This window comes from Chryseobacterium sp. TQ-BC-N36 (assembly GCF_058382295.1).
Genome location: NZ_CM178175.1, coordinates 1038089 through 1268774, shown reverse-complemented (window position 1 = coordinate 1268774; position 230686 = coordinate 1038089). Strand labels below are relative to the sequence as shown.

Sequence of the window (230686 nt, the reverse complement as noted above, 5' to 3'; positions counted from 1 at the left end):
CATTGATGAAAAATCAGGTAGATGCAGTCAACGGCCTTTCATCTGATGATGGAGTAGCACATGTACTGAATTCATCATTAAACAAAACACAGACCAAACAGGTTTTTGACGATATCAAGAGCGGTAAAACCAAGCTTCTTTATGTAGCTCCTGAATCATTAATCAAGGATGATTACCTGGATTTTCTGAAAGAAGTGAAAATTTCCTTCTTTGCTATTGACGAGGCTCACTGTATTTCGGAATGGGGACATGATTTCAGACCGGAGTACAGGAATCTGAAACAGATTATAGATAAGATTGCCAATGTACCGGTAATTGCTTTGACAGCTACTGCTACTCCTAAGGTTCAGGATGATATCCAGAAGACTTTAGGGATGACTAATGCATTGGTCTTTAAAGAAAGTTTCAACCGTCCTAATCTATACTACGAAGTACGTCCGAAAGTCAACGTAGATAAGGAAATCGTTAGATTTATCAATCAGCATAAAGGAAAATCAGGAATAGTATATTGCCTTAGCCGAAGAAAAGTTGAGGAATTTGCCCAGCTTCTCCAGGTCAACGGAATCAATGCACTTCCTTACCATGCCGGTCTTGACCAGAAGGTGAGGGTGGCCAATCAGGATAAGTTTCTGATGGAAGAGGTGGATGTAATTGTGGCAACGATCGCTTTCGGAATGGGAATTGATAAACCGGATGTACGTTTTGTCATTCACTATGACTTCCCGAAATCACTGGAAAGCTATTACCAGGAAACCGGAAGAGCAGGAAGAGATGGAGGTGAAGGCCACTGTCTGGCATTTTATGATCCGAAAGATATCGAAAAACTGGAAAAATTCCTGGCACAGAAACCGGTTTCTGAGAGAGAAATCGGACTACAGCTCTTGAATGAAGTGGTAGGCTATGCTGAAACTTCAATGAGCAGGAGACAGTATATTCTGTATTATTTTGGAGAAAGTTTTGATCCTGTGAATGGAGATGGAGCAAAAATGTGTGATAACTCCTCCAACCCTCCAAAATTGAAGGATGCAACTGCCGATCTGAAAAAAGCGCTGGAGCTTATCAACGATACCGGTGAGAAATTCAAAGCTAAAGATCTTATTTCTGTTATCGCAGGCAAAGAAACTGCAGTGACGAAATCCTATAAGCTTGAGCAAAGCTCTCATTTTGGATTTGGAAAAGAAGAAAAAGATAATTACTGGAAAACAATTTTAAGACAGGCGACTGTTCAGAATTTTTTACAGAAAGATATTGAAACTTATGGCGTTTTAAAGATTACCGAGAAAGGGAAAAGTGTCCTGAATGGTAAATCTAAAGATGTTTTCTTAATTGCTGAAGACAGAGAATTTGATCTTACTCAGGCAAAAGCAGAGAGTGATCAGGTGCAGCAGCAGGCTGGAGGAGGTCTGGATCAGAATCTTTTCAATCTGTTGAAGGAATTGAGAAAAAAAGTGGCCAAAAAACATGGAATTCCACCATACACAGTATTCATGGATCCGAGCCTGGAGGATATGACGGTTCAGTATCCGATCACAGTAGATGAAATTACCAAAATCTATGGAGTAGGAGAAGGAAAGGCTAAAAAATACGGTAAAGAATTTGCAGATTATATCAAAACGTATGTAGAAGATAACAATATCGAACGTACCCAGGATATGGTATTGAAGCAGGTGGCCAATAAATCCAGCCACAAAGTTTTTATTATCCAGAGCACTGATAAGAAAATTGATCTTGAAGATATCGCAAGAGCTAAAAATCTTTCGATGGATGAACTTCTGAAAGAAATGGAAAGGATCGTTTATCAGGGAACAAAGCTGAACATCGATTACTATATTGAAGATAATTTTGATGAAGACATTGTAGACGGTTTCATGGAATTCATGAACGAATCTGAAAGTGACAGTATGAAAGTGCTGCTGGATGAATTCGGGGATGAACTTTCTGATGAAGAAGTGAGAATGCTGAGAATTAAATTCATCAGTGATGTCGCGAACTAAGATTTAGAATTAGAAATATAAAATAAGCTCTTCAGATGAAGGGCTTATTTTATTATAATCTGTACTTTTAATGATGAGATTCAAAATAGCATCATTTTAAAGCTTCGTTAATTTCTGTTAATAACCATCAAAACGACAATCTTCAGGCTTCCAATATTTGAAAGATAACTAAACTTTTTAGTAACTTTGATAGGATGAAAAAAATATCTGTCATATTTATTCTGCCGGATTTAGAAACCGGGGGCGCAGAAAGGATTGTTACCACCATAGCAAATCATCTTTCCAGAGATCGGTTTGAACCCAAGATTTTGCTCTTACGCAAACAGGGCGGATATTTGAATTTCCTGAAAAAAGATGTAGAAATTATCGATATCAATACGGAAAGAATAAGACATTCATTAAGGCCTATTTTAGGTGAAATATACAGGAGAAAACCGGATATTGTCTTCTCTGGTTTTGGTGAGGTAAATGCCTACTTATCATTATTCATAAAGCTTTTTCCAAGAACGAAATTCATCGCAAGGGAAACCAATGTTGTTACCCAGCACGTCACCCGTAAAGAAATCAAATTTTTCTACAATTTTTACAATAATTATCAGAAAATCATTGCACAAAGTGATGATATGATGAAGGATCTTGTTGATAATTTTAACATTAAAAAGAAAAAAATTGTCAAGATTAACAACCCTGTAGACTTTGATTTTATAGAGGAGAAAATGGCCTTGTCCTTAAAGCCTGAATGTTTCAAATACAACTATAAAAATGTAGTTGCGATTGGTAATTTATCTTCCAGAAAAGGATTTGATAACTTACTGAAGGTCTTTTCAAGACTGAAAAATGAAAATATTATGCTTCATATCCTGGGAGATGGAAAAGATAAAGACCTTCTGCTTCAGACAAAGGAACTTTTAGGACTGAAGAAAGTGATCTTCCATGGCAGACAGGATAATCCTTACCAATATCTTAAATATGCTGATTTATTTGTTCTTTCTTCGAGATACGAAGGTTTTCCCAATGTTCTTCTGGAGGCAGGAGCCTGCGGAACTTATTCCCTTGCCAACAACTGTCCCGGAGGAATCAATGAAATCATTCAGCATCATATAAATGGTGAGGTTGCCCACATTGAAAACTATGATGGTTTTGCTCAGCAGATTGTGAAGATTCTTCAGAATAATTATAATAGAGATGCGATAAAAAACTCAATTAAATCGAGATTTTCAAAGAATATTATTCTTGATAAATATGAAAAGGTACTACTGGACCTTATAAAATAAGATAAATATATTTGATCAGCTAAAGCAGAACAGATATATTGAAGCTAAATATGAAAAAATGGTTATCTGGAATTACAATGAGACTGTGCGGGTTGTCCGATATATCAAAACAATAACTTAATATTTTTGCCCTTTATGATATTGGAAAATTTTTCTTTTTCGGGAATCATTGTTGCATTGATGTGTATGGCATTGCTGCTTTCCAAAAAGAAAAATAGTTCTTCTGATTACTACCTTATCATATGGCTCTTGGTTTGTACGGTCAATCTGGTGTACTATTTATTCCCGACCTTTCTTCCTGAACAATTTCAGTCTTTCGGCTTTGCACTTCCGGTGCTTAGTACAGGAATGCTTTATTTGTATGTTATTTCGATCACTTTTAATATCCCATTTCATCCAAACTATTTAATCAGACATTCGGTATTCTTTATTGTTTACAGTTGTATTTTTATAGGCATTTCGACATTTTACAGCCGGATAGGATTTAAGAACAGCATTCCTTATTTTATGGACAGCCATTCGAACGAAATACTGGATTTCTTAACATTTCCGATGGCCGCAGTTCCTGTAGTATATATTGTGCTGTGTTTTCTGGCTTTAAGGAAATATCAGAAAATGCTTCCTGAATATTACTCAGCTCTGGAAAGAATCAATCTTAACTGGCTGAAGTATATAATGGTGTCTTTAATTATACTTTTTATTGGGGTTTTCTTCATGATTGCTCTGGGAACAAAAACAGACCTGATTCCCAGAGGAAGGATCTTCCAAACTGTTGCCGCTGTACAGAGCGGATATTTATTGTGTATTGTATTCTTTAGCTTAAGGCAAAGTATTGTTTTTAATCAGCAGGGAACACTTGATATCAACATTGTTACTGACAAAGAAGAGAAAGTAAATATTCAGACTCAGAAGCATTCTGATGAAAGTGCTCAAAAGCTTTTAGAATTCATGCAGAAAGAAAGGCCTTATCTAGATGAAGAGTTAAGCCTTCAGAAATTATCTTTATTAATGGAGGTTTCTACCCATCAGCTTTCACAGACAATCAACCAGGGACTTAATACCAATTTCTACAGATTTGTCAATGCTTACAGGATTGAAGAAGTCCGGAAAAAATTAAGAGATCCTGAATTTGAAAAATACTCAATCCTGGGAATTGCTTTTGAATCAGGTTTTAATTCCAAGTCCACTTTCAATAAAATCTTTAAAGAAGAAACAGGAATGACTCCATCGGAATTTAAGAAGTCCGAATCCGCAAAAAAATAGTCCTAACCGATCATTTAGGACGACGGAACCATTTCTTTAGGGGATTTTTGCCATCAAAAAAGTATGGATACACCTCTTCATTTAAGCAATATTGTTTTGCATGTTATCAGTGGAACGATAGCATTGATTCTGGGATTTTTGATCCTGTTAAAAGAAAAAGGAACAAAGCTGCATATACAATCCGGATATATTTTTATCTGTTGCATGGTGATTGTTGTAATTACCGGAGCTTTCGGTGTCATTATCTTTAAAAGAAACTTATTTCTTCTCCTGATTACAGTTTTGGCGGGTTACAATACCTATTCAGGTTTCAGAATATTAAAGGAAAAGTCAAACCGCTTCTATATCAAAGATATGTTAGTGATGCTGGGAGCTTTAATCATTACTTTTGTATTTATATATTATCTCAGGTCCATTGGATTCTATTGGAATCCGATCGTCATTTATTCAGGGGTAGGCTATTTGCTGCTGGTGATTTTATATGATATCTTTCGGTATTTGATTCCTGAATCCAGGTATGGTAATCTCTGGAGGTATGAGCATTCCAGTAAAATGATAAGTGCGCTGGGTGCTCTTTTATCTGCATTTGTGGGAACTCTTTTACCGGACTGTAAACCTTATAGTCAAATCCTTCCGTCTTTGTTTATGACCCTGATGATGATCTTTTTCAATATTAAAATTTATGTCCGGCTGAAAAAACAAAAAATATAATGGGATTGTAATTAAAAGATAAAATATTAAATAATCAGACATAAAGGTTAGAATAAAAACTCTGTGTGTAGTATTTTTTACTTGGTGAACTCATCTTGATTTTCTTTTTATGAATTTTTTACAAGCAATAACAATAAAAGCTAAATAATTGAATCCGATCAAGCTTGTTAGTATTGTATCAAATCTATTAAGTATAGACCTGAAGCTATCCAGCCAAGCATTTGTTATTTCTATGGTATAGCACTTCTTATAAAGTTCTTCATCAAAATAATGGTCATTATCTATACCAGAATTTCTTTTATTGTGGGCAATATTAACAATTATTCCCAATTGTGAATCTTTTGAGCGCAAATTCTCAGCATCAAATCCCGAATCAAAATCCAAAAGACTATCTAGTGAAATACCTGACCCACGTAAAAAATTCGTGAGTTTCTCAAAATATTCTTCAATATTAAACAGGTCGTTATGATTCCCGCAAACCGACATAGACATAGCTAAAGGCAATCCGTTTTCAGGTAGAGGGTACCACTGAGTACCGGTTTTAAGTTTATACAATATATAGTTAATAATTTCACAAATAGGAACTTTTGATTTAAAACCTTTTTTCCCAAAGGGATATAAGGAACAATTTCGGATTCTAATGTATCTTTGCTCAGTACTTGGTGCAAGGGATGGGATATTTTTTTGGTTTAGCGACTCTAATTTCCTAATCCTTTTTTTATTTGAAATAAAAAATATAATTTTTGCAAAAGTCAAGATGACTTCATTTATTAATTTATAACAAAAAAGTATTAATATGTTTAAATTTAATAATATCAAAAAAGGATTGCTTATATTTTTAAAGGATATTCTGCGAATTTTTATGGATAAACACAATTCAATAGCGGATACAATCAGGTTGGCAATACTTACAACCACAAAACATTTAACGACAATAATTTTTTAATGACACATATTTTCAAACTAACTTTCATTGCAACAGCATTTCTTTTTATGTCCTGCAACTTTTCAGCCCAAACAAAAGATTATTATTCTGCAAGAATTGACAGCTTAATGAATCGGTTTCACAATAACGGAATGTTCAATGGAAATGTTCTTGTTTCAAAAAATAATAAAATTATTTATAATTGTTCATTTGGATTTGCTGATGCTAATAAAACAACAAAATTAACCAGTGATTACAAATTCAACATCGGGTCGATTACAAAAGAATTTAGTGCAGTTGCCCTGATGCAATTAATAGAAAAAGGAGAGCTGACATTAAATGATAAAATTTCAAAAATTTTTCCGGAACTGCCAGAATGGTCAAATAAAGTTTCTATAAAAGATTTATTACAGTACACCAGTGGTTTACCTGATGTAAACTGGAAAAAAATTAAAAGTAATGAGGATATTTTTGAGGATTTAAAAGCTATTGACACACTAAATTTCGATCCGGGAACTCAATATGATTATAATAACAATAATTTTTTTCTCAGACTATCTATTATTGAAAAGATTGGAGGAATGAGCTACAAAGACTATGTCCAGCAAAATATTTTTAAACCTTTGAAGATGAATTCGGCAGAAATAACTCCTATTCAAGAAAATCACAATATTGCTAAAGGTTTCAATAATAAATTGATTGAGGATAAATCTGATTTTTTGGTTGGTGGTACTTTCTTAACAACAACTGATTTATTAAAGTTTTTAGACAATCTTCATTCAAACAAAATTATTAGTAAAAATTCATTATTTGAATTAGGTCAACATTTCAATAAAGAAGACACACAATCTGCTTTAGGTGAAGCAAAATTTAAAAATAAAATATTGCTTGAACACTCACACGATGGAAGGGGGGGAAGTTATGAAGCACTAATGATTACAAATATGAAGAATAGTTTTAGTATCATACTTTTAAGTAATAACTATCAAGGTAAGATTTTTGAAATTTCTCAAGCGATTATTTCAATATTGAACAATCAGAAGTCTGGATTATCCAAAAAGCGTTTTTTTCTGCCCTGATAACCTACCGCTTCACCGCCTCTCAAAGCCGTTTCCTGGCTGAACAATTGTAATACAGGTAGAAGATACCACTGAGTACCGGTTTTAAGTTTATACAATATACAGTTAATAATCTCACAAATAGGAACTTTTGATTTAAAACCTCTTTTTCCCAAGGGGATATAAGGAACAGTTTCGGATTCTAATGTATCTTTGCTTAGTACTTGGTACAAGGGATGGGATATTTTTTTGTTTAGCGACTCTAATTTCCTAATTCCTTTTTTTATTTGAAATAAAAAATATAATTTTTGCAAAAGCCAAGATGACTTCGGTATATACAATTGACGGTAATTGCGGATTAAAGTGTTTTTATTATTTTTATATTTTTAAAAGAATGATAAAATGAAAACAATTCCTAAGATAGGATGTGCGTGTGAAAAACCTGATTTTAATTATACTGAGTTCAGAAGTTCAGAATTGGGTATCGATCATACCAACGGAAGATATGGAGAAGTAACGATTCAGCAGTGCAAGCTGTGTCAGAGAATTTGGGTTCATTATTTTGTGGAATATGAACATTATTCCAAATCAGGAAGATGGTATAAAGGAATTGTTTCTAAAAAAGACCGGTCACAGATCACCCCGGAAAATGCAGTAGAATATCTTGAAAGCCTGGAATGGTACGTATATGGAGGATCGTTTTTTGAAAGTACAGGAACAATTGGACAAGGAAAGCTGAATGTGTAATATTGTTAATGTTTAATAATAAATTAATTACCCTATCAATGAAGCCGTTTATAATGACTGTTTTAATGCTGAGTTCTATTATAATAATGGCTCAGCAGAAATCAATCTCCAGAAAACAATTACTGAAAACTATTATTGATCAGAATGTAAAATCCACGGAGATTCAGGAAATAACAATGGCTGCAGGACAGGGAGCTCCCGAGCATCTGCATCCCTGTCCCGTTTTAGGAATAATAAATTCCGGCGAAGCTGTTTTTCAGATAGAAGGGCAAGAAAAAAGAGTGCTTCATAAAGGGGATGCTTTCTATGAACCTAAGAATGTGAGAATTCTTCATTTTGATAATGCATCAGCCAAACAACCTCTTGTCTTTACCGCAATGTATCTGAAAGAGGGGAATGAGGAAAATATAAAATTCATAAAATAATACTTTTCACGAAACCAAAGCATATAATTATCATTTTTAAAATTGATAAAACTCACTTTGGTGCTTGGTAATTTATATGTAAATTTGTGAGAATTAAGATAGATAATAATAAACAAATTCATACAATAACATGAGTCAATTCGATGTTACCGTAATAGGTTCCGGTCCCGGTGGTTATGTTGCTGCGATCCGTGCAGCACAGTTAGGTTTCAAAACAGCAATTATTGAAAAATATTCAACTTTAGGCGGAACTTGTCTTAACGTTGGATGTATTCCGTCAAAAGCGCTTCTTGACAGCTCTGAGCATTTCGAAAATGCAAAACATAATTTTGCAGGTCACGGAATCATCATCAATGAGCCGCAAGCAGACATTGCCAGAATGATTGAGCGTAAAAACGAAGTAATCAAGCAAAATACAGACGGAATCAGCTATCTGATGAACAAAAATCAGATTACTGTTTTTGAAGGAGTAGGAAGCTTCGAATCTGCCACTCAGATTAAAATCACAAAAAAAGACGGTTCTTCTGAAACCATAGATTCTAAATATACCATCATTGCAACAGGTTCTAAACCATCTACACTGCCTTTCATTACTTTAGACAAAGAAAGAGTGATCACCTCTACGGAAGCTTTAAACCTTAAAGAAATTCCTAAGCACTTAGTGGTAATCGGAGGTGGAGTTATCGGTCTTGAACTGGGTTCTGTATACCTGAGATTAGGAGCACAGGTTACTGTTGTTGAATTTATGGATAAAATCATCCCTGGAATGGATGGAGCTTTAAGCAAAGAATTGACTAAAGTTCTTAAAAAACAAGGAATGAAGTTTATGCTTTCTACGGCTGTTTCTGCCGTTGAAAGAAACGGAGATACTGTAAAGATCACTGCTAAAGATAAAAAAGGAGAAGAGGTAGTAGTAGAAGGAGATTACTGTTTGGTTTCTGTAGGTAGAAAGCCTTATACAGATGGTCTTGGACTTGAAAAAGCAGGAGTGGAGCTTGATGAAAGAGGAAGAGTAAAAGTAAACGACCACTTACAGACTAATGTTGCTAATATCTATGCGATTGGTGATGTTATCAAAGGGGCTATGCTTGCTCATAAAGCTGAAGAAGAAGGAGTTTTTGTTGCTGAAACATTGGCAGGACAAAAGCCGCACATTAACTATAACCTGATCCCTGGTGTTGTTTATACATGGCCGGAAGTTGCAGGAGTAGGTAAAACTGAAGAGCAGCTGAAAGAAGAAGGTGTAGCTTACAAAGTAGGATCTTTCCCAATGAGAGCTTTAGGCAGAAGCCGTGCAAGTGGCGATGTTGATGGTCTTGTTAAGATTATTGCAGACGAAAAAACTGATGAGGTTTTAGGGATGCATATCGTAGGAGCAAGAGCTGCAGACCTTATTGCAGAGGGAGTAATTGCTATGGAATTCCGTGCAAGTGCTGAAGATATCGCAAGAAGTTCCCATGCTCACCCAACATATGCAGAAGCAATCAAAGAAGCTGCATTGGATGCTACAGCGAAAAGACCTATTCATATGTAATATCTGATTAAAGGATTTAATCATTAAATATTAAAAAATTAAAGCTGTTTCTTATTGAAGCAGCTTTTTTTACTGCTTTTTGGCATAAAAATGGAGATGGTTTTAAAAATTTCAAGTATGAAAAAGATTTTTATCGGCTGGATGTTTGTAGCAGGGATTAGTTCATTTGCGCAGGAAGCAGGAAAGGCAGGAGAATTATTAAAAAATGAGGCCTCTACAACGGAAATGAAATCTCCCAAAAGTTCAAACGAAAGAAATAAAACTTTCGATGGAGTGAGAGCCGGAAACAATACGATGCCTCAGAGAAGTGGAAATGAAAATAGAATAAAAAATCCAAATTATCAGTGGAACAGAAATTATGGCTATGCAGAGGTTTTTCTCAGAATTCCTGAGCAAGGCTTTTTTACTGTTGAAGTGGGAGATCAGATGATGGCCAATGGTTCCGGGAAATACAGGTTCTTTGATTTGCCGGCAGGGAGAATGCCTATCTCAATATATGAAAATGGTTTTCTGATTTACAGAACAACACTGATGCTTCGAAATAACAGCAGAATGGTCCTGGATTTTTTCACCAATGAAGGTTTATACCTTCTGGATTCTTATCCTGTTCAAAATCAATATGGCTTTAATGACTGGAATGATATCTGGAATAACCCTTACGGAAATCAGCCGGGAGGCTGGTCTTATCAGGGAAATGTAATGGATACCCATTCTTTCCGCCAGTTTTTTGATAGGATGATGAGCAATGAGAGTTTTGATGATGGAAAAATTAAGATGATCAATCAGCAGATGCGTACATCAATGTTTACTTCTGCACAAATAAGAGATCTCGTAAAAGCTATCAGTTTTGATAATAAAAAATTGGCTTTGGCTAAATCTATGTACCGTAATTGTGCAGATAAAAACCGATATTTTCTGGTGTATGATGCTTTTGATTTTGAAAGCAGTAAGCGGGAACTGATGGATTATATTTCGAATTTATAAATATTCAATAGAAACGGGCTAAGTCCGTTTTTTCAACAACCAGATTCATTCAGGCTTCATCCAAATAGAATCTTTGACTACATGACTTTCATTTTATCATAAAATTTAGAAGTTTTTGGAGCAATATTAAACTGCACTCCAAAAGTTATTCCTTTAAAATATTTTTCTTTATGAATAGGAAAAGCATATCCGGTATTGAGAAAAATCGCATTAAATAACGAAAAACCTATTCTCGGTTCCAGTGAATACGGATTAGCTGATGCTCCAAACATCAGTCCGAAGCGTAAAAAGTTAATATTGACCTCCGGAATAATTTTATCGGATTGATTAACTCTGGTGTAAAGAATAGATGGCCCAACAATAATGGACCCGTCATAGGTTTCACCCAATCTGTATTCTAATCCTGCCTGCAGCACATTTCTTCCGGTGTATCGGTATGAAATATTCAATGCTGTTTTCTCTAATAGCTGAGCTTTTGAAAAGATAGCGGAAAGAAGCAGAGGCAGGATGAAATATTTTTTCATGTTTCGTTTTTTTATTCAAATATACAGGTTTTACAAGCTTTATTAAAGGCCAAGGCAGGGTATCAAAAGATTATAATGGGATTGACTAGGTTGGCATCTTCAAATTTCCGTACCTTTGTGAGCTAATTTTATCATCAATGCAACTCGGAAAAACTCAGACTTTAACAATTTCAGAAAAAATTAATTCAGGATGGATCCTCGTGGACGAATCAGGTGAGAAAGCTTTTTTGCCTAAAATCTTCATTCAGGAAGAAAAAGAAACAGGCGAAGAGATTGAGGTTTTTGTATACCAGGATGACGATAAATTAAAAGCAACTACTGAAATTCCTTTGGCTGAAGTGGGAGAATTTGCAGTAATGAGCTGCGTACAGAGCCTTCCAAGCGGAGCTTTTATGGACTGGGGAATCATTAAAGACTTATTCATTCCTTACAAGCAGCAGAAAACCAAAATCATCGAAGGAAAAAGATATCTGGTCTATATTTATGTAGATGAAGATATGGAACTGATCACCGGAACCACAAAATTCAAAAGAAACCCTCAGTATGATGAACTTCCTTTCAAAAAAGGTGACAAAGTAGATCTGATTATGATGAATGAAAGTGAGTTGGGCTGGAATGTGATCATCAACAAAAAATATATCGGCTTGATCTATGCTTCAGACGTTTTCAAAAAGCTGTATCCCCTGTCAGAAGAAAAAGGATACATCAAAACAATACGTGAGGACGGAAAAATAGACGTTTCTTTACAGCCGGAAGGTTTTGAGAATATTGACGAATTCAAACAGAAAATTCTGGACAGACTGGAAGAAAACTACGGACTCCTGTATGTGTCTGATAAATCTTCTCCTGAAGAGATCAAGGACGAACTTCAGATGAGTAAGAAAAACTTCAAAAAAGCGATCGGAGGGCTTTATAAAGATAAGATCATCGATATACTGGAAGATAAAATCAAATTATTATAAAAAAACGAGCAGAAATTTCTGCTCGTTTTTTTATCGGTTCTTGATCAGAAGCCATCCGTTGTAGATTCTTCCATCAGAAACTTTTATGGTATACCAGTAATTTCCGGTAGAAATAGGCTGGGAATCATATTTTCCGTCCCATTGGAAAGGTCTGTGTTTAATTGTTTCCTTATAGATTACTGCACCCCTTCGGTCATATAAACTGATTTCCGTTCCCGGATAGTTTTCTAATCCTGCGATTCTCCAGGTGTCATTCATTCCATCACCGTTAGGACTTATTGCATTAGGAATATTGAAAATTGAGAAGTTTTTCTGTCCAATAATACATCCGGATTTTGTTCTTACATACACCGTATATTCTCCCATGTTCAAATGAGTGAAGATATTAGAATCCTGCCATGTAAAATTATCTAAAGAAAACTCATAGTTTCCGCTCTGTGAAAGCATAACTGTAGCTGTATTGTTCGTAATATTCACAGAAACAATATGGGCTAAAACGGAGTAACTCACCTGAGCAGAGCTTGTGTTTTCACATCCAAAGATATTAGTCACTTTCACAGTATAAGTTCCCGGAGTGGTTACGGTGATTGTTGGGGTTGTTGCTCCTGTATTCCACTCATAAGATTTAAATCCAGGTCCTGCATCCAGAATTACAGATTTTCCTTCGCAGAAATCAAGCTTATCAGGAAGCTGAACAAAAGGTTTTGGATTAAGGGTAAGGTTTAATCTTATCACCTTAAAACATCCGTCAGGAGTGGTTACTTTTACAAGAATGAGTGTTGTTCCTACGTTTAAAATATAGGCTGAGGGATTGGATATAGCATTTCCTGCAGCATCTGTGTAAGTGAAAATATAAGAACCCGGGCTATTAATAATACTTCCTTCATAAGAGTGAAGATTAATGATCATAAAATTTGAAGTTGTAGTATTACACTGTACCTGTGTAATATCTTTTGCAGGCACATTATCTGTGGATAGAGTTACTGTAATCGCCAGTTTTTCAGATTCACAATTGTTTAATGTCTGCGTTACAAAATACGTTTGTCCATTGACAAGAAGTGTTGTCATTGGGATCACATTTCCTGCAGCATCATAAAATTTAAGTGAAGTTCCTGTTACGACAATTTTTTCCAGGGTAGGGTTGGCCGAAGCACAGAAATCCTGATTCGCATTTGCTGTCGGTTTAGGAGTTGTATTTACTGTTGCCTGGATAGCAGTTTTATTACTTTCACACCCGTTAATGGTCTGAGATGCATAATACGTCTGCCCATTGATAAGAGCAGTTGCAGCTGATAAAATATTGCCTGTGGCATCATACCATTTGATATTCTGACCTGTGATCTGAATGTCAGAGATCTTTGGATTATTGGTGGCACAGAAGGTTTGTTGGGTGTTTGTGGTTGTTGGAACAGCAGGAGAGACTACAATTATATTCTGATTTTGAGTCACAGTATTTCCGTTTCCATCGTTATAGGTCCAATGGATGATATAGTTTCCTGGGATGGAATAGGATAAAGGATCTGTTGTTGTTGCTGTAACAGTTCCTGCACAGTTATCTGTTGCAGTAGGAAACCCCGTAATTGTCGTATGACAGTCCCCTGTAATATCAGCCAGAGTAGTAATATTGGGAATAGGAGCGATATTGTCACCCACAACAACGTTTACTGTGAAAGTACCATCACAGGCGCCGGATCCTGAGACCTGGCATGTATATGCACCGGCATTGGCTGCTGTTGCATTGGGTATTGTTGGGTTTTGCTGATTGGAAGTAAAACCATTAGGCCCTGTCCAGTTATATATTGTTCCTCCTGTCGCGCTCAGCTGAAGCATACCGTTAGGGCATACGGGAGAATTAGACGTCACAACAGCAGTTGAAGTGCAGTCCTGAAACTTAGCGATAAAAATGTCGTTTCCGCCTCCTGGTGATTGTTGAAAAGTTCCTGGTGTAGCAATGCCGGAGGTATTTCCGCCTGACATTCCGGCAAGGTAAATAGCGCCGTCATTATCTTTTGTAACTTCACTTTGTTGTGTGGCTCCATTTCCTGTATAATAAGTTCCCCATTCTTTTACATCATTCTGGTTATATTTAATTAGGAATGAAGAAATATACATTGCAGGTATTCCCATATAGGCTCCTGGAGTTGATATGTCTGATTGTCCGCTTGAATGCAGTCCGGTAAAGAAAACGTTTCCGGAAACGTCGGGATATGCTAATAGCTGGGGTTCACCTGTGAAATTGAAATAATTTTTTGTAATAGTATTGTTGGCCAGGTTTACCCTCCAGATGCCTGGTTGTCCCAAAGGAAAAGCGGACGTAGAATATTTCCCCGGCAAAATTAAAGTATTATTTACAATCCTTGCTTTCCATATAAGTTCTGATCCTGCATTGCCATAATAGCTTGAACGCAGGATGGTATTGCCTGATTTTGAAAGCTGTATATAGAGTCCGTCTGATTCACCGCCTTTTACAGGTTGAAAAGCATTAACCATAGGAATTGTTGAAGATTGCGTAGCACCAATGATTTCAAGATTGTTATTCGAAGAGAAAATCTGAAAAACTGAAGTGGAACCATCGCTGCTCCCCAAATAAGTTGCCCAGTCAACACTACCGCTTGTTGAATTTAAAGATGCTAAAATTCCATCTGTGTATCCGATAGGAGTAGACTTTGCAGGTTGCATAGCGTTAACAGTAGGGAAATCAGCGCTAAAGGAATGCCCTCCAATATAGACGTGGTTTTGATTATACGAAACTGAATAAAGCTCACTTTGTCTGGTAGAAACGAACTCTTTTTGAAAAGCAAGGCCACCATTACTATTAAATTTTACTAAAATAATATTTTCATTATATGGCCCTCTCTGAACTCTTCCTCCAGCATAAATGTTAAAGCTTTCATCAAAATCTACATCGCCAAAAACATCTGTCATTCCAAAGCCATAATAGGTTCCCCAAAGTTTTTGCCCATTTTTTGTGAGTTTCATCAGAAATGCATCAAGTCCGCCGGCAACATTTTGCTGATAAGTTCCGCTAGTAGCAAAGTTTGTCGTACTATTTGTGGTTCCAAATAAATAACCGGTACTCTCAATATCTGTTTTTATCCTGCCATAATCATCACCAAATCCTCCCGCATAGCTTCCCCATATTCTTGTGGGTACAGGATCTATAATCATTATTTTATCAGAAGTATTTAATGGGGTGTTAAACCCGAAAGTCTGATCACCAAGATCTTTAAAAGAAACATCAATGCTTGTTTTTGTATTTCCCAAAATCCAGCTGTTAGGAATATTTTCATGCATTTCCCCAAAACGAACATTCATAGCTAGTTTTCCATCTTTTATCAAAGTAGGGGCACCGCTAAATTTCATTTTAATATCTGAAATTTTTCCACCAGGATTGATGATGAAGTTATACTCAATGGGTTTTAATGTATCATTGGGTTTGAAGAATACCAAATCAATATGAGGATATATATTCTTATAGCTGATTTTTTGATATCGGTGAACATTCGTAATACCTTTTGAGTTTTCCGGTAGATTATAATAATTTTCGTAATCAGGTGATTTCCCTTCAGGTAAAATAGTAACTTTTTTATTTGAATTGATAAGCTCAATGTCTATTCTGTGAATTAATTTTTCATAAATGTACTGATCTATATCAGATGGCGTTGGCGTTGGAACTGTATTTTTTGTTTTTTTTGAAAAATCAGGATTTAAGGTTTTCTTAGTTTCATAAATATCATAAGAAAAACCATTAGAACGCAGCTGTACATTCAGGCCATTAGAGTGAAAAAGATATTTCACATCATTATTTTCTTTGCCATTCTGATCTATAATTTGCCCTCTGTTTTCATAAAAGTGATAGAAATTGTTTTTAGAAATCTTCTTCTGTGAAAATAGAAGTGCTATGCTCAAAATGGAGAACAGCGAAAGAATTTTCTTCATCGGTTATTAATTTTTGCGGCAAAGATATAAAAATAGACTTCTTGTTAAATAATAAGTAATCGTAAACTTTGATGCAGGAATATGACGGATGTCATAACTTTTTTGTTTAATTTTTTTGTTTAACAATTTTGTCAAAAATAATTTTTAATATAAATTTGCACAAATTTGTTTAACAAAAATGTCAAATCAAGCAAAAAAAGACCAAACACAGGAATTGATCAAGGAGACAGCGAAGAATTTGTTCTTTGTGAAAGGAAAATTTGATGCTACTACGCAGGAGATCGCAGATGAAGCAGGAGTGAACAGGACCCTTATTAATTATTATTTCCGTTCGAGGGATAAGCTTATTCAGATCATCTTTGATGAAGCACAAAGAGTAGAACAGGAAAAGTCGAAGATTATTCAGGATTCTGATCTGCCTTTTAAAGAAAAGATCAGTAAATTCATAGAAAGCAGTCTTTCTACAAGTCTTCAGTATCCGTATCTGGAAACCTATATTGTATCACAGATTAATAAAGGGACTGGCCATCACAGGGAAATTGAGGAAGATATCCTGAATGAAATGTATCGTGATATCGAAAAAGAAATGGAGTTGGGAAATATAGAAAAAATGGAACCGGTTCAGTTCATTCTGAATATGGTCTCACTGTTGGTATTTCCAAGTGCTATACGCCCATTATTGATGGAGAATCTGTTAATTAATGATGAGGAATATGATAGGATTATTTCTGAACGAAAAGAGATTATTATCAATATGTTGTTTAAAAACTAAAAAAAACTAAAGTATTTCTGATAGTGATTCGTCAAATAGAAATAAATAATGAATGATTAAATAAAAAATAAACGAAGTATAAAATTATGAATAGAAAACGTATAACTGCTACAAAGCTAAAAATTGGGATAGCTTCAGCATTTATGATTTTCGGCTTTTCATTGGTGTCCGCCCAGCAGCAGGTTTCCCTGCAGGAAGCAATCAAACAGGCACTCCAGAATAAGGCAGAAGCTAAGAAAGCTGCTTTACAGGTTAAAAAAGCCGAATACAAGATTGATGAAGCCAGGGCTGGTGCTTTGCCCCAGATCAGTGCAACAATAAGCAATACTTACAATCCTATTTTACAGAAATCTGTTCTTCCCGGAGAGGTTTTGGGAAGACCAGGAGAGCTTATTCCGGTTGCTTTCGGAACAAAATGGCAATCTGTAAATGTAGTAACACTTAATCAGAATATATTTGATCAGAGAGTTTTCATCGGTCTTAAGGCGGCAAAATCAACAAGAGAATTTTATCTTTTAAATTCCGAATTGACAAATGAACAGATCATTGAAAATGTTGCTACAGCTTACTATCAGGTATTTGTTCAGGAGGAGAATCTTAAAACGGTAGAAGAAAGCTATGCCAATACAGAAAGGGTAAGGAATGTAATCAAAAGTTTGGTGGATAATGGCTTGGCAAAGCCAATCGATTTGGACCGTACCAACGTTCAGCTTACCAATATAGGTTCTAATAAGCAACAACTGATCAATGCTGTTGAGGTTTCAAAGAATTCATTGAAGTTTTATATGGGAGTTCCCATTGATACGGCTATTGAGCTTGAAGAGAAAACAATTGTACCGAATCCTCAATTGCTGGATACCAATGTGAATCTGGAGACCCGATCTGAATTAAAAGTTTTAAATAAACAAAAAGAACTTCTGGAATATAATAAAAAGGCAACAATTGCCAATCTTTACCCTACTGTAGGCCTTTCTGCCAACTATGGCTGGCAGGGTTTAGGAAATAAATTTCCTTATACTTCAGGATCAAGCCAGGGCACCAATTGGGGAGATTATGCTTCTGTTGGGCTGGCAATTAAAATTCCGATTTTTATGGGAGGATCTACTAAAGCCCAGATTCAACAGGCTGAAATTGACATTCAGGATTTAGATCAGGATATCCAAAATAAAAAACTGAACCTAAGCTTAGATTATAAAAATGCAATTTCCAATATGGAAAATGCAATCATCAATATTCAGAGCATGAAAGATAATGTGGACCTGGCAGAAAAAGTGCAGAAAAATACCCAGTCTAACTATCAGTATGGTTTAGCAACACTTACTGAAGTATTGGATACTGAAAACGCTCTTACACAGGCCAAACAGAATTATGCAAATGCATTGCTGGATTATAAGCAGGCTGAAATTAAGGTCATCAAAGCAAAAGGAGAGTTAAACACATTACAAAACCCATAATAAACAATGAAAAAAACTTTAATATATATCATCGTAGCAGCTGTACTGGTAGGGTTAGCCGCTTACAAGATCGCTGGTAACAAAGAAAAACAGACTCAGGAAGTAAAAGAGGTTGCCAAGCAGGTAGATAAAATCAATGTTAATATTGTCACAGTTACAAGAGAAAATATTGATACAGATTATTCAGCAAACGGAACTTTCATTCCTAAGCAGGAGATGAACCAGTCTTCTGAAATCTCAGGACGTATTGTCAGCGTTTTGGTAAAAGAAGGTTCCAGAGTAGGAGCAGGACAGGTATTGGCAACCATAAAAAGAGATGCTATCGAAGTAGATGTTACCCAGGCTCAGAATAACTTGCAGAATGCTATTATTGATAACCAGCGCTATGAAAACGCATACAAAACAGGCGGAGTTACAAAACAACAGCTTGATAACTCAAGATTACAGCTTAAGAATGCTCAGGCTGCAGTAAAAGCTCAGGGTGTAAAAGTAAATGATACAAGCATCCGTGCAGGAATCAGCGGTACGATTAACAAGAAAATGGTTGAGCCGGGAACCGTTGTTTCACCAGGGACAGCAATGTTTGAAATTGTTAATATCAACAGCTTAAAACTTTCTGTTTTAGTAGATGAAAGCCAGATCGGAAAAATTCAGTTAGGTCAGGAAGTTCCTATTAAAGTAAACGTTTTACCTGAAGATTCCTTCGTAGGAAGAATTACATTTATTGCTCCTAAGAGTGATGCTTCTTTGAATTTCCCTGTTGAAATCGAAGTTCAGAACAAAGGGAACCTTAAAGCCGGTATGTATGCAACGGCTAAATTCAGTACCAACAACGGTGCAGAAACTCAGAATATGCTGACCGTTCCTGCCGAAGCGTTTGTAAATGGAGTAAGCTCAGGACAATTATTCGTTGTTCAGAATGGTGTTGCAAAATTGATCAAAGTAACCATCGGAAAAGTTTACGGAGATAAAGTTCAGGTTTTAAGTGGATTGAATGGTGGAGAGCAGGTGGTAACCAGTGGACAGATCAACCTGGACAACGGATCTAAAGTAAACATTATAAAGTAGAACGTTTATGAAGTTAGCAGAAATATCGATTAAAAGACCCTCGCTGGTAATTGTATTATTTACAATTCTGACGCTGGGAGGTATCCTGAGTTATACGCTCATGGGATACGAATTGATTCCGAAGTTTGAAACCAATATGGTAACGATTTCTACGGTGTATCCTGGAGCTTCACCTGCAGAGGTGGAAACATCCGTGACCCGAAAGATTGAAGATGCCGTAGGTTCCCTGGAAAACGTTAAAAAAGTAGAATCTTCTTCATACGAAAGTCTATCCGTAATCATGGTTCAGCTTAATGATGGTGCTGATGTAGACTATGCCCTGAACGATGCTCAGAGAAAGGTAAATGCCATTCTTGCAGATCTTCCGGATGATGTGAAAGCACCTTCTCTGAATAAATTCTCCTTAGATGATTTACCGATTATCACCATGAGTATTTCATCTGATAAACTGAATAGTAAGGATCTTTATGACTTATTGGATAAAAAGATTGAACCTATTTTCTCCCGTGTAAACGGTGTGGCTCAGGTTGATCTTGTGGGTGGACAGGAGAGAGAAATTCAGGTGAATCTCGATGAGAAAAAATTACAGGGGTACGGGCTTTCAATAGGAGACGTACAACAGTCAATCCTATCATCAAACCTTGACTTCCCTACAGGGAGTCTGAAAACAAGAACTACAAAATCTACGATCAGATTATCCGGTAAATATAAATCGGTTGCGGAAATGAATAATCTGGTAGTTTCCAATAAAAACGGAGCCCAGGTACGTTTATCTGATATCGCCACTGTTTTTGACTCTCAGAAAGATGTGGAAAAAGTAGCGAGATTCAATCAGTTTCCGACCATCCTGATGCAGGTTAAAAAACAATCTGATGCGAATGCGGTATCAGTATCTGAAAGTGTTCAGAAAACCATTAAAACAGTAGAGGAGGCTTATAAAGTTCAGGGTGTAAAAGTAAAAGTAGTAAACGATACAACAGACTTTACCCTTGAATCTGCAAACCACGTTATTTTCGACTTATTCCTGGCGATTATTCTCGTGGCAATTGTAATGCTATTATTCCTTCACAGTATCAGAAACGCATTTATTGTAATGGTTTCTATCCCGGCTTCACTGGTAGCGGCGTTTATTGGAATGAACCTGATGGGATATACCCTGAACCTGATGAGCTTACTGGGGCTGTCGCTCGTGGTAGGTATCCTGGTAGATGATGCGATCGTGGTACTGGAAAACATTTACCGTCACATGGAGATGGGGAAAAGTAAAATCAGAGCGGCTTATGACGGAGCTTCGGAGATCGGATTTACCGTTGCTGCGATTACATTGGTAATTGTCGTAGTATTCTTGCCAATTGCAATGAGTTCAGGTTTGGTTGCCAATATTCTTGGACAGTTCTGTGTTACTGTAGTTATTGCAACATTGTTATCATTATTAGCTTCATTTACCATTATCCCCTGGTTATCATCAAGATTCGGTAAGCTGGAACATTTGACAGGGAAAAACTGGTTTGAAAAATTCATTCTTTGGTTTGAAGGCTTAATTGATAAGTTTACGCACTGGATTACTGGTATCCTTGAATGGTGTCTTAAAACCACATTAAGAAGAATTTCAACTGTAGTGATCACATTCATTATTTTATTGAGTTCATTCATGCTGGTAGCATTCGGATTCATTGGAGGTGAATTCTTCCCGCCAATCGACCGTGGTCAGTTCCTGGTACAAATGGAGCTGTCAAAAGATGCCACTGTTGAAAAAACAAACCAATTGACATTAGATGTTGAGAAGTTTCTGAGAAATGATAAAGATGTTGTAGACCTTATTACAACAGTTGGACAGCAGTCGACAGGTTTTGGTGGTGCTCAGGCAACAACTTACCAGTCTGAGGTTCAGGTGAACTTAACTGATAAATCTGAACGTTCTGAAAGTACCAATATCAAAGCTGCGAAAATAAAAAGACAGCTGGAAGAGAAATTCACAGGAGTTGAATTCAAAACAGCTCCAATCGGTATTTTAGGTGCTGAGAATGCTCCAATCGAAATGGTAGTAACAGGTCCGGATAATGCAACCGCAGTAAAAGAAGCAACAAGAATCTTGGAGCTATTGAAAAAGGTACCTGGAGCTGTAGATGCTGAATTATCAACAGATACGGGTAGCCCGGAGGTTCAGGTAAGTATTGACAGAGATAAAATGGCTTCTTTGGGGCTAAATCTTTCAAGTGTAGGACAGACCATGCAGACTGCATTCAACGGAAATACTGATGGTAAGTTCAGAGCCGGAGAATATGAATATGATATCAATATCCGTTTCGGAGATGTGAACAGACAATCTATTGATGATGTTAAAAACCTTATGTTTACAAACCCTCAGGGACAGCAGGTTCGTCTGAGCCAGTTTGCCGATGTGAAAATGGGTTCAGGACCAAGCTTACTGGAACGTAGAGATAAATCTCCTTCTGTAAAAGTAAGAGCGAAAGCAGTAGGTAGACCAGTAGGGGATGTGGCTAATGAATGGGCAGATCAGTTCATGAAGAGCGACAAAAAACCTGTAGGAGTTGATTATATCTGGAGTGGTGATATGGAGAACCAACAGGAAGGTTTCGGTACCTTAGGAATTGCTTTACTGGCAGCTATCGTATTGGTATACCTGGTAATGGTTTCACTGTATGACAGTTTCGTATATCCTTTTGTAGTATTGTTCTCAATTCCGTTAGCGATGATCGGGGTAATGGTGATTCTTGCTTTAACAGCCAACTCACTGAATATCTTTACTATGTTGGGTATGATCATGTTGATTGGTCTGGTAGCGAAGAATGCAATCCTTATCGTTGACTTTACGAATGCGAGAAAAGCGGCAGGGGCCAATACTCACGATGCCCTTGTACAGGCTAACCACGCTCGTCTTCGTCCTATCCTGATGACTACCATTGCGATGATCTTTGGTATGTTACCAATCGCATTGGCAAGTGGGGCAGGAGCCGAATTTAACAAAGGTCTTGCATGGGTAGTAATCGGTGGTTTGACATCATCACTATTCCTTACATTGATCATTGTACCGGTAGTATATTCATTATTTGACTCTCTTTTAAGAAGAATGGGACAACATAAGAAAGTGGACTACGAAGCTGAAATGAAAGCAGATTATGTACACAGAGAACTGAATGAAGACGGATTTACTCCTAAGCATTTGGATAAATAAATTAAACCTTTAATTAATCTAAAAGCCGTATCATTTTGATGCGGCTTTTTTGTTGGTCAATGATGAAAGATTGATGTCATAGATTTTGGCTAAAGCTGTTGAATGACATTTGCAATTCTAAATGGGCTAAAGCCCATTTCTATTGATGATTATTTTACATAAAGAAAATATTCAATAGGAGCGGGCTTTAGCCCGCTTGATTCTATAACATTCATTATTCGGCTTTAGCCAAAACATAAAAAAGCTTCCAGTAAAACTGGAAGCTCTTATATATTGTAATGTAAAAAAATTAATCTGCCATAGCCTCTCCGGACTTTCTATAAACGAAGTTTCCGTAGATGTGTCTTCTTGCAAAACGGCTTGGGGAATCAGCATTGACCATTTTGATATAGGTATTTCTTGGAACTCCCATATATTCATACATATTTCCGTTCAGATGCTGAACGGTCAAAATTGATTTTTCAAGATAAAAATCCTGAATGTTAGACTTTGTAATGGTTTCTGTATACTCTTCTTTATACTTTTCCTGGGTTTCCGGGTTAATGCTTACCAGAAAATGGTAGGCCTCAATCACAGACTTACTTTTTTCTTCAGCTTCAATTTTTCCTGCTTCGTCATTAATAAATTTATCAGGATGGGTATCTTTCATCACATTTCTGTAAATGGTCTTTAATTCTTTTAAAGTAACATTTTTATCTACTCCAAGAAGTGTTCTGTGCTCACCAATTTTTTTCATATCTCTAACCCTTATTTTCGGGGTGCGAAATTAAGCAATTAAATTTGAAAAACCATAACTTATTCATTATTAATTTATTTGAATGTTGTAAGAACGAGAAAATTACTGTGACAACAATGTGAATAGAATTTGTATAATTAACTTTTACAGCTAATTAAATTCAGAATATAAATTTTTATTCAATTTAAAATAGATATAGCCGTTCTTAAAATCAATGATCGTATTGAATCTTTTTAGGAACTGGTTACCAAAAAATCCCGCCATTTTTTCTGTAGAATCAATTCCTTCTGTGGAGCCGGAAAGTGTAATCGGGAGGTTATAAAGATATTTCTGAGCGAATTTAACCGCCGGGCAGAGAACAACAGGCATTTCATATACAGAACCGTCAGAACCTCTTGCTGTAGCTTTACCTATCGTTTTCATGGTTTTTATTAATGCATTATTTTTTGCAAAAGGAGAAGCTATCGTAAGTACATCATCTGCTCCACTGTCAAGCCCAAAGAACCCCGAACATTCTTTACCATTCACTATGATACCACTTTCTATGGCTGGATAATTGTCTATCATATGCAGTTTAACTTTTTCAAACTCTGTTAAGTCAATGAAATCATCTTTATCATAAAACCGGATTTCGTTTTTATGATAATCTATTTCAATGGTTTTTTCTTTCATTATATCTGTTCCGAAAACTCCATCAAAATTTGCAGAATCATAAGGTATAAGGGTAAATTGTATATCATTTTTCTTGATATTCCCAAACTGTATTGTGTTTTGGCTGCTGTAATCAACACTATTCACACCGTTTGAACCTGTGTTTTCAGATTTTCCATCAATTTTCAATGGGATTTTTTTCTTTGAATTACTATTAATAACAGAGCCATTGGCACCTGTATCAAAAAGGAACTTAATACTGTCTGTTTTATTGACTTTACAATATACATACACAGAATTGTTTTCCAGAGAAAAGGGAAGAATTGTAGATGCCTTTTGAGCTAATAGTACCATGGGCAATAGCGGATCAGAAAAATAATAAAGAGTTTCATGGAATAGTTTTTAGAGAGACAAAAATAGATGTATAAAGTGTTTTCACAAAAGAATAGTAAACTGTTAACCATTCTTTAACTGTTCTCTATCCTATTTCGCAGATTATTTTGTGACAAAAAAACAGCACCCAATCTGAGTGCTGTCATTATATCTGTAAGGATCAAACCTATCATTCAGCTTTATGGTTCATCACAGGTTCTTTTCAGTTTTGTAAAGATTTTATCAAAATCTTTATAGGAAGTCTCTTCATTATCACGTTTTTGTCTGAAGCTGCTGTTGGCGCAGTTGTGAAAACCAAGACCAATCATGTCTATCAGGGCATAATCTTCTTTCTGAGGATCATTCATCTTTGCATCAAACCTTGCCATTACGCCTTTTGGATCTGCATTGTTTTTGCTTTTAAGTTCAGTATAGGTTCTCCAGGCAGCATACATCTTTTCTCTGTCAGGAGAAGATATTGCATCTATCTGTTCTCTGCAGGTATCATAATATTTACTGCTTTTAAGGGTGGAAGGATCAGAATAAGCAATGATTTCTTCCTTATTCAACTGGTATTCATTTTCAAAAGACTGAATGGTTTCTTCCTGAAGTTTTTTCCACTTTGGAAGGTCAATAACTTTTATGTTGTACAGTTCCTTTTTCTTTTCCTGGTATTGCTTTTCTAGTTCCTCTAAATAAGCTTCTCTGTTTTGACGGATTTCTTCAAGCTGGGAAAGTTTAAAAACGGGACGGGTATCAAATACAACACCGTTGAACTGGTACAAAAGCTTATTCACTCCGTCTATTTCTTCTTTTTTATATTTAGCAGAATCGAAATATCCTCTATTGTCACAATTGAAAGTCTGATAGCTGTACGGTGTCAGATTATTTGTTTTTGCAGGAGTTTTTTGTCCCCATATAGTAATGGATAAGGCTAATGCAAGCCCGATCATCATTTTTTTCATGCGCATACGTTGTTGAAAGAATCCGAATTTTCTGAATTTCAGTGCAAAATTAAGGCTTTAAATTCAAAATATAAAGAATTAAATAGATTTTCTCAATTGATTTTCTATTTTTTATATAGATTTTGTAGCACGGTTGTCATTTAGTTTTTTTACTTTGCATATCATTGACTCTGAAAGCTCTTTACAACAGGCGATAAATGCAGATGAACATCCATTACAAAAACAGAATATTAATAATAATCAAGGAAGTTTAAAACAGCTTAAATTGATTGTAACCACAAACGTAAGAATATGCTCAATAACTTTAACCATTAAGATTCAGAAAACGAAATATTACCCATAGTGAAGTTTATTAGAATCTTAATGGTTTATGATATCCTTTATAATACCAGCTTAGTAATAATTGCTAACTTCAATAAGATTCAGGTCCGGATCACGGAAATATACTGATTTGATTTTTCCTACAGCTCCTGTTCTGTCGACAATACCTTCGATGATGTCCACTTTTTTCTGCTTGAGTTCTTCCATAATCTCAGCAATATCTGTTTCAGCAATAAAACAGAGATCTGCAGAACCACAGGTCGGGCTTTCTGCTTTCGGTTCAAATTCATGTCCTTTCTGATGAAGATTGATTTTCTGTTGTCCAAAAATCAGCGCTTTCCTGTTGTCTCCAAAGGTTACTGCTTCAAATCCCAGGATCCGGGTATAAAATTCAATAGTTGCATCAATGTCTGCAACCGTTAATACAAGATGATCAAGGGTTTTTATTTTCATATTTTTATTTCCAAAAGATTAAACGATCTATCTTTAATTTTCCAAAACTTCTCTGACCTGGTTTTCCATGTCCTCTATATTTTCAAATTTTCTCAGTTCCAGAGACTTTCCTGAAGCTTTAAGTTCCGAAATTATATCCAGGATCAATTCTAATGGCTCAGCCTCATAACCAAACAGATGATTATCAAAATTAGTTCCTGCCAGCAGGCCGTCGTTATTCATTCCCAGACACCAGTTTTCTACAAATTCATTTAGAGAAATAAGAGAGGGTTCGTAGTGTTTCCATTCATTTTCTATGCATGACTTTGCCCTTGCGGCATCAGACCAGAAACAAATGATCTGTACCGATTCACCGTCTTCATATTCTATTTCCGTGGAATAGGAAGTGGCATAGCCTTTTTCATCTTTTAAAGCATAAATTATCCCTGTTTCACAGATTTTCTTTATAAAATCTCTATGGCGTTTCTGTACTGTAATATGATCCTGAAGCATTTTATTTAATTATGGATTGATAAATTGGCAGCTCTGCAGTTAAAAAATGATGTCTGATTTTTATCCTTTCCCTGTAAGACCTGTAAATATATACATTTTACATATCATCTATCATTGATTAATCATCATTGATATCATGATGTTACATAATTCCTTTTAACCTTAAGTGCTGGAGAAGCATGATGGTTTTAGCATCTCTGATCTCCCCATTGTCAATCATTTTCAGGCTTTCCTCAAAAATGAGCTCCAGAACCTCTATATTTTCACCTTCTTCTTCCAATCCACCTCCATCAGCAATTTTCATTTCATGGGAATATTCTGCAATAAAGAAGTGTAGGATTTCAGTCACAGATCCGGGGGACATATAAGCTTCAAATACCTTTTCAACTTTGGAAATTTTATATCCGGTTTCTTCTTCTGTCTCCCGTTTTATACAGTCTTCGGGATTGTCATCATCCAGAAGTCCTGCACAGGCCTCAATAAGCATTCCGGTGGCATTTCCGTTAATATAAGTAGGCAGCCTGAACTGTCTGGTCAGAATAACAGTGCCTGACGGTCTGTTATAAAGGAGAATAACGGCCCCGTTTCCCCGGTCATAAGCCTCTCTGCTCTGTATTTCTGAAGTTCCGTCTTTTTTCAGAACCGAAAAAGTAACTTTATTCAAAGTATACCAGTTGTCTGATAAGATTTCTGTTTTAAGGATTGTAATATTAGGATTTTGCATATGGGATATCTTCTATGTTATAATAAATGGGCAGACCTCTTTCCTGTGCAATTTTTACATCCTGGTCAGCCCCTTTTGATGCGCCTTCTATACGAAGAACAGCATCACATTTTTCCAGAAGGCCATGAGCCACCGGATATTGTATCTCCTGCCACGCTTCATCACCAATTCTGGTACTGCCTGCAAGATGGATCAATGGTAAGGCAACCCATTCACCGATAATGGGAATATGACCTTTTCTGAAAATAGGCAGAGCAACAGATTCAAGATGTTGAAGATTCTGCTGGATCAATTGCGGATCATCGTTTGTTCCGCTTCGGTAAGGACCTGCAATAAGTATAAGCATGATTTTTTTGAGTAAAATAACTGAACTTTCAGGATAAAAAAAATAAGGTAGTTTAAGAGAATCTGTTTTTTTGTTTATTGGATTTGATGAGGCTTAAAAACTCAGGTGTAATGCCTAAATACGATGCAATTTGTTTTTGCTTGATCTGTTTTACGGCTTCGGGATATTTACGAAGAAAATTATAATAACGTTCTTCAGCAGGTAATGAAAGATTTTCAATTGTTCTGAGCTGCTCCCTGATATAGGCATTCTGCATCATAATCCTGAAAAACCTTTCAAATTTCGGAACATTGAGATAAAGCTGGTCCAGATCATCTTTCTGCAATTGCAGAATACAGCTCTCTTCCAGAGCTTCAATATTAAGCATGGCAGGCTTTTGATTGATAAAACAGTACATATCGGTGATCCACCAATCTGATATTGCAAACATGATCGTAGATTCTTTTCCTGAAGCATCCATATGAAAAGCCCTCAAAATTCCTGACTGAACAAAATTGATTTCTTTGCAGACTTGTTGGTGCTGCAGAATCAATTCTTTTTTCGCTATCTTCTTTTGTTTCAAAAGAGACAGAAAGTAAGATTTCTCCTGATTGGTAAGCGAAATATGTCTGGAAATGTTTTTTATAATTAAAAGTTCTTCCTCCATTTCAATTATTTGTGTAATACATCTCTTAAAGCTTCATCCAGATCCGGAAATTTAAAGTGAAACCCTGCCTCCTGAATTTTTTGTGATGAAGCTCTCGAACCTTCCAGGATGGCTGAAGCCAGTTCACCAAATATCAGTTTTAAAACAAATCCGGGAACATTGGGCATCCATAATGGCTTACCAAGTACTTTCGCAATCTTTTTTGTAAGTTCTTTATTAGTGGTATGCTGTGGCGAAACAGCGTTATAAGCCCCATCTATGGCAGTGTTTTTTATGGCAAATTCGTAAATGGAACAGATATCGTCAATATGAATCCAGGGCATATACTGTTTGCCATTTCCCAAAGGAGAACCGATATAATATTGAACCGGAGGAACCATTTTCTTCAGAGCTCCGTCTTTTTCGGAGAGCACTACAGCTGTCCGTATTTTGACAACTCTTTCTGCGAGCTCCTGTTCTTTAAAATCATCAGCAGCCCTTTCCCATAAAACAACAACTTCACTTAAAAAATCATTGCCAGGCGGATCGGTTTCCACATCAATTTTTTCTGAAGTTTTTGTGCCATAGAAATTAATTCCTGAAGCTGAAATAAAAGATTTTAATTTAATCTTGTTTTTTCTTAATGCGGTCCGAAGTAGTTCCGCAGAATCAACGCGGCTGGAGATCAGCTCTCTTTTTCTTTCCGGTGTCCAGCGTTTTTCCGAAATATTGGCCCCGGCAAGGTGAATGATATGTGAAACATTGTCTAGAGCTGCTTCATCTATACTTCCTTTTCTAATGTCCCATTCATATTCATTTTCACGCTTCTTGTTCCGGGTCAGAAACCTGATTTCATAGTCGTTACCTATTTTTTTGGCCAGTTCTTTGGCAATCATACCACCAGCTCCGGTGATCAGAACAACTTCTTTCATAATAATATAATTTAAGAGGTGTATTATGCCTGGTTTTTTACAATCAGTACAAAGTCATCTTCCAGCATTTTATAACCGTAATCATAAATAAACTTATATTCGGAACCGTTTTTATAGACTTTCAGATTAGTGAAATAGTCAAAATCAAATCCTAAGCCATCCAGCCTGGATTTGAGAATTTTTGTTTTCCCATCTGTGTTGACTTCCATAAGGATGCGGTAATTTTTACGGAGCTTGTTGTTAACATTCCGCATCAGGTTGTTAGAATCCTTATTCTGCTTGTTGTTATAGGCATTTCGGCAGGCATCGTTGCAGAACTTTTTATCAGACCTTCCGATGATTTTTTCGCCACATTCAAGGCAATTCATACTCGTTATTTTAGATGATGGGTGTGTCTTTTCTTTAAAAGTTTTTTAAATCTGCTGTGAGTAGGGTAGCTTCTGTTTGAAGTAATATTATTAAAAAACAGTGCTACAATCAGAAGGATTATACATCCTGAAAGAACCGGAGAGAGCACATACCAATAACCCAATTCAGGAATTTTTCCCGTAGAACTCACAGCAATGAGAGCTGTTGCGCCACCAGGAGGGTGTAATGTCTTCGTATACTGCATCAGCACAATGGAAAATGCAACTGCCAACGGAGCCGAAAGCCATATGATATCTGGAATGAACTGATACACGGTAACCCCTACCAGTGCTGACAGAACATGCCCGCCAACAAGATTTCTGGGTTGTGCCAGCGGACTTTGAATAGCACCATAAATAAGTACACTTGAAGCTCCGAAAGAGCCAATCAGAAAAATGTTTTCAGTTTCAGCCAATGAATGAGACTGGATAAATGCAATAATCCCAATCCCAAAAAATGCACCCAGAAACGACCAGAAATGCTCTTTATAATCAACAAGCGTTTCTTTATAAATTACATATTTTGAAACTCTGAATGTCCTTTTTATAGCCTTCTTCATTTAGTCTTCTTTATTTTTTATAGTTTGAATCAAATACTCTACAAATGGGCGGGTATAAGTTCCCTTTTTATCATAATCCGGATCTAAAATAGTAATTTCTATTCCAAAGCATAATGGATTTTCAAATAACGGCTTCAGCATTTCCCCGAGATTATCATAACTGATTCCGTCTTCCATTCTGCTGTCTACTGCAGGCATGATCTCATCTTTCAGGACATCTACATCAAGATGAATAAAGAATCCATCGAGACCTTTTTCATTCACCATTTTCAGGAAATTTTCAGCAGTATTTCTGAAACCGTTCTTTCTGAGCTGATAAAGATCATAGTAATGAATGTCCGAATTGATGATGTGACTTACATATTCATCATCATCAGTTTCAGCGTTTCCACAACAGAAGATGTTTTCTTCCAGTATATAAGGTTTTAAACCATTAATATTAGTCAGTTTTTCAGGCCCGTTTCCCGTAATAATAGCGAGATCCATTCCGGCAGCACCACCTGTTTCGGAAAGTTCCGTTGGAATAAAATCGGTATGCCCATCCAAATAAAAAATGCCAAAATTTCCCAGTTTTTTTAAAGCGATAGCATTTCCAATCAGAATGCTGCAGTCACCCCCCAGGATAATATTGAAGGCATTCTTTTCATAATGGTTTATAATACTGTCAGCTTGTTGTTGAGCATATCCAATGATCTGTTCTGCATTTCTGACCTTTGATTCCTCATCAAATTCCATGGAATACTCCGGAGCATTAAGCCTGAATATATTTTTAGGATTAATTCTGGTATGAAAACCAAACTTTCTGAGCCAGTCCGGAAGTTTTCGAACCCCAGGCTCAGTCTCATGTTCTTTTTTTGTAAGTCCCAGATTGAGAGGAAACTCAAAAATATTGATGTTCCTTTTCATAAAAGAATTTTCACAAAGATACGGAATTATCCGTTTGTAAATGGCTAACTGTGCGATATATAGCTATTTTATTGAAACAAATCCATCTTTAGGATGAAATAAATATTAAATTCTGGAATACAGTAAATTTTACATCTGAAGTCTAAAAACTCAACTCATTTTAGAAACTAATCAAATCTATTTCTTGAAAAGAAAAATAATACATGTATTCAAATATTGTTGAACATCTAAAGATACCTTTACTTACTTCTCAGTATTTTGAAAATCAGTATTTGTCACTCTTTCGAATAGAATGCTCATTTATATAAATCTATATTTTGGCTATAACTGTCTTGTTTTCATCTAAATAAATTTAAATTTTATTTCACTTTATTGTGTTTTTTTGTAATTTTGATATGGATATTCAAAAAAATAAATCATGAAAATTAATTTAGTATGTTGTATGTTCCCTTTTATTTAAATGAGTATGAAGAGGAATAAAATAGATTCTCTGTAAAGAGTTCAGATACTGTCTCAGTTAAAATTAATCTCATTATTTAAAGCTTATTTTCAATTTGACAAATGTCAGACAAGAACAAACCTGATAAGTTTGTTTTTGTTTTCATGATGATCAGCTATTCCTTATATCATTGTTAAAGTCAGTCAGATGCTATTCAACTAAAAATAACCATTATGGAAAGACAACCTGTTAAACCTGAGTTTACTTTTAAAATGTTTCAGATATTAGGTGGTTTATGGCTAACCGGATGTGTAAAAACTGCTGCTGAACTTAATGTTGCCGATTTACTGGCCTTTGGTCCAAAAACAATATCCAGACTTGCTGAAGAAACTCAATCACAAATAATGCCCTTATATAGGGTTATGAGAGCTTTGAGCAGTGTCGGAATTTTTGAAGAATCAGAAAACAAAACTTTTGCTCTGAATGATTTTGGAGCTGCTTTACAAACGGACGTTCCCGGAACAGCAAAAAATTTTGTGCTAACAATTATGAATGAACATTTTCCAACTTACGGAGATTTGACGTATGCTGTTCAGACGGGTAAAATTCCCTTTGAGCATATTCATGGAAAAGATCTTTGGGATTTTTATAAGGAATTTCCTGAAATTGGTGAAAATTTTGGAAAGGGAATGACAGGAATGTCTGGGATGGAGCTGACAGGAATTATAGAAAATTATGATTTTAAAGCTTATCAGAAAATTATAGATATAGGTGGCGGAAACGGTACTATGATGTATGCTATATTGAACTCGTCACCGGAAAGCTCCGGAATTATATTTGACGAAGCCAATGTTATTGAAAAAACACTTCAGCTTATTCCTGAAAATTTAAAGAATCGTTGTACTGTTGCCACAGGAAGCTTTTTTAACGAAGTTCCGAAAGGAGGAGATTTATATACGATGAAATGGATCATACATGATTGGAGTGATGAGGAGTGTATACAGATTCTTCAAAACTGTTATCATGCAATGCCAAAAGGAGCAAAACTACTGATTCTAGACGCTGTTATTCCTGACGATTCTTTGAATCAACCACATATTGCCAAACTTCTGGATATTGTTATGCTGGCTTGTCTTACCGGAAAGGAAAGATCATTGAGTGAATTCAAAACCATTATTGAAAGAGCAGGACTGCGGTTTAACCGGCTGATTCAGATCGGTACAGAATCCAAAAGTATTATAGAATGCGAAAAAACATAAGTTCCAATTCTAAGTTAGATGATTAAGTGAAAGGTATCCAATCATAGGGTTGGGTGCCTTTTAAGTTATTCAGATATACTGATATGATAAATCGCTGTTAACCCGGAAGTCACCGGAGACTGACTGTTATCCTGAAGATAATTTCCGGCCTTGAAATAAACAGATTCAGCCTTCCAGCTATCTCCAAAATGGAAGGTAGTAGTTTGCTGATTGATTTTTACCAAAACATCAGAATCGTTTTGCTGGATACTGTAATCAAATGTCTGATTCAATGCAACGTTTTTCTGAAGGGTGATTCTTTGCTCTCTATCATTCACTTCTTTTTTAAAGCCCACCTGAATATTACCATTATTCCACCAGATTTTTAAGGCTTCAGTCCCTTTGGAATGTCCATGAATCTGACCAATGATAATCTTTCCGGTTCCAGGTTGCTGCAGAACAGCCATTTTTACCTGTAAGCTGTGCTGATTTTCAAAGTGCCATTCTTCAATCTGGCGTAATTCCGTTCTGGGATAATGTGAACCTTGCGTTGCTTTACCGTCTGATGAGCAAAAAAAACGTATACTGTTATCTTCGGGTGAAAAATAAAAATTTTCTGAGGAAAACTGCGCAATATCAGGTCCTTTAATAATGGCAACAGAATTGTTCTTTTCAATAGGTAACTGAAGATTGAATTCTGTCAGATTAAACCTTGACTGAGGAACGGGCATGTTGATTTTTTGAGCAAAACAAAATCCGGGGAGCAATATAAGTAATCCTCTTTTGATCAGGATTTTAAAACTGGACTTCATAAAATTCTGTTATGTTAATTAAGCAGTACTAATTTATAGTATTTCTTTGGGGAAATTTTGATTAGAATTAATTCTTAAGCTATTTTTAATAATAGTTATAAAGACTTATGAATAAAAGAATCTATGATGAATTTGTTGATTTTTTTAAACAATATAACCGACAGTAAACGGTTACAAATGAGTTTAAATAGTTTATTACCGACTGTGCCATCAGAACATCACAATCTTTGCAGCAGAGATTTGAGAAAAACAGTGAACGTCTCTTATCTGAATTATTAATCTTTAAATCTAAAAGTTATGTCACTAAGAAACAAAGTAACATTAATTGGTTACACAGGTAAAGAAGTTGAAATGGTCAACTTCGACAACGGAAATGTAAAAGCAAGCGTATCTTTAGCAACCAGTGATCATTACACCAATGCGAAAGGAGAGAAAGTAGAAGAAACGCAATGGCACAACCTTATCGCATTTGGGAAAACAGCAGAAATTTTTGAAAAGTATGTTCCTAAAGGAAAAGAAATAGCCATAGAAGGAAAGCTTACCTACAGGTCGTATGATGACAAAGACGGGGTGAAGCGGTATATCACAGAAATTCGTGTAGACGAAATTTTATTATTGGGAGGCAAATAAATTCTAAAAACACAAATGATGAAAGTAAAAATTTTTAAAATCAGACTTCCCGAAGAATTTCTCTACAAAGATCAGAAAATGCTGGATGATTTTCTGGAAGCCCACGAGATTATGAAAGTAGAAACAGCTTTTGTAAGTGAAGAACGTTATTGGTCTGTAATATTGTATTTTGAAGCATTAAAGCTGACAAAAAATACAGTAAAAGAACCAAAAGCAGTAAAATATTCTGCAGAAAATGACTCTTTAAATACGGATGAAGAAAGAATTCTGGATGCACTGAAACTCTGGAGATCAGAAAAAGCCCGCGAACAGAATCTACCCACGTATTTCATTGCCAGTAATAAAGAACTCCTTTCTGTTGCAAAGTATAAACCTGCAAAAAGAGAAGAACTGCTTGAGATCAAAGGTTTCGGAAAACATAAAATTGAAAATTATGGTGAAGAAATTCTTGAAATCCTTGAAAGCATATGATTTTTCGAATAATTGATTCCACAACAAGAAAAGCTGAAGGAAGATTTTCTTCAGCTTTTTATGCTGTGTAAAGTCCCTGCAATTCCGTACTTTTGCAGATATCAAAATGACATACAACAAATGAAGCCAAGTTTAGCAAAAGGGACGAGAGATTTTACAGCACAGGAAGTTTCCAGAAGAAAATATATCATCAATATTTTACAGAATAATTTCGAATTATTCGGATTTCAGCCATTGGAAACGCCAAGTTTTGAAAATCTTTCTACATTGACAGGTAAATATGGAGAAGAAGGAGATCGTCTGATCTTTAAGATTTTAAACTCAAGCATCAATGAAGCCAAAGAAGAGAAAAAAACTCAGATGCTTCATGACTTTCAAAAAGCCTTGGAAAAGCCTTTCAGCTCAGAGAATCTAACCGATAAAGCTCTTCGCTATGATCTTACCGTACCTTTTGCAAGATTTGTGGCTATGAATCATGGGAAGCTGACATTCCCATTCAAGCGTTCTCAGATTCAGCCGGTTTGGAGAGCAGACAGACCCCAGAAAGGACGATTCAGAGAATTTTATCAGTGTGATGCCGATGTAGTAGGAAGTGAAAGTCTTCTGCAGGAAGTGGAGCTGGTTCAATTGTACCTGAAATCTTTTGCAGATCTGAAAGTTCCTGTAACCATTCACATGAACAACAGAAAGATTCTATCCGGATTGGCAGAATATGCAGGGATAACGGATAAGCTGATTGATTTCACTGTGGCATTGGATAAACTGGATAAAATAGGCAAAGACGGAGTGGTGAAAGAATTGCTTGAAAGAGAAATTTCTCAGGAATCTATTGATAAATTAGACTTCCTATTCAGTCAGTCTGACGACGCTCTTGAAAATCTTCTTCAGTTGAAAGAGAAATTTGCAGGAAATGAAATCGGTCTAAAAGGTGTAGAGGAACTTGAATTTGTTCTTACACAGTCTTTAAACCTTGGGGTTGATATTCAAAATTTAGTATTCAATATTACGCTTGCGAGAGGATTAGATTATTATACCGGAGCTATTTTTGAGGTGAAAGCAGATGAGGTAGCCATGGGATCCATTGGTGGTGGCGGAAGATATGATAACCTTACAGAAGTTTTTGGAGTGAAGAATATTCCGGGAATAGGAATTTCATTTGGATTAGACAGAATTTATCTTGTAATGGAGGAGCTGAACCTTTTTCCTGAAGAAGCATCAGCCAAAATAGAATATCTGTTTGCTAACTTTGGAGGTGAAGGAGTAACAGAAGCTTTAAAACTGATGATGCAGTTAAGAACAAAAGGAATTTCAGCAGAATTATACCCTGAAAATGCTAAAATCAATAAACAATTTACCTACGCAGAAAAAAAAGGGATAAAGAATCTTGTTTTCCTCGGTGAAGAAGAAATTAAAAACAATACAGTTACTTTTAAAAACCTTGAGGCAGGGGAGCAGAAAACAGTCTCTTTAGAGGAGTTTTTAGGAGAATAGTTTTTAGACCATATTAAAGAAATAAAACAACCGCAAAAGCAATTTTTGTGGTTGTTTTGTTTGATGGATGCTAAGATTTAAATACTTTTGAATAAAAAAGAAATGAGTAATAATTGTGCATTATGTAAGGCAGAATTAACATCTATGGATACACTTTTGGGAGCTAATACGCTTTCTGATGGCAATATTTTATGCAATAAATGTTTGAATATAGCAACCAATATCCATGAAGAATTGCTGTACAATCTCAATAAGTTCAGTATTGAAGATATTAATGCAATGCTGAATAATAAAAAGCCGGAACCTGTACAGACTGTGGTAATTGCAGATCAGAATCTTCCGGTAAGAAGTGATCCAGATTCAGATCAGATCTCAAGAGAAGTCTATAAAAGAAGGTATCGCAAGATAAAGTTTGAACTGGAAAAGCAGAGAACTAACCTTTCCATTTTTACAAAAGGAGAAATTAAAGAGCTGCCTTATCTGATCTCTGAAGATGAACAGATCATAACAATTACTGATGCTCAGTTGATCAATACACTGGATGCCGGAATATTACTCGTAACTCCCAAAAGAATGCTTTCTGTTTCAAAATCAATGTTTGGAGCAGCGAAGGTTAACGATTATCCGAATGAAACAATCAAAGCTGTAAGTTTTGTAGCGGATCCCAGATCTCCAATCATTAAAATACATCTTCATGAAAGGGTTGTGGAATTTGAATGTTATATGGATAAAGAAGATGCAGAACAGTTCTATGATAAGATAAAAGAAATTTATAATCATTCTCAGGAACGATCTCCAACGCAAACTGATACAACAGGCAAAGATATTTCATCAGAAGAAATTCTTAATCAGCTTGAAAAATTAGGAAAACTGAGGGAAAACGGAGTTTTAACTGATACAGAATTTACAGAACAGAAAAAGAAACTGCTGGAGCAGTTATAATGAAAATGTTCAACACCTAATCATGAAAGAAAAAGTATCAGCGGAAATTGTAGAAAAATGGCTTAAAGGATGGTGTCTGTCAAGAGAAGTATCTTTTCCTGTTCAATATAAATCCGGATTCAGAGTGATTGTAGGAGATGAAAAACAAAAAGAACGTTTTGTATTTCCTACACTTAATGATGATTTTTTTGAACTTATCCATTCAATTACTGAGCCTTGGGTTTATCTGAAAGTATCAACTTCTCCTGATGAATTTATAAAAAAAATTCCTGAAAAATGGAAACTGCAGCCCCAGGGGTATATGATGACCTGTTTTCACCCGATGAATTTTCCGGAAATAAGCCTCGCAGAAGGATATCAGTTAGAATTTTCTGAGTACAATACTACTTTTGTTGTCAGGATTATAGCGGAGAATGGAGAACAGGCCTCCATAGGCCGTGTCTCTCTTATAGATGGCCTGGCTGTTTATGACAGGATTGTTACCGAAAAAAATCATCAGAGAAAAGGACTCGCTACTTTTTTATTGAAAGAACTTGAAAAAATTGCTTTGTCAAAAGGATTTTCAAATAATATCTTAGTGGCAACAGAAGAAGGGAAATATTTGTATGAAACCTTAGGCTGGGAAATTTATTGCCTGCATACTTCTGTTGTAATACCTTCAGAAAACTGATATTTTTATAAATTAAATTTTAATGACAAAGAAATAGTAATTTAGTCCTATAAACGAATATCATGAGTGAAAAATCAAGACTTGATGAGATCAAAAATGAACTGAACAGACTGGATATCAGCCCGACTATATTTGCCAGGAAAGAAATTCATGAATTGCCGGATATCCTTTCAGAAGATGAAAAAATAGTTTACCTTGTTGAAGGCAGGAATAAACTGAATAATCACCATATTATTTTAGTGGCTACGGACAGGAGATTGATTTTAGTGGATAAAGAATTCATGTATGGATTAAAAGTAGAAGATTATTCTTACGGCAAGATTAGCTCAATACAATATGAAACTGCTTTGTTACTGGCTTCTATCGATGTCAAGGTTGCTGATGATGATGTTGAGATTGATGGGGTAGGAAAGTATCATGCTGAACTGTTCTGCGAAAAAGTAAGGGATTTCATGTCCCGTCCTGAAACGTATTTTCAGAATAGGTATGAACCCGGCCTTTTAGATAAGTTGGAGCAGTTGGGAAGACTAAAAGAAAACGGGGTCATAAGCGAGGAAGAATTTTTTGAGCAAAAGAAGAAGCTCATGGAGAAATGATCATAAAATATGAATCAAATTAATTGATAAAGTTATAATGATTCAGAATAATTAAAATATTTAAACTTAAACAATGGAAAATTACTTAGAGATCAATAAAAAATCATGGAATGCGAAAGTAGAGCCTCATTTGAAATCGGATTTCTATTTTGTAGATGAATTTTTAAAAGGAAGGACCTCACTGAATTCAATAGAACTTGAACTTCTTGGAAACATAGAAGGGAAAAGCATCCTGCATTTGCAGTGTCATTTCGGACAGGATTCTATTTCACTGTCAAGAATGGGGGCAAAAGTTACCGGAATTGATCTTTCTGATAAAGCAATTGATACTGCCAGAGATCTTGCACAGAAATGTGGTGTGGATACAGAATTTATCTGTTCAGATGTCTATAATCTGCCTGATGTTCTGGATCAGAAATTTGATATCGTTTATACAAGCTATGGTACAATAGGCTGGCTGCCTGATCTTGAAAAATGGGCCGGTGTCATCAATCATTTCTTGAAACCGGGAGGGCAGTTTATCATGGCAGAATTTCATCCTGTTGTCTGGATGTTTGATGATGATTTTACAAAAGTAGCTTACAACTATTTCAATGAAAAACCAATAGTAGAAACCTATGAAGGAACCTATGCAGATCAGTCTGCAGCCATCGTACAGGAATATGTAATGTGGAATCATTCCTTATCAGAAGTTCTTGATAATCTGATTAAAAAGAATTTAAAGCTCAATACTTTCCAGGAATTTGACTGGTCTCCCTATCCTTGTTTCCGACATGTAGAAGAGGTTGAAAAAGGGAAATGGAGAATTCCACAATTTGGTAATAAAATACCATTGGTGTTTGCTTTAGTAGCTCAGAAAGGGTAAAAAATAAAAAGTCATCGTAATTAATACTACGATGACTTTTTCCTATATATGAATGTTAAAAAAACTGCTCTTTGTAATTAGCTTAGAGAATCTTCAGCCTTTGTTTTTACTTCGTCCACTTTATTCTGAACCTGGGAAGCCACATCATTGGCTTTACTTTTAAGGTCATTTCCCCATTTATTCAGATTGTCTTTTGCAGTATTGATTTTGTCCTTTACGGCTTGCTGATCTTCAGGGCTTGAATTCTTATATTTCCAATAAGCTAATGCACCTAATCCTAGTAAAGCTAATAAGCCTTTTGTCTTGTTTCCCATGATTTCTATTTTTTTATGGATTAATATTAAAGTTTGTTGTTATCAATAATGTAAAATACGTGCCAAAAAAATAAACGGACCTATAAAAAAATGTTAAATTTAAGAGAAGACTTCAAATTTTTCACCGTCAAAACTGGCGAAAACCATAGTAGGATAGGAATCCTGATGATATATATTCCCGTTTTTATCAATAGCGATGGCCCCTGCAAATCCATCGATGGCGGCAAGTTCGTCAAATGTTTTACTGAAAGCCTGCTCAAGATTCATCCCATCTGTAACTCTCGTTACGATTTTTGCAGCAGTCGCATTGCTGACAATATCTTCGCCTACACCGGTACAGCTTACTGCACAGAAGGCATTCGCATAATTTCCGGCCACTGTGGCAGAATCTGAAATTCTTCCCGGGATTTCAAAACCTTTACCGCCAGTAGAAGTGGCAACGGCCAGTTTTCCTTCATGGTCTATCGCAACACATCCTACAGTTCCTTTGCCCCCATTGGCCAGTTTAGCTTCATATTCTTTTCTTCTCTGAGGAATTTCCGTGGAGAAATTCTCAAAACCATTTTCTGTAGCATAGATTTTAGCGCCATTTCCTCCTAAAACCCGGTCATCCTCATTGATAAGATCTTTGGCAACAAAAATGGGATTCTGTACATTTTCAATATTGATCACTCCACTTAGTTTCTGAGTGTTTCCGTTCATAATAGCAGCGCTCATACGGATCACTCCATCACTTTGAATCTGAGAACCGATTCCTGCATTATATAAAGGATCATCTTCAAGCAGTGAAACGGCATACGCAACAGTATCAAAAGCGGAATGAGTTGTAAGATAGTCAAAAGCCTTTTTAACAATTCCTTTTAGAGACTCCTGTTTTGCTGTTTTTACTTCGTGGCTTTGGTCACTTTCAGAGAAAAAACCTCCGTGGATAATGATTTTCATAAATGATAGATGATGTTTTTGATAAATGATATTCTTTTACGAAGTTAATTTATAAAATCTAATTAAACATTGAACCTTTAACTTTAAACAAAAAAAAATGAAACCGAAGTCTCATTTTTATGGTGGTTAATAATATTTTTGATTTACAGACTATTTATCCTGCGGTATTGGGTTGAACTGAGAATTTTCAATGGTCAGTGTCTTGGTAGTAAGATCATAATGGTCATTCATAGACATGACGTGTACGGTTAAATTATCAATGGAAATAGGCTCTCCAAGATTGATATTGGTAAGATTGGTATCTTTAATAAACCTTCCGTCAACCAGAATCACAAGACCAGATCCTACGGCGGTCATCACATCATTATGAATGAAAAGTCCTGTGTCTTCACCAAGACCAATTCCCAGAGTTCTTGGATTATTAACAACTGCCTGGAAAAGACGGCCGATTCTACCCCTTTGTACAAAGTGAGTATCAATAATAACGTTATCGATCAGTCCTAAACCCTGGGTTGTTTTGATTTCTCCTTTTAAAAGGGCTTCAGAACTGCTCCCCTGATAGATCATGTTTTCAGAAGCTGCTGCAGCACCTGCAGAAGTCCCGGAATAAATAAAATCCTGTTCCTGGTATTTCAATAAAATGGTATCATGGAATCTTGTTCCCCCAAGAATGGACGTCAGCCTCAGCTGATCCCCTCCGGTAAACATCATGACATCGGCAGCGTTAGCCCTCGCTACCATTGCATCAGAATTGGCTTCCTCACGATTGTGAATGTCAAGAACATTGACATTTTTAGCACCAAGAAATTCGAATGCTTTTTTATATTCAGAACCTACAATCTGAGGAATTTGAGAAGCAGTGGTTACAATTTCAATGACAGAGTTTTCCTTGAATTTTGATTCGTTGATGATCTTTCTTAAGATCCCACGCTCAAAAAAATTAAGATTCTTTTCGATATTCTGATCATAATCGGTCTCAGCAAAACTTCCTTTGTTTACAGCCCCTCCGATAACTATTAATTTTCCAACAGGTTTTGTCATGGTACAAAATTAAAAAATAATTAACATTCTTTGGCGAAATTCATGCCATCTTTCGCTGATTTTTAATGTTTTAAGAATGTTAATTAAAATTAATTTTTTTTTAATGAATCTTTAAACATGGTATGGTTTTGTTTTGGGTTTTGCATTATCTTTGGCTATGAAAGGAGTTATTGTTAACTGTTAAAATGCCAATAGACTATGAAAATCGAAAAGATTCAGGCACTAAGAGGTCCTAACATCTGGAGCATCAGAAGAAAGAAGCTGATACAGATGAGGCTGGACTTAGAAGAAATGGAGAATTATCCTACCAATAAAATCGAAGGATTTCGGGAAAGGATTGAAAAATTAATCCCCTCATTGATTACACACCGATGCTCAGAAGGAGTAGAAGGTGGTTTTTTTCACCGTGTGGAAACAGGAACCTGGATGGGGCATGTCATTGAGCATATCGCATTGGAAATACAGACCCTTGCAGGAATGGATGTGGGGTTTGGAAGAACCCGGGAAACAAAAACTCCGGGAGTGTATAACGTGGTATTCAATTATCTTGAAGAAAACGCCGGTATCTATGCTGCAGAAGAAGCTGTGAAGATTGCACAAGCATTGATAGAAGGAAAGGATTATGATATGAATGCCTGCATTCATAAATTGAAGGAAATCAGGGAACGTGTCCGTCTGGGTCCTTCTACAGGAAGTATTGTGGAAGAAGCTGCTTCCAGAAAAATCCCGTGGATCAGATTGGGGACAAATTCCCTTGTACAGCTGGGTTATGGAGTGAACCAGCAAAGATTCCAGGCTACGATTACCGGAAAAACAAGTTCTATTGCCGTTGACATTGCCTGTAACAAAGAATTAACCAAAAGAATGCTTCATGATGCTGCTATTCCGGTTCCTACCGGAGATTTAGTGGTAGACGAAGAGGGATTGGATGCTGTGATCAGAAAAATAGGCTATCCTGTTGTGCTAAAACCTTTGGATGGAAACCATGGAAAAGGCTCCTCCATCAATGTTACAGAATGGGAGGCTGCTAAAATTGGTCTGGAACATGCCCAGAAATATTCAAGAAAAGTAATTGTTGAGAAATATATTACCGGCTACGATTTCCGAATTCTGGTTATCAATAATAAAATGGTGGCCGCAGCAAGAAGAGTTCCCGCCCATGTTGTAGGGGATGGAGAACTGAATCTTCAACAGCTTATTGAAAAAGAAAATAAAGACCCGAGAAGAGGCTATGGACATGAAAATGTACTTACCGAAATTGAGGTAGATAAAGATACGCTGGAACTGCTTGATAAGCTTCAGTATACGCTTGAAACGGTTCCTCAGAAAGGAGAAGTTGTTTATTTAAAATCAACCGCTAATCTTTCCACCGGAGGAACGTCCATTGATGTAACAGATATGGTGCATCCGGAAAATATCACTATGGCTGAAAGAATTTCCAAAATTATCGGATTGGATGTTTGCGGTATTGATGTGATGGCGGAGAATCTTACCCAGCCTTTAAAAGAAAGTGGTGGAGCTATCATTGAAGTGAATGCAGCACCGGGATTCAGAATGCATCTTGCTCCAAGCGAAGGACTGCCTAGAAACGTGGCAGCACCTGTGGTAGACATGCTTTATCCACAAGGTAAACCTTTTACCATTCCCATCATTGCGGTGACGGGAACCAATGGAAAAACAACAACAACAAGACTTATTTCTCATATTGTAAAAAGTAACGGTTATAGAGTTGGATTCACAACTTCAGATGGAATTTATATTCAAAATACCATGCTGTCGAAAGGGGATACCACAGGACCGCTTTCGGCGGAATTTATCCTGAAAGATCCTACCGTGGAATTTGCTGTTCTGGAAACTGCCAGAGGAGGAATTCTACGTTCGGGGCTCGGCTTCTCACAATGTGATATCGGCGTTTTAACCAATATTGAAGAAGATCATTTGGGAATGAATGATATCCACTCTCTGAAAGATCTTACCAAGGTAAAGCGTGTTGTGCTGGATAGCGTAAAAAAGAGCGGTTGGAGCATTCTGAATGCAGATAATGAATATTCTATGAAGATCGTGAATGATCTTGATTCTAATGTGGCTATTTTCAGTATGGATGAAAACAATCCTCATATCGTAAAATTCGCCAAAGAAGGAAAGATCACCTGTGTCTATGAAGAGGGCTTTGTAACCATTAAAAAAGGAGACTGGAAGATAAGAATAGGAAAAGCTAAGGATTTTCCGATTACGATGGAAGGAAAAGCCAGGTTTATGATTGAAAACGTTTTGGCGGCGAGCTTAGCGAGTTACCTTTACGGATTCGGGATTGAAGATATTTCCAATTCTTTGAGAACTTTTATTCCAAGTGCTCAGCTTACTCCTGGCAGACTGAATGTTTTTAAATTCAAAAACTTTAAAGTTCTGATCGATTTTGCCCATAATCCTTCAGGTTATGAAGCGATTGAAGATTATCTTAAAAATGTTGAGTCTACCAAGAAAATTGGGATTATTTCCGGGGTTGGAGACAGAAGGGATAATGATATCAGAGAATGTGGAAAGATTGCTGGCAGAATGTTTGATCACATCATTATCCGAAACGAAAAACACCTTCGTGGAAGAACAGAAGAAGAAATTAACGGATTGATTATCGAAGGCATGCAGTCTTCCGGAAAAGATGTCAGTTATGAAATTATTCCCAAAGAAATAGAAGCATTGAAACATGCGATGGGAATGGCTGAAGAAGGAACATTTATCACGGCTTTAAGCGATGTTATTTCCAATGCTATTGATCTTGTGCAGGAATATCAGGCACGGGAGCTGCTGGAAGATGATAAAAATATATAGAAAGACCTCCGGAATTCCGGAGGTCTTGTTTTTTATAAAGCTTCCCAGGTTGTCTTTATACTCTGCATTTTTTTAAGATAAAAATATAGAGGAATGAGTTCTAATCTGAGGGTGAAGCTGATCGTTGGAATGGTGAAAGGAATGATAGCCATCATAATGAGACAAATTGCAATTCCTATGATCGCATCTGCTATTGCTGTCTGTGGTGCCCATTTTTGTTCAAACCAAAGTCCGTAGGCTACAATACCTTTGAACAGGAACAAAGTACAGATCAAAAGTCCTGTCATTGAATAGGGATGATCAGCCTTTATTCCATATAAAGATAAAGAAGAGTTAGTGATCAGAAAGCCCGCCATCAGTAATACAGCAGCTACTGCGCCTCCGATTAAAAAGATCCATAGGAAAACTTTAATCCAGGTGGGTAATAGGTTTCTTCTTCGTGTTAAGATGTTGTTGTCAAATTCAGCGAAACGTGTTGATGTTTCTTCCATGTATTATTAGTTTTTATAAGTTATTTATCCAAAAAAAGCATTCGAACTTCCGATCCAGATCGCATCTTTTTTATTGAAGTCTACATTCACCATGGCGGCTTTGGTCATTCTTCCAAGATTTTCCAAAAGGATAGGGCGCTCATCTTTTTCCCGCCAAATATACAACAAACGGATCTCAGCTTTTGAAAAATCTCCGTTAATATCTTCAAAAATGGGCTCATAGTACACTTTTCTCTGCAGAATATAGTTTTCTTTATCCTGAATAGAGTCTGTCATTTCCCGGGTAGGGTTTAAATTGACTCCACTTCCTGCAAATGAAAACAATGGTTTTAATACAAAATTTTCAAGGTTTTCACTTTCCGGGAACTCATGCAGAAAGTAACTCTTCGGTACAAACTGATGCTTCAGTAAGGGCAAAAGGAATTTTGAGATTTTAAAAAACCAGTTCGGGTGCGTGATCCATTTGACATCCACTTCCTCCCGGAAATCAAATTCTGTTTTCAGGTCAGGAATATTATCCAGTTCATCAAATATAACACGGTTGTAGATTCTTTTGATCTCTGTAAGCTTGCCATCATTTTCATAATACAGCTTTCGTCCTTCCTTCTTTATCTTTGTCAGACATACGGTTTTAATTCCTATTAATTTCTCTGTAAGCGCAAAATCAATGGCCGTTTTTTGTTTTTCAGGAAAAATTTCAAGCAGAATTACATTTTCAGGATTTTCATCTCCTACAATAAGTTCCTTTAAGTAGTTTTTAAAGGTTTCATGAGGCATTGGGTTTCTGATCTCTGAAAGAAAAGGGTAGACCTCACAGTACGTTTCTTCATAGATTTTTTGAAAAGCATACAAAGAAGGGAAGGCCTGAAGTTCTATCAGCTGAGGTTCTATTGCTCCGTTTTCACTTTTGCAGACTCCAAAATCGATGGTGAAAAAATGGGGCTGATTGGTGTCATTGGGAACCCTACAGTTGTCTGGAATCGCTTTTTGAAGTAGCTCTGCAGGCATTGCTTTAATCTGGCTGATAATACTTTCACTGGCGTCTATGAGCTTACTCTCAAATTCTTTAGTCAGAAAAATAGGACTTTCTGAGACCCTGAAAGTTGGTTCTGTACCTCCTTTTTCTGCCAATATACCTTTTAACTGATTGTATTTTTCATCTGAAAACTCCTTATTGAACTGTTTTCTGTATTTGGGGATCATATTTTTTTTCTTTTGTGGTGTTAAAAAAATCGAGCATTGATACCCGATTGTTATAGTAAGCTGCTGGAAGTTGGAAGAGGGAAGTTTTCAATTCTGAAATTTAAATTCTTAGTTTATAAATAAAAGAATAATCAATAATCTTAACCGATAGTAGCTTCACGCATTATTCCTTCAGCTTCCAGCCTTTTAAGCCAAAGATTCAGCTTTTTTCAAAATGTTTTTTTTTGCAAACTGAAGGAATCTCGGAAGGATCTGATGTCTGGTCAGAATGATTTTATCTTCATCATCGATTCTGTCCATTGTCTCAAGATATTTCTCCATACCGAAATTTTCGATCATGGCTTCTCTGTTTTTTTCATCTTTCAGATTTTCGATCAGAGATTCAGGGTTGGCTTCCGGATGAAACTGTGTCCCGAATATCTCCTCAGAAAAACGAACCGCCATTACCGCTCTTTCAAGATTAATATGAGGCCGGAATTTTTCGATCGCCATGATAGTCATTCCAAGCTCTTCAAAACGCATATGATCGGGTTCAATAAACTGATATGCTCTTGAATCTACTGCGTAGAAAGGGTCCTGAAGGTTTTTGAATAAAAATTCATTTTTCCCTTCTTCTGTTTTATGTACTGGCATTACTCCAAAAGAATAAGATTTCCTTTTGCAGATATTACCCAGTTTCCAGTGGATACTTGCCAGCTGAAATGAATGGCAGATCAGGAAAAGATATTTTTTATCCTCATGGCATTTATTATGTTCAAAAACAGCATTTAGAAAATCAGCAAATCTGTCTTCCCAGGCCAGACCTTCCCTGTGAGGGTTTCCGGGTCCGCCTGAAGAAATAAAAATATCAAAGTCTCCGATTTCCGGCATTTCATCTTTAAACCTTACATCAAATGTTTGGATAACCACATTTTCTTCAGAGTTCTGCTGAAAAGTTTCGGAAATCTCTTTAATATTTCTAAAGCCTTGATTTACATGATTATTGTTCATGTCCAGCAGAGCAATTCGAATATCTTTCATTACATCATATTTTTTGTAAAGTTACCAAAAAATTATGAAGCAGGTTCTCCATGTGTTATGCCGTACTCAGTTTCAGAGATCATGTAATCAACAACTTTCGTCAGATCACCGGTCTCCTTGAAGATCTGAAGCTGTCTGTCTGCACCGGTACCGTTTTCAAGAATTTTCCATGCATATTCAACTTCTTTTCGGCATCCCAAATCGTCTACAACATCATCAATAAACTCTAAAAGTTCTTTTAATAAGTGAGGATAAGGAACAGATTCTTCTTTTCCAAAATCAATCAGGTGAGCCTCGATACCACTTTTAGAAGCGCGCCATTTATTTTCATTCAACAGCAGTCTTCTATAGCTTCTGAAGCTCAGGTTTTGCTGGTGAAGTTTATAAATTTTTGCCACTAAGCTCTGCATAATGGCAGCAAGGCATACCGTTTCATCAATCCTTAATGGCATATCACAGATTCTGAACTCAATGGTAGGATAAAACGGATGAACCCGTAAATCCCACCAGATTTTCTTGGCATTGTCAATGGTACCTGTCTTTACAAGAAGATCTACATAACTGTCAAATTCTGCCAGAGAATTAAAATAGCTTGGAATACCTGTCCTTGGGAATTTTACGAAAATTTCCTGCCGGTAAGATTTAAATCCTGTATACCTTCCGATCCAGAAAGGTGAATTGGTGGAAAGAGCATACACATGAGGCAGAAAATAACGCATGACATTCTGAATTCTCACACCCTCTTCACGGTTGGGAATCCCAATATGAACATGCAGTCCGAAAATAAGGTTTTCACGGGCAACATCTCCCATATCATCAACGATTTTAATATATCTTTCTCCCTGAGTGATATTATTTTCTGACCAATGTGAGAATGGATGAGTGCCTCCTCCGGAAACACGCAGTCCCTGCTCATGGGCAATATTAATAAGATGGCGCCTTAGATTTGTCAATTCAGCTCTGGCCTCCTGAATATTCTGGCAGATTCCTGTTTCCATTTCAATCATGGATTCGTGCATCTCGTGTTTTAAATTTTCACTTAAAACCGCTTTGCCACCCTCAATGATTTTTGAAACATGAGAAACCAGATCTCTGCTTTCAACATCAATGATCTGATATTCTTCTTCAATTCCAATAGTAAACTGATGCATTTTTCTTGTGTTTTTTATTTCTTTTCAATGTTATTTTATGGAATCTTTCACGAAAGTTCCCCAGGCAATATTGGGTTTTCCCGGAACGTATTCTTTAGCTTTTTCTACAGCCAGTTTTGCGGCATGTTCTATGATCCATGCAAAATTTTCTTCTCCTACAGAATTTCTGTCCGCATCCGGTGCCGGATTACAGAAATCAATCGCGTAAGGGATACCGTCTCTTACCGCAAATTCTACAGTATTGAAATCATACCCTAATGCTTCATTCATGGTAATGGTATAATCATGAATGGTTTTTAATAGTTTTTCAAGTTCCTGTCCCTGCGTTTTATGGGTTGTGGCATATCTTAAATGGGGTGCATTTCTCGGTTCATAAGGCATAATGTGAACATACTTTCTGCCCAGGCAGTAAACCCTGTAATAATCGTCAAAGATAATTTCTTCCTGTACCATCATGACCAGCTGTTCTGTTTCCCCCAGTTTGTTCCAGAGATCATCGGGATTTTCCACTCTGTACACATTTTTCCAGCCTCCTCCGTCATGAGGTTTCATATAAGCCGGGAATCCTACATAATTGAAGATATATTCCCAGTCATGCGGAAATTTCAGATTTCTGAATGAAGTTTCTGAAGTATTATCCGGCCTTTCATGTGACGGAAGCAAAACCGTTTTAGGAAGCGGAATCCCGAGTTTGGACATCAGGGCATTGTTGAAAAATTTCTCATCAGCACTCCACCAGAAAGGATTGTTGATCACATAAGTGCCGTTAAGTGCCGCATTTTTTAAATAAGCTCTGTAAAAGGGAACGTCCTGCGAAATTCTGTCGATGATTACTGCATATCCATAATCTGCCCCCTGTTCCAATTTATCTATATTAACGGGTTCAGCGATGATATCTCCACCTCCGAGTTCATTTACTTTGTCTATAAATGCCCAGGGAAAAGTGTCTTCCATACCGAAAAGAATTCCTACTTTTTTTGTCATAATTTTTGTTTTTTAAGGTGGGTGTATATTTTTTTCTATTGGTTTTTTATTGTTTTACTTTAAGAGAAAAAGGAACCAATGAAGGTAGGGAATACCATTCTCCACAAAGGCCAGTCGTGACCTATCCATTTTCTCTCATCATACCAGAAGTCTATACCTTTTATCTTCAGGATTTCAGCCATTTCAACATTTTTATCCTTGCATATATCCTGGTCTGAAGTACTGAGTACAATATGCATATGTTTGTATTTCCACGCTTCATCATTTCGTACAAATTCCCTTGGACAGTTGAAGTATACCAGATCGTCAGAATAGCCCTCCATAAAGTTTCTGATACTGAATGCCCCGGAAAGACAAAACAAATGGGAAACCACATCAGGAAATCTGAAAGCAAAATTGGCGGCATGATATCCTCCGAAACTCGCTCCGGCAACTGCCAAGCGGTGTGTTTTGTGGAGCTTCTGGATATAAGGGACAAATTCCTGAATCAGAAACTGTACATACCGTTCGTAATTTCTTATTCTTTGCTGAGGAGCTATGGTATTATCATAAAAGCTCCAGCTGTCGATGGTCTGTATATTGTAAAGTTTTACTTTTCCCTGTTCTATGAACCAATTGATGCTTCCGTTAAGATGAAAATCGTGGTTCTGGGTATACTGTCCCTGGGAAGTAGGGAACATGATGATCGGATGGCCGTAATGCCCGGTCACTTCTACTTTGAGACTAATTCCCAGTATATTTGAATAATATTCTGTATGTTCTATGTGAGGCATTTTTGGGTTTTAATTTTAATATGGTGTTTTTATATTAATATAATAAATTCAATTCCTCCAGGTTGGTCTTCTCCTAAAATATCCAATATGATGGTCCCTGATTTTGGATGTTTGAAGGTAATATTTTCTTTAAAGACCCATTTTGATCTGGTTTGTTGGTATAAGCTGAGCCAACGAACTGATAGTAGGCTTTACTTTACCATTTCCGGGTTTTTTGCTTTCTAAATTACGTTTTACCGTGGAATCTACTGGAATACTGTGTATTATAAATTCAATAACATTTTTGAATATCAATATTGCGTTCCATAACTTACGAACTAAGTTTGTTGCTTTTAGGAGGAAGGATGTTCAGCATATCTGCATGGATCATTTCTGCCGCAGAGTCCAATCTGTCCTGTACGACAGAAGCATCTCCGGATTTATAAACAATCCCGACGTGATAATCTATCGGAAGAAACTTGACCACTTCTTCACATTCAAAATTACGGTAATCAGGTTCTTTATCTTTAATCAAGGCAACGATGAGCCCGGAATAGTATCCGGTAGGTGGGGAAACACTGTAATCATTTCCTCTCAGAAGGGCATCTTCAATTTTAGCCCATTCTCTCCATATATTGATGCCGCTTGATGCCTCTACCAGATCAGGGATATGAGCGCCACCTACTCTTGATGAGGTTTCCAGGAAATACCATTTTCCATCTTCTTTTCCCCGGATAAATTCTGTGTGGGTGGCTCCATTGACAAGCCCGAAGTTGGAAAGAACTTTGGCATTTATTTCTTCCAATGCTTTGAACTCCTCAGAATATCTTCCTAAAGTCTTGGATCTGAAAACGCCCCCTTCATGAGAAACCTGCATGGGTGGGGCCAGGTATTTTGAGGCAGAAGTGAATACGATTTGTTTATTAAAAGTAAGGCTGTCTACATGATAAACATCTCCGGGTTTAAAGCTTTCCAGCAAAAAAAGATGACGTTCTTCTCCAAGGTTTTCCAATGCTTCATAAAGCTGTTCTTTAGAGGTTATTTTTTTGATACCTGACGCAGAGGCTTCAGAGCGGGGTTTCAGTACCCAGGGTGCCGGAACGCGGTCTGTAAATTCATTCACCTCATCATCATTGAATACCGCTGTAAATTCAGGAACATTAATTCCTGAATCTTTTGCTTTTTGCCGCATAGCCAGCTTATCTCTGAAATATCGGTGGGTAGTCTGTCCCATCCCCGGAATACGGAAAGTTTCCCTTATCAGTGCTGCTTTTTCCACGTCATAATCATCCAATGCCACTACAGCATCTACTTTTCGGGTTTTCATCAGGTGGGAAAATCCCTGTATCAGATGCTCCAGATTCCAAACGGATGGTTTCAGCTCAGGCATATAAAATACCTCATCAATAGCGTGCCATGGCCAGTTTTTCTCTTTGAGATTTTCGGATGTTACCAGAATGACTTTATTGCCGAGGGTCTTCATCTCGTCCATAAAATCATAACCTTTATAATAGCACGAAATACATACAATAGTTTTCTTCTCCATATAATGTTTTTTAAGATTTAGTGAGTTTTCAAAAATAAAAGCATTTATTTATTATTTTATTAATATCAAAAAATGTAATATCGTGCGTTTTTGAAAATTCACTAATCAATTATACAGAGTTTTTTTGTAAAAAACTAATTTTTAGTGATAATTTTCAATTAAATTCACGAGGAGTTGAACCCCATATCCTGTTGCTGCTTTTTCTTTGGCATAGCCCACACTGCCAAAGGCTACTCCGGCAATATCCAAATGAGCCCATTTAGGGTGATTTTCAATGAACTGCTCAAGGAATTTGGCAGCTATGATACAGTCTCCGACCGGTTTAAGGGAGATGTTTTTCATATCCGCTACATCAGACTGGATATCGTCTTTCCAGACATCCCATAAAGGCAGATTCCATACTCTCTGGTTGGTTTGGTCTCCGGTTTTAATCAGTTTGTTTTTCAGTTCTTCATTATTGGAAAACATGGCGGCACAGGTATCTCCGAACATTCTTACAGAGCTTCCTGTGAGCGTTGCCAGATCAATCAGGAAATCAGTTTTGTAGTTTTTAGAAAGATAGGATAATCCGTCTGCAAGAATCAGTCTGCCTTCTGCATCAGTATCAAGCACTTCAATAGTTTTTCCGTTGTAGGCTGTGATGACGTCACTGGGAAGCAATGCTTTTTCTGAAATGGCATTGTCTGTGATTGGCAGGACGGCAACAATGTTTACTGGAAGCTTCATTTCAGCAGCATAGATCAGTGTTCCCAGGACCGCTGTAGCACCTCCCATATCAGATTTCATATAATGCAGATTGGCAGAGCTTTTTATTGAGATTCCTCCTGTGTCGAACAGGATGCATTTTCCTACCAGTCCGAAAGTTTTGGCATTTTTAACGGTAGTTTTATATTCCAGAATAGTAAATGCAGCGTCATAAGCGCTTCCCTGGTTGACAGACAGGTAAGCGCCTAATCCCAGCTCTTCGCATTTCTTTCTGTTGAAAGCTGTGTATTTCAGCTCATATTTTTTAGCCAGATTTTTAAGGTATGCACTTAATATATCCGGTTTTTTGAGATTGGCAGGCTTATTGAGCCAGTCCTGGCAGGCAGTCTGCCCGTTAATTAGGGCTTCAGCTTTCTGGCTGATATGGTCCAGTTTTTTCTGGCTTAAATTTTCAAAATGTAATTCAAATTTTGTATTCCAGAAGGCATGTTTTTTGTCAAAAGGATAGTTGTAAGTTCCGGAAAGAAGTCCTTTTACAAACTCTTCAAATTGTTTTTCATTGATAAAATCTGCCAATGCCAATGTTGGAACTGCCTGAAGCTTTTCTTTGTATGTTTGTGAAAACTTGGCAGCAACCTGCTGGATTTCGAAATTTTGTAAAGTAGATTTCCCCAATCCGATAAAGTAGGTGATTCCTTCTTCATGGGCATTGACAAAAACCTCATACTTCTTTCCCGTAAAAAAAGTGGAAATATTTTTATTGAAGTTTTTACTCGTTTTCGCCCACTCTTCCTCTGTAAATAATTGAAAAATCTGAGTGTAATTTTTGTTTTTTTTGTTGATCAGTTTCATAAATAGATAGTATATGTTCTAAAGTCATATAACCCGCTGTCTTCATTTTTGCTCTGGTCTTCCTGAAATTTTTCTACAGCGTTTTTATGTTTAGTTTTTAATGCTTTGTTGTTGCGGTTTTACTTCCACAGGGTTTTCCGTATTGTCATAGAACAGCCATTCGATGGCTCTTGGGAACTCCTGTGACCAATAAAACTCATTGTGAGTGCCTTCAGGATTAATATTGGTTTTAAATTCAAAATCAAAAAGTTTTTTCTCTTCCCATCTTTTCAGATATTCTTCAAAAATATGAATTCTTTTGACCATTTTGGAGCCTTCCTGACCACCTCCATACAGGTAAATTTTTGTTTTAAAAGGAACCCGGAAATTCATCATAGGGAAGTTGTTATTCGGTTCTACCCAAAGAGACGGAGAAAATATTAACAGCTTGGAATAAACTTCAGGATAAAGAAATCCGCTGTATATACTGATCAGAGCTCCCAATGAGCTGCCTCCGATTCCGGTATTGTCACGGTCCTTTTTGGTTCTGTAATTTTCATCCACAAAAGGCTTTAAAGTGTCAGCAATAAAGCGGATGTATTTTTTTCCTTCAGAGCCGTTGGCCACATGATCATTATCAAAGATATATTCTTTGATTCTTTCTGCACTGCCATGTTCTATCGCAATGATGATAAGATCACCACGGCCATATTCGGCAAGGATGGATAGTTTTTTGTCAATTTCCCAGTTACCATAACCGCTTCCTTCGTTGAATAAATTCTGTGCGTCCTGCAGATATAAGACAGGGTATCGTTTATCTGTAGTATGATAGTCATAAGGAAGCAGCGCCCATACTTTGCGGTAACGGTCAAGCTGTGGAATATAAAAGTTGTCTGAAATCACTTCTGCAGTAGGAAAGTACTCTTCTTTGAACGGGCCCCAGTTTAATCTCCATTTTTGTACGGTATCAGAAGTTTTACCTGCGGATTTTTTTGCTTTCCGGTTGGGAGTGATATTTCCGTATTGATCCAGTTCTACATTTTCCCAGCCGCCTTTTGTGAATTTGTATTCAATGTCTTCGGGCAGGATCTGATCTTCGACTTCTATGCAATAGTTGGTGGAGTCAAGTTGTTTAAGCTGGAAATTATAATCTTTAGGATTCCAGCTGTTGAAGTTTCCGGTGATAAATACCGGTCTGTCATCTATTTCTTCTGTATAAAGTTCAAACCTCATCGTTGTGTTTAATAAAATGTTGATGTTAAATTTATAAAAAAGATTGTTTTGAAATCATAAAAAATGTGAGTTAAAAAATGATATATTTGATAGATAGACGAAAGCTGAAATTGAGTTGATAATTATTTGATGAATAATTCATCACCATTATCAGTATTTTTCGTAGTTTCAAAGAAAATATAAATATAAACTGATCTTGATGAATTCTGTTAAGACCTACACGCTTTTCACCGATCATGATGTGTATCTTTTTAAAGAAGGTAGGCATTATAAGCTGTATGGTAAATTTGGCGCACATTCTGCAGAAAAAGATGGAGTGAAAGGAGTGTACTTTTCTGTGTGGGCACCTAACGCAAAGAAAGTTTCCGTGATCGGAAATTTCAACAACTGGAATCACAAAGATCATATTCTGTTTCCAAGATGGGACGAGTCAGGGATTTGGGAAGGATTTATCGAAGGATTAACCTGGGGTACTTTATATAAATATGCTATTGAAACACAAAGTGGCGAAATTCTGGAAAAAAGTGATCCTTATGCATTGAGCTGGGAGCAGAATATTCAGGCGGCTTCTCTGGTTTCTACAACCTGGTATGAGTGGAATGATCAGGAATGGATGAACCAACGCTGGGAGAAGAACAGACTGGAAGCCCCTATATCTGTCTATGAGCTGCATCTGGGTTCGTGGGTAAGAGACGGAGAGTATCCTGATCGTTTTCTGAATTATCGCGATATTGCCAAAAAACTGGTTCCTTATATAAAAGAAATGGGTTTTACTCATGTAGAGTTTATGCCCGTGATGGAATATCCATATGAACCTAGCTGGGGATATCAGATTACCGGTTTTTATGCTGCTACATCACGTTTTGGCTCACCGCAGGATCTGATGTTTCTGATTGATGAACTTCATAATAATGAAATAGGTGTTATCCTGGACTGGGTTCCGTCCCATTTTCCAGGAGATGCCAATGGTCTTCACCGTTTTGATGGTACTTATCTTTATGAGCATGAAGATCCGAGAAAAGGCTTTCATCCCGACTGGAAATCACATATTTTTAATTATGGAAGGAATGAAGTTAAATCTTTTCTGATTTCAAATGCGATGTTCTGGCTGGACCGTTACCATGCTGACGGATTGCGAGTGGATGCGGTGACCTCTATGCTTCATCTGGATTATTCAAGAAATGAAGGCGAATGGGAGCCTAATATTTATGGTGAAAATGTGAATCTGGAAGCTAAAGCTTTTCTGCAGGAATTTAATACTGCTGTTTATAAGGAATTCGGAGATAATATCATAACCATTGCCGAGGAAAGCTCGGATTTTCCTATGCTTACAAAGCCTGTTCATGACGGTGGCGTAGGTTTTGGTATGAAATGGATGATGGGGTGGATGCATGATACCCTGGATTATTTCAAGGAAGATTTTGTTAACAGGAAATTCCATCATCATAAACTTACGTTTGCATCCATGTATATGTATAATGAAAATTATATGATGCCTTTATCACATGATGAGGTGGTACACGGAAAAGCAAGTCTTATTTATAAAATGAAAGGGGACGAATGGCAGAAATTTGCCAATCTCCGTACCTTATATGTATATATGTTTACCCATCCGGGAGCCAAGCTGCTTTTTATGGGAGATGAATTCGGGCAGACCAGCGAATGGAATTTTACCAGAAGCCTCGACTGGCATTTACTGAAATATCCTGTCCATAAAGGAATGCAGGAGCTTGTTAAAGATATGAATCACCTTTACAGATCAGAAACTGCTTTTTATGAAAATCAGTTTGACAGGAGTGGTTTTGAGTGGGTGGAAGCAGATGATCTTGAAAATTCAGTATACGTTTATCTGAGAAAAGGTAAAAAGAGAGACAATGTTGTGATGGTAGTTTTAAATCTGGCTCCGAAAGTATTGGATTATAAAATAGGAATCCCTGCAGGCACCCACTGGGAAGTTATTTTTAATTCTGATGATAAAAAATACAGCGGAAGCGGGGTAGAACCTGAAATACTGGAAGAAAAGCATGAGGAATGGAGAGGACATCAGAAATCAATGACTGTAAAAATTCCTCCGCTTGCCGGGATTATTTTAAAACAGAAAAAAGATAGAAAGTATAAATTACACAGAATTAAACACAAGAGATAAAGAATGGTTGTTTATCATTTAAGTACAGAATGTTATCCTGTCGCAAAAGTTGGGGGTCTTGCAGATGTAGTTGGAGCGCTTCCAAAATATCAGAATAAAATAAAAGGAGTAGAAGCCAAAGTGGTAATGCCATGGTATAACAAATCCTTTGTATATGATCATGAATTTGATCTGGTTTTTGATGGGTTTATTCATCAGGGAGCTAATATGCTTCAGGTTCAGGTGATGAAAGAAAAGACAAATGTCCTGGGATTTGAGCTGTATATGGTAAAAATTCCTGGGTTACTGGACAGAGATAATCCTTATGGATATGAAGATGAAAGTTTTCAGTTTCTGGCTTTTCAGCATGGAGTTCTCCACTGGCTGAGCGCAATGGAAATCCGCCCGGATGTATTACACTGTCATGATTATCATACCGGATTCGTTCCTTTTATGATAGAAAACTGTTGGGAGTTCAGGTTTTTAAAAGGGGTAAAGACTATAGGTACTATTCATAACGGAGAATACCAGGGAATGATGAGCTGGAGTATGGCGAATTATATGCCTCCTTTTGATGCTTACAAATGGGGACTGATGGACTGGAACGGGCTTATGAATCCTCTGGCAAGCATGATTAAATGTGCTGATGCCTTTACAACTGTTTCTGAAGGATACCTGGAAGAACTGTTTATCAGTTTCCGCGGATTGGAAAGTCTTGTTCGTCAGGAATTCGGGAAAGCCTATGGCATCATCAACGGTATTGACACCGAAGTCTGGAATCCGGAAACCGATCCGATGCTGGATTTTAACTTTAACCGTAAAAATGCAGTGACTCAAAAAAAGAAGAATAAAGAAAAACTGTGTAAAGAATATGGGTTGAAGCCTGAGTTTCCCCTGTTTGCTTTCATTGGAAGGTTCGCAACAGAAAAAGGAGCAGATCTGCTGCCGGATGTTGTATGGAGAAGTATTAAGCAGAGTTATGGTGCCTTAAACATCATGATTCTCGGCTCCGGAAATGTGTATATTGAAAATAAACTGAAAGAGTACGACTATACGTATACCAATTTTGCATTGGATCTGGGGTATAAAGAACATCTTTCTCATAAAATTTATGCATCGGCAGATTTCCTTCTGATGCCGTCAAGAGTAGAGCCCTGCGGACTGAATCAGATGTATTCCATGAGATATGGGACAGTCCCTGTGGTAAGATATACGGGAGGATTAAAAGATACAGTAGAAGATATATCAACCGGCGGAGCAGGACTGAACTATACTTATCCGGGAGTGGATGATGTTGTACATGCTATGAACAGGGCCTTGGCAATCTATAATCAGGAAGGTGTGATGGAAGATCTTATTCATGCCAACATGAATTTTGATTTTTCATGGGAGAAATCTGCGGAAAAATACATAGCTTTATATAATAGCTGATCGGGCTCTAAATATGAAAATAAACCATGCTTTAAAACAGCTGTAAACACTAAGAACAAAAACAGTAAACTTAATAAAATAAAAACGCAAGATATTTATGAATCGAAATGTAATCTCCATAGTGTTAGGAGGAGGCAGAGGAACAAGATTATTCCCGTTAACGTATACCAGATCAAAGCCGGCTGTACCGATTGCAGGAAAATACAGGCTGGTGGATATTCCTATATCAAACTGTCTGAATTCAGGGCTGAACAAGATTCTGGTGCTGACGCAGTTTAATTCTGCTTCTCTCAATTCGCATATCAAGAATTCTTATCACTTTGATATCTTCAGCAAAGGATTTGTTGATATTCTGGCAGCTGAACAGAATGTTGAAAATGACAGCTGGTATCAGGGAACTGCAGATGCCGTACGCCAGTCGATGAAGCATCTTGAAAAATATGATTATGACTATATTCTTATTCTTTCAGGAGACCAGCTCTATCAGATGGATTTCAGGGAAATGCTTGACTTCCATATTGAAAATGGGGGAGACCTTACCATTGCAACGATTCCTGTGAATGCAAAAGACGCCACAGGCTTCGGGATCTTGAAATCCGATGATGAAGGAAATATTACCTCTTTCTATGAAAAACCGGATTTTGATATGCTGGGAGGTCTGAAATCTGAAGTTTCAGAAGAAAATAAACATGCAGGGAAAGAATTTCTGGCTTCAATGGGAATTTACATTTTCACTAAGAATATTCTTAAAAAGATGTTTGAAGAAGGAGCCGGTGATGATTTCGGAAAAGATATCATTCCGAGTTCCATAGGAAAATATAAGACCTTAAGCTATCAGTATGAAGGGTACTGGACCGATATCGGAACCATAGAATCTTTCTACGAAGCGAATCTTGACCTTTGTCTGGATTTACCGCAGTTCAACCTTTTCTCTTCATCACCTATCTATACAAGGGCAAGGATGCTTCCACCGTCAAAAATCAACGGTTCCTATGTAAGCAAGGCTGTTTTTGGCGATGGATGTATTATTATGGCGGATAAAATTGAAAATTCAGTGATTGGAAACAGGACGAGAATTGATAAAGGAAGTACCATTGTGAATTCCTATGTTATGGGGGCGGATTTCTACCAGAATACAACAGAAATTGTCCTGAATGACAGAGGCGGGCGTCCTAATATGGGAATCGGAAAATACTGCTATATAGAAAAAGCAATTCTTGATAAAAACTGTTACATTGGTGACAATGTAAAAATCATCGGAGGGAAGCATATTCCGGATGGTGACTATGGAACCTATTCTGTTCAGGATGGGATTGTAGTTGTGAAGAAAGGTGCTGTCATTGCCCCGGGAACACATATAGGATAGAAGAAAGGAAGCTGGGTGCTGGAAGATGGAAGCTATTGAAGGACGGAGTAGCACTAGAAGTCTTATCATGTAAATTGAGATTTATTAGATAAGATGAAATGTTTTAAATTAGAAAACTGTTAGTGATCATCCACCAAATAGTGACTTCCAGCTTCGTAGATTCCGCTTCCGGCCCTTAACAAGGTTAATTATTGTTAAACATATCATTGGAGTGATCAGCATATTGTTCACTCTTTTTATTTGTATTATTTTTGTGCGATGCGTATTTTTAAAATCTTAGCGGTAATCATTATTCTTTTGGGAGGAGCTTATGCTGCTTCCATGTATTATTTTGTAGATGAAAGTAAAAACTTTACGATTGAAAAAGAGATCGATTATCCGGTGGATAAGGTTTTTTCGCAGTTTAATAACCTTCAGAATTTTACAAGATGGAACAATTTTTTTACCAGCTCACCGTCTATAGATATTGATTATTATACGCCATATGAAGGGCAGGGAAGCGCCATCAGCTACGTAGATTCTAAAAATGATACCGATGGGGAAATGTTTATCAGGTATGAGAACCTTAATAAGACGCTGAAATATCAGCTCTTTGAGGATGAAAATGAAAACCCGACATTGGTAGATGTTAAATTTAAGCCTGTTTCTGCAGAAAAAACAAAAATAATCTGGTACGTGCATACCCCGAAACTGCCTGTCTGGAAAAGAGTGGAAAACTTCTGGACTGAAGATCGTTTTGCTGAAAATATCAATAAAAGTATGGTGAATCTTAAAAACTCTTTAGGGAATAAAGTGGAAAAAGATAACCAGATGGCCGCCATTAAATATGACAGTCTTATGGTAGAAAATGAAGAAGAAAAGCTTTTATTGGGAATCAATGTAAGTACATCAAACAAAAAGGATGCGCTTTATAAAAATATCGTGATGAATTATAATAAAGTCTATAATTTTGTGACGATGGACCTTGGAAAAAGAGAGGATGAATTCGGATATCCGGTTCTGATTACCGATGCTGATAATTATAAAGACAAGGAGGTTTCTTATTTCCTCGGAATTCCACTTTCTAAGAAAGTTGGAGTATCTGACAATAATTTCAATTTCAGGTCTGTAAATCCGTCCCAAAATTACGTGATTTACTACAAAGGGAACTACGAGGGACGAATTCGGGCTATTCAGCAGCTTATTCAGAAAGCCAAAAAAGACGAGATGCGCTTCGGAGATATCCGCCAGACCTTTATTGAACGTCCGATGGACGGACAGGAGGTGAATGTTAAGCTCTCATTATCAGTGTATAAATGATTTTTTTTTAATAATTTTTTTCTTAAGTTTTTTTAACGGTTTCAGACTGTTCTAAGTCGGTTTTTTTTATTAAATTTGAAGATTAATTCTACAAATAAATTTTAATAAATAGATAAACTGTAATAATGGACAGATTTTCATTCCTAAACGCAGCTCATTCTCAGTTAATTGAGGATTTATACCAACAGTACTTAAAATTCCCGGACTCTCTAGAACCATCATGGAAAGCTTTCTTTCAAGGCTTCGATTTTGCTTTAGAGAACTACGGAGATGACGATAACACTCAATTTATTCAGGCTTCGGCCAGCGCTGCCCCGGCAGTACAACAACAGATTTCTCAGGCAGTATCCAACGGAGAAGTTCCTGAGCATATCAAGAAAGAATTTAAAGTAGTAAACCTTATTGAGGCTTACAGAACGAGAGGGCACCTTTTCACAAAAACTAACCCGGTTAGAGAAAGAAGACACTATACCCCTACTTTAGACATCGAAAATTTCGGTCTGTCTAAAGAAGATTTAAATACAAAATTCAACTGTGCTGTAGAAACAGGAATGAAAGAGCCTGCTACCTTGGCAGATCTTATCAAGCATCTTGAAAATATCTACTGTGATTCAATCGGAGTAGAATATATGCACATCAACAACGTTGAAGAAAAGGATTTCATCAAAAGATGGCTTCAGGTCAATGAAAATCATCCAAACCTTTCTGCAAACGAAAAAACAGAAATCTTATTAAAATTAAATCAGGCGGTAGCTTTTGAAAACTACCTTCACACAAAATTTGTAGGACAGAAAAGATTCTCATTAGAAGGAGGTGAAACATTAATCCCGGCTTTAGACCAGCTGATCTCAAGATCTTCTCAGTTAGGAGTAGATGAAGTGGTGTTGGGAATGGCTCACAGAGGAAGACTTAATGTTCTTACCAACATTTTCGGGAAATCTTACAAGCAGATCTTCTCAGAATTTGAAGGAAAAGAATTCGAAGAAGATGTATTCTCAGGTGACGTTAAATATCACTTAGGATCATCAAAAAAAATCAAAACGGCTTCAGGGGAAGAAGTTTGCATTAACCTTACTCCGAACCCGTCTCACCTTGAGACAGTTGCTGCTTTGGTAGAAGGGATCTGCCGTGCAAAAGTAGACGATAAATATAAAGATTACTCTAAAGTATTGCCAATCATCATTCACGGTGACGGTGCTATTGCCGGACAGGGGATTGCTTACGAGGTTGCTCAGATGATGACTTTGGAAGGATACAGAACAGGAGGTACCGTTCATATCGTTGTTAACAACCAGGTTTCATTTACAACCAACTACATGGATGCAAGATCTTCAACTTACTGTACAGACATTGCAAAAGTTACAGAATCTCCTGTAATGCACGTCAATGCTGATGATGCTGAAGCGGTAGTTCATGCGATCCATTTTGCAGCTGATTTCAGAGCAAAATTCGGTAAAGATGTTTATATCGACCTTTTAGGATACAGAAAATATGGTCACAACGAAGGTGATGAGCCAAGATTTACTCAGCCTAATCTATACAAAACCATTTCGAAACACCCGAATCCAAGAGAGATTTATAAAGATAAATTATTGAAAGACAGCATTACTTCCAATGATGTAATCGCTAAAATGGAAACGGAGTTCAAAGCTCTTTTAGATAAAGATTTTGATGCATCTAAAGAGATTGAGAAAAACGTAATGGATGTGTTTATGGCTGAAGATTGGGTAAATTATCCAATCGGAAAAAGAGGTGCTGTTCAGTTACCGGTAGATACAAAATATGATCTTGCGAAACTGAAGGAACTGGCGATTAAAATGTCAACACTTCCGGCTGATAAAAAGTTCATCAATAAAATTACAAGACTTTTCGAAAACCGTATCAAAGCTATTGAAGGAGACTCATTAGACTGGGCATTAGGAGAGTGGTTAGCTTATGCAACTCTTCTTGTAGAAGGTCACAATGTTAGAATTTCCGGGGAAGATGTGGAAAGAGGAACATTCTCTCACAGACATGCTGTTGTAAAAACTGAAGATACAGAAGAAGAGTATATCCCGTTAAGACATGTATCTGAAAGCAGATTTGATGTATTCAACTCTCACCTTTCAGAATATGGTGTTTTAGGTTTCGACTATGGATATGCAATGGCTTCTCCAAATACATTAACCATATGGGAAGCTCAGTTCGGGGATTTCGTGAACGGTGCCCAGATTATTGTAGACCAGTATCTGGCAGCTGCAGAAGAAAAATGGAAAATCCAGGACGGGTTGGTGATGTTATTGCCTCACGGTTCAGAAGGGCAGGGAGCAGAGCACTCTTCAGCAAGACTGGAAAGATTCCTTACCCTGTGTGCTAATGAAAACATGGTAGTAGCCAATATTACCTCACCTGCCAACTACTTCCACTTATTGAGAAGACAGTTGAAATGGTCATTCAGAAAACCATTGATCGTAATGAGCCCTAAATCTTTGTTGAGACACCCTAAAGTAGTTTCTCCACTTGAAGATTTTGCAAATGGTGCATTCCAACCGGTATTAGACGATCCGGCTGCAGATCCTAAAAAAGTAGAAAAATTAGTTCTTTGTTCAGGTAAACTGTACTTTGAATTATTAGCGAAGAAAGAAGAACTGAACTGTGAAAATATTGCATTAGTAAGATTTGAACAGTTATATCCGCTTCAGACAGATGCTATTGAAGCGATTTTCAACAAATATGAAAACAGAAAACAACTGGTGTGGGCTCAGGAAGAACCTGAAAATATGGGAGCATGGTCTTATATCCTGAGAAACTTCAGAGATACAGGAATCCAGGTAGTTGCTCCGGTACCAAGCGGTGCACCAGCTCCAGGTAGCCATAAAATGTTTGAGAAAAACCAAAATGCAGTGATCAACAGAGTTTTCGACAGAGATGATGCTCCTGCAAAAAGACCCGTTACCGCTTAATTTAAAATAATAATCAATTAAAAAATAAAAAATACTCGATATGTCAGTTTTAGAAATGAAAGTTCCTTCACCAGGCGAATCAATTACAGAAGTTGAAATTGCAACTTGGCTTGTAAAAGATGGTGATTATGTAGAAAAAGATCAACCTATCGCCGAAGTGGATTCAGATAAAGCAACTCTTGAATTGCCTGCAGAACAGAGTGGTATAATCACTTTAAAAGCAGAGGAAGGTGATGTAGTACAAGTAGGTCAGGTAGTTTGTTTAATTGATATGGACGCTGCTAAGCCAGAAGGTGCTGCACCTGCTGCTGAAGCTCCAAAACAGGAAGAAGCTCCGAAAGCTGCCGAACCTGCTAAACAGGAAGCTCCAAAACCAGCCGCTCCGGTAGCTGCACCACAAACTTATGCAACAGGAGCTCCATCTCCGGCTGCTAAGAAAATCCTTGACGAAAAAGGAATGGATGCTGCACAGGTTTCAGGAACAGGAAGAGACGGGAGAATTACTAAGACTGATGCTGAATTAGCTGCAGTACCTGCACTAGGAGGAAGCCCTCTTACGGCAACTGGGTCTAGATCTACTACGACTACTAAACTTTCAGTTTTAAGAAGAAAAATCGCTCAGAGATTAGTTTCTGTGAAGAATGAAACAGCTATGTTGACTACTTTCAATGAAGTTGACATGTCTGAAATCTTCAGGCTGAGAAAGCAATATAAAGAAGAATTCGCTCAGAAACACGGCGTTGGACTTGGTTTCATGTCTTTCTTTACAAAAGCAGTTACAAGAGCATTACAAATGTACCCGGATGTAAATGCATCTATTGATGGCGATTTCAAAGTAAACTATGATTTCTGTGATATTTCAATTGCAGTTTCAGGTCCTAAAGGATTAATGGTTCCTGTATTGAGAAATGCAGAAAACATGTCTTTCAGTGCTGTAGAAGCCAACATCAAAGATCTTGCTACAAAAGTAAGAGACGGTAAAATTACTGTTGATGAAATGACTGGAGGTACTTTCACGATTACAAACGGTGGTACTTTCGGATCTATGATGTCTACACCGATCATCAACCCTCCACAATCTGCAATCCTTGGAATGCACAACATCATCCAGAGACCGGTTGCTGTTGACGGACAGGTTGTAATCAGACCAATGATGTATGTGGCAATGTCTTATGATCACAGAATTATCGACGGAAAAGAGTCTGTAGGATTCCTTGTGGCGGTAAAAGAAGCGATCGATAATCCTGTTGGAATTTTAATGGGAGGTGACGAAAGAAAAGGCCTTGGATTATAGTTTTTAATGAAATTATAACATAATATATAATCTCGCCTCAAAAAAGGCGAGATTTTTGTATTTATTAAGAAAATGCTACAATGATGTTTTCAAAAATGACTTCTAATATCAAAGTTTCAGTAATACCTGAATATGATAGTAAAAACAGTTATCCATCCGAAAACCGTTACGTTTTTAAATACAGTATCACGATAGAGAATGACGGAAGTTTTCCTATCAAAGTATTGAAAAGAAAATGGTTGATTTTTGACGTAGGATTTGGATATACAGAGATTATTGGAGATGGGGTCATCGGCCTTACTCCTGAGATAGGAACCAGCGAAAATTTCGCTTATTTCTCCAATGTAATGCTTCGTTCCGGAGTAGGCAATATGAGCGGAAAATACCTGGTTAAAAACATGGAAACACAGGAGACTTTCGAAATTGATATTCCGAAATTCAACCTGTTGTCTGAAGTTTTGAGCAACTAATGATTATTCTTTAACGAATCTGTGTCTGCTAATACCACTTTGAGATTTTACTTCCATAAAGTAGCCCCCTTTTAGCAGGTTAGAGACATTGATTTTAGCATCCGGATAATGTTCCTGAAGAATTAGTTTTCCTTCCGCGTTGTATACTTTTATCCATTCTATTCTTTCCGCACTTTTAACGTAAACAAAACCTTCTTTTACAGGGTTTGGATAAATACTGTTAGCCTTTGATTCTTTCACTGTTTGATCTTTAGTCTTCAGAAATGAACTGTTATAAAAGGCCTGATCACCTTGATTATTGGTCATTACCAAAACTTTTGTACTCCCTGAATAACTGATCTGATAATGATGAAGATTAGAATTGTAAGCAAAATAATCTGAATATTTTGTAAAGAACGCAATGTTTTCAGGTAGGGTACAGGTTTGATTTAATCCTATCATATAATCCCAAAACAATATCTGGTTCGTCGTAATATCCGTATTGTATATGTATGCTGTAATTACAGTACCACAAATTGGACTCGTCAGATTGGTATAGATACTGGAACTTGTCGGATTAAAAGCAAAGGTCATAACCGGAGCGCCCATTTCGGTATTTTGTGGCAGCATATAGGTTACATTATTTTTTACGACTTTGATAAGATTCCAGTCAGTATTGTAAAGTTCAGACTGGGCATGTACTAATGAACCTAGAACTAAGGCTAAAGAGAATATAAGTTTTTTCATGGTTTTTAATTTCTCTAAAGTTATAGCTTTTTGATATATTTCTTCAATATAGATTCATTTATTTCTTCATTTCTTGTAATAAACAATTTCTCAAATGCCAGCAAAGAAATTTTAGCACATACTTCAGCATCAGCTCCTGCTCTGTGATGGGTAAAATCTATGTTATGATATTCTGCTAAGGGCTTCAGCCCGTATTTCGGGAGATAATTCCATGATTTCTTGGCAAGCTGAATACTGCACAAATAATTCAATTTAGGAGTGAACATCCCGTAATGTTCCAGAGATCCTCTTAAAACAGAAGCATCAAAACCTGCATTATGAGCAATCATAAGGCTGCCGTACATCATGTCCTGGGCTTCGTACCATATTTCATCAAATGTAGGTGCATCTTTCACATCTTCCGGCTGAATTCCATGCACTGCAATATTGAATTTATTGAAATAAGGAAAGCTTGGAGGTTTAATCAGCCATGTTCTGGTTTCAACAATTTTAGAATCCTGCACCACACAAATCCCCATCTCACAAGCTGAACTTTTCTCGTGAGTGGCTGTTTCAAAATCGATAGCACAGAAATCCATTTTTTTAAGTTATAAATTGTTGCTGGTTGTTGGGTTAATAGTTGCTGGTTCTATAGTTTAATGCTCAAGGTTTAAAGGTTAAGGTTAATTGAAGGTATAATTTTCCCTAATCCCTGAAACCCATCATCTATGATCATCTGTCACCTGCTGCCTCCCTCCTAAAAAATGTTTAAAAATAAGCCATTTTGATTGATAGAAATCACTTTTCTGATGTTTCTGGCGAAGTTGCCATGTTCCGGGAATCTGGCCATAGAACCCAAAATGAGCTTTTAGTACAGCCCAAAGATGGGAAATTCCATATTTGATTCCAAAATATATTCCGGCAATTCCATCTAAACATAGTCTGAAAAGAATCACCCATACCAATTGAGGAAAGGGAAGGTTTTTAAGCATCATGGAAAGGTTGTTTCTCATATTGAGATAGGTCTTCCGGGCACTCTGCTTATTAAGGGTTCCTCCACCTACATGAAACACCTTTGATTTTCCGGTGTAATAAATCTTTTTTCCTGAATTGATAAGCCTCCAGCAAAGGTCAATTTCTTCCTGATGGGCAAAAAACCGGGCATCAAAACCATTCTGATCCCAAAAATCTTTGGATCGGATAAAAAAGCAGCATCCTGAAGCCCAGAAAATCTCTGTTTCATCATTATATTGACCTTTATCTTCTTCCACATCATCAAAAACCCTTCCTCTGCAATAAGGATATCCCAGGTTGTCTATCAGGCCGCCGGCAGCTCCGGCAAACTCAAAATAATTCCTGTTATGATAAGATAAAATTTTGGGCTGTACCGCCGAAATAGAAAGGTTGTTTTCCAATAATTCCATGACCGGCTCTATCCAGTTCTCAGTAACTTCTACATCAGAATTGAGAAGGCAGTAGTATTCATGTTTAATGGATTTCAATCCCTCATTATATCCGCCTGCAAACCCATAGTTTTTATCATTGATAATAATATTGACTGCAGGGAAATTCTTTTGTAGAAACTCAACAGAATCATCTGTAGAATAATTGTCTATCACATAGATATCGGCATTCTGAGAAAATTGAACCACATCCGGAAGAAATTTCTCAAGCCAGTTTCTGCCGTTCCAGTTTAAGATGGCAACTGCCAGTTTTTTCTGCATGTCAATCTATTTTTTTTCAGAATCAAAATTTTTGATAGATTCCTGATATTTCCATTTTCTGTGCGACCAGAGATAGTTGTCAGGATTTTTGTGTAATGTATTTTCTAATAATTTATGGAACTTTCTTACCACTTCATTTTCTGTAAATTTTTCACCATCCGGATAGATTCTATGGTAATTGACCTGATAATATCCGCGTTTTACTTTTTTCATCTCACAATAGATAAAGATAAGATCCATCCTTGTGGCAAGCTTATCATATCCTATAAAAGCTGGCGTTCTTTGATTTAAAAATTCTAATCCGTAGGTGACATGCGCGTGGTGAGGGGTTTGGTCAGCTACGAACATATAAGCAGAATCTCCATTGTTTTTAGATCTGAAAATATTCAGGATTACTTCATTGGCTTCCAATGCTTCATTCCCGAATTTATTTCGGACCTTCTTCATCTGGTTTTCCCAGAAGTCGCTGTTTACTTTTCTATATACAGGGTGGCAATGAGCCTGTGGGATAATTCTTGCCAATGCATTGATCCATTCCCAGTTGAAAACATGGCCTGCAAGTAAAATGATATTTTTGCCTTCTTCTTTAGCTTCGTGAAATAAGTGCTGATTGATATGCTGCATCCTCACTCTGGATTCCGTCTCCGAAATGGTGAATGATTTGATCGTTTCTACCAGATAATCGGAAAAATTAAGATAGAATTTCTTTCGGATGTCTTTAATTTCTTCTTCAGATTTATCCGGAAAAGACTTTTTAAGGTTTTGGGTGATAACCTCTTTTCTGTATCCTACAATATAATAATTCAGGAAAAAGATAACGTCCGAAAAAATATACAATATTTTAAGCGGGAGCTTAGAGATCAGCGATAATATTTTGATTAGAAAATTCATAAAACACGCAAATTTAGTGATAATAAAATTATGGTTCTATTTTTGCAGAGGGATATGTAATATTTTTTTACTTTTATATTATGAAAAAATTGATAATATTCGCTTTCCTGGGTTTTAGTGCTTTTGCTTTTTCACAGGATGTAAAGAATTCACCCGATAAAGGAAAACAAAAAACAGCTCTTATCGTACCTACAGAACAGAAAGAGTTAGATGCGAAGAAAAAAGCAGCAGAAGAAAAAGCTAAGCTTCCCAAGCCTTATGATCCAAAAGCGGATGCTCAGGCTGATATTAATAAATTAGTCGCTCAGGCTAAAAAAGAAGGTAAGAATGTCATGATCCAGGCTGGTGGAAACTGGTGTATCTGGTGTCTTCGTTTCAATAATTTTGTACAGACTACTCCAGAACTGAAGGAATTGGTAGATAAAAATTATGTGTATTATCACCTGAATTATTCTCCGGATAATAAAAATGAAAAAGTTTTTGCCCAATACGGTAACCCAGGGGAAAAATTTGGATATCCTGTATTTATTGTTTTAGATAAAGACGGGAAATTGATTAAAGTTCAACAGAGTGATGTACTGGAAGAAGGAAAAGGTTACAGTAAAGAAAAAGTAAAGGAATTCTTTACTACATGGACTCCTAAAAAAGGATAAAGTATAAAAACTGCTTCAGGAATGAAGCAGTTTTTTTTTCTGTGAATAAGTTTAAAATAAAGCTTTCATTCCCGGTAATTCAGATATTGCAAGGAATTTCCGCCATCTGAATGGGCAGCCAAAAATATTAATCCTGAATTAAAGCAACTTTTTTATCCAGCTTAATTTTTTTTCCGAATAAGGAGGATATTTGATATCAGGTTCGCCCCATGTTGTTTTTTCAAGAACAGCTTTTTGATGTGAGAAGGTTTCAAAGCCATATTTTCCGTGATAATTTCCTATCCCGGAACTTCCAACACCCCCAAATGGCAGATTGTCATTACTTAGATGCATCACCGTATCATTGATACATCCGCCACCAAAAGAAAGTTTACGTGTGAAAATTTCTTTCTCTTCAGCATTATGGGTAAAAAGATAAGCTGCCAGTGGTTTTTCAAGTTCGAGAACAGAGTTCAGTGCTGCATTGTAGCTTTGAAAGCTGATTACCGGCAGGAGAGGCCCGAAAATTTCTTCCTGCATGATTTCGTCACTCCAATCAATAGGATTCAGGATAGTAGGCTCGATGTAAAGCTTTTCTTCATCGAAATTCCCTCCGGAATAGATTTTTTCTTTATCAATAAGACGTACAAGACGCTGGAAATTTCTTTGGTTAATAATTCTGGTGTATTGTTCAGAGCCCGGTTCATATTGAAAATCTTTGATATATTTTCTGATCATTTCCAGAAACTGCTCCTGAATTGTTTCTTCTATCAACAGATAATCCGGAGCTACACAGGTTTGACCTGCGTTAAGAAATTTTCCCCATACAATTCTTTTGGCAGCTATTTCCAGATTGGCATCTTTGGTAACAATGGCCGGGGACTTTCCGCCCAATTCAAGCGTTACCGGGGTAAGGTGTTCTGCCGCTGCCTTGTAAATGATCTTTCCGACTTTTGTACTTCCGGTGAAAAATATTTTGTCAAATTTTAATGTTAAAAGAGCTGTTGTCTCTTCAATACCTCCTTCGTATACATAAAGATATTCAGGAGGGAAATTTTCATTGATGAGCGAAGCCATTGCTTTCATGGTATTTTCAGCAATTTCACTGGGCTTAAGAAGACAGCAGTTTCCGGCAGCCATTGCCGCAATAATGGGCGAGAGGGATAGTTGGTAAGGATAATTCCAGGCACCAATCACCAGCACACATCCAAGCGGCTCTGCATAAACTTTACTGCTCCCGAGCTGGTTGACAAGATTCGTTCTAACTTTTTTAGGTTTTGAAAGAGATTTTAAATTCCTGATATAATAATCAATATCATTCAGGATAAAAGATAATTCTGTGGTGAACGTATCAAATTTAGATTTTCCAAAATCCCTGTTAATAGCTTCACATAACATATTTTCGTTAGAAATAATAAGCTTTTTAAGCTTTTCAAGATACATCTTCCGAAAAGCAAGGCTTTTGGTCTGCTGTGTTTTAAAAAAATCTCTCTGGCTCAGTAAAATTTTTTCAATTTCCATTTTTAAGCTTTTGTATTCAACGTGATGGTTTAAGCAATATTGCTGCCGGAAAAATACGAACAATAAACCGGCCAAAGTGGGTTAGGATGGAAAGATAAGAGCAGAAAGCAGAAGTTATTCATTGTCGTTCGCAAAGGTATCCCATTCAGCTAATTTATATAGTGAATAAACTCTGCTGACCGTCAATACTTTTGTGAACGAAAGCTATTCATATCATTTTATAGTCTTGTGGCGTATTTTTAACGGTTAAAAATAAATGTAGGATTTTATAACTTTCTGCCTCTTTTACATAATATTCCGTATCGCGATTTTTACAGGATGATAAAGCAATAAACAAATTGCCGTAACGAGTGCCAGCCAGAAAAGGCCTGTAAAGATTTCCATGTTGGAAAGGAGGATAGACTGGGCCGTGATTTTAGCTTTAAAAGCTCCTGCTGTCATGGATAAGGAATCATTCACTGACAGTTTTGAAATGTTGGCTCCGAAGAGCTGAGTCCATTGGCTGTAAAAGACAGGGTTGGTATCTGTAAAACTGGCGCTGAGTGCGTCAGAATGTTTTAAGGTTAAAAATAGCATCAGGTTCTGCATGAGAGCATACCCAATAGCTGTTGTCCAGAAACGGGTTGTCGTTCCCAAAGCTGTAGCATTGGAAACATACTCCTCTTTAGTCCCCGAAATCAGAAAGAAAACAAGCGGAGTAAATAGCAATCCCTGCGCAACTCCCTGCAGGAATAAAGGAGGGCAGATGGTAGAAAGAGTAGTATCAGGATAGAATGTATAGGTAAACCATGCACAGTCTATAGCCAGTAACAGGAACCCTGTAAAGAAAACAGCTCTTGAGGAAATTCCACGTACCAGGCAGAGACCAGACAATATTATTCCCAAAAGAGTTCCTGCAACATTCCAGTACTGGATGTTCACAATATAATCCCACGGCCATTTCCATACCGTAGCCATAATGCTGTATACATTGTTAAGCCCTGAACGGATCAGGTAAAAAATAAAAAACAGAATCATTCCGGCGATCACATTTTTTGAGCTGAAAACCTCAAAGTGAAACAATGGTCTTTTTGAATTTCTCTGTTTAAGCATGAATAATCCTCCTGAAAGCAGGAATATAAACAGGCACATCACGATGGTATCAGATTCAAACCACATGAGTCTTTTGCCGTAAATAATAGCATAACCACCGGCCTGCAGAGACACCCAAAGCAAAAACCAGCTGGTAATATCCAATTGATACAAAGGTTTTTTAGGGAAAAATCTGTTTTTGTTGAATAGGGCAATCCCAATGATCAGTACAAATACATGAAAGTAGACCATCATCAGGATCATATGCCGGAAGTCATAATTTTCAATACTTGATTTTAGCAGGGAAGTCGTGATGGTTCCTCCGGTCAGCATAATGGTGTACATAAAAAGGTAGGCTAAAACTTTTGCATGTCTCGTTTTTAATTCGGCAATGATTAAGGGCAGAAAAATAGCACCTTCCAGCAACCCGAAAATTCCTTCCAGAAATCTGATCACTAAAATAATATGATAATCATGAGTTACGGATAAAACATAGAGAATAATTACGGAAATGGAAGCCATCAGCAGAACGTAATATTTCACACTGAAATAAGCCATAAACCGTTGTAAAACTAAAAGGGTAACCACAAATGTCCCATACATCAAAATCATTAAATACTGGATGTCATCTGAATCGACATCCATAAAAGAAGATGTGAAGGCGCTGTTCGAATGTAAAAGTGACAACAACATCAGGTGGGGAAACAATGCCAATATAAGAAGAGGCAGTTTCAGCCATTGTGGTACCCATTTATGATAAACTGTATTGTGTTGCATAATTTTTTGAAGCAAAAGGGCAAAAAAGCGAAAAGATGAATCACAAAATTGCTGTTGAATGTAATAAGGGCATCAATGATTCTGCTTTTCTGTCTTAACTGTTTAGCCTGTTTAAAAAATGCGAAAAGACAAAAGGCAAATGGTGTAAAAGTAAAAGGTAAAATGACAAATATGCTTAAGAAAAAATTAGCAGATTCGCTATTTGCAGTTTTGCCTTTTCGCAAAAAAAAATAATTTAATTGTTAAATCTGAATATGTTAACTAGAAAGTAATTTTGCGCTCTAAAACTCTAAAACTCTAAAACTCTAAAACTCTAAAACTCTAAAACTCTAAAACGCTCAAACTCATATCTTCTTCGCACTCACCAGAACATTCATACCGGAGAGCAGCTTTTCGTTGTCTTTATTGTTGTCCAGGATAATTTTTACGGGAAATCGCTGTTCAATTTTTACAAAATTTCCAGTGGCATTGTCCGGTTTCACCAATGAAAACTGAGATCCTGAAGCAGGTGAGACAGAAAGTATTTTCCCTTTAAACTCAATATCGGGATAAGCGTCAGCCGTAATCGTTACTTCCTGGTTCTGATCAATCTGTCCAAGCTGTGTTTCTTTATAATTGGCTATGATCCATTTCTCTTTGCTTACGATCTGTACCAAAGCCTGACCTTCTTTAATCAATTGTCCTTCCTGAATGGTTTTCTTACCTACCCATCCGTCATAAGGGGCGGTGATTACCGTATAGGAAAGATACAATTTAGCGTTATTAAGGCTTGCAGAACTTTGCTGAATCTGGCTTTTAACGGGTGCCACTTTAGTCTGCTGTTCATTTGCTCCGGCTCTCACTGCATTTTTTTGCTGTTCAAGTGCCAGAAGATTGGCTTTTGACTGTTCATAGGAAGCTTTTACATTTTCGAATTCCTGTTCGGTTGCAGCGTCTTCGGCCAGCAGGTTCTTATACCTTTTATAATCCTGTTCTGTTCTCCATATATCAATTTCGGCAGAAGCAATTTTGGCATCAATAATCTTTGTATCACTTTCTTTAGTATTGACACCGCTTTCAATAGTGCTGACCGTAGCTGTATTGGCGTCAAGACCAGCCTCTGCCATCTGTACCTGATTTACAAACTCCCTGTTGTCTATGACGATTAATGTATCTCCCTTATGGACAAACTGGTTTTCATTAAATTGTATCGTTTTGATGAAGCCAGATACCTTACTGGAAACAGGCGTTATATATTGTTCTATCTGTGCGTCATTTGTTGTAACATTTTTTCTTGAAAAAAGATAAAAGCTGACCATTCCGGTGATTCCGCTGATGATCAGGATCCAGGCCAGTAATGTAATGGACTTGTTGATTCTTTTTTCCTTTTGTGTCAATTGTTTCTGTGCCATAGTTTTTATAAGTTTCCAATCGTATATTGGAGTTGATAATATTTTAGTTGTCTGTTAATTTTTACGGAAATAAGATTAGATTCAGCTTCCAGATAAGCATTATCAGCGTCTATCAGTTCGGTGATAAGGCTGAGCTTATTGGCATATTTTGTTCTTACAATACGGTAGTTTTCTTTAGCCTGTTGAATGGCTTCTTCAGCAATTTTAACCTTCTGGTCTGTTTCTTCAAACTTTTTATATGCTTCATAAACATTGTGTCTGATTTTTTCTTCATTTTCCTCAATCTGAAGTTTGGCAAGATCAATATTTTCCCTGGCTTCCTGCATTTTATACTTATTCTTGTACAGGCTTTCAATAGGATAGGTGAGGTTTACCCCAATCATTCCCAGACGGTACGCATACGGTTCGGGTGGAAAGAACATCATATTCGGATATTTTAAAAAGTATTCTCCGCCAGCGGTAATTTTGGGTAAATAATTTGCTTTGGTAATTTTTTGATCGAGCTCCTTCAATGAAAGATTTTTATGGGTGATTTCAACAGATTCGTTTTTGCTCAAAGCGGTTTCTGTCAATTCATCAACATAGGGAATTGAAGCATTATCTGAAATCAGATCTTCGGTATCAACATGCATTTCCTGGCTCTCCGGAAGTGAAAGAATGGTTTTAAGCTGATGTTCTGCAATCTGAATATCATTATCCAGTTCAGTCCAGCTCATTGTATGATTGGAAAGCTGCAGTGAAGTTCTTAAAACTTCGTTTACTGTTACAACACCATTAGCTTTCAAAGCTTTTACCTGCCTGATGTTGACGGAATCTTCCTTCATTTTATCGTTAATAAGACTCTGCTGTTCTTTTAAATGATGGATTTGCAGAAAAGCAGTGATGATCTGCATTTTAAGCTGTCTTTCATCAAGATGGGTTTTCAAAACTGAAATTTCAGTATCAATACCTGCTTTTTTTTCCGTATTTTTTATTTTGCCACCCATGTATACAGGGATAGAAGCAGATAATGTAAAGTCATACATACCATTGATTACATCATACTTGGTAGCTTTATTGAATACGCCGTTTTGATGCTGAAACAGGTTGGTCACCTGGTTGTAGCTTGTATGAAATTCAATGTCCGGTAGTTTTTCCATTTTGAGATCTTTCTCTTTGGTAACGGACATTTCCTGTTTCAGATGACTGATCTGTATATTTTTATTGTTTTTCAAACCAATCTCTACAGCTTGCTGTAAGCCGAGATGCTGGTAATCTATCATCTGTGATTGTAAAAAACTGCTCAATAATAAGCACAACGCTATGCACAGATATCTGCATGCGTTAAATATGATATTCATAAATTAATTAAAGGATTTTTGCTAAAATGATTTTGATGCAGCAAAGGTACGACGACAAGCATAGTACCTGATTTGTGAAAACAGAAAAAGATTTGCTCATTTACGCCAATTTGAAAATTCTTCTTATCTTTATTCAATGAATGACAGCCATTTTAAAGCAGTGGAAGAGGACGATGCAGAGTTTTATGTCTATCACGTCCTTACAGGGAATATAACCACGGAGATTCATTATCACAGTTCTGCACAGCTGGTCTATGCAGAAGGGGGTATTGTGCATGTTTTTACAGATCAGAAACACTGGTATCTGCCTGCGAGATGTTTTATGTGGATTCCTGCCGGAACACCTCATTATATTTTTTCTACCAGTCCCAAGGTTGATTTATATAACTTTTATTTTAAAAAAGAGGAAAATGAAAGTGGCTTTTTTGATGAAATTAATATTTACTCTGTTAATAACCTGCTTCGGGAGATGATTTTTTATACCAAAGACTGGGATGGGAAAATCACAAAAAATGATCATTCTAAATATTATTTCCTCAAAGCTCTTAAAGGTGTCTTACAGGAAAAAAAGAATAAGCATCTCTCATTTCCAATACAGCATCCTTTCCCCAAAGATGAAACATTGCTGAAGATCGCAAGATATATTCATGCTAATCTTGAAAAGCCTCTTACCATAGAATCTACGGCAAAAGAATTCGGAATGAGTACAAGAACCCTTTCAAGGAAATTTAAAGAAATTCTGGGGATGAACTACGTTCGCTTTCTGCGGGCATTACGAATTACACGCTCTCTTGAACTGATGCTGGAAGGAAAATATAATATGTATGAAATCGCTATGATGGTGGGGTACAACAGCCTGTCGTCTTTCAGTAATATTTTTAAAAAGATAATTGGTGTAGCGCCTACAGAATATCAGCATAAACTGATAGGGGATAAATACTGAGTGGGAGGGTTTGAGAGTTTGAGAGTTTGAGTTTCGTGATTCGGGTTACGGGGCAGCGGGTTTTATAACACCGGATAATACTTCTCTGCATAACTTTGCTTTTTAGCTAGATAAGGCGAAGAAAAGCTTATGTAACGAGTAATAATAGTTAAGATTTTCTACATTCCCCTTCTCTGAAGGGGTGGATTTTTGCTAAGCAAAAAGACGGGGTAGTTAAGAATCTATACATTCCATATCATACAAACAAAAAACCACCTCAATCAATTGAAGTGGTCTTGTATTGTGAGAAATTCTCAGTCGCTTATTAAGCTTCTTCAGTTTTAGCTTCTTCTTTTTTAGGAGCTGCCTCAACCGGAGCGTCAGAAACGATGTCAAACTCATAGTTGTACTCAACATTTCTGTGAAGTCTGATAAGAGCTGCGAATTTACCAGTTCTCTTGATCGTGTTACCAGGAATTTTGATATATTTTTTCTCTACAGAAACACCAGCTTTTTCTAAAGCAGCAGATAGATCAGCATTGTTGATAGATCCGAACAGTTTATCACCAGCACCTACTTTTGCAGGAATAGTGATAGAAGTTTTCTTCAACTGCTCAACTACAGCGTTAGCAGCAGCGATTAATTTAGCTTCTTCTTCTTTTCTAGCTTCTAATGTAGCTTCTAAAGCAGCTTTGTTTTTAGGGGTAGCTAGAAGAGCAATTCCTTGAGGAATTAAGAAGTTTCTAGCATAACCCGGCTTTACGTTTACTGTATCAAACTCAAGTCCTAAGTTTTCTACGTCTTTTTTTAGGATAATTTCCATTGTTGTTGTCCTTTTTAAGATTTTAGAGTGATCTAAAATCAAGTTAGAATTATTATTTATTCAGCAACAAAAGAAGAGGTTGCCCTCTTCTTTTATTTATTTTTTGTCTTATTTCAATAAGTCAGCTACGTATGGTAGTAATGCAAGGTGTCTTGCTCTTTTGATAGCAGCAGAAACTTTTCTTTGGTATTTTAAAGAAGTTCCAGTGTATCTTCTTGGTAAAATTTTACCTTGCTCGTTTACAAACTGTAATAAGAAATCAGCATCTTTGTAGTCAACGTGCTTAATTCCGTATTTTTTGAATCTACAATATTTCTTTTCAGATTTTGTATTGATATCAAGCGGAGTAAGGAATTTTACTTCTGATTCTCCTCCAGCTGAGGCTTGTTTAGCCATTTCATCTATTGCCATGTCTTGTCTTTTTTAAAAAATAGGGTTAATAATTAAGCTTTAGCTGCTTTTACTTTAGTTCTTCTAGTTACAGCATACTCAACAGCATGTTTGTCAAGTTTTGTAGTAAGGTAACGGATTACTCTCTCGTCACGCTTGAATGCTAATTCTAGATCAGCCACTACACTACCTTCTCCTTTGAATTCGATTAGAGTATAGAACCCGTTCTTTTTCAATTGGATAGGATAAGCTAATTTTTTTAATCCCCAGTTTTCTTTAGCAACGATTTCGCAGTTCTTTTCTTTGATAAGATCTACATACTTGTTCACTGCTTCCTCTACCTGTGACTCAGATAGAACGGGAGTTAAAATGAAAACAGTTTCGTAATTGTTCATAATGTTAAATGAATTTGTTAATTATTTCGAGGTGCAAAAGTAGAAAATATATTTCTTATATGCAAGAGGATGGATGAAATAGTTGATCACGCCGGGGAGTATTTATTCTCCTTTGGTTCAGTTTCTGGTCTCAATTTCATCTTTGGCTCTGACTTCTGTTAAAAAATTTACTTTCAGAACATCATACAAAGAATGCCTGCTTACCAGGATGGAAGCTATAGAAGATACCATTCCTGCGAGCATAAGATGGAATATCAGTGAATGTCTGTCTGTCATTTCCAGAACGATAATGGCTGAAGTAAATGGTGCCCTGGTAATTCCTGTGAGAAAGGCCACCATTCCGGCCAGCACTACAACATTCGTTTCGTTGGGTGTCAGGTGAATCGCACCTGAAATCACGGAACCTATACTGGCTCCTGCAGTAAGAGCCGGAGCAAAAATTCCACCTGCACCTCCGGAAGTAAAAGAAAGGGCAGGACCAAGCATTCTCAGAATAGGAACGTACCAGTCTTCATGTTTGTCTTTGGTAAAAAGAACACGCTCCATAATCTCTTTCCCCGAGCCAAGAATTTCCCTGTTGATGAAATAAGCGATTGAAGCGATAATTAAAGCACAAATGATCAGGAATATCACATTAGCCTTATCAGTTTTCAGTGTTTTCTTTTTCCAGCTGTTGATTTTGAGCATAGCAACAGAAAGCTGGCTGGCGAGAATACCCGCAACTGCAGCAACAAGTACAATGGGAAACATTACCATTAATGAAACATCATTGGTCTTCGGATATCCCAGGTATAAATAAGATCCGGCTAAAGTCTGGGCTGTTAAGCCTGCAATAATAACAGCTGTAAATAGAGCGGTTTTAAAATAATTGATATGGGTTTTGGAAAGTTCTTCAACGGCGAAAACAATTCCCCCCAGCGGAGTGTTGAATGCGGCGGCAAGCCCGGCTGCGGCTCCTGTCATAATCATGTTTTTCTTGGAAATCTTTGGCCACCATTCGGGAAGATACTCGTTGACTTTTCTGAAAACAGAGCCGGCAATCTGAATGGTAGGTCCTTCACGTCCTACTGCGCCTCCTCCGATGACCAGAATGACTGAAGACAGAATTTTGAAAAAAATGATCTTAATGCTCAGGAGATTTCTGATCTTCCGGTGTTCTTTTGGGTTGGCGAGTTCTACTGCGGCCATTACCTGTGGAATACCACTTCCTTTGGCATTGGGAGCAAATTCTTTCACCAGCCACCAGGAAAGCACAAATCCTGTAGGAGCAATAATGAAAATCATCCATGCATGCCAGTCAAAGATAAAATTCATGAGATGTTCACCCCAGGCAAATACCTGTGCATACATTACGGCAAAAAAACCTGTAATAACAGATCCTATCCAAAAAGGAATAGCCTGAAGAAGGTTGTGCTTCAGCTGCTCGTTCCGGATATTGTCAAAGGAGTTTTTGATAGATTTCCGTATAAGGATAAAAATTTTCAGCATTTGTCTGTTTTGGAGGATGAAATTACGGTAAAATTTTGGAATTATATATCGCTCAAAAACTTTGAAATCATTTCAGCATGTTCAACCGTAAGAATATCAGGTATACCGAAACTTAAAATAGAATGTCTGACTTCAAGTTTAAAATTTTCATTTGGAAAGGCTTTTATTATTTCTTTTCTCTTTGGGGTTAGAAAATTCATGGCTTTAAATTGATCACTTCCTAAAACATAGAAATCTTTAAACTCATGATCTTTAAAATTGATAGTAAAACTGCTGAAGATTCCTGCAATCTTATCCATTAATGTTTTCTTGTTAATGGAAATATATCCAAAATCTTCTTCAAGTTTTTTTAATCCCCAAAGTTGAATGGTGTCAAATTTACGGCCTAAACGGCCTCCTCTTGATGTAATCCCAACTTTGCTGACAATAAAAAGGTAGAATGAGTTGTTGTTATTTCTGTCTTTTACCCAGTAACAGATCTGAGGGATGAATAACGGATACATATCAAAAGAGCTGAACTGTTCATAAGGGGACTCTCTGACATCAATGACTGTAATATCATATGATAGAGAAATCAGATCGTAGATTTCAGTAATAAGCTTTTCATCCTGTTCGGTGAAATCAAAAAACCTTGTGACATCATATTTCCTGTAATCCGGATCCATTTTCTTGCATATTATTGTTTAAAAATAATGTTAATCAATCTAATTTCCAAAAACTTATTAAAAAATAAGATTGAATTTGAATAATTATTATTTTGCAGTGTAAAGTTAAGTTTTGTTGATAATTTAATAATAATTTTATTTATTGTATGTGCTTTTGAGATACTGTGTTTAATCAGATAAGTACAAAAAAACCTCCGATTAATCGAAGGTTTAGTATTTAAAATCTGCAAAATTACTTATTGCTGATTACTCTTTACTTATATTTCTGTGTTCAGATCCCAGTTTTCAAGGTAGTCGTGAACATGCTTCAGCATCATTCCTCCCAGAGATCCGTCTACTACTCTGTGATCATAAGAGTGAGACATGAACATCAGATTTCTGATGGCGATTACATCACCGTCAGCGGTTTCAAGAACAGCCGGTTTTTTAACGATTGCTCCAATAGCTAAAATAGCTACCTGGGGCTGAGGAATAATAGGAGTTCCCATCAGGTTTCCGAAGCTTCCCACGTTAGAAATAGTATAGGTTGCACCCTGAGTGTCTTCTGGTCTTAATTTCTTGTTTCTTGCTCTGTAAGCTAAGTCATTGATTGCTTTAGCAAGACCTGAAAGAGATAACTGGTCTGCATTTTTGATTACAGGAACAATAAGATTTCCGTCCGGAAGGGCAGTCGCCATACCAATGTTGATATTTTTCTTTTTGATGATGCTATCACCATTTACAGAAACGTTGATCATTGGGAAATCCTGAATTGCTTTCACTACAGCTTTTACAAAAATAGGCATGAAAGTAAGCTTTTCACCTTCGCGTTTTTCGAATGCTGCTTTGTTCTTATTTCTCCATTTTACAACGTTGGTAACATCGGTTTCAATGAAAGAAGTTACGTGTGGAGCAATTTGTTTTGCTTTCACCATGTTTTCAGCGATGATCTTTCTCATTCTGTCCATAGGAATGATCTCATCACCTGCATTTACCGAAACTGTAGCTGCAGGTGCAGATACTGCCGGTTGTGGAGTAGAAACTGCCTGCGCAGGAGCTGCTGGTTGAGCCGGCTGACTTCCTCTGTTGGCAACATATGCTAATATATCTTCTTTTGTAATTCTTCCTTCCAAACCGCTTCCTTTGATAGATTTCAGTTCAGTTTCAGAAATATTTTCCTGTTGAGCGATAGATTTTACGAGAGGAGAAAGATAAAGGTCTCCTGAGAATTCTACGTTTGAAGCAGCTGCTGTCTGCAAAGGCTGTTCAATCGTTTTTAAAGTTTCAGAATCCGGAGCAGCCGCCGGAGTTTCAGTTTTTGCTTCCTCTGAAGCTGTACCTTCTCCTTCAATTTCTAAAATAGCAATGGCTTCACCTACTTTTGCAACTTCATCTTTTTGCTTTAAAATTTTTACAATTTTCCCCGAAACTGGTGTCGGTACGTCTGAATCTACTTTATCTGTTGCAATTTCTACTACGGAGTCATCCTCCTTTACGTTATCACCCTCATTGAATAACCAAGTGATAATTGTCGCTTCCATAACACCTTCTCCCATGGAAGGAAGCAATAATTTGTATTCTGCCATTTTTGATTTTTAGATTTTGACAAATATATAAAAAAAATCGGTTTTTTTAAGAAATATATAATCTTAGCTGAATTCGATGTAAATATTTTCTCCCACATTCAGTCCAAACAGGCTTTTGGCGCCGTTTTTCCTGCTTCCTTTATAGATGGTAAGCTCCAATAGCTGGCTATCATTGAAAATAGCAGCAGACTGTCCGTGGAATTCCGTCTCTCTGTCCCAGTCTGAAACCACTTCTGTATGGCTGGAAAATATCCTTGACAGGCTTAAATTCCTGAATTTTATGGTAAAACTGTTGTATCCTTTACTGATATTTTCGAAAAAATCTTTATTAATATTTGATATTATATTTCCGAAATTATCAATATAGGTGACTTCGCCAATGATCATACCTTCCGATTCATTGTAAACGGCTCTCGGGAACATTAATTGTTTCGCAGAATGTATTTTTCTTCCTATCACTTCAGGGAGCCCACCATTGGCAAGATGTACTGCTGCAGGGACAAAAATATCCGTAGAAGTAAAGTTGATTACATCGTCAAAGCGGTTGTTCAGGGTAAGTTCATAGATCGCTTCGGGCTTAATATCAAAAAAGATAAGGCTTAAAAGGCCGTTATCTGCCGCCAGAAAGTAAGATCCGTCGGCTTTATAAATGATATTCTTTCTTGATTTGTGGTGAAAACTGTCTACCGAAAGGATATGAATACTTCCTTTAGGAAAATATTTGTATGCATTTCTTACAATATACGAAGTCTGTATAAGGTTGAATGCCTGGATTTCGTGAGTGATATCAATAATATTAACCTCAGGGTTTAGAGACAGAATTTTGCCTTTTACAGCGGCAACTCTGTAGTCCAAATTTCCGAAATCCGAAGTAAGGGTAATAATTGACATGAGCAATGTATAGAATAGTGTAGTATTGCAAAGTTATTTAAATAAAAAGAAAGCCCGAAAGATTGTTGAAAAGAATTTGATATAAATTTGAAAAAAAGCTTTAATTTTAAAATCTAAAAATAAAAATACTGCATGTTTGAATTAACATATGATTTGGAAGATATCGATGCGAAAATCTTCTATGGAGTTAATAACCAATATTTCAACTTAATAAAATCAAGTTTTCCAACCATTAAAATTACAGGAAGAGATCATTTCATCTTTGCCATGGGGAATCAGGAAGCTTTAGACATACTGAAACAAAAACTGGACGACATTGTCAGTTTTATCTCCAAAAATAACTCAATAGGGCTGAAGGATGTTGAAAATATATTGAATATTAAAGACGAAAATGAGAAACAGCTGGTGTTTGACCAGGATATTATCGTAAAAGGGGTCAACGGAAAAGTCATCAAAGCTAAAACGACCAATCTTAAAAAACTGGTGAAGGAAACGGAGAAAAAGGACATGGTGTTTGCTATTGGTCCTGCAGGAACCGGAAAAACATACACCAGTGTAGCATTGGCGGCAAGAGCTCTGAGAGATAAAGAAGTGAAAAGGATTATTCTTACGAGACCGGCTGTAGAAGCAGGAGAGAGCTTAGGTTTCCTTCCGGGTGACCTTAAAGAAAAACTGGACCCGTATTTACAGCCTTTATACGATGCGCTCCGCGATATGATTCCGCATGAAAAACTGGAAGGCTTCATGGAAAAGAAAGTGATTGAAGTAGCTCCTTTAGCTTTCATGAGAGGGCGTACCCTGGATGATGCATTTGTGATTCTGGATGAAGCTCAGAATACCACTCATGCGCAGATGAAAATGTTTCTTACCAGAATGGGGATGAATGCCAAATTCATTATTACAGGAGATCCAAGCCAGATTGACCTTCCAAAAAACCAGCAGTCTGGATTAAAAGAAGCCATGAGAATCTTAAACGGAGTAAAGGAAATCGGGTTTGTACATCTTACAGAAGAAGATGTAGTAAGACACCCTGTGGTAAGAAAGATCATCCTTGCTTACAACGATGAAGAAAAAAGACTGAGAAATGACTAATTCTGTATCGGTAAAAGTTCCATTAACTTTTTATTAACCTTGAATTTTAAGACAAAATTTGGTGTTTTAAAAAAAAATAATTAGTTTCGCAGTCCTTAAATGTAAAACTAATTTAACATGAAAAAACTTTTACTTGCTGCAGCAGTCGCTGTAATGGGAATTTCTGCAAATGCACAAGAATTTCGATTTGGTCCAAAAGCTGGATACTCTTACTCTACAATTAAATTAAAAGGTGACGGACAGTCTGAAACTTCAGATCCTTTACATACATTTTATATTGGTGGTATTGCCGAATATAAGCTGAGTGATAAATTTGCTCTTCAGGGAGAACTTTTATACTCACCGCTTGGAGGAAAAGTAAACGTAGCTGAAGCGGATCCGGATGATCCTACTACTTTTTTAAATGTAAAAGCAAAGCAGACTTATCATACTTTATTGGTTCCTATCTCTGCTAAGTATTTTATTACAGAAGGATTATCAGTTTCTGCAGGAGCAAGCTTCGGATTTATTCTTTCTGCAAAGCAGAAGCTTACAGCAGATTTCGGATTTGGAATTCCTGGATTCGAGCTTGATGCCAATGATGAAAGAGATATCAAAGACCAAATGAACACTCTGAACATTGCCCCTTTCCTGGGTGCTGAATACGCGCTGGAAAACGGTCTGTTCTTTGATGCAAGATATAATCTTGGAGTTTCTAACCTTGCAAAACATGCAGAAGGGAATGAGAAATTAACAAACAGCTTTGTACAGGTGGGTGTAGGTTTCAAATTCGGAGGAAACTAATTCTGGAATTGTAATTATCAGCTGATGATATAAAGCGGGACAAATTTTGTCCCGCTTTTTTTATTGTATAGATCTCCTAATCAGGGTTTTCCTGATAATAAAAAATAATTAGTATTTTTGGAAAACGTAAAATTTAAATTTAAAAAAATGAAAAAACTATTATTACTAGGTGCTTTTGCATTTTTAGGAGGTGTTGCTCAGGCACAGGAAGGTTTTAAATTGGGCGGACATATCGGTGTTCCTGTAGCTGATGCAAGTGATGTATCTTCGTTTACATTAGGAGTGGATGCCGCTTATATGTGGAATATTGCCAAAGGTTTTGATCTTGGGGTAACCACAGGATACTCTCACTTCTTCGGAAAAGATCATTTTGATGATTTCGGATTTGTGCCTGTAGCTGTTTCCGGGAAATATAAATTTAAAGGAGCTCCTGTTTTTGTAGGATTAGACCTTGGATATGGTATTTCTACAAAAGATGGAGTAGATGGCGGTTTTTATGCGCAGCCTAAATTTGGATACCAGATGTCTAAAGGAGAGTTGTACATCGGATATCAGTCTATCAGTAACAGACGTGATTATGGATGGTACAAACATAATTGGAACGTAGGAGCTGTCAACTTAGGATTTAACTTCTTTATCAAATAAAGAACAGTTGAAAAATAACAGGACTCCGGCCGAAGGCCGGAGTTTTTTGCTTTTATATCTATTATCTATCAAGATTGTCAATGTTATTGGAAATTTATATTGATTATAAACATATGTTTAATTTTTAAGAGTTAATAACTTAAAAATTAATATTTTAAGTTAATAGATTCGGTGGTTTTTACAGAATTCATAGGGTTTTGGAAGAAAATAAAAAATCACAGAAAATAAATATATTAAACTCTTGTTAATAAAATGTAAATTTTTTATTCATAATGTTGTGAAAAGCTCAATGACTTCTCTTGACTATGATTTATTTTTATAAAACTCTCAATTTTAACAATGATATTAATCACATTAACAAATTTTAATATTCGTGGTAGCCACTGTAAATTTGCCCTCAGAAAGTATTAAAATTTTTTAAAATGAAAAAAATATTATTAGCGGGTGCTGTTGCACTTTTTGGTTTATCAAACGCTCAGATTGCTAAAGGAACTACATATTTATCAGGATCTGTTGGTTATTCTCAAGTAGAATCTAACAACGGTAACGATAAAAAAGAAAACTTCAACGTATTACCTACAGTTGGATATTTCGTAAACACTAACTTAGCTATCGGATTAGGAGTTGGTTACCAAACTGAAAAGAACACTCTAACTAGTACTGTAGGAAACACTGTAAGTGAAAGCGTAACGAAGCAACCAGCTTTTGTTGTTGCTCCATTCGTAAGAAAATACTGGACTTTATCTGACAAGTTATATTTCTTCGGACAATTAGCAGTGCCAATGCAGTTTGGAAAAACTGAAGTAGAAACTAACTCTGTAACTACAGTAGGAAACACTGTTCTTACTAGCTCTACTTCTACTGAAGCTAAATACACTAAAATTGGTGTTACTGTGAAGCCAGGTTTAGATTATTTCTTAAACAAGAACTGGTCTATCGAAGCTACTATCGGTGAGTTCGGTTACAGCAACTACAAACCAAAAGATGGTGATGCTACAAACAACTACAACTTCGGATTGAATTTATCTTCTGTAACTTTCGGAGTTAAATATGTATTTGCAAAATAATAAACAAAGCATATAGCAAGAAAGCCCTGAGAAACTCTTAGGGCTTTTTTTCTGTAAAACTAATATAATAATCATGAAAAAAATCTTATTGATGGGCGCTGTTGCGCTTTTCGCTTTATCGAATGCACAGATTGCAAAAGGAACTTCTTATCTTTCAGGTCAGGTAGAATATTACCACAAAGAAAAGAATGAATTTGAAGCCAAAACAAAGGATGATGTAATCAGAATTCTTCCTACAGCTGGTTATTTCGTTGATAGCAACTTGGCAATAGGGCTTGGTGTAGGCTATAAAAGTGCTGTTACAAAATATACGGTAAATGGTTTTGAATTCCTTAATACAATTGAGATTAAAAATACGGATAACGCATTTGTTGTTGCTCCCTTTGTGAGAAAATACTGGACTTTATCCGATAAATTATACATCTTCGGACAATTACAGGTTCCATTGGAATTCGGTAATGAAAAACTGGATTTTAACAGTGAAGGTGATGGTGGAGATCCTATACTTTCCGCTCCGTTTACAGAAAAAAATAACTACACCAACATCGGAGTGAATATTAAACCAGGTCTGGATTATTTCCTGACTAAGAACTGGTCAATTGAAGCTACCGTAGGGGAATTCGGATACAATACTTACAAAAAAGACATGGAAGGAGCTAAAAGAACTAATGATTACAAATTTGGAGTCAATTTAGCTTCAGTGACTTTTGGAGTGAAATATGTATTTGCAAAATAATAAACAATTATATATTTTAGCCCTGGGGTTAATATCCCGGGCTTTTTTAAGTTTGAAAACTATTTAATTAATAATCATGAAAAAAATCTTATTAGCGTCTGCAATCGCTTTGTTTGCAGGTCTGAATGCACAAACTACATTCGGTGTCAAAGCCGGTTATGCTTTATCAAAATTAAATTCCAGTGAGGGCGATTTCGAATTTGGAGGATTCGAAGCTAGTTTAAAATCCAAATCAGGATTTTATATCGGAGGTTTGGTTGAGCATAAATTGAATAATAAGTTTGCTGTTCAGGGAGAGGTAGAATATGCCAATCTTGGCGGAAAAGCTGAAGTTGGGATGCCAGGTACAGGCATTACCTTAACTGAAAAGATGAACCTTAACAGAATTGTTATTCCTGTATCTGCAAGATATTATGCAACGCCGGAACTAGGAATTTATGCAGGTCCTTATGTAAGCTTTAAAACGAATAATAAAGTAAAATTTGAATTAAGTGGTCCTAATGCCGGTTTGGTAGATCCTGCCGGGCTTAAAGAAGGAGAACGTTATTTGGAAAAAGAGCTGAATAGTGGTTTGAAATCTACCGATTTTGGTCTATTCCTGGGTGCTGATTACAATGTATACAAAGGATTATTTGTAGATGTACGTTATAGCTTTGGTCTTACCAATATGATCAAGAATCCTGTGGATGGTGAAACATTAAAAATGAATTTCTTTCAGTTAGGAGTAGGATACAAGTTTAAATAAACAGATCTCTATAAAAACAAAAAACTCTCAGAATTTCTGAGAGTTTTTTTATGAATGATGTTGTCTTTCTTATTTTCCAAACATTCCGCCCATTCCAGGCATATTCGGCATTTTGCTCATCATCTGCATCATTTGCTTTCCCTGAGGTCCCTGCATCATCTTCATCATTTTGCCCATCTGATCGAATTGTTTCATCAGCTGATTCACATCTTCGATTTTTCTTCCAGCGCCTTTGGCAATTCTGTTTTTTCTTTGTGTATTAATGATAGAAGGTTTTCTTCTTTCCTCAGGAGTCATAGAGTAGATAATGGCCTCAATATGCTTAAATGCGTCATCGCTGATCTCTACATCTTTGATTGCTTTTCCAACCCCAGGAATCATTCCCATCAGGTCTTTCATATTACCCATTTTCTTGATCTGGTTGATCTGCTTAAGGAAATCGTCAAATCCGAATTCGTTTTTAGCAATTTTTTTGTGAAGTTTTTTAGCTTCTTCTTCGTCAAACTGCTCCTGTGCTCTTTCTACTAAGGAAACAACGTCTCCCATTCCCAGGATTCTGTCTGCCATCCTTTCCGGGTAGAAAAGATCCAAAGCTTCCATTTTTTCTCCTGTAGAGATAAATTTGATGGGCTTTTCAACAACAGAACGGATTGTCAGTGCAGCTCCCCCTCTTGTATCACCATCTAACTTCGTTAAAACAACCCCATCAAAGTTCAAAGCATCGTTGAACGCTTTTGCAGTGTTCACGGCATCCTGACCTGTCATAGAGTCCACTACGAAAAGAGTCTCCTGTGGTTTGATGAAATAATGTACAGATTTGATCTCGTTCATCATCTGCTCATCAATGGCTAAACGGCCGGCAGTATCCACGATCACCACATCGTGGTTGTTGGCTTTTGCAAAATTGATCGCATTTTCAGCAATTGTAGAAGGATTCGTAGAACCTTCTTCAGTATAAACAGGAACTTTGATCTGTCCTCCCAATACTTTCAGCTGGTCAATCGCTGCAGGACGATACACGTCACATGCTACCAGTAGAGGTTTCTTATTTCTTTTTGTCTGTAAATAATTAGCAAGCTTTCCTGAGAAAGTTGTCTTACCGGATCCCTGAAGACCTGCAATAAGGATCACAGTAGGTTTTCCCGAAAGATTAATTCCTTCCTGAGAACCTCCCATAAGGTCTACCAGTTCATCATGAACAATTTTCGTCATCAGCTGCCCCGGTGTAAGGGAAGTAAGAACATTTTGTCCCAATGCTTTATCCTGAACTCTTTTGGTAAGGTCTTTTGCAACTTTATAGTTAACGTCGGCATCCACCAATGCTCTACGGATCTCCTTTACGGTTTCCGCCACGTTGATTTCAGTAATTTTTCCTCTACCGGAAATATTATGCAATGCCTTGTCTAATTTATCCTGTAAACTATTAAACATATTTATTGTAAATTATAGGTTTGCAAAAATAAGGAATTTTTAGCATATCCAAAGTGTTTGAACACGTAATATTATATATATACGTAATATTATTATGCGGAGAAAAATGATAAATATCAAATCATACTATAATACGATAGAAAAAGTCTATTTTTGCGATCAATTAAAATATAGAATGAAAATTAATCCCAATATTCTTGTTGTCGTTTTATTTTTTCTGACTTTTCTGGTGCATTTTTCTCTTTGGAAATTTGTTTTTCACCTGGATGAAATAGTGATCATTAAATTTTACCTTTTTCTGAGTGTCATGTTTATGATGATGATCACTCTTATTATTTTAATCAATAGGGTAGCGCCGGAATTTTTAGGACTGTCTGTTATTGGTTTGATCCTTTTAAAATTCGGTTTGATGTACTTAATCAGAAAAAAACTGAACTTTGAAGTGATTCCAGGCTATAAATATCATTTTATCATCCCATATTTTGTCCTGACAGCACTGCTTACATACTATGCAATCAAGCTGATTAATCATGATAAAAAACAGTAAAATAATTTATTGAAACTAGAAAAAATATCATATTTTTGCACAACGAAAAAAACCTATCAATGTTTAAGAAATTCGCAGTTTTATTCTACAGTATTTTTGTATTAAACTTAGTGTCTGCACAGCACGGTGAAACTACTGCTGGGGCAGCTCCTGCTCAAGAGCTTTCAGAAAAAGACAAAGTAAGCAAAGAAAACAAAGAGTTCATCGATCATCACTTATTGGATGCACATGATTTCACATTGATGGTTGATAAAGAAGGCCACCATATCGGTTTCCCTCTTCCTGTTATTTTTTATGATAATGGTTTTCATTCTTTCATGAGCAACAAAGAAGGGTTCATGCATGGAGAGCCTACAGAAGTAGACGGTTCTTATTATGTATTACACCATGAGAAAATTTATAAAACGGATGCAAAAGGAACTTTAACACTTGATGAAGATGGTCATCCAACTAATGAAAAGCCTTTGGATCTTTCTATTACGAAAAGTGTACTGATTATCTTACTGGTGTCAATCTTTATGTTTGTATTATTTGTTGGAATGGCTAAATCTTATAAAAAGTCAGCGATTCCTACAGGTGCAGCAAGATTCCTGGAACCATTAATCATTTTTGTAAGAGACGAAGTTGCTATTCCTAATATCGGGCATAAGTATAAGAGATTTATGGGGTATCTATTAACTGTATTCTTCTTTATTCTTTTCCTTAACGTTCTTGGATTAATGCCTTTCGGAATTAATGTTACAGGTAATATTACAATGACATTCTTCCTTGCGATTCTTACTTATTTGATTACAACGTTCTCAGCAAATAAAGATTACTGGAAGCACATCTTCTGGATGCCAGGAGTTCCTGTTCCAATGAAACTGATCATGCTTCCTATTGAATTATTAGGAACAATCACTAAACCGTTTGCTTTGATGATCCGACTTTTTGCCAACATGACAGCAGGTCACATCGTAGTAATGAGTTTGATCGGATTGATTTACGTATTCAAAAACTTTATTGCAGGTGTTGCATTCCCGTTCCTTACATTGGTAATTTATTTACTGGAGGTATTGGTAGCGTTCTTACAGGCTTATATCTTTACAATGTTATCAGCTCTGTTTATCGGAATGGCAGTAGAAGAGCACGAGCACGAACATCATGCTGCTCACTAATTGAAATTTAATTAAAGTAAAACAAATTTTTTAAAATTATATATTATGGAAATCCCTAAAATTGTAGGTGCTGGTATCGTAGTACTAGGTGTAGGTATCGGTCTTGGTAAAATCGGAGCTGCTGCTCTTGAAGCTATCGCTAGACAACCTGAGCAATCTGGAAAAATCCAAACAGCTATGCTTATCGCAGCTGCACTTGTAGAAGGTGTTGCGTTTGCTGCTCTATTCGCAGTAAACTAATTAAAATCAAACCATTATCTGTAACGGTTGGTTACAGGTAATGGTTCTTTAAAAAAGTAATAATTATTTATACATTTATATAATGGAATTAATTCATCAGTTTTCATCAGGATTATTTATTATCCAGTCTGTTATTTTTCTAGCATTATTATTTTTGTTAGGTAAATTCGCTTGGAAACCTATTTTAAAGTCTATCAATGACAGAGAAACATCTATTGTTGACGCTCTTAATCAAGCTAAATTAGCAAGAAAAGAAATGGAAACTTTAAAAGAGGATAACGAAAGAATCATTCGTGAAGCTAAAATCGAAAGAGATGCTATCCTTAAAGAAGCCAGAGAAATTAAAGACAGAATCGTAGGAGAAGCTAAAGATGTTGCTAAAGCTGAAGGAGACAAAATGATCGAAGCTGCTAAACAGACTATTAACGCTGAGAAAAACGCTGCTATGGCAGACATCAAAACTCAAATCGGTACTTTATCTGTAAACATTGCTGAGTCTATCTTGAAACAAAAACTAGACAACAGTGAAGCGCAAAACGAATTAGTTCAAAATTATTTAAACAAATCAAACCTTAACTAAGAATGCTTACATCTAAAGTAGCTAAAAGATACGCACAAGGTTTACTTGACTTCACCAATGAAGCAGGGCAAACGGCTACTGTATTTTCAGAAATGAAAGATGTAGTAAAGGTAATGGCTGAATCTAAAGATTTAAACAAGTTTTTCCTTACTCCTTACATCGATTCTAAAAAGAAAATAGAAGTAGCAAACGAAATATTCAAAGGTTTATCTGTTTCTTCTCAAAATCTGATCAGATTGGTGATTAAACACGGACGTGAAAACCAATTGAAAAATATCGCTCAGGAATTTATCAACAAAGTAGAAGACCTTAGTGGTGTACAGAGAGTAACGCTTACTACAGCAACTCCGCTTTCAAAAGAGAACCTTGATCAGATTTTAAGATCTACAAATCTTGTAAATGCTGATTCAAACTTTGATCTGAAAGTAAATGTGAAGCCTGAAATTCTTGGAGGATATATTCTGAGAGTAGGTGACCAGCAGGTAGATGCGTCTGTGAAGACAAAACTGAACCAAGTTAAAAAAGATTTCCAATTAAATTAAGAAAAACAACCATACAATGGCAGAAATAAATCCGGCAGAAGTATCTGCGATCTTAAAACAGCAATTGGCCAACTTCGATACTCAATCAAACGTTGAGGAAGTAGGTACAGTTTTAACCATCGGTGATGGTATTGCTCGTGTATACGGGTTAGAAAACGTACAATACGGAGAGTTGGTGAAATTTTCTAGTGATGTAGAAGGTATTGTACTTAACCTTGAAGAAGACAACGTAGGTGTTGCTCTATTGGGTGAAAGTAAATTAGTAAAAGAAGGTGATACAGTAAGAAGAACAAACAGAATCTCTTCTATCAAAGTAGGAGAAGGAATGTTAGGAAGAGTAGTAGATACTCTTGGTAACCCAATCGATGGTAAAGGTCCTATTACTGGGGATTTATACGAAATGCCATTGGAAAGAAAAGCTCCTGGAGTTATCTTCAGACAGCCGGTAACTGAGCCTTTACAGTCAGGTATCGTTGCGATCGACTCTATGATCCCTGTAGGAAGAGGACAGAGAGAGCTTATCATCGGTGACAGACAGACAGGTAAAACTACTGTTGCTATCGATACGATCATCAACCAAAAAGAATTCTTTGATGCTGGTAAACCAGTATATTGTATATATGTTGCTATCGGTCAGAAAGCTTCTACTGTAGCACAAATCGTTAAAACCCTTTCTGATAAAGGAGCTTTAGCTTATACTGTGATCGTTGCAGCTAACGCATCAGATCCGGTTCCAATGCAGGTATATTCTGCGATGGCAGGTGCTGCTATCGGTGAGTTCTTCAGAGATACAGGTAGACCAGCGCTTATCGTTTATGATGATTTATCTAAACAAGCGGTTGCTTACCGTGAGCTTTCTCTACTATTGAGAAGACCACCGGGCCGTGAAGCTTATCCTGGAGACGTTTTCTATCTTCACTCAAGACTATTGGAAAGAGCTGCAAAAGTAATCGCTGATGACGAAATTGCTAAGCAAATGAACGATTTGCCAGAGTCTCTTAGACCAATCGTTAAAGGTGGAGGTTCATTAACTGCCCTTCCGATTATCGAAACTCAGGCAGGTGACGTATCTGCATATATCCCTACAAACGTAATCTCTATTACGGACGGACAGATCTTCCTGGAGTCTGATCTATTCAACTCAGGGGTTCGTCCTGCAATCAACGTTGGTATCTCTGTATCAAGGGTAGGAGGTAATGCTCAGATCAAATCAATGAAAAAAGTATCTGGTACATTGAAACTTGACCAGGCTCAATATAAAGAATTGGAAGCGTTTGCTAAGTTCGGTTCTGACCTTGATGCTTCTACGTTGGCAGTAATCTCTAAAGGAGAAAGAAACGTGGAACTTCTTAAGCAGCCGGTAAACTCTCCACTTCCGGTAGACAGCCAGGTTGCTATGATCTATGCTGGTACTGAGAACTTATTGAGAAACGTTCCATTGAACAAGATTAAAGAATTCCAACACGAGTATATCGAGTTCCTTAGATCTAAGCACCCTGATACAATGGCTGCTATCAAAGCTGGAAAAATCGATAACGATATTACAGGTGTTCTTAAGCAGGCTGCTAACGATTTAGCTTCTAAATACAACTAAAAAATTCAATGTTTAAGGTTTAAAATATAGTGTTTTAAGCCTTAAACTTTAGACCTTAAACTTTGAACCCAAATTAATGGCAAACTTAAAAGAAATACGAGGCAGAATTACGTCAATTTCATCTACGATGCAGATTACCCGTGCTATGAAAATGGTTTCCGCTGCGAAACTTAAAAAAGCCCAGGATGCAATCGTAATGCTAAGACCTTATTCTGAAAAATTACAGGAGCTTATCCAGAATGTAAATTCTAGCTCTGATCCTGATCAGATTTCTGTATATGCTCAGAAAAGACAGGTTAAAAGAGTACTTTTCATCGCTGTTACTTCAAACAGAGGTCTTGCGGGAGCTTTCAACTCTTCTATCGTAAAGGAACTTAATATTCAGTTCCAGAACAATGCTCAGTATGAGATTGAAGTTCTTCCAATAGGTAAGAAAGTATACGATGCTGTAAGAAAGAACCGTTCGGTATATGCTAATGGAAGTTCTGTTTATGACAACCTGAACTTTGATGCAGTTGCTCATATTACTGAAGGGGTAATGACAAGCTTCAGAGAAGGAAAATTTGACGAAGTTTATGTTATTTACAATAAATTCGTTAATGCAGCGACTCAGGAAGTGACTACAGAAAAACTTCTTCCGATCTCAATGCCTGAAAATACAGAGCCTCAGGTTGAAACTGATTATATCTTTGAACCTAACAGAGCTGAAATCCTGGATAACTTAATTCCAAAGTCTATCAAAACTCAGGTTTTCAAAGCGATCTTAGATTCAGTAGCATCTGAGCACGGAGCGAGAATGACAGCAATGCACAAAGCAACAGATAATGCTCAGGCTTTGAAGAACGATCTTGTGATCTTCTACAACAAAGCGAGACAGGCTGCAATTACCAACGAAATCCTGGAAATTGTTTCCGGAGCAGAAGCTTTGAAAAATTCGTAAAGAATTATTTTAACATACATTAAAAGCACCGAATAACTTCGGTGCTTTTTTATTTTTATAAATATTAAAACGGCAATTTACCTGTCAAAAATTCCTTTTTTATATAAAAATAAGGTAATGGGTCAATTATTTTTTTTGTTTCAAAAAAACAGTGTTTTATCGCTTCGTTTTTTCTTCCGGAAAATACTCAATCGAAATAATCTATCCGGGATTCAGGTTATTTTTATTTTACATATCTTTGTACTTAATAAAATTTATATAATTTCTAAATGGACTCGGACATAGTCAGGCTTTTGCTGGCCTTATTTCTTGTTTTACTAAATGGCTTCTTCGTAGCCGCAGAATTTTCAATTGTTAAAGTTCGTTACTCTCAAATTCAGTTAAAAGCCGCAGAAGGAAATTCTATGGCTAAGCAGGCCGAACATATCATCAAGCATCTTGATGAATATCTCTCTGCTACACAGCTGGGAATCACATTGGCATCCCTTGCCCTTGGTTGGGTAGGAGAAAGTGCCCTGCATCATATTGTTGAAAATATTTTCCATTCCCTAAATATGGAAATGAGCCAGGCTTCCATTACTTCGGTATCCCTGGTGATCAGTTTTGTATTAATTACCATCATGCATATTGTGTTTGGTGAGCTTATTCCAAAATCAATTGCGATCAGAAAATCTGAAGCAACTACCATGGCAACTGCAGTTCCATTGAGAGTTTTTTATCTTATTTTTAAACCGTTTATCTGGTTGATGAATTCCATGTCGAATGGCTTTTTAAGACTGATTAAAATCCATCCGGCATCCGAACAGGAGATTCACTCTACAGAAGAACTTCAGCTTTTGGTAAAACAAAGTGCAGACAGTGGTGAGATTGAAGAAGAGAATTATGAGATCATCAAAAACGCATTTGATTTTACAGACCATTCTGCCAAGCAGATCATGGTTCCAAGACAGAATATTACTTCCATAGATTTTGAAGAAGACATCAATGAGATTATCAATAAGATTATGGACAGCGGATATTCCCGTATTCCTGTATACATTGATTCTATTGACAATATCATCGGAATTTTCTATACAAAGGAGATTATAAGAGAATTTGTAAAGAGAAAGGGAAATCTGGATCACGAAGATCTTAAAGATTTGATGCGTGATGCTTTTTTCGTGGTGGAAAGTAAAAAAGTTTCAGATTTACTGAAAACCTTTCAGCTTAAAAAACAGCATATAGCAGTTGTTATCGATGAATTCGGAGGAACAGAAGGAATCATTACCCTGGAGGATATTCTTGAAGAACTGGTAGGAGAGATTCAGGATGAAGAAGATGAGGAGGAAAAAATCGTTGATAAAATAGCTGATAATACCTATTGGGTACAGGCCACCCAGCCCTTGGATGAAATCAATGAATTTCTCCCTAAAAAACTGCCGCTTTCTGAGGAAAGTGAATACAATTCATTAGCTGGATTCATTCTTTACGAATTGGAAGAGATTCCTGAAGAAAATCAGGAGTTTGATCTTGCAGATTACCATTTCAAAATTCTGAAAATGAATAACAAGAGTGTTGAGTTGGTTGAGCTGGTGTACCATGAACCCAATGCTGTCGATAATTTAGCAGATAAGATCGGAGAAGTTTAAAGCAAAACTGTTACAATGAATTTTTATAATAGCATAAAAGATTACGAAAACCCTAAACGTCAGTACGAAGAAGATGTTCTTGTCCTGGATGATACGGATGATGTCTATAAACTGGTGCTGCATAATGATGATATTCATACTTTTGACTATGTTATAGACTGCCTTATCGAAATATGTAAACATACCCTGGAGCAGGCTGAACAATGTACAATTCTCGTTCACTACAAAGGTAAATGTACCGTAAAAACAGGTTCAATGGATGTTTTGAAGCCTATGCATGAAAAATTAATTTCGCGGGAATTAACAAGCGAAATCGTTTAAAATAAAAAAACCGGCAATCAATTTGTCGGTTTTTTTATTGAATCCGGAGAAGAATGTTGCAGAATGACAATATATCATAAAGGCTAACGGGTTTCCGGCTAATCTTTCAATCTTTCAATGCTCTAATCTTTTAATTTCTCAACACACTTACATTGTCATATTTTATCTAAAATAGTATATTTGTACCAACTATAAAGAAACAAAAAAACAATGCTTGTAATAGGAATTGCCGGTGGTACAGGATCCGGCAAAACTACAGTTGTTGACAAGATACTTCAGCAGCTTGATATTGAGGGAATGAATATCCTCTCTCAGGATAATTATTATCACGACAACCAGGGTCTTACATTGACAGAAAGAGAGGCTTTAAATTATGACCATCCCAAGTCCATAGACTTTGACCTACTGATAAAACATGTGAAAGCTTTAAAAAACAATGAGCCTATTGAGCAGCCGATTTACAGCTTTGTCACTCATTCCAGAACAGGAGATCATGTCACTGTAGAACCTAAGAACGTATTGGTAGTAGAAGGAATTCTTGTTCTTACCAACAAAGAATTACTTAAAGAATTTGATCTGAAAGTATTCGTACATGCTGATTCTGACGAAAGATTAATCAGGAGGATCAGGAGGGATACCCAGGAAAGAGGAAGAGATCTGAGTGAGGTATTGCACCGGTATCAGACTACTTTGAAGCCAATGCATCAGGAATTCATCGAGCCGTCAAAAAACGAGGCCGATCTTATCATCCCCAATATGAAGCAGAATTCCGTAGCGATTGATTTTTTAACTACAGTTATTAAAAATTCGTTGAAAAAACATTAAAAAATGGAAGAAAACAACCTTATCAAAGACATTCAGCCGAAATCTGAAACCTTCAAACTTATCCAGAAATATGTTTTGAACAAGTATACCATTACGATCTGTCTGTTTTTGGTATGGATGATTTTTTTCGATAAAACATCATTTCTTGTGATTAACGAACTGAATGGCGAGATTCACAAATATGAAGAGCAGCTGGACTACTATAAAAAGGAGTACGAGAAGAATGATGCTTTTTATAAAAAACTGATGAACAACAAATCAGAAAAAGAAAAATACGCAAGAGAAAATTATTTTATGAAAAAACCGAATGAAGAAATCTTCATTTTGGTGGTAGACAGTACAAAAGTCGCCAAGAAATAAAAGCATGCTAAAGCGTCAATAGTGAACAGTCAATTAAACGTATTGACGGTTGTGAAAGAAAATTCACCATGGACAATTCACCATTTAAACTAAAACTAATGTCAAATACAGATATACTTTCAAACTGGGAAAATTTAGTCAAAAAACAGCTTAAAACAGAGGATATTTACCCTGTTTTAGAGAAACAGAATCTGGAAGGAATAGAGGTGAAGCCTTTTTACACAGAAGTTCAGAATCCTTTGGCAAACCTGCCCAGAATTGAAGAAAGTACCCATCTGGTAGCAAGATACCATGAAAGTCTGGAAGAAGAAGTATTTGCATTTGTGCTGGATCAGAATGTAGAAAACCTTGATCAGAAAACTCTTTTTGTTAATAATAAAGATCTGGCTGGGCATATCAGCCCTAAAGAAGAAGATCAGTATTTTTCGTTGATTGATGTTTTTAATGAAAAAGAAGCAAGTATTGATGATCAGCTGGCAAAAGAATTACTGGCAAAAGGTTTTAAAAGAAACATCTGTGTAGATATTTCACTGCATCAGAATGCAGGAGCAGCTATTGATCAGCAGCTTGGTATTGCTCTGGCAAAAACTAAGGAATTGGTAGAAGCATATGGTGCTGAAATTTTAAATAAATTAATCTTCAGAATAGCAGTAGGAGGAAACTATTTCTTTGAAATGGCAAAGCTGAGAGCTTTTAAAATGGTTTTTAACCAACTGTCAAAAGAATATGGACTGGATGAAGTTCCCTATATTTTTGCTGAGACTTCATTACGAAACAAGGCCGTTTCTGATAATGAAAACAACCTGATCCGTTCCACACTGGAGCTTGCTTCAGCAATGATCGGAGGAGCTGATGCCGTTTTCTCCAACAATTACCTTGTGGACAGAAGTACAGATAACTCAGAAGAAATTTCCTTCAAACAACAGATTGTTTTGGCCTACGAAAGTATCATTAATGTATTTGAGGATGCTTCCAACGGAAGTTACTATGTTGAAGATATTACCCGGCAGTTTGCAGAGAAAGCATGGAATCTGTTCGTTGAAATAGAAGAAGCAGGTGGATATCTTGAGTTATTGAAACAGGGAGTTATTCAGAAAAAGATCTATGATCATGCTGTTGAAGAACAGCAATGGATTGAAGAAGGAAAAATAAAGCTGATAGGAGTGAATTTATACCCTAAATTAGACGTTAAAAAGTCTGCTGCTGATCTATATGACGAAAAAGAAATAAAGGCGGTACGCTGGGCTGAAATGTTTGAGTAATGAAAGAAAAGCTGATCGATTTATTTGAATACACCTATCATTTCAATGCTGAGATGATTAAAGTTATTGCTGAGAACAGAGCGCTTGTAGATGATAAAACAATCAGTCTGATTAATCATACTCTTAATGCACAACAGATCTGGAATGCCAGGATACTGGGAGAAACTACTTTTGAAGTCTGGCAGATCAATCCTTTTGAGTCTCTGGTGGAAATCAATCATACTAATTTTCTTAAAAGTACAGATATTATCAGGAATTTTGATCCGGATCAAAGAATAGAATATCAGAATTCAAGAGGAACAAAGTTTGAAAGCACTATTTTTGAAATGCTTTTTCATGCAGTCAATCATTCTACTTATCACAGAGGGCAAATCAACTCTTTGCTTAAGCAAAGCGGAATAACTCCGGTATTGACTGATTATATTTTTTATAAGAGATAATTTGATTAATAATCATTTTCGAATAAGATTTTGTATTCTGATATGTAACATGAGACATTAAGCATCTATGGAAATCTTTTATGCGGTTTAGAAGGAATGAATAAATTCAAATATTAGAATTACGTAAATAAAACATAAGCATCTGTGAAAATCCGTGTCATCTGTGGTTAAATTAATAAACAAGGAAATTCAAAATTACATCAATGAAAATCTGAATACGGATTTACATACATTATTGCTGAAAAAATCCCCGTTTCCGGAAGTGTCAATGCAGGAAATAGTTCAGCAGATCAAAGGAAAACAGGTTGCAGAAAAGAAATTTCCTTTCTTACTGAAAGAGGGAATTGTTTTTCCACCGCAGCTTAATCTGGAACAGTCTTCATCAGAAAAAACGGCCCTTTATAAATCTGAAATTTTAAATGGAAATACATTCATAGACCTTACAAGCGGTTTTGGTATTGATGCCTATTATCTGTCTCAAAACTTTGACGATATTACTTTAATAGAGCAGAATACAGAACTTCTGGAAATTGTTGAACATAATTGGAATATTTTGGGCCGTCGCGCAAAATTTATCAACAGAAAGCTAGAGGACTTCCTTGCTGAAAACAAAGAAAATTTTGATGTTATTTATCTGGATCCGGCAAGAAGGGACCAGCATAAAAATAAAGTTTTTCTGTTGGAAGACCTTTCTCCTGATATTCTTGAGATTCAGGAAAAATTACAGTCTGTTTCCAGTCTGGTAGTCATTAAGCTCTCACCACTGATTGATCTTAAATATCTTATTTCAGTGTTGCCGGGTATTTCACGGATTGATATTATTGCGGTGAAAAACGATGTGAAAGAAGTTGTTGTATTCCTTTCCAATGAAAATACCGCGAAGATGATCTGCAACTGTGTAAACCTTGAAAGCAGAGAATCTGCCTTTAGTTTTATATTTGGGGAAGAAGAAACTGCTCAATCTGACTATTCTGAGCCTGAAAAATACATTTATATTCCTAATAACACTATTTTGAAAGCAGGCGTTTTTAATTTGATTTCACAGAAATTCGGATTAAAGAAGCTTCATCCTAACAGTCATCTTTACACTTCAGGTGAAAGAATTACAAACTTTCCGGGAAGGATTTTTGAAATGGAAATTGTTGATTCTAAAAGTATTAAAAAGAAAGGCCAGTTTAATATTATTGCCAAAAATTATCCTTTAAAACCCGAGGAAATCAAAAAAAAATATAGTTTGAAAGACGGAGGTGATCACTATCTTATTTTTACACAATCCAAAAAAGGGAAAATAATATTAAAATCAGTATAAAAATGTTGCCGAAAAAAGCAGGATTTCTTACTTTTGGGCAATCAAAAATTTAAGCATGAAATCGCTTGCCGTTTGGAAAATCTGATAGACTACAAATAGTGCGGTTCCATATTACTCTTTAAAAAAATAATTTTACATATGAAAAAATTAGTTATATGTTTAGCCATTGCAGCAGTAGCGGTAAGCTGTAAAAAAGTTCCGCAGGGAGGAAACAGAGGTACTTTGAAACTTGAAGAAGGGGTAGAAAGATATTCTGATGATCCTCAGGGGGAAGCTCACGGACATGAAGCTGCTACAGCAGAACATAAAGAAGAAGCTCCTGCAAAACCTGAAGCTGCCGCTCCAAAAACAGACAGTACTGCAGCTGCAAAACCTGCTGAAGCTGAAAAGGCTCCAAAAGCTGAACACTAATTAGTAGTACAAATATATAAGTGCCCTGTTTCCGCAGGGCATTTTTTATTAAAAAAGATATCTACAGGGCTCATTAGCATAGGGTTGGGAAAATACTGCCTTTTTGTTTGTCCCTGCCAGGCATTTTTTTTAATTTTAACAAAATAAATTTTTACAATGCAAGAGACATTAAATTACATTAACGAAAACAAACAGCGTTTCGTGGATGAATTATTTGAGTTATTGAGAATTCCTTCCATTTCTGCAGATCCGGCGTATAAAGATGACGTTTTGAAGTGTGCAGATGTAGTGGCAGCACACCTTAAAAATGCAGGAGCTGATCATGTAGAAGTTTGCCAGACCAAAGGATACCCAATTGTTTTCGGAGAGAAAATTTTAGATAAAAACCTGCCTACAGTATTGGTATATGGACATTATGATGTTCAGCCTGCAGATCCATTGGAATTATGGACAAAACCTCCTTTTGAACCTTATATTGAGAAAACTGAATTGCATCCTGAAGGAGCAATTTTTGCCAGAGGTTCTGCGGATGACAAAGGACAGTTTTTCATGCACCTGAAAGCTTTCGAAGCCATGATGAAGACCAACGCTCTTCCTTGCAACGTTAAATTTATTCTGGAAGGAGAAGAAGAAGTGGGATCTGTAAGCTTAGGAGATTGGGTGAACGAAAATAAGGAGAAATTAGCCTGTGACTGCATCTTAATTTCTGATACTCATATTTATAGTAATGAACAACCGACTGTAACAACAGGGTTAAGAGGCTTAAGTTACGTAGAAGTAGAAGTGGAAGGTCCAAACAGAGATTTGCACTCAGGACTGTACGGAGGGGCCGTTCCAAACCCTATTCACGTTCTTTCAAGAATGATCGCGAATCTGATTGATGAAAACGGACACATTACTATTGACGGATTCTATGATAATGTAGAAACAGTATCAGATGCTGACAGAGCAGAGATGAACAAATTGAAAGACAATCCGGAGGAATTCAAGAAATCAATCGGATTAAGCAATATTGAAGGGGAAAAGGGATATACTACTTTAGAAAGGACATCGATCCGCCCTACATTAGACTGCAACGGAATCTGGGGTGGTTATACAGGAGAAGGCGCAAAAACAGTAATTCCTTCAAAAGCTTTTGCTAAAATTTCAATGCGTTTGGTTCCTTACCAGACTCCACAGGAGATCACAGAAAAATTCACGAAATATTTTGAAAAAATTGCTCCGGATACAGTAAAAGTTAAAGTAACTCCACACCACGGAGGTATGCCTTATGTCTTACCAACGGATACCAAAGAATTTGCTGCAGCAAAACAGGCAATGGAATCTGCATTCGGAAAAGAAGTTCTTCCATACAGAGGAGGGGGAAGTATTCCGATTACCGCTATGTTTGAGCAGGTTTTAGGAGCTAAATCCGTATTGATGGGCTTTGGGCTGGATTCTGATGCAATACACTCTCCAAACGAGCATTATGGATTGTTTAATTTTTATAAAGGAATTGAAAGTATTCCATTGTTTTTTGAAAATTATTCAAAGTAATTTAATAATAATTGTATATGATAAGGTATTTCTGTGAAGAAATGCCTTATTTTTTTGTTCTCTTTAAAGAAGAAAAGGCTGTTTTAAGAACCTGATTTAGCAGATTTAGAAATTAAATACCCTGAAAATAAACGGGTTATTTTTTTATTGGCAATAAGTTATTTTACCATTCGTGGAAAGTTTATATTTTTAATACAAAACTTGATTTGCTATGAAAAAATACTACTCAATTGCATGTATATTATCATCAATTTGCTTTTTTGCGCAACAGACCGTATCATTTGAATCCAATGAAGGGTTCAACATTGGAAGCATCAATGGACAAGCAGGGTGGATCAGTACTCCAACCGGAGGTATTCCTGAAAATGTAACTCATCAGACCATTAGCTCAGATAAAGCCAGTGATGGTAGCAGTTCCCTGAAAATTGTCAAAGAAAATACTTACGGAACCCAGTCTGATCCTGTTATCGGAGGTTTTTACAACCTGTCAACCCCGCTTGCCTATAATAATTTTTCTGTATCATTTGATATTAATATATCCCAGCTTAACGGGTCTGATTTTGGCTTCCAGGGGGTCAGCAGTATTGATGATCAGTTTGTTGTAAGACTGGATTTTAATAAAACAGGGTTAGTGAAAATTCTGAATATCATAGCTGGTGTACAGAATCTCATTTCTACATCGTCAGTCTGGCTGCCCAATACCTGGTATCGGTTTAAAATCGTAGGGACTGCTTCGGAGGTAAGATATTATCTTAATAATATTTTAATTTACACAGGGGTGGCTGCAAGCTCTCTTAATATAGACCAGTTACGTTTTGTACATAACAATGCATTGGGATTGGCTTATATAGATAATATTAAGATTAATAGTGAATTGCAGATATTGGGAATTAAGGATTCTGAGACATCAGCTAAAGAAATGACAATTTATCCCAACCCGGCATCAGATTATCTGAAGATCCATACAGACATAAAAATCGATAAAGCAGAGATTTTTGATATGAATGGAAGAAGAACAGATGCAGATATAAACGGAAATCAAATCGATATCAGAAACCTGAATCCCGGAAATTACATGATCAGCATTGAAACTAAGGTTGGTAAATCAACCGGAAAATTTATAAAAAAATAGTACTTAAATAGTTCTGTAAGGCGCTCCAATTGGGGCGTTTTTGTTTTTCTTAACACAAATAAGAATAAGTTATTTTGTATTATTTTCTATATTTTATCAATAAATGTGTTCAAAATTTATTTTATACTTTGTTTTGGTTAATATATTATTTTATTTGTGTATTTGAATTGTATTTTGTACATTGTCAATGTATAAAAATATGTATTATGAAAAAAATATTACTTTTGGGTGCATTTATGGGGTTGTACACCTTACATGCACAGACTACAATTTTTCAGGAAAACTGGGATGGTGCCGGACCGGGAATCGGAGCATGGACTCTGTATAATTTAGATGGAAATACTCCCATCAGTGCTGTAAACGCTGGTGGAGATGGCTTACCCGCATTGGTTACTAATGCATGGAATGTCCTTTCATTATCCCAAATTCAGAACTCAGGACCAGATTACACTGGCTTTGCTTACCCATCCGGAGCTACCGGAATGTCAGGTAATGTTGCCGTGTCAAATTCATGGTATGATCCGGCAGGAGTAGCGAATGACTGGCTTGTATCTCCCCAGATCAGTATACCGGCCGGATCAACAGGTGTTAATCTTACCTGGGTTGCAACCAGTCTTGGCGCAAGTTCATTCTTGGAAGATTATAAGGTTTATATATCAACAACCGGAAATCAGTCTTCGAACTTTACAACGATTTTAAAAACTGTTACCAACCAGCCCAACACAGGAAGTACCCATACTGTCAGCTTAAATAGCTATGTAGGTCAAAATGTTTATATAGCATTCAGAAATGACAGTAACGACCAGTATATTATGCTTCTGGATAATATTAAAATTACCGGGACAACTCCGTTAGCTGTTTCTGAATCGGCAAAAGCAGAAACAAAGATTTCCGTCTATCCGAATCCGGTATCTGATATGCTGATTATTAAATCTAAAGCCAAAATTAATGGGGCAGAAATTTTTGATCAGGGTGGAAGAAAAATGAATACAGTATTGGATGGAGACAGAATAAATGTCAAAGGACTGGCTTCAGGAAGTTATATTGTTACTATTGAAACCAAAGAAGGTACAATTACCGAGAAGTTCATCAAAAAATAATTACTGATAAATCTTAGTATTAGCAAAACGCTCCAATTGGAGCGTTTTTGTTATTTTAGAGAATTAAAATTTTAATCATATGTCAGAAAATAAAACAGCTTATATAACGGGAGGAACTAAAGGAATAGGCTTTGGGATTGCGAGAATTTTACTTGAAAACGGTATTTCTGTAGCATTTTCAGGAAGAAAAAGAGAAGATGTCCAGAAGGCGGAAGAAGAGCTCAGAAAGTACTCAGAAAACGTATTGGGAATTGTTTCTGATGTAAGAAGCCTGGAAAGTGAACAGGAAGCAGTGAAATATACCATTGAAAAGTTCGGAAGGCTGGATTATGTTATTGCAAATGCAGGACTAGGAATATTTAAGCCCGTAGACGAACTATCCGCAGCAGAGTGGAATGATATGATAGAGACCAACCTTACAGGTGCTTTTTACACTCTGAAAGCCTCCGTGGAGGAACTGAAGAAGACAGAAGGGTACTATATTACCATTTCCAGTCTTGCCGGCGCCAATTTCTTTGAAAACGGAACAGGATATAATGCTTCAAAATTTGGAGTGGTAGGATTTACCCAGGCTGCCATGATTGATTTAAGAAAATACAATATTAAGTCCACGGTGATTATGCCAGGTTCTGTAGCGACTCATTTTAATGGCAATATTCCATCAGAAAAAGACAGCTGGAAGATTCAGCCCGAAGATATGGGGAATCTTGTATTGGATATTCTGAAGATGAATCCAAGAGTTTTGCCAAGCAAAATAGAGTTTAGGGCAATGAAACCTTCTTAACCACAGAGAATTAAATTGCTTACATTAAAATAAGAACTGTTTTAAATCACAATCAATTAGCTAATGCATTAGTTAATATTTTTATTTCAGACAACCTTTTCAGTTTTATATTGTCTTATAGACGGAAGTGAATTCTTCTTCATTTAATTATTAACAGAAAACTTACCTAATAACTGGTATTGATTCTATTTTTAAACTGAAGTAAGTTTGGCATCGAATTAAAAATATTATATGAAAAATTTTCTATCAATTAATGTATTCTTGTTGATTTTATTTCAGACCCTGAAAGCCCAGACCCTGGAAAGTGACAATTTTAATGCTTATACCATCGGAAATGTAGGAACGGATATCACCGCATCTGTTCCTGGCCAGGGCGGGTTTTATACTGATTTTCCGGGAGGTTCCAATTCAGAAGCGCAGATTGTGAATATAGATGCTTCACACGGAAAATCTTTACAGCTTACAGGAAGTGCAGGTGCATCTGCAACAAAGTTTATGTGGAAGAATGGGTTGGGTACAGCCTGGGCTGCAAGAACCTCAGGGAATGATATCCTTAAACTGAGCTTTAGTCTGTACACAGGAAACGCAACTGGCGGTGTAGGAAGAGGAACTGTTTTAATTTATGACGGCACAACGCATAAAACACTGCTTGGGGCAGGGTATGAATATGATACGCAGCGGATTGTAGGGATTGCGTACTACACCAAAATATCAAATGGAGTAACAGGGAACTATCTTTTTTATCTGGAGCCACCTACCTATTCCTACCCACCTAATACCTGGATTACTCTGAACTGTACATTTAATAAAACTACAGGAGCAGTTACGTGGACAACGCCTGGAGGTGTTACTTACGGGCCTGCATCCACGCATGTTCCGGCAGCGGCAGGTGTAGATCCTTTTGAGCTGGATTTTGTTTCAGTAGCCGGTGTAGGGAATACTATAGCGCATATCACTTCTTTTGATGACTATATGATAACCGCAACGAATAATGCGACATTGGTAACCAGAGAGGCTATGGCAGAAGAATCCAATGTTTCAGTCTATCCGAACCCTGCAGCTGATTTTATTCATATACAATCTGAATCGCCTGTTACTAAAATTGAAATTGTTGATATTGCAGGAAGAAAAAAGGATATGCATTTTGATCATGAAAAAATAGATATCAGAAATTTGACCCCCGGAATTTATATCATCACCATGGAAATTAAGGGAAGCAAATTTTCTAAAAAGTTCATTAAAAAATAATACAAATCATTATTTTAATAACATAAAAACGCCCTATTTCAGGGCGTTTTGTTAATTTTAATGCTCTGAATAGCAAATCAATATATATTATGCATGCATAATATATTTTTTGCTTATATTAGCAAAAATTAATTCAAACAAAATCTCTGCAAAAATCGTCATGGATTAATGCATCAAAGGGAAAATAAAATAGTACACATGAAACCGTAAGGTTACATATGACAATAAAAACAATAAGCAACATATGAAAATATTAGTTTGTATTAGTAGTGTTCCGGATACTACTTCCAAAATTAACTTTACAGCAGATAAATCTGCTTTCGACAAAAACGGAATTCAGTGGGTGATCAATCCTCTAGATGAATTTGCATTGACAAAAGCGGTTAAACTTCAGGAATCTCAGGGAGCCACAGTAACAGTAATCAACGTAGGGGATGCTGCTACAGAACCTGTAATCAGAAAAGCTCTGGCAATTGGTGCCAACGATGCGGTAAGAGTAAATCTTGATCCGAAAGACAGTTATTCTACAGCAAAAGAAATTGCAGCGGTAGCTCAAAACGGAGGCTATGATCTTATCCTTTGCGGAAAAGAATCTATTGATTATAACGGAGGTTCTGTTCCGGGAATGGTAGCCCAGTTACTGAACCAGCCTTTCGTAAACGCTTCTGTAGGATTAGACGTAAACGGAAGTGAAGCTACAGCAGTAAGAGAAATTGAAGGAGGAAAAGAAACTATTTCAGTAAAATTACCGGCAGTTATTGCAGGTCAGAAAGGATTGGTAGATGAGAAAGATCTTATCATCCCGAATATGAGAGGAATTATGTCTGCAAGAACAAAACCATTGCAGGTAGTAGAACCTTCTTCTTCAGAAGTAAAAGTTCAGGGTGTATCTTATGACAGTGTTCCGCCAAGAGCAGCTGTGAAGATGGTTTCTCCTGATAACCTGGATGAATTGGTAAGATTACTTCACGAAGAAGCTAAAGTAATCTAATCTTTAAATTTTTCAATCTTTAAATTTTTAAATGTAAAACAATGGCAGTATTCGTATACGCAGAAAATATAAACGGAGTTTACAAAAAAGCAGCTTTCGAAGCAGTTTCTTATGCTAAAGCTATCGCTGACAAGGCAGGAGATACTGTTACAGCAATCTCTGTAAATCCAACTGATTCTTCAGATTTATTATACAAATATGGAGCATCAAACGTAATCAATATCAAAGACGAAGGTCTTAAGAACTTCTCAGCAAAAGCATTTGCGCAGGCTGTAAGTGAAGTAGCAGATGGAAATATCATCGTTTTTCCTCATACTACTGATGCTTCTTCTATCGCTCCAATGCTTGCTGTAATGAAAAACTATTCATTGATCACCAATGCGCTGGAAGCTCCTGAAAGTCTTTCTCCTTTTCAGGTAAAAAGAAGAGCTTTTTCAGGAAAAGGTTTCATGCATGCTAAAGCTGAAGGAAACGGAGTAATCGTTACGGTTTCTCAAAATGCCTTCGGGATTAAAGAAAATGCAGTGTCAGGTTCAGAAGAAGTGAAAAATTTATCTGTAGCGAATGAAGATACCAAGGTGATCTCTCATGAGCAGAGTTCAGGGAAATTAGACCTTAAAGAAGCTGAAATCGTTGTTTCTGCCGGTAGAGGGATGAAAGGTCCTGAAAACTGGGGAATGATTGAAGATTTGGCAAACGTGTTAGGGGCTGCTACAGCATGTTCCAAGCCGGTTTCTGATATCGGATGGAGACCTCACACAGAGCACGTAGGGCAAACAGGTAAAGCGATTTCACCCAACCTTTACATCGCTGTAGGGATTTCCGGAGCGATTCAGCACCTTGCAGGGGTTAACTCTTCAAAAACGATCGTAGTGATCAACAGCGATCCTGAAGCACCATTCTTCAAGTCTGCTGATTATGGGGTAGTAGGAGATGCTTTCCAGATCATTCCTGCACTAACAGAAAAAATTAAAGCAATAAAAGGATAAGAAAGTGAATTGTAAATAGTCAATTCGCTTTGCTCGTCAATTTTTAATTAAATAATTCACTTGCGAAGCAAAATTCACTATTGATCATTCACGACTGTTCACCAAATATATAAAAGCTCGGCTTTCCGGGCTTTTATTTTTGCGTAAAAAAGTGAAATCACAATAAAAAATTAATCTATATTTGTAGCTATGGATTATAAGCAGCTAATTATTCGCGGAATATCGTACAGCCAGACTCAATCAGGTGCGTACGCATTGTTACTGGAGCATGAAGAAACACACATAAAATTACCTGTTGTTATAGGAAACTTCGAAGCCCAGTCTATCTCTCTAGGATTGGAAAAAGATATTCATCCACCGCGTCCTCTTACTCATGATTTATTCACAAAATTTATAGTTTCTGCCAATTATGAGTTGGTTTCTGTCATTATCTATCAGATTGTAGACGGAGTATTCTTCTCCAATATCAACTTCAAAAATAAAGTGACGGATGAAGAACTGATCCTTGATGCCAGAACTTCTGATGCTGTTGCAATGGCTGTAAGATTTGATGCACCGATATTTACAACTCAGCAGGTCTTAAATGAAGCAGGAATTTTACTGGAACTGGAAGACGTTTCAAAAGAAGACCAGTCTTTCTCGGAAACTGTACAGACAGAAGACAACCTGAAATCTCTTTCCATGGAGGAGCTTCAGAAGTTACTGGATGAAGCCGTGAAAGAAGAAGACTATGATACTGCCCTTGAAATCCAGGAAGAAATCAAGAGGAGGAAAAAGAAAATTGACTAAAGAGATACTTTTTATATAAACTATGAATTTAAAATTACGACTGACCATCCTCAGTTTTCTCCAGTTTTTTGTTTGGGGAGCATGGCTGATAACGATGGCAAACTTTTGGTTTGGCACAAAACATTGGGACGGAACTCAGTTTGGAGCTGTCTTCGGGACCATGGGAATTGCTTCCATCTTTATGCCGACCATTACTGGAATTATTGCTGACCGCTGGGTAAATGCGGAACGAATATTTTCAGTACTGCATATTCTTTATGGGGTTATTCTTTTCATATTGCCTCATTCTGCAGATCCCAACTCCTTCTTTTCGGTAATGCTTGTAGCGATGTGTTTCTACATGCCTACCATCGCATTAGCCAATTCAATTTCTTATACAATCCTGAAAAATAATAATCTGGATGTCGTAAAAGACTTTCCTCCCATCCGTGTTTGGGGAACTATTGGCTTTATTGTAGCCATGTGGATTACTAACCTTAGCGGAAACAAAGCTACCGAAGGACAGTTTTATATTGGAGGTGCGGTGGCAATATTCTTAGGAATTTATGCGCTTACATTACCAAAATGTCCGCCACAAAAGCTGATTGATAAAAGCTCACCGCTATCAGAACAATTGGGATTAAATGCGTTCAAGCTTTTCGGAAACTATAAAATGGCATTATTCTTTATGTTTTCCATGCTTTTAGGAGCTGCACTTCAGCTTACCAATGCTTATGGAGACGTTTTCTTAAGTGAATTTGCCCATTTCCCCAAATATGCAGATTCATTCGTAGTACAGAGATCTACCATCATTATGTCCATTTCACAGGTTTCAGAAACATTGTTTATTTTGGCAATTCCTTTCTTTCTGAAGAAATTTGGAATTAAAAAAGTAATGTTGATGTCAATGCTGGCATGGGTTTTAAGATTCGGATTCTTTGCCTATGGAGTTCCGGATGGTTTTGGACTTTCATTGATTATTCTTTCATGCATCGTATACGGAATGGCCTTCGATTTCTTTAATATCTCCGGGTCACTTTTCGTAGAAACCACTACTGACAAAAAAATTCGTTCTTCAGCTCAGGGATTATTCATGATGATGACGAACGGTTTTGGAGCTGTTTTCGGAAGTTATATTGCTGGATGGGCAATCGATAAATTTTTCACCCATAAGTTTTCAACCGCCGCAGACCTGTCTGCTTATCTTGAAACGACTCCTGATAATCCTACTTTTCTGGAAATTATAAAGAATAGTTTCAATGCTGCTGTTAATTCAGACGGGACGCTTTCCTCTGTAGTGATGGTAAAAGACTGGCATCAGATATGGCTTTCTTTTGCTATCTATGCGCTAGTATTGGCGATATTCTTTGGTGTTTTGTTTAAACACAAACATAACCCGGAAGATGTTTCATCTGTAAAACATTAATTTAAACCAATATTTATAAAGATATTAAATTGCATTTTTGAAAAAAAATGCAATTTTTTTTATTTTCAAGGCAACCTTTTGTTAAACATAGCGTCTTATCAATAGAAACAGATCCATGAAGAACATCGAAGAGAATTTTTTATTGGCTAAAAAGCAGGACCGGAAAGGACAGAAGGCTCTTTACGAGATGTTTTCTCCCAAAATGCTGGCCATTGCAAATTCTTATGTTAACAATCTTCATGATGCGGAAGATATTCTCCTGAGTGCATTTATGAAATGTTTCACGAAGATTCATGAATGCAGAGACTGGAAGAGCTTTCCGTTCTGGCTCAGAAAAATTATTGTGAATGACGCTATCACTTTCCTCCGGAAGAATAAAAATATTCTTTATGCAGACGTGGAAATTGCAGATGATTACAGTGAAACAGATGCGGAAGAATATCCGAAAGAAATCAATATTGAAGAAATATTTTCCCATATGCCGGTAGGTTACAGACTGATTTTTAATCTCTATGTCTTTGAAGAGAAAAAGCATGGTGAAATTGCTAAGATCCTTAATATTTCCGAAGGAACCAGTAAAAGCCAGCTGAGTAAAGCAAAAAAATGGCTCGCTGAATTTTTAAAAGCAAAAGAAAATGAAACAAGAACTCCTGAAACAATTAAAATCTGATTACGAAAAGCTTGAAATAAAGCCTTCCGCTGATCTTTGGGATAGGATAGACCAAATTGACCAGAAAGAAGAAAAGAGTTCTATTTTGATCCCTAAAAAGCCATTCCGGTGGTTGAAATATGCTGCTGTTGTAGTTCTGCTGCTTTCATTAGGCGCATTACTTTATTTTAACAAAAATCATCCTGTTCATCTCAATAATCCTGTAGCTCATACAGAACATGTAAAAGAAAAGGTAGAAATAGCCCTTCCCAATCCTGATATAAATGTCCCTGACGATACAGAAGTAAAAAACAGGAAAGATCAGAAAATGGTAAAAGAAAATCTGGACATTCCGGAATTTTATCAGCATGAAGAAATTGCAGAGGAAAAGACACTAGCCGGCATTCAGAAAGAGCAGATTATAGTAGCCAATGAGAGAATTAAAGCTCCGGTACTGGAAAAAAGCATTGAAATAATACCTGAAATGACGTCCATTGCAGAAAAGAAGAAGACTGAATATATAAAGGCCGATGAGCTTCTGCAGGGCAGAGAATTTCAAAAAAAACGGGAAGAACACAGAACCGACATCAGGAAATTCGGTGCGTTGGATATCACTAAAATTAAGGTTAAAAGTCCCAGCTCTTTTAAGGTTTTAGGGATGACAGTTTATTCCGATTCACTGGAAAGTAAATAAACAATCATTTTTTTATCACAGAAAAACTGCCCCGGAAAAAGGGACAGAACCTCAATATTGTCTTAAAATTAGTAAAATATGAAAACAAAATTAACACTGTTGGCTGCTGTAATGATCTTCAGTTATGGATTTGCTCAGGAATCTCCGGAAAATAATCTGAGCTTCTATTCAAAAAAAATCGACAGTATTGTCGGTGCTGAAAAAGAAAAGATGAATTCAGAACTGGATAAAATCGATAAGGATTTTAAGAAAAAGAAAATCACATCTGATGAAAAACAACAGCAACGTACAGCAGTTGCTACCAAATACCAGCAGATTATTAATGAAAAAATCGACGCCAATAAAGAACATCTTGAACTGGCCACCAAAGAACTTGTAAAAGATGCTGTTTTTAAGTCAAATGATTCTTTAAAACCGGGAAAAAATCAGTTTTGGCTCGGATTCAACGGGATCAATATGAAATTCAACGAAAGACAGAAAAATAATAATCCCAAAAGTTATCTGCAGACACTTGAAATTACCATTGGTATAATAGGAGCAGGTCTGACCGCAAAAAATGAACCTTTCAATTTTTACAATAAGGATTCAGATGTCAAAAATACGGTTATCAATTCCTGGCAGATTGGCTTATGGTATGGCAATCAGATAGGAAGCTATACGAGCCCGTTTTTTTATCGTTTCGGGGTTGGGATGAGGTCTGATCTGTATACGCCCAAATACGGACAGGTCTTTAAGCAGGATAAAAACAGCTTATTTATAGGTGATTTCGATCGTGGAAACCTTAAAAAAACAGCTCTTTACAGTACCTATTTAACCATTCCGGTAGACCTGAAATTTGTTTTATCTCCGAAATATAAAGAATATGAAGGTGTAAAATATCTGGATAACAGGAAGAATCAGCTGGCCCTCATATTAGGTATTTATGGAGGAATTAAAGTAGGAAACCTTAATTATATCAAATACTCCAATGAATATTCCGACAGAATTGTAGAAAGGGAAAAAATGATGCATGGATTGAACGATTTTATCTTTGGAGGAAAATTGGGAATCAGTTATGGCGGATTTAATCTGTTTGTTCAGAAAGATTTTACTCCTGCTTTCAATAACAATGCTTTGCTGAAGAAAAAATATGGACTTCAGATTGGTATAGAAATCGCAAATGTTAATTTTTAATTTAATAATAAATAAATTATTTCTTTAATTAATAAGTAGAAATAGCATTGTTTTTTTACGACTAACGAACGTTTGTGCCGTAAAATTGTATTTTTAAAACACACGATCTAAAAGTGTGTTTTTTTTTGTATTTTGGCACTTTAGTAAATATGAAAAATATTCAGTTATTAGGACTGCTGTTAGTTATTGTGGGCAGTTTTTTACCTCTGGTACATGTGCCTGTGATCGGGAACTGGAACTATTGGAAACTAGATCATTATCTGGCCATTGCCTGCTGGGTTTTTTCAGCATGTGCTATGGTTGGAATTGTTAATAATAGTGGGAAAACCGTGAGATTTTTCGGGATTCTGCTCATTCTTTTATTTGGGTTTACCCTGGTGGCTGTAAAAATGCAGTCTTTACAGTACTTCAGCTTTTTACCATTCAAATCCTGGCAGGAAACTTTTGCAGGAATTGTAAAATTAAAATGGGGTTGGGCTGTAGAATTTTTAGGTGCTTTTATAATGGTTTTCACAGGAGGAAGTAAAAAAGTAAACAATAGAGCACAGATATAGAATGAACTTCTTACAACTATTTTTCAGCAGGAATTTTGTTTACAGCTGCTCTATATGTAAATGCTCAGACAACTGAACAGAAAAAGCTGGAGAATCCGCCTAAATGTACCCATATATAAGGAAGGAAAGTTTGTAAGGCCCAATTATCCGGAAGGAACATGGTATGTGATCATTAAGGATAGTATTCAGACCGAATATTTGAATAATGGAAAGGATTATATCAAGTCAACACTGGTTTTTGTGGATGATTGTAACTACAAAGCAATTGTCATGGAAAAATCTGATAAAAATGATCCCGCACAGATTAGGAGATGTATTCAATAACAAAATTGTAGCCACTCAGGATAATCTCCTGAAAGTGAGTACAAAAATTGAAGGAACCCAATTTGATGTGGTATATGTGAAAGTAAAATAAAATTCAAACTATAAAAAGGGAATTTAGGTTTCCTTTAGCTAAAATAAAAATTATATACATGAAAGAAGTATTCATTGTTTCCGCAGTAAGAACCCCTATGGGAAGTTTTATGGGAAGCTTATCAACAGTTCCGGCTACAAAACTGGGAGCAACTGCCGTAAAAGGAGCATTAGACAAAATCGGACTAGATCCTGAAAAAGTACAGGAAATCTATATGGGAAATGTTCTGCAGGCAGGAGAAGGACAGGCGCCGGCTCGTCAGGTAGCATTGGGAGCAGGTCTTTCAATCAATACGCCTTCTACGACAGTCAATAAAGTTTGTGCTTCAGGAATGAAGGCTGTAACAATGGCCGCTCAGGCGATCAAAGCCGGTGATGCAGATGTTATTGTTGCAGGAGGGATGGAAAACATGTCTTTAGTTCCACATTATTACAATGCAAGAGTTGCTACAAAACTGGGCGATATCAAGATGCAGGACGGTATGGTGCTTGACGGTCTTACAGACGTATACAACAAAGTGCATATGGGCGTTTGCGCAGAAAAATGCGCAGCAGATTATAATATTACAAGAGAGGATCAGGATAACTTCGCTATAGAATCTTACAAAAGATCTGCAAAAGCATGGAGCGAGGGAAAATTCAATGAAGAAATTGTACCGGTTTCTATTCCTCAGAGAAAAGGAGAGCCTGTGATCTTTGCAGAGGATGAAGAATACAAAGCGGTAAACTTCGACAGAATTTCAACACTTCCTACTGTATTCAAAAAAGAAGAAGGGACAGTGACAGCAGCGAATGCATCTACCTTGAATGACGGAGCTTCTGCATTGATTCTTGTTTCAAAAGAAAAAATGGAAGAACTTGGATTAAAGCCTCTTGCAAAAATCATTTCATATGCTGATGCAGCTCAGGAGCCTGAAAACTTTACTACTGCTCCGGCTAAAGCTTTACCTATTGCTCTTAAAAAAGCAGGATTGGAGATTTCAGATATCGATTTCTTCGAATTCAACGAAGCGTTCTCAGTAGTAGGATTAGCCAATAATAAAATCTTAGGATTGGATGCAGCGAAAGTAAACGTAAATGGTGGTGCAGTAGCATTAGGACACCCACTGGGAAGTTCAGGTTCAAGAATTATCGTTACATTGATCAACGTATTGAAGCAAAATAATGCAAGATACGGTGCCGCAGCCATCTGCAACGGTGGTGGTGGAGCTTCTGCTATCGTGATTGAAAATATCTAATATTCTGTTTAAGAATATATTACCATTAAGAAATGGATAATTTTTTTAAAAACTTATCCATTTCTTAATGGTTTTTTTATTTTTGTGCTACTAATATATATTTGAAATGTCTGAAACTGAGAATCGACAGCCTAAAAACATAAAGAATAATCCGAAGATTATGAAAGCCTGGGCTGTATATGACTGGGCTAACTCTGTGTATTCCCTGGTCATTACCTCTACTATTTTTCCCATTTATTATTCTATCCTAACCACGGCTTATGAGAAAAAGGAATATGTAGCAGAAACCAAATCATGGATTGATGTCCCGGTAAGGCATACAATCAAAATTTTTGGAGAAGGATATCAGCCGGATGCCGTATACGGATATTCACTTACCATATCGTTCTTTATCGTAGTATTACTGTCGCCGTTTTTATCTTCTTTAGCAGATACCATCGGAAATAAAAAATCTTTTCTGCAGTTCTTCTGCTATCTGGGAGCAACTTCATGTATGGGACTGGCTATGTTTACAGGAATGCATAACGTATTCTTGGGACTTCTGTTCAGTATTACAGCCAGTGTCGGATTCTGGGGAAGTTTAGTTTTTTATAACTCTTTCCTTCCCGATATTGCTACCCCGGACAGGCAGGATGCACTTTCTGCAAGAGGGTATGTGTACGGATATATCGGCTCTGTGGTTTTAGTAGTAATTTGTCTGGTATTGATTCAGGTTTTTGCCAAAGGAGCTGCTCAGCAATTACTGTTTACAAGAATCAGTTTCCTGTTAACAGGGGCATGGTGGTTTGGGTTTTCTCAATATACTTTCAAACATCTTCCTCAATTTGGCGATGTAAAAGATAAGCTTCCAAAAGATCTTGTCTTACTGAACTATAAAAATATCTTTAAAAAACATGAAGAGCAGGGTGGCTTTTTTGAAGTATTTAAAGATAACCTGAGCTTTTATAAAGACATTGCAAAAGAAAGTTTTCATGAACTGTTTAAAGTGGGGGGAGAGCTTTTCAAAGATAAAAACCTGAAATTCTTTCTGTCAAGTTTCTTCTTTTACAGTGTGGGAATGCAGACCATTTTCCTGATGGCAACCTTATTTGGAAAAAGTGAGATCAATCTTGCTCAGGATAAACTGATTGGAACACTTCTTGTCATTCAGATTGAAGCGATTATCGGGGCTGTTATTTTTTCAAGACTTTCTAAGAGAATCGGTAATAAAAATGTCATTTCTATTGCCATCATCCTGTGGATTATAGCTTGTATCTGGGCCTATTTCCTTAATAAAGAAAATCCTACAGTAGAATATCAGTTCTACGGAGTCGCTGCAGTAGTAGGTTTGGTAATGGGGGGACTTCAGGCAATGTCCAGATCCACATACTCAAAGCTGCTTCCGGAAAACTCTATGGAAAATACCACGTACTTCAGCTTCTATGATGTGCTGGAGAAAATTGCCATCATTATTGGAACATTTATCTTTGCGACCTTGATTGAACATTTCAACAATATGCGTATTGCCGCATTGTCAATGACCATATTCTTCGGTGCCGGGCTTATTTTAATCCGATTCCTGAAGGTGAAAATGAGAAAAGACAGAGAAACATTATAAAATTAAAAAGACGTTATTTTTAGCGTCTTTTTTTTTGAAAAAAGAATAGGGTAACAGCTTAGGAAAAAAGCTTAGCATGAAAATACCCTCCATGGATAAATCATGGATTTTATCTTTTAAATTATGTTTATTTATCATATTTTTTCCGTAATTTTAATAGAAGAACTGAAGAAAGTAAAATAGATGATAATTCGGCCTGAGTTTTGCTTATATTCAGCGGAATAATTTTTAACTTTGCAAAAAGATTTATTGTCAAAATGACCAACCCTTTATTTTATGCAAAAATAATCCTGTTTGGAGAATATGGAATGATTGAAGATTCCCAGGGGCTTGTAGTACCTTACAGCTTCTATAAAGGGACTCTAAAGTTTTCCGATTTGAGCTCTGAATTTGAACTTAATTCCAACAGGCATCTGCAGAAATATTCTGATTTTCTTACAAAACTTGATCTTTCCGACGATTTTAAACTGGATATTGAGAGTTTCAAAAAAGATATTTCAAACGGACTTTTCTTTGATTCCAATATTCCGCAAGGTTATGGAGTGGGAAGTTCTGGAGCGCTGGTAGCTGCTATTTTTGAAAAATATTCAATCAGTAAACTGAATCCTGAGAACATCTCCAAGGATAATCTTAAAAAATTAAAAGCTGTTTTTGGAGAAATGGAAAGTTATTTCCATGGCAAAAGTTCAGGAATGGATCCGTTGATCTGTTATATGAACCTACCGATTCTTATCGAAAATAAAGAAAATTTAGACAGGGTAGACATTCCGGATGGAGAAGAAGGTAAAGGAGCTATTTTCCTGATTGATTCCGGTATGACGGGAGAAACAGGACCTATGATTCAGATCTTCTTTGAGAAAATGAAAACAGAAGGTTTCAGGAAAACACTGAAAGAAGAGTTCATCCGTTACAATAATGCATGTATTGATTCTTTCCTGAAAAAAGATATGAATCCTTTCTTCAGAAATCTTAAAAAGCTTTCGCACTGGGCCTATGAACATTTCCGTCCTATGATTCCTGAAAGCATCTTTAATATCTGGAAAAAAGGACTGGACTCTAATGCTTATTATCTGAAACTCTGCGGAAGCGGCGGTGGAGGGTATATTTTAGGGTTTACCAAAGATTATGCAAAAGCAGAAAAAATGCTTGATGGCTTCCAAAAAGAAGTGATTTACAGATTTTAAACAGGTTGGAATGAATTCTGAAAAAGAAACTTTCCAATCTAAAAACGATCTATCAAAATCTCTATTTTACAGATTTTCACAATTCGTGGGCTTTTTGCTCGGAGCACGTTTTTTTGTAGCCGCTCTTTTGACCTTTGCCCTCTATGTTTCTACATTTTTCCTGTTCAATCAGGACGAATCTTTCAGAAAATTCGTATTCGATTTTAAAGTACACGGTATTATTTTTTGTACTGTCCTTACCATTCTGGCGGGCGGGATTATCAACCAGTTCTATGATCTGGAGAAAGATCATGTTGTAAAGCCTTTCAGAACAAGGGTTCAGAGCTTCATCAAACAGAAATATTTTCTTTACGCTTACCTGGCATTAAGTGCTATTTCTTTGGGAGTAGCCTGGATGATTTCCCATAATGTTTTCGTCTTTTTTGTAGTCTATCAGTTCTTTATGTGGTTTTACAGTCATAAACTGAGCAGGATACTGATTCTGAATAACCTTACTTTTGTCAGCCTTACCCTGTATCCGTTTTTTGGAATGATGGTGTATTACGAAACCTTTTCTAAAAAGGTATTCCTGATGGCCGTTTTTCTTTTCCTTATTCTGCTCTGTATTGATATTGTAAAAGATACCCTTACCAGAAGTGTAGATAAAGCATTTGGATATACTACCATTCCCAATTATTTTAAAACCAGAAATACAAAAGTTATTCTGACCTCTTTATTGATGGTTACCATGGCAGTTTCTATGAAGCTTATTGCAAAAACCGGCATTACCGGGTTTATGGCATATTATTTTGCCGGAGGTCTTTTTGTGATGATCATATGTATTTATCTTCTTTTAAAGGCTTCCCGGAAAAGTAACTTCCTTACATTGAATATATTACGTTTCTGGGTTTTTGTAGGAATTATAGCAATGCTTTTAAACGGAATAGAGCATAAATTATAAAAAAATTCTTTTAAATAAACTGAGGTTATTATTACCTTTGCATAACTAAATTTAATAAATAGGAATGCCCATTTTTAATGATACTAAAATTGCATTTGCAGACAAGTCTGATGCACAATTGAGAAAGGCTTACTGGATGTTTAAAATGATTGAACAGCCCGCTCTTACAAGTCTTGGAACATCTATCCTTAATTTCACAGTACACAATAACTTTCCATTTGTAACAGGAATTGTAAAAAAAACTTTATTTGAGCAATTTTGCGGAGGGGAAACCCGTGAAGAAAGTATGAAAGTTGTGAAACAGCTGTTCAAGAGAGGAGTTGGAAGTATTTTCGATTATTCTATTGAAGGGAAGGAGGATGAGGAAACTTTTGATGCGGTGTGTAAAGAGATTAAGGACATTGTAAGGTTCTCAGTAGGAAATCCTGCAATTCCTTTTATCGTATTTAAGCCTACCGCCTTCGGAAGAATTGACCTTTATGAAGCTGTTGGAAAAGGAGCAGAGCTTACTACAAGCCAAAAAGAGGAATGGGAAAGAGTGGTAAAAAGATTTGATGAAGTATGCAGTCTTTGCCATGAAAATGATAAAAAAGTAATGGTAGATGCTGAAGAAACCTGGATGCAGGACGCAGCAGATCATCTTTGTGAAGAGATGATGGAGAAATATAACCAACAAAAGCCTATCGTCTGGAATACTATCCAGATGTACAGAACCGGAAGACTGGAATATATGGAAGCTCATCTTCAAAGAGCAAGAGAGAAGAATTATTTCATCGGTTATAAGATCGTCCGTGGTGCTTATATGGAAAAGGAAAGAGCCAGAGCAGCAGAAAAAGGATATGCAGATCCGATTCAGCCTACCAAAGAAGCTTCGGATAAAAACTATAATGCGGGAATCGACTTTGTAATGGAGCATTTGGACAAGGTTTCAGCGTTTTTCGGAACCCATAACGAAATCTCTTCAGAATTGATTATGGATAAAATGAAAGCCAAATCTCTTGAAAATAGTAATCCACATGTATATTTCGGACAGCTTTACGGAATGAGTGATAATATTACCTTCTATTTGTCAGATAAAGGCTATAATGTGGCTAAATATCTTCCATATGGACCTGTAAAGGATGTTGTGCCTTATTTGACGAGAAGAGCCCAGGAAAACACCTCTGTAGCCGGACAAACCGGAAGGGAACTTGGATTGATCAAGAAAGAACTGGAAAGAAGAAAAAAGTAATAGTGTTCTTCATAAATCTATCAGACCTGCATATTTAGCAGGTCTTTTTTATTGGAATTAACCCATTTAGGAAGCCTGTTTTTCCTGTGTGAGCAGGATTAGAATTTTAAATGAAATCAATAATAATCAATCAATCATGTATTGTATTAATTATATGTTAAAATAATATTATTTTTATTGCTGATTTGATTTTAAATATTTATATTTGATAGAGCCATAAAAAAACTAGCACATGAAAATGTTTTCAGTGACTGAGGTAATTCCAGTCATGAAGATCTTACCCATACGATAAGCCACAGTAAATTACCCTTATAAATAGTCTGAATTTGTAAATATAGAAAATGGGAGCAGGCATATAATGATCAATCCATCAGCTTGATTACCATTAATATTTTTTTAAAATAAAATAAAGCAATAGCTTTAGTTTTCTTCTTCAAATATTTTTTAACCTGATCATTTTCTTTGATCAGGTTTTTTAAGGCTCAAAACTTTCGAATTTTCCATTTTCATAAAACAAAACGATGCGTTTTATTTTACTTTGCTGATTACCAAACAGTTGACTTAAAACCTGATCGCCGGGATTTTCTAATCGCTGAGAATCCGATATTTTTTCCGGAGCTTTATTCTGGGCTGGTATAACCGATTCTCCAGGACTTGATTTTGGAGTTTCTGTCCTGGCTTCTTCACTTCCAAACTCATCATCATTCATCATGGTAAAAAGGTCGGGGAGTGGAGTCGTTTTTATTTTCTCCTCTTCAGCATGTTCTTCGTTAATTTCTGTTTCTGGCAGTTGGGATTTCAACATCTCACCTTCACCGGTAACCAGCCAGTCCCATAAAAGTTCCGGGAAACGGGATTTTATTTTTATGATAAATTCAAGAGAGGGTTTATTTCTGCCCGATGTAATATGTGAAATGGATGAACGCTGTACATCAATTTCATCAGCAAACTCAGAAGGAGTAAGATTGGAATACTCTATAATTTTGGAAATTCTTTCATTTAAACTCATAAAAATAAGCCTTTAATTATTTTACAAATGTAACATATAAAATTTACAAATGCAAAATACAAACGTAAATATGATGAAATTTCATTTGTATACATCTGTAAATTAATTTCAAATAATTATTATTCAGTATTTTATAGATAGATTACAATTGTATTTAACTTTCAAATCAAATTCTAACAGCTCAGAGATTGAGAGGGTATATCCTAGTTTAATATTGTAAATTAATACTTTTTCAGGGTTTATTTACCTCTTAAAATACATGAAATTTGTGGTTTTACAATATTAACCCATAAAGCTCTTCTTTTTTGAAAATAATAGTCTGAATGTGTCTTATATGCTTCCTATACGTGTTATTCAACAGTTATAATTGTAAATTACTTATGTAAATGATGCTTAATTGAGCACTTTTGCCTCCAGTGGATAAGAAATATTTACCTGGTAAACAACTTATTTTGCCATGAATGAAAATTTGGCTAAAAAAGTTTCTGTTATCCATAACTTTTCACCTGAATTAAATTTCTCAAAAATTTTACATTTGTATAATTGAATAAATTTCTATGTTTTCCCCATTTTCATTGTTTAATAAAATAGTCCTTAAATGCTTTTAAACAGACTCATTATTACTTCAAGTATTATTATAAATATAATTTAAATAAATTTTGTAAAGTATTGAATTGTAAATATTTAAATGTTTGGTTTTGAATTATTCACAATCCACAATTTTATCCACAGACAATTTGTCATTCTCTGTCGTTTAATGATTTTACAAAAGTTAATCAATCAATTAAGTTTAAAAACAGCACTATTTAAATATTGTAAACTAAATAAAATACAGATGTCAAATGTAAATTTATGTGATTTGCTAATATTTACAAATGTTAATTTAAGTTTTTGATCAAAAATGGCTAAATTTGATTCTTGTAAATTATTTCTCAAAATGAATCTTGAACAGATCTACTCTCAAAACCCCGATTTCTCAAATCGCTATATTTCCCCTGAAAAATTATTTTCTTATCTACAGGCTAATCTCAGCGATTACATTCAGCAGATCGGAACATCCTATTTGGATAAACCTATTTATCAGTTAAGCATCGGAACCGGAAACATTCAGGTATTGGCATGGTCACAAATGCACGGAAATGAATCCAATGCTACTCATGCTATGCTTGATCTTTTGGTAACCCTTGATAAAGCTCCCGAACTGAAGGAGGATTTATTGAGCAAAATAAAACTCGACTTTATATTCATGCTGAATCCGGACGGATCTGAAAGATGGACCAGACTGAATGCAGCCGATATTGATCTGAACAGAGATTTTCATAATGAAGCAAGTAAAGAGATTAAATTCCTGAAAAAAGCAGCTGCTTCCAAGAAATATGATTATGCCTTAAATCTTCATGAGCAGAGAACCATCTTTACTACTGACGGTATTCATCCTGCTACACTTTCATTTTTGGCTCCTTCCGAAAATGTAGAACGTACTGTGACCGAAAACAGGAAAAAATGTATGGCAGTTATCGGAAATGTATACAATCATTTGAAGGAAATGATTCCCAATCAGATCGGAAGATATTCAGATGAGTTTTATCCGACTTCTACAGGAGATAATTTTATCAAAGCCGGGATGCCAACTATTCTATTCGAGGGAGGTCACTTTGTAGATGATTATACCAGAAAAGGAACCAGAAAATATTATACAATTGCTCTTTATTATGCTTTAAAAGCAATGAGTGAATTGAATTCTGATATTACAGGCTGGGAAACTTATCTGGAAATTCCTGAAAATAGAGAAACCCATTATGATGTCATTTACAGGAATGTAAAATTGAATACGGAGCATGAATGCATTCTTGACATCGCTGTCCAGTACAGAGAAATTAAGGAAGATGGTAAAGATGAAATCTCTTTTGTTCCTTTTGTAATGGAGGCAGGAGATGTGAAACAGAAAAAAGGCTGGCTGGAAATAGACTGTACCGGAAAGAAATTTGTTTCTGCTACTAAATATCCCAAGCTGGATGCTGTAGTGGAATTTAAAATAGAAGATTAAACGGTCAACATTTTTAAGTCCGGAACATTTATTTACACCCTTAAATCAAAATGGTTAATCAATTATGATAAAGAATTTTCTGACCTTAATTGTAGTAATAACTATGGGGCTGCCTTTGATAGCACAAAATCAGTCCTCAATCCCGTATAAAGCAAATGACAGTATGATGGTGACTGTAATACTTCGTCATATGCAGGAAAATCCGGTGGATACGATTCAGGCCAGGGTAATGAAGCAGAAATTTTATCAGAAACTCAATAAAAGCCATGCACGCATCATTTCATGGAATGTGGTGATGGGAATAGGACAGATTATTACTTTAAGATTTAAACCTGAATATACGAGAGAAGTTAACCAGGTATTTGAAAGCGGAGCCTGGGGTGGATTTAAAACAGAATTTTATCCTTCTTATGATTTCCTTCCTGTTTATCCGGTAATGCTTGAAAAGGAAAAGAAAATGAGTAAATAAGATCTTCCAATATAAAAAAAACGTTCTCAACTTTTCTTGAGAACGTTTTTTTTATATTGTTGTATAGGAATTAATTAACTACTTTGATTCCATTCGCCACGAATCTGATTTCCTCTTTAGGCTGGGTAATCGCATCAATTTCAGACTGAGGTTTTTTAGCGTCTTCTGCATAGTGTTTCTGTTCATTCACAGAAATTACTTTTCTTTCAGCATTTCCTTCCAGTACTACATTTTTTCCTTTTAAAGCTGTCGGTACAAAAAACGCATAGTCTTTCATTTTCACAAAAAACTTAGAATTATCTTCCGTCTGAATGGTAAGCCAGCATCCTTTTTTGTCGCAGACGTCGGTTACTTTTCCTTTAACAGCAACATTCTCTACTTTTTTATTGTCCTTTTTAAGCTGTTTATTCAGCTTATCCACTGTGATTGCTTTGGATTCTATGGATGAAGTGAGCTGACCGCCATAAGTATCACCTACCAAAGCTTTTCCTGCCGGAGGTCCGGATTGGGCAAATGCTAATGAAGAAGTACTTACAGCTGCTGCAATTAATATCACCTTAAATTTCATGTTTAATATTTTTTTCAAAAATACTAATTAAAATCAAATCATAACCGAATTTTAAATAACAAAAAGCATATGTTTCAAGGAATTTTCAAGAAAATTCAAAATCAAAGACAGATTTGATTATATTTGACCCCTATACTTGACTATGCAGAAAAAACTGAAACTATGGGATGCCATCATGCTTGTGATGGGATCGATGATTGGAAGCGGAATATTTATTGTAAGTGCTGATATGATGCGGAATTTAGGTTCCGGATTCTGGCTGGTTGTCGTTTGGGTCATTACAGGTGTGATGACAGTGGCTGCAGCAATAAGTTATGGAGAACTGTCCGCATTGTTTCCAAAGGCAGGAGGGCAATATACTTATCTGAAAGAGATCTTCGGGAAAAAAATGGGATTCCTTTATGGCTGGGGGCTTTTTACGGTTATACAAACCGGAACCATTGCTGCAGTAGCAATGGCTTTTGGTAAATTTACTGCTTACCTGATTCCATCCCTGAACGATGCCGCACCTATTTTTCAAAGTGGTGAATTTAAGATAACCTGGATCCAGATTCTTGCTATTGGTGTGATTCTGCTGCTTACCTATATCAATACCCGTGGAGTGGAAAGCGGAAAAATCCTTCAGAATATTTTCACAGGTTCCAAAATTATTGCATTATTAGGCTTAATTGCTGCCGGTTTTATATTGGTGGATATTTCTCATTTATCTGAAAATTTCAGTTGGGGAACAGATTCATTCAATAATCTTAAAAAAGACCTGAGCGGTAATTTCCTTAAAGAAGGCTGGGAACCGATAGGGGGAATGACTCTACTGGGAGGAATTGCTGCTGCTATGGTAGGTTCTGTTTTCAGCTCTGTGGCATGGGAAAGCGTAACCTTTGTTTCCGGAGAAATTGAAAATCCTAAAAAAAATGTTGTAAAATCAATGATTTACGGAACTTCTGCTGTAATGATTCTTTATATTGCCGTAAACTATGTATACTTAAATGCCCTGGATAGGGATGCCATTGCATTTGCTGCCAATGACAGGGTAGCAGTAGCGGCCTCTCAGAATATCTTTGGAAGTGCGGGAACTATTATTATCGCTTTATTGGTGATGATCTCTACATTCGGATGCAATAACGGATTGATCCTGGCAGGAGCCAGAGTTTTTCAGACGATGGCAAAAGACGGTATGTTCTTTAAATCAGCAGAAAAAAACAATAAAAATGAAGTTCCTGAAAATGCATTATGGATGCAGGGTGTTTGGGCCTCCATTCTGTGTCTGAGCGGACAGTACGGGAATTTGCTGGACATGATCTCTTTTGTAATTGTTCTTTTTTATATGATTACGGTTTTTGGCGTTATTTATTTAAGAATGAAACAGCCGGAGCTGGAAAGACCTTATAAGACATGGCTTTATCCGGTAACTCCTGTTATTTACCTTTTGATAGGAACTTGTTTCTGTATCTTACTTTTAATCTACAAACAGCAATATACATGGCCTGGGTTTATTTTGGTTCTGCTTGGGCTTCCGGTGTACTATTTTATCAACCGAAAAAAATCAGACATTTGATATAACGAAAATATAACAGTTTAGAGGGCTTTCAATTCAGTTTGAAAGCCTTTTTTTAAATAATATTTTAAAGTATTGTAATCATTATTTGCCGGAAATGTGTATTTTGGTATCTCGTTTTTTAAAACAGGACCATGAAGTAAAAAACAATAAGCTATGGATACACCAAATTACAGAATGCCTTTCGTACCGTCTACTTTAATGACCGAAGGCGGAAGTATCGATACCTGCGGTATGGGGGAAAGTATTGCCCACAATATTATGCTGCTGATCACCACCAAAAAAGGGGAGAACAGATATGATGAAAACTATGGAAATGATGTCTGGAATCTTGAATTCGATAACGGCGTTACAAGTGCCATCTGGGAAAGCGTTTTTATCAAAAGTCTGAAGAGGCAGATTCAGGAATATGAACCGAGAATTGTAAACCCGCAGATTGATGCTCATATACAGTTTGTAGAACACAGCTACGATACTAAAGAACACACCGAAATTAAAAAGAAAGTAAGAATTGCCATCAATGCAAAAATGGAGGAAACAGGAGAACGTTTCAGTTTTTCAACAGAGCTGTTTCTAAGCCCGATGTCTATTGATTAATATTTTTAACAGCGAAAGAAAATTATGAATTTAGATCAGAATATTTATTCCAAAGAATCTGTAAAAGCAAGAATGCTTCAGAATGCAACTAAAGTATGGGGATTGAGAAGTCCGCAGTCTTTAGATCCTTTTGTGAAACTCTTGATAGACGCATTCAGCACAGAGATTTTCAAAGCGAATAATGAAATACAAACGGTGAATGCCCGTATATTGGAAAAACTGGCGAAACTGCTTACACCGTCTATCTATACACATCCGAATCCCGCTCATTCTGTGGCTTTTACGCAGCCTTATGAATCTTCTGAAATTTTATTGGAACATACAGAGTTTTTCTTCCGTAAGCAAATGACTTCCACTATAAAATCTGAGTCAGATAAACAGCTGAATATTCCTTTTACTCCGGTGGGAAATGTAAGAATCAATAAAGTTCACGCCTCTATTATGTTTGTAGGGAATACCTGTTACAGTATTGATGATAGGTTTAATAAAATTCCTATTGCAAGATTCCAGGGAAGACCAGAAGATTACAGAAAAATAACAATAGGAGTGGATGTCAGCAAATATGTAAGTGAAAACTTTCCGAAATATCTGAGCATATTCTGTTCTAACCCGGCTTTTGAACATCTGGATTTTGTATACAAATTATTACCCTATATTACTGTATCAAGCAGTGGCAATCCTCTTTTTGTAAGAGAGGGTTTAAGCTACCTGACAGAAAACCGGAACGATGGATACGAACAGATGTTCAAAGAGCAGTCTATCAGAAATAAAGTGATTGAAGATATTAAAAGTATTTACCGTCACAAATTTATTGAAGTAACAGGAATTTCTCAAAGCCTGTTTTCAGAACCGGGACAGCTACCGCAGAATCTTGAATTCCTGACAGAAAAAGAAGAAATTACTAAATTCCTGGACAATAAAAGTTATCTGTGGCTTACCTTTGAATTCCCGCCACAGTTTTCAGCGGAAATCCTTGATAATTTTTCCTTTGTTCTGAACGCATTCCCGGTATACAACAGAGGTTGGAAAAAAACAGAATACACCCTTGATATCATGGGGAATAATATACCTCTGGTAACCGATGAAGGAGAACATTTCCTTTATGTGGATGAGGTGCAGGACGGAGATGGCAGGAAATATACTGAAATTCCCTTTACCCCGGCAGATGATCTTAAAAAAGGATTATATACTGTAAGAAAAGGAGGGATGGAGCGTTTCACAAGCCGAAATGCAGTTGATATGATTGCCAATGTTCTGGAGTTGACAAGGGATGAAATTGCGGCATTCTCCCTGCTAAATAGAGATAATGTAAAAGGAGTTCTCAGCGAAATGTCCGATAAAATGAAATCTATGGTGCAGAAAGTAAACAATGCCAAAAGGAATATCAGACAGGAGCTGAACTATGTGATCATGGAGCCGGTAGAAAAAACAGACCACACCTATGCTGCTTTCTGGATAACACACTGTACACTGGCCAATCATATGCGGCCCGGGACTGAACTTTCCAATCAGTTGAAGTCACAGACTATTGTCCTGCTTACAGAAACACTGGGAGGAGCCGAAGAGCAGAAAGGGACAGACAGCATTCAGGCTTATAAATATGCCCTGACAACCCGGGATAAAATCATTTCTTTGGAAGATGTCAAAAACTACTGCCGCATGATTCTGAAAGATGAGGTAAGAGAAGTAAGAGTGAGAAGAGGAACCATGATCAGCAATAAACCTAAAGAAGGCTTTGTAAGAACTGTTGAAGTGGAAATCGTTCCTCAGAACTATTCTTTCTATGGAAGAGCGTATTGGGAAAATATGGCCAATATTATCAGAAATCAGATCATTGCCAAGGCCATTGACGGAATCGAATATGTCGTAAGGATTACCAATGAGGACGTTGAGTTCCAGGATATGTAAGGTTTTTTGAAAAGTAAATGAGTTTAAAATATAAAATGCCGTACCCGTTACGGCATTTTTAATTGTATCAATGGGAACTGGCTCCAGCCTGTTTTGAATAAATGAGATTTTCCAATGGCATTAGCCTGGACATACGAAATTAATCCGTAAAAATTCAATCATTGACCGCTCAAAGTATTAACAAAACCTAAGAATTTTTTAAGAAACTTTTATCCCTTTAATATTCAAAAAAAGTCTATAAAATTTCGTATTTTTGCACGTTGTGATTTTCAGGCAAAATCACCCCAAATTATGAGTAAATCAACAGAATATATAGAAGTTTACGGGGCACGTGAACACAACCTTAAAAATATTAATGTAAAAATTCCACGTAACGAGCTTGTCGTGATTACAGGCCTTTCAGGAAGTGGGAAATCGTCACTGGCTTTCGATACTATTTTTGCAGAAGGCCAGCGTCGCTATATTGAAACGTTCTCTGCCTATGCACGTCAGTTTTTAGGTGGATTGGAACGTCCTGATGTAGATAAAATTGAAGGGCTTTCTCCGGTGATTGCCATTGAGCAGAAAACGACCAATAAAAACCCGCGTTCCACCGTTGGAACGGTTACTGAGCTTTACGACTTTCTGCGTCTTCTGTATGCCAGAGTTTCGGATGCATATTCTTTGTCTACAGGGCAAAAGCTGGTAAGTTATACCGAAGACCAGATTCTTGAGACCATCAAAGAAAACTATAAAAAAGAGAAAATCATGCTTTTGGCGCCTGTAGTGCGTTCCAGAAAAGGGCATTATCATGAGCTTTTCGTTCAGATGGCTAAAAAAGGTTATGGTCAGGCCAGAATCGATGGTGAGTTACAGGATATTGAATATGACTTAAAACTTGACCGTTATAAAACCCATGACATCGATATTGTTATCGACCGTTGGATTATTGGAGAAAATGCCTCAGAAAGCAGAATGGAAAAATCATTGCGTACGGCAATGGAAATGGGGGAAGGAATTATCGGAATTCAGAAGCTGGGGAGTACAGATATCGAATACTTTTCCAAAAATCTGATGGATGCTGAAACCGGACATTCTTTGGCGCTGCCGGAACCGAATACTTTCTCATTCAATTCACCGAAAGGAAGCTGTCCGAACTGTAAAGGGCTGGGAACCATCAAAAAGATCAATACTGATTATTTCATAGACAATCCTAAACTGTCTATTAACCAGGGAGGATTATTACCATTGGAAGATATCAAGTCTAACAAATGGATTCTGTCGCAGATTAAAAGTATTCTTGAGATCTTCGGATTAGGATTAACAACACCATTAAAGGAGATTCCTGAAGAAGCACTGGATTATATCTACAATGGCTGTCACAAAGAATTCAATAAAGACCTGAAATACGCAGGAATTACCAAAAAAATTAAAATCAGTTTTGATGGTTTAATTGCTTTCATGGAAGAAATTATTGATGAAAGAGAATCTTACGAAGCCATTTTATTAGAGAGACATTTTACCACAGAAGAAACCTGTCCGGAATGTCATGGAACCCGTCTTCAGCCTTCAAGCTTAAGTTTTAAAATTGACGGAAAGAATATTGCTGAGGTGAACGGACTAAGCTTAGCAGATTTAAAAGAGTGGCTGGCTGATGTTAAAGACAAATTCTCAGAAAAAAATAAAATCATTGCTCATGAGATCTTAAAAGAGATTGAAACCAGACTTCAGTTTTTGCTGGATGTTGGCTTGGATTATTTAAGTCTGAGCAGAAGTTCAAAAACACTTTCAGGAGGAGAATCGCAGAGAATCCGTCTGGCAACACAGATCGGGTCTCAATTGGTGAATGTATTGTATATCCTCGATGAACCAAGCATCGGACTTCACCAGAGAGATAATGAAAGGCTGATAAATTCTCTGAAAAATCTTAGAGATATCGGAAACTCTGTATTGGTGGTGGAGCATGATAAAGACATGATCCTGGAAGCTGATGAGGTCCTGGATATCGGTCCTAAAGCCGGAAAATTCGGTGGAGAGATCCTTTGGCAGGGGAAACCGAAAGATCTGGTGAAAGCTGATACCATCACTGCTCAATACATCAATGGAAAAAGAAAAATTGAAATTCCTGCAGAAAGAAGAGCAGGAAGCGGTAAAAATATTGTTTTAAAAGGTGCAACAGGAAATAATCTTAAAAACGTAACCTTAGATATTCCTCTTGGAAAGCTGGTGGTAGTAACAGGGATTTCAGGAAGCGGAAAATCTTCTTTGATTAACGGAACATTATATCCGATCCTTAACAAACACTTCTACAGAGCAGTTCAGGAGCCTTTGCCTTACAAAAAAATTGAAGGGTTAGATAATATTGATAAAATTGTAGATGTAGACCAGACTCCAATCGGGAGAACTCCACGCTCGAACCCCGCAACCTATACCGGAATGTTTACCGATATCAGAAACCTGTTTGCAGAGCTGCCGGAAAGTAAAATCCGTGGATATAAACCGGGAAGATTCTCTTTCAACGTGAAAGGCGGAAGATGCGAAACCTGTCAGGGTGGAGGATTGAAAGTGATTGAAATGAATTTCCTTCCGGATGTATATGTTCATTGTGAAACCTGTAACGGGAAACGCTTCAACAGAGAAACCCTGGAAGTTCGTTACAAAGGAAAATCAATTTCTGACGTATTGGATATGACCATTGATGAAGCGGTAGATTTCTTCCAGCCGATTCCTAAGATTTTTTCCAAAGTGAAAACATTGCAGGATGTCGGATTAGGATATATTACCCTGGGACAGCAGTCGACAACCCTTTCAGGTGGTGAAGCACAGCGTATCAAGTTGGCAACCGAACTGGCAAAAAGACAGACCGGAAATACCCTTTATATCCTTGATGAACCCACCACAGGACTTCATTTTGAAGATGTAAAAATCCTGATGGATGCCATTAATCAGCTGGTGGAGCTCGGAAACTCATTCATTATCATCGAACATAATATGGATGTGATCAAATTGGCAGACCATATTATTGACGTTGGGCCGGAAGGAGGAAAACATGGCGGACAGATTGTAGCACAGGGAACTCCTGAAGAAATAGTAAAATCGAAGAAAAGTTTGACCGGAAAGTTCTTGAAAAGAGAACTGGAATAAAGATTCATATGAAAACGCTGGCGCAAAAGAACGGAAGAAATGCAAGTTATTTTGAAATCAAAGAAGATGGAGTCTTTGTAAAAAATGATTTTACCAAAGAGTTGCATGAATATAAAGTTCATTTTGCAGATATTTATGACGATGAGACTGTCTTTAGAAAAACAAAAGATTGGGTGCTTTTGGCAATCACTGTATCGGTCGTATTCAATTCCATATTGCTTACGATTGTGATCAACCAAACTTATAAGCTCTCTACGTCATCAGGAATGATTGTTTTTGTGATTGCTCTGTTTCCGTCTCTTATTGTAGCCGGCTTGTGTAACAGTGAATTCAAAACAGTAAGTTCTAAGAGTCTGGCCGCTGCAAAACCGATTAATTTTTCCTATTCTAAAAAAGAAAGGGAAGAAGTGGATGCCTTTATTGCTGAAATTAAGGAGTGCAGAAAAGAGTATTATCTGAAAGAGTATTACAGAGTTGACAATCTGATTCCTGTTCATACACAGATTGCAAGGATTCACTGGCTTTATGAAAATAAATATATTTCAGAAAGTGATGCTCAATTTATTATTGATGAGCTTGAAACCCTAAGAATAATTAAAGGATTATAAGGTGATCAAAGTATAACGAAAAGAATCTGCGTGAGCAGATTCTTTTTTTTATCTAACTTTTTGAAATTAGTATTCTAAAAACACAATTATTTACGCTGAAAGTTACCTCCAATATTAAATTTTCAATTATTTAAAAATTTATAATACTGATAATCAATTAATTGAGCTTTAATGTTAACTAAATGTTAACTCAATGTGAAATTAATATGAATTATTTTTAATAACTTTGATTAAGAGATACAAAAACAGGTTAGTATAATATTTAAAATCAGTTAGTTATGAAAAATAAAATTCAAGTATGCGTTGCTTCACTTTTGGTCTGCGGATTTGCTGCTGTTATGGATACTGCTAAAGCTCAGACTACAGATCATAATACCATTCAGGAAATCCAACTGAATAGAAGTGAAACTTTTAATGATATCAGAAATAAACTGGAAGCTAACTTTGACCTTACCAATCCGGATTATAAACAGGGAACTGTAAATTCAGTGGTGAAATTTGATATTGCAAAAAACGGAAAAATTGTTAATGTTCATTCTACGGGAGACTGCAAAACCGTGAGCAGGGAAATTGAAACGGTATTAAGCGATCTTGATTATAGAGTTGACCGCAAAAAACTGACTGATAATATGGTTGCTTATACTTATGTGATGCCCGTAACAGTAGAGATTCACAGCAGATAATATTGATTGCATATTATTCAATTATATGTGAATAATGAAAACTTATCAGATTAAGTTGTAATAAAGAATAAACAGATACGTTTTAATTTTGGGCTACCATAAAATTAAAACTATATGAAAAATTTAAAAAAGCTGACAAAATCAGATTTGAAGTCAGTGTACGGAGGAGAGCCTAAAAAATACTGTACGTTTTGCGAATGGGCAAATAAAGTAATTTGCAGCGATGTGCCAATTGTTCAATGCCCGTAAAAAACAAAGCCGCTTTTTATAAGCGGCTTTTCTATTGCTTTGTACTTTGAACAAATGCTGTTAATCTTGTTTTAAGGTCTTTAGAATTTCCTATTTTATCAAAAGTAACATTATCTACTTTCCACCCTTTTTCTGTAAGAACAAGGCATACAGTATCCGTCCATACAACTTTCGGCGAAGCTAAGCTGTATTCAAATGCAACCAACGCTTCTGCAGTGTTATCTTTTATCTTGACAGAGGTAATTTTATAACTTGTAAATCCCTCATACAAACTGGAAAAAAGAGCGCCTTCAAAGATCAATGGTTTTTCATCAGGATGATCACTTTTTTTCACCCTTTCAATATCTGCTTTTGACGCATTGATGGCGTCTTCCAAATCTCTTTTCAAGTTCGGGGAAAATAATTCACCTGAAATCGGGTGATTATAAATGACCTCATTAGACCTGCCGTATATCGTGTAAAGTTCCTTTACCTTTTCATGGATAGCCGCATCCGAAGATAGAATAGATTGCTTCTCATCTTTTTTACAGGATACAAAGAATAGAAAGATTCCTAAACAAAGAAATAAATTTTTCATAGAATTTTTTGTGGTATATTCAAAGTCCCAATGTCAAAATTTATACCAAATCTGTTCATAATTATTTTTTGCAAATCACAAAAAATGATACATTTGAGTAGATAAAAAAATTGTGGATCCTATTCTTAACGTTGCTGTCCGTTCCCTGTGCGTTTACCTTTTTATGGTAATTGCTATCCGTCTATTTGGCAAAAATCAACTTTCCCAGCTTAATGCGGGAGATGTAGTGCTGTTACTGCTGATTTCAAATGCTGTTCAGAATGCAATGGTAGGTCCGGATACGTCTTTACAGGGAGGTATTGTTGCAGCGTTGGTTCTGTTTGTTGCCAATTTCATTTTAAAAAGGCTGATGTTTTCCAGCCGCTCATTTCAGTCTTTTATGGAAGACGAGCCGGTTATTCTTATCAGGGATGGAATCGCAGACCAGGCAGCCCTGAACCGGGTAAAGATTACAGAAAGTGAACTGGAAGAGGCCATAAGAGAACATGGAATAGAAAATATACAGGATGTAAAGCTGTCTGTACTGGAAGTGGATGGGAATATCAGTGTCGTTTCTCAGGACGAAAAGAGTAAACAGACTCATTATTCGAGAATTAAAAGAAAAATCAAAAGAAAATATCATTAAATACGATGAATTACGAATTAAGAGAAATGCTTCCCAGTGACGAAGCCAGAGTACTGGAAATTTTCCGCCAGGGAATAGACGGTGGAATTTCCACTTTTGAAACAGAAGTTCCAACTGCTGAAGCCTGGAGCATGGGGTATTTTAACGACTGCCGCTGGGTATTGGAAAATGAAAATAATGAAGTGGTAGGATGGTGTGCCTTAAAACCGGTCAGCAAAAGAGAATGTTATAAAGGAGTTGCAGAGGTAAGCATTTATTTTGATAATGAATACCAGGGAAAGGGATTGGGTTCCGTATTGCTTAAAAAATTGATTTTGGACAGCGAGGATCACGGATTCTGGACATTACAGACCAATATCTTCTCCGAAAATGAAACTTCTATCAGATTTCACCAGAAAAACGGTTTCAGAACAGTAGGGGTCCGTAAAAAAATCGGAAAACTCAACGGAGAGTGGAAAGATCTTATCCTGATGGAAAAAAGGAGTGAAATCATCTAGAATTAATTGATGATCTTATTGATAAGCAAACTGATCTCCATAACGAAATTCTCTCTTGACTAGCGAAGCAAAATTGACCATTGGCCATAAAAGACTGTATACTCCAATTTTGCACCTTGAATTTTTAATTTTTGAGCTTTTGGCATTACCATTGTTATATTCATTAAAATTGAAAAAGTGGAAATAATGAAAAGTGCAGTTAAGATTACAGGAGCTCTTATTATATTATGCATGATGACATCATGTGTCGCTTATGATAGCGGATATCAGACCAAGAGGCTTCCTCCGGGACAAGCTAAAAAGATATACGGAGGAAGTGCAAAGGACTATGCTCCGGGACAGGTAAAAAAGAGAAACGGTTATTAATGGACATAGAAAATAAAAACATTCACAGTCAGTTTTAACATACATTAGCTTAATTTCAATTTCTTTTGGCATTAACATTGATCTATTTCGCTATCGAAATTGAAAAAGTGAAAATAATGAAAAGTTTGTTTAAAATTGTTGGGGCAGGCGTAGTCCTTTTAATGCTGTCATCTTGCGTAGTCCACGAGCCGTATGGCAGAAGAATGCCGCCGGGTCACGCAAAAAGGTATTATGGCGGAAGTGCAAGGTACTATGCACCGGGTCATGTAAAGAAAGTGTATATTTATGACGATCGTGGCCATCATCACAGGGGCCGCGGTCATGGACATCACAGATAAAAAGAAAAGCACTGATTTTTTTCAGTGCTTTTCTTTTTTATAATCTGGATTTTTTCGGATTAAGGAAAGTATTAAAAATCATCACTTCCTGTCCGAACTTTTTCTCTATTCTTTCAGAAATATTCAGAAGCTCGCTTTTAATGAAATCTTCACGCAGTTCATCATTATCAAAAATTAACAGGAGATTATAATTTTTGCCCTCTTCAATATAGTCACTGTGTACCTCAGAAAGTATATATTTGTTGACATCTATCAGGTTTTCAGTCATTAAAACCAGTGTTTCATCAATATAATTTTCCCATTCTGAGAGGTTATCTTTTGTACAGTGGAAAGTTATACTTAATACGCTCATATTTTTATGAATTTTTAAGATTTTTTGGATAAATTCTACCGCAAAAATCGGCTTTTTTTTCGTAAATTAGCCCGTTAATAAAAATTGGAAATAAATAATTTTCAGACTTGCAGCTAAGAGTTTGAATATCATTACAATAAAATTTGTTTATGCAAAAAGAAGGAGAAAGACTGATTCCTATCAACATTGTTGATGAAATGAAGTCGTCTTACATCGATTATTCGATGTCGGTTATCGTTTCAAGAGCGTTACCGGATGTAAGAGACGGCTTGAAACCCGTTCATAGAAGAGTACTGTATGGTATGTATGGACTAGGGGTGTTTTCTAATAGAAAATATTTAAAATCTGCGAGAATTGTTGGGGACGTTTTGGGTAAATACCACCCGCACGGAGATTCCTCTGTATACGATGCTATGGTAAGAATGGCCCAGGACTGGAGCTTACGTTATCCTCAGGTAGACGGGCAGGGTAACTTCGGTTCAATGGATGGTGACCCGCCTGCAGCAATGCGTTATACTGAGGCAAGATTGAAAAAAATCTCTGATGAGGTTCTTTCAGACCTGGACAAAGAAACGGTTGATTTTCAGAATAACTTTGACGACAGTTTACAGGAGCCTACAGTAATGCCGACTAAAGTTCCGAATCTTTTGGTAAATGGTACTTCGGGTATTGCAGTAGGAATGGCAACCAATATGGCGCCGCACAACCTTTCAGAATCTGTAGATGCAATCTGCGCTTATATCGATAACAAAGAAATTACAATCGATGAGTTGATGCAGCACATCATTGCTCCGGATTTCCCAACAGGGGGTATCATTTATGGATATGACGGAGTAAGAGACGCTTTCCATACGGGAAGAGGGAGAGTGGTTTTAAGAGCTAAAGTTAACTTTGATGAAATCGGAAACAGAAACGCTATCATCGTTACTGAGATCCCTTATCAGGTGAACAAAGCTGAAATGATTGCCAGAACAGCAGAGCTTGTTAAAGACGAAAAAATCCCTGGTATCCACGAGATCAGAGACGAATCGGATAGAAAAGGACTTCGTGTTGTTTACGAATTGAAAAACGATGCTATCCCGAATGTTGTTCTGAACCTATTATATAAATATACAGCACTTCAGACTTCTTTCAGTGTAAACAACATCGCATTGGTACACGGAAGACCGGAGCAGCTGAACCTTAAAGATATCATTCATCACTTTGTAGAGCACAGACATGAGGTAATCGTAAGAAGAACCCAGTTTGAGCTTAAAAAAGCAAAAGAGAGAGCGCATATCCTTGAAGGATTCATGAAGGTGATCGGAACTCAGGATGCTTTAGACAGAGCAATTTCCATCATCCGTCACAGTGCCAATCCTCAGGCTGCAAAAGAAGGCTTGATCGAAGCATTTGAGCTTTCTGATATCCAGGCACAGGCAATCCTTGATCTTAGATTAGCCCGTCTTACAGGAATGGAGCTTGATAAGATCCGTGATGAATACGATGCGATCATGAAAGAAATCGCGAATTTGGAAGATATCTTAGCCAATGAGCCGAGAAGATTCCAGATCATCAAAGAAGAACTACTTGAAATCAAAGAAAAATACGGAGACGAAAGAAGAACTGAAATAGATTACTCAGGAGGAGAAATGTCTATCGAAGATATTATCCCGAACGAATCTGTAGTTCTTACTATTTCTCACGCAGGATACATCAAGAGAACTTCACTTTCAGAATATAAAATCCAAAGCAGAGGAGGTGTGGGTAATAAAGCAGCCACAACAAGGGATTCAGACTTCCTTGAATATATCGTTTCTGCAACCAACCACCAGTATATGCTGTTCTTCACAGAAAAAGGAAGATGTTACTGGCTGAGAGTATTTGAAATTCCGGAAGGCTCCAAAACTGCAAAAGGAAGAGCAGTACAAAACCTTATCAACATTGAACCGGATGATAAGATCAAAGCTTATATCAGAACCAACAACCTTAAGGATTCTGAATACGTAAATCAAATGAGCGTAGTGATGGTAACCAAAAACGGAACCATTAAGAAAACATCATTAGAAGCCTATTCAAGACCAAGAGTAAATGGGGTAAATGCTATTGAGATCAGAGATAATGACCAGTTATTAGGAGCTTACCTGACCAATGGAACTTCTCAGATCATGATCGCTACCAAAAACGGTAAATGTATCCGTTTCCCTGAAGAGAAAGTAAGAGAAGTGGGTAGAGGATCTATCGGGGTAAGAGGTATCTTGCTTGAAGATGGTGACGAAGCTATTGGTATGATTGTTGTGAACGATGTTGAGAATGAAACAGTACTTGTGGTATCTGAAAAAGGATATGGAAAGAGAACTGCCGTAGAAGACTACAGAATTACCAACAGAGGAGGAAAAGGAGTTATTACCCTGAACATTACCGAAAAAACAGGAAATCTGATTGCCATTCAAAACGTAACAGACGAAGATGGATTGATGATTATCAACAAATCCGGTGTTGCGATCAGAATGGGAATGGATGAAATGAGAGTAATGGGTAGAAATACTCAGGGAGTAAAACTGATCAATCTTAAGAAAAATGACGAAATTGCAGCCATTGCAAAAGTAGAAATGGATAAAGATGTAGAAGAAGATTCTGAAGAAACTGAAGAGATCGAAGAAGGAATAGGATCGCTATTTGATAACCAGGAAAACGATGAGGCACCTCAATCTGAAAATGAAAATCAGGCAGAGGAAAATGAGAATGATTCTGAAGAATAAATTGTACAATTAAATATAAAATAGTTATTATGAAGAAACTAATTTTAGGAATAGCTATCGTAGCATCTGCTTTCGTTTTTGGACAGAAAAAAGATGCCAACGCTTTGAATGCTCAGCTTCAGGAAGCTAATAAAGTTGCTATGGATGCATATAATGCAAAAAATTATGCCGCTGCAGCACCTAAGTTTATAGAAGTCTATGACTTGCTAAAGGCTAACGGGCAGGATAACAAAATATATATGTATTATGCCGGGCTTAGTCATGCGTTAGCTAATAACAGTGATCAGTCTATCAAAATATATACAGACCTTGTTAATTCTGGCTTTACAGGAGTAGAAACTACCTACACTGCAAAAGAAAAGAAAACAGGACAGGTGGTAAATCTTGATAAAGCAACTTGGGAGCTTATGAAAAAGAATTCAGACTATACTGATTTCAAAACTGAGCAGACGAAAAGTATAGAGCCTGATTTGTATGAGACTCTGGCTTCCTTACTTCTTAATGCGAAAAAGCCTGAAGCTCTTACAATTATTGAGAAAGGTTTAGCAAAGTTCCCAAACAATGCTAAGCTTAAAGAAGCTCAGACTACTGCATATCTTCAGTCTGGAAATACAGATAAATTTGTTTCCGGATTAAAAGAGCAGTTAGCTAAAAATCCTAATGACCCTACAAACTGGTATAACCTTGGAGTAATGCAGGCTAAAACCCCTGCTACTGTTAATGATGCTATAGAATCATTCAAAAAAGCAATTGACCTTAAACCAGACTTTTCCGATGCATACCAAAACTTAGTGTATACTACCATTGGTGATGATGCTAAAGTAGTAGGAGAGATCAATGCATTAAGAAAAGACAAGCCGGATGAAGCTTCTAAACTGATTGATGCAAGAAGAGAGAGATTTGCTAAAGCATTACCATATGCTGAAGGTTGGTATAAAGCTAACCCGAAGAGCCTTGATGCTGTTTCTGCCTTAAAAGAGATCTATGTAGTAACTAAGAACATGGATAAAGTGAAAGAAATGAAAGCTAAAGAAGCTGAACTTACAGCTGCTGGAGCAAAATAATCATTTTGAGAACAACAGATATAAGAACCGGAACAGAAATGTTCCGGTTTTTTTATTTTAAACAGAAAGTGCTGAGGTTCTTATCCGGATTTTATGTTTCATGTAAATTGTAGACCTGTTATGATTTTGAATTAAATTTATAAACCTAACAGGTTTTTAAAACCTGTTAGGTTTAATTTTTATGCTCCCTGCTATGCAGTTTCTGTTGAAAATTGTTCATGCCGAATTCATGCATTCAGAATTTCTGTTTTTTATAGAGATGAACCTTAAATTTCACCTTCAGAAATTCTCTGTAATTCCGTATCTTTGAGAAAAATTTTTATAAGATGATCGAGTGGAAAACCGCTAAGGAATACGAAGATATTACCTATAAAAAATGTAATGGAGTAGCAAGAATTGCTTTCAACAGACCTGAGGTCCGTAATGCTTTCAGACCTAAGACAACTTCAGAATTATATGATGCTTTTTATGATGCTTATGAAGATCCTTCAATAGGGGTTGTACTGCTTTCAGGAGAAGGTCCAAGCCCTAAAGACGGAGGCTGGGCTTTCTGTAGTGGAGGAGATCAAAAAGCCAGAGGACATCAGGGATATGTCGGTGAAGATGGTAGACATCGCCTAAACATTCTTGAAGTTCAGCGTCTGATCCGTTTCATGCCAAAGGTGGTTATTGCAGTGGTTCCGGGATGGGCAGTTGGTGGAGGACATTCACTTCATGTTGTATGTGATTTGACTTTAGCCAGTGAAGAACATGCTATTTTCAAACAAACTGATGCTGATGTGACAAGTTTTGATGGCGGTTACGGATCTGCTTACCTTGCTAAAATGGTAGGACAGAAAAAAGCCCGTGAAATCTTCTTTTTAGGAAGAAACTATTCCGCTCAGGAAGCTTTTGAAATGGGTATGGTAAATAAAGTAGTTCCTCATGCGGACCTTGAAGATACGGCTTACGAATGGGCCCAGGAAATCCTTGCAAAATCACCAACGTCTATCAGAATGCTGAAGTTTGCTATGAACCTTACAGACGATGGAATGGTTGGTCAGCAGGTTTTTGCAGGAGAAGCAACCCGTCTGGCCTATATGACAGAAGAAGCTCAGGAAGGAAGAAATGCTTTCCTTGAAAAAAGGAAGCCTAACTTCGGAGAAGATCAATGGATATCGTAAATATTGTATAAATGTATTCATGTAAAAAGTATTAATGATATAAGTATCGTTTTTATCATTTTACATGAATACATTTTACATGAATACAAAAAAATAATATGACTGATTGGATAAAAGCCGCAAGGCTAAGAACTTTACCGCTTTCTTTAAGCGGAATTATAATGGGAGCGTTTATCGCAAAATGGAGACTTTACAGAGAGGGAGGAATCTGGGACTGGAAGATTCTTGCCCTTGCTCTTTTGGTAACACTTTTATACCAGATTTTATCAAATTATGCCAATGATTATGGTGACGGAGTAAAAGGAACCGATGCCAAAAGAATCAATGAAGCAGAAGCGAGAGCCGTTGCATCCGGAAAAATTACGGCAAAACAGATGAAAATTGCAGTCATCCTTTTTGCTGTATTATCTTTTGTGGCTACGATTGCCTTGTTGTATGTGGCTTTCATTCCGAATTATATGAATGAATTCTATATCTTCATTGGATTAGGAGTAGCAAGTATTCTCGCAGCGATTGGGTATACGGTCGGTAAAAAACCTTACGGATATATGGGGTTGGGTGATGTTTTCGTATTCATTTTCTTTGGGCTTGTTTCAGTATGCGGAAGTTATTTTCTCTTTACAAAAACTTTCAGCTGGGATATGTTATTGCCTGGAACAGCTGTTGGAATGATGAGTATGGCCGTTCTTAACCTTAACAATATGAGAGATATTGAAAGTGATAGGCTGTCAGGGAAAAACAGTTTTGCGTTGAGAATCGGATTTAAAAACGCGATGATTTATGAAATGGTGCTGTTACAGCTTCCATTATTACTGATTCTTATGTTTTTAGGAGTAAATGGATTTATGCAGGAGCAAAACTACTATGTTTTCATTGTCATGATCCTGTTGTTTCCGTTATCAAAACTCAGAAGAAAGATTTTATCCGTAAAAGAACCAAAAGAATTGGACCAATATCTGAAGCAGGTAGGTATCATGACTTTTGTAATGGCAATCCTTACAGCAGCCGGACTTAATTTATTTCACTAAATCCAAAATATTATACCATGAGTTCTAATGCATACGTTGAAGCTCAAATGCTTATCAGAAAACCGGTTGAAAATGTTTTTGAAGCATTTGTCAATCCGGAAGTGACCACTAATTTCTGGTTCACCAAATCTACCGGAAAGTTAGAAGAAGGAAAGACGGTAATCTGGGAATGGGAAATGTACGGAGTAAAAAATGCAGTGAAAGTTCACCAGATTATTCCGAACCAGCTGATCAGAACAGAATGGGGAGAGCCTTCAGTAAACGTAGACTATGAATTCAAAACGATGGAGAACGGTACTCTTGTTGTCATCAAAAGCTACGGATTCAGTCAGACAGGTGAAGACCTGCTGAAAGTAATCAATGACAATACAGGTGGTTTTACAACGGTTTTAGACGGATGTAAGGCCTATCTGGAACACAGGATCAAGCTCAATCTGATTGAGGATAAATTTCCACAGAAATAGATATGAAGACTGCTTTAAAAATAACTTCGTGTTTATCCATTATTTTAGCTTTATTGCTTATTTATTATTTGATTGAAGAATTAAGGGAAGGTACATCAATTTTTGAAATTGATTTTATTCCTGCCTTTATTACATTGATTATTATTTCTAATGCTGTTTTAGCATTTTATCTGTTAATTGGAAAATTAAAACCAATGAAACCTGTATTGGTTATGCAGATTTTAATCATAATACCAACATGTCTGTTGTTGTATGAGTTTTTCTTAAAGCCACCAATGGGATGTTCTTAAACTAAAAATATATTTCTTCACCAGGTGTGAAGAATCCTATTTATTCAAAAATTTAAAACTAAATTTAAAATGAAAATACAATTCTTAGGGCAAAATTGCTTTCTGTTCACCTATAAGGACAAAACAATTCTAAGTGACCCTTTTTACAACTACAAAAAAGCAGAATCAGGTTTTGATATTGCTGCCCAAAAAATCGACTACATCCTGTTGACTCATGCACACGGTGACCATATTGCTGATGTAGGAGAAGTATTACAGCATTATCCTGAAGCTACAATCATCGGAGTTCCTGAAGTATGCGGATATTTCAAGCAGGCTAAAAATACAGATGATGTAAACCTCGGAGGATCGGCAAAAATCGACGATCTTAAAATTTCCATGGTTCCTGCTCACCATACAAGTTCTTTTCCGGATGGAAGCTATGGAGGCGTTCCTGTGGGGTATATCTTCAGATTGCCTGAAGGTAAGAATATCTATTTGGCTGGTGATACAGGAGTAATGGCGGATATGGAGCTGTTCCCGAGATTATACGGAAACATCGATCTTTCTATCCTTCCCATCGGAAGTCACTACACAATGTGCCCGAGAAAAGCTTCTTTTGCAGCAGCAGAGCTGTTAAAAACACCAAAAGTAATCGGATGTCACTTTGATACTTTCCCTGCTATTGAAATCAATCATGAAAGTGCATTAAAGCATTTTGCAGATAAAAATGTAGAACTTGTTTTACCAAAATTAGGAGAGACGTTCGAATTTTAATCCATAACGGAACAGGAGGTAATCTGAAAATTAGAAAAATGAAAATGATGCGTAAGGTATTAAAAACAAAAAAAGATAATTATCAAATTACCTCTCTTCTTACTTTAAACCAAAAAAAAAATGGCAAGCTACCTAAATCACACCGCTACGACCGATTACCTTTGCTGCGTTCCCACCCTGGAGGATTCTCAGGAGCTGGTTGTTTAGGACTTGCCGTTGCAAAGGTAGGAATATTTTATAAACTTCAAAACTTTATTAGAGAAAAATAGTCGAAAAAATGCAGTAGTAAAGCTAAACGCCTGACATTTAGAGGGAAAATTTTTCAACTTTTTTCTAAAAATTTAAATATGACGAAAAGTCCATCAACACTAGGAATTATACTTTTTATCACTACAATGATCGTTTTTTTTGTAGTGTACACTTTTTTTTCAGGGATCAATTATTTTGATATCTCTTTGAAAGCCAATGCTTTTGTTTTGCCTGTTCTATATGCAGGGGCTGCTTTCTGGTCTGTGAAATCATACTGGAATAACCATAGAGTAGTCAAATTCAAAGAAGCTTTTAAAAGAGCATTCGTTCCAATGTTTATCGGGGGAATTCTTTCCATTTTCAGTATTTATGCTTTTCTGAACTTCGTAGATCCTGCTGCCAAAAGTCTGTTGAACTATCAATATGTTCAAAGGCAGAAATCAGAACTCGATACAGAATATACTTCTGCAAGAAAAATTCTGAAGCACCAGAAAGATATTGATGAGCTGGATCAGAAATACAAAGAAAGATTACAAAGCTTCACTCCTGAGGCTGTTAAAGGAAAAGATATGCTTACCGCAAGTCATTTTTCAGGATATTTTGCAGCAATTCTTATATTTTACGTAGTTTTGTCGGTGTTTTTCGGAGCGTTTTTCAGAACAAGAACAATGCTTCAGCCCGAAGAAACCAATCAAGCCTAATTTTTATTAAAATTAAATGAATTTATCTATAGTTATTCCGTTACTGAACGAAGAAGACTCTCTGGAAGAGCTTTTTTCAAGAATTGATAAAGTATGCACAACCAGCAATTTATCTTATGAGATCTGGTTTGTAGACGATGGAAGTACGGATTTGTCGTGGAGTATTATTGAGAATATGAAAGTACAGTATCCTCAGATCCACGCGATTAAATTTTCCAGAAATTATGGAAAATCCCAGGCACTTCATGCTGCCTTTGAAAGAACAAACGGAGATGTGGTAATTACCATGGATGCTGATTTACAGGATTTCCCTGAAGAAATTCCGGAGCTGTACAATATGGTGATCAATGATAATTATGATATCGTTTCCGGCTGGAAAAAGAAGCGTTTTGACAATGTCATGACGAAAAATATTCCGTCAAAACTATTCAATGCTGCAGCAAGAAAAGTGTCAGGAGTTTATCTGCATGACTTCAACTGTGGTTTGAAAGCCTATAAAAGACAGGTTGTAAAATCGGTTGATGTATATGGAGATATGCACCGCTATATTCCGGTACTGGCTGCCAATGCAGGTTTCAGAAGAATTACTGAAAAAGAGGTACAGCACCAGGCAAGACCTTACGGAACTTCGAAATTCGGAACAGAAAGATTTATCAGAGGATTTCTGGATTTGATAACCCTTTGGTTTGTAAGTCGTTTCGGGGGAAGGCCAATGCATTTCTTTGGAGCAGTAGGAACTTTAATGTTTATTGTCGGTTTCCTTTCAGCCCTTTGGCTAGGGATTTCTAAACTGATTGATGTTGCCAGAGGAATCTATGGACATTTAATTACCAATAATCCATGGTTCTATATTGCCTTAACAATGATGATCATGGGAACACTGCTTTTTATCGCAGGATTCTTAGGAGAAATGATTATCAGAACCAACCGTGAGCACAAGAATTATAATATTGATGAAGTGATATAATGGAAGAAAAGCTGCCGAAAATTTATTCTAAAAAAGCCATTTTAGGATTTTCTATTTTTCTTTCCACTCTTTTCGGAGGGGTGTTGTTATACCAGAATTTAATAGAGGTGAACAAAAAGAAAGAAGCTTATACAGTGCTGGCAATATCTGTTCTATTAACCATTGTCACAGGAGTTATTGTCAATATTCCTGAAGAACCTAAAAGTTCGCTTGCTTATATATGCGGCCTTGGAGGGGGAAGTTTGCTTTCCTATTATTTTATGCCGAAGTATTTTCCGGACGAAGAAAAATATCCTAAAAAAGCGATATGGAAGCCTTTGATTATCGGAGTGATTATAGTTGCAGTGCTTCTGTTTTTTATAATTTATACGGCTTCTGTTGAAAATGGCTAACAGGATAAGCTTATAGGTAATTAACTATTATGATTTAATATGACATATAAAAGCACTCTGTTTTGCAGAGTGCTTTTTGTATTTTTATACAAACCTTTTAACCTAAATGTTAAGACTTAAACCCATTATTTTTTATTCCCTTCTGTTTTTTACGGCTTCATGCTCAACCCATAAACTTTCCGGTTCCTGGGAATTTATTGACATTTATGATGGAGAGATCAATCGGACAGATACGTTGAAATCCCAAACAGACAATTCCATATATGGAACAGGAATTCTGACTTTTTATCGGAACGGTACTTTCAGTTCTATGGGGAATAGTGGTACTTACAAGATAAAAAAGAACCTGTTGAAAATGAAATATAATGATGATGAAAAGGTAACTCCAATGAAAATTTCCCATATAAGTAAAGATGCTCTGCTCTTATTTTCAATGGCGGGAAGTCCTAAAACCTGGTTTTATAAAAAAGTAAAGAAAAAGGAGGAGGAACAATGATCTTTTCCAAAGAAGTATAGAATTGAAAATTATCAGGTATTTTATTGTCAAAAGACAAAGATTTTTAGAAATTTTAATCCTATTTTTGTTCGGAGTAATTATTGAAGGTCTGGTAATAGGCATAAAACCTTTCAGAGATTTTCAGTAAAAATCGTTGCGATTGTAATGTAGAATATTTAAAATTAAATATGAAAAAAATTGTATACACATTAATGCTGGTGGCAGTAGTTTCCTGTGGAAAAGTTTCTCCAAAAGGAAATATTGAAAAGAAAGATGTGGATGTATCGGAATTCGTCAACCTTGATCTTGAAGGAAAATTCCGTGTATTTTATGCCAGAGGGCCTAAAAATTTTGTGGAGATCGAAACTTATCCTAATGTGGCAGGTAATCTGGATGTAGATGTAAAAGACAAAACACTTTTCATCAAAGAAAAAAGAGGCACAAAAAGAGTTGATTTTTATAATGTAACAATCTATTCAAAATATAACCTGGAAAAAGTAACCGTTTCAGACTCTGTGGAAATGAATATTTCAAGTGAAATTAAAACCGATAATTTCAGGCTTACCATGAAAAATAATGCCAGCTTCATGGGATCTGTAAATACCAGAAGAGCAGAAGTGGAAATGCAGAACAGAAGCCGTGCTAACTTTTTAGGATTAACAAAAGAAGCGGTTATAAAAATTTCAGATACAGCGAGTTTAATCGCTCCTTACTGGAAGATTACCAATCTGAATATTGATTCAAAAAATGGAAATTATGCAGAAGTAAATGTAAAAGATTCTTTAAAAGGACATATTCAGAACACTGCAAAATTTGTCTATTATAACGATCCTATCAGGGCATTTAAAATTGATAAGACGACGAAAGTCGAAAACAAAAAATTAGAGTAACCGGGCTGGAAGAGAGAAGCTGGAAGCTGGTTTTTTCATACTTCTTATTTTCTATATTAAACATGTTCTTTCAAGCTTGAAAAATAAAAAAAATAAAAAACAAAGCAGGAATTTTGAAGCCTGGCAGAATATAACCTCCAGCTTCCCTCTTCCAGCTTAACAAAAATTAGACATAAATATGAATACACTGGAAAAAGCGAAACTTTGGTTAAGTGATACCTTCGATAAGGAAACGAGAGACGCGGTACAATTACTGATTGACAGCAATTCCCCTGATCTGGAAGATTCTTTCTACAGGGAACTGGAATTTGGAACAGGAGGAATGCGTGGGATAATGGGAGTAGGAACCAACCGCTTGAATAAATATACATTAGGTCAGGCTACCCAGGGATTGGCAAACTATATGTTGCAGCAGTTTAAGGGAGAGGAAATTAAAGTGGCCATCGCTTATGACGTTCGTAATAACTCCAAAGAATTTGGAAAACTGGTGGCCGATGTTTTGACAGCCAACGGAATCAAAGTATTGCTTTTCAAAGATCACAGACCTACTCCGGAATTGTCTTTCACGGTCCGTGATAAAAAATGTAATGGGGGAATTGTGTTGACAGCCTCGCATAATCCTCCGGAATACAACGGTTACAAAGTATATTGGAACGATGGAGCACAGATTGTTCCACCTCATGACGAAGCAATTATCAATGAAGTATATTCTGTAAAATTCGAAGAAATTAAATTCAACGGAAATGATGATCTGATCGAATGGATCGGAGAGGAGCAGGACGATATTTATATCGATGCATGCATTGAAAACTCTACCTATCAGAACGTTGGAAAAGAGAATTTAAATGTTGTGTTCACGTCTATCCACGGAACAACCTATACCACTGTTCCTAAGGCTCTGGCAAAAGCAGGATTCAAAAAAGTGGATCTTGTTAAAGAACAGATGATCCCAAGCGGAAATTTCCCGACAGTAGATTCTCCAAACCCGGAAGAACCTGCAGCACTGGAAATGGCACTGGATCTGGCAAGAATTACCAATGCTGATATTGTAATCGGAACAGACCCGGATGGTGACAGATTAGGGATTGCTGTAAGAAACCTTGATGGTGAAATGCAGTTATTGAATGGTAACCAAACAAACACCATCCTTACTTACTATATTCTGAATGAGTGGAGAAAGCTGGGGAGAATTACCGGAAAAGAATTCATTGGCTCTACGATTGTAACTTCAGATATCTTCTTTGATATCGCTCAGAAATTCGGAGTGGAATGCAAAGTAGGTCTTACCGGATTCAAATGGATCGGGAAAATGATCCGCGAAGCAGAGGGAACACAGAAATTTGTATGTGGTGGAGAGGAAAGTTTCGGATTCATGACCGGAGACTTTGTTCGTGATAAAGACTCCTGCGGAAGTATCCTTCTAGCATGTGAAATTGCTGCATGGTGCAAAGCCAACGGAAAAACGATGTATCAGTACATGATCGAAATCTATGAAGATCTTGGAATGTATTATGAAGGACTGATCAATATCGTAAGAAAAGGAAAAGAAGGAGCGGAAGAGATTCAGAATATGATGAAGAATTTCCGTGAGAATCCTCCAAAAGAACTGGCAGGATCATTGGTGGAAGAAGTAAAAGACTTTAAAGAACAGACAAGCCTTACTATTTCTACCAACGAGAAAAAAGTAATGAATGATATTCCGGCATCCAATGTACTGATCTATTATACACAGGATGGAACCAAAGTATGTGTAAGACCTTCAGGAACAGAACCCAAAATCAAATTTTATGTTTCTGTCAAGGATTCCATTACTTCAGAAGCAGATTTCAGAGACAAATTAAAATCATTAGAAGCTAAAATCAGAGCTGTTAAAACAGACTTAAAACTGGATTAACTTTCTGACGACAGCAGATGATAAAACAGATTATAACAATATGTATACTCTCTGCAGCTGTAGTTTCCTGTAAAAAGGAAGCTGCAGTTTCAGAAGTAAAACCGGTACATGATTCAATTGCCGGAACGGAATCCGGAGAAGATCAGTACAAACCGATAGACACAGCTTGTTCATCCGGCAACAAAACGGAGGATTATATCAAATCACTTCAATGGTACCGGACAAAAATTGAAAAAGAAATGGCTGGAAACAGTCCGGAACAGAATGACAAAGTATATGAAGATTATTTAAAAATAAGAAGTAAGTATACAGAATGTCTGATGAATTTGCATACCGGTGTTTTGGATAAATATGTGAATTATTATGATTCTGATAAGGATCAGTATAACTTTCCGGACAATATTAAAAAAATAGCTTCAGAACTGAAGAAAGCAGGTCTTGAATTCAGGGAAGTAGGCGAAGGAATGACCGAAATATGGACCATTCCGGGTTATTATTCTTCATTATTTAAGAATAAAGTAACTCCCGATTATGAAGCCTATATTTCACAAACAGATAAGGAAAGTGAATCCAACTATGCAGCAGACGCAGGTTTGATCATTAGCTGGGAACAGCTGGGAGACAGACTCATATTCTGGGAAAATTTTATGAATAAATATCCTGAAAGCAGGCTGATAAAGACTGTAAAACAGGATTATAATGACTATCTGTCCGATTATCTTTTAGGAATGGATAATACACCAACTTACGAAAGAGAACCGGACAAAGGAACAGGAAAATTAAACGATGAAAACAAAACGGAATTCAACAGGATGATCAAAAAATATCCGAATTCCAATACTGCAAAGAAAGCAAAAGAAATAATAACCCTTTTTGATGCTCAAACACCAATAGATCAGATATATGAGAAGATCAATGGAGCACGATAATATAAATTTTAAATAAGAATAAAGTGAAAGTTTCAAAATTAGCAGCGAACCTGATCGGTTCTGAAATTGTAAAAATTGGTAACGAAGTAAATGATCTAAAAGCAAAAGGAGCGGAAATTGCCAATCTTACTATTGGTGATCTGAATTCTAATATCTATCCTATTCCGGCATTGCTGAAGGAAGAGATTCAGAAAGCATATCAGAATAATCTGACGAACTACCCGCCTGCAAACGGACTTTTATCTTTAAGAAAAGAAGTTTCCAAAGACCTTAAAAAAAGATGGAACCTGGATTATTCTCCTAACGATATCCTGATCACTGCAGGATCAAGACCATTGATCTATGCGGTATACAAAACGATCGTAGACGAAGGAGATAAAGTGGTTTATCCTACACCATCATGGAACAACAACCACTATGCTTACCTTACTTCAGCCAACGCTGTAGAAGTAAAGACAAAGCCGGAAACCAACTTCCTTCCTACTGCAGATGATTTGAGACCTCACCTGGATGGAGCTGTGTTATTAGCACTTTGTTCACCATTGAACCCTACGGGAACAATGTTTACAAAAGAGCAGCTTTCAGAAATCTGTGAGCTGGTTATTGCTGAAAACAAAAAAAGAGGAGCAGATGAAAAACCGTTATATTTAATGTATGATCAGATCTATTCTTGCCTTACTTTCGGTGCTGAGCACGTAGATCCGGTCTCTCTTTTCCCTGAAATGAAAGACTATACCATCTATATTGACGGTATTTCAAAATGCCTTGCAGCAACAGGAGTACGTGTGGGTTGGGGATTCGGTCCTTCTCATATCCTTGATAAAATGAAGGCACTTCTTACTCACGTGGGAGCATGGGCACCAAAACCGGAACAGGAAGCAACCGCTAAATTCTATGAAAATTCAGAGAATGTAGATATTTTCGTTGAGGATTTTAAAGGCAAACTTGAGAAAAGCTTAAAAGTTCTTCACAACGGAATTCAGGATTTAAAAGCAAAAGGGCTTGCTGTAGACAGCATTGAGCCGATGGGAGCACTTTATCTTACCATCAAACTTGATTATATAGGAAAAATAAAACCTGACGGAGGAGCCATTGAAAACTCTTCAGATCTGGTATTCTACCTGATCAATGAAGCTGGTGTTGCTTTGGTACCTTTCTCAGCCTTTGGAGAAGACAAGTCAGAACCTTGGTTCCGTGCGTCTGTAGGAGGATTGGCAACAGATGAGATCAAAGTAATGCTTCCGAAACTGGAAACTGCTTTGAACAATTTAAAGTAATCAGGAGAATTAATGTATAAATGTACCAGTGTAGCAGTTTACCAATTTTCTAATGGTAAGCATTCTACACTGGTACATTGTTTTTATTGATACATTTCGAAAGTTGAAGTATGGAATTACTTTTCTGATAAAATATATAAACTGATAATACCTTTTATTTTACAAAAAAATTAAATAATCCTTAAAAATTAAGTAAATATTTTGTCAGAAAGTCAACTTGGAATTACCTTTGGCGCTTTACACACTTAAATATAATAAAGTCGAAAATTACACGATGAGAAAACTGAGATTTCTACTCTTACCAGTTTCAATACTGGTATGCTCTCAAGAAGTGGATAGTCTGAAGATAAGCGAGCTGCCAAAGGATGCTGATCTGCCCAAAGTACAGACCTACACATTAAAAGACGGTTCATTAAGAACCTATCCCAAGCCCAGGCTATTGGATTTTGTCACCAAACTACCCAGAAACTTTATCAATACGAATAAAGATTTTGTAGCCAAAGATCATGCTTATTATCTGGGAGGTGCAGTTGCCAGCACTTTAATTCTTTTGCCATTTGATCAGAAACTGATTGATAATTCTAGAGAATTAGGGGAAAGATGGGGAATGGATAAAGATAACAACTACCACAAAATTGGAGGTATTTTTAAAATCCCAAAAGATATAGGTTCTACCTTATATCTGATAGGAAATGGCTCTACTTTGGTGCTAATTGGTATTGGTTTCGGTACCTATGGTCTGATTAAAAATGATTACAGAGCACAGGCTACAGCCAGCGGTTTGATGGAAAGTTTAATTCTTTCCGGGGTTTTCACTCAGACCCTTAAAAGAATTACAGGAAGGGAAAGCCCTTTTATTGCAGAGATAAATGGTAATAAAGGTGGCGCCTGGAATCCTTTTCCGAGTTTTTCAGCATTCAGTAAAAATACTTCGAATTATGATGCAATGCCATCAGGACATTTGACTACTTTTATGGCGGGTATCACTGTGATAGCAGACAACTACCCGGATGCAAAATGGATCAAACCTGTAGGGTATACCCTGGCAGGTGCATTATGTTTTCAAATGATGCAGAGTAAGGTACACTGGGCCTCAGATTATCCTCTAGCCCTATTGATGGGATATTTCATAGGAAAAACAATTTCAAAAAGCAGATATACTTCAACCGAAGGTACGATAGGAAAGACGAAATATAATCTCAACTTTATGGCATCCCGTCAGTGGGAATACAATATGGTAGGGATAAAACTTTCTTTTTAAATTTCCAAATCTCTGCTTTGTAGTAAATAAGATACTTTTCACTACATTTGGTCTGGATAAAAGGGTTGATTACGGTTTTATAAATACCGGGATGAAACTTGTTGAATTAAAAAGAATTACTTAATATTTTTATTGGATGAAAATAATCGCTGTCATTCCTGCACGTTATGAAGCAAGCCGCTTTCCGGGAAAACTGATGCAGATTCTGGGAGAAAAAACCGTAATCACTACGACCTATCAGAATGTAGTGGAGACCGGACTTTTTGATGAGGTATTTGTCGCAACAGACTCTGAAACTATTTTTGATGAAATTGTAAACAATGGCGGAAAGGCTGTAATGACCGGGCAGCATGAGACGGGAAGCGACCGTATTGCTGAAGCAGTGGAGAATATAGACTGTGACATCGTGATCAATGTTCAGGGAGATGAACCCTTCCTTAAACTGGAACCATTACAGCAGCTGATTGACGTTTTCAGACATGATGATCAACAGGAAATCTCTTTGGCTTCTTTAAAGATACAGCTGCATGAAAAAGAAGAAATTGAAAATCCGAATAATGTAAAAGTAATTACGGATAACAATGGCTTTGCACTGTATTTCAGCCGTTCTGTAATTCCTTTTCACAGGGAAGTTTCTTATCATGTAAGCTACTTTAAACACATTGGAGTGTATGCTTTCAGGAAAGAAGCTTTGCTCCAGTTTTCGAGGCTTGAAATGAAACCTCTGGAAATATCCGAAAAGATTGAATGTATCCGTTATCTGGAATATGGAATGAAAATCAAAATGATAGAAACCAATTTCATAGGAGTGGGTATTGATACACCGGAAGATCTGGAAAAAGCCAGAAAGCTGATTTAAAAAATAATAAGGCAAAAAGCAAATGATAATATTCGCTCTTTTGCCTTTTTGCAATTTTACATAAATCCCCCTATATTTGAATTTATAAATAAAATTAATGAAGAAGTTATTATTAGTATTTGGACTGATATTTTCACATGTGACATTTGCACAGACCGCAAAGGAAATTATTGACAAGAACATTGAATTATCCGGAGGGTTAACCAATTGGAAATTATTGAATTCTGTATTGCTTCAGGGAAAAGTGGTATTGGGAATCAAAGATGAATATCCGATAAGAATTTTTCAGCAGCGTCCTAATCTTACTAAAACATTGATTACTACCGGAGGAAAAGAAACAGCAATTGAAGGTTATGACGGAACTAAAGGATATGCAATGAACTATGCGGCCAATAAACTTCAGGAATATCCTGAGTACGTACCGGAAAGTTTTGATAATGACTTTATCGATTGGGAAAATAAAGGTTTTGAGGCTAAATATCTTGGAAAAGAAAAAGTGGGAGAAATCTACTGCCATAAAGTAGAACTGACCAAGAATGTCAATAAGAATATGTATTACTTTGATGCAAAAACTTATATGCTGATCAAAGAAGTGAAAAAAGATGAAACGCTGGTATATTCTGATTTTAAAAAAGTTGGAAACCTTACCATGCCTTTCAGAATAGAATCTTCAAGTGCTAAAAAAGACGGAGACTATGTGATGCTGTTAAACAGAATTGATATCAACAAAGTATTTCCGGTTAATATTTTTAAATTTTAATTCAACGGCAGTTCGCTGCAAAAAATTATAAAATATGAAAAAGATTTTTTTACTGCTGCTTTCTTTCATAGCATTTCTGCAAAGCTGCACCAATCAAAAAAGTGAAATTTCTAAAGCTAAAACCAATGAACTTATGGGAAAAACAATATACGACTTTAAAGTAGAAAGTCTTGACGGCAAAGAAATCAATTTTGCTGATTTCAAAGGAAAGAAAATCCTGATTGTCAATACCGCTTCAGAATGTGGATTTACTCCACAGTATGCAGATCTTGAGAAAGTATATGAGCAGTATAAGGATAAATTGGTAGTGATAGGTTTCCCTGCTAATAATTTCGGGGGACAGGAGCCTGGAACCAATACCGAAATTGGGGCATTCTGCCAGAAAAATTATGGGGTGACATTCCCAATGGCTGCAAAAGTTTCTGTAAAAGGAGATGATACAGCGCCCATCTTTAAATATTTAACAGAAAAAGAGTTAAATGGAGTAAAGAATACAAGTATCCTTTGGAACTTTACCAAATTCCTGGTGGATGAAAACGGAAAACTGATCGATTCTTTTGTAAGTACTACAAAGCCTACAGATGAGGCTATTACAAAGTATCTGAAGTAATAAACTATTGCATGGATTTTTTGGATCGGTTTGAAGCTTGTATCATTAGCGGAGCAATTGGAGATGCGTGGGGAAGCAGCTATGAAAATGAAGTAGAAACTGATGATTCCCATATTTATTATTGGGGAAAAAAGAAGATAAAGAAAAGGATCTGGAGTATTACAGATGATACCCAAATGACTTTGGCGACCTGCGAAGTTTTATCTGAAGGTAATTTTACTCCTGAAAATCTTATCAATAAATTTATAGAATATTACAGAAGCCGCAAATTAATAGGAATTGGGGCTTCAACACTAAAGGCAATTTTAGATACTGAAGCAGGCATCCATTGGAGCCAGGCTGGAAGAATTGGAGAGTTTGCCGCAGGAAATGGAGGAGCGATGAGAATTGCTCCTTTTGCTTTTTTCTCAGATATTACAAGACAAAATATTTATGAAGCATGTAAGGTAACGCACAGAAATGATGAAGCCTATTCCGGATCTTTGGCTGTTTTTCTTGCTATAAAAGCAATCCTAAATTCTGATTGGAATGGAAACAATAATCTTTTCGATATTATTATTCCGGAAATTCCTGATTCAAACGTAAAAGACAGATTAACTGAAATTAATTCAACAGGAAAGAATTCTTCAATTTCAGAAATATCAAAATTTGGCAATAATGGTTATGTTGTTAATTCAGTTCCATTCGCAATTTACTGTTCAACCAAAATTCTTGATCTGGGTCTGGAAGAAATGTTGAAACAAATTATCAGTTCGGGAGGAGATACGGATACCAACGCTTCAATCGCCGGGCAAATTGCGGGAACATTGATCGGAACTGAAAATATTCCTCATGAATTAATTTTGAAACTTAAAGAATTACCGGATTACAAATGGATCAGGCAAATTATCGATGCAACAAAACAGACAATCAGCTAAAATACTATCCGTTGCTTTTTTCTGCAAAACAAAAGATATTTCCCAGCTTTATACTGGAATAACCATTGCTTTTTATTTTTGAGGAATTGATCATTGCCTTGGCCAGAATATCCGTCGGCAGAGGCTTTTGACTTTCCAGCAGCCCAAGCTTATTAGCAAATTTTATAATACGGCTGCCTAAGACTTCTCCGGTTCTTTCAGAATTCTTTCTTTCGAGCATTCCCGGTTTAAAAATAGTGATCTTGTTAAAATGCAGTTGTTTTACAGCTTCTTCAAGCTCACCTTTCATTTTGGAATAAAAAATTTTAGACTGCGGATTAGCTCCATACGCTGATACCAGGATATAGTCTTCCACATTATTCTCTTTGGCTGCTTTTGCAAACTCATACTGATAATCAAAATCTACTTTTTTCTGGGCTTCTTTGCTTCCGGCATCCTTTAAAGTAGTTCCCAGGCATGAAAATGCAACATCTCCCTTTACCTTATCTTTCCATTCTTCAGGCTTTTCAAAATCCACAACATGAACTTTAAGCTTATCGTTCTGAATATCGACAGGTTTTCTGACGAAAATGTTCACTTCATCGAATTCCTTATCATGGAGTAACTGATTCACCAGATCTTTTCCTGTGGCGCCTGTAGCACCTATTACCAAAGCTTTCATAATATTGTGATTGTGTGAGATTATTTCTTTCTTAAATTTACTAAATTTGAATTAAAGAGTAAAGAATTAATTTAATCATTACTTATTGCTTACCACTCATTACTCATATACACTATGGATGCCAACGAAATTTTAGATTATTGTCTTGCCAAAAAAGGGGTTACAGAAAGTTTTCCGTTTGATAACGAAACACTTGTGCTGAAAGTAGATACCAAAATGTTTTTATTGATGGGGCTTGAGAGGCAGCCGTTAGCGATCAATGTAAAAACAGATCCCGAGTGGAGCGCTGAGCTTCGTGAACAGTATCCTCAGATTACAGGCGCCTATCACATGAACAAAACCCATTGGAATTCTGTTATACTGGATGGGTTAAAAAGAGATTTGATTTTCAGTCTTATTGATCAATCCTATGATCTGGTTTTTAAATCCCTTACAAAAAAAGTACAGAATGAAGTAAATTCTTTATAAAGTATCTATTATATAAAATTGGGGTACGGAATTTGTTATCTATTGTTGGTGAAATATGTAATTAATAGTAATACAATAAATAACAAATGAGAAATCACTTATTATTATTCATGGCAGCAGGGACATTGATGCTGTCAGGCTGTACAAAAACAGAGAAGGAAAATAAGGCAGCAACTCCTAATTCTGCGGCTTCAGTTTCTGAAAATACGCTTCCTGAAAATATTAAAATAGAGTTTTCAGGAGAAGATAAGTTTACAATTAAAAGTGCGCTTCTTAAAGTAAGCTTATATGGAATAGATGAAAAACTGGCTGATGCCCCTGCTACATTAATTACAGAACAGGAATATGAGCAGAAATCGATACCTTTCACCATCAATCTGCCAATACCCAAAGATACTCAGAGTAAGATCAATCCAAAACCTGTCGGTCCTGCCAAGTATTACGTGACCATAAGCTGGGATTCTGATGGCAATGGAAAAGCTGGTGAAAAAGGCGATATCGTTATTGACTATGACAAAGAGATTCCAAATGTGAAACTGAATAATGAAACTCAGAAAATCTACTTAAAAGTATTACAATAAGCAAAAGGCTATTCGGTGAGAATAGCCTTTTTTGTAAATAAATCTTTATATCCTAATGCTTTCTTTTCGATCAGATGCCAGGAAACATATCCCAACAGAATTGATAACGGTAATGAAAGCATAAATAACAGAGCTGTATCCAGTTTAAAAAAGTACATCAGGGTCTGCTGGATCGGGAAAGAATAAATATAAATTCCGTAAGAAGTATCCCCAATCACTTCCCCAACCTTATTAAGGTATCGGGTAGAGCTTTTGCCAAGAAGAATAACCAGCACAGGCAAAGTCATATAACAGGTATATTTGAAGATATTTAAGTATATACTAACCATAATAACAATGAAGGAAAGTATAATAAGAATATTTTCTGCTTTTTTGGGAACATTCAGGTAAGTTAATACCATTCCTCCAGCGAAAAAGCACATCAGATTGTAAAAATGATTGCTTCCCAATGCAAACCTGTGAAATAATCCGTAAAGAAAATAGGGATGGAAAATACTTAAGATATAACTTGATATAAATAGCAGAATTACAACAGTTTTTACAAAAGCTTTTTTACGGATAAAGAACAGTAAAGAAACCATTACATACATACTGAATTCGTAGCATATCGTCCATAAACTCCCATTAATGCTATGTTTGTAAGGATTATTTTCAAAAACACCGTCAATACCTTTCTGTCGGAAAAACAGGGTTAAATTTTGAGGAATGTAAGTGTAAACGGATTTGTTCTGTAAGTAGGGAACGGAACTTTCATAAACTGCAGGTGCCAGCAAAACGGTAAGAAAAAGTACCACCAATAAGGCAGGAAAAAGTCTTAAAAGCCTTTTCCAGTAAAAATCAGGAAGACCTTTGCATCGCAGCAGGCTTTTAAAAATTAAATAACCTGAGATAATAAAAAAACCATGAACCCCCAGATAAGAAAATTCCATTTGTCCATTGGTGAGTTGGGATAGGGGATCGCCGAGGGCTGCTCCTGAAAGTGCGTAGGAATGGGTAATAACAACAAGACTTGCAAAAACAAGCCTCAGAAAATCAAAATTATTACTCCTTGAAATCATATTCCTGTGTTATTCTTTTATCCTCGTCCAGTCTTTCAATTAACTTATCAAGACCTTCAAATTTGATTTCATCATGAAGAAAATCTCTGAAACTTACCGTAATCTTTTCATCATAAATATCACCATCAAAATCAAGAATATAAACTTCCACAGTCAGTTTTTCCCCGTTTACCGTTGGATTGGTTCCAATACTCAGCATCCCTTTATATTGGTTGCCTTTTATGAGGACTTCTACAATATAAGCTCCTTTTTTGGGTAAAAGTTTGATAGACTCCGTATCAATATTGGCTGTAGGATAACCGATGGTCCTTCCGATTTTCTTACCATGAACTACAGTTCCGGAAACAGAGTAGGAGTATCCCAGCATTTCGTTGGCCTCCTTAATATTTCCTGCTAAAAGTGCATTACGTACTTTCGTGGAGCTGATATTATTTTCATGAATATTGATGGCTTCCATTTGCTCAACCTCAAAATCAAGTTCTTTTGACAATTTTTGAAGAAGCTCAAAATTTCCACTTTTATTTTTTCCGAAAGAATGGTCATATCCTATAATAAGGTATTTTACATTGAGTTTATCAACTAAAATATGACGTACAAACTCTTCTCCGGTCAGATTTCTGAATTCTTCATCAAATTCTTTCAGGAACAAATTATCAATCCCATATTTTTCAACCAGCCGTTTTTTTTCTTCCAGCGTATTCAGAAGCTTCAAATCTTCATTAGGATTAAAAACAAACCTTGGATGCGGCCAGAAAGTAAGGATAGCAGTTTCCAGATTGTTTTCTGTTCCTACTTTAGTAAGTTCATCAATAATACTCTTGTGCCCGAGATGTACGCCGTCAAACATACCTAAAGACAATGCTAAAGGCTTCTGAGAGGCGTAATCTGTAAAATTCTTGAAAACTTTCAAAACGGAAAAATTTTGATTGCAAATATAGATATAATGTCACAATCTATCAATATAACAAAGTGTCAATATTTTTTGCAGATAAATATCATGGTCAGAATGGTAAATTATACCAGGACACATTTATAAAAAGCATGATAAAAATCTTTTTTTTACCAATTGTGGGTTTATGAAGAATCACTATATTTGCACCAAGAAAAAATTTAGCAATGGCAAACCAAATTAAAGGTAAAATTTCTCAAATTATTGGTCCGGTAATCGACGTTGTCTTCACAGATGTGGAAGCTGTTCCAGCAATCTATGACGCGTTAGAAATTACAAAAGAAAACGGTGAAAAAGTAGTTTTAGAGGTAGAACAACATATTGGCGAAGATACAGTAAGATGTATTGCAATGGACGCTACTGACGGTCTTAAGAGAGGACAGGATGTAATCGGATACGGAAATCCTATTACTATGCCAATCGGTGAGGCAGTAAACGGAAGACTATTCAACGTTGTTGGTGATGCTATCGATGGACTTCAAGATATTTCTAAGGATGGTGGTCTTCCTATTCACAGACCAGCTCCAAAATTTGATCAATTATCAACTTCAGCAGAAGTTTTATTTACAGGTATTAAAGTAATCGACTTAGTTGAGCCTTACGCAAAAGGAGGTAAAATTGGTTTGTTCGGTGGTGCCGGTGTAGGTAAAACAGTATTGATTCAGGAGTTGATTAACAATATTGCAAAAGGGCACGGAGGTCTTTCTGTATTCGCCGGAGTAGGTGAAAGAACGAGAGAAGGAAATGACCTTTTGAGAGAGATGTTGGAATCAGGTATTATCAAGTATGGTGATGATTTCATGCATTCTATGGAAAACGGAGGTTGGGATCTTTCTAAAGTAGATTTAGAAGCGATGAAAGATTCAAAAGCAGCATTCGTTTTCGGACAGATGAACGAGCCGCCAGGTGCAAGAGCGAGAGTAGCACTTTCTGGTCTTACATTGGCTGAGTATTACAGAGATGGTGGAGAAAGCGGACAAGGTAGAGATGTACTTTTCTTCGTAGATAACATCTTCCGTTTTACACAGGCTGGTTCTGAGGTATCTGCACTTCTTGGTCGTATGCCTTCAGCGGTAGGTTACCAACCGACACTCGCTTCTGAAATGGGTGCGATGCAGGAAAGAATTACTTCCACTAAAAACGGTTCAATTACTTCAGTACAGGCGGTATATGTACCTGCGGATGACTTAACTGACCCTGCTCCAGCAACTACGTTTGCTCACTTGGATGCCACTACAGTACTTGACAGAAAGATTGCTTCATTAGGTATTTATCCAGCGGTAGATCCACTAGCTTCTACTTCAAGAATCCTTGCTCCTGAAGTTATTGGTCACGATCACTATAACTGTGCTCAAAGAGTAAAAGAAATTCTTCAAAGATATAAAGCACTTCAGGATATCATCGCGATTCTTGGTATGGAAGAACTTTCTGAAGAAGATAAAGCGGTTGTATACCGTGCAAGAAAAGTTCAGAGATTCTTATCTCAGCCTTTCCACGTAGCAGAGCAGTTTACAGGTATCCCAGGATCATTGGTAGACATCAAAGATACGATCAAAGGATTCAACATGATTATGGATGGTGAATTAGATCACTTACCGGAAGCGGCTTTCAACCTGAAAGGAACCATCGAAGAAGCTATCGAAGCAGGACAAAAAATGTTGGCTGAAAACGCATAAATTATTAACAATTTGAGATTTGAAATTTGAGATTCGAGGAGTAATTTCAAATTTCAAACATCAAATTTCAAATTTGTTTCTATGAATATAAAAATTTTAACACCAGAATACGTAGTTTTTGAAGGAGAAGTAGACTCAGTGTTGTTGCCTGGAAAAAATGGTGAATTCCACATCATGAAAAACCACGCAGGAATTGTTTCTTCTTTAATCGGAGGTGATGTAAAGCTTTTTGCTAATTCTATTGATGAGGCTTTTGCTAAAAATTTCACTAAAGAAGCTGGAAAAGACTCTGTTTTTGCTTATAATATCAAAAGCGGTGTTGTAGAATTTAATCATAATAAAGGAATTATCCTTTGTGAATAATTAAATGAAAAGCTAAATATATTTTCAAGAAAGTGTAACTTTGTGTTACACTTTTTTTATTTATGTATAAGTCTGATGGTATGAAGAAAGGCATAATCATATTCTTTACTGTTCTGGGTGTTTTCCTCCACGCTCAGAATATCAAAACCAAGAGAGGGATTATTAATCTTGATGGGATTCCGGTAGCTAAAATATCCAGCAAATCCAGTGAATATACTTTTATGGATCTGAAAGAAACACCGATGTATACTATAAAGTTCATTGATAAGAGCATTGTTGATTCTGTTCGTGACAGCTATATCAGCATCAATAGAGTATATAATAGAGATAAAACCATTGAAATAGATTATTCGTCACCTTCTGCCTTTTCTGGCGAAGAGAAATCAGCGGTTTTCACTTCGGTGAAGGATCTTAGAATCATTGATAACAAAGGGATCAATGTTAAAAATCTTGATGAGCTTTTTTCTAATGTACCCAAAAGGAAGCTGGATGCTAAAACAAAAGATGCTTATGCGATCAGAAAGAAAATAGATAAAATGAATATTGAGGTCAATAAAGTAGGAGAGATCCTCAGTAATGGAGTTCCGGTAGGCTATTTTACCAATTTGCCTGTAAGCTTTGGTTCAGAAGAAACCATTATGGATAAAACTCCAATAGATATTGAGATCTATGATGCTAAAAGTAAACTGATCGGAAGATATATTACGACCACAAAACAACTGAAAACTGCAGGAGGAAAATCCTTTACCATCTACAGAGAAATGTCTGGCAGGGCTTCTATTCTGAAGTTCCCGACCTACAAAGCACTGGCGGAAAGGATGGCGATCATGGATCCTAATTTTATTAAAGTTCAGGAGAAAGTATCTGTGGGAGCTGTATCAAAAGAAACGCCTAATTAATTTATGTAATACAGATTTTATCAATAGGAACGGGCTTTAGCCCGTTTTTTTATTATGGATTAAATTCATCCCGGCTTCAGCCAAAACCTATATAATTGTACTTTTAAACCACCCCGTCAAAAATTCTTTGAATTTTCGCCACCCCGCCAGAGGAGCGGAATATTTGCCGTTTTATTTATAGTGGTTAGAAATTTGGATTTATATTAAATGAACTCTTCCAAAATAGAAAATACTTTATTCTCTCAAATCAAAATCAGCGTAATCCGTGAAATCTGTGGGAGATTATAATTCAATAGAAGCAGGTGTTATTCGTTCAGAAAAAAATCACAAAAATTCCGCAATCACAAAAATCCCTGAGAAAAAAACGAAAATTTTTATAAACTTAAAATCACTCCGTTTTCCTTCAATTGCTGCATTGGTTTCGAGAACCAAAATAACTCAAAATCCTCAAAATTTTCTTCAAAATTATTTTTAAGTTGTTGAATGGTAGGTTTTTTAGAATTTTCAATTGCGTTCTCTTCCAGCACTTTCATCAGCCATTCTGCTTTCTCCTGTTCCAGCTCAACCTTTACAATATTGGTTTTTAAATGGAATGTAAGCAGCGTATATGTACCGGAATATTTCTTTTTATTTTTTATGCGATTCTCAGCGATTACGTTTTTGGTTAAAAAGACAACTTTGGAATTGGTCTTCAACTGAAACTGCCCATCTTCCAAAAGACAGTCGTGAATATAGTCCGGATGTATGGTTGTTCGTGGAATTTTAAAATCAAACCATTCCTGAAGTGGCAGTTCAAAATTAACTCCGTGCATATAATTGAACAGAGATTTCTTTAATCCAAAGCTGAACTTGTTATGATCGATTCCGGTTGTATCTTTAAAATCAATATCATTATTGGCAAACAGAATTTCCTGCTTTACCGGAACTACTCCAAAATCTTCAGGGCTCATCCCAACCGGGGAATGGGCTGTCATGGCAAACTGATGCCAGAAGCCACTCTGAAGAATTCCCATTTCAAACATTTGTCGTACCATTTCTAATGAATCCACCGTTTCCTGAATGGTTTGGGTAGGGTAGCCATACATCAGGTAGGCATGAACCATAATTCCCGCTTCAGTAAAATTTCTTGTTACATTGGCAACCTGTTCCACAGAAACTCCTTTATCAATCAGTTTCAACAGTCGGTCACTGGCCACTTCAAGTCCGCCGGAAACAGCTACACATCCTGAAAGTTTCAGGAGATAACATAGATCACGGGTAAAGCTTTTTTCAAAACGGATATTGGTCCACCAGGTAACCACCAGATTTCTTCGGAGAATTTCCAGCGCTACTTCTCTCATTAAGGCAGGTGGTGCGGCTTCATCCACAAAATGGAATCCTGTTTCACCTGTTGTACGGATCAGTTCTTCAATCCGGTCTACAAGGATTTTAGCAGAAATCGGTTCATAAATTTTGATATAGTCTAAGGAAATATCACAGAATGTACATTTTCCCCAATAGCACCCATGGGCCATGGTCAGTTTGTTCCATCTGCCGTCACTCCATAAGCTGTGCATAGGATTGGCAATTTCGATAACGGAAACATACTGATCCAGTTTCAAATCTGTATAATCAGGAGTCCCTATTTCAGACTGCTTGTAATCATGTCTTTTAGAATTGTTTTTGTAAGCAACCTCTTTGTTTTCGATAAGGAAAGTTCTTTTAAACTCACCTTCTTCAGCAGTAATTTCTAAATTATGATGAAGAAGTTCCAGGGGAAGTTCACCATCATCTAAGGTAATAAAGTCGAAAAACTCAAAAACCCTCTGATCTTTAACTTCTCTTAATTCCGTATTGGGAAAGCCTCCTCCCATTGCAATTTTAATATGAGGATATTGCTTTTTGATCCATTGGGCACATTTGAAACCGGCATACAGATTACCAGGAAACGGTATTGAAAAACAAACCAGTTTTGGCTGAACAGTTTCGATTTTTTCCTGAAGAATTTTTAAGGTAAATTCATCAATAAATGTAGGTTCACCTGATAATTTGGAATACAGTTCATCGAAAGAGTTGGCACTTTTTCCGAGACGTTCGGCATATCTGCTGAAACCAAAATCGGCATCAATATTTTCAACAATATAATCGGAAATATCTTCCAAATAAAGTGTCGCCAGATGCTTGGCTTTATCCTGGAGCCCCATATTTCCAAAAGCAAATTCCATATCGTCCAGCTGGTTGAAACGGGAGGCTTCGGGAAGAAAGTTCATGCTGCAGATCTGTCTTGCCAATGTTGGTGTTTTTCCCTGTAAAAAAGGAATAACCTGATCTATCGTTTTTAAATATTCTTCTCTTAAAGCATAAATTCTCTGGGAATTTTCAGAGGTGTTCTGAAGATCAATCTTTTTATTGAAAACCTTCTGGATTCCGTCTTTTGAAAATAATTCCAGGATAACATCGATCCCCAAATCTACCTGATACGCGGAAATATTTTTGGTATTTAAAAATCCTTTAATATAAGCTGTTGCAGGATAAGGAGTGTTAAGCTGGGTAAAAGGCGGAGTAATAAGAAGCAGGTCTTTCAACAGAAATTTTTTGCAAAGTTATTCCAAAGTTTTTTTAGAAAAAAATTTTTTCTCCTGATTATAAACAGTGAAGAAAAGACTTTGGATTTCTGCATTATTACCATTTCCGGTTTGCTAAAATAAATTAGCCGGTTTATTAAACAGCGCATCCGGACTATTGGTCTCAATAAAGGTTAAAAATACATTTTCATCAAAATACCCATCTTCATCAAGGATTTCAGCTTTCAATAAGCCAATTTCACCAGGTCTTTCAATACTGATATTTTCGATGAATTTTCCTGTTTTTCCGATGATTTCGTTATGAAAGCTTATTAAATATCTGGAATATATATTTCCTTCAGATACTGTATAATGACCGTTTTCTGCAATCAGAGAAGTCATGATACTTCCTCCGATATACGTTTCATTATCATTGCCTGATGCTCCGAACAATACTTTGGACGTAACAGTTCCGGAACAGTATAACGAACCGTTGATGATTATATTTTCTGCCTGTATATTGCCTGTGACAATAAGAATTATATAGTCTTCTACAAAGAGCTGGCGGGATAAATTGAGATCTCCTTCTAAAAGTACAATTTTATATCCTTCATCTTCATGGGTAATGAGATCAAGAGAAGTGTTGCTTTCGTTTTCTATGAGGACAATTTCAGGGGTGTCGTCTTCATTATTGATAGACAGGGAAGCATCCTTTATTTTTTCTGCTGTTTCATCGTCCAGCATTTCAAGAAATTCAGTAAGACTTTCTTCGTCTAAATAGCTTTCATTGAAAAAATTATTTTCCATGGCTTCATAAACGACATTGTATAGATTTTCTGATTTTTCTTTGAGTTTTTTGTATAATTGATCTTTGGTGAGTTTTTGTAATTCTTTCATCGGCTTTTAAAAGTATATACATCTGTCTATCCAGTGGGGGAACACCTATTAATAGATAGATGCAATATAGCCAGATAAATTTTGTTATGCCAGAATGTAAGGTATTTATTTTCTCAAATATTTTTCATATATATCATTTTTTCAGCTTAATATTATCGTTTCATAAATAAACATAATTTCTCGAATTTCTGTTTAGTATTTTATTATTGTGGATATAGAAAGAACATCATTGAATCCATCTTATGATATCATTTTACATGCTGATGTATTGCCTGATTTCTAAACATGGCCTACTTTTTTCTGATCACCGATCACATTCAGGGTAACTCCAAAAAGGATTAGAGTAATTCCGATAAGCAAATTGAGCGTAAATTTTTCATGAAACATCAGAACACTCACCAAAACAGCAACCACAGGCTCCAGGGCTCCTAAGATCGCAACAGGAGTAGAGCCGATGTATTTAATGGCATATACCAGGCAAAGACCCGATATAACAGTGGTGAGAAATGCAAAAATAAGAAAGTTAAAGAAAATCTCTGCTGAAGGAATCGTAAACGACTCATGAGCAATAACAGCTTTACTCATAAAGAACATTGAGGTGAAAAGCATAGAATAAAACGAAAGCTTGAATCCGGAAACCTTGATATTCGATTTATTGACGATAACCATATATAAAGCATAGAACAGTGAACTCAGCATTACAATTCCTAACCCTGCAAAATTGATTTCCAGTCCGTTTCCTTTTAAGCATAAAACAATTACCCCCGCGAAAGCCATAAGTAAAGAAGCGCCGGACAGCCTGGTAAGCTTCTCTTTGTAAAAGAAAAGCATAATCAGTGCAACAATAATCGGGTAGATAAATAAAACGGTAGAGGCAATTCCCGGTGTCAGAAAATCATACCCTAAAAAAAGAAACTCTGAAGAAAGGGCATAGCAGATTCCAAGGATGGCAAGAATTAAAGTTTCCTTTTTATTGATTTTAAAGGTGTCCCTGGAATACAGCAGATATCCTCCTATCATTAAAGCTGAAAAGAAAAATCTGTAAAACAGCGTAATATCCATTGAAAAGTGTGCCCGCTTGACAGGCAGTATAAAAACCGGAATAAGACCATATGAAATGGCCGACAGAATTCCCAGTGTGTAACCTCTAAGTTTCATTTGCTTTATAGTTATTAAACAAAAATGCCACTGATTGGTTTCAGTGGCATTTTTTATTTTAAGATTAGATTAAATCGGTTTAAAACTTAATCCTTGTTCCTGGAGTAATTTTTGCTCCTGCTCTTTGTAGTAGCCACCTACTAATTTATCATGAATAGCTTCAAACGCAGCCAGAGTTTCATTGATCTCAGCATCTGTATGAGAAGCGGTAGGAATCAGTCTTAAAAGAATCATTCCTTTCGGAATGACCGGATATACCACCACAGAGGTAAAGATCCCGTAATTCTCTCTTAAATCCTTTACCAATAGAGTGGCCTCTACCGGAGTTCCCTGCATCATTACAGGAGTTACACAAGTGTTGGTATCTCCAATATTGAAGCCTCTTTCTTTAAGTCCGTTCTGTAGTTTATAAACATTCTCCCAAAGTTTGGCTTTGATCTCAGGTCTTGATCTCAATAGCTCCAATCTTTTTAATCCTCCGATTACCATTGGCATGGTAAGAGATTTTGCAAAGATTTGTGATCTCAGGTTGAATTTCAGATATCTGATGATTTCTTTGTCACCCGCAAGAAACGCTCCGAAACCTGCCATTGATTTGGCAAAAGTAGAGAAATAGACATCAATCTGATCGTTACAGTCCTGCTCTTCACCCACACCGGCACCTGTTTTACCAAGCGTTCCGAAACCATGTGCATCGTCTACTAAAAGTCTGAATTGATATTTTGATTTAAGGTCACAGATCTCTTTGATTTTTCCCTGCTGGCCTCTCATCCCGAAAACCCCTTCTGTAATCACAAGGATACCACCTCCTGTTTCTTCAGCTACCTTAGTCGCTCTCTGAAGGTTTTTCTCAAGACTTGCCATATCATTGTGCTTATAGGTAAATCTCTTACCGGAATGAAGTCTTACTCCATCCACGATGCAGGCATGAGAATCCATATCATAAACAATTACATCATTTCTGCTTACCAAAGCATCAATGGTAGAAACCATTCCCTGGTAACCGAAATTCAATAAATATGCTGATTCTTTTTTTACAAAGTCTGCCAGTTCTCTTTCCAGCTGAAGGTGCTGATCTGTTTCTCCGGACATTGCTCTTGCTCCCATTGGATAGAACATTCCATATTCTGCTGCAGCTTTTGCATCTGCTTCTATTACTTCAGGATGATTACACAGTCCTAAATAATCATTGGCACTCCAGAAAATTACTTCTCTACCCTGAAACTGCATTCTAGGGCCTATAGGTCCCTCTAATCTTGGGAAAATAAAATAGCCTTCACCATAATCTGCAAATTGTCCAAGTGGTCCTGGATTTTCTTTTATTCTTTCAAAAATATCCAACATTGTATCGTAATTTTTAAGTAAAAAAGCCTTTTTTGTCAGAACACGCAAAAGGCTTTATTTGTATCGTGATTTTATTCGTTCTTATTTGATAAACTCAGTTTTGAAAACTTCGTCATAGTTGTGAACACAGTTGTTGACAAATCCCTGCTCTGCCATCCATTTATCACTGTATACTTTGGTGATGTATCTGGACCCATGGTCAGGATATATTAGAACAACCAGATCATTTTCTGTAAGTTCATGAGACTGTGCATACTGCATCAATCCCTGTGTTACAGCTCCTGTCGTATAGCCACCCATGATTGCTTCTTTCAAAGCAATTTCGCGGGTTCTGTACGCGGACATTTCATCATTGACCCTTACAAATTCATCTACCTTGTCGAAAAGCAGGGCAGAAGGGATCAGGTTTTTACCCATTCCTTCGATCTGATAAGGATGTACATCTTCTTTGTGAATTTCTCCTGTCTCGTGATAGCTCTTTAGTATAGAACCGTCTGCATCTACTCCGATGATCTTGATATCCGGATTTTTTTCCTTCAGAAACTTTGCTGAACCAGACAGCGTACCACCAGTTCCGGTACAGGCAAAAAGGTGAGTGATCTTACCTTGTGTCTGTTCCCAGATTTCAGGACCGGTAGTCTGATAATGTGCATCAATATTCAGCTCGTTAAAATATTGATTGATGTAAATAGAATTAGGAGTTTCCTTAGCGATTCTTTTAGCTACTTCATAGTATGATCTGGGATCATCTGCCGGTACATTGGCCGGACATATATACACCGTAGCTCCCAATGCTTTCAGGTAAGCAATTTTTTCAGGTTTTGTTTTATCACTTACTGCAAGAATACATTTATATCCCTTAATGATACATACCATCGCAATAGAAAACCCGGTATTTCCGGAAGTAGTTTCTACAACTACAGAATCTTCTTTTAAAAGGCCTTTTTTCTCTGCGTTTTCTATAATATGAAGTGCGATTCGGTCTTTGGTGGAATGTCCAGGATTATATGATTCTAACTTGGCATAAACGGTTGCTGGAATATCTTTTGTAACAGTATTTAGCTTCACCATAGGAGTATGTCCTATCAGGCCAAGGATATTATCGTAAACATTACTCATTATTTGTTATTTTCAATAAAAATCTGACTGCAAAAATACAAAAAAATAAATAATTACTAAACTTTTGTTTGATTTCTAGGGCATCGTTTATAAAAAAATATTTTTGTATTTTCAGTTTTGACAGGAGTATAATCGCAAATACTACGCCAAAATTTTTAAATTTTGTTAAAACCCGCATAAAATAAGATAAAAGCCTTATTTTCGCATAATTGATTTAATACTATGAAAAATTGGACTTTTAGGCAATGGAACACCGTTTTAGGATGGGTGATTTTCGTCATTGCGTTTTTCACGTACTTGTCCACCATAGAACCCAATTTCAGTTTCTGGGATTGTGGCGAGTACATTTCTTCTGCAGTAAAACTTGAAGTAACGCATGCTCCTGGAGCTGCTTTATTCCAGATAGTGGGTGCCGTGGCAGCCATTTTTGCATTAGGGAAAGGCGAAAATTACTCCATCGTAATCAACGCGATGTCTGCATTGTTCAGTGCGCTGACTATTTTATTTTTGTTCTGGACGATCACACATTTTGTGAGAAGACTTTTAAACAAAGATTTTGAAGAAATTACAAAACATGAGGAAATCTCTATTTTATTTGCCGGAGCTGTGGGAGCACTTTGCTTTACATTTTCAGACACGTTCTGGTTCTCGGCAGTAGAGGGAGAGGTTTACTCTATGGCTTCCATGTTTATCGCGCTTTTGGTCTGGTTAATCACCAAATGGGAAAATGAGTATAAAGCAGCGGACAGTGAGAGATGGATTATTCTTATTTTCTTTGTTTTAGGACTTTCTGTGGGAGTGCATATGATGTGTATGCTGGCAACTCCTATGGTATGTCTTGTATACTACGCCAGAAACTATAAGTTTACCTGGAAAAACTTTATCTGGGCAAACCTTATCACACTAGGGATCTTAGCCATTGTTTTCAAAATTATTTTCCCACTGATCATGACGATGTTCGGAAAGCTGGAAATTTTCTTTGTAAACGGGCTTGGTCTTCCTTTCCATTCAGGAACGATTGTGGCTTTTGTTCTGATGGTGGCGATCTGCTATTTCTTAATCAAATATGCAAGAAAAGCCAAAAGAAATATTTACCAGACAGCTGCATTATCTGTAGTTTTTATGATGATCGGATTCTCATGCTGGATGGTTATCCCAATCAGAGCGAATGCCAATCCACCAATGAACCTTAATGATCCGGATACGGCAATTGGTATGCTGGATTATTATAACAGAGAGCAGTATGGGGACTGGCCAACGATCTATGGACAGAATTATACCGCATTTCTTGATGCCAACGGAATCGAAAAGAATGAGGACGGAAGCTTCAAAACAAAGAAAACCGGCGAGATCTACGAAAAAGATGAGAAAACCGGAACATACAGAAAAACCGGAGACCGTTTCAATTATGTATTCAACAAATCTCAGGTAAGCTTTATGCCGAGAATGTTCAATGAGGACAAGGATGTAATGGCCAACTATATTTCTATGTATGGTGCTCCTGATTTTACATTCAATTATGCGAATGAAGATGTTGCAGACAATCCACAGGCTAAACAGATTTTTGACGAGCTGAGAGCAAAATATGAAGACAAATCCATTACCGCTTCTGATTATCTGAAAGTAAAACCTTATAATCTGATCAATGTACAGAAGCCTTCATTCTTTCAGAATATGGACTATTTCATTTCATTCCAGAATCAGTATTATTTTGTGAGATACCTGATGTGGAATTTCGTGGGAAGACAGAATGATCTTGAAGGAAATATGGAAAGTACTAAAGGGAACTGGATTTCAGGAATTCCATTTATAGACAATGCTATTGTAGGAAATCAGGATAAAATGCCTGCTAAATTCAGGAATGAAAGTACAGTAAAATTCTTTTTTCTTCCATTAATTTTAGGTTTGATTGGATTCTTTTTCCAGTTAAACAGAGACTTTGGAAGATTCTATGCATTGTTATCCTTATTTGTTATAACAAGTGTGGGGATTATTTTCTATACGGGAGTAAAACCTTTTGAACCGAGAGAAAGAGATTATGCCATGGTAGGTTCATTCTATGCATTTGCAATCTGGATCGGTATGGGAGCCGGAGCCATCTTATGGTTCTTACAATCCAAAATAAAATCAAACGGAGCCAATATCGCTCTGGGAGTGGTTTTATTAGGAGTACCTTTCATGATGGGCTTCCAGAACTACAATGTTCACGACAGAAGTAACAGATATACAGCATATGATTATGCTTATTCCGTTTTAAAATCATTACCGAAAAACGATATCCTTTTCGTGTATGGTGATAACGATACTTACCCGGTTTGGGCAATTCAGGAAACAGAAAGATTCAGAGATGATGTGAAGGTGGTTAACTTTACCCTTGCTTCAACTCCATGGAACCTTGATCAGGTAAAAAGAAGAACTTACAATGCTATGGGGATTCCTAGCCAGCTGACCCATGAAGATTACAGGGATGGCGTAAACGACCAGATCTATATGATGAAGAAAGAAGACTGGGAAGGGGTATTTTCTATGCTGAAAGAGCAGGGAGCTCCTGAAACAGAATTCCAGTCTTTCAGAAAATATCTTACTCAGGATTCTTTAACTTTGAAACAGGCTATTGAATTCATTAAATTCAAATCTCCTGAAAAAGACGAATTGTTGAAAATGTATTTCGGTGAAGAGAAATTTGAAAAATACAATATCCTTCCGGTAAACAAATTCATCCTTCCTGTCAATAAAGAAAATGCTTTAAAGGCAGGAATTATCAACAAAGAAGATCTTCCGAATGTTGCCAATCAGATCATGATTACTTATAAAGGAAATACATTGTACAAGAATAACCTGATCCTGATGGATCTTTTAGCAAACTTTGACTGGAAGCGTCCTATCAATTTCTCATCAGGAGGTATTTATGACAGTGAGAATATTTTCTACCTTAACGACTATCTTCAGTTTGACGGATTCAGTTACCGATTGATTCCAATCCAAACGCCTCCGACTGCTGACGGAGATATGGGAAGAGTAGATGCCAATTCTCTTTATAATGTAGTGAAAAACTTCAGATGGGGGAACTTCAAAAACTTAAATGCTCACTTCGATGAAACGGCAACTTCCAATATCATCAGCTACAGAATGTCAGCGAGCAGAGCCGCGGCAGCCCTTGCGTTAAGCGGACAGAAAGCCAAAGCGCTGGAAATTCTGGATCTTGCTGCGAAAGAAATTCCTGCTGAGAAATATAATGATCCACGTTCATTAAGTTCAATTGTTTCAGGATACATCATTGCAGGTCAGGAACAGAAAGGTCTTCAGATTGCAGAAGTACTTAAAAAAGCAATCTTTGAAGAATATGATTACTATTTAAGCCTTTCCAAATCAGATCAAAGCTATCTGAGAAGACAGATGAGAACCAAACCTATGGAATATTCTCTTGTCGTTTCTGCAGTAACAGATGCTTACACAAAGATCGGACAGAAAGAAAAAGCGTATGCTTATCTTGTAAAATCTATTGAGCCGATTGATAAGAAGTTCAATGTATTTATCAAAGATCTTCAGGAAATGGGTAAAGAAAAGGCGATGAAAGAATCTGAAAATGTACAGCAGATTACGCCATTCTATCAGTATTTATTTGATGTGATGGAGCCATACGATTCTACGTATTCAAAAGAAAAAGAAAATCAGATTACTACCGCGATTATCAAAGCAACAAAATAAAATACTTTAAAACGGGACTTCGGTCCCGTTTTTTTATTATTGGGAATCCTGAATATTAAGATTATATTTGTGAAACTAAAAATACATAATGGCTGAAACAAATAATAGCAGGTTCCCCATCTATGCCGTAATTGCTACAGTTGCTTTTAAAATTCTTTTTTTATGGACACATTATATTCAGGAGGATGCATTTATTACCTGGAGAGTCGCTCAGAACCTTCTGGATTATGGAGTGATCGGATTCAATGGAGATACTAAAATCTCTGCATCTACAACACATTTATATGTTTTTGTGTCTTATTTTTTCAATCTTGTTTTCGGAAAAGAAAACTTCATTGAACCTCTTTTGATTTTTAATTCTATATTATTCACAATAGGAACTTTATTGCTGTCTCATTTGGTGCTTAAAAACCCATGGCATAAGGCGGTCTTTATATTTCTGATCGGTATTTTGCCACCAGCCATTAAAATTTCAATCCTTGGCATGGAGTATGGAATCCTGTTTTTCCTTGAGATGTCTCTACTGTATTATGGATTCCATAAAGGAAAAAAATGGGTGTTGACACTTCTTCCGGTATTAATCATGTTTACAAGGATTGATACAGTAATATTTCTTGGAATTGTCTTCCTTGTAGATGTTTTCTGGAACAGAAAAATAAGATGGAATTATATTTTTGGAGGTGTTCTGGGGGTATTCTCAACAGTGGCTTTCAACTGGTTTTACTTTGGTGAACTGGTGAACAATACCATTACGGCAAAAAAACTTCTTTACAGTGAAGACTTTACCATACAGCAGCATATCGGGTACTTTTTTAAGAGTTTCGGAAATTTCTGGGGAATGCTGAAAGTTCCCGGAGATTTTAATCCTCTGACCATTGTTGTACTGATCTTTGAACTGCTTTGTTTTATTTATCTTATCAGACAGAGAGAGAAGAGAAATTATTTTTTGTGGATGATCTTTCTCTTCGGATGGGCAAAACAAATAATATTCATTTCTCAAAAAAGTCTGTTCGACTGGTACTATTGGGTGCCGCAGCTTTTGCTTTTTGTACCGATTCTTATTTTTGTACTGGAACAGAAAGAGAAAAGAAATCTTTGGCTGGCATTATTGGTTATATTCTATATTTTTCCAATGCTTGTTTTTCAAACCGTTCATTCCATTGCAACAGGAAACGGAGAATGGAACTACCGCAGAACCATTGGTACATTTTTGAATCAATATGAAAAAGATAAAAATCAGTGGATCTTATTGGAGCCAGCTGGTTATGTTCCTTATTTTTCAGGATTGAAAACAATTGATGAGGTTGGCTTGGTTGATAAACAGATTCAGGAGGAAATTAAAAAAGATAAAGTGAATTATTGGATCAACACGGTAAAAACAAGAAAACCAAAATATCTTCTTTCCTACAAAAACCTGTATGAAGGTAATGATGCCAATTCAATCTATTATCAAACCCATTATCAACTTTTGAAGGAGTTCAGAGTGAAAGATCATCTGAAAAGTGACAATAAAATTTTAGAAAGAATATACCATCTTAAGCCTTCCGGAACAGACTATAATTTGTACATTAGAGTTGATTAAAAGATTGAAATATTTAAGGATTTAAAAATTTTAAAATAAGAAGTCTCTTAACTCTTTTACCATTAAACTTAAAACCTGTAATCTATCATTTAAACCCTAACTCCCTGAAAAAATGAAATACTGTGCTTTTCTCCGTGGTGTCAACGTAAAAGGAACCAACATGAAAATGGCGGATGTATGCCTAGTTTTTAAAAAGGCCGGTATGAAAGACGTAAGTTCAATACTGGCATCTGGAAATATTGTTTTTTCGTCCGATAAAAATGCTGAGGAATTAAAAGCAATTCTTGAAAAAGCGATGTCAGAACATTTTTCCTATGAGGCATTTCTGTTTATAAAATCCAAAGAGGAAACAGAAGTGTTCTGGAACAGCATTCCTTTCGATAAGAATGAAAATTTTCATATTTATGGTTTTGTTGGAATTCCCGGAGTGGAAAAGGTTCTGATGGATGAGTTCCAAAAGGCAGCCAAGGCAGAAAATGAAAAGGCAGAAATTATCAATGATTTATTTTACTGGCAGGTTCCGAAGGGAAATACGCTGGATTCCACCTTCGGAAAAGTGCTGGGTAAGAAAAGCCTTAAAGACAAGATGACAAGCAGGAATATCAATACATTTGAGAAGATTCTGAAAAAGATGGAGTAGATCTTTATCAGCATACAATACAGTACAACACAATATAGCATTCCAAGATCATTAATAAATATTGTATTGTCAATAAGATAAAACAGTTTATATAATTCAATAGGAACGGGCTTTAGCCCGTTCTTTTTTTAATCAAAATTCCATTGGCTTTAGCCAAAATCTAAAATATCAGTCATCTTTATCATCGTGAACAAAGTAAGTTTTATGTTGGAAATCGCAAGGGCACTAATTTTTTTGAATATCTGATGTTTTAAGGCGCAAAGATTTTATTTCCGATAAAATTGTATGCTACATATTCTCTGGCAAGTTTAGCGGATATTCTGACTATTTATAAACGCAAATAACACTGATTTTTACACAAATAGCCACAAATATCTGTGTACATCTGTGGGAAATAAAACTTTCAAGATTTAGTTTATCACGCTGATTTGTCTTCCGCCAAGAATCTATCCTCAGAAACTTAATCAATAAAATATGACAACTACCTTCCCTAAAACCAAGACATCAAAACACACTCTCTCCTCAAATAATTTCCAAGTCTGAAACTTTCTCAGTATTTTTACTGAACTTTTTAATAACATCAAAAATGATTCAGTATTTAGATAATATTTCGCACAAAGATTCCAAAAACTTTTTCCTTATTGCCGGACCTTGTATTATTGAAGGGGAAGATATGGCATTGAGAATTGCAGAAAAAGTAATCAGTATCACAGATAAATACAATATTCCCTATATCTTCAAAGGAAGCTTCAAAAAGGCTAACAGAAGCCGTGTAGATTCTTTTACATCAATAGGTGAAGAAAAATCCCTTGAAATCCTTAAAAAGGTAGGAGAGACATTCAACATTCCTACGACAACAGATATTCATGAAAATGAACATGCGGCATTGGCAGCTCAGTACGTAGATGTACTGCAGATTCCTGCATTTCTGGTTCGTCAGACCGATCTTTTGGTAGCAGCAGCTAAAACGGGAAAATGTGTTACTCTGAAAAAGGGCCAGTTTCTTTCACCGGAAGCAATGAAATTTGCTGTTCAGAAAGTTACAGATTCTGATAATCAGAAAGTAGCAATTATTGAAAGAGGAAATTCTTTCGGATATACTGATCTGATTGTGGATTACAGAGGAATTCCTACCATGAGAGAATATGCTCCCGTTATTTTGGATGTGACCCACTCTTTACAGCAGCCTAATCAGAGTTCTGGGGTTACAGGAGGAAGACCGGAGCTTATTGAAACGGTTGCCAAAGCAGGAATTGCAGTAGGAGCAGATGGAATTTTCATTGAAACACATCCTACACCGGAAACAGCATTATCTGATGGAGCCAATATGTTAAGATTAGATTTATTAGAAGATTTGTTACAAAAATTGACAAGAATTAGAGAATCGATTTTGTAATTGTTAAAAAAACATTAATTTTAGAAATTCTAAAACATTTCTTTTGAAAAAACTAGTTTTACCGCTAAGCCTTATGGTCCCTTTTCTGATTTTCTCCCAACAAAGAAAAAAGGATACAGCGACCACTAAAGTAACCGATATAGAGGAAGTTGTCTTCCAGAAAAAAGCAACAGGAAGAACAAACGACCTTACCAATGTGAGAATTTCAGCAAAAGAAGCAAAATCTGTGGCTTCTATCAACGGTGGAATTGAAGGATTACTTAAAACACTACCTTCCGTAAATTCCAATACCGAGCTGTCTTCCCAATACATGGTCCGCGGCGGAAACTATGATGAAAATCTTATTTACATTAATGATATTGAAATCTACAGACCTTTCCTGATCAGAAACTCACAACAGGAAGGGATGAGTATCATCAATCCTGATATGGTTTCTACAGTGAATTTCTCTGCAGGAGGTTTTGAAGCTAAATATGGGGATAAGATGTCTTCTGCTTTAAATATCTATTACCGTGAACCTGAAAAATTTGAAGTTTCGGGAGAGGCAAGTTTAATCGGGGGAAGACTGACAACAGGTCTGGCTTCAAAAAATAAAAAATTTACCGCCCTATTTTCAGGGAGATACAGAAATACGAACCTTGTTCTCAATACATTAAAAGAAGATACAGACTTTAACCCAACCTATTGGGATTTCCAGTCTTATCTGAACTATCATGTCAGTGATAAATTCACCATGTCATTCATCGGATATTATTCAAAGAATGATTATGAGATGATTCCCAGAGCAAAAAGTGTTACTTTCGGAAGCCTTCAGCAGCCTATTACAGTAGATATAGGCTATGCCGGTAAAGAAAATGACCAGTACAAGAATATGATGGGTACTTTCTCCATGAACTATAAGCCGACAGACAAATGGAAGCTTACATTGGATGCTTTTGCCTATCAGAACAGAGAAAGAGAATATTATACGATAAATTCAGGATATGAATTGCAGACCTTTGATCCTGTGACGCAGCAGCCTGTGACATCTTTTGATGTTGGAGGGCAGATAGAGCATGCAAGAAATGATTTGTTTGTCAGAACATACGGGACTCAGTTCAGAGCCAAATTTTCTCCTAATGTCAATACTGATTTTGAAGTTGGATTCAAATATGAAAAAGAAAACCTGAAAGACCTTACCAATGAGTGGAAATTGGTAGACTCAGCAGGATACAGCATTCCAAGACCAGAGGTGATTGATCCCAGAACAGGAACTACCGGAGATCTTAAGCTTGCTTATTATATTGCCGGACAAAATAATATTGAACCTACAAGGCTTTCTGCCTATGCTCAATACTCACAGAAATTTTATTGGGGCGCCAGTAAAGTATTTGTGAATGCAGGAGTACGTGTTGCTAACTGGAGTTTCAATAAAGAAACAATATTCTCACCACGGGCTCAGTTTGCCATAAAACCGGATTGGGACAGCGATATGTTGTTCAAAATTTCAGGAGGAATCTACTATCAGGCCCCTTTCTATAAGGAAATTAAAGACCTTGATGGTAATTTCAATTCCAATATTAAGTCGCAACGCTCTATTCAGGTGATTCTTGCCAATGATTATGAGTTTCAGATGTATGACAGACCCTTTAAGCTTACAACCGAGCTTTATTATAAAAAAATGGACAATCTGATTCCATATTACATGGATAATGTAAGAATCCGTTATTCCGGACAGAATAATTCCAAAGGATATGCATATGGTATCGACACCAGATTATTTGGGGAATTTGTTCCGGGAGTAGATTCATGGCTATCTGCGAGTTATGCGAGAGTGTACGAAAATATTGATGGCAGAGGAAATATTCCAAGACCTACAGATCAGAGATTGAGATTTGCCATGTTCTATCAGGATTATATGCCAAGCTTTCCGTCTATGCGTGTCAATCTTACGCTTGTCTATGCGATGGGGTTACCAACAGGAGCTCCTGTGATGTTCGACAGTAATGGCCAGCCGGACTTTACGTCAGCATACAGCTATCAGAAAACCCTTCCATCTTATAAAAGGGTAGACTTAGGACTGACAAAGGTATTTATTGATCCAAAAGAAAAAAATAAGCGATCAGGATTCTGGGGTAATTTTGAAGAACTGACATTAGGTGTTCAGGTTTTCAATGCATTCAACATTAATAACACAGTAGCGAATCAATGGATTACGGATTATAATACCAATTATATGTATCCTGTTCCGGTGCGTCTTACAGGACGTTTCTTTAATGTAAAGCTGGAATTCAAACTTTAAAAATACAAAACTGAGATTGAATTGTAAATTTAATCCATATGAAATAAATAAAGCTTCCGAAAATTCGGAAGTTTTTTTATTTGCCCGAATTTTATAACAACATTACCAAATTTTATAACAATGGTGTCACAGATATTTTTAAATTTGCTTTACCAATGAAAAAGATTCTTGCCATATTGTTTTCTGTTTTCTACTTCGGATTTTCTTCCGGAGCAGCTTTCAGTATTCATTATTGCATGAAAGAACTGGTTTCTGTAAGCCACAAGACAGAAGATATCTGTGCCAAATGCGGTGTCAAAAACAAAAAAGGATGCTGCAAGACAGAGATCAAAGTGGTAAAAGTGGATGATTCTCAGAAGTCAGATCTGCTAAAAATTGATTTTTTAGGTCAGATTTCAGAAATTCCTGTGAAACATCAGTTTGCAGTTATTGATAAGTCTTTTTCGGCAACCAAGTTTACTCAGATTCAGATCAATGCACCGCCCGAATACCGGCCGGTACCTATTTACATCAATCATTGTAATTTTAGAATTTAGAATCCGTCAGTCGTTTCCGGTATCATCAATTGTATACCGTTACGGGCGACATGTCCTGACGCATTTACTGATGCGCTATCCATTCTTTATTAAAAATTAATTCTAAAATTTAAAACAATGAAAAAATATATCATCACAGCAGCCTTATCTTTATTTTCAATCATTTCATTATCAGCACAATCTAAAAAGGATGCTCAGGTTACTAAGCTCTATCAGAACTATATCGCTATTAAATCAGCTTTAGCTTCAGATGATGCTGATAAAACTTCAAAAGCAGCTACCGAATTTATTAAAACAGCTTCAGCCATCGACTATAAAGTAGTTTCTGAAGGGAATCTTAATATCCTCAGAAAAGATGCTTCTTCTATTTCTGAAGCAAGAACTGTTGCAGCCCAAAGAGAGAATTTTTTTAATCTTTCGGACAATATGATTGCTTTGACCAAAGAGTTCAAACTTTCTGAAAAGCCAGTCTATGTACAATATTGCCCAATGGCAGATGGCAGCTGGCTAAGCGATGAAAAACAGATCGCTAACCCGTACTATGGGAAAACTATGCTTTCATGCGGAAGTGTAAAGTCAGAAATTAAATAATTATTGTATTGTTTTTAAAAACAACAAGTTGCATAGCTTAATCTATAATTATATTTAAGCTATGCAGCTTCTAAAAGTTCGAAATGTTATGAAAAAACTGATAATGTTTCTGATGCTTTTGTTCTCTGTTTTTACTTTCGCACAAACTACGAAAACGTATTATACCTGTCCGATGCATTCGGAAGTGGTTTCCTCAAACCCAGGAGACTGCCCTAAATGCGGCATGACCCTCGTAAAAAAAACAGCGGTTATAAAACCCAAAGCAGCAACAAAGCCGGAAGTAAAACCTATCTCTAAAACAGAGGCTAAAGCGAAACCTACAGAAACAAAAATAAATAAGAAAAAAGCAGAAGATAAAAAGGTTAATGATGCTGTGCAGGCTAAAATTCAGAATTTAAACCCATCGAAGTCTAAAACCGAGTTACAGGCTCAAACTATTTACACCTGTCCGATGCACCCTGAGGTGGTTTCAGACAAGCCCGGAAAGTGCCCTAAATGTGGGATGGATCTGATAGAAAAAGAAGACCATACCCACGCAGAAGCTGGAAGTTCAAAAGAAGAAAGTTCAGTTTTAAAACGAAACTCTGAAAACGGAAGAATTACTTTTGGAGGAAAAACAGTTCGTTATGACCTGTATGTAAAAGATACGATTGTCAACTTTACAGGAAAAAACAGAAGAGCTATTGCGATCAACGGGAAACTTCAGGCTCCGACCCTGTATTTTACAGAAGGAGATACTGCTGAAATCTACCTGCATAATATGCTGAAGGAAAATACCGGACTTCACTGGCATGGTGTGATTCTCCCCAATGAACATGACGGAGTTCCATATCTTACCACGAAACCTGTACAACCTGGAGAAACTCATTTATACAAATTCAGAATTTCTCAGAACGGAACCTATTGGTATCATTCTCATGAAGCCCTTCAGGAGCAGATAGGAATGAATGGAATCCTGGTCTTCAAAAAAAGAGAAGGTGAACCGAAAACAGAGTACAATGCCGAAATTCCTGTATTATTGGGAGACTGGAGTGATGATGATCCGATGCAGATTGCAAGGAGACTTCATATGGCCAACACAGACTGGTATGCGGTAAAGAAAAATGCCGTACAGAGTTATTGGGAAGCGATTAAGTCCGGAAATTTTGGAACAAAAGCTCTGAATGAATGGAAAAGGATGGAAGCAATGGATGTAAGTGATGTCTACTATGATAAATTCCTGATTAATGGTACCCCCAGTTCAAACTATTCAAATCTAAAAGCGGGAGATAAAGTACGGCTCAGGGTTGCCAACGGAGGTTCCTCTACTTATTTCTGGCTGAATTATGGTGGAGGAAAAATAAAAGTAGTGGGAAATGATGGTAATGATGTGGTGCCTGTAGAAGTTGACCGTCTGATTGTAGGAGTTTCCGAGACTTACGATATTGAAGTTACCATTCCTGAAAATAAAAGCTTTGAATTCCGGGCGACCTCAGAAGACAGAATAGGGCACGCTTCCCTTTGGCTGGGTTCCGGTGAAAAGGTTGAAGCTCCCAATCTTCCAAGGCTTATGCTTTTTGAAGGAATGAAAATGATGAACGGTATGATGGAAATGAGTGGCAATATGAAGCCAATGAATATGACGATGGGAAATCAGATGATGGATATGAATGAAGTGATGTATCCGGAATTGTCTGAAAATCAGAGAAAAACTACAATGAAGCACATCAATGAGATGATGGGTGTGAAAACAAAAGAAGATAAGAAAGAGGACCATTCCCAACACACAGGAATGGATATGAAGGAAGAAAAAACAATTAAGAGACTGTCTTACAATATTTTAAAATCTCCCGAGAAAACCATCCTTCCGACAGACAGCATTCGTGAAATGAAATTTACACTGGAGGGGAATATGAACCATTATCTCTGGACGCTGGATAATAAAACCGTGACAGAGACCGATAAAATTCTGATTAAAAAAGGAGAGGTTCTCAGAATTAAGATGTATAATAATTCTATGATGCGCCACCCGATGCACCTTCATGGCCATGATTTCAGATTAATCAATTCAAAAGGAGAGTACTCCCCATTGAAAAATGTTGTGGATATCATGCCAATGGAAACTGTGACGATAGAATTTGCCGCGAATCAGGATGGCGACTGGTTTTTCCACTGCCATATTTTATACCATATGATGGCAGGAATGGGAAGGATCTTCAGCTATGAAAATTCAAAACCAAACCCACAGCTTCCAAACAGAAAACTGGCCTGGAAAAACTTTATACAGGACAACAAAATGACCAGCTCTATGGCTATGCTGAATGTAGCAAGCAATAAGATTCATGCAGAAACGATGACAATGTTCGGACCGAGATGGGCTAACCTTAATGAGTTTCATTCTAACTGGAATTTTGATCACTTCGAAGGAAGTGCGAAAGTAGGACGTTTTTTAGGAAAATTCCAATGGGCACTTCCGTATGCAGGAATAAGGGTTCAGAAGAATCATGAGATCATGGAAAGACAGATGGCAGAAGATATGGGGATAGATTTTCATGGTAAAAAGACCTGGTTCGGACAGCAGAAAGCGTCTAAAAACAAGTTTGCATTCATGGTAGGTATGCAGTATGTGCTGCCAATGTTGATCACTGCTGACGCAAGTGTAGATCAAAATGGAAAAGTCTTACTGGAATTGAGTCGTGAAGATATACCGCTTTCCAGAAGACTGAGAGGGAACTTCAGTGTCAATTCAGATGGAGAATTCTCAACCGGAGTGAGATATATTCTTCAAAAGTGGTTATCTGTTTCCGGAAACTATGATAATGAACTGGGCTGGGGCGCAGGTATCACTTTAACGTATTAATTTTTTAACCATATTATTTAAGAAACAATGAAAAATATAATAACCGTATTGTTTGTGGGTGCTGCATTATATTCTTGTAATAAACCCGATAGTAAAATGCCAGAAAAGAATGCAGCAGAACCGGAAATCAAAGCAATGGACAGAACTGAACCTGGTGAAACTTCAAATCAGGCGGTAAAAGAAAGCTCTGAAAATAAAAAAGAAGCAGATGAGCTTTCAGCTTTTCCGATTCAGCAAATCATCAAAGGCTACCTTCCTCTAAAAAATGCGCTGGCTCAGGATGATTCTAAAAAAGCTTCCGAAGCGGCCAAAAACCTGTTTTCCATAGTAAAGAAAATAGATATCAGTAAAACCGATGCAAAAAACAATTCTGAATTGCGTGATATTTTAGAAAGTGCTGCAGAAAATGCAGAACATATAGGAGAAAAATCTGATGATATAGCTCATCAGAGAGAGCATCTGCTTTCCCTTAGCAATGATATCACCGATTTAATAAAAGAACAGGGAAACGGCGGATTAAAACTATATCAGGACTTCTGTCCTATGTACAATAATGGAAAAGGAGGGATTTGGATCAGTGAATCGGAAGAGATTATCAATCCATATGAAGGGCAGAAAATGATCAACTGTGGTTCTGTAAAGAAAGTATTTTAAAAGGTATCCAGAGATGAACCGTCATATTAAAAACATATTTTTAGGGTTTCTTCTCATCTTTTTGCTTATCCAGATCATTCAGCCTGCCCGTAATATTGATTATGGTCAGGTTCCTTCAACAGATATTTCAAAGGTTTATAAAGTACCTGAGAATGTACAATCTGTTTTGAGCCAATCCTGTTATGACTGTCACAGCAATTCTACTCATTATCCATTCTATTCCTATATACAGCCTTTACGGTATTATATTGAAAAACATATAAAAAAAGGAAAAGAAGAATTGAATTTTAATGAGTGGGGGCGTTACAGCCATCGGAAACGGATCAGCAAATTAGAGTCCATAGTTCACCAGATACAACAGAAAAAAATGCCGCTAACCTCTTATACTGATCTTCACCCGGAAACTAAACTTTCCGAAAAGCAGGTAGAAGAAATAGTTCGGTGGGTAGAGCTGATGCAGACTGAAAATAAAGAATAAAAATAAGCCCTTAAAACAATAAAAGCCATCCTGTGAAAACGGGATGGCTTTATATATGGATACATAAACTTTATTTCGACGCCCTTGCTTGTTACTGGTATATAAGTCTTTTTCTACATTTCCAGTTCTATAATTTTTTTTGCCATTTTCTGATTTATGCTTTCCGGAATCAAACCCATCAGGAAATTACGTATGGAGTTTCCTTTTTCCCACTGAGAAACTTTTCCGATAGTATGACTTGTACTGACGATATAATTTACCTTTTTTCTTCTGATGCTTTGAAACGCTTTAAAAATCGCATTGAAATCCTGATTCTTTTCTAATAGCTTCCCAATAATATAAGCATCTTCAATAGCCTGACAGGCACCTTGTCCCATATTAGGTGTAGTGGCATGAGCTGCATCTCCGATCAGACATAGATTTTCAGTATACCATTTGGGAATAGGAGTGAGGTCAGAAATTGTATTACAGATAATATTATCCTGTGATGTCGCTTCAATAAGTTGTAAGACGATGGGAGCAAAATCATAAAAAATATCTGCAACCTGAAGATATTTTCCGAAGCTTTTTTCATTGATACAGGCATACCAGTATACTTTTTTATCTGATATTTTTACGAAACCAAAGCGTTTTCCTTTTCCCCATAGTTCAAAAGCCTGCTGATGATATTTTTCCGGCAGCTCAAAATCTACCAGACCGCGCCAGCATTTCTGCCCGGAGTTTCTTATTGTTCCTGTTTTAAGGATTTGATTGCGGATAAGCGACTTTATACCATCTGCTCCGAAAACAATCTGACTTTCAATCTGATTTCCATTTTCAAAATCTAAAATATAGTTTGCTTCTTTTTTTATTTTTTGTAATGAATGGTTAAGCTGTATAGAATCAGAATTTAAATTTTCAGCAAGTATTTTCTGAAGTTCAGCCCGGTGAATAGCAATATTGCATGAATTATACCGAGCTTCCAGCTCCTTAACTTCTGTTCTGGAAATAGTCTTTAGAGATTCATTGGCAATAATAATTCTGTGAACTTTATTGCCTGCTTTTTCAATTTTTTCTTTTAAGCCCAGCTTATCAAAAACCTGCATTGCATTTACAGCCATCATTATCCCTGCTCCTACAGGTTTTATTTCAGGAGCCGATTCGTAGACTGTGAAATCATACTGATGCTGTTTCAGTATATTTCCGAGGGTAAGTCCTCCGATTCCGGCCCCGATGATTGAAATAGTGTCCACTAGATTGAGGATTTTAATTTAAAGCGTTAAAATATAGCTCTCAGATACTTTTTTAAAGCCATACTTGCTAAAAAAATTATGAGCACCATGATTGTTAACTCCACTTTCTAATAAGATAAAACTGATATTCCAGCTTTTAGATTCATAAATGGTTTTCTCCAAAAGTTTACTTCCAAGGGATTGTCCTCTCACAGACTGATCCAGGAGCATATCTTCCAGAATTGCATATTTCTTAAAAGGACTGTTGATCAAGTTAAAAACCATCATGCCGACAATTTCGCCGTTTTCATTTTCTGCAATCAGAATATTCAGTTTGGAACTGCCGTCAGAATTAAAATCGGTGATCAATTGTTCTGTCAGAATCACTTCAAGATCAGGATTCCAGTGATGGGAATCTATAGCTCTTCCAGACATCATTTCGCCATGAGAAATATAAGCATCTGTTTTATGGGTAATAAAAAAGTCTACGAGCTCTTTAACGCGGCTTTTATCGGTAAGCCATTGAGTAGTATATTTCATGAGATGTAATCTGTTTATTTTAATTTTTTCAATTCTTCCAGCAGTTTATTCTGCTTGTTGATAAATTGATTGAGACTGTCTGTTTTCAGAGAATGAGCATTTTGGTATTTTTCAATTTCGGGAAGCGTTTTTCTTATTTTGAATGCGGAGTATATACTGTAAATGCTTTGCTTATTCCTGTTAATTTGATGCTTAAGTTCTTTTATTTTTTGAACGTTCAGACTATAATTTTCTGAACTTTCTTTGATGAGCTTGGTCATTTCCTTTCTTAAAACCGAATCGTTAATAGCCTTTGCCTCATTTTTCGCAATCAAATAATAATCTTCTGAGTTAGAAATAATACTGTTATATATACTTTGCATTTTGTGAGCATCTTTTTGCATTAAAGATATTTTCTCATCTATTTTCTTGAGCTCTTGATTATTTTTGATTTTTTCATAGTAGATGCCATCAAATATATCCTGGGTTTTACTTAGCCGTTTTATAGGAATATCGGATTTTGTGTTCTCAGCTGCTTTTTCTACAATATTATTGTCTTGCGATTTATTTTCTCTGCAGGAAAGAGTAGATAAGGCTAGAGCAGAAGCGAAAAATATTTTTTTCATAGGGTGTTTGTTTGGTTGAGAATCAGAATCATATCCAGATCAATTAAAATTAATCATTTCGATTCTATCACGAGTGATTAAAGGATATGATTTTAATTAGTTGAGCAAACTTTGAAAAATGTTACATCCAAAAAAAACGGAGCCTGAAAACAGACTCCGCCTATAAAATTTGTTACGCTAAAATTATTTACCCAGGTAAGATTTAAGGATCTTACTTCTGGTGTTGTGTTTTAGTCTCTTAATTGCTTTTTCTTTGATCTGACGAACTCTCTCTCTTGTAAGATCGAAAGTCTCACCAATTTCCTCTAAAGTCATTGGGTGTTTTCCGTTCAGTCCGAAATATAATCTTACCAGATCAGCCTCTCTTGGCGTCAAAGTATTCAATGCTCTTTCAATCTCAATCTGTAGAGATTCCAGCATCAGATCTTTATCAGGACTTGGAGATTCTCCTGAACGTAATACATCATAAAGATTAGAATCTTCACCTTCTACCAAAGGTGCATCCATAGACAGGTGTCTTCCGGAGTTTTTCATAGATTCTTTAATATCTTCCTCGCTCATGTCAAGAACTTCAGCCAATTCTTCCGGAGAAGGTGGTCTTTCATTTTCCTGCTCAAGGTGAGCGTATGCTTTATTGATTTTGTTGATAGAACCAATTTTGTTCAATGGTAATCTTACAATTCTTGACTGTTCAGCCAATGCCTGTAAAATTGATTGACGGATCCACCATACTGCATAAGAGATAAATTTGAAACCTCTAGTTTCATCGTACCTTTTTGCCGCTTTCATTAATCCTAAGTTACCTTCATTGATCAAATCGGGTAAAGAAAGACCCTGGTTTTGGTATTGTTTAGATACAGATACTACGAAACGAAGGTTGGCTTTGATTAATTTCTCCAGTGCGGCTCTGTCGCCGGCACGTATTCTTTGTGCCAATTCTACTTCCTCGTCCGCAGTGATCAGTTCCACTTTACCAATTTCCTGCAAATACTTGTCTAATGAAGCAGTTTCCCTGTTGGTAACCTGCTTAGTGATTTTTAATTGTCTCATTTATTTTATCCTCAAAAAAGAGTTACTATAATATATACGTATGAAAAGATAAAAAGGTTACAAAAGATTCAGTTTTTTTTGTACAATGTATAATGCAAAAAGTATTAATGATTTTTAATGATTGTATTAAATAATTGATAGTGAGTTTGTTGTGTTTTTTTTATTTGTTGTTAAAAAAATAAATTCTAATAAAAGTCAGTTCATTTACAAACTTTATAATTTCCCTAAACTCTAAACAAAAAAAACGAAACCGAAGTCCCGTTTTTTATATCTAAAAGTACTATTTCAGGTTATATTGAGTACCCACAAACCCGAAACCCGTAACTAAAAAAGCTCGTTTAATACTTTTGCCAGCCTTAGTCCTCCGTATAGCAGTTGTCTTTCCATTGTATCATTGAACTTGTACTGATAGTCGTAAGATAATTTGGAATCGTTAGGAGTCTGTGCATAGATCTTATTGGCGATTTTGTGAGAATCGTACAACCAGTCTTCCAGAGTTCCGGCCTGAATCTGTGCTACTTCTTCCTTGGATTTAATATCTAAAAGCTTAGAATATTCAGTGTAGCTGTATTTTTGAGAATCTACAAGTTTTCCATCCCAAACAGAGTGTAAATTCGTTTTTTCGCCGAAATAGGTGACATTGATCTTGTTTCCGCCTAAATCCTCTGCTCTTCCTACGTGGAGCGGCTGCGCAAGGTCTCCCATAATATGAATAAGGAAGATCAAAGCAATCTTTCTGTCTTTTTCAGAAGTATTTTTATCTTTAATCTGACTGGACAGGGTGTTTACCTGAGTATAAAGGCTTGGTCCTGCTTGTGCTTTTAAGTTTTGTTCAAAAGTTTTAAAATCAGTCTGAGGATCAATGTTGACATAATGCCAGGATGAAGCCTGCTTCCATGCACCTGTTGTATCAGATTTGATAAAATCCGGCCAGTTAGCCCAATAAGCCAGTCGCTCTTTTCCCATGATCTTCTTTATTTCTCTTCTTGCCTTGCGGGAAAGGTGATTTTGTGCAATGTCTGCGATCACTCTGTGTCCTGTTAATCCCCACGCATAAGAATAAAGTGAAGAGGCCATGAATGCTAAAATCAAAATTTTAGAATAAATACTTTTCATTTAAATAACAATTTTCAGTCTGCAAAGATACGGTCCGCTTTTGGAATGAGCATGGATAATCCCGAATTTATTCATATAATCATGTTAATAAAAATTAATCTAAATAAAAAAAATAATTACAGCTGACAGTAAAGTTTAATTTTTCAGTTTCATAGGCAGCCTTATAATATCATAAGTGGCTGATCTTTAATATTAAGCTTTAAATTTAAAAAAACAAGTAAACCCTTTATTTACCGTATTTTTACGGAATTTCCCACAATTAATTCCTTTTAATATCAATAAATTACTATTTTTAGAATAAAATTATTGTAAAATTATTTTTTCAAACTTATGAGATATATTATCTTTACAAGTCATAATCAGAGGAAACACTATGTATGAGAATAATATTGTAGATATGCATTACAATAAGCTGCAGACAGACTTTAAGGCTGAAGCCGTGGCGGTTAATCTGCTGAAGTACCACCGTGCGGTAAGCAATATATTCATTGAACGTGTTGGGGTGAACGACCGTGCTTACCTTAAAGATATAAAAAGTATCACAAGCAGTTTTTTAGGATTCGACGAAGAGGTATTTACGATAGAAACTTACAGAGAGGGTATTTATGATTACCTTCCTGAAGGGTTGTTCCATCCGCCGTCTCTTGGAGCTTCCAGAAAGAACGTTGATACGGTGGTAAGAGAAATCCGTAAACAGAAAAGGGTAGAGGATGATGCCCGTAAGTTTTTCCGGCCTTTTGAACTGGAGGTGTTTTTTACGGAGATCAGTGCTTTGCTTAAGGAATCAGAATTTGATATTACAAGCCATACGGATTCTTTACTGGAAACGATAAGTGAGCTCTGGCCCCTGATCAGAATGCTGGATCGGCAGAATGCCTATATATTCATGTATATTTTACCTTTCTTTCATCAGATCAGAGGCGACAAAAAATGGTTTGAACGATGTATGACAGCTTTTCTGCAGGTACCGGTAAAAGTAACTTTTTCACCTAATATTATTGATGAGATTGAGAAAAATGATGACTCCATGTTGCTGGGAAATTCGCGATTGGGAGTAACTTATATCCCCAGTGGTCCGCATATGGACGGACAGCGGAACTGGGTAATCAATATCGGTCCTATTCCTTATGGGGATATGAAAAGATACATCCCTGGAAGTCCTTTCAGAAATGTACTTCAGGCTCTTTATGATTATTTTCTTCCGGTAACCGTGGATGTGGAAGAAAATTTTGTCACAGAAAAAGAGGAATATTCATTCAGTCTTCAGGACGATGAAAGAAATGCCAGCCGCCTTGGTTACTCTACATTCCTCTAAATTATTTTATTATATTTACAACTACCAACAAAGTATAAATTCGAAAAGAAACAAATGGAAATTTCTTCAGTAAAAGGTATTTTTTTAAGGTATATCTTAATGCCTTTAATCGCAGTTATTATGATGGTTATTCTCGGGGTAATCAGGAGAAATAAACCTGCAATAAAAATTAAAGTCATTATTGTATACGTATTGCTGTGCAGCTTATGTCTGGCTATTCCGGGCTTTTTTGGATTTGCTGGAAACCTTTTTAATCCCTACTGGTATCTTATTGCCCAGATCATTTATCTTATTTTCGGGATTATTCATGTCAATCTTTTGCACAGATATTTCAAAAAGCATATCGAATCTCTGGCTATGAGTATTCTGTTTGAATCTATACTTTCATTAACTTGTATTGCTTTGGGAGGATATCTTTTTACGCTGATTTTTAAGTGGATGGGTGACGGATTGGGAAATGCTGTAATGGCAGCTACAAGTATGCTGATCTTTGTGGTTCCTATGGTGTTTTATTACTGTTATATCCAGTTTATCAGCATTCCTTTTGATATTTATAAAACGTGGAGATATTCTCCAGAACAGAAACTTCCTGATTTCGAGGGAGCAGACTTTGACAGATTAATGGTATTAAATGTTGAACTGAGCAAAAAGCTTGAAGATACCAACCGTTTCAGAATTAAAGCGAAAACATTGCCTACGGGGGTTACTTTCGGAGATTGGTTCTACAGGGTTGTGGATGATTATAACCATAAAAATCCGGGATCTGTCATTCATCTTTCAGACGAAGGGAATGAGCCGTATTACTGGATCTTTTATACGAAAAAATCGTTTTTCAGCTTTAGAAAATATATTGATTTCGACCACGATATTACCACCAACAATATTTCAGAAAATGAAGTAGTGATTTGTAAGAGAGTCATTCAGCATGAAGAAGAAGGAGTCGCAAGAAAATCATAAACACAAAATTAAAAAGTATTAAACATGATACAGCCTATTAAACATTTTGCAATCAACTGGGTGGATGGGATGAAGGTTTCCCAGAGACACCTTAATGATCAGGATAATTTCTTAATTGATACCATCAGAGATTCCAACTCCCTTGGAATCACGACATATAATTATGGGCTTCTGCCTATTTCCAATGAATTTACAGACCGTACCATTTTTGATGTTCATAATACGGCAACCAATGACGTACAGCTGGTCATCAAACGTTGCAGCGCTGTTACGATGGCTGGATACCGTATTGAACTTACGGACAGAAGGATCAGTGTAAAATCATTGGCCAAATCAATGAATGAAGAGCAGGCAGATGGTGAATATTACATCCTGATCTCTGTAAATCCTTTTGACAAAGTACCTTTTGGAGATATTGATCCTGAAGAAATTCCGCCACGCCATCCTAGCGCACAACCTAACCATCACATTGAATTGCTTCCTGTAACCTCTTTGAACAGCAGCTATTCGGGAGGAAATTATCTGATCATCGGGAAGGTAGATTTAAAAGGAAATATTGCTCAGGTAGATTCCAACTTTATCCCGCCATGTACTTCTGTACAGAGCCATCCGGCTTTGGTAGATTATTACAGCAGCTATGCGAAGTCTATCGGGAACCTTCAGCAGTATGCTTTTAAAATCATTCAGAAAGCTTCCCATAAAAATCAGAATACGGCTTTGGCGCAAAACGTTAAGTTCCTGTGTACAACGATGATCAATACTTTTGGAGATATGTATTTCCAGTTCAGAAATATTACCCCCTGGCAGCCGCCTGTATTCCTGATTGAGTCTTTTGCCAGGCTCGCACTTCATTTATACAACTCCACCCAGCTTCTGGTTCCGGCAGAACTGGAAGAAATGCTGAATTACAGTTTAGAGTGGAGTGAGATTGCCCCTCATACTTTACTGAACCAGCTTTCTATTGTAGCAGAGACCAATTATGACCATCATAACTGTGGTGAACCTTTGCTTTATATTCAGCAGATGCTGAGAAGCCTTGAGACTATTTTCTCTAAACTGAGCGAACTGGATTACATCGGCCAGAGAAAAGAAAACATTATTGTTAACGAGCAGGAAGTTTCTACCAATACAAATCCTAAGAGAGGCTGGAGTGTTTTAGATTAAAATCACTTATTAAATATAGAGTCCCGGGTGAAAATCCGGGATTTTTTATGTCTTATATAGAAAAAATTAAAAGTACATTTGCTGTAAGGATTGAGAGAAATGAATTTAGAAGTTATCAGACAGGAGACTCCGGGATGCTCGGATAAAATATTTTTAAACAGTGCAGGGGCGTCATTAATGCCCAGGTCCGTTGTGGATAGTACAGTTAAGTATTTATATGAAGAACAGGAGATCGGAGGCTATGCAGCAGTGATGCGAAACTCAGAGAGGATCAGCCGCTTTTATGAAGAGGCAGCGAAGCTGATCAATACAAAACCTTCCAATATTGCCTTCGTAAGCAGTTCTACAGATGGCTATGCCAAAGCTTTATCAAGCATTGATTTTAAAGAAGGAGACTGCATCATAACCACCAATGATGATTATATATCCAATCAGATAGCTTTTATTTCTTTGCAGAAAAGATACCGTATTGAAATTATCAGGGCTGCCAATCTGCCCGACCATGAGCTGGATCTTGAGGATTTTGAAAGTTTAATCAGAAAGCACAATCCTAAATTGATTGCTGTTACTCATATTCCTACCAATTCCGGGCTTATTCAGAATATAGAAGGAGTAGGGAAGCTGTGTAAGCAATATGATGTTCTTTACCTTGTAGATGCCTGTCAGTCTGTAGGACAGATTGTGGTAGATGTCGAAAAAATTCATTGTGATTTTCTGACAGCAACAGGAAGAAAGTTTATGAGGGGGCCCCGGGGAACAGGTTTTTTATATGTTTCTGATAAAGCTTTACATCATACCATGTATCCTTTATTTTTAGATAGTATCGGGGCTAAATGGATTTCTTTTGATGATTTCGTGCTCAATGATACTGCTAAAAGATTTGAGCTTTTTGAAAGACCATATGCTTCTCTGCTGGGCTTTACAGAAGCGCTGCGTTATGCGAATGCTATTGGTGTAAGCCAGATTGAGAGCTATAACCGTATATTGTCAGATACTCTGAGAACCCATCTGAAGGATAGTGGTTTCACCGTTTTGGATAAAGGAAACAGATTGGGCAGTATTGTTACCTTCTGCCAGCCAGACGGAAAGGTTGAAAAAATCCAAAAGATTCTGAGTGGTAACCATGTATTTTTTAAGGAAAACCGTAAAGGTGATGCGTTAATTGATTTTAGTTTTAAAGAGGTAGACCATGCTATCCGGTTATCTCCTCATTATTTCAATACAATGGAAGAAATTGAACGTGTAGTACAGTTTCTAAAAAGCATTAGTCTTTAGCATACTGTTTTTAAACCTTTAGGGCCCCGGCGAACGCCGGGGCCCTAAAGGTTTATTTTTTATTCAGAAGATCAAGAGTGTGTTCTACGTGTCCACCGCCTTTCCATTCATCATGCCCCGGGATAATAAGGGTTGCCTGGGCGTATTTGGATTTTAGTTTTTCCATGGTTTGGGGCCATTGTGCAACGTTGGCTTCTCCGGTATAGCCGAGATCTGCTGCTGATCTGCTTTTTACAAGGCATCCACCGTCCAGTATTTTATATTTAGGAAACCAAACCACTACATTATCCACTGTATGTCCTTCACCCAGAAAGTCTACTATAAACTCTTCTCCACCAATACGGTAAGGCTTACCGGTTTTTATAATTTCAGTAGAAGTTGCTTTTCCGTCTTTCTTTAAAAGTTCATTGGTCTTCTCTGTTGCATAAGTTTTGATACCCTTATTGTTATAGAAACTTAAATTTCCGGCTCTGTCTTCGTGAGAGTGGGTGGCAAATACTGCGATAACAGGAAGGTGATGGCGCTTCTGAATGGTATCCAACAGGCTTTGATATTGTGTTTTCTGCCAGGGAACATCGAACAAAACAACTCCTTTTTTAGTCACCAGATACACTGCATTGGTCGAATATTCTTTTCCGCCAAATACGCCAAAAGTCTTGTAAATATAAAAATTGGGTTTAATCTGCGGCTCAATTACAAAATCTCTTACCTGCGTGGTTTGTGCATTTGTCAATGGGCTTAGCAACATCGAAATAATAAAAAACGGAATGCTTTTTTTCATAATTCTTTTAAGTAATAATTAATGTTTGTACTTGTCAGAAAAGACAAAGTAAGTAGAATATTTTGCAAACCTAATTAAAAATAAATCTTCAGGATTTACAGAAGAGGAGTTTAACCGTTTTTTAACAGTATAACCCAATAGATGTTATTCTTTAATGATTTAAAAAAATTAAAGTTGAATTTTTAAACTGAACCTGTTTTTTAACCATTAAGTCAGATAAGTTTTGCATTAACCTTAAAATCAGAATGTTTAATCTTCATTACTTTATTCTTTTAAATGTCTCTTAATGGTTTAAATATTTGATAGGTTAAAGGCTATTTTTTAACCAATATTTTTTCAGTGGCTTTTTTGCTTAATATTTCAGTTTTGCCATCAATTTCTATGGTCATCGACTTATCAAAACTTTCAATTTTTATAATTTTCACTTTTGTATTGAGGAGAAGTTTCCTGTCATTCAGGTAAGTCAGGAAAGCATCGTCGGAAAGGGTAACTGAAGCAAAAGTTACATTTTCACCCGGTTCACAGACGCTTAATTTCTGCAGATCCTGGGCAATAATATTTCCATCTTTATCAGGAATAGGTTCTCCATGAGGATCAAACTTAGGATGATCCAGAATCTCATCCATTTTGTCAAAAAAGATCTGTGAATGTACATGCTCCAGCTGTTCCGCAATCTCATGAACATTTTCCCAGCCAAAATTCATTTTTTTAACCAGAAACATTTCGGTAAGCCTGTGTTTTCTAACCACCAGGGCTGCTTCACGCCTTCCGTTTTCGGTAACGATCAGAGGCTTATATGTCTCATAAATCACCCATTTTTTCTCGGCAAATTTCTTCATCATATTATTGACACTCGGCATTTTTACATTCAAAAATTTGCTGAGCTCATTAATCGTAACCTTTCCTTCATTGTCAACTAAATGAAACAAAGCTTTCAGGTAATTCTCTTCTGTTAGGGTTGTTTTCAAAATGTTAGATGATTTTCAATACAAATCTAACAAAATAAAATGAAAAGTTGGCTCTTGTTATTTTAACTTTTTTTACTTTTACTCTATGAAATTTTCATTCAAAAACGACTATTCTGAGGGGTGCCACCCGAATATTTTACAGGCTCTTTTACAATACAATCTTGACCAGCAGGCTGGCTACGGCGAAGATGAATATTCATTGAAAGCTAAAGCTTTAATCAAGGAGAAAATTAATAATCAAGCATCTGAAGTTTTTTTGCTTTCAGGAGGGACACAGGCTAACTTAATTGTTATTTCAGCGATCTTAAAACCTTACCAGTGTGTGATTTCCGCTTCTTCCGGGCATATTTTAAATAATGAAACCGGAGCTATTGAAGCCACAGGTCATAAAGTGCTGAGCATTGAAACCACAGACGGGAAGCTGAGGCCATCGGATATCATTCCCGTGTTGGAAAACCATAGAAATGTTCCTCATCAGGTAATGCCCAAATTGGTTTATATTTCCAATTCTACAGAACTGGGAACGATTTATCAGGCAAAAGAACTGGAAGAGCTTTCAACATTCTGTAAGCAGAATAAATTATACCTTTTTATGGACGGAGCCAGACTGGGACATGGTCTGACTTCGGAAATCAGTGATCTTACTCTGGAAAAGGTAGCTGCTCTTACCGATGTTTTCTATCTTGGAGGCACTAAGAACGGAGCTTTGATTGGAGAAGCAATTGTGATTAATAATCCCGTTCTACAGGAGGATTTTGCTTTTAATATCAAACAGAAAGGAGCGTTACTGGCAAAAGGAAGACTTTTGGGAATTCAGTTTATGGAACTGATGAAGGATAATCTGTATTTTGATCTGGCACAACATGCCAACCAGCAGGCTATGAAAATTAAGAGAGCGTTACAGAAAAAGGGTACTGCTTTTCTTGCGGATACCTATACCAATCAGATTTTTCCTATTCTCAATAACGATCTTATTGAGGTGCTGTCTGAAAATTTTGAATTCTACGTATGGAAAAAAGTAGATGAAAACTTTTCTGCGGTTCGTCTTATCACTTCCTGGAATACAGGGGATGAAGCGGTAAATCGTTTTATTGAAGTTATAGAAACAGAATTAACATAAAAAACAGCCTAGAAAGAAGGCTGTTTTTATTTATAATCACTTGTTATTTTAAAGCTTTGCTGACTATTTTACAATCTGCAGCGGTTAGTTTCTGTCCGTCTTTATAGCTGATTTTCTTTTCGTCAGCATATTTGGATTGTCCGTCTTCTTCTTTGTGATCACCAATTCCTTCCGTTAAAGTATTGTCTTTCTGGATGAAGTAAATATCTCTCTTGCTCTTTTGGCCTTCTGAAGCGAACTCGTATGTCAGTTTTAGCGTATCTCCTGATTTGAAACCGGTAACATCACCTTTTGAACTGTCTTTCTCACTGTTTTTGTACGATAATTTCCCGGTGATCGTTCCTAAATTGTCATCTATAGACGCAAAAACACTGTCTTTTCCGGTTACTCCGATATAACAGAACGATTTTGGTCCAAGTGTATCTACCACAGGTTCAGCAATAGCCACGGTATCAGTCTCTGCCTTGGGAGCCGGTGCCTCAGTTTTTTTATTACAGTTGATTAAAAAAGCTGATACAGCACCCAATAAGATTAATTTTTTCATATCCTTAATTGTTAAAATCAAATTTCGTATTCCAAAAATAACAATAGTATTTATATATGAAAGAAAATTGTTGGTAAATAAGGATAATTTTCATCAGACTTAAAACTTGTAAATGCTTTTAGGCATGAAAAATGATTGACCATGGAAAATTGATTTAATGAAAAAGATGACTAGAGTGCTGAGATTGGGATTTTTTATTTTAGGGGTACAGTTTGTGACCGCACAGGCTCCTCAAAATTATATTTATACTTCATCAGGAGACCTGCATGGAATTGAAAAGATGATTACAAGAGAAGATATTGGTGGTGTACAGATTGTATATAACTGGAAAGCTTTGGAAAAAACAAAAGATGTGTATGATTTTTCTGCTATTGAGAAGGATCTGGATTATCTTACAAAACTCAATAGAAAATTATTTATCCAGCTTCAGGACAGATTCTTTGAACCACAGGCAAGATATATTCCTGATTATGTTTTGAACGATAAAGAATATAATGGCGGGCTTATTCCTCAATATGATAATCCGGGTGAGAACAAACCTTTGGGAAGCGGTTGGGCAACCCAGCAATGGAATCCGGCTGTCCGAAAAAGATTTCAGAAACTGATAGGAGAGCTGGCAAAGAAATTTGACGGCAAAATCCAGGGAATTAATCTTCCGGAAACGGCGATTGACATTGACATGAAAAAAGATAAAACAGGATTTAGCTGCGATGGCTATTTTCAGGCTGAGTTGGAAAATCTAAAGTTTGCAAGAAACGCTTTCCACTATTCTTACGTTCTGCAATATGTCAATTTCTTTCCGTGCGAATGGGAAAATGATCACCAGTATATGTCAAGACTTTTCGATTTTGCTTACCAAAATAATATAGGACTGGGCGGACCGGATATTGTTCCGGGTAAGAAAGCACAAATGAAAAATTCTTATCCTTTTTTTAATCAGTACAAAGGAAAGCTTTCTCTGGTAGCAATGGCCGTTCAGGAGCCGACTTTGACGTATACAAATCCGAAAACTAAAAAGCCTTTTACCAAAGAAGAATTTACAGAATATGCAGAAAATTATCTGGGCGTAAAAATTATATTCTGGAGTGTGGAATCTCCCTGGTTGAGAGATCCCAGTTGATTATTCTCCTTTATACTTTTAATACTCCTCTGAATCCTCTTGCCGCATAATAAGAATCTGCACCGTTGTGATACGTAAATACGGTATTGTATCTTCTGTCACAGAACAGTGCACCTCCCAGTTCCCGGATTTCAGGGGGTGTCTTGATCCAGCTTGAAGTCTTTTGGTCAAATTTTCCCAATTCCTGAAGATGACGGTATTGTTCTTCTGTCAAAAGTTCAATACCCATTTCTTTAGCGGTGTCGATGACGTTACTTTCTGGTTTGTTGGCTTTTCTGGCATCCCAGGCCTGATAATCATAACATAAGCTTCGGCGTTTTGGACTTTCGGGAGAGCAGTCAACGAAAGAATATTCATCTGTTTTTTTATTATAATCTACCACGTCGGGTTCACCTTCAGTGGCTTCCATTCCATATAAAGACCAGATTTTTTCGGGATTGGCTTCCAATCTTTGCTGGATTTTTTCCCATTTCAAATCTTTATGTCGGTCCATATTTTTTTCAAATCGGGTTTTTAGTATTTTTAAAAACTCGTTGATTTGTTCTGGAGTTAGTTGAGTTTTCATGTCAAATTTTGTTTTATTGTGTTTGTTGGAATTCGCTTAGGCGCAAGTTTTATTAATAATGGCTTGTTTTAAGGCGCAAAGATTTTATCTGCGATAAAATTTCTGACTGTTAATTATTAAGATTATTAATCAATAATAGTGATTTTTCTTTCCATGGGACTTAAATACCGGGAAATAATAACCAGTACCAATAATAATACTGCGGGAAAAGTTCTGCTGGCTGTATTTAAAAACTCGTTGATTTGTTCCGGGGTTAGTTGAGTTTTTATGTCGAATTTGTTTTGTTGGAAATCGCAAAGACGCAAGTTATTTTAATGAGGGATTGTTTAAGGCGCAAAGATTTTATCTGCGATAAAATTTTTGACTGTTAGTTTTTAAAATTATTAATCAATAACAGTGATTTTTCTGTCTGCAGGTCTGAAATACCAGGAAATAAGTACTAATACAAATAGTAATACTGCGGGAAAAGTTCTGCCGGCTGTATCACCCACAATAAGATGGGAAATGACAGCTCCTGACATCACGAAGAAAAATCCGGCATAAGCCCATTCTTTTAGCAACAGACGTTTAGGTATAAGGATGGCAATAACACCCAGGATTTTCCATACGCCGATAATGGTCATCAGATAAGAAGGGTAGCCGAGGTTGGTAAAATTGGCCAGTTCATCTTTGTTTTTCATTAGTTGGACAATGGCAGTGGAAACCATTCCCAGAGCCATCCACAGAGTGAATATCCAGTAGATAATCTTTGTTCTTTTTTGTGAGGGTTGTGGTGTGTTCATGATCTGTTTTTTATAGTTAGTCGTTTAATCCTATTCCGTCCATGATTTGTGGGATGCATTTTTCAATGCGGGCTTCACGGGTTTTGGACTGTTTGGCAGAGGAGAAGTGGAGCAGATAGGCTCTTTGTCTTCCCGGAGTTAATGCTTTGAAAGCTTCCTCTAATGCAGGATCTTGATCCAGCTTTTCCTGAAACTCTTCCGCTATTTCAAACTCTTTTGTTTTCTTCATTTCCACTTTAGCGCCCGATTCTTCAATTTCAACGGCTTCAAACATATATTGACGAAGGATGTCTTGCAGATCATTAATTTGTTCCACATCGGTAAAGCGGATCTGTCTTGCGGCCTGCACATTTTTAGACTGCTGAATCAGGATATGGTCCGGATCTTTCATCAAAGCCCCCTTAAAGAAGAGTAGGGCACAGTATTCTTTAAAGCCGTGGATCAGGAAAATATTTTTCCCTTCATAGGTATAGCAGGGACAGCCCCATTTTAAATCTTCTACTAATTCGGTGCTTAACGCGATTGTCCTTAATTTTTCAAATTCTTCTTTCCACTGTGTGGCTTTTTCGAAGAAAAAATTAACTTTTGGATTCATTGTGTGGGAGGTTTGAGGGTTTGAGAGTATTAGAGTGGGAGAGTTTTGGGTTTCGGGATGCGAGATTCGGGGTTTTAGGGTTTGAGGATTTGAGAGTGGGAGAGTATAAGGGTTTAAGGTTTAAGGTTTAAAGTTTAATGTTCAAGGTTCTGCTGTTTATCAAATAATGATTGACGATTCACTTGCGAAGCAAAATTCACTATTGACATTGATGCCCACAATTTAAACCTTGTTGCCCATTGTTTATCATCTCTTCGTCTATTATCTTTTCGTCTCTCTAAACAATTCCTGCAAACGGTTATGCGCCATATTAATTCCCTGGGCAAATGGCATTTTCAGGTGCTGGTCTCTGAAGTCAATAGATTTATAAATTGTCTGGATCGTGATTTTACTGGTGTTGCCTGTTAATTTTTCAAATGTTAAAAACTCGATCTGAGCAGGAAAAGGAGTGTTCTCCATCTGGAAAGTCCTTATAATTTTCTCATTCTGAACAATATCATGAATGGTTCCATTGGCACTGAACATCACTTCTCCCTGAGGATTGGAGGTTTCAAAACGGTAGCTTCCGTGGGGTTGGTTTTCAAACTTGGTGACTTTGGTGCCCATCCATTGTTCAAAAAGTTCAGCTTCTGTATACGCTTTGAAAAGCAGTTCTACAGGAAGATCAAATTCTCTGGTGATGAAGATTTCCTGTTTGCCGTCTTCTGCGTGTATTTTTGTTTTGAGTTCCATATTTTGAGTTTGGTTTTTAAGTTTGAGGGTTTTCTGAGTATTAGAGTGGGAGAGTTCCAGAGTTTGAGAATACAATCGTTCAAGGTTTAAAGTTTAATGTTCAACGTTGTTATCCTTTCAAAAATAATTGACGATTCACTTGCGAAGCAAAATTCACTATTGACATTGAGGTTTACAGTTAAACTTTGACATCCACAGTCTCTCATCTTTTCGTTTATTATCTATTGTCTCATATTATTTTTATACGCTTTCATCACACTTTCCAGTTTGTTGAATTTTTCGTCCCACATTTTACGGAAGGGTTCTATAAAATCGGCTATTTCTTTCATTTTATTGGGATTGAGGTGATAGATTATTTCGCGGCCGTTTTGTTCAGATCTCAGCAGTTCGCATTCTGTAAGGATCTGGAGATGCTTTGAAACGGTAGGTCTTGCCGTATCAAAATTGGAAGCAATGGCTCCCGCCGTCATCGACTGTGTCGCCACCAACATTAATATAGACCGTCTCGTAGGATCTGCTATCGCCTGAAATACATCTCTTCTTAAATTCATTGTGTAGTTATTTGACTACAAATATATGTGTAGTTATTTAGCTATGCAAGTTTTTTTTGAAAAATTTTATTAAAGGATGTTTAATCATTAAAAGAAAAATGGAGAACTTAATGTTCTCCATTTACTATATAAACAATTGATCAGCAGCTGATTATTCTTTTATAAAAACGCCAATATATTTTCCGCTGTATTCTACAACAGAAGTCCTAATATTTTTTTTACGACAGAAATCCTGGTATGCCGAATTATCTCCAATATCATCACTGATAAAGACTGCACCGGGTTTCAGTCTTTTATAGATCTGGTGATAAGCCCACATCCTTCCGTGATAGCTTTTGTCAGAATCATAGTGGAAAACATCAAAAGAAGAAACTTTTTTAAAAATTTTAGGCAAAGATTCTCTGTCTGCAAACCGGAATAATTTCCAATATTTTTTAAGGTTTTCAGGGACAACATAGCCTACATACCGGTCTCCATCCTGTGCAAGATAAGGCATATCTGAGCTGTACAGTGTTCCGTTTCTTTTTTGAAGGGAAAGCAATATGGCCAATGATGACCATCCATAAGCTACTCCGGTTTCCAGGACATTTTGAGCTTTTGTATATTCACATGCATAGTAAATAAGCTCCAGTGCGCCGGCACCACCCATTGTAATAGGGCATTGTGCTTCTTTTGCAATTGCTTTTTCCAGAATATCAGCATAGGTATTTCTGAAATGATCAGTATCCATAGAGAAAAGCCAGGAAACTGCTACTTTTTGAGAAACTGCTATAGATGCAGCCCAGGCATTTGTTTTTGCTTTTCCTCTGAATGGGCTTCTTCTGCTTATTGTATTTTTGATGATCTTTCTGCCCAGTTCAGGATAAAGAGCAGGTCTTTTGAGATACGCTACAAATGTTTTGAGAACTGTTGACATGTGATTGACAGTGTTAAAGTTACAGGGCAAATGTATCTTTTTAAAACTCATATCAGATTGAGATAATATTAATTTTGAGTGTCAATCTGTTTAAAATTTTTTAATACTATTATCCTTTAATTAACCACTTAAAAATTGTATTTTATTAAACCATTAAGAGCTTGTGTAAGAGGCAATGAACATTTTTATATAAAGCTCTAAGTGATGAGTTTTTCAGCCACGAAGGAAACCTAAGTTTTTAAGAAACAGTAAAGTTCGGGTACATTTGAAAAAGGGTGTGCTGAATGAATGTCTTCAGATATTCTCCTGATATCCTTAACAGTGTACTACATTCTTACAGTTCAAGCATGTGATGATATTCAGTCTCATGATTTTGATCTCCTGCCACCGCAAAGTTTTAGAATTATAGAATGCTTTACTCAGGCTAAGAATGGTGTACCTGTGAAGGAGTGTGGATAGTTTCGGCCGCCTTTGGCGGCCGAAACATATGCTGTTATGCTAATCTAAAAGGAATTGCTCCTGTTCAGGGAAAAGTTTTGCGTTTCTTTTCTTACCGGCAAATGATTTTTTAAGATTGGATCAATCTGTTTTTGGGTTATGATGTTTTTTCGGGTTGAAACTTCTTCTTTATATTGAAAGAGGCGTTTCTGTTTTTTTCTTTATAAAAATGTCTGTCCAAAAATATATGGAGTAGAGTCATAAAAATATGGATACTTTTCTGCTTTTTCACTTGGGTAGGTGTTTATCTTTTATTAACACACTTTTTAGTGTGTTGTTTGATGCCTGCAAATGTATAAAATAATTGTATAAATAAAAAGAGAAAATTTCCCCGGTTTTATCATTATCTCAATATATCAGAAAAGAATTCCTGCATTAATCATCGACAAATTTTGCTAAAGCCGAAGAATAAAGCTGTTTTTGGATGTCAGGCTTTATTGTGCTGTAAATCAGATAATGACATTGGAATATAGTTATCGATTTTTTTTATGAAAGACTTGCAGGATTAAAATGTTTTGCATAGTTTTATTAAACAAATTGATGAAAAAAAACACTTATGAAAAAATTGAGAATAATTTTATTCCTAATTGTAATGCCATATGCTTACAGTCAGGATTCTCTTCACATCGAAAAAAAATCAGATAACTTACCTGCAAAAAAAAATCCTCTGGATATTGGAGATCTTACCATCAATCTAAATCCCTCAGGGGACAGATGGATAAAATTTACTCTTTCCAGTCAGATCTGGCTCCGCAGTATTGAAAACAATCCGGGAACACAGGTGAATGGAGTTCCGCAGGACCAGACTTACGATGCAAGTATCCGACGGATGAGGCTTACTGTTCAAAGCCAGGTAACTCCCTTTTATTCTGTATACTTTCAGGTGGGGACTAATAATGAAAGCTTTATTTCTGGTGGAGGTACCGGAACTGGAGCAACCGGGGCAGGGAAAAGAGCACCTTTTTTTATTCATGACGCATACAACGAGTTGGCGATTATTCCCCGAAATGACTTTCAAACAGGAAAACCCAATAAAAACAACGTGTATTTGGGAGCCGGGTTACACTCCTGGAATGGGGTAAGCCGATTATCGAATGGAAGCAGTATCAAAATGCTGGCAGGAGATCTCCCTGTTTTTAATTTTCCTACTATTGAAGTTGCAGATCAGTTTTCAAGACAGTTTGGGGTATTTGTTCATGGAGAATTTGATAAGCTTAATTACAGGTTCAGCATCAATAAACCTTTTGCAACAAATCTGACTCCTGCAGTAGGAGGAGGAGCTGTTGATAATAACAAAAGTGGAAAACTATCTTATGCCGGATATGTATATTATCAATTCTTCAATAAAGAAGTTACGGCAAATGCTTTTCTGTCAGGTAATAATCTGGGGAAAAGAAAGATTTTAAATTTTGGAATTGGTTATTATTTTAATAAACAGTCTACGCTCACTCAACCGCTCAAAGATGTTTTTGAATCGCATGATACCAGTATATTGGGGACAGATATATACACAGAATTACCCATTGGAAACAAAAAGAAAGAAATGGGACTTACGCTGTACTCTGTTTATTACAATTATAATTATGGTCCGAACTATTTAAGATTAAGCGGAGTTTTAAATCCCGGTACACCTGATCCCGAATTTAAAGGAGAAACAGCACTGGAAGGTGCGGGTAATAACAGGGTTCTGATGGGAACAGGAAGCATTTGGTTCTCACAGGCTGGTTTTGTACTTCCAAAGTTTAGTAACATTTTAAAAGTTCAGCCATTTTTTAATTATGCACTTAAAGATTTGAAAGCCTTAAACCAAAGTGGAAGCTATTTTGATGCAGGCATCAATTTTTATCTATATGGTCAAAACACAAGAATTGTTGCCCAATATAGCAGCAGGCCTCTGTATGACCCTTCTACAAAAAGAATTTTCGATAGAAAAGGAGAATATTTATTGTCTCTGCAGATTGTACTCTAGAGTATGGCTTCCTGAAAATCAAATGACAGTCATTTAAAGAATCAAAGCTACTGAGAGATTCTACAGGAAATGGGGGAAATAATATAAGAGCTATTTCACTTTAGCCAAAACCATGTATCTCAATATTCAGGCACTGATCCGTATTTTTTGCTTACAGTATAGGAATACAGATATAAGTTTCCCCCAATTCTTACTATTCTGATAAACTTTTAAAGTCCAATTATAAAAAACACATCATATGAAAAAATTCTATAAGCAACTTTACTTTCAAGTAATTATTGCAATCATCGCAGGTATCCTTTTAGGACATTTTTATCCTGAACTGGGTGAAAAAATGAAACCGGTAGGAGACGGTTTTATAAAATTAGTAAAAATGATCATCGCACCCGTTATTTTCATTACTTTGACATTAGGGATTGCCCATATGACTGATCTTAAAAGGGTAGGTAGAATTGCTATAAAAGCAATGGCCTATTTCTTAACATTTTCTACACTGGCTTTAATCATAGGTTTAATAGTAGGAAATATAGTACAGCCAGGTGCCGGTCTCAACATTGACCCTTCGACTCTTACAGGAGATATTTCAGAATATCAGCAAAAGGCACATGATTCTACTGTTACCGGATTTATTATGAATATTATTCCTCAGACCCTGTTTAGTCCTTTGGTTGGAGAAAATATTCTGCAGGTACTTCTTATTGCAATTCTAATGGGGGTTGCTTTGGTACTCACTAAGGAAAAAAGCCATAAAATAACCAACTTTCTGCAGGATCTTTCCACTCCTATTTTTAAAATAGTTCATATATTGATGAAGCTGGCTCCCATTGGTGCTTTTGGGGCAATGGCTTTTACCATTGGAAAATATGGGATCAGTTCTGTGCTGAATTTAATATTTTTAGTAGGTACATTTTATATTACCTCTATCTTATTTGTAGTATTGGTTTTAGGTGCGGTAACATGGTATAATGGATTTAATATTTTTAAGTTAGTTATTTACCTTAAAGAAGAAATCCTTTTGGTTTTAGGAACCAGCTCTTCAGAATCTGCATTGCCGGGAATTATGGAAAAACTGGAAAAAGCGGGATGTTCCAAAACCGTTGTAGGCCTGGTGATTCCTACCGGGTATTCTTTTAATTTAGATGGAACAAATATTTATATGACGCTTGCGTCTTTATTCATAGCACAGGCTCTCAATATCCATCTTTCGTTTGAAAAACAACTGATACTTCTTCTTGTTGCCATGTTAAGCTCTAAGGGAGCCGCAGGAGTGACAGGGGCAGGTTTTATTACATTAGCGGCAACCCTTGCTGTTGTTCCGGAAATTCCAATTGCGGGAATGACTTTGATTTTAGGAATTGATAAATTCATGAGTGAGTGCAGGGCCCTTACGAATGTTATAGGAAATTCCGTTGCCACTATTGTAGTTGCCCGTTGGGAAAAGCAGCTTGATAAGGAACAATTGCACTATTGCCTGAACCATCCTGATAAAATTGAATCTAAACTTGAAGTTTAAAATGTACTGAAAGGGTAATACACATGATGAAACATCTGATTTCTAAAAATAAATTTAGATAAGGACACCTTGTATCATTCTCAATGAAGCCCAGTTATAGAAACTCTAGACTGGGCTTTAAAATATTGGTGGCTCAACTCAAAATAGACAAAATGTTTATTTCAAACCGTAATTAATTTTCAAATTAGACTTTGTCAGAGGAAATCATTAGTAATTTTAGATATACGGAAAAGGAGACCTTTTTGATCTCCTTTTTATTGTAAAGAATTTTTCTTGTACAATTAATGTTTTTTATTTCATATACTTATCAAAGAATGCAATCATCTTTTCTGGATGTAATCCAAAATAGTTGTAAGCATCAAATCTTCGGTTTGTACCTTCAATCCAAAACAGTTCTTTTTCAGTTGAACCTATTAAATCGAATATGGCTTGTGCATCATTTGGATTGTCTGTCCAGGCATCATCTAAAACTTCCGACATAAAGTATGGGACTTTTACAGCGGGTGCAAATGGTTTTGGATCCATTTCGTAATGAGTAAAACCTCCTAATTTCAATTGTTCAAAAGCCATTAATTCCAAATACTGGCCAACGCCTGCATATCCTGCAAATTTTTTCATCATTGCCGTCATACACAAGGTCATTGGTCCAAAAAAACAGATAATATGATCAAACAATTCAGGATATCTGTACATTGCTTCATAGGCTGCATTTCCACCTGTACAGCGGTTGTACAATGCCACTTTCATCTTACTCAATTCAGGATGGCTATTTACATAATTTTGTGCGCCAACTACATCACGCCATTCATAACGTCCAATTCCGCATATATTGTTGTTTGCTGTTCCGCTATTGCCATGATTCCGTAAATCATAAGCTAAAATATTATATCCTGCATTGGATAAATGTTTCATCTCAATAACAAAATCAATTTCCAAGTCATCCACACTCGAAAACGGTTCGCCAAAATGCCCTGTAAATCCGGAACGGCTCATTGGCAGTGGATGATTCATAATGATAAGTTTGTCAGATTCACCTTTTATGGAAGGAATATACCAGCCTTCGAGAGGAACACCATCACTGGAAGGAAAATAAATATCCTCCCAAACATTCATTCCATGATCAGCAGGTGTCTTGTGAACCGGAGTTCTGAACGGTGGGCGGATAGCTCTTTCTCCCAAAAATTTAATGGCAGCATAATCTTGTTCAGATATACTTTTTTGCTGCTCAATTGCCTTTTCATAAACCTCTTTACCCAAGCGTCCTGCAAGGGTGTGATCTATTTGATAGTCTAAAGTTTTTTCAAATGCCATTATGTTAAATTTAATGAGTTAATGTTGCAAATTTCTTCAGATCACACCAAAAATGACGAAAACAAATAAAGGTTGTATGGATACAAATTACCGATTCAGAAAATTTCTTGCGAATTTGATTGGCTGTTTGTGGGATTTAATATGTATTACCATTAAAATTACTCTGGGCTCTCAATCTTTAACGGTATCAAATATTGATGAAAATAAATAAGGTTTTTTACACGCAATCATTTTTTTTGAAAACCTGAAGGTGACTTTCCTGTAACTTTTTTAAACAGGCGTGAAAAATAGTTAGGATATTCAAATCCCAATTGATAAGCAACCTCTGAAACAGTATGCTTATTGTTTTTTAAAAGGCTTTTTGAGGTATCTATTATTTGTAAGTGAATATGTTCTAAAACAGGCTTACCGGTGTGAAATTTTATTACATCGCTTAAATAATTCGGAGTAACATTTAGCCTTTTGGCAAAATAGGTGACAGTCGGTTGAGTGACACTTTCGTTATTATTGCTGTAATAAGTGTCTAAGAGCTTGAAGAAGTCGCTAATCAACCGGTTATTTTTTTCTTTTCTCACACCAAACTGTCGTTCATAAAATTTTGAAATATGGGCAAACATCAGATTGCAATAGGCTAATAACAGATTCATCGAAAAATTATTACTTTCATATTCTCGCAAAGCATCCTCAAATATCCTAGTTATGACCATTTCTTCGTCTTTCTCTAAATAAAGTGGCTCATGCAGTCCATAAGTGAGAAAAGAATATTCTAAATGCTGATAATTGGAGATAACATCCTCGGTAATTTGAATGTAATATCCTTTAAAAGGCTTTTCCACGTTCCACTGTATAGGTTGATTGGGACTTGAAAAAAACATAAGACTTTTGTCACCTTCACCATCCAATTCAAATTTAATTGAAATACGATAGAAATTAGGGCAGACAGGGGGAGTCGCTAAAATAAAGCGATCAGGATAAAAACCAATGTCTATCCAATTATGCTTTGGTAATTTAGCTTTAACATATTGATTAAATGATTTAATGTCATGAAATTTCTCTGTACGTTCGGACAGATTGGTCCAGATTATTTTATTTTTCATCTCATTGATATTTTGGGTTAGAATAAAGGTATTGTTTTTACAGAATAAAAGCATTCATGTGGCAGGATTTTGTATTTTTATAAAGAGATATTAAAATGGAAATACCATTCAGAAATTAGATTCAAATATTAAACTGCTTTTATAAAAGTTAAGAAAGCCTTATGCTATATTTGAGATTCTGATGTTTGCTGAACGTAATCAATATTATCATAGATGAAATTTTTACTGGACCTTTTATTTCGTGTTGTACAGCTTTTTACAGAACCTTACTTCTTAGTGTTTCTGGGGCTGATTATAATTGCTGTGCTAAAAAGGAAAAGTAGGTATAAAAAGTTAAGAGCCGGAATTGGTATATCAGTTGTTTTGCTTATCATTTTCATAGGAAATGGTTTTCTGGGTCAATTGACGTCCGGATATCTGCAGAAAAGTTACCTTAATACTGGTGCAGGTAAAAATAAGAATTCTCAGCATCCTTTTATTGTCGTATTGGGTGGTGGGGTTGTAGATTTTGACCGTACAGAAAAACTGCATATCATGTCCTATTCCAGATTGGTAAAGACTTATCAGCTGTATTATGCATACAGAGAAAATCATCAGTCCTGTAAAATATTGATTTCAGGAAAGGGAAGAGGCCGCACCAGTGAAGCGGAATTGTTCAGTGAAAACTTAAAGAAAATGGGGGTACCGGACACTGACATCATTAAGGAAGACAAAAGCATGAATACGTATGAAAATGCAAAATATTCCAGCAAGATTTTAAAGCAGATGGCTCCTTCCAGTGTAGATCTGGTAACTTCAGGCTTTCATATGAAAAGAGCGGTTTCCCTGTTTCAGATATTTGGATTAAATCCTGTTCCACAGCCTTCTGACTTTATCAATACTGAAATTACGGCATTTCCTAACAGTTATAATGCTGCATTTACTTTTGTCATGCTCAAAGAAGTGTTGGGAATATGGCAGGTACAGCTTTATAACAGTCTGGGTTTGAATGGGTAGGGTTTATTTAAAACCGTGAATTTGACGATGATATTGTAGGTTAGAAAAATTCAATTTATGATTACTATCAATTATTAGCTCGCCAGATAAAGCACCAATTAATTTTAATTTATCAGTAATAGAAAACACGCCTTTGTCAAACATGATATGATGGTTAGGGCAAAGGCAAATAAGATTATCGGGGTTATCATCTCCATTGTGAGGTTTGCCTAATGGTTTAATATGAGCACCTTCAGCATAATGACCTAATTTGGTTTGGATAGTAATCTGACAAACTTGGCATTTGAAATCATATAATTTCTTTATTTGCAATGCTATTTTTGTATCTCGTACGATTCTCAAAACTGTACTTGCTACTCTTTTTTTTGTTCTTTCGTAATAGTCTAATTCAATTTGCCGAAGATTTTTTTTGGTTTGATTATTACCAGAATATTCTAAACGAAATCTGCAAATTTTAAAACCACTTTTACCAGTTTCTTCCCAAGCATCAACAACGCTATAGAGTCCAGCATAAGTATAACCGGTTAGTGGTGAAAGCTCCGATTTATGTGTCGAGCCACGGATAACTCTTACAGGTAGTCCTTGGTCCATACTTATTAGAAGCCCTGCATTTCCTTTTTCCCAAGCCTGATTCTTTATTTGTTTTCCAGTATTACTATCATTACCACCTGCGCCCGTATAGATAATTTCTTCTCCAAGATCTAAATCATCTTCATAACCTCCAGAAAGTACAATAGCAGCGGTACCTTCTTTTGAGTTGCCATCAATTCCTGCTCCCCAATTCCTATGGAAGCTTGTTAGCATCATTTCTTTTCTATTATTAAAATGATATCCTTCTTCAATTCCTTCAATCTCGCCAAATACAATAGGTTTACTCACGGTTATTTTTTTGTTTAGCTACAAATTTATGATTTTAAGTAAAAAAAATAACCGAGAGTAACTTATTTTAGAATATTTTATATGTTAACACGCTGATTTCTATTATTTTTTCTTCAGCGAAATTAATGTCTGTAAAACAACAGATGCAATAATAAATCCCAACCCCAGATAAAAAGCAGGATTGACTTCCTTACTTTCACCAAAAAATAAAAAGGCCATAATAATGGCATATACCGGTTCCAGATTATAGGTGAGGTTAACAGTAAAGGCAGGAATTTTCTTCAAAACCTCTGCAAACATCACATATAAGCCTACCGTACAAAAAAGTGATAAAATGCCCAAATAAACCGTATTTTTTAAGTCAGGAACTATGCTATCTGACTGAAAAAAGAGGAGATATACGGGCAAAAATGCTCCCCAGCATACAGTACCGGCTATCATCTGATAATAGTTGATCACTTTAGTATCAAAATGGCTTACCAGGCGTTTGTTGTATAGGGTATACAGAGCTCCCAATGCTGATGAAAATATTCCAAGAAGGATCCCAAGCTGATAGGAGGTATCAAAATGAAATATTAGACTAATTCCCGCAATGGTCAGCATACTGAGCAGCAATTCTGAAAGCCTGAACTGCTCTTTATCAATAACAGGTTTGAATACGGCCGTGAAAAAACTCGTCAGGCAGTAGCAGACCACACCAATAGAGATGTTGGCATATTTTATACTGGCATAAAAAAGAAGCCAATGTAGCATAAGTAATAATCCGGGTTTAGCGATCTGAACTTTTTCCTTCAGGGAAATATCTGATGGAATTTTAAACAGTTTTAAAATAAAGAATAAAATGATAGAGGAGAAGAGAAGCCTATACCAGACCAGTAAGCCTTCATTAAGAGTGATCAGTTTTCCGAATACACCGGTAAATCCAGCCAATATCACGGCCAGATGCAATAATAAATATGATTTTTTCATTAGAGAATGAACTGTAAAAGTTGAATTAATATTTTATAAAACCAGAAGCATAAGAATACTGGCCGTTAATCAGTTAACGACAGAAGTATGCTTCAAATTAATTTGAAAATATTAAGGGGCCGGAGGAGGCAGACAGTTCGAGCGGTTCATATTGATTTATTGAGTTCCAAATATAGAGAAAAATAGGGTAAGGTTTACATAAAAAATACATTAAACTTATGTCCATCGGGGTCTGCAAACACAAAACCATAGTAATGCTCTCCAAAGCTTTCAGGTTCCGAAATAATTGTTCCACCGGCATTCTTTACTTCCTGAGCCCAATCATCTACCTGTGTTTTATTGTCGGCTGAAAGAGTGAAAATAATTTCATTGGAATCTTGAGGGTCTCCAAAATTCATGGTTTTTAAATTTCTTTCGATGATATTTTTTAAGAAAAAATGAATGACAAATTCATTTTCCCCGAAAAAGAAGCTTACCAATTCATTGGAGGTGTGCGGATTATTAGGCTTGAATCCAAGCTCCATATAAAACTTCTGTGTACGCTCAAGGTTGGCTACGGCCAGATTGGCCCAGATCATTTTAGGTTTCATATTATATATTTTGGTTAGATAAAGGTATTATGTTTGGATAGAATAAAAGCTGTCATTTGGCAAGAAAAAGAGATTCTGACAGAATATAATTGCTTCCCAGTCTCGAAAAATTTTTAAAACAGCTCAATGTTTTTTTTAGAAAACGATTGAAGAAGAAAATGGATTTCCTCTAAGGTTCTACGTGGATTAATTTAACATAATATAATGAAAAATGAACGGAAATATCATCTATAAAATCAATGCACTAGAAAAGCCGTAAATGCTGTTAAAAATTTTGCTGAAAACTGGGAGAAATATCAGGCAATCATCTTTATTACAAAGTGAAGGACTTGACGACCTCGTAGAGAAAACAGATTTATGACTCAAGAAGAGCTCTTGGAAATCGTTGAAGTGTATCTGGAAGGAAAAAGTAAAGAATAAGGGATTCTCAACGTTTAGTACTCTATTTCATTGCATTATAAAATATCCTATAATTTATATTATGTTAAATTGTATGTAGTGTTTATTTTGTTCATATTCATAAGGTATTTAAATTTAATAATCTATAAGTATTTGCTTTTCTTGCATTTGATCATTTGTTGTAGTAATCAACAATTTGAACCAATGCAAATTATAATACTTGTTTGTACTAGTTTTTATTTCTGCATATCAAGTCCAAGTTTCTTTCTAAATTCAAGAGTTAATCTGTAATGCTCTTCAATTGGAACTTCTTTTTTTGTTGCTTTATTTATATCCTTGCCTTGGGCAGTCCATAAATAAGGAAAAAAATTAAAGACTTGATCATTTTTGAGTTTTGCTACATCTATTTTCCAATTTGTCCACCTGTAATCTTTGTAAAAATCATCAAGATTATTGTTAAAGCAAAAGTTCAGAAATTCAGTATAAGTAAGGTCAAGGGGTTCATATTCTAAGCTATCCGGTGCTAAATAATAAACTTTTTCTAAGTCACTACCTAACTCACCTCCATTAAGGATAAAAAAACCACCAATCGCATCATCAGCAATTAAAAGATAAGGTGCAGGATGTCCAAAATCCTTAAACCCTTTTCCTTTGTTCCATTCCGGCAAGGACCTACTTAATTTATCACTACCCGAACCAAGAATTCTAATCCATCCATTATCAACTAAAAGTCCACCTGTCATGTAAACAACTGCACCCATTGGAGACCGTGTTGTAACTTGAATTTTATATAAAGCATCCTTTGCTTTGTTTGTGTCGACTGGCAATATTTCCACTTTGTTTTTAGCAGAATCTATCCATCCTTTTACAAGTGGCCAACCAGGGTCTGTATTGTTCACTAATTCAACAATAGAACGCATTTTCGTTTGTCCATAAGTTGTTAATGAGAATAAGGAGAATATGATAATTGCCAAAATTTTTGTCATGTTGGATCGCTATTTGAGATTTATTCAGTTCTATTTTACTTTCTCGGCTATTACATCGAACTTTTCCATCAATAGTAACTTATAAAGTTCTTGGACTTCGTTCCAATCTTTGGCTTGATATTGTGTTTGTTGTTCTTCAAAAATTACAAATAGTGATAAATCTTTATTTACTTCAATTACATTTTCATCATCGGTTATAACTGAAACCCAAAATGCTCCATGTTCGTCATCCATTAATTGAATGTCTGATATAGCTTGTACTATATCCTCTTCATCAATATTATCTTTTTGATAGCCACCCGCATATTGAATGTAATTTTCTGTCATATTATCGTTTTTTGAAATTATTTTAATAGTTCAATTTTATCATATTGTAAAGTAAAAATCTTTATATTCACAATAAGCAACTTCTCCGTTAGATTTCATCCGTTCCCAAACTTTTGTCCGAGCTTCTTCCCAGTTTTTATTTCCTTGTTCAGAAATAATCCGTTTCACAAATAAATTTTTACAATGTAAAATCATCGCTCTTGAAATTCCTTTTCCTAAATAATATTTTTTTGAATCTGAAAACAAATCAACGACTTTCAAATCAGTACCATTTTCCATTTCTCGGAGCATAAAACTAAACTTGTCAAGTTCTTCTTTCCCTTGCTCCCAAATTTCAAAAATTAATACATTACCATAGTGGGCTTCTAAATATTCTTGTTGAAAACTATATAAGAAAGTATAGTTTTTTTTATTTTTTGATGTGTAGAGAATGCTTGTCATTTAATGTTTATAATTACGTTTTTTGAGATTAAGTTTTATTTTATCTCTTCATCAATTATTTTATTAGCTTTATTTAGTGCTGAGTCTGATCTATTATCATGAACTTCTTTAAAATTGAAATTATGAGACACTTTAAAAATCTCATCCATAGTCTCAGAAAGAAAATTAAGAGAACTTTTTGAATTCATCATAAGTTTCAAAGTCAAGCGGATTTATGAATGGTTGAAATATAATCTTAATTTTGAACTTTTATTGCACATACTATAATATAGATGCTGTCTGACTTATTTCTAAATAATATTCCAATTTTCCTAAAGTCGAATAAAAAATAAGGATATTTTTTACCATCAATAATTTCTAAGTTTGGAATTTTCCTATTTACAATTTGAGCATCATTTTCTCCATAAGTGAAAATTTGGCCACCCCTTGCAAATTCATATAAATTCCAAGATATTACATCTGTACTTTCAAAATATGATGTTAGTCAATGTTGAGTTTTTCAAAGAGTATTCTATTTCTTTTTCTAGCATCATCTAATACTTTTTCAAATGGTAATACCTCAAAATATGCAGAGTAGTATTTACTTTTAACTTTAAAATAACCTTTACCATCAGGAGTTTTTTCGAACTCTCTGTTTTTTAAAACTTTTTCTAATGAAGGAGTAATATCACAAACAATATAAACATAGAAAGGAGTTTTGTCAGTTACTTCGATCGTTCTTCCATTTCGTCCTTTTACTTTCTTATCCAATAAACTATCAATGTATTTTTCAGTCTGTTCAATTGGATTTTTTTCTTCATTATAATCCTGATAATTATCCCTCATCGGCTTTTTAAACTCTACAATTGTGAAAGAGTTATGGGGGGCCATCTTTGAATCAGAAAATGCAAAAGCTTCGTTATAAATCAAGAGATCTGTTCTGTCTTTGCTATCCTGGGAAACTTCGTTAATACTATTGAAAGTTTTGTCTGATGCCAGAAATGAATGATACGTTAACCTTTCATCAATCAACCAAAGATTTTGTTTGTCTGGTGTGATTTCATCAGATGTTGTTCTTATTGGAAAGAAAATGTTATGTAATAAATCTTCATTTTCAAATTTACTTTCAGAGTTGACTCCAATCAAATTTTCAAGTAATTCTATTATAGTTCGTCTATGTACTACATATCTGGCTAAGTCAGATTTACCAATCTCATTAAATTCTGCTAAAAATTTTTCATATTTTTTAGCATATTCCTCATGATTTGTGATATCTTTTTTTTCATCCAGAAGCTTTATTCTTTCTTCCTTCACTTCTAATCTCCACTTTGCCTCAATTTTATATAATTCGATATCAAGTTTTTCTTTTGGCAGATCAGGAGCGAGTTTCATTACTTCAGATTTACGGTAGTTTAATGTGCTTCTATATTGCGGAAGTTCTTCAGTGATAGTAGGTCTATAATTTTCTACTTTTTGGGTTCTTATTGATTTCAAGAAATCAGATAAGATATCTTCAATGCAATTAACAGAATCTCTTCTCAGCCTTGATAAATTAATATACAATGACTCTTCTTCTGTTCCATCATCCACGCCAGGAAAATTAAAGCCGATTCGCTCTGTATCTACATACTCATCTAAAAGATCTCCTACAACGTAAGCCTGATAAAAAAATTTTTCACCATGCTCATCCTTTATAAAAGATCTGCCTAAATCTATTATTCTTGTATATAAGCCTTCATTAATAACACTTCTGTTATGAGCGCAGAAGTGTATTTTATGGCTTTGGAATTCAAGAGATTTAGTTAAGAACAAAGTGAAATGTTCACCATCTAAATTAAACTCTCTATTTTGGACATCACTTTTGAACTCTGCATTATAAAGGTTAAGCAAATTAAATTCAACATTATTTTGATTTCTTATTATTATCTTCGGAACTTGTTCTCTAATAAAGTATAATTGAAAATGGGCCACTATCTCTTTAGCAACAGAATGTAAATCAAAATCAAGATTTTTCTGATAATCTTCTTTATACGTTTTAAGCACTACTTTAGTTCCTGTAGAATCATCTATAGGCTTAGGTTCCTCGATATTATGAAAGCCTTTTTTAGTATTTCTAAAATCAAAAGAAATAGCTTTTAAACTATCACTTTCATCTCTGAATTGGCTATAAATATTAAGTTCAGTAAAAGCTTTCAGGCATACAAATCTTCCAACACCTTTACCTCCTATTTCTATTTTATGGTCTGTGTCAGCCTCGACAAATGATTTCAAATTGTCAGCATTTAATCCTATACCATTATCGATGATTTCAAAAGAATGAATTGGATATCTATCTATTTCCGGAAGGCTACTTAATACGTCATCGCCGCCATTCCTTATACATTTTATAATAATTTCTCCTTCTGTTTTCTTCAAAAGATCAGCTTTTTCTGCTTCTTCAATCGAATGAATAGAGTTACTTATTACTTCGAACAATGGCATTAAAGGTTTTGTACGAGGTAACCTCGTATTTCTTACTTTGTTAGCAATATTTGATGTTGCGGATAGTGTTTCCATTTTGGACTGTATAGATTAGGCAAATTACGTAATTTTTATATACTTATAATGATTTTTATATAGCTTATTTGCTTTTAAATAACCTCTCTCAGAGCTCTGATTATTGCATCAAAAAAAGTAGCGAATTAGTTAAATCCTAATCCGCCACTTTTGCAAACTGCTATTGGCAAATATTTTTTTCTATTTATTTAGTCTTTCTAATTCTGGTAATTCACTTTTATATTTTTCAACATCCCAAACTAAATCCCAATTTTTTACATAGTCAGAGATTGGACCTAGGCCAACTTCTGTTCTTCTTTTATCTACATGGTCTGGATCAATTAAAGGTAAAACATAGTAAGATTTATTGCTCTGATTGATTCCTATCTGACTTCCATATATCTGTTTTCTACCTTCCCGGATTTCTATTCTGTCGATTAACAAAGCTAAAGAACCTGGACTTGCATTGCCTTTTGTTACGGCTTCCTTCATCATAGGTAAATATTTTTTTTGTGTTTCCAGATCTGAATGTTGAATGACAAGAAATAAAGCACTGTTGGCTTGTGCGCCTACTTTGTCTTTACCAACCCAGCCTTTCTCATCTAATATTTTTTTTACTTTTATTAAGTTAAGCGAGTCTTTCTGCATTGTTATTTTCCAAAGATCTTTCATTTCTTTAGAATCCGGGCCGAATTTTTTTTGCGTATCATCCATTTGCATTCTGTATTTTTGGTCTTCCTCAAGAATTGCCAATAATTCAGCCTGCAGGGGTTTGTCATAATTGGCTTCTATTGCCGCTATTTTTTTTTCTAGCTTTTCAATAGTTTTCCCCCACTCTTTTTTTGAATGTAGATTATCCAAATCAGTATCAGAATTTAAGTGCTTTAGATTGGTCCAGCCTTTTTCTATTGACTGGTTCAGCCATTTAAAGGCTTTTTTCGTATTTCCTGCTAAAGCAGATGAGCAAGCGCCGTTATATAAGTGATTTGGATTTTCGCTTTCAATTTTAAAAGCTTTATCATATACATCAGCAGACATTTTATAATCTTTTGCTCTGTATAATTGATCAGCTTCACTTATTAATTTTGAATATTCCTGAGCATTGATGCTTGTGAATAAAAATAATAATAACAATGTATAAATATGGTTTCTCATTTTTTTCTGTATTTAATTCTTAAATTTTAGATGGTTATTATTCTACTAATATAAAATTTATTTTGATGATTGGATTGTTAAGAGATCACAAAAAAAAATTATGATAGGTATTCGGTGGGCTAACGAATTTTTTATTTTTAAATTAAATAATCATATTGAATAAATATTTGTAAGAATTTTCTTTATAAATAAAACGACCTCTTCAAGTTCTTTATGATTCTTTGAAGCAAAACCTAATCGAAAAGCATTCTCTACTTCATCTATTCGTTTGATTTGCAATTGTGAATGAGTTTTCAATGTATTAACGCTGTAGGGATGTTTTAGCTGTATCCAAACCGACAGACCACCGTCTGGTAAAGTAAAAGAGATATAAGGGCTCAGATGCTGTTGCAAAAGTATATTCAGATAATCTCTGCGTTGATGGTAAGACTTTTTGGCTTTCTTCAGATACCTTCCCAAATCACCACTTTTAATCAATTCTGCTAATGCATTCTGCATATATCCATCCCCTCCTACATCAATTGCTTTTCGTAAAAGAACAGCTTCCTGAATGAAATTTTTAGGAGCTACCATAAAACCAATACGAATGGAAGAACCCAATATTTTTGAAAATGAACCAATGTAAATGACATTCCCCTTATGAGCTCCACTTGCCAAAGGTAAATATGGTGAGGAGGAATAATGATAATCATAATCGTAATCATCCTCAATAATAGCAAACGAATATTGATTGGAAAGCTCCAACAGTTTCATTCTCCTTTCAACGCTCAAAGTGACTGTTGTAGGATAATGATGATGAGGAATGAGGTATACAGCGGTTATTTTTTTCTTTTTACACATTTTTTCGAGAGCATTAATGTCCAGTCCGTTTTCGTCTACAGGAACCTCTATTACAGATGCTTTTGTTTTCTCAAATGCACTATTCGCAATAGGATATCCTGGTTTTCCGGAAACAATAATGTCTCCATCCTGTAAAAGCAACTGAGCCGCCAGATAAATGCTCATTTGTGCGCCATGGGTAATCAATAGGTTATCAGCGGAAACATTGAGTCCTCTTGTTACAGATAAATATCTCGATAGCTCTTCTCTTAGTTTTAATGTACCTTGAGTTGTCCCAACAACTGCTTTTTTAATGCTAAAGCTTCTTGATGTATAGCTGCGGTAAATTTTCAACAGTTCATCTATAGGAGAAAGCCGAATATCGGGATGCCCATCATCAATGAAAATCTCAGGAAGAACAGTCAGTTCCTGTTGTGGCGGATCTTTTTTTGATAGATGAATCGGAAGATCAAAACTGTTTTCATAGGATCCAGCTGAATTTTGAGCGTTCCACTTTTGAGGTTGTAGAGTTGGAATACGCTCAGATACTCTGACCTGTTTCCGGGGAATAATCAGTATCCAATCCTGGGCATTGAGCTCTTCATATGCAGCAATTACCGTCTTACGGTGCACACCCAGTGTTTTTGCAAGTTCTCTGGTGCCGGGAAGAGCCATTCCAGCCTTTACATTACCGTTTCTTATCGCATTAATAATAGAGATGGCTATCTGTCTGTAAACAGGAAGCTTTTTTTCTTTATCAATACTGATGATGTGTTCAAATGGAAACATTCTGGACTACTTTATATGTTTAATCTGGTATACAAATGTAGTCCAAATTACCTATAATTTTGTCCTGTAAATCAAATAGTTTTTAATTAAAAGTATGATAGCTGTAATATTTGAAGTCGCTCCTGAAGAAGGAAAAAAAGATGAATATCTGGATATAGCGAGATCACTAAAGTCAGAACTGGAAGTGATTCCTGGATTTATTTCGATTGAACGGTTTCAAAGTCTCGTAGATCCCCAAAAAATCCTTTCCCTGTCCTTTTGGAAAGATGAAGATAGTATAAAAGAATGGCGCAACAGAACCACTCACAGGAAAGCACAACAGGAAGGACGGAATTCTGTGTTTGAAGATTACAGATTGCGTGTAGCTTCCGTGATACGGGATTATGGAATGTCTGAAAGAGAGGAAGCGCCTACAGATAGTATCTTTTAAAATAACAGTAAAAAATAAAAAATGATTACATATCAAATTGAAGAAAAAATTGGAATAGAAGAATTTACTCAGGTGCTGGTAAACTCTACATTAGGAGAAAGACGTCCGGTAAACGAACCGGAAAGAATAACAGAGATGTTGCAGCATGCCAACCTTATTGCAACAGCCCGGGATAATGGTAAATTGATTGGAATATCAAGATCACTAACCGATTTTGCATTTTGCACTTATCTTTCAGATTTGGCTGTTGATGAGAATTATCAAAAGAAAGGTATTGGAAAAGAATTAATCCGATTGACAAAAGAACACACCCCAAAAGCTACATTGATTTTATTGGCCGCAACAAAAGCTGTGGGCTACTACCCTAAAATCGGGATGAAACAGTGGGAACAGTGCTATATACTGAACAATGTGGAGGATTTGAAATAAAAATATCCCGGAAAATAAGAAGACATGTACTAAAACTACATGTCTTCTTTAAGTAAAATCACTTATTTATATTGTTTCCCGCTAAGCTATATATCTCTTACCTGTTAAATGGATATTCATTAACCCAATGAAAACCTCTTTTGTTTAACGGATAATCTTCTTTTTTCTTTCTTGTCGTTTTTATTTTTACAGATTCACTGCCCTTATTGCCCGAAAAAATGATTGTATCTTTTTGAACACGGTAATGCAGGTAAGCATATATGTTCTGTTCATCTGTTTTACGAAGTATAAGTGTTTTTTTTCCAGTATCTAAGAAACTTTGAAATGCTTTAATACTGTCATTATTAAGAATTATATTTGTCCGCCCCGGATAACTGATTAATATTTTTTTCCAGCCCATAGAGTCATTGCAGGGTATTTCCTGGTTATTGATAATATATTGATTAATAGTATAGGCACCCTCCATTGGGACAGCCGGAGGGGTATAGAACAATGCTGATGAAGAACTCGATATAAAAAAAGCCACTACAAGCCATTTGAATGCAGTAAGTGTAATTCTCTTCCATTTTTTGTCGGAGGTTCTTTTTTGAAAACGTAATTGCGATGGCTGATGCAATACAAAAAAACGATATAAAGCAATGGCATCCCCACTTACAATAAAGAAGCAAAATAAAACAATATGACTGGAAAATATTTTTACTGGTACATCATAAAAGAAATTCAACAGCGCTACATTGATCATGACCGTCATGGAAAAAAGTGCGCCAAAAGTTTTGGTTCTCCTGAAAAGAAGCAAAAGCCCACCTATAACTTCCAGTAATCCGGAAACAAATGTATAACCAGTGGAAGCTCCCATCATAGTCCATACCACCCCCATTGGCGACATATCTCCCACTCTTTCTTCCAGTCTGCCAATTGTATTGGCGGGGAACTGCCCGTCGTGCAGTTTGGCAAAACCATATGAAAGCATGATCATAGCTACATAATAGCGTGCGACTACCACCGTAAACCAATGCAAGTCTTTAAATGTCCGCTGTTTTTTATCTGCAAGAAGTATAACGAGTGCAGCCACTACCGCTAAGCCAATATTTACAAGCACTATCCAATAATCTAATGTTGTATCGCCGCTGCCAGTCATTGTAATATATTCTACCTGTGTTTGCTGAAAAACATTTTTACACAACCACAAGACTCCACTCTTATGTATTCCTGCTAAAGGCGAAAACTGAGAGGTAAAAATAAAAAGATACCCATAAGAAATAACAAACAAATGCAGGAAACTTAGTACAGCATTATGCTTTCTCTGATTAGGAAAAGTGATGGGTTTTGTATTCATATTAACAATATTTATTTAAGATAAGAAAGCTTGCATTAATCATATAAATTTTTAGATTGTTTTTGATATTTTGGGTGAAATTTAAAAGTACTATTTTACCTCAATTTTATGATAAGCAATCCATCGTTTGAGATTGCCCACCATTCTTTTTAAATGATCTTCATTCAGGAAAATATTGGTCCAATATTCAAATCTGTCGCACTGAACACTTATATAATAGTTCATAATAGCCAGACATGCGTAAGGTAAAAGCTTTTTTTCTTCATCATTAATTTTAGTGACAGTTTCATAGCCTCTTATGAAATGATCTGCTTTTGCTTCATACTCCTCTTCGTTCAGATGGGTTGTAAATAGCTGAAATAGAAAATAAGAAATATCAAAGCATAAATAACCATTACCACAAAAATCAAAGTCAAAAAAAGTGATTTCTTTTTCGTTATCAATATGTAAATTATCAAACCAGACATCAAGATGAACCGCTCCATATCTCATTTTCTGCAGGTCTGTATTTTCCATTTTTAGCGTTAAAAAATCGGAAAGACTTTCTAAAAATTGAATTTCGGTCGTGTTTTTACAATAGAAATTTTTTGTCCTTACAACAGGATTCTTAAGCAGGTTTTGAGCATTGTAAGACATTCTCATCAGTTCTACATGTTCTGTTGATTGATGAACTTTAGCTAGTGCCTGCCCAATTAGAAAGCTGGTTTCCGGTGAGAATTTTACTGTTTTTATACCCTTAGCATATGAAAATAAAACGCCGAATCTTGTTCCTTCCGGAGCTTCAATTTTCTGAATAAAATTGTTTGATTGATCTGCTATGGGAAAAGCAACTTGTCGGTCTGCTTCTTTCAGATGGTTGAGAAGTCTTAATTCTTCTTGAATTTCTAATTCGGTTCGCCAATCATGAGTATACACTCTAAAAACGTATTTGTTTTCGCCATCATGAACGATGTATAAATGGTTCATCGCAAGCCGGAAGATCCTGCATTCCACGTTGTCGGTTAGTCCATATTTTTCTTGAATAAGTTGACCAAGTCTATCAGGTGAAAGCGTGCTGTTTATTGTCGGAAATTTCTCTGTCATGTAATTCTCGTTCGTAGCTGGTTATATAGTTTGTGCAATTTCGTTAACATTTTTCGATTTTACACCTATTACATCCATTTATTTAACTATTTCGTGCAATTCCATTTCTAAATCCTTCTTTTCCTTTTCTGTATAAAATTCAGAATTTGCTAATGAAATATTGAATTCTTTAACAGTTGCAGAGTAATCCTGTTTTAGTAAGATTTTAGCCTTTATAATATTTAAATAAGCCTCTGAAAAATTTGGATAATAATCTATAAGGATTTTCCAGGCCTGAATAGCTTTATTATATTGCTTTTCATTATAAAATGCCCATCCTTTTCCATTTAAAATACCCAATGAAAAATTTAGATTAATGCCGTAATTGGAGCGTATTTCCTTATCCAATGATGATTTAATGCTCAAGTCTGTTTGCTTATTTGATATATACTTTGACTGAATGGCGGACCAATCTTCAAATATCTCGTAAAGAGCTGTATTAATAAGTAAGCCTGGCGTTGCATTATGATCTGCTTTTTTAAACTCATATCCTTTCATATCCAGAAAAGGATTGTTAATTTTCTTAATGATGGAATCCATCTTCAGGAAATCTTCGGGATAGTCGTTTCCGATTCCATAGCGATAATATTTTTTTGTATGAAAAGAGCGCTTACTGAATTGATTTATAGAATCTGTTAAGTCAACATTTTTCTGAGTAAAAAATGGGCTCATAGAAATAATTCCATTCAAATCATTTATTCTAGAATTCAATAATGAGGTTGTAAAATACCCATATCTGGAATGACCAATTAACACTCTAAAAGAAGAGGCTTTGTACTCTCTTTCAGCTAATGGGATAAGTTGTTCAAAAATAAATTTTTCATTCTCCTGTGCAAGGCCTTTGGGATCAGAAATTTTATACTGTGTTTCAAGATAGCGGTATCTTTGTTCTGATTCAATGCTTATTACGATAGAGGAAGGAATCTGTTCATTACTCGTTAAATAGTCAATGGTATTGAGAATATAATGATTACTTCTTTTATTTTGCCGATCAAATACAATAATTAATGGGAATTTGTTCCCGGACTTCTTTTGCCATTCTATGGGAACTATTACAGAAATCTTTTTCTCAAATCCCAGACTTGTTGATTTTACTATTGTGTCTTTTAGTCTTTTATATCTTTCATAGTTCTGGGCAAGCAGTGAAGACGTTGCTGAAGTGAAAACTAAAAGAAAGAGTAAGTACTTTTTTATCATGGATATCAGTTAAGACTCAAATTTACGGATTGTGTTCATATAAAATTTGCAATGATGGTAATGTTGTTCGATTTTTTCCATAAAAAGCTCCAAAATCTTTAGATTTTGGAGCTGACTTTAAACAGACAGCCTTTCAGCTGATTTATTATTGCTTGGTGATTTTATTGAAAAAAGTATCACCTTTAAAGATATAGTCTCCTGAAGGATATTCAGTAAGATCGATGGTATTTTTCCCTTTTCTAAACAATATGTTTTTAATGAGGTTACCGTTATTATCATATAAATAAACATTTTCGTCTGCTGAGGATTCCACGTTGATCACTCCTGTCGTTGGATTAGGATACACGGAAGTTTTCGTTTTTGGGGAAACTTCTCTTGATGACAGATAACAACCGGAAATATAGGAATCTCCAATAATATTAAAGCCTTTGTTGATGAGTTGGGCTCTGGCAAGCATTGCTTGCGGTGTAGAATAAACCAATCCTGTTGCATCTATAACTCCGGACGTTATTGTCGAATTCGCCCAGGTAGGATTATTATTCAAAGCGATGAGAAAATTGCTGTAATTCGTACATGATAAGCCGACATTTTTAAATCCAAAATAGATTGAATTCCAGCTGAAGTTCTGAAGCTTGATATTCCATGAAGAAATATCCTGGTCAAAATGTGAAGCACCTGCAAACATATTAAATCCAGCAAAATAATCAATCTTACTTACATCCCAGTTTCCGATGGGCTGATTGAATGACACTGCATTTTCAAACATATGCTCAAAATCTGTCACTTTACCTGTATTCCAGTTATCAAGTGGCTGATTAAATGCTGCTGCATTATAGAATGTATAGCGGAAATTAGTCGCATTTTCTGTATTCCATGAATTTAATGGCTGGTTGAAAGCTGTGGCATCTGCAAACATGGAGGAGAAATCAGTTCCGGATGTTGTGTTCCAGGCGGAAATATCTTGATTGAAAGAAGTGGCAGAGGAAAACATGCTGCTGAAATTGGTTACTTTTGAGGTATCCCAGTTTCCTATATTCTGATTAAACAGCGTTGCTCCGCTGAACATACCGCTCATATCCGTAATATGGTATGGATTCCAGTAAGAAAATGAAGTATGACCTGTCAAAGATGAACAGTTAAGAAACATTTGTGATAAACTGGTTATCTGTGTCATATCAGGAGTATCTGCAGCCGTTACATTAAGATTGGGACAATTGGCGAATGCTCTGTCGAATTGCTGAAGCCATGTTGTATTTCCCCACTGGCTGAGTTCTATGAGTTCCTGATTTCCACCTGGAGGCATGATGTCGGTATTGGCCCTGAAACCGTAAAATAATCCGTTACCGCTGGATACTTTTAATTCGTAAGTGGCCTGCAGAGGATCTGGATGGAATGATGGCCCAAAATATATGAGTAAAGGCTCATTGCTGCTGGAGTTTACATAATCAAACATCCCGTTATGCTCAGGATATCCTACTTCTTCCCAGTGAATGGTGTAATCGGTTCCTGAGCCGCCGAATCTTATTGAATGATCAATGATGCCGTTGGCATTGGGTTTCCAGATAGTAGTAAATTCATTCTGCGCATAGGAAATGCAAAATAAAAGGAGAAAAATGATTATTAATTGTTTTTTACACATAAATTAAAAGAGGTTTTGTTAGGTTAAAAATTGGGTTTAGTAAGACAAATAATTTCCCGGGATTCTTTATCTTATCTCTAATACAAAGGTACTTACGCGCAGCGACAGAACTCGTCGTGTTATAATTTAATGGCTTGTTTTTTTAAGTTTTTTTGATATAAAAAAACGCTGAAAATTACCCGGAAATGGTAATGACACAATTTGTATTGTAATGCTTTTTTGATAAGAAAAGATGCCATAGAAACATTGGCAAATGCGGACTAAGTAAAGGAAAAATGAGGGTGTTATTCAGCAGTTTTTATAGATTACAGCAAATACAGACCTGGTTAAAACTCTTCATACCTACCATGTTGATAATAAGTTGCTGAAATGATCGGAAATAAAGAAATAAATATTCTTAAAGAAATTATGGACTAAGGGTATAAAAAAACCGCTCTTTTCAGAGCGGTAAATTTTTAATGTCAATTGTTTGCTGATTAGCAAGTAGAACCACACTCAAGTAATTTGATGTGGATTACACCATTAACAACACATTGTGTCTGGCATAAAGCGTTAGTTACAACAGTGCTTACACCGCCTACTACTCCACCTACTGTAGATCCTACGCCAGTTACAACACCACCAACGATAGTACCTACACCGCCTACTACTCCACCAACTACACCTCCTAGTCCACCTAGAAGTCCGCCGATTGGATCTAGTAATCCGTTACCTGAAATAGCTTTTAATTCGTTTCTGTCCAATTTTTTTAAGTTTTTCATAACTATAATTTTATATGATTATTACATCACGAATATATGAATAATAATTATACAATTGCAAATTATTTTCAATAAATTAATTATATGTTCTTATTATTTAATATTTCATTAATATAAGTGTATTTTAATAAAAATATGATTTTCACTTATATGTGATTGATTTACTATTTGTTAAAAATAATAACTCAATTTGTGAAATTTAGAGTTATTATTTTTGTACTAAATTTAGATTATTTATAAATATTATTTAATGCTTGAAACTGCTTCTGTATAGGCACAAAAATCAACTTTGACTGTAAAAAACTGAACCGTTCGAGGCATGAAAGTTCTCTCATTGTAATAAAAACAGATGTCATCTGGTAGGATTTGCCTATATATTGCAGTAAAAGCCGCTTCGTTGATGGATAACGCTGTCAAATTTTGTATTTTTGCTGACATACTTTTATCAATGTCAGTTTTTTCAAATAATATACGCTTTTTAAGAGCCAGAAGAAAGCTCTCCCAACAGAATGTAGCCAATGAATTAATGATTTCAAGAGTCCGGTATTCAAAATATGAAAACGGAATCTCAGAACCTCCTATTGAGCTGCTCATAAAAATTTCCAAGTATTTTCATGTAAGCATCGATCTCATGTTGTCTGTAGATCTGGAAAAGCATCCTATGGATGAAATGCTGAAACTTCCGGATAACAGGATTGTTCTTCCGGTTGCGGTAGATACTCATGGGAATGATACGATAGAAATTATTCCTCAGAAAGCCTCTATGGGGTATCTTGAGGGATATAGTGATGTGGAATACATAGAAAGTCTTCAGCGTATTGCGCTTCCTTTTCTTAACAATGGAAAATACAGGGCCTTCCCTGCAGATGGAGATTCTATGCCTCCGTTCAGAAACGGTTCTTATATTGTAGGAAAATATGTAGAGGGAATCAATGAACTGAAAGAAGGTAAAACCTATATTTTTGTTACATTAAACGATGGTATTACCTACAAACGATTTAAAGAAAGAAAAGAAAATGCAATCTGTGTAAGCGCTGACAATTCTTTTTATGAGCCTTACGATATCCCCTTCGAAGAAGTGGTAGAAATCTGGCAGTATGCTTCAGGAATTTTTCCGGAAGATTTTGAACCAGGTGATTATGAAAGCTATAATTTCAAAGAAATGTTCCGGGAACTGAGACAGGATATCAAAGATCTCGATAAAAAGATTTCAGGACGCCGCCGCAAACAGTTATAAGTTATAATAATCAACCTCTTATCATAAAAAGCTCCTGTTAAGAAAATCAGGAGCTTTTTATATATTATATGCCTGTTTATACAGTTACAACTCATCGGAAAGTTCAATCCATACAGGAGCATGATCACTGCTTTTCTCCCATCCGCGTACATGGCTGTCTACTCCACCATTTTGTAACCGGGATTGCAGATAAGGACTTAATAAAATATGATCCAGCCTTATCCCGGCATTTCTATCGTAAGCTTTATATAAATAATCCCAGAATGTATAGATTTGTTCTTCCGGATAAAGACTTCGGATAGAATCCAGCCAGCCTTTTTTCTGAAGATCTTTAAATGCTTTTCTTACTTCTGTCCGGTATAATGCATCATTTTCCCAGCGTTCCGGTTTATACACATCAATAGGTTCCGGGATAATATTAAAATCGCCGATGAGGATCGCAGGAAGTTCCATTTCGATAAGTTCATCGGTCCGTTTTTTAAAGCGTTTGAGCCAGGATAATTTATATTCAAATTTAGGCCCGGGATAAGGATTTCCGTTGGGAAGATACAGACAGCATACCACCATCTGATCAATAATAGCTTCTATATAGCGACTTTGGATATCCTCAGGATCCCCTGGTAAAGATCTTTGTACTTCTGTAATTTCTCTGTTTTTCGCAAGAATAGCTACTCCATTCCAGCTTTTCTGGCCGTTCCAGATGGCCTGATATCCTGCATTATTAATATCCTGTAAAGGAAAGCGTTCCTGGGGGGCTTTCAATTCCTGAAGGCAGACAATATCCGGTGAAGCTTCTTTCAGCCATTTCAATAAAACAGGCAGACGGCCGTTGACTCCGTTCACATTATAAGTAGCTATTTTCATGATGAAGGTTTTTAGAAAATTAATTCTTTTTTGATTACGACAATAATTATTCCATCATAAATATCTATTAGTTGGTATTTTATGAAATAATAATCTTAAAAAAATAAGTTTTGATGAATAATCTCTGGGCTGTGAGGTAAAAGTTCAATATATTTGTGATACAAGATGTAGCTTATTAATACTAAACCTCAATGAAAAGATATCCGACCTTTTTATTAGCATTACTTTTTCCTATTACTATGTATGGACAGCAGAACCTCACTGCTGACGAATTGTTTCTTAAAGCCCGTACCACTGCTTTTGAACAGAAAGATTATACTGCATCTATAGCGCTGGCAAAAGAGGCCCTGGAAAAAGCACCCAATTATACAGATATCTCAGTTTTTCTGGGCAGATTATATACGTGGAACAAAGATCTGGCTGCCGCAAGAGCTGTATTTGAAGATCTTGGAAAAAGAGAGGTTCAGGATGAAGATTATTTCCTGGCCTATGCCTCATTGGAATATTGGAACGACCAGAATACAAAAGCTATTGAAATTATTGATAAAGGACTTTCCTATCATTCTAAATCTGAAGCATTACTGCTGCTGAAGGTGAAAGTCTATTTTGGCATGGATAATTATGAAGAAGCTGACAATGCTGTAAAGACTCTTTTATCTATCAATCCTAAAAATACGGAGGCAAGAGCCCTTGCAGTGAGAATAAATGATCTTTCCTCTAAAAATGCGGTTGGAATTGTTTATAATTATTCCCATTTTGACAAGCAGTTTGATAACGACTGGCATATTGTGGGAGTAAGCTATAAAAGAGTGACCCCTATTGGTTCTGTGATTCTTCGCGGTAACTATGCCAATAAATTTGCACAGGGCGGTACACAGATTGAGCTGGAAGCTTATCCACGACTTTCCAAAATGTTTTACCTGTACGTTGGTGGTGGATATTCTGATGATGTCGGTCTGTTTCCGAAATACCGTACCGGGGTTTCTTTAAATGCCAATCTTCCCCACAGCTTTGAAGCAGAATTAGGATACCGTCAACTGTATTTCAGTAACAGTATATGGATGTATACGGCTTCTGTAGGAAAGTATTATAAAAATTTCTGGTTCAACCTGCGTACTTATATTACGCCTGACAGTAAGAATATTTCACATTCTTATACAGGAACGGTACGGTACTATACCAAAGGTGCCCAGGATTATTTTGCTTTTCAGATAGGAACAGGAATCAGCCCTGAAGAAAATCGTAATAACCTCTTGGAAAATGAGACTTTTAAGCTTAAGACTTTTAAAGTGGGTGCTGAATATAATTTTTCATACCGCACCAACCTTTTTTCAGTGGGAACCATGTACTATAATCAGGAATTCCGTCCGGGTGAGAAAGGAAATCAGTTTGATATCACTTTAGGCTATACCAGAAAGTTTTAAAATTTTGACTTTGTTTTCTTCTTAAAGTTCACCATGACTGAGTCAGGCATCAGCTTTTTCGTAGCATAAAACTTTGCATTCATACTTTTGTACTGATTGAACCTGTCATTGATCTTACCCATAGCTGCTGCATCATTTGAAGGATCTTCTTCCAGGTTTTTAAGCGTAAAAAGCTGTCCGTCATGAATATAATACTTTTCAGATACGAAATCAATAAGCTGGTTTTTACTCTGCATCATTGGGATTCCGGCTTTGTTTATCTCGGAATCTGCTGAAAATCCTCTTCCTACCCATGTTACTGTAGAAGGCGTACTGATGTTATAATTATTTCTGTAGTAAGCTAAAATGGAAGGTGCAATATCAAAATGGCTTACGGTCTTATAAAAACGTTTTGATTCCTTCAGCAGTGGCGAATAGATCATCAGGGGTACATGGTACCTGTCAATTTTAG

At 36.3% G+C, this 230686-nt stretch carries 220 protein-coding genes, 1 other RNA gene and 1 pseudogene (2 of these 222 cut by a window edge); 132 read left to right on the top strand and 90 right to left on the bottom strand.

The annotated features are described in order from the left end of the window. From recQ to AC3FI7_RS05600, 4 genes are all read left to right on the top strand, one after another. Window positions 1–1994: the 3' portion of a DNA helicase RecQ gene (gene recQ, locus AC3FI7_RS05615; RefSeq protein WP_142722825.1), read on the top strand. 211 nt of this gene lie to the left of the window's left edge; 1994 of the gene's 2205 nt are visible here — the last part of the coding sequence; its start codon lies off the left edge, out of view; its stop codon occupies window positions 1992–1994. A gap of 194 nt (window positions 1995–2188) precedes the next feature. After that, the gene (locus tag AC3FI7_RS05610; RefSeq protein ID WP_142722826.1) at window positions 2189–3268 is read left to right on the top strand and encodes a glycosyltransferase; all 1080 of its coding nucleotides are present in this window, start codon (window positions 2189–2191) and stop codon (window positions 3266–3268) included. Window positions 3269–3403: 135 nt separating this feature from the next. Continuing rightward, on the top strand, window positions 3404–4531 hold the full coding sequence (locus AC3FI7_RS05605) for a helix-turn-helix domain-containing protein (protein WP_343658620.1): 1128 nt from the start codon (window positions 3404–3406) through the stop codon (window positions 4529–4531). 63 nt (window positions 4532–4594) lie between these two features. Further along, window positions 4595–5242, top strand: a complete 648-nt coding sequence (locus AC3FI7_RS05600) for a DUF2306 domain-containing protein (RefSeq protein WP_491461609.1) — start codon at window positions 4595–4597, stop codon at window positions 5240–5242. 90 nt (window positions 5243–5332) lie between these two features. On the opposite strand, the gene AC3FI7_RS05595 is transcribed toward AC3FI7_RS05600, so the two are convergent. Beyond that, window positions 5333–5998, bottom strand: coding sequence for a transposase family protein (locus AC3FI7_RS05595; protein ID WP_491461608.1), 666 nt, complete (start codon window positions 5996–5998; stop codon window positions 5333–5335). Window positions 5999–6187: 189 nt separating this feature from the next. Between AC3FI7_RS05595 and AC3FI7_RS05590 the strand changes: the two genes are divergently transcribed. Beyond that, window positions 6188–7246 (top strand): serine hydrolase domain-containing protein, encoded by a 1059-nt coding sequence (locus tag AC3FI7_RS05590; RefSeq protein ID WP_491461607.1) that lies wholly within the window; start codon window positions 6188–6190, stop codon window positions 7244–7246. 35 nt (window positions 7247–7281) lie between these two features. Here AC3FI7_RS05590 and AC3FI7_RS05585 read toward each other — a convergent pair. Beyond that, window positions 7282–7458, bottom strand: a pseudogene (locus AC3FI7_RS05585) (IS5 family transposase); the annotation flags it as partial. Window positions 7459–7627: 169 nt separating this feature from the next. Here AC3FI7_RS05585 and AC3FI7_RS05580 point away from each other — a divergent pair. The 4 genes from AC3FI7_RS05580 (at window position 7628) to AC3FI7_RS05565 (ending at window position 10915) form a co-directional block, all read left to right on the top strand. Continuing rightward, window positions 7628–7972 (top strand): hypothetical protein, encoded by a 345-nt coding sequence (locus AC3FI7_RS05580; protein WP_142722831.1) that lies wholly within the window; start codon window positions 7628–7630, stop codon window positions 7970–7972. A gap of 38 nt (window positions 7973–8010) precedes the next feature. Continuing rightward, a complete protein-coding gene (locus AC3FI7_RS05575) occupies window positions 8011–8397 on the top strand; it encodes a cupin domain-containing protein (RefSeq protein WP_491461606.1) in 387 nt (128 codons plus the stop codon). A 130-nt stretch (window positions 8398–8527) separates the two neighbouring features. Beyond that, window positions 8528–9931, top strand: coding sequence for a dihydrolipoyl dehydrogenase (gene lpdA, locus AC3FI7_RS05570; protein WP_142722833.1), 1404 nt, complete (start codon window positions 8528–8530; stop codon window positions 9929–9931). 117 nt (window positions 9932–10048) lie between these two features. Beyond that, a complete protein-coding gene (locus AC3FI7_RS05565) occupies window positions 10049–10915 on the top strand; it encodes a proline and serine-rich protein 1 family protein (protein WP_491461605.1) in 867 nt (288 codons plus the stop codon). Window positions 10916–10992: 77 nt separating this feature from the next. Here the strand turns inward: AC3FI7_RS05565 and AC3FI7_RS05560 are convergent, their stop codons facing one another. Next, a complete protein-coding gene (locus AC3FI7_RS05560) occupies window positions 10993–11439 on the bottom strand; it encodes a hypothetical protein (protein ID WP_142722835.1) in 447 nt (148 codons plus the stop codon). 137 nt (window positions 11440–11576) lie between these two features. On the opposite strand from AC3FI7_RS05560, the gene AC3FI7_RS05555 reads away from it, so the two are divergent. Further along, window positions 11577–12401 (top strand): CvfB family protein, encoded by an 825-nt coding sequence (locus AC3FI7_RS05555; RefSeq protein ID WP_343658616.1) that lies wholly within the window; start codon window positions 11577–11579, stop codon window positions 12399–12401. Between the two features lie 30 nt (window positions 12402–12431). Here AC3FI7_RS05555 and AC3FI7_RS05550 read toward each other — a convergent pair whose 3' ends face one another. Beyond that, window positions 12432–16340 (bottom strand): DUF7948 domain-containing protein, encoded by a 3909-nt coding sequence (locus tag AC3FI7_RS05550; RefSeq protein WP_491461604.1) that lies wholly within the window; start codon window positions 16338–16340, stop codon window positions 12432–12434. Window positions 16341–16518: 178 nt separating this feature from the next. Here AC3FI7_RS05550 and AC3FI7_RS05545 point away from each other — a divergent pair, with 178 nt between their 5' ends. From AC3FI7_RS05545 to AC3FI7_RS05530, 4 genes are all read left to right on the top strand, one after another. Continuing rightward, window positions 16519–17112 (top strand): TetR/AcrR family transcriptional regulator, encoded by a 594-nt coding sequence (locus tag AC3FI7_RS05545; protein ID WP_491461603.1) that lies wholly within the window; start codon window positions 16519–16521, stop codon window positions 17110–17112. Between the two features lie 86 nt (window positions 17113–17198). Next, window positions 17199–18566 carry a TolC family protein gene (locus AC3FI7_RS05540; protein WP_343658614.1) on the top strand — a complete coding sequence of 456 codons (1368 nt, stop codon included), beginning with the start codon at window positions 17199–17201 and terminating at the stop codon, window positions 18564–18566. Between the two features lie 6 nt (window positions 18567–18572). Continuing rightward, a complete protein-coding gene (locus AC3FI7_RS05535) occupies window positions 18573–19634 on the top strand; it encodes an efflux RND transporter periplasmic adaptor subunit (RefSeq protein WP_291896839.1) in 1062 nt (353 codons plus the stop codon). A 7-nt stretch (window positions 19635–19641) separates the two neighbouring features. Continuing rightward, window positions 19642–22830, top strand: a complete 3189-nt coding sequence (locus AC3FI7_RS05530; RefSeq protein WP_142722841.1) for an efflux RND transporter permease subunit — start codon at window positions 19642–19644, stop codon at window positions 22828–22830. A gap of 289 nt (window positions 22831–23119) precedes the next feature. Here AC3FI7_RS05530 and AC3FI7_RS05525 read toward each other — a convergent pair whose 3' ends face one another. From AC3FI7_RS05525 to AC3FI7_RS05470, 12 genes are all read right to left on the bottom strand, one after another. After that, window positions 23120–23566: a KTSC domain-containing protein gene (locus AC3FI7_RS05525; protein WP_491461602.1), complete on the bottom strand. Its 447-nt coding sequence runs from the start codon at window positions 23564–23566 to the stop codon at window positions 23120–23122. Between the two features lie 150 nt (window positions 23567–23716). Beyond that, on the bottom strand, window positions 23717–24571 hold the full coding sequence (locus AC3FI7_RS05520) for a retropepsin-like aspartic protease (RefSeq protein ID WP_491461601.1): 855 nt from the start codon (window positions 24569–24571) through the stop codon (window positions 23717–23719). 218 nt (window positions 24572–24789) lie between these two features. Beyond that, window positions 24790–25554: a hypothetical protein gene (locus tag AC3FI7_RS05515; protein WP_343658612.1), complete on the bottom strand. Its 765-nt coding sequence runs from the start codon at window positions 25552–25554 to the stop codon at window positions 24790–24792. Between the two features lie 393 nt (window positions 25555–25947). Further along, window positions 25948–26328 (bottom strand): VOC family protein, encoded by a 381-nt coding sequence (locus AC3FI7_RS05510; protein WP_142722846.1) that lies wholly within the window; start codon window positions 26326–26328, stop codon window positions 25948–25950. Between the two features lie 33 nt (window positions 26329–26361). Then, entirely contained in the window at window positions 26362–26820 is a 459-nt protein-coding gene (locus AC3FI7_RS05505; protein WP_491461600.1) for a DUF2750 domain-containing protein, read from the bottom strand. A 142-nt stretch (window positions 26821–26962) separates the two neighbouring features. Further along, the gene (gene nudK, locus AC3FI7_RS05500; protein ID WP_491461599.1) at window positions 26963–27544 is read right to left on the bottom strand and encodes a GDP-mannose pyrophosphatase NudK; all 582 of its coding nucleotides are present in this window, start codon (window positions 27542–27544) and stop codon (window positions 26963–26965) included. Beyond that, window positions 27531–27890 carry a DUF4406 domain-containing protein gene (locus AC3FI7_RS05495; RefSeq protein WP_142722849.1) on the bottom strand — a complete coding sequence of 120 codons (360 nt, stop codon included), beginning with the start codon at window positions 27888–27890 and terminating at the stop codon, window positions 27531–27533. Before AC3FI7_RS05495 ends, nudK begins: the two co-directional genes overlap by 14 nt. A 52-nt stretch (window positions 27891–27942) precedes the next feature. After that, window positions 27943–28536: a Crp/Fnr family transcriptional regulator gene (locus AC3FI7_RS05490; protein WP_491461598.1), complete on the bottom strand. Its 594-nt coding sequence runs from the start codon at window positions 28534–28536 to the stop codon at window positions 27943–27945. 5 nt (window positions 28537–28541) lie between these two features. Beyond that, window positions 28542–29447: a TIGR01777 family oxidoreductase gene (locus tag AC3FI7_RS05485; protein ID WP_491461597.1), complete on the bottom strand. Its 906-nt coding sequence runs from the start codon at window positions 29445–29447 to the stop codon at window positions 28542–28544. A 23-nt stretch (window positions 29448–29470) separates the two neighbouring features. Next, on the bottom strand, window positions 29471–29815 hold the full coding sequence (locus AC3FI7_RS05480; RefSeq protein WP_142722852.1) for a hypothetical protein: 345 nt from the start codon (window positions 29813–29815) through the stop codon (window positions 29471–29473). Between the two features lie 5 nt (window positions 29816–29820). Next, window positions 29821–30414, bottom strand: a complete 594-nt coding sequence (locus AC3FI7_RS05475; RefSeq protein WP_142722853.1) for an HPP family protein — start codon at window positions 30412–30414, stop codon at window positions 29821–29823. Then, window positions 30415–31320 (bottom strand): arginase family protein, encoded by a 906-nt coding sequence (locus AC3FI7_RS05470; protein ID WP_491461596.1) that lies wholly within the window; start codon window positions 31318–31320, stop codon window positions 30415–30417. Window positions 31321–31992: 672 nt separating this feature from the next. On the opposite strand from AC3FI7_RS05470, the gene AC3FI7_RS05465 reads away from it, so the two are divergent. Continuing rightward, window positions 31993–33018, top strand: a complete 1026-nt coding sequence (locus AC3FI7_RS05465) for a methyltransferase (RefSeq protein WP_491461595.1) — start codon at window positions 31993–31995, stop codon at window positions 33016–33018. A gap of 65 nt (window positions 33019–33083) precedes the next feature. Here the strand turns inward: AC3FI7_RS05465 and AC3FI7_RS05460 are convergent, their stop codons facing one another. After that, window positions 33084–33809: a polysaccharide lyase family 7 protein gene (locus tag AC3FI7_RS05460; protein ID WP_343658604.1), complete on the bottom strand. Its 726-nt coding sequence runs from the start codon at window positions 33807–33809 to the stop codon at window positions 33084–33086. 297 nt (window positions 33810–34106) lie between these two features. Between AC3FI7_RS05460 and AC3FI7_RS05455 the strand changes: the two genes are divergently transcribed. The 7 genes from AC3FI7_RS05455 (at window position 34107) to AC3FI7_RS05425 (ending at window position 39474) form a co-directional block, all read left to right on the top strand. Next, a complete protein-coding gene (locus AC3FI7_RS05455) occupies window positions 34107–34439 on the top strand; it encodes a single-stranded DNA-binding protein (RefSeq protein ID WP_076351611.1) in 333 nt (110 codons plus the stop codon). Between the two features lie 15 nt (window positions 34440–34454). Beyond that, window positions 34455–34910, top strand: a complete 456-nt coding sequence (locus AC3FI7_RS05450) for an HRDC domain-containing protein (protein ID WP_343658603.1) — start codon at window positions 34455–34457, stop codon at window positions 34908–34910. A 120-nt stretch (window positions 34911–35030) separates the two neighbouring features. Further along, window positions 35031–36401 (top strand): histidine--tRNA ligase, encoded by a 1371-nt coding sequence (hisS, locus tag AC3FI7_RS05445; RefSeq protein ID WP_142722858.1) that lies wholly within the window; start codon window positions 35031–35033, stop codon window positions 36399–36401. Between the two features lie 144 nt (window positions 36402–36545). Continuing rightward, window positions 36546–37343, top strand: coding sequence for a PH domain-containing protein (locus AC3FI7_RS05440; protein WP_491461594.1), 798 nt, complete (start codon window positions 36546–36548; stop codon window positions 37341–37343). A gap of 22 nt (window positions 37344–37365) precedes the next feature. Further along, window positions 37366–38013, top strand: coding sequence for a GNAT family N-acetyltransferase (locus AC3FI7_RS05435; RefSeq protein ID WP_142722859.1), 648 nt, complete (start codon window positions 37366–37368; stop codon window positions 38011–38013). 62 nt (window positions 38014–38075) lie between these two features. Continuing rightward, complete coding sequence (locus tag AC3FI7_RS05430) at window positions 38076–38609, top strand: PH domain-containing protein (protein ID WP_343658600.1); 534 nt, start codon at window positions 38076–38078, stop codon at window positions 38607–38609. A gap of 73 nt (window positions 38610–38682) precedes the next feature. Beyond that, window positions 38683–39474 carry a class I SAM-dependent methyltransferase gene (locus AC3FI7_RS05425; RefSeq protein WP_142722861.1) on the top strand — a complete coding sequence of 264 codons (792 nt, stop codon included), beginning with the start codon at window positions 38683–38685 and terminating at the stop codon, window positions 39472–39474. A 77-nt stretch (window positions 39475–39551) separates the two neighbouring features. On the opposite strand, the gene AC3FI7_RS05420 is transcribed toward AC3FI7_RS05425, so the two are convergent. The 3 genes from AC3FI7_RS05420 to AC3FI7_RS05410 all read right to left on the bottom strand — a co-directional run bounded on the left by AC3FI7_RS05420 (window position 39552) and on the right by AC3FI7_RS05410 (window position 41771). Continuing rightward, window positions 39552–39788: a YtxH domain-containing protein gene (locus tag AC3FI7_RS05420; RefSeq protein WP_034695510.1), complete on the bottom strand. Its 237-nt coding sequence runs from the start codon at window positions 39786–39788 to the stop codon at window positions 39552–39554. A gap of 99 nt (window positions 39789–39887) precedes the next feature. After that, window positions 39888–40730 (bottom strand): isoaspartyl peptidase/L-asparaginase, encoded by an 843-nt coding sequence (locus tag AC3FI7_RS05415; RefSeq protein ID WP_491461593.1) that lies wholly within the window; start codon window positions 40728–40730, stop codon window positions 39888–39890. A 150-nt stretch (window positions 40731–40880) separates the two neighbouring features. Next, window positions 40881–41771 carry a cyanophycinase gene (locus AC3FI7_RS05410; RefSeq protein WP_142722863.1) on the bottom strand — a complete coding sequence of 297 codons (891 nt, stop codon included), beginning with the start codon at window positions 41769–41771 and terminating at the stop codon, window positions 40881–40883. Window positions 41772–41969: 198 nt separating this feature from the next. On the opposite strand from AC3FI7_RS05410, the gene cphA reads away from it, so the two are divergent. After that, a complete protein-coding gene (cphA, locus tag AC3FI7_RS05405) occupies window positions 41970–44600 on the top strand; it encodes a cyanophycin synthetase (protein ID WP_343658598.1) in 2631 nt (876 codons plus the stop codon). 32 nt (window positions 44601–44632) lie between these two features. Here cphA and AC3FI7_RS05400 read toward each other — a convergent pair whose 3' ends face one another. The 9 genes from AC3FI7_RS05400 to AC3FI7_RS05360 form a co-directional block, all read right to left on the bottom strand. Beyond that, on the bottom strand, window positions 44633–45091 hold the full coding sequence (locus tag AC3FI7_RS05400; protein WP_491461592.1) for a hypothetical protein: 459 nt from the start codon (window positions 45089–45091) through the stop codon (window positions 44633–44635). 24 nt (window positions 45092–45115) lie between these two features. Next, entirely contained in the window at window positions 45116–46294 is a 1179-nt protein-coding gene (locus AC3FI7_RS05395; protein ID WP_343658597.1) for a hypothetical protein, read from the bottom strand. 186 nt (window positions 46295–46480) lie between these two features. After that, the gene (locus AC3FI7_RS05390) at window positions 46481–47314 is read right to left on the bottom strand and encodes a type 1 glutamine amidotransferase (protein ID WP_142722867.1); all 834 of its coding nucleotides are present in this window, start codon (window positions 47312–47314) and stop codon (window positions 46481–46483) included. A 32-nt stretch (window positions 47315–47346) separates the two neighbouring features. Next, window positions 47347–48465: a carboxylate-amine ligase gene (locus AC3FI7_RS05385; protein WP_142722868.1), complete on the bottom strand. Its 1119-nt coding sequence runs from the start codon at window positions 48463–48465 to the stop codon at window positions 47347–47349. A 30-nt stretch (window positions 48466–48495) separates the two neighbouring features. Continuing rightward, window positions 48496–49449: an ATP-grasp domain-containing protein gene (locus tag AC3FI7_RS05380; RefSeq protein WP_142722869.1), complete on the bottom strand. Its 954-nt coding sequence runs from the start codon at window positions 49447–49449 to the stop codon at window positions 48496–48498. Window positions 49450–49508: 59 nt separating this feature from the next. Then, entirely contained in the window at window positions 49509–50222 is a 714-nt protein-coding gene (locus AC3FI7_RS05375; protein WP_491461591.1) for an alpha/beta hydrolase-fold protein, read from the bottom strand. 310 nt (window positions 50223–50532) lie between these two features. Continuing rightward, window positions 50533–51747 carry an ATP-grasp domain-containing protein gene (locus tag AC3FI7_RS05370; RefSeq protein ID WP_142722871.1) on the bottom strand — a complete coding sequence of 405 codons (1215 nt, stop codon included), beginning with the start codon at window positions 51745–51747 and terminating at the stop codon, window positions 50533–50535. Window positions 51748–51888: 141 nt separating this feature from the next. Beyond that, the gene (locus AC3FI7_RS05365; RefSeq protein ID WP_491461590.1) at window positions 51889–53304 is read right to left on the bottom strand and encodes a leucyl aminopeptidase family protein; all 1416 of its coding nucleotides are present in this window, start codon (window positions 53302–53304) and stop codon (window positions 51889–51891) included. Between the two features lie 90 nt (window positions 53305–53394). Further along, window positions 53395–54516, bottom strand: coding sequence for an alpha/beta hydrolase (locus AC3FI7_RS05360; protein WP_142722873.1), 1122 nt, complete (start codon window positions 54514–54516; stop codon window positions 53395–53397). Between the two features lie 199 nt (window positions 54517–54715). On the opposite strand from AC3FI7_RS05360, the gene glgB reads away from it, so the two are divergent. The 7 genes from glgB (at window position 54716) to apaG (ending at window position 65443) form a co-directional block, all read left to right on the top strand. Next, window positions 54716–56662 (top strand): 1,4-alpha-glucan branching protein GlgB, encoded by a 1947-nt coding sequence (glgB, locus tag AC3FI7_RS05355; RefSeq protein ID WP_491461589.1) that lies wholly within the window; start codon window positions 54716–54718, stop codon window positions 56660–56662. Between the two features lie 3 nt (window positions 56663–56665). Next, window positions 56666–58072, top strand: a complete 1407-nt coding sequence (locus AC3FI7_RS05350) for a glycogen synthase (protein ID WP_343658592.1) — start codon at window positions 56666–56668, stop codon at window positions 58070–58072. A 97-nt stretch (window positions 58073–58169) separates the two neighbouring features. After that, a complete protein-coding gene (locus tag AC3FI7_RS05345; RefSeq protein ID WP_142722876.1) occupies window positions 58170–59438 on the top strand; it encodes a glucose-1-phosphate adenylyltransferase in 1269 nt (422 codons plus the stop codon). A gap of 258 nt (window positions 59439–59696) precedes the next feature. After that, the gene (locus tag AC3FI7_RS05340; RefSeq protein ID WP_142722877.1) at window positions 59697–60737 is read left to right on the top strand and encodes an SRPBCC domain-containing protein; all 1041 of its coding nucleotides are present in this window, start codon (window positions 59697–59699) and stop codon (window positions 60735–60737) included. A gap of 125 nt (window positions 60738–60862) precedes the next feature. After that, window positions 60863–63679 carry a 2-oxoglutarate dehydrogenase E1 component gene (locus tag AC3FI7_RS05335; RefSeq protein WP_142722878.1) on the top strand — a complete coding sequence of 939 codons (2817 nt, stop codon included), beginning with the start codon at window positions 60863–60865 and terminating at the stop codon, window positions 63677–63679. A 40-nt stretch (window positions 63680–63719) separates the two neighbouring features. Then, window positions 63720–64973 (top strand): 2-oxoglutarate dehydrogenase complex dihydrolipoyllysine-residue succinyltransferase, encoded by a 1254-nt coding sequence (odhB, locus tag AC3FI7_RS05330; RefSeq protein WP_142722879.1) that lies wholly within the window; start codon window positions 63720–63722, stop codon window positions 64971–64973. 80 nt (window positions 64974–65053) lie between these two features. Next, entirely contained in the window at window positions 65054–65443 is a 390-nt protein-coding gene (gene apaG, locus AC3FI7_RS05325) for a Co2+/Mg2+ efflux protein ApaG (RefSeq protein WP_142722880.1), read from the top strand. A gap of 3 nt (window positions 65444–65446) precedes the next feature. On the opposite strand, the gene AC3FI7_RS05320 is transcribed toward apaG, so the two are convergent. The 4 genes from AC3FI7_RS05320 to AC3FI7_RS05305 form a co-directional block, all read right to left on the bottom strand. Continuing rightward, window positions 65447–66169, bottom strand: a complete 723-nt coding sequence (locus tag AC3FI7_RS05320; RefSeq protein ID WP_491461588.1) for a T9SS type A sorting domain-containing protein — start codon at window positions 66167–66169, stop codon at window positions 65447–65449. 20 nt (window positions 66170–66189) lie between these two features. Then, the gene (locus tag AC3FI7_RS05315; RefSeq protein ID WP_142722882.1) at window positions 66190–66747 is read right to left on the bottom strand and encodes a 3'-5' exonuclease; all 558 of its coding nucleotides are present in this window, start codon (window positions 66745–66747) and stop codon (window positions 66190–66192) included. Between the two features lie 123 nt (window positions 66748–66870). Further along, window positions 66871–67872: a glycosyltransferase family 2 protein gene (locus tag AC3FI7_RS05310; protein ID WP_491461587.1), complete on the bottom strand. Its 1002-nt coding sequence runs from the start codon at window positions 67870–67872 to the stop codon at window positions 66871–66873. Between the two features lie 6 nt (window positions 67873–67878). Next, window positions 67879–68763 carry a lysophospholipid acyltransferase family protein gene (locus AC3FI7_RS05305; RefSeq protein WP_142722884.1) on the bottom strand — a complete coding sequence of 295 codons (885 nt, stop codon included), beginning with the start codon at window positions 68761–68763 and terminating at the stop codon, window positions 67879–67881. An 80-nt stretch (window positions 68764–68843) separates the two neighbouring features. On the opposite strand from AC3FI7_RS05305, the gene AC3FI7_RS05300 reads away from it, so the two are divergent. Next, window positions 68844–69416 (top strand): thioredoxin family protein, encoded by a 573-nt coding sequence (locus tag AC3FI7_RS05300; RefSeq protein ID WP_343658587.1) that lies wholly within the window; start codon window positions 68844–68846, stop codon window positions 69414–69416. A gap of 138 nt (window positions 69417–69554) precedes the next feature. Here AC3FI7_RS05300 and AC3FI7_RS05295 read toward each other — a convergent pair whose 3' ends face one another. The 4 genes from AC3FI7_RS05295 to AC3FI7_RS05280 form a co-directional block, all read right to left on the bottom strand. After that, complete coding sequence (locus AC3FI7_RS05295; RefSeq protein WP_491461586.1) at window positions 69555–70916, bottom strand: aldehyde dehydrogenase; 1362 nt, start codon at window positions 70914–70916, stop codon at window positions 69555–69557. Between the two features lie 285 nt (window positions 70917–71201). Next, window positions 71202–72764 carry an MFS transporter gene (locus AC3FI7_RS05290; protein WP_343658585.1) on the bottom strand — a complete coding sequence of 521 codons (1563 nt, stop codon included), beginning with the start codon at window positions 72762–72764 and terminating at the stop codon, window positions 71202–71204. Window positions 72765–73108: 344 nt separating this feature from the next. Further along, window positions 73109–74155, bottom strand: a complete 1047-nt coding sequence (locus tag AC3FI7_RS05285) for an HlyD family secretion protein (RefSeq protein ID WP_491461585.1) — start codon at window positions 74153–74155, stop codon at window positions 73109–73111. A gap of 5 nt (window positions 74156–74160) precedes the next feature. Then, on the bottom strand, window positions 74161–75495 hold the full coding sequence (locus AC3FI7_RS05280) for a TolC family protein (RefSeq protein ID WP_491461584.1): 1335 nt from the start codon (window positions 75493–75495) through the stop codon (window positions 74161–74163). 136 nt (window positions 75496–75631) lie between these two features. On the opposite strand from AC3FI7_RS05280, the gene AC3FI7_RS05275 reads away from it, so the two are divergent. After that, window positions 75632–76438, top strand: a complete 807-nt coding sequence (locus AC3FI7_RS05275; RefSeq protein ID WP_491461583.1) for a helix-turn-helix domain-containing protein — start codon at window positions 75632–75634, stop codon at window positions 76436–76438. Between the two features lie 304 nt (window positions 76439–76742). Here AC3FI7_RS05275 and rplI read toward each other — a convergent pair whose 3' ends face one another. The 7 genes from rplI to AC3FI7_RS05240 form a co-directional block, all read right to left on the bottom strand. Then, entirely contained in the window at window positions 76743–77240 is a 498-nt protein-coding gene (rplI, locus tag AC3FI7_RS05270) for a 50S ribosomal protein L9 (protein ID WP_047429787.1), read from the bottom strand. 108 nt (window positions 77241–77348) lie between these two features. Next, complete coding sequence (rpsR, locus tag AC3FI7_RS05265; protein ID WP_002979091.1) at window positions 77349–77651, bottom strand: 30S ribosomal protein S18; 303 nt, start codon at window positions 77649–77651, stop codon at window positions 77349–77351. Between the two features lie 32 nt (window positions 77652–77683). Beyond that, window positions 77684–78025 (bottom strand): 30S ribosomal protein S6, encoded by a 342-nt coding sequence (gene rpsF, locus AC3FI7_RS05260; protein ID WP_047374382.1) that lies wholly within the window; start codon window positions 78023–78025, stop codon window positions 77684–77686. A 117-nt stretch (window positions 78026–78142) separates the two neighbouring features. Continuing rightward, on the bottom strand, window positions 78143–79513 hold the full coding sequence (locus tag AC3FI7_RS05255; protein ID WP_142722890.1) for a chloride channel protein: 1371 nt from the start codon (window positions 79511–79513) through the stop codon (window positions 78143–78145). A gap of 41 nt (window positions 79514–79554) precedes the next feature. After that, window positions 79555–80178 (bottom strand): hypothetical protein, encoded by a 624-nt coding sequence (locus tag AC3FI7_RS05250; RefSeq protein WP_343658583.1) that lies wholly within the window; start codon window positions 80176–80178, stop codon window positions 79555–79557. A gap of 257 nt (window positions 80179–80435) precedes the next feature. Further along, complete coding sequence (locus tag AC3FI7_RS05245; protein ID WP_343658582.1) at window positions 80436–81743, bottom strand: dihydrolipoamide acetyltransferase family protein; 1308 nt, start codon at window positions 81741–81743, stop codon at window positions 80436–80438. A 63-nt stretch (window positions 81744–81806) separates the two neighbouring features. Then, window positions 81807–82634: an SAM hydrolase/SAM-dependent halogenase family protein gene (locus AC3FI7_RS05240; RefSeq protein ID WP_142722893.1), complete on the bottom strand. Its 828-nt coding sequence runs from the start codon at window positions 82632–82634 to the stop codon at window positions 81807–81809. 132 nt (window positions 82635–82766) lie between these two features. Between AC3FI7_RS05240 and AC3FI7_RS05235 the strand changes: the two genes are divergently transcribed. From AC3FI7_RS05235 to AC3FI7_RS05210, 6 genes are all read left to right on the top strand, one after another. Next, window positions 82767–83726: a PhoH family protein gene (locus AC3FI7_RS05235; protein WP_002979097.1), complete on the top strand. Its 960-nt coding sequence runs from the start codon at window positions 82767–82769 to the stop codon at window positions 83724–83726. 117 nt (window positions 83727–83843) lie between these two features. After that, window positions 83844–84509: a porin family protein gene (locus tag AC3FI7_RS05230; protein ID WP_142722894.1), complete on the top strand. Its 666-nt coding sequence runs from the start codon at window positions 83844–83846 to the stop codon at window positions 84507–84509. A gap of 147 nt (window positions 84510–84656) precedes the next feature. Then, window positions 84657–85154: a hypothetical protein gene (locus AC3FI7_RS05225; RefSeq protein WP_491461582.1), complete on the top strand. Its 498-nt coding sequence runs from the start codon at window positions 84657–84659 to the stop codon at window positions 85152–85154. A gap of 422 nt (window positions 85155–85576) precedes the next feature. Further along, window positions 85577–86221, top strand: coding sequence for an outer membrane beta-barrel protein (locus AC3FI7_RS05220; protein ID WP_343658580.1), 645 nt, complete (start codon window positions 85577–85579; stop codon window positions 86219–86221). Between the two features lie 73 nt (window positions 86222–86294). Continuing rightward, window positions 86295–86957 carry an outer membrane beta-barrel protein gene (locus AC3FI7_RS05215; protein ID WP_142722896.1) on the top strand — a complete coding sequence of 221 codons (663 nt, stop codon included), beginning with the start codon at window positions 86295–86297 and terminating at the stop codon, window positions 86955–86957. Window positions 86958–87033: 76 nt separating this feature from the next. After that, window positions 87034–87702, top strand: coding sequence for a porin family protein (locus tag AC3FI7_RS05210; RefSeq protein WP_142722897.1), 669 nt, complete (start codon window positions 87034–87036; stop codon window positions 87700–87702). A 69-nt stretch (window positions 87703–87771) separates the two neighbouring features. Here the strand turns inward: AC3FI7_RS05210 and ffh are convergent, their stop codons facing one another. After that, a complete protein-coding gene (gene ffh / locus AC3FI7_RS05205; RefSeq protein WP_115961405.1) occupies window positions 87772–89133 on the bottom strand; it encodes a signal recognition particle protein in 1362 nt (453 codons plus the stop codon). A 175-nt stretch (window positions 89134–89308) separates the two neighbouring features. Between ffh and AC3FI7_RS05200 the strand changes: the two genes are divergently transcribed. The 34 genes from AC3FI7_RS05200 (at window position 89309) to AC3FI7_RS05035 (ending at window position 120937) form a co-directional block, all read left to right on the top strand. Continuing rightward, entirely contained in the window at window positions 89309–89680 is a 372-nt protein-coding gene (locus AC3FI7_RS05200; RefSeq protein WP_491461581.1) for a hypothetical protein, read from the top strand. Between the two features lie 59 nt (window positions 89681–89739). Then, window positions 89740–90837, top strand: a complete 1098-nt coding sequence (gene atpB, locus AC3FI7_RS05195) for a F0F1 ATP synthase subunit A (RefSeq protein WP_491461580.1) — start codon at window positions 89740–89742, stop codon at window positions 90835–90837. Window positions 90838–90882: 45 nt separating this feature from the next. Further along, window positions 90883–91077 carry an ATP synthase F0 subunit C gene (gene atpE / locus AC3FI7_RS05190; protein WP_002979108.1) on the top strand — a complete coding sequence of 65 codons (195 nt, stop codon included), beginning with the start codon at window positions 90883–90885 and terminating at the stop codon, window positions 91075–91077. 82 nt (window positions 91078–91159) lie between these two features. After that, window positions 91160–91657, top strand: coding sequence for a F0F1 ATP synthase subunit B (locus AC3FI7_RS05185; protein WP_002979110.1), 498 nt, complete (start codon window positions 91160–91162; stop codon window positions 91655–91657). A 2-nt stretch (window positions 91658–91659) separates the two neighbouring features. Then, window positions 91660–92199: an ATP synthase F1 subunit delta gene (atpH, locus tag AC3FI7_RS05180; RefSeq protein WP_002979112.1), complete on the top strand. Its 540-nt coding sequence runs from the start codon at window positions 91660–91662 to the stop codon at window positions 92197–92199. Window positions 92200–92215: 16 nt separating this feature from the next. Continuing rightward, complete coding sequence (atpA, locus tag AC3FI7_RS05175; protein WP_491461579.1) at window positions 92216–93793, top strand: F0F1 ATP synthase subunit alpha; 1578 nt, start codon at window positions 92216–92218, stop codon at window positions 93791–93793. Window positions 93794–93869: 76 nt separating this feature from the next. Next, window positions 93870–94733, top strand: a complete 864-nt coding sequence (atpG, locus tag AC3FI7_RS05170) for an ATP synthase F1 subunit gamma (RefSeq protein ID WP_142722901.1) — start codon at window positions 93870–93872, stop codon at window positions 94731–94733. Between the two features lie 269 nt (window positions 94734–95002). Then, window positions 95003–96361: a hemolysin family protein gene (locus AC3FI7_RS05165; protein ID WP_142722902.1), complete on the top strand. Its 1359-nt coding sequence runs from the start codon at window positions 95003–95005 to the stop codon at window positions 96359–96361. Between the two features lie 15 nt (window positions 96362–96376). Next, a complete protein-coding gene (locus AC3FI7_RS05160; protein WP_142722903.1) occupies window positions 96377–96682 on the top strand; it encodes an ATP-dependent Clp protease adaptor ClpS in 306 nt (101 codons plus the stop codon). A 210-nt stretch (window positions 96683–96892) separates the two neighbouring features. Beyond that, the gene (gene udk, locus AC3FI7_RS05155) at window positions 96893–97507 is read left to right on the top strand and encodes a uridine kinase (protein ID WP_002979122.1); all 615 of its coding nucleotides are present in this window, start codon (window positions 96893–96895) and stop codon (window positions 97505–97507) included. Window positions 97508–97510: 3 nt separating this feature from the next. Beyond that, window positions 97511–97867 carry an FtsB family cell division protein gene (locus AC3FI7_RS05150; protein ID WP_002979124.1) on the top strand — a complete coding sequence of 119 codons (357 nt, stop codon included), beginning with the start codon at window positions 97511–97513 and terminating at the stop codon, window positions 97865–97867. A gap of 98 nt (window positions 97868–97965) precedes the next feature. Next, on the top strand, window positions 97966–99129 hold the full coding sequence (locus tag AC3FI7_RS05145) for a methylmalonyl-CoA mutase family protein (protein ID WP_142722904.1): 1164 nt from the start codon (window positions 97966–97968) through the stop codon (window positions 99127–99129). Next, on the top strand, window positions 99129–99569 hold the full coding sequence (locus AC3FI7_RS05140; protein WP_343658575.1) for a DinB family protein: 441 nt from the start codon (window positions 99129–99131) through the stop codon (window positions 99567–99569). Before AC3FI7_RS05145 ends, AC3FI7_RS05140 begins: the two co-directional genes overlap by 1 nt. 163 nt (window positions 99570–99732) lie before the next feature. Further along, complete coding sequence (locus AC3FI7_RS05135; RefSeq protein WP_343658574.1) at window positions 99733–100878, top strand: class I SAM-dependent methyltransferase; 1146 nt, start codon at window positions 99733–99735, stop codon at window positions 100876–100878. A 138-nt stretch (window positions 100879–101016) separates the two neighbouring features. Further along, window positions 101017–101289, top strand: coding sequence for a hypothetical protein (locus AC3FI7_RS05130; protein ID WP_142722907.1), 273 nt, complete (start codon window positions 101017–101019; stop codon window positions 101287–101289). Window positions 101290–101445: 156 nt separating this feature from the next. Next, window positions 101446–102825: a dipeptidase gene (locus tag AC3FI7_RS05125; protein WP_343658573.1), complete on the top strand. Its 1380-nt coding sequence runs from the start codon at window positions 101446–101448 to the stop codon at window positions 102823–102825. 211 nt (window positions 102826–103036) lie between these two features. After that, a complete protein-coding gene (locus tag AC3FI7_RS05120; protein ID WP_491461578.1) occupies window positions 103037–103957 on the top strand; it encodes a T9SS type A sorting domain-containing protein in 921 nt (306 codons plus the stop codon). Between the two features lie 206 nt (window positions 103958–104163). Continuing rightward, the gene (locus AC3FI7_RS05115) at window positions 104164–105057 is read left to right on the top strand and encodes a T9SS-dependent choice-of-anchor J family protein (RefSeq protein WP_142722910.1); all 894 of its coding nucleotides are present in this window, start codon (window positions 104164–104166) and stop codon (window positions 105055–105057) included. A gap of 79 nt (window positions 105058–105136) precedes the next feature. Continuing rightward, window positions 105137–105841, top strand: a complete 705-nt coding sequence (locus tag AC3FI7_RS05110) for an SDR family oxidoreductase (RefSeq protein WP_142722911.1) — start codon at window positions 105137–105139, stop codon at window positions 105839–105841. A 231-nt stretch (window positions 105842–106072) separates the two neighbouring features. After that, the gene (locus AC3FI7_RS05105) at window positions 106073–107089 is read left to right on the top strand and encodes a T9SS type A sorting domain-containing protein (RefSeq protein WP_491461577.1); all 1017 of its coding nucleotides are present in this window, start codon (window positions 106073–106075) and stop codon (window positions 107087–107089) included. Between the two features lie 244 nt (window positions 107090–107333). Further along, window positions 107334–108080: an electron transfer flavoprotein subunit beta/FixA family protein gene (locus AC3FI7_RS05100; RefSeq protein ID WP_047429867.1), complete on the top strand. Its 747-nt coding sequence runs from the start codon at window positions 107334–107336 to the stop codon at window positions 108078–108080. A gap of 41 nt (window positions 108081–108121) precedes the next feature. Then, complete coding sequence (locus AC3FI7_RS05095) at window positions 108122–109069, top strand: electron transfer flavoprotein subunit alpha/FixB family protein (protein WP_491461576.1); 948 nt, start codon at window positions 108122–108124, stop codon at window positions 109067–109069. A 189-nt stretch (window positions 109070–109258) separates the two neighbouring features. After that, complete coding sequence (locus AC3FI7_RS05090) at window positions 109259–109858, top strand: bifunctional nuclease family protein (RefSeq protein ID WP_002979146.1); 600 nt, start codon at window positions 109259–109261, stop codon at window positions 109856–109858. Between the two features lie 22 nt (window positions 109859–109880). After that, window positions 109881–111263 carry a nucleoside permease gene (locus tag AC3FI7_RS05085; protein ID WP_142722913.1) on the top strand — a complete coding sequence of 461 codons (1383 nt, stop codon included), beginning with the start codon at window positions 109881–109883 and terminating at the stop codon, window positions 111261–111263. Window positions 111264–111378: 115 nt separating this feature from the next. Continuing rightward, on the top strand, window positions 111379–111933 hold the full coding sequence (locus AC3FI7_RS05080) for an RNA polymerase sigma factor (RefSeq protein ID WP_343658568.1): 555 nt from the start codon (window positions 111379–111381) through the stop codon (window positions 111931–111933). Continuing rightward, the gene (locus AC3FI7_RS05075; RefSeq protein ID WP_343658567.1) at window positions 111899–112606 is read left to right on the top strand and encodes a hypothetical protein; all 708 of its coding nucleotides are present in this window, start codon (window positions 111899–111901) and stop codon (window positions 112604–112606) included. The genes AC3FI7_RS05080 and AC3FI7_RS05075 overlap by 35 nt, the downstream gene beginning before the upstream one ends. A gap of 78 nt (window positions 112607–112684) precedes the next feature. After that, on the top strand, window positions 112685–113779 hold the full coding sequence (locus tag AC3FI7_RS05070; RefSeq protein WP_343658566.1) for a hypothetical protein: 1095 nt from the start codon (window positions 112685–112687) through the stop codon (window positions 113777–113779). Window positions 113780–113928: 149 nt separating this feature from the next. Next, entirely contained in the window at window positions 113929–114333 is a 405-nt protein-coding gene (locus tag AC3FI7_RS05065) for a hypothetical protein (protein ID WP_491461575.1), read from the top strand. Between the two features lie 289 nt (window positions 114334–114622). Further along, the gene (locus AC3FI7_RS05060) at window positions 114623–114748 is read left to right on the top strand and encodes a hypothetical protein (protein ID WP_343658564.1); all 126 of its coding nucleotides are present in this window, start codon (window positions 114623–114625) and stop codon (window positions 114746–114748) included. Between the two features lie 58 nt (window positions 114749–114806). Next, window positions 114807–115985: an acetyl-CoA C-acyltransferase gene (locus tag AC3FI7_RS05055; protein WP_142722919.1), complete on the top strand. Its 1179-nt coding sequence runs from the start codon at window positions 114807–114809 to the stop codon at window positions 115983–115985. A gap of 106 nt (window positions 115986–116091) precedes the next feature. Next, on the top strand, window positions 116092–117582 hold the full coding sequence (locus tag AC3FI7_RS05050) for an MFS transporter (RefSeq protein ID WP_142722920.1): 1491 nt from the start codon (window positions 116092–116094) through the stop codon (window positions 117580–117582). Window positions 117583–117839: 257 nt separating this feature from the next. Continuing rightward, on the top strand, window positions 117840–118766 hold the full coding sequence (locus AC3FI7_RS05045; RefSeq protein ID WP_491461574.1) for a mevalonate kinase family protein: 927 nt from the start codon (window positions 117840–117842) through the stop codon (window positions 118764–118766). A gap of 10 nt (window positions 118767–118776) precedes the next feature. Then, entirely contained in the window at window positions 118777–119706 is a 930-nt protein-coding gene (locus AC3FI7_RS05040; protein ID WP_142722922.1) for a UbiA family prenyltransferase, read from the top strand. Between the two features lie 64 nt (window positions 119707–119770). Then, window positions 119771–120937 (top strand): proline dehydrogenase family protein, encoded by a 1167-nt coding sequence (locus tag AC3FI7_RS05035; RefSeq protein WP_142722923.1) that lies wholly within the window; start codon window positions 119771–119773, stop codon window positions 120935–120937. A gap of 475 nt (window positions 120938–121412) precedes the next feature. Here the strand turns inward: AC3FI7_RS05035 and AC3FI7_RS05030 are convergent, their stop codons facing one another. Then, window positions 121413–121946, bottom strand: coding sequence for a helix-turn-helix transcriptional regulator (locus tag AC3FI7_RS05030; RefSeq protein WP_142722924.1), 534 nt, complete (start codon window positions 121944–121946; stop codon window positions 121413–121415). A gap of 937 nt (window positions 121947–122883) precedes the next feature. Between AC3FI7_RS05030 and AC3FI7_RS05025 the strand changes: the two genes are divergently transcribed. Together AC3FI7_RS05025 and AC3FI7_RS05020 are read left to right on the top strand one after the other, a co-directional pair. Next, entirely contained in the window at window positions 122884–123993 is a 1110-nt protein-coding gene (locus AC3FI7_RS05025) for a M14 family zinc carboxypeptidase (RefSeq protein WP_491461573.1), read from the top strand. Between the two features lie 64 nt (window positions 123994–124057). Next, complete coding sequence (locus AC3FI7_RS05020) at window positions 124058–124462, top strand: hypothetical protein (protein WP_343658562.1); 405 nt, start codon at window positions 124058–124060, stop codon at window positions 124460–124462. Window positions 124463–124532: 70 nt separating this feature from the next. Here the strand turns inward: AC3FI7_RS05020 and AC3FI7_RS05015 are convergent, their stop codons facing one another. Continuing rightward, complete coding sequence (locus AC3FI7_RS05015; protein ID WP_491461572.1) at window positions 124533–125030, bottom strand: DUF4920 domain-containing protein; 498 nt, start codon at window positions 125028–125030, stop codon at window positions 124533–124535. A 142-nt stretch (window positions 125031–125172) separates the two neighbouring features. Here AC3FI7_RS05015 and AC3FI7_RS05010 point away from each other — a divergent pair, with 142 nt between their 5' ends. From AC3FI7_RS05010 to AC3FI7_RS04980, 7 genes are all read left to right on the top strand, one after another. After that, complete coding sequence (locus AC3FI7_RS05010) at window positions 125173–126585, top strand: APC family permease (protein WP_142722927.1); 1413 nt, start codon at window positions 125173–125175, stop codon at window positions 126583–126585. A gap of 156 nt (window positions 126586–126741) precedes the next feature. Continuing rightward, window positions 126742–127182 (top strand): GPW/gp25 family protein, encoded by a 441-nt coding sequence (locus tag AC3FI7_RS05005; protein WP_142722928.1) that lies wholly within the window; start codon window positions 126742–126744, stop codon window positions 127180–127182. A gap of 24 nt (window positions 127183–127206) precedes the next feature. Beyond that, entirely contained in the window at window positions 127207–129090 is a 1884-nt protein-coding gene (locus tag AC3FI7_RS05000; protein ID WP_343658560.1) for a type VI secretion system baseplate subunit TssF, read from the top strand. A gap of 291 nt (window positions 129091–129381) precedes the next feature. Beyond that, a complete protein-coding gene (uvrA, locus tag AC3FI7_RS04995; RefSeq protein WP_491461571.1) occupies window positions 129382–132213 on the top strand; it encodes an excinuclease ABC subunit UvrA in 2832 nt (943 codons plus the stop codon). Between the two features lie 8 nt (window positions 132214–132221). After that, window positions 132222–132821 carry a hypothetical protein gene (locus tag AC3FI7_RS04990; protein ID WP_491461570.1) on the top strand — a complete coding sequence of 200 codons (600 nt, stop codon included), beginning with the start codon at window positions 132222–132224 and terminating at the stop codon, window positions 132819–132821. 278 nt (window positions 132822–133099) lie between these two features. Beyond that, window positions 133100–133504, top strand: a complete 405-nt coding sequence (locus AC3FI7_RS04985; protein ID WP_142722932.1) for a hypothetical protein — start codon at window positions 133100–133102, stop codon at window positions 133502–133504. 114 nt (window positions 133505–133618) lie between these two features. Then, a complete protein-coding gene (locus AC3FI7_RS04980) occupies window positions 133619–133753 on the top strand; it encodes a bacteriocin-like protein (protein ID WP_077417018.1) in 135 nt (44 codons plus the stop codon). 31 nt (window positions 133754–133784) lie between these two features. On the opposite strand, the gene AC3FI7_RS04975 is transcribed toward AC3FI7_RS04980, so the two are convergent. Further along, entirely contained in the window at window positions 133785–134330 is a 546-nt protein-coding gene (locus AC3FI7_RS04975) for a hypothetical protein (protein ID WP_491461569.1), read from the bottom strand. A 112-nt stretch (window positions 134331–134442) separates the two neighbouring features. Between AC3FI7_RS04975 and AC3FI7_RS04970 the strand changes: the two genes are divergently transcribed. From AC3FI7_RS04970 to AC3FI7_RS04960, 3 genes are all read left to right on the top strand, one after another. Beyond that, window positions 134443–134955, top strand: coding sequence for a DUF421 domain-containing protein (locus AC3FI7_RS04970; RefSeq protein ID WP_142722934.1), 513 nt, complete (start codon window positions 134443–134445; stop codon window positions 134953–134955). Window positions 134956–134960: 5 nt separating this feature from the next. After that, entirely contained in the window at window positions 134961–135452 is a 492-nt protein-coding gene (locus AC3FI7_RS04965) for a GNAT family N-acetyltransferase (protein ID WP_142722935.1), read from the top strand. A 186-nt stretch (window positions 135453–135638) separates the two neighbouring features. Further along, a complete protein-coding gene (locus AC3FI7_RS04960; protein ID WP_142722936.1) occupies window positions 135639–135818 on the top strand; it encodes a quinol oxidase subunit 4 in 180 nt (59 codons plus the stop codon). Between the two features lie 375 nt (window positions 135819–136193). Here AC3FI7_RS04960 and AC3FI7_RS04955 read toward each other — a convergent pair whose 3' ends face one another. Next, the gene (locus AC3FI7_RS04955; RefSeq protein ID WP_491461568.1) at window positions 136194–136508 is read right to left on the bottom strand and encodes a DUF4286 family protein; all 315 of its coding nucleotides are present in this window, start codon (window positions 136506–136508) and stop codon (window positions 136194–136196) included. A 149-nt stretch (window positions 136509–136657) separates the two neighbouring features. Between AC3FI7_RS04955 and gyrA the strand changes: the two genes are divergently transcribed. The 7 genes from gyrA (at window position 136658) to AC3FI7_RS04920 (ending at window position 144014) form a co-directional block, all read left to right on the top strand. Continuing rightward, window positions 136658–139249, top strand: coding sequence for a DNA gyrase subunit A (gyrA, locus tag AC3FI7_RS04950; protein WP_142722938.1), 2592 nt, complete (start codon window positions 136658–136660; stop codon window positions 139247–139249). A gap of 29 nt (window positions 139250–139278) precedes the next feature. After that, window positions 139279–140313, top strand: coding sequence for a tetratricopeptide repeat protein (locus tag AC3FI7_RS04945; RefSeq protein WP_142722939.1), 1035 nt, complete (start codon window positions 139279–139281; stop codon window positions 140311–140313). A gap of 326 nt (window positions 140314–140639) precedes the next feature. Further along, window positions 140640–141476 (top strand): 1,4-dihydroxy-2-naphthoyl-CoA synthase, encoded by an 837-nt coding sequence (locus AC3FI7_RS04940; RefSeq protein WP_142722940.1) that lies wholly within the window; start codon window positions 140640–140642, stop codon window positions 141474–141476. A 98-nt stretch (window positions 141477–141574) separates the two neighbouring features. Further along, window positions 141575–142504 carry a 1,4-dihydroxy-2-naphthoate octaprenyltransferase gene (menA, locus tag AC3FI7_RS04935; protein ID WP_491461567.1) on the top strand — a complete coding sequence of 310 codons (930 nt, stop codon included), beginning with the start codon at window positions 141575–141577 and terminating at the stop codon, window positions 142502–142504. A 17-nt stretch (window positions 142505–142521) separates the two neighbouring features. Further along, on the top strand, window positions 142522–142968 hold the full coding sequence (locus tag AC3FI7_RS04930; RefSeq protein WP_142722942.1) for an SRPBCC family protein: 447 nt from the start codon (window positions 142522–142524) through the stop codon (window positions 142966–142968). A 2-nt stretch (window positions 142969–142970) separates the two neighbouring features. Continuing rightward, entirely contained in the window at window positions 142971–143258 is a 288-nt protein-coding gene (locus AC3FI7_RS04925; RefSeq protein WP_142722943.1) for a hypothetical protein, read from the top strand. A 69-nt stretch (window positions 143259–143327) separates the two neighbouring features. After that, window positions 143328–144014: a metal-dependent hydrolase gene (locus AC3FI7_RS04920; RefSeq protein WP_142722944.1), complete on the top strand. Its 687-nt coding sequence runs from the start codon at window positions 143328–143330 to the stop codon at window positions 144012–144014. A gap of 118 nt (window positions 144015–144132) precedes the next feature. Here AC3FI7_RS04920 and ffs read toward each other — a convergent pair. Beyond that, window positions 144133–144230: signal recognition particle sRNA small type (gene ffs, locus AC3FI7_RS04915), an RNA gene on the bottom strand. 131 nt (window positions 144231–144361) lie between these two features. Between ffs and AC3FI7_RS04910 the strand changes: the two genes are divergently transcribed. From AC3FI7_RS04910 to AC3FI7_RS04850, 13 genes are all read left to right on the top strand, one after another. After that, window positions 144362–144964: a DUF4199 domain-containing protein gene (locus AC3FI7_RS04910; RefSeq protein WP_343658558.1), complete on the top strand. Its 603-nt coding sequence runs from the start codon at window positions 144362–144364 to the stop codon at window positions 144962–144964. Between the two features lie 16 nt (window positions 144965–144980). Continuing rightward, window positions 144981–145931: a glycosyltransferase family 2 protein gene (locus AC3FI7_RS04905; protein ID WP_343658557.1), complete on the top strand. Its 951-nt coding sequence runs from the start codon at window positions 144981–144983 to the stop codon at window positions 145929–145931. Beyond that, window positions 145931–146323, top strand: a complete 393-nt coding sequence (locus AC3FI7_RS04900; protein ID WP_291897076.1) for a hypothetical protein — start codon at window positions 145931–145933, stop codon at window positions 146321–146323. Before AC3FI7_RS04905 ends, AC3FI7_RS04900 begins: the two co-directional genes overlap by 1 nt. A gap of 106 nt (window positions 146324–146429) precedes the next feature. Next, window positions 146430–146819, top strand: coding sequence for a hypothetical protein (locus AC3FI7_RS04895; RefSeq protein WP_491461566.1), 390 nt, complete (start codon window positions 146430–146432; stop codon window positions 146817–146819). A 188-nt stretch (window positions 146820–147007) separates the two neighbouring features. Beyond that, entirely contained in the window at window positions 147008–147709 is a 702-nt protein-coding gene (locus AC3FI7_RS04890) for a GIN domain-containing protein (protein ID WP_491461565.1), read from the top strand. A gap of 178 nt (window positions 147710–147887) precedes the next feature. After that, a complete protein-coding gene (locus AC3FI7_RS04885) occupies window positions 147888–149603 on the top strand; it encodes a phospho-sugar mutase (RefSeq protein ID WP_491461564.1) in 1716 nt (571 codons plus the stop codon). Between the two features lie 17 nt (window positions 149604–149620). Further along, window positions 149621–150532: a tol-pal system YbgF family protein gene (locus AC3FI7_RS04880; protein WP_491461563.1), complete on the top strand. Its 912-nt coding sequence runs from the start codon at window positions 149621–149623 to the stop codon at window positions 150530–150532. Window positions 150533–150555: 23 nt separating this feature from the next. Further along, entirely contained in the window at window positions 150556–151809 is a 1254-nt protein-coding gene (locus tag AC3FI7_RS04875) for a pyridoxal phosphate-dependent aminotransferase (protein WP_142722952.1), read from the top strand. A 274-nt stretch (window positions 151810–152083) separates the two neighbouring features. Next, on the top strand, window positions 152084–153070 hold the full coding sequence (locus AC3FI7_RS04870; RefSeq protein ID WP_491461562.1) for a phosphatase PAP2 family protein: 987 nt from the start codon (window positions 152084–152086) through the stop codon (window positions 153068–153070). A 136-nt stretch (window positions 153071–153206) separates the two neighbouring features. Further along, complete coding sequence (gene kdsB / locus AC3FI7_RS04865; protein ID WP_142722954.1) at window positions 153207–153929, top strand: 3-deoxy-manno-octulosonate cytidylyltransferase; 723 nt, start codon at window positions 153207–153209, stop codon at window positions 153927–153929. A gap of 97 nt (window positions 153930–154026) precedes the next feature. Continuing rightward, the gene (locus tag AC3FI7_RS04860; RefSeq protein ID WP_491461561.1) at window positions 154027–154689 is read left to right on the top strand and encodes a histidine kinase; all 663 of its coding nucleotides are present in this window, start codon (window positions 154027–154029) and stop codon (window positions 154687–154689) included. Between the two features lie 34 nt (window positions 154690–154723). Further along, the gene (locus AC3FI7_RS04855) at window positions 154724–155299 is read left to right on the top strand and encodes a glutathione peroxidase (RefSeq protein ID WP_291897087.1); all 576 of its coding nucleotides are present in this window, start codon (window positions 154724–154726) and stop codon (window positions 155297–155299) included. 11 nt (window positions 155300–155310) lie between these two features. After that, entirely contained in the window at window positions 155311–156216 is a 906-nt protein-coding gene (locus AC3FI7_RS04850) for an ADP-ribosylglycohydrolase family protein (protein WP_343658552.1), read from the top strand. Window positions 156217–156220: 4 nt separating this feature from the next. Here the strand turns inward: AC3FI7_RS04850 and AC3FI7_RS04845 are convergent, their stop codons facing one another. Further along, on the bottom strand, window positions 156221–156877 hold the full coding sequence (locus AC3FI7_RS04845; protein WP_142722958.1) for an NAD(P)H-binding protein: 657 nt from the start codon (window positions 156875–156877) through the stop codon (window positions 156221–156223). A 114-nt stretch (window positions 156878–156991) separates the two neighbouring features. Between AC3FI7_RS04845 and AC3FI7_RS04840 the strand changes: the two genes are divergently transcribed. Both AC3FI7_RS04840 and AC3FI7_RS04835 read left to right on the top strand, forming a co-directional pair. After that, the gene (locus tag AC3FI7_RS04840; protein ID WP_142722959.1) at window positions 156992–157345 is read left to right on the top strand and encodes an MmcQ/YjbR family DNA-binding protein; all 354 of its coding nucleotides are present in this window, start codon (window positions 156992–156994) and stop codon (window positions 157343–157345) included. A gap of 86 nt (window positions 157346–157431) precedes the next feature. After that, window positions 157432–157926 (top strand): hypothetical protein, encoded by a 495-nt coding sequence (locus tag AC3FI7_RS04835; RefSeq protein WP_343658551.1) that lies wholly within the window; start codon window positions 157432–157434, stop codon window positions 157924–157926. Between the two features lie 8 nt (window positions 157927–157934). Here AC3FI7_RS04835 and AC3FI7_RS04830 read toward each other — a convergent pair whose 3' ends face one another. Together AC3FI7_RS04830 and AC3FI7_RS04825 are read right to left on the bottom strand one after the other, a co-directional pair. Next, window positions 157935–158984 (bottom strand): acyltransferase family protein, encoded by a 1050-nt coding sequence (locus AC3FI7_RS04830; RefSeq protein ID WP_491461560.1) that lies wholly within the window; start codon window positions 158982–158984, stop codon window positions 157935–157937. Further along, on the bottom strand, window positions 158968–159894 hold the full coding sequence (locus tag AC3FI7_RS04825; RefSeq protein WP_142722961.1) for a bifunctional riboflavin kinase/FAD synthetase: 927 nt from the start codon (window positions 159892–159894) through the stop codon (window positions 158968–158970). The genes AC3FI7_RS04830 and AC3FI7_RS04825 overlap by 17 nt, the downstream gene beginning before the upstream one ends. A gap of 206 nt (window positions 159895–160100) precedes the next feature. Between AC3FI7_RS04825 and atpD the strand changes: the two genes are divergently transcribed. The 3 genes from atpD to AC3FI7_RS04810 all read left to right on the top strand — a co-directional run bounded on the left by atpD (window position 160101) and on the right by AC3FI7_RS04810 (window position 162871). Then, window positions 160101–161609, top strand: a complete 1509-nt coding sequence (gene atpD / locus AC3FI7_RS04820; RefSeq protein WP_065397992.1) for a F0F1 ATP synthase subunit beta — start codon at window positions 160101–160103, stop codon at window positions 161607–161609. A gap of 81 nt (window positions 161610–161690) precedes the next feature. Further along, window positions 161691–161972: a FoF1 ATP synthase subunit delta/epsilon gene (locus AC3FI7_RS04815; protein ID WP_142722962.1), complete on the top strand. Its 282-nt coding sequence runs from the start codon at window positions 161691–161693 to the stop codon at window positions 161970–161972. An 80-nt stretch (window positions 161973–162052) separates the two neighbouring features. Beyond that, window positions 162053–162871 carry a hypothetical protein gene (locus tag AC3FI7_RS04810; RefSeq protein ID WP_142722963.1) on the top strand — a complete coding sequence of 273 codons (819 nt, stop codon included), beginning with the start codon at window positions 162053–162055 and terminating at the stop codon, window positions 162869–162871. 374 nt (window positions 162872–163245) lie between these two features. Here the strand turns inward: AC3FI7_RS04810 and AC3FI7_RS04805 are convergent, their stop codons facing one another. The 5 genes from AC3FI7_RS04805 to AC3FI7_RS04785 form a co-directional block, all read right to left on the bottom strand. Continuing rightward, window positions 163246–165435 carry a B12-binding domain-containing radical SAM protein gene (locus tag AC3FI7_RS04805; RefSeq protein ID WP_343658549.1) on the bottom strand — a complete coding sequence of 730 codons (2190 nt, stop codon included), beginning with the start codon at window positions 165433–165435 and terminating at the stop codon, window positions 163246–163248. A gap of 114 nt (window positions 165436–165549) precedes the next feature. Beyond that, window positions 165550–166311 carry a hypothetical protein gene (locus AC3FI7_RS04800; protein ID WP_491461559.1) on the bottom strand — a complete coding sequence of 254 codons (762 nt, stop codon included), beginning with the start codon at window positions 166309–166311 and terminating at the stop codon, window positions 165550–165552. A gap of 279 nt (window positions 166312–166590) precedes the next feature. After that, complete coding sequence (locus tag AC3FI7_RS04795) at window positions 166591–167469, bottom strand: DMT family transporter (RefSeq protein WP_343658548.1); 879 nt, start codon at window positions 167467–167469, stop codon at window positions 166591–166593. 69 nt (window positions 167470–167538) lie between these two features. Continuing rightward, window positions 167539–168810 (bottom strand): aminotransferase class I/II-fold pyridoxal phosphate-dependent enzyme, encoded by a 1272-nt coding sequence (locus AC3FI7_RS04790; RefSeq protein WP_172617008.1) that lies wholly within the window; start codon window positions 168808–168810, stop codon window positions 167539–167541. Window positions 168811–168894: 84 nt separating this feature from the next. Continuing rightward, on the bottom strand, window positions 168895–169932 hold the full coding sequence (locus AC3FI7_RS04785) for a PLP-dependent cysteine synthase family protein (protein WP_002979259.1): 1038 nt from the start codon (window positions 169930–169932) through the stop codon (window positions 168895–168897). A 222-nt stretch (window positions 169933–170154) separates the two neighbouring features. Between AC3FI7_RS04785 and AC3FI7_RS04780 the strand changes: the two genes are divergently transcribed. The 10 genes from AC3FI7_RS04780 to AC3FI7_RS04735 all read left to right on the top strand — a co-directional run bounded on the left by AC3FI7_RS04780 (window position 170155) and on the right by AC3FI7_RS04735 (window position 184637). After that, window positions 170155–173640, top strand: coding sequence for a glycosyltransferase family 117 protein (locus AC3FI7_RS04780; protein WP_491461558.1), 3486 nt, complete (start codon window positions 170155–170157; stop codon window positions 173638–173640). An 88-nt stretch (window positions 173641–173728) separates the two neighbouring features. Next, window positions 173729–175222: a DUF8728 domain-containing protein gene (locus AC3FI7_RS04775; protein ID WP_491461557.1), complete on the top strand. Its 1494-nt coding sequence runs from the start codon at window positions 173729–173731 to the stop codon at window positions 175220–175222. A gap of 112 nt (window positions 175223–175334) precedes the next feature. Further along, a complete protein-coding gene (locus tag AC3FI7_RS04770) occupies window positions 175335–175862 on the top strand; it encodes a DUF1697 domain-containing protein (RefSeq protein WP_142722969.1) in 528 nt (175 codons plus the stop codon). 586 nt (window positions 175863–176448) lie between these two features. Further along, complete coding sequence (gene kdsA, locus AC3FI7_RS04765; RefSeq protein ID WP_142722970.1) at window positions 176449–177258, top strand: 3-deoxy-8-phosphooctulonate synthase; 810 nt, start codon at window positions 176449–176451, stop codon at window positions 177256–177258. Window positions 177259–177301: 43 nt separating this feature from the next. Further along, entirely contained in the window at window positions 177302–179539 is a 2238-nt protein-coding gene (locus tag AC3FI7_RS04760) for a TonB-dependent receptor plug domain-containing protein (RefSeq protein WP_142722971.1), read from the top strand. A 155-nt stretch (window positions 179540–179694) separates the two neighbouring features. Further along, on the top strand, window positions 179695–180075 hold the full coding sequence (locus AC3FI7_RS04755; protein ID WP_228451178.1) for an HYC_CC_PP family protein: 381 nt from the start codon (window positions 179695–179697) through the stop codon (window positions 180073–180075). Window positions 180076–180192: 117 nt separating this feature from the next. After that, entirely contained in the window at window positions 180193–180666 is a 474-nt protein-coding gene (locus AC3FI7_RS04750) for a DUF3347 domain-containing protein (RefSeq protein WP_291897121.1), read from the top strand. A gap of 88 nt (window positions 180667–180754) precedes the next feature. Next, entirely contained in the window at window positions 180755–183505 is a 2751-nt protein-coding gene (locus tag AC3FI7_RS04745) for a multicopper oxidase domain-containing protein (RefSeq protein ID WP_491461556.1), read from the top strand. Between the two features lie 27 nt (window positions 183506–183532). After that, window positions 183533–184159, top strand: a complete 627-nt coding sequence (locus AC3FI7_RS04740) for a DUF3347 domain-containing protein (RefSeq protein WP_491461555.1) — start codon at window positions 183533–183535, stop codon at window positions 184157–184159. A 13-nt stretch (window positions 184160–184172) separates the two neighbouring features. Further along, window positions 184173–184637, top strand: a complete 465-nt coding sequence (locus AC3FI7_RS04735) for a heme-binding domain-containing protein (RefSeq protein ID WP_142722974.1) — start codon at window positions 184173–184175, stop codon at window positions 184635–184637. Window positions 184638–184750: 113 nt separating this feature from the next. On the opposite strand, the gene AC3FI7_RS04730 is transcribed toward AC3FI7_RS04735, so the two are convergent. From AC3FI7_RS04730 to AC3FI7_RS04710, 5 genes are all read right to left on the bottom strand, one after another. Next, entirely contained in the window at window positions 184751–185869 is a 1119-nt protein-coding gene (locus tag AC3FI7_RS04730; RefSeq protein ID WP_291897127.1) for an FAD-dependent monooxygenase, read from the bottom strand. An 18-nt stretch (window positions 185870–185887) separates the two neighbouring features. Further along, window positions 185888–186388, bottom strand: coding sequence for a GNAT family N-acetyltransferase (locus AC3FI7_RS04725; RefSeq protein ID WP_491461554.1), 501 nt, complete (start codon window positions 186386–186388; stop codon window positions 185888–185890). Window positions 186389–186402: 14 nt separating this feature from the next. Beyond that, a complete protein-coding gene (locus tag AC3FI7_RS04720; protein ID WP_491461553.1) occupies window positions 186403–186993 on the bottom strand; it encodes a hypothetical protein in 591 nt (196 codons plus the stop codon). A gap of 183 nt (window positions 186994–187176) precedes the next feature. Further along, the gene (locus tag AC3FI7_RS04715) at window positions 187177–188043 is read right to left on the bottom strand and encodes a sigma-70 family RNA polymerase sigma factor (RefSeq protein ID WP_002979276.1); all 867 of its coding nucleotides are present in this window, start codon (window positions 188041–188043) and stop codon (window positions 187177–187179) included. Between the two features lie 324 nt (window positions 188044–188367). Continuing rightward, window positions 188368–189159, bottom strand: coding sequence for a S1/P1 nuclease (locus AC3FI7_RS04710; RefSeq protein ID WP_142722977.1), 792 nt, complete (start codon window positions 189157–189159; stop codon window positions 188368–188370). 397 nt (window positions 189160–189556) lie between these two features. Between AC3FI7_RS04710 and AC3FI7_RS04705 the strand changes: the two genes are divergently transcribed. From AC3FI7_RS04705 to AC3FI7_RS04690, 4 genes are all read left to right on the top strand, one after another. Then, window positions 189557–190474: a type VI secretion system baseplate subunit TssG gene (locus AC3FI7_RS04705; protein ID WP_491461552.1), complete on the top strand. Its 918-nt coding sequence runs from the start codon at window positions 189557–189559 to the stop codon at window positions 190472–190474. A 54-nt stretch (window positions 190475–190528) separates the two neighbouring features. After that, entirely contained in the window at window positions 190529–191431 is a 903-nt protein-coding gene (locus AC3FI7_RS04700) for a TssN family type VI secretion system protein (protein ID WP_142722979.1), read from the top strand. 24 nt (window positions 191432–191455) lie between these two features. Next, a complete protein-coding gene (locus AC3FI7_RS04695) occupies window positions 191456–192595 on the top strand; it encodes a hypothetical protein (RefSeq protein WP_002979280.1) in 1140 nt (379 codons plus the stop codon). Window positions 192596–192694: 99 nt separating this feature from the next. After that, window positions 192695–193870, top strand: coding sequence for an aminotransferase class V-fold PLP-dependent enzyme (locus tag AC3FI7_RS04690; RefSeq protein ID WP_491461551.1), 1176 nt, complete (start codon window positions 192695–192697; stop codon window positions 193868–193870). 52 nt (window positions 193871–193922) lie between these two features. Here the strand turns inward: AC3FI7_RS04690 and blaIND are convergent, their stop codons facing one another. Together blaIND and AC3FI7_RS04680 are read right to left on the bottom strand one after the other, a co-directional pair. Then, the gene (blaIND, locus tag AC3FI7_RS04685) at window positions 193923–194651 is read right to left on the bottom strand and encodes an IND family subclass B1 metallo-beta-lactamase (protein ID WP_491461550.1); all 729 of its coding nucleotides are present in this window, start codon (window positions 194649–194651) and stop codon (window positions 193923–193925) included. Between the two features lie 314 nt (window positions 194652–194965). Beyond that, complete coding sequence (locus AC3FI7_RS04680) at window positions 194966–195619, bottom strand: metal-dependent transcriptional regulator (RefSeq protein ID WP_142722983.1); 654 nt, start codon at window positions 195617–195619, stop codon at window positions 194966–194968. An 85-nt stretch (window positions 195620–195704) separates the two neighbouring features. Between AC3FI7_RS04680 and AC3FI7_RS04675 the strand changes: the two genes are divergently transcribed. Then, window positions 195705–196739: a threonine aldolase family protein gene (locus AC3FI7_RS04675; RefSeq protein ID WP_491461549.1), complete on the top strand. Its 1035-nt coding sequence runs from the start codon at window positions 195705–195707 to the stop codon at window positions 196737–196739. A gap of 43 nt (window positions 196740–196782) precedes the next feature. On the opposite strand, the gene AC3FI7_RS04670 is transcribed toward AC3FI7_RS04675, so the two are convergent. Continuing rightward, a complete protein-coding gene (locus AC3FI7_RS04670; protein ID WP_491461548.1) occupies window positions 196783–197283 on the bottom strand; it encodes a hypothetical protein in 501 nt (166 codons plus the stop codon). Between the two features lie 157 nt (window positions 197284–197440). Here AC3FI7_RS04670 and AC3FI7_RS04665 point away from each other — a divergent pair, with 157 nt between their 5' ends. Further along, window positions 197441–198403, top strand: a complete 963-nt coding sequence (locus AC3FI7_RS04665; protein WP_491461547.1) for a hypothetical protein — start codon at window positions 197441–197443, stop codon at window positions 198401–198403. A gap of 10 nt (window positions 198404–198413) precedes the next feature. On the opposite strand, the gene AC3FI7_RS04660 is transcribed toward AC3FI7_RS04665, so the two are convergent. The 6 genes from AC3FI7_RS04660 to AC3FI7_RS04635 all read right to left on the bottom strand — a co-directional run bounded on the left by AC3FI7_RS04660 (window position 198414) and on the right by AC3FI7_RS04635 (window position 202544). Then, window positions 198414–198968 (bottom strand): DUF4256 domain-containing protein, encoded by a 555-nt coding sequence (locus tag AC3FI7_RS04660; RefSeq protein WP_491461546.1) that lies wholly within the window; start codon window positions 198966–198968, stop codon window positions 198414–198416. A gap of 383 nt (window positions 198969–199351) precedes the next feature. Further along, a complete protein-coding gene (locus AC3FI7_RS04655) occupies window positions 199352–199750 on the bottom strand; it encodes a DoxX family protein (protein ID WP_310402313.1) in 399 nt (132 codons plus the stop codon). Between the two features lie 16 nt (window positions 199751–199766). Further along, complete coding sequence (locus AC3FI7_RS04650) at window positions 199767–200345, bottom strand: YdeI/OmpD-associated family protein (RefSeq protein WP_491461545.1); 579 nt, start codon at window positions 200343–200345, stop codon at window positions 199767–199769. A gap of 261 nt (window positions 200346–200606) precedes the next feature. Then, complete coding sequence (locus AC3FI7_RS04645; RefSeq protein ID WP_491461544.1) at window positions 200607–201077, bottom strand: SRPBCC domain-containing protein; 471 nt, start codon at window positions 201075–201077, stop codon at window positions 200607–200609. 221 nt (window positions 201078–201298) lie between these two features. Then, on the bottom strand, window positions 201299–201628 hold the full coding sequence (locus AC3FI7_RS04640) for an ArsR/SmtB family transcription factor (RefSeq protein ID WP_142722990.1): 330 nt from the start codon (window positions 201626–201628) through the stop codon (window positions 201299–201301). Between the two features lie 151 nt (window positions 201629–201779). Then, window positions 201780–202544 (bottom strand): O-methyltransferase, encoded by a 765-nt coding sequence (locus AC3FI7_RS04635; RefSeq protein ID WP_343658528.1) that lies wholly within the window; start codon window positions 202542–202544, stop codon window positions 201780–201782. 1054 nt (window positions 202545–203598) lie between these two features. Between AC3FI7_RS04635 and AC3FI7_RS04630 the strand changes: the two genes are divergently transcribed. Next, window positions 203599–205011 (top strand): porin, encoded by a 1413-nt coding sequence (locus AC3FI7_RS04630; protein ID WP_491461543.1) that lies wholly within the window; start codon window positions 203599–203601, stop codon window positions 205009–205011. Between the two features lie 238 nt (window positions 205012–205249). Then, window positions 205250–206524 (top strand): dicarboxylate/amino acid:cation symporter, encoded by a 1275-nt coding sequence (locus AC3FI7_RS04625; protein ID WP_343658526.1) that lies wholly within the window; start codon window positions 205250–205252, stop codon window positions 206522–206524. Window positions 206525–206815: 291 nt separating this feature from the next. On the opposite strand, the gene AC3FI7_RS04620 is transcribed toward AC3FI7_RS04625, so the two are convergent. After that, window positions 206816–207835 carry an alpha/beta hydrolase family protein gene (locus AC3FI7_RS04620; RefSeq protein WP_491461542.1) on the bottom strand — a complete coding sequence of 340 codons (1020 nt, stop codon included), beginning with the start codon at window positions 207833–207835 and terminating at the stop codon, window positions 206816–206818. 227 nt (window positions 207836–208062) lie between these two features. Beyond that, window positions 208063–208932, bottom strand: coding sequence for a helix-turn-helix domain-containing protein (locus AC3FI7_RS04615; protein WP_491461541.1), 870 nt, complete (start codon window positions 208930–208932; stop codon window positions 208063–208065). Between the two features lie 213 nt (window positions 208933–209145). Here AC3FI7_RS04615 and AC3FI7_RS04610 point away from each other — a divergent pair, with 213 nt between their 5' ends. Continuing rightward, the gene (locus AC3FI7_RS04610; RefSeq protein WP_491461540.1) at window positions 209146–209928 is read left to right on the top strand and encodes a YdcF family protein; all 783 of its coding nucleotides are present in this window, start codon (window positions 209146–209148) and stop codon (window positions 209926–209928) included. Window positions 209929–209931: 3 nt separating this feature from the next. On the opposite strand, the gene AC3FI7_RS04605 is transcribed toward AC3FI7_RS04610, so the two are convergent. From AC3FI7_RS04605 to pdxR, 9 genes are all read right to left on the bottom strand, one after another. After that, window positions 209932–210807 (bottom strand): YDG/SRA domain-containing protein, encoded by an 876-nt coding sequence (locus AC3FI7_RS04605; RefSeq protein WP_491461539.1) that lies wholly within the window; start codon window positions 210805–210807, stop codon window positions 209932–209934. Between the two features lie 102 nt (window positions 210808–210909). Beyond that, the gene (locus tag AC3FI7_RS04600; protein WP_491461538.1) at window positions 210910–211776 is read right to left on the bottom strand and encodes a DMT family transporter; all 867 of its coding nucleotides are present in this window, start codon (window positions 211774–211776) and stop codon (window positions 210910–210912) included. A 194-nt stretch (window positions 211777–211970) separates the two neighbouring features. Beyond that, entirely contained in the window at window positions 211971–212366 is a 396-nt protein-coding gene (locus tag AC3FI7_RS04595) for a VOC family protein (protein ID WP_343658521.1), read from the bottom strand. 635 nt (window positions 212367–213001) lie between these two features. Beyond that, window positions 213002–213751 (bottom strand): DUF2625 domain-containing protein, encoded by a 750-nt coding sequence (locus AC3FI7_RS04590; RefSeq protein ID WP_491461537.1) that lies wholly within the window; start codon window positions 213749–213751, stop codon window positions 213002–213004. 30 nt (window positions 213752–213781) lie between these two features. Further along, on the bottom strand, window positions 213782–214078 hold the full coding sequence (locus AC3FI7_RS04585) for a hypothetical protein (RefSeq protein ID WP_491461536.1): 297 nt from the start codon (window positions 214076–214078) through the stop codon (window positions 213782–213784). Between the two features lie 39 nt (window positions 214079–214117). Beyond that, the gene (locus tag AC3FI7_RS04580; protein ID WP_491461535.1) at window positions 214118–214519 is read right to left on the bottom strand and encodes a hypothetical protein; all 402 of its coding nucleotides are present in this window, start codon (window positions 214517–214519) and stop codon (window positions 214118–214120) included. A 480-nt stretch (window positions 214520–214999) separates the two neighbouring features. Beyond that, window positions 215000–217054 carry an ATP-binding protein gene (locus AC3FI7_RS04575; RefSeq protein ID WP_491461534.1) on the bottom strand — a complete coding sequence of 685 codons (2055 nt, stop codon included), beginning with the start codon at window positions 217052–217054 and terminating at the stop codon, window positions 215000–215002. A 180-nt stretch (window positions 217055–217234) separates the two neighbouring features. Continuing rightward, a complete protein-coding gene (locus AC3FI7_RS04570) occupies window positions 217235–218188 on the bottom strand; it encodes a DUF6624 domain-containing protein (protein WP_491461533.1) in 954 nt (317 codons plus the stop codon). Window positions 218189–218338: 150 nt separating this feature from the next. Next, complete coding sequence (gene pdxR / locus AC3FI7_RS04565; protein WP_343658519.1) at window positions 218339–219796, bottom strand: MocR-like pyridoxine biosynthesis transcription factor PdxR; 1458 nt, start codon at window positions 219794–219796, stop codon at window positions 218339–218341. Between the two features lie 94 nt (window positions 219797–219890). On the opposite strand from pdxR, the gene AC3FI7_RS04560 reads away from it, so the two are divergent. Then, window positions 219891–220226 (top strand): antibiotic biosynthesis monooxygenase family protein, encoded by a 336-nt coding sequence (locus tag AC3FI7_RS04560; protein WP_491461532.1) that lies wholly within the window; start codon window positions 219891–219893, stop codon window positions 220224–220226. A gap of 21 nt (window positions 220227–220247) precedes the next feature. Next, entirely contained in the window at window positions 220248–220655 is a 408-nt protein-coding gene (locus AC3FI7_RS04555) for a GNAT family N-acetyltransferase (RefSeq protein WP_491461531.1), read from the top strand. Window positions 220656–220752: 97 nt separating this feature from the next. Here AC3FI7_RS04555 and AC3FI7_RS04550 read toward each other — a convergent pair whose 3' ends face one another. From AC3FI7_RS04550 to AC3FI7_RS04530, 5 genes are all read right to left on the bottom strand, one after another. Next, complete coding sequence (locus tag AC3FI7_RS04550) at window positions 220753–221991, bottom strand: hypothetical protein (RefSeq protein ID WP_491461530.1); 1239 nt, start codon at window positions 221989–221991, stop codon at window positions 220753–220755. A 90-nt stretch (window positions 221992–222081) separates the two neighbouring features. Continuing rightward, the gene (locus AC3FI7_RS04545; RefSeq protein WP_491461529.1) at window positions 222082–223074 is read right to left on the bottom strand and encodes a phosphotransferase; all 993 of its coding nucleotides are present in this window, start codon (window positions 223072–223074) and stop codon (window positions 222082–222084) included. Between the two features lie 78 nt (window positions 223075–223152). After that, window positions 223153–224310: an alpha/beta hydrolase-fold protein gene (locus AC3FI7_RS04540; RefSeq protein WP_142723005.1), complete on the bottom strand. Its 1158-nt coding sequence runs from the start codon at window positions 224308–224310 to the stop codon at window positions 223153–223155. Window positions 224311–224455: 145 nt separating this feature from the next. Continuing rightward, on the bottom strand, window positions 224456–225949 hold the full coding sequence (locus AC3FI7_RS04535; protein WP_343658513.1) for a BspA family leucine-rich repeat surface protein: 1494 nt from the start codon (window positions 225947–225949) through the stop codon (window positions 224456–224458). A gap of 476 nt (window positions 225950–226425) precedes the next feature. Further along, complete coding sequence (locus AC3FI7_RS04530) at window positions 226426–226710, bottom strand: bacteriocin-like protein (protein WP_002979306.1); 285 nt, start codon at window positions 226708–226710, stop codon at window positions 226426–226428. Window positions 226711–227158: 448 nt separating this feature from the next. On the opposite strand from AC3FI7_RS04530, the gene AC3FI7_RS04525 reads away from it, so the two are divergent. Next, entirely contained in the window at window positions 227159–227947 is a 789-nt protein-coding gene (locus AC3FI7_RS04525; RefSeq protein ID WP_343658512.1) for an XRE family transcriptional regulator, read from the top strand. A gap of 84 nt (window positions 227948–228031) precedes the next feature. On the opposite strand, the gene xth is transcribed toward AC3FI7_RS04525, so the two are convergent. Continuing rightward, complete coding sequence (xth, locus tag AC3FI7_RS04520; protein ID WP_291897185.1) at window positions 228032–228811, bottom strand: exodeoxyribonuclease III; 780 nt, start codon at window positions 228809–228811, stop codon at window positions 228032–228034. Window positions 228812–229002: 191 nt separating this feature from the next. Here xth and AC3FI7_RS04515 point away from each other — a divergent pair, with 191 nt between their 5' ends. Continuing rightward, window positions 229003–230235 (top strand): YaiO family outer membrane beta-barrel protein, encoded by a 1233-nt coding sequence (locus AC3FI7_RS04515; protein WP_491461528.1) that lies wholly within the window; start codon window positions 229003–229005, stop codon window positions 230233–230235. On the opposite strand, the gene AC3FI7_RS04510 is transcribed toward AC3FI7_RS04515, so the two are convergent. After that, a protein-coding gene (locus AC3FI7_RS04510) for a sulfatase-like hydrolase/transferase (RefSeq protein WP_343658510.1) crosses the window boundary here: on the bottom strand, window positions 230232–230686 show its 3' portion. 2983 nt of this gene lie beyond the right edge of the window; the window shows 455 of its 3438 coding nt (coding positions 2984–3438); the start codon falls outside the window, past its right edge; the stop codon is at window positions 230232–230234. The genes AC3FI7_RS04515 and AC3FI7_RS04510 overlap by 4 nt on opposite strands.

What these genes read in the sequence shown, in the direction of transcription:
- AC3FI7_RS05610 (WP_142722826.1), top strand. Translation starts at nt 2,189, where the DNA reads ATGAAAAAAATATCTGTCATATTTATTCTGCCGGATTTAGAAACCGGG.
- AC3FI7_RS05605 (WP_343658620.1), top strand. Translation starts at nt 3,404, where the DNA reads ATGATATTGGAAAATTTTTCTTTTTCGGGAATCATTGTTGCATTGATG.
- AC3FI7_RS05600 (WP_491461609.1), top strand. Translation starts at nt 4,595, where the DNA reads ATGGATACACCTCTTCATTTAAGCAATATTGTTTTGCATGTTATCAGT.
- AC3FI7_RS05590 (WP_491461607.1), top strand. Translation starts at nt 6,188, where the DNA reads ATGACACATATTTTCAAACTAACTTTCATTGCAACAGCATTTCTTTTT.
- AC3FI7_RS05580 (WP_142722831.1), top strand. Translation starts at nt 7,628, where the DNA reads ATGAAAACAATTCCTAAGATAGGATGTGCGTGTGAAAAACCTGATTTT.
- AC3FI7_RS05575 (WP_491461606.1), top strand. Translation starts at nt 8,011, where the DNA reads ATGAAGCCGTTTATAATGACTGTTTTAATGCTGAGTTCTATTATAATA.
- lpdA (WP_142722833.1), top strand. Translation starts at nt 8,528, where the DNA reads ATGAGTCAATTCGATGTTACCGTAATAGGTTCCGGTCCCGGTGGTTAT.
- AC3FI7_RS05565 (WP_491461605.1), top strand. Translation starts at nt 10,049, where the DNA reads ATGAAAAAGATTTTTATCGGCTGGATGTTTGTAGCAGGGATTAGTTCA.
- AC3FI7_RS05560 (WP_142722835.1), bottom strand. Translation starts at nt 11,439, where the DNA reads ATGAAAAAATATTTCATCCTGCCTCTGCTTCTTTCCGCTATCTTTTCA.
- AC3FI7_RS05555 (WP_343658616.1), top strand. Translation starts at nt 11,577, where the DNA reads ATGCAACTCGGAAAAACTCAGACTTTAACAATTTCAGAAAAAATTAAT.
- AC3FI7_RS05550 (WP_491461604.1), bottom strand. Translation starts at nt 16,340, where the DNA reads ATGAAGAAAATTCTTTCGCTGTTCTCCATTTTGAGCATAGCACTTCTA.
- AC3FI7_RS05545 (WP_491461603.1), top strand. Translation starts at nt 16,519, where the DNA reads ATGTCAAATCAAGCAAAAAAAGACCAAACACAGGAATTGATCAAGGAG.
- AC3FI7_RS05540 (WP_343658614.1), top strand. Translation starts at nt 17,199, where the DNA reads ATGAATAGAAAACGTATAACTGCTACAAAGCTAAAAATTGGGATAGCT.
- AC3FI7_RS05535 (WP_291896839.1), top strand. Translation starts at nt 18,573, where the DNA reads ATGAAAAAAACTTTAATATATATCATCGTAGCAGCTGTACTGGTAGGG.
- AC3FI7_RS05530 (WP_142722841.1), top strand. Translation starts at nt 19,642, where the DNA reads ATGAAGTTAGCAGAAATATCGATTAAAAGACCCTCGCTGGTAATTGTA.
- AC3FI7_RS05525 (WP_491461602.1), bottom strand. Translation starts at nt 23,566, where the DNA reads ATGAAAAAAATTGGTGAGCACAGAACACTTCTTGGAGTAGATAAAAAT.
- AC3FI7_RS05520 (WP_491461601.1), bottom strand. Translation starts at nt 24,571, where the DNA reads ATGGTACTATTAGCTCAAAAGGCATCTACAATTCTTCCCTTTTCTCTG.
- AC3FI7_RS05515 (WP_343658612.1), bottom strand. Translation starts at nt 25,554, where the DNA reads ATGAAAAAAATGATGATCGGGCTTGCATTAGCCTTATCCATTACTATA.
- AC3FI7_RS05510 (WP_142722846.1), bottom strand. Translation starts at nt 26,328, where the DNA reads ATGAAAATAAAAACCCTTGATCATCTTGTATTAACGGTTGCAGACATT.
- AC3FI7_RS05505 (WP_491461600.1), bottom strand. Translation starts at nt 26,820, where the DNA reads ATGCTTCAGGATCATATTACAGTACAGAAACGCCATAGAGATTTTATA.
- nudK (WP_491461599.1), bottom strand. Translation starts at nt 27,544, where the DNA reads ATGCAAAATCCTAATATTACAATCCTTAAAACAGAAATCTTATCAGAC.
- AC3FI7_RS05495 (WP_142722849.1), bottom strand. Translation starts at nt 27,890, where the DNA reads ATGCTTATACTTATTGCAGGTCCTTACCGAAGCGGAACAAACGATGAT.
- AC3FI7_RS05490 (WP_491461598.1), bottom strand. Translation starts at nt 28,536, where the DNA reads ATGGAGGAAGAACTTTTAATTATAAAAAACATTTCCAGACATATTTCG.
- AC3FI7_RS05485 (WP_491461597.1), bottom strand. Translation starts at nt 29,447, where the DNA reads ATGAAAGAAGTTGTTCTGATCACCGGAGCTGGTGGTATGATTGCCAAA.
- AC3FI7_RS05480 (WP_142722852.1), bottom strand. Translation starts at nt 29,815, where the DNA reads ATGAATTGCCTTGAATGTGGCGAAAAAATCATCGGAAGGTCTGATAAA.
- AC3FI7_RS05475 (WP_142722853.1), bottom strand. Translation starts at nt 30,414, where the DNA reads ATGAAGAAGGCTATAAAAAGGACATTCAGAGTTTCAAAATATGTAATT.
- AC3FI7_RS05470 (WP_491461596.1), bottom strand. Translation starts at nt 31,320, where the DNA reads ATGAAAAGGAACATCAATATTTTTGAGTTTCCTCTCAATCTGGGACTT.
- AC3FI7_RS05465 (WP_491461595.1), top strand. Translation starts at nt 31,993, where the DNA reads ATGGAAAGACAACCTGTTAAACCTGAGTTTACTTTTAAAATGTTTCAG.
- AC3FI7_RS05460 (WP_343658604.1), bottom strand. Translation starts at nt 33,809, where the DNA reads ATGAAGTCCAGTTTTAAAATCCTGATCAAAAGAGGATTACTTATATTG.
- AC3FI7_RS05455 (WP_076351611.1), top strand. Translation starts at nt 34,107, where the DNA reads ATGTCACTAAGAAACAAAGTAACATTAATTGGTTACACAGGTAAAGAA.
- AC3FI7_RS05450 (WP_343658603.1), top strand. Translation starts at nt 34,455, where the DNA reads ATGATGAAAGTAAAAATTTTTAAAATCAGACTTCCCGAAGAATTTCTC.
- hisS (WP_142722858.1), top strand. Translation starts at nt 35,031, where the DNA reads ATGAAGCCAAGTTTAGCAAAAGGGACGAGAGATTTTACAGCACAGGAA.
- AC3FI7_RS05440 (WP_491461594.1), top strand. Translation starts at nt 36,546, where the DNA reads ATGGATACACTTTTGGGAGCTAATACGCTTTCTGATGGCAATATTTTA.
- AC3FI7_RS05435 (WP_142722859.1), top strand. Translation starts at nt 37,366, where the DNA reads ATGAAAGAAAAAGTATCAGCGGAAATTGTAGAAAAATGGCTTAAAGGA.
- AC3FI7_RS05430 (WP_343658600.1), top strand. Translation starts at nt 38,076, where the DNA reads ATGAGTGAAAAATCAAGACTTGATGAGATCAAAAATGAACTGAACAGA.
- AC3FI7_RS05425 (WP_142722861.1), top strand. Translation starts at nt 38,683, where the DNA reads ATGGAAAATTACTTAGAGATCAATAAAAAATCATGGAATGCGAAAGTA.
- AC3FI7_RS05420 (WP_034695510.1), bottom strand. Translation starts at nt 39,788, where the DNA reads ATGGGAAACAAGACAAAAGGCTTATTAGCTTTACTAGGATTAGGTGCA.
- AC3FI7_RS05415 (WP_491461593.1), bottom strand. Translation starts at nt 40,730, where the DNA reads ATGAAAATCATTATCCACGGAGGTTTTTTCTCTGAAAGTGACCAAAGC.
- AC3FI7_RS05410 (WP_142722863.1), bottom strand. Translation starts at nt 41,771, where the DNA reads ATGACAAAACCTGTTGGAAAATTAATAGTTATCGGAGGGGCTGTAAAC.
- cphA (WP_343658598.1), top strand. Translation starts at nt 41,970, where the DNA reads ATGAAAATCGAAAAGATTCAGGCACTAAGAGGTCCTAACATCTGGAGC.
- AC3FI7_RS05400 (WP_491461592.1), bottom strand. Translation starts at nt 45,091, where the DNA reads ATGGAAGAAACATCAACACGTTTCGCTGAATTTGACAACAACATCTTA.
- AC3FI7_RS05395 (WP_343658597.1), bottom strand. Translation starts at nt 46,294, where the DNA reads ATGATCCCCAAATACAGAAAACAGTTCAATAAGGAGTTTTCAGATGAA.
- AC3FI7_RS05390 (WP_142722867.1), bottom strand. Translation starts at nt 47,314, where the DNA reads ATGAAAGATATTCGAATTGCTCTGCTGGACATGAACAATAATCATGTA.
- AC3FI7_RS05385 (WP_142722868.1), bottom strand. Translation starts at nt 48,465, where the DNA reads ATGCATCAGTTTACTATTGGAATTGAAGAAGAATATCAGATCATTGAT.
- AC3FI7_RS05380 (WP_142722869.1), bottom strand. Translation starts at nt 49,449, where the DNA reads ATGACAAAAAAAGTAGGAATTCTTTTCGGTATGGAAGACACTTTTCCC.
- AC3FI7_RS05375 (WP_491461591.1), bottom strand. Translation starts at nt 50,222, where the DNA reads ATGCCTCACATAGAACATACAGAATATTATTCAAATATACTGGGAATT.
- AC3FI7_RS05370 (WP_142722871.1), bottom strand. Translation starts at nt 51,747, where the DNA reads ATGGAGAAGAAAACTATTGTATGTATTTCGTGCTATTATAAAGGTTAT.
- AC3FI7_RS05365 (WP_491461590.1), bottom strand. Translation starts at nt 53,304, where the DNA reads ATGAAACTGATCAACAAAAAAAACAAAAATTACACTCAGATTTTTCAA.
- AC3FI7_RS05360 (WP_142722873.1), bottom strand. Translation starts at nt 54,516, where the DNA reads ATGAGGTTTGAACTTTATACAGAAGAAATAGATGACAGACCGGTATTT.
- glgB (WP_491461589.1), top strand. Translation starts at nt 54,716, where the DNA reads ATGAATTCTGTTAAGACCTACACGCTTTTCACCGATCATGATGTGTAT.
- AC3FI7_RS05350 (WP_343658592.1), top strand. Translation starts at nt 56,666, where the DNA reads ATGGTTGTTTATCATTTAAGTACAGAATGTTATCCTGTCGCAAAAGTT.
- AC3FI7_RS05345 (WP_142722876.1), top strand. Translation starts at nt 58,170, where the DNA reads ATGAATCGAAATGTAATCTCCATAGTGTTAGGAGGAGGCAGAGGAACA.
- AC3FI7_RS05340 (WP_142722877.1), top strand. Translation starts at nt 59,697, where the DNA reads ATGCGTATTTTTAAAATCTTAGCGGTAATCATTATTCTTTTGGGAGGA.
- AC3FI7_RS05335 (WP_142722878.1), top strand. Translation starts at nt 60,863, where the DNA reads ATGGACAGATTTTCATTCCTAAACGCAGCTCATTCTCAGTTAATTGAG.
- odhB (WP_142722879.1), top strand. Translation starts at nt 63,720, where the DNA reads ATGTCAGTTTTAGAAATGAAAGTTCCTTCACCAGGCGAATCAATTACA.
- apaG (WP_142722880.1), top strand. Translation starts at nt 65,054, where the DNA reads ATGATGTTTTCAAAAATGACTTCTAATATCAAAGTTTCAGTAATACCT.
- AC3FI7_RS05320 (WP_491461588.1), bottom strand. Translation starts at nt 66,169, where the DNA reads ATGAAAAAACTTATATTCTCTTTAGCCTTAGTTCTAGGTTCATTAGTA.
- AC3FI7_RS05315 (WP_142722882.1), bottom strand. Translation starts at nt 66,747, where the DNA reads ATGGATTTCTGTGCTATCGATTTTGAAACAGCCACTCACGAGAAAAGT.
- AC3FI7_RS05310 (WP_491461587.1), bottom strand. Translation starts at nt 67,872, where the DNA reads ATGCAGAAAAAACTGGCAGTTGCCATCTTAAACTGGAACGGCAGAAAC.
- AC3FI7_RS05305 (WP_142722884.1), bottom strand. Translation starts at nt 68,763, where the DNA reads ATGAATTTTCTAATCAAAATATTATCGCTGATCTCTAAGCTCCCGCTT.
- AC3FI7_RS05300 (WP_343658587.1), top strand. Translation starts at nt 68,844, where the DNA reads ATGAAAAAATTGATAATATTCGCTTTCCTGGGTTTTAGTGCTTTTGCT.
- AC3FI7_RS05295 (WP_491461586.1), bottom strand. Translation starts at nt 70,916, where the DNA reads ATGGAAATTGAAAAAATTTTACTGAGCCAGAGAGATTTTTTTAAAACA.
- AC3FI7_RS05290 (WP_343658585.1), bottom strand. Translation starts at nt 72,764, where the DNA reads ATGCAACACAATACAGTTTATCATAAATGGGTACCACAATGGCTGAAA.
- AC3FI7_RS05285 (WP_491461585.1), bottom strand. Translation starts at nt 74,155, where the DNA reads ATGGCACAGAAACAATTGACACAAAAGGAAAAAAGAATCAACAAGTCC.
- AC3FI7_RS05280 (WP_491461584.1), bottom strand. Translation starts at nt 75,495, where the DNA reads ATGAATATCATATTTAACGCATGCAGATATCTGTGCATAGCGTTGTGC.
- AC3FI7_RS05275 (WP_491461583.1), top strand. Translation starts at nt 75,632, where the DNA reads ATGAATGACAGCCATTTTAAAGCAGTGGAAGAGGACGATGCAGAGTTT.
- rplI (WP_047429787.1), bottom strand. Translation starts at nt 77,240, where the DNA reads ATGGAAATTATCCTAAAAAAAGACGTAGAAAACTTAGGACTTGAGTTT.
- rpsR (WP_002979091.1), bottom strand. Translation starts at nt 77,651, where the DNA reads ATGGCAATAGATGAAATGGCTAAACAAGCCTCAGCTGGAGGAGAATCA.
- rpsF (WP_047374382.1), bottom strand. Translation starts at nt 78,025, where the DNA reads ATGAACAATTACGAAACTGTTTTCATTTTAACTCCCGTTCTATCTGAG.
- AC3FI7_RS05255 (WP_142722890.1), bottom strand. Translation starts at nt 79,513, where the DNA reads ATGCTGAAAATTTTTATCCTTATACGGAAATCTATCAAAAACTCCTTT.
- AC3FI7_RS05250 (WP_343658583.1), bottom strand. Translation starts at nt 80,178, where the DNA reads ATGGATCCGGATTACAGGAAATATGATGTCACAAGGTTTTTTGATTTC.
- AC3FI7_RS05245 (WP_343658582.1), bottom strand. Translation starts at nt 81,743, where the DNA reads ATGGCAGAATACAAATTATTGCTTCCTTCCATGGGAGAAGGTGTTATG.
- AC3FI7_RS05240 (WP_142722893.1), bottom strand. Translation starts at nt 82,634, where the DNA reads ATGTCAATTATTACCCTTACTTCGGATTTCGGAAATTTGGACTACAGA.
- AC3FI7_RS05235 (WP_002979097.1), top strand. Translation starts at nt 82,767, where the DNA reads ATGTTTGAATTAACATATGATTTGGAAGATATCGATGCGAAAATCTTC.
- AC3FI7_RS05230 (WP_142722894.1), top strand. Translation starts at nt 83,844, where the DNA reads ATGAAAAAACTTTTACTTGCTGCAGCAGTCGCTGTAATGGGAATTTCT.
- AC3FI7_RS05225 (WP_491461582.1), top strand. Translation starts at nt 84,657, where the DNA reads ATGAAAAAACTATTATTACTAGGTGCTTTTGCATTTTTAGGAGGTGTT.
- AC3FI7_RS05220 (WP_343658580.1), top strand. Translation starts at nt 85,577, where the DNA reads ATGAAAAAAATATTATTAGCGGGTGCTGTTGCACTTTTTGGTTTATCA.
- AC3FI7_RS05215 (WP_142722896.1), top strand. Translation starts at nt 86,295, where the DNA reads ATGAAAAAAATCTTATTGATGGGCGCTGTTGCGCTTTTCGCTTTATCG.
- AC3FI7_RS05210 (WP_142722897.1), top strand. Translation starts at nt 87,034, where the DNA reads ATGAAAAAAATCTTATTAGCGTCTGCAATCGCTTTGTTTGCAGGTCTG.
- ffh (WP_115961405.1), bottom strand. Translation starts at nt 89,133, where the DNA reads ATGTTTAATAGTTTACAGGATAAATTAGACAAGGCATTGCATAATATT.
- AC3FI7_RS05200 (WP_491461581.1), top strand. Translation starts at nt 89,309, where the DNA reads ATGAAAATTAATCCCAATATTCTTGTTGTCGTTTTATTTTTTCTGACT.
- atpB (WP_491461580.1), top strand. Translation starts at nt 89,740, where the DNA reads ATGTTTAAGAAATTCGCAGTTTTATTCTACAGTATTTTTGTATTAAAC.
- atpE (WP_002979108.1), top strand. Translation starts at nt 90,883, where the DNA reads ATGGAAATCCCTAAAATTGTAGGTGCTGGTATCGTAGTACTAGGTGTA.
- AC3FI7_RS05185 (WP_002979110.1), top strand. Translation starts at nt 91,160, where the DNA reads ATGGAATTAATTCATCAGTTTTCATCAGGATTATTTATTATCCAGTCT.
- atpH (WP_002979112.1), top strand. Translation starts at nt 91,660, where the DNA reads ATGCTTACATCTAAAGTAGCTAAAAGATACGCACAAGGTTTACTTGAC.
- atpA (WP_491461579.1), top strand. Translation starts at nt 92,216, where the DNA reads ATGGCAGAAATAAATCCGGCAGAAGTATCTGCGATCTTAAAACAGCAA.
- atpG (WP_142722901.1), top strand. Translation starts at nt 93,870, where the DNA reads ATGGCAAACTTAAAAGAAATACGAGGCAGAATTACGTCAATTTCATCT.
- AC3FI7_RS05165 (WP_142722902.1), top strand. Translation starts at nt 95,003, where the DNA reads ATGGACTCGGACATAGTCAGGCTTTTGCTGGCCTTATTTCTTGTTTTA.
- AC3FI7_RS05160 (WP_142722903.1), top strand. Translation starts at nt 96,377, where the DNA reads ATGAATTTTTATAATAGCATAAAAGATTACGAAAACCCTAAACGTCAG.
- udk (WP_002979122.1), top strand. Translation starts at nt 96,893, where the DNA reads ATGCTTGTAATAGGAATTGCCGGTGGTACAGGATCCGGCAAAACTACA.
- AC3FI7_RS05150 (WP_002979124.1), top strand. Translation starts at nt 97,511, where the DNA reads ATGGAAGAAAACAACCTTATCAAAGACATTCAGCCGAAATCTGAAACC.
- AC3FI7_RS05145 (WP_142722904.1), top strand. Translation starts at nt 97,966, where the DNA reads ATGTCAAATACAGATATACTTTCAAACTGGGAAAATTTAGTCAAAAAA.
- AC3FI7_RS05140 (WP_343658575.1), top strand. Translation starts at nt 99,129, where the DNA reads ATGAAAGAAAAGCTGATCGATTTATTTGAATACACCTATCATTTCAAT.
- AC3FI7_RS05130 (WP_142722907.1), top strand. Translation starts at nt 101,017, where the DNA reads ATGAAAAAATTAGTTATATGTTTAGCCATTGCAGCAGTAGCGGTAAGC.
- AC3FI7_RS05125 (WP_343658573.1), top strand. Translation starts at nt 101,446, where the DNA reads ATGCAAGAGACATTAAATTACATTAACGAAAACAAACAGCGTTTCGTG.
- AC3FI7_RS05120 (WP_491461578.1), top strand. Translation starts at nt 103,037, where the DNA reads ATGAAAAAATACTACTCAATTGCATGTATATTATCATCAATTTGCTTT.
- AC3FI7_RS05115 (WP_142722910.1), top strand. Translation starts at nt 104,164, where the DNA reads ATGAAAAAAATATTACTTTTGGGTGCATTTATGGGGTTGTACACCTTA.
- AC3FI7_RS05110 (WP_142722911.1), top strand. Translation starts at nt 105,137, where the DNA reads ATGTCAGAAAATAAAACAGCTTATATAACGGGAGGAACTAAAGGAATA.
- AC3FI7_RS05105 (WP_491461577.1), top strand. Translation starts at nt 106,073, where the DNA reads ATGAAAAATTTTCTATCAATTAATGTATTCTTGTTGATTTTATTTCAG.
- AC3FI7_RS05100 (WP_047429867.1), top strand. Translation starts at nt 107,334, where the DNA reads ATGAAAATATTAGTTTGTATTAGTAGTGTTCCGGATACTACTTCCAAA.
- AC3FI7_RS05095 (WP_491461576.1), top strand. Translation starts at nt 108,122, where the DNA reads ATGGCAGTATTCGTATACGCAGAAAATATAAACGGAGTTTACAAAAAA.
- AC3FI7_RS05090 (WP_002979146.1), top strand. Translation starts at nt 109,259, where the DNA reads ATGGATTATAAGCAGCTAATTATTCGCGGAATATCGTACAGCCAGACT.
- AC3FI7_RS05085 (WP_142722913.1), top strand. Translation starts at nt 109,881, where the DNA reads ATGAATTTAAAATTACGACTGACCATCCTCAGTTTTCTCCAGTTTTTT.
- AC3FI7_RS05080 (WP_343658568.1), top strand. Translation starts at nt 111,379, where the DNA reads ATGAAGAACATCGAAGAGAATTTTTTATTGGCTAAAAAGCAGGACCGG.
- AC3FI7_RS05075 (WP_343658567.1), top strand. Translation starts at nt 111,899, where the DNA reads ATGAAACAAGAACTCCTGAAACAATTAAAATCTGATTACGAAAAGCTT.
- AC3FI7_RS05070 (WP_343658566.1), top strand. Translation starts at nt 112,685, where the DNA reads ATGAAAACAAAATTAACACTGTTGGCTGCTGTAATGATCTTCAGTTAT.
- AC3FI7_RS05065 (WP_491461575.1), top strand. Translation starts at nt 113,929, where the DNA reads ATGAAAAATATTCAGTTATTAGGACTGCTGTTAGTTATTGTGGGCAGT.
- AC3FI7_RS05060 (WP_343658564.1), top strand. Translation starts at nt 114,623, where the DNA reads ATGATCCCGCACAGATTAGGAGATGTATTCAATAACAAAATTGTAGCC.
- AC3FI7_RS05055 (WP_142722919.1), top strand. Translation starts at nt 114,807, where the DNA reads ATGAAAGAAGTATTCATTGTTTCCGCAGTAAGAACCCCTATGGGAAGT.
- AC3FI7_RS05050 (WP_142722920.1), top strand. Translation starts at nt 116,092, where the DNA reads ATGTCTGAAACTGAGAATCGACAGCCTAAAAACATAAAGAATAATCCG.
- AC3FI7_RS05045 (WP_491461574.1), top strand. Translation starts at nt 117,840, where the DNA reads ATGACCAACCCTTTATTTTATGCAAAAATAATCCTGTTTGGAGAATAT.
- AC3FI7_RS05040 (WP_142722922.1), top strand. Translation starts at nt 118,777, where the DNA reads ATGAATTCTGAAAAAGAAACTTTCCAATCTAAAAACGATCTATCAAAA.
- AC3FI7_RS05035 (WP_142722923.1), top strand. Translation starts at nt 119,771, where the DNA reads ATGCCCATTTTTAATGATACTAAAATTGCATTTGCAGACAAGTCTGAT.
- AC3FI7_RS05030 (WP_142722924.1), bottom strand. Translation starts at nt 121,946, where the DNA reads ATGAGTTTAAATGAAAGAATTTCCAAAATTATAGAGTATTCCAATCTT.
- AC3FI7_RS05025 (WP_491461573.1), top strand. Translation starts at nt 122,884, where the DNA reads ATGAATCTTGAACAGATCTACTCTCAAAACCCCGATTTCTCAAATCGC.
- AC3FI7_RS05020 (WP_343658562.1), top strand. Translation starts at nt 124,058, where the DNA reads ATGATAAAGAATTTTCTGACCTTAATTGTAGTAATAACTATGGGGCTG.
- AC3FI7_RS05015 (WP_491461572.1), bottom strand. Translation starts at nt 125,030, where the DNA reads ATGAAATTTAAGGTGATATTAATTGCAGCAGCTGTAAGTACTTCTTCA.
- AC3FI7_RS05010 (WP_142722927.1), top strand. Translation starts at nt 125,173, where the DNA reads ATGCAGAAAAAACTGAAACTATGGGATGCCATCATGCTTGTGATGGGA.
- AC3FI7_RS05005 (WP_142722928.1), top strand. Translation starts at nt 126,742, where the DNA reads ATGGATACACCAAATTACAGAATGCCTTTCGTACCGTCTACTTTAATG.
- AC3FI7_RS05000 (WP_343658560.1), top strand. Translation starts at nt 127,207, where the DNA reads ATGAATTTAGATCAGAATATTTATTCCAAAGAATCTGTAAAAGCAAGA.
- uvrA (WP_491461571.1), top strand. Translation starts at nt 129,382, where the DNA reads ATGAGTAAATCAACAGAATATATAGAAGTTTACGGGGCACGTGAACAC.
- AC3FI7_RS04990 (WP_491461570.1), top strand. Translation starts at nt 132,222, where the DNA reads ATGAAAACGCTGGCGCAAAAGAACGGAAGAAATGCAAGTTATTTTGAA.
- AC3FI7_RS04985 (WP_142722932.1), top strand. Translation starts at nt 133,100, where the DNA reads ATGAAAAATAAAATTCAAGTATGCGTTGCTTCACTTTTGGTCTGCGGA.
- AC3FI7_RS04980 (WP_077417018.1), top strand. Translation starts at nt 133,619, where the DNA reads ATGAAAAATTTAAAAAAGCTGACAAAATCAGATTTGAAGTCAGTGTAC.
- AC3FI7_RS04975 (WP_491461569.1), bottom strand. Translation starts at nt 134,330, where the DNA reads ATGAAAAATTTATTTCTTTGTTTAGGAATCTTTCTATTCTTTGTATCC.
- AC3FI7_RS04965 (WP_142722935.1), top strand. Translation starts at nt 134,961, where the DNA reads ATGAATTACGAATTAAGAGAAATGCTTCCCAGTGACGAAGCCAGAGTA.
- AC3FI7_RS04960 (WP_142722936.1), top strand. Translation starts at nt 135,639, where the DNA reads ATGAAAAGTGCAGTTAAGATTACAGGAGCTCTTATTATATTATGCATG.
- AC3FI7_RS04955 (WP_491461568.1), bottom strand. Translation starts at nt 136,508, where the DNA reads ATGAGCGTATTAAGTATAACTTTCCACTGTACAAAAGATAACCTCTCA.
- gyrA (WP_142722938.1), top strand. Translation starts at nt 136,658, where the DNA reads ATGCAAAAAGAAGGAGAAAGACTGATTCCTATCAACATTGTTGATGAA.
- AC3FI7_RS04945 (WP_142722939.1), top strand. Translation starts at nt 139,279, where the DNA reads ATGAAGAAACTAATTTTAGGAATAGCTATCGTAGCATCTGCTTTCGTT.
- AC3FI7_RS04940 (WP_142722940.1), top strand. Translation starts at nt 140,640, where the DNA reads ATGATCGAGTGGAAAACCGCTAAGGAATACGAAGATATTACCTATAAA.
- menA (WP_491461567.1), top strand. Translation starts at nt 141,575, where the DNA reads ATGACTGATTGGATAAAAGCCGCAAGGCTAAGAACTTTACCGCTTTCT.
- AC3FI7_RS04930 (WP_142722942.1), top strand. Translation starts at nt 142,522, where the DNA reads ATGAGTTCTAATGCATACGTTGAAGCTCAAATGCTTATCAGAAAACCG.
- AC3FI7_RS04925 (WP_142722943.1), top strand. Translation starts at nt 142,971, where the DNA reads ATGAAGACTGCTTTAAAAATAACTTCGTGTTTATCCATTATTTTAGCT.
- AC3FI7_RS04920 (WP_142722944.1), top strand. Translation starts at nt 143,328, where the DNA reads ATGAAAATACAATTCTTAGGGCAAAATTGCTTTCTGTTCACCTATAAG.
- AC3FI7_RS04910 (WP_343658558.1), top strand. Translation starts at nt 144,362, where the DNA reads ATGACGAAAAGTCCATCAACACTAGGAATTATACTTTTTATCACTACA.
- AC3FI7_RS04905 (WP_343658557.1), top strand. Translation starts at nt 144,981, where the DNA reads ATGAATTTATCTATAGTTATTCCGTTACTGAACGAAGAAGACTCTCTG.
- AC3FI7_RS04900 (WP_291897076.1), top strand. Translation starts at nt 145,931, where the DNA reads ATGGAAGAAAAGCTGCCGAAAATTTATTCTAAAAAAGCCATTTTAGGA.
- AC3FI7_RS04895 (WP_491461566.1), top strand. Translation starts at nt 146,430, where the DNA reads ATGTTAAGACTTAAACCCATTATTTTTTATTCCCTTCTGTTTTTTACG.
- AC3FI7_RS04890 (WP_491461565.1), top strand. Translation starts at nt 147,008, where the DNA reads ATGAAAAAAATTGTATACACATTAATGCTGGTGGCAGTAGTTTCCTGT.
- AC3FI7_RS04885 (WP_491461564.1), top strand. Translation starts at nt 147,888, where the DNA reads ATGAATACACTGGAAAAAGCGAAACTTTGGTTAAGTGATACCTTCGAT.
- AC3FI7_RS04880 (WP_491461563.1), top strand. Translation starts at nt 149,621, where the DNA reads ATGATAAAACAGATTATAACAATATGTATACTCTCTGCAGCTGTAGTT.
- AC3FI7_RS04870 (WP_491461562.1), top strand. Translation starts at nt 152,084, where the DNA reads ATGAGAAAACTGAGATTTCTACTCTTACCAGTTTCAATACTGGTATGC.
- kdsB (WP_142722954.1), top strand. Translation starts at nt 153,207, where the DNA reads ATGAAAATAATCGCTGTCATTCCTGCACGTTATGAAGCAAGCCGCTTT.
- AC3FI7_RS04860 (WP_491461561.1), top strand. Translation starts at nt 154,027, where the DNA reads ATGAAGAAGTTATTATTAGTATTTGGACTGATATTTTCACATGTGACA.
- AC3FI7_RS04855 (WP_291897087.1), top strand. Translation starts at nt 154,724, where the DNA reads ATGAAAAAGATTTTTTTACTGCTGCTTTCTTTCATAGCATTTCTGCAA.
- AC3FI7_RS04850 (WP_343658552.1), top strand. Translation starts at nt 155,311, where the DNA reads ATGGATTTTTTGGATCGGTTTGAAGCTTGTATCATTAGCGGAGCAATT.
- AC3FI7_RS04845 (WP_142722958.1), bottom strand. Translation starts at nt 156,877, where the DNA reads ATGAAAGCTTTGGTAATAGGTGCTACAGGCGCCACAGGAAAAGATCTG.
- AC3FI7_RS04840 (WP_142722959.1), top strand. Translation starts at nt 156,992, where the DNA reads ATGGATGCCAACGAAATTTTAGATTATTGTCTTGCCAAAAAAGGGGTT.
- AC3FI7_RS04835 (WP_343658551.1), top strand. Translation starts at nt 157,432, where the DNA reads ATGAGAAATCACTTATTATTATTCATGGCAGCAGGGACATTGATGCTG.
- AC3FI7_RS04830 (WP_491461560.1), bottom strand. Translation starts at nt 158,984, where the DNA reads ATGATTTCAAGGAGTAATAATTTTGATTTTCTGAGGCTTGTTTTTGCA.
- atpD (WP_065397992.1), top strand. Translation starts at nt 160,101, where the DNA reads ATGGCAAACCAAATTAAAGGTAAAATTTCTCAAATTATTGGTCCGGTA.
- AC3FI7_RS04815 (WP_142722962.1), top strand. Translation starts at nt 161,691, where the DNA reads ATGAATATAAAAATTTTAACACCAGAATACGTAGTTTTTGAAGGAGAA.
- AC3FI7_RS04810 (WP_142722963.1), top strand. Translation starts at nt 162,053, where the DNA reads ATGAAGAAAGGCATAATCATATTCTTTACTGTTCTGGGTGTTTTCCTC.
- AC3FI7_RS04800 (WP_491461559.1), bottom strand. Translation starts at nt 166,311, where the DNA reads ATGAAAGAATTACAAAAACTCACCAAAGATCAATTATACAAAAAACTC.
- AC3FI7_RS04795 (WP_343658548.1), bottom strand. Translation starts at nt 167,469, where the DNA reads ATGAAACTTAGAGGTTACACACTGGGAATTCTGTCGGCCATTTCATAT.
- AC3FI7_RS04785 (WP_002979259.1), bottom strand. Translation starts at nt 169,932, where the DNA reads ATGAGTAATGTTTACGATAATATCCTTGGCCTGATAGGACATACTCCT.
- AC3FI7_RS04780 (WP_491461558.1), top strand. Translation starts at nt 170,155, where the DNA reads ATGAAAAATTGGACTTTTAGGCAATGGAACACCGTTTTAGGATGGGTG.
- AC3FI7_RS04775 (WP_491461557.1), top strand. Translation starts at nt 173,729, where the DNA reads ATGGCTGAAACAAATAATAGCAGGTTCCCCATCTATGCCGTAATTGCT.
- AC3FI7_RS04770 (WP_142722969.1), top strand. Translation starts at nt 175,335, where the DNA reads ATGAAATACTGTGCTTTTCTCCGTGGTGTCAACGTAAAAGGAACCAAC.
- kdsA (WP_142722970.1), top strand. Translation starts at nt 176,449, where the DNA reads ATGATTCAGTATTTAGATAATATTTCGCACAAAGATTCCAAAAACTTT.
- AC3FI7_RS04755 (WP_228451178.1), top strand. Translation starts at nt 179,695, where the DNA reads ATGAAAAAGATTCTTGCCATATTGTTTTCTGTTTTCTACTTCGGATTT.
- AC3FI7_RS04750 (WP_291897121.1), top strand. Translation starts at nt 180,193, where the DNA reads ATGAAAAAATATATCATCACAGCAGCCTTATCTTTATTTTCAATCATT.
- AC3FI7_RS04745 (WP_491461556.1), top strand. Translation starts at nt 180,755, where the DNA reads ATGAAAAAACTGATAATGTTTCTGATGCTTTTGTTCTCTGTTTTTACT.
- AC3FI7_RS04740 (WP_491461555.1), top strand. Translation starts at nt 183,533, where the DNA reads ATGAAAAATATAATAACCGTATTGTTTGTGGGTGCTGCATTATATTCT.
- AC3FI7_RS04735 (WP_142722974.1), top strand. Translation starts at nt 184,173, where the DNA reads ATGAACCGTCATATTAAAAACATATTTTTAGGGTTTCTTCTCATCTTT.
- AC3FI7_RS04725 (WP_491461554.1), bottom strand. Translation starts at nt 186,388, where the DNA reads ATGAAATATACTACTCAATGGCTTACCGATAAAAGCCGCGTTAAAGAG.
- AC3FI7_RS04720 (WP_491461553.1), bottom strand. Translation starts at nt 186,993, where the DNA reads ATGAAAAAAATATTTTTCGCTTCTGCTCTAGCCTTATCTACTCTTTCC.
- AC3FI7_RS04715 (WP_002979276.1), bottom strand. Translation starts at nt 188,043, where the DNA reads ATGAGACAATTAAAAATCACTAAGCAGGTTACCAACAGGGAAACTGCT.
- AC3FI7_RS04710 (WP_142722977.1), bottom strand. Translation starts at nt 189,159, where the DNA reads ATGAAAAGTATTTATTCTAAAATTTTGATTTTAGCATTCATGGCCTCT.
- AC3FI7_RS04705 (WP_491461552.1), top strand. Translation starts at nt 189,557, where the DNA reads ATGCATTACAATAAGCTGCAGACAGACTTTAAGGCTGAAGCCGTGGCG.
- AC3FI7_RS04700 (WP_142722979.1), top strand. Translation starts at nt 190,529, where the DNA reads ATGGAAATTTCTTCAGTAAAAGGTATTTTTTTAAGGTATATCTTAATG.
- AC3FI7_RS04695 (WP_002979280.1), top strand. Translation starts at nt 191,456, where the DNA reads ATGATACAGCCTATTAAACATTTTGCAATCAACTGGGTGGATGGGATG.
- AC3FI7_RS04690 (WP_491461551.1), top strand. Translation starts at nt 192,695, where the DNA reads ATGAATTTAGAAGTTATCAGACAGGAGACTCCGGGATGCTCGGATAAA.
- blaIND (WP_491461550.1), bottom strand. Translation starts at nt 194,651, where the DNA reads ATGAAAAAAAGCATTCCGTTTTTTATTATTTCGATGTTGCTAAGCCCA.
- AC3FI7_RS04675 (WP_491461549.1), top strand. Translation starts at nt 195,705, where the DNA reads ATGAAATTTTCATTCAAAAACGACTATTCTGAGGGGTGCCACCCGAAT.
- AC3FI7_RS04670 (WP_491461548.1), bottom strand. Translation starts at nt 197,283, where the DNA reads ATGAAAAAATTAATCTTATTGGGTGCTGTATCAGCTTTTTTAATCAAC.
- AC3FI7_RS04665 (WP_491461547.1), top strand. Translation starts at nt 197,441, where the DNA reads ATGAAAAAGATGACTAGAGTGCTGAGATTGGGATTTTTTATTTTAGGG.
- AC3FI7_RS04660 (WP_491461546.1), bottom strand. Translation starts at nt 198,968, where the DNA reads ATGAAAACTCAACTAACTCCAGAACAAATCAACGAGTTTTTAAAAATA.
- AC3FI7_RS04655 (WP_310402313.1), bottom strand. Translation starts at nt 199,750, where the DNA reads ATGAACACACCACAACCCTCACAAAAAAGAACAAAGATTATCTACTGG.
- AC3FI7_RS04650 (WP_491461545.1), bottom strand. Translation starts at nt 200,345, where the DNA reads ATGAATCCAAAAGTTAATTTTTTCTTCGAAAAAGCCACACAGTGGAAA.
- AC3FI7_RS04645 (WP_491461544.1), bottom strand. Translation starts at nt 201,077, where the DNA reads ATGGAACTCAAAACAAAAATACACGCAGAAGACGGCAAACAGGAAATC.
- AC3FI7_RS04640 (WP_142722990.1), bottom strand. Translation starts at nt 201,628, where the DNA reads ATGAATTTAAGAAGAGATGTATTTCAGGCGATAGCAGATCCTACGAGA.
- AC3FI7_RS04635 (WP_343658528.1), bottom strand. Translation starts at nt 202,544, where the DNA reads ATGTCAACAGTTCTCAAAACATTTGTAGCGTATCTCAAAAGACCTGCT.
- AC3FI7_RS04630 (WP_491461543.1), top strand. Translation starts at nt 203,599, where the DNA reads ATGAAAAAATTGAGAATAATTTTATTCCTAATTGTAATGCCATATGCT.
- AC3FI7_RS04625 (WP_343658526.1), top strand. Translation starts at nt 205,250, where the DNA reads ATGAAAAAATTCTATAAGCAACTTTACTTTCAAGTAATTATTGCAATC.
- AC3FI7_RS04620 (WP_491461542.1), bottom strand. Translation starts at nt 207,835, where the DNA reads ATGGCATTTGAAAAAACTTTAGACTATCAAATAGATCACACCCTTGCA.
- AC3FI7_RS04615 (WP_491461541.1), bottom strand. Translation starts at nt 208,932, where the DNA reads ATGAAAAATAAAATAATCTGGACCAATCTGTCCGAACGTACAGAGAAA.
- AC3FI7_RS04610 (WP_491461540.1), top strand. Translation starts at nt 209,146, where the DNA reads ATGAAATTTTTACTGGACCTTTTATTTCGTGTTGTACAGCTTTTTACA.
- AC3FI7_RS04600 (WP_491461538.1), bottom strand. Translation starts at nt 211,776, where the DNA reads ATGAAAAAATCATATTTATTATTGCATCTGGCCGTGATATTGGCTGGA.
- AC3FI7_RS04595 (WP_343658521.1), bottom strand. Translation starts at nt 212,366, where the DNA reads ATGAAACCTAAAATGATCTGGGCCAATCTGGCCGTAGCCAACCTTGAG.
- AC3FI7_RS04590 (WP_491461537.1), bottom strand. Translation starts at nt 213,751, where the DNA reads ATGACAAAAATTTTGGCAATTATCATATTCTCCTTATTCTCATTAACA.
- AC3FI7_RS04585 (WP_491461536.1), bottom strand. Translation starts at nt 214,078, where the DNA reads ATGACAGAAAATTACATTCAATATGCGGGTGGCTATCAAAAAGATAAT.
- AC3FI7_RS04580 (WP_491461535.1), bottom strand. Translation starts at nt 214,519, where the DNA reads ATGACAAGCATTCTCTACACATCAAAAAATAAAAAAAACTATACTTTC.
- AC3FI7_RS04575 (WP_491461534.1), bottom strand. Translation starts at nt 217,054, where the DNA reads ATGGAAACACTATCCGCAACATCAAATATTGCTAACAAAGTAAGAAAT.
- AC3FI7_RS04570 (WP_491461533.1), bottom strand. Translation starts at nt 218,188, where the DNA reads ATGAGAAACCATATTTATACATTGTTATTATTATTTTTATTCACAAGC.
- pdxR (WP_343658519.1), bottom strand. Translation starts at nt 219,796, where the DNA reads ATGTTTCCATTTGAACACATCATCAGTATTGATAAAGAAAAAAAGCTT.
- AC3FI7_RS04560 (WP_491461532.1), top strand. Translation starts at nt 219,891, where the DNA reads ATGATAGCTGTAATATTTGAAGTCGCTCCTGAAGAAGGAAAAAAAGAT.
- AC3FI7_RS04555 (WP_491461531.1), top strand. Translation starts at nt 220,248, where the DNA reads ATGATTACATATCAAATTGAAGAAAAAATTGGAATAGAAGAATTTACT.
- AC3FI7_RS04550 (WP_491461530.1), bottom strand. Translation starts at nt 221,991, where the DNA reads ATGAATACAAAACCCATCACTTTTCCTAATCAGAGAAAGCATAATGCT.
- AC3FI7_RS04545 (WP_491461529.1), bottom strand. Translation starts at nt 223,074, where the DNA reads ATGACAGAGAAATTTCCGACAATAAACAGCACGCTTTCACCTGATAGA.
- AC3FI7_RS04540 (WP_142723005.1), bottom strand. Translation starts at nt 224,310, where the DNA reads ATGATAAAAAAGTACTTACTCTTTCTTTTAGTTTTCACTTCAGCAACG.
- AC3FI7_RS04535 (WP_343658513.1), bottom strand. Translation starts at nt 225,949, where the DNA reads ATGTGTAAAAAACAATTAATAATCATTTTTCTCCTTTTATTTTGCATT.
- AC3FI7_RS04530 (WP_002979306.1), bottom strand. Translation starts at nt 226,710, where the DNA reads ATGAAAAACTTAAAAAAATTGGACAGAAACGAATTAAAAGCTATTTCA.
- AC3FI7_RS04525 (WP_343658512.1), top strand. Translation starts at nt 227,159, where the DNA reads ATGTCAGTTTTTTCAAATAATATACGCTTTTTAAGAGCCAGAAGAAAG.
- xth (WP_291897185.1), bottom strand. Translation starts at nt 228,811, where the DNA reads ATGAAAATAGCTACTTATAATGTGAACGGAGTCAACGGCCGTCTGCCT.
- AC3FI7_RS04515 (WP_491461528.1), top strand. Translation starts at nt 229,003, where the DNA reads ATGAAAAGATATCCGACCTTTTTATTAGCATTACTTTTTCCTATTACT.